The 230,686-nt window shown below is 54.9% G+C and carries 211 protein-coding genes and 1 tRNA gene (2 of these 212 running past the window's edge); 93 read left to right on the forward strand and 119 right to left on the reverse strand.

The features are described from left to right. The 5 genes in view from lhpI to SR894_RS14735 are tightly spaced (at most 10 nt apart) and all read left to right on the forward strand, a layout consistent with a single transcriptional unit that may run on beyond the window. Positions 1-1,114, forward strand: the 3' portion of a protein-coding gene (gene lhpI, locus SR894_RS14715; RefSeq protein WP_133729942.1) for a cis-3-hydroxy-L-proline dehydratase. It extends 665 nt beyond the left edge of the window; 1,114 of the gene's 1,779 nt are visible here — the last part of the coding sequence; the start codon falls outside the window, past its left edge; it ends in the stop codon at positions 1,112-1,114. A gap of 3 nt (positions 1,115-1,117) precedes the next feature. Further along, positions 1,118-1,783 carry an amino acid ABC transporter permease gene (locus SR894_RS14720; protein WP_133729941.1) on the forward strand — a complete coding sequence of 222 codons (666 nt, stop codon included), beginning with the start codon at positions 1,118-1,120 and terminating at the stop codon, positions 1,781-1,783. Between the two features lie 10 nt (positions 1,784-1,793). Then, the gene (locus SR894_RS14725) at positions 1,794-2,462 is read left to right on the forward strand and encodes an amino acid ABC transporter permease (RefSeq protein ID WP_208862626.1); all 669 of its coding nucleotides are present in this window, start codon (positions 1,794-1,796) and stop codon (positions 2,460-2,462) included. Continuing rightward, on the forward strand, positions 2,455-3,177 hold the full coding sequence (locus SR894_RS14730) for an amino acid ABC transporter ATP-binding protein (protein ID WP_133729940.1): 723 nt from the start codon (positions 2,455-2,457) through the stop codon (positions 3,175-3,177). The genes SR894_RS14725 and SR894_RS14730 overlap by 8 nt, the downstream gene beginning before the upstream one ends. Before the next feature lie 8 nt (positions 3,178-3,185). Next, positions 3,186-4,220: a trans-3-hydroxy-L-proline dehydratase gene (locus tag SR894_RS14735; RefSeq protein ID WP_133729939.1), complete on the forward strand. Its 1,035-nt coding sequence runs from the start codon at positions 3,186-3,188 to the stop codon at positions 4,218-4,220. Between the two features lie 103 nt (positions 4,221-4,323). Here the strand turns inward: SR894_RS14735 and SR894_RS14740 are convergent, their stop codons facing one another. Together SR894_RS14740 and SR894_RS14745 are read right to left on the reverse strand one after the other, a co-directional pair. After that, positions 4,324-6,387: a TonB-dependent siderophore receptor gene (locus tag SR894_RS14740; protein ID WP_223287985.1), complete on the reverse strand. Its 2,064-nt coding sequence runs from the start codon at positions 6,385-6,387 to the stop codon at positions 4,324-4,326. A 267-nt stretch (positions 6,388-6,654) separates the two neighbouring features. Beyond that, the gene (locus tag SR894_RS14745; RefSeq protein ID WP_223287986.1) at positions 6,655-8,514 is read right to left on the reverse strand and encodes a putative bifunctional diguanylate cyclase/phosphodiesterase; all 1,860 of its coding nucleotides are present in this window, start codon (positions 8,512-8,514) and stop codon (positions 6,655-6,657) included. Between the two features lie 456 nt (positions 8,515-8,970). Here SR894_RS14745 and SR894_RS14750 point away from each other — a divergent pair, with 456 nt between their 5' ends. Next, a complete protein-coding gene (locus SR894_RS14750; RefSeq protein WP_223287987.1) occupies positions 8,971-9,690 on the forward strand; it encodes a Crp/Fnr family transcriptional regulator in 720 nt (239 codons plus the stop codon). Positions 9,691-9,888: 198 nt separating this feature from the next. Then, complete coding sequence (locus SR894_RS14755; RefSeq protein WP_133729935.1) at positions 9,889-10,602, forward strand: Crp/Fnr family transcriptional regulator; 714 nt, start codon at positions 9,889-9,891, stop codon at positions 10,600-10,602. A 129-nt stretch (positions 10,603-10,731) separates the two neighbouring features. Here SR894_RS14755 and SR894_RS14760 read toward each other — a convergent pair whose 3' ends face one another. Genes SR894_RS14760 through SR894_RS14780 form a run of 5 tightly spaced genes read right to left on the reverse strand, consistent with a single transcriptional unit; the run spans position 10,732 to position 15,643 of the window. After that, positions 10,732-11,958 carry a metal-dependent hydrolase family protein gene (locus SR894_RS14760; protein ID WP_223287988.1) on the reverse strand — a complete coding sequence of 409 codons (1,227 nt, stop codon included), beginning with the start codon at positions 11,956-11,958 and terminating at the stop codon, positions 10,732-10,734. 47 nt (positions 11,959-12,005) lie between these two features. Further along, positions 12,006-13,313: a TRAP transporter large permease gene (locus SR894_RS14765; RefSeq protein WP_223287989.1), complete on the reverse strand. Its 1,308-nt coding sequence runs from the start codon at positions 13,311-13,313 to the stop codon at positions 12,006-12,008. Positions 13,314-13,323: 10 nt separating this feature from the next. After that, positions 13,324-13,824: a TRAP transporter small permease gene (locus SR894_RS14770; RefSeq protein ID WP_223287990.1), complete on the reverse strand. Its 501-nt coding sequence runs from the start codon at positions 13,822-13,824 to the stop codon at positions 13,324-13,326. Further along, positions 13,821-14,450: a TetR/AcrR family transcriptional regulator gene (locus tag SR894_RS14775; protein WP_223287991.1), complete on the reverse strand. Its 630-nt coding sequence runs from the start codon at positions 14,448-14,450 to the stop codon at positions 13,821-13,823. The genes SR894_RS14770 and SR894_RS14775 overlap by 4 nt, the downstream gene beginning before the upstream one ends. Before the next feature lie 56 nt (positions 14,451-14,506). Further along, positions 14,507-15,643, reverse strand: coding sequence for a C4-dicarboxylate TRAP transporter substrate-binding protein (locus SR894_RS14780; protein ID WP_223287992.1), 1,137 nt, complete (start codon positions 15,641-15,643; stop codon positions 14,507-14,509). 174 nt (positions 15,644-15,817) lie between these two features. On the opposite strand from SR894_RS14780, the gene SR894_RS14785 reads away from it, so the two are divergent. The 6 genes from SR894_RS14785 (at position 15,818) to SR894_RS14810 (ending at position 19,855) form a co-directional block, all read left to right on the forward strand. Then, positions 15,818-16,540: an AzlC family ABC transporter permease gene (locus tag SR894_RS14785; RefSeq protein WP_223287993.1), complete on the forward strand. Its 723-nt coding sequence runs from the start codon at positions 15,818-15,820 to the stop codon at positions 16,538-16,540. Then, positions 16,537-16,848: an AzlD family protein gene (locus SR894_RS14790; RefSeq protein ID WP_223287994.1), complete on the forward strand. Its 312-nt coding sequence runs from the start codon at positions 16,537-16,539 to the stop codon at positions 16,846-16,848. The genes SR894_RS14785 and SR894_RS14790 overlap by 4 nt, the downstream gene beginning before the upstream one ends. Before the next feature lie 314 nt (positions 16,849-17,162). Beyond that, on the forward strand, positions 17,163-18,446 hold the full coding sequence (locus SR894_RS14795; protein WP_223287995.1) for a tyrosine-type recombinase/integrase: 1,284 nt from the start codon (positions 17,163-17,165) through the stop codon (positions 18,444-18,446). A 102-nt stretch (positions 18,447-18,548) separates the two neighbouring features. Further along, positions 18,549-19,082: a hypothetical protein gene (locus tag SR894_RS14800; protein WP_223287996.1), complete on the forward strand. Its 534-nt coding sequence runs from the start codon at positions 18,549-18,551 to the stop codon at positions 19,080-19,082. A gap of 101 nt (positions 19,083-19,183) precedes the next feature. Continuing rightward, complete coding sequence (locus tag SR894_RS14805) at positions 19,184-19,396, forward strand: helix-turn-helix transcriptional regulator (protein WP_223287997.1); 213 nt, start codon at positions 19,184-19,186, stop codon at positions 19,394-19,396. 147 nt (positions 19,397-19,543) lie between these two features. Continuing rightward, positions 19,544-19,855 (forward strand): hypothetical protein, encoded by a 312-nt coding sequence (locus tag SR894_RS14810; protein ID WP_223287998.1) that lies wholly within the window; start codon positions 19,544-19,546, stop codon positions 19,853-19,855. Between the two features lie 778 nt (positions 19,856-20,633). Here the strand turns inward: SR894_RS14810 and SR894_RS14815 are convergent. From SR894_RS14815 to SR894_RS14845, 7 genes are all read right to left on the reverse strand, one after another. Next, entirely contained in the window at positions 20,634-21,335 is a 702-nt protein-coding gene (locus SR894_RS14815) for a M48 family metallopeptidase (RefSeq protein WP_223287999.1), read from the reverse strand. Further along, positions 21,332-24,736: a type I restriction endonuclease subunit R gene (locus SR894_RS14820; RefSeq protein WP_223288000.1), complete on the reverse strand. Its 3,405-nt coding sequence runs from the start codon at positions 24,734-24,736 to the stop codon at positions 21,332-21,334. The genes SR894_RS14815 and SR894_RS14820 overlap by 4 nt, the downstream gene beginning before the upstream one ends. 26 nt (positions 24,737-24,762) lie before the next feature. Next, complete coding sequence (locus SR894_RS14825; RefSeq protein ID WP_223288001.1) at positions 24,763-25,920, reverse strand: hypothetical protein; 1,158 nt, start codon at positions 25,918-25,920, stop codon at positions 24,763-24,765. 17 nt (positions 25,921-25,937) lie between these two features. After that, entirely contained in the window at positions 25,938-27,179 is a 1,242-nt protein-coding gene (locus SR894_RS14830) for a PDDEXK-like family protein (RefSeq protein WP_223288002.1), read from the reverse strand. 117 nt (positions 27,180-27,296) lie between these two features. After that, positions 27,297-29,126 (reverse strand): GmrSD restriction endonuclease domain-containing protein, encoded by a 1,830-nt coding sequence (locus SR894_RS14835; protein WP_223288003.1) that lies wholly within the window; start codon positions 29,124-29,126, stop codon positions 27,297-27,299. Between the two features lie 51 nt (positions 29,127-29,177). Beyond that, positions 29,178-30,497, reverse strand: coding sequence for a restriction endonuclease subunit S (locus tag SR894_RS14840; RefSeq protein ID WP_223288004.1), 1,320 nt, complete (start codon positions 30,495-30,497; stop codon positions 29,178-29,180). After that, a complete protein-coding gene (locus tag SR894_RS14845) occupies positions 30,490-32,904 on the reverse strand; it encodes a type I restriction-modification system subunit M (protein ID WP_223288005.1) in 2,415 nt (804 codons plus the stop codon). The genes SR894_RS14840 and SR894_RS14845 overlap by 8 nt, the downstream gene beginning before the upstream one ends. Before the next feature lie 1,006 nt (positions 32,905-33,910). Here SR894_RS14845 and SR894_RS14850 point away from each other — a divergent pair. After that, positions 33,911-34,777 carry an FRG domain-containing protein gene (locus SR894_RS14850; RefSeq protein ID WP_223288006.1) on the forward strand — a complete coding sequence of 289 codons (867 nt, stop codon included), beginning with the start codon at positions 33,911-33,913 and terminating at the stop codon, positions 34,775-34,777. Positions 34,778-34,934: 157 nt separating this feature from the next. Here SR894_RS14850 and SR894_RS14855 read toward each other — a convergent pair. Then, positions 34,935-35,011 (reverse strand) — tRNA-Ile (locus SR894_RS14855). Between the two features lie 112 nt (positions 35,012-35,123). On the opposite strand from SR894_RS14855, the gene SR894_RS14860 reads away from it, so the two are divergent. Continuing rightward, a complete protein-coding gene (locus SR894_RS14860; RefSeq protein WP_223288007.1) occupies positions 35,124-35,714 on the forward strand; it encodes a hypothetical protein in 591 nt (196 codons plus the stop codon). A gap of 17 nt (positions 35,715-35,731) precedes the next feature. Here SR894_RS14860 and SR894_RS14865 read toward each other — a convergent pair whose 3' ends face one another. The 5 genes from SR894_RS14865 to SR894_RS14885 form a co-directional block, all read right to left on the reverse strand. Then, the gene (locus SR894_RS14865) at positions 35,732-37,543 is read right to left on the reverse strand and encodes an ABC transporter ATP-binding protein (protein WP_422822650.1); all 1,812 of its coding nucleotides are present in this window, start codon (positions 37,541-37,543) and stop codon (positions 35,732-35,734) included. 102 nt (positions 37,544-37,645) lie between these two features. Further along, a complete protein-coding gene (locus SR894_RS14870; RefSeq protein ID WP_223288009.1) occupies positions 37,646-38,461 on the reverse strand; it encodes an ABC transporter ATP-binding protein in 816 nt (271 codons plus the stop codon). Continuing rightward, on the reverse strand, positions 38,458-39,555 hold the full coding sequence (locus SR894_RS14875; protein WP_246638075.1) for a FecCD family ABC transporter permease: 1,098 nt from the start codon (positions 39,553-39,555) through the stop codon (positions 38,458-38,460). The genes SR894_RS14870 and SR894_RS14875 overlap by 4 nt, the downstream gene beginning before the upstream one ends. 38 nt (positions 39,556-39,593) lie before the next feature. Further along, entirely contained in the window at positions 39,594-40,562 is a 969-nt protein-coding gene (locus SR894_RS14880) for a FecCD family ABC transporter permease (RefSeq protein WP_223288128.1), read from the reverse strand. Positions 40,563-40,615: 53 nt separating this feature from the next. Continuing rightward, complete coding sequence (locus SR894_RS14885; RefSeq protein WP_246638076.1) at positions 40,616-41,572, reverse strand: ABC transporter substrate-binding protein; 957 nt, start codon at positions 41,570-41,572, stop codon at positions 40,616-40,618. Between the two features lie 245 nt (positions 41,573-41,817). On the opposite strand from SR894_RS14885, the gene SR894_RS14890 reads away from it, so the two are divergent. Beyond that, complete coding sequence (locus SR894_RS14890) at positions 41,818-43,950, forward strand: TonB-dependent receptor domain-containing protein (protein WP_223288011.1); 2,133 nt, start codon at positions 41,818-41,820, stop codon at positions 43,948-43,950. 156 nt (positions 43,951-44,106) lie between these two features. Here the strand turns inward: SR894_RS14890 and SR894_RS14895 are convergent, their stop codons facing one another. Next, entirely contained in the window at positions 44,107-46,071 is a 1,965-nt protein-coding gene (locus tag SR894_RS14895) for a ligand-gated channel protein (protein WP_223288012.1), read from the reverse strand. A 203-nt stretch (positions 46,072-46,274) separates the two neighbouring features. On the opposite strand from SR894_RS14895, the gene SR894_RS14900 reads away from it, so the two are divergent. The 5 genes from SR894_RS14900 to SR894_RS14920 all read left to right on the forward strand — a co-directional run bounded on the left by SR894_RS14900 (position 46,275) and on the right by SR894_RS14920 (position 52,332). After that, positions 46,275-47,189 (forward strand): LysR family transcriptional regulator, encoded by a 915-nt coding sequence (locus SR894_RS14900; protein ID WP_223288013.1) that lies wholly within the window; start codon positions 46,275-46,277, stop codon positions 47,187-47,189. Between the two features lie 78 nt (positions 47,190-47,267). Then, on the forward strand, positions 47,268-48,143 hold the full coding sequence (locus SR894_RS14905; protein ID WP_133729920.1) for an AEC family transporter: 876 nt from the start codon (positions 47,268-47,270) through the stop codon (positions 48,141-48,143). An 83-nt stretch (positions 48,144-48,226) separates the two neighbouring features. Next, positions 48,227-49,420 carry a PQQ-dependent sugar dehydrogenase gene (locus SR894_RS14910; protein WP_422824215.1) on the forward strand — a complete coding sequence of 398 codons (1,194 nt, stop codon included), beginning with the start codon at positions 48,227-48,229 and terminating at the stop codon, positions 49,418-49,420. 54 nt (positions 49,421-49,474) lie between these two features. Beyond that, positions 49,475-50,920, forward strand: a complete 1,446-nt coding sequence (locus SR894_RS14915) for an ATP-binding protein (RefSeq protein WP_223288015.1) — start codon at positions 49,475-49,477, stop codon at positions 50,918-50,920. 11 nt (positions 50,921-50,931) lie between these two features. After that, entirely contained in the window at positions 50,932-52,332 is a 1,401-nt protein-coding gene (locus SR894_RS14920; RefSeq protein WP_223288016.1) for a sigma-54-dependent transcriptional regulator, read from the forward strand. A 190-nt stretch (positions 52,333-52,522) separates the two neighbouring features. Here SR894_RS14920 and SR894_RS14925 read toward each other — a convergent pair whose 3' ends face one another. Next, entirely contained in the window at positions 52,523-52,951 is a 429-nt protein-coding gene (locus SR894_RS14925) for a hypothetical protein (RefSeq protein WP_246638077.1), read from the reverse strand. Between the two features lie 380 nt (positions 52,952-53,331). Between SR894_RS14925 and SR894_RS14930 the strand changes: the two genes are divergently transcribed. The 5 genes from SR894_RS14930 (at position 53,332) to SR894_RS14950 (ending at position 58,662) form a co-directional block, all read left to right on the forward strand. Further along, positions 53,332-54,534 carry a quaternary amine ABC transporter ATP-binding protein gene (locus SR894_RS14930; protein ID WP_223288018.1) on the forward strand — a complete coding sequence of 401 codons (1,203 nt, stop codon included), beginning with the start codon at positions 53,332-53,334 and terminating at the stop codon, positions 54,532-54,534. After that, positions 54,534-55,364, forward strand: a complete 831-nt coding sequence (locus SR894_RS14935; RefSeq protein WP_133729914.1) for an ABC transporter permease — start codon at positions 54,534-54,536, stop codon at positions 55,362-55,364. Before SR894_RS14930 ends, SR894_RS14935 begins: the two co-directional genes overlap by 1 nt. Positions 55,365-55,530: 166 nt before the next feature. Continuing rightward, the gene (locus tag SR894_RS14940) at positions 55,531-56,406 is read left to right on the forward strand and encodes a glycine betaine ABC transporter substrate-binding protein (protein ID WP_133729913.1); all 876 of its coding nucleotides are present in this window, start codon (positions 55,531-55,533) and stop codon (positions 56,404-56,406) included. 155 nt (positions 56,407-56,561) lie between these two features. Beyond that, positions 56,562-56,984: a universal stress protein gene (locus SR894_RS14945; protein ID WP_133729912.1), complete on the forward strand. Its 423-nt coding sequence runs from the start codon at positions 56,562-56,564 to the stop codon at positions 56,982-56,984. A 40-nt stretch (positions 56,985-57,024) separates the two neighbouring features. Beyond that, positions 57,025-58,662 carry a BCCT family transporter gene (locus SR894_RS14950; protein ID WP_223288019.1) on the forward strand — a complete coding sequence of 546 codons (1,638 nt, stop codon included), beginning with the start codon at positions 57,025-57,027 and terminating at the stop codon, positions 58,660-58,662. A 130-nt stretch (positions 58,663-58,792) separates the two neighbouring features. On the opposite strand, the gene SR894_RS14955 is transcribed toward SR894_RS14950, so the two are convergent. The 3 genes from SR894_RS14955 to SR894_RS14965 all read right to left on the reverse strand — a co-directional run bounded on the left by SR894_RS14955 (position 58,793) and on the right by SR894_RS14965 (position 62,090). Then, complete coding sequence (locus SR894_RS14955; protein ID WP_133729910.1) at positions 58,793-59,518, reverse strand: 3'-5' exonuclease; 726 nt, start codon at positions 59,516-59,518, stop codon at positions 58,793-58,795. 1 nt (position 59,519) lies between these two features. Further along, entirely contained in the window at positions 59,520-61,430 is a 1,911-nt protein-coding gene (locus SR894_RS14960; protein ID WP_133729909.1) for a DUF294 nucleotidyltransferase-like domain-containing protein, read from the reverse strand. A 267-nt stretch (positions 61,431-61,697) separates the two neighbouring features. Continuing rightward, positions 61,698-62,090: a DUF4168 domain-containing protein gene (locus tag SR894_RS14965; protein WP_133729908.1), complete on the reverse strand. Its 393-nt coding sequence runs from the start codon at positions 62,088-62,090 to the stop codon at positions 61,698-61,700. 144 nt (positions 62,091-62,234) lie between these two features. Here SR894_RS14965 and SR894_RS14970 point away from each other — a divergent pair, with 144 nt between their 5' ends. Together SR894_RS14970 and SR894_RS14975 are read left to right on the forward strand one after the other, a co-directional pair. Then, positions 62,235-63,173: a DMT family transporter gene (locus tag SR894_RS14970; RefSeq protein WP_133729907.1), complete on the forward strand. Its 939-nt coding sequence runs from the start codon at positions 62,235-62,237 to the stop codon at positions 63,171-63,173. Positions 63,174-63,203: 30 nt separating this feature from the next. Next, a complete protein-coding gene (locus SR894_RS14975) occupies positions 63,204-63,971 on the forward strand; it encodes an EAL domain-containing protein (protein ID WP_464937098.1) in 768 nt (255 codons plus the stop codon). Positions 63,972-63,986: 15 nt separating this feature from the next. On the opposite strand, the gene mtgA is transcribed toward SR894_RS14975, so the two are convergent. From mtgA to SR894_RS14995, 4 genes are all read right to left on the reverse strand, one after another. Then, positions 63,987-64,703: a monofunctional biosynthetic peptidoglycan transglycosylase gene (mtgA, locus tag SR894_RS14980; protein ID WP_133729905.1), complete on the reverse strand. Its 717-nt coding sequence runs from the start codon at positions 64,701-64,703 to the stop codon at positions 63,987-63,989. A gap of 10 nt (positions 64,704-64,713) precedes the next feature. Then, positions 64,714-65,568, reverse strand: coding sequence for an S-formylglutathione hydrolase (fghA, locus tag SR894_RS14985; protein WP_133729904.1), 855 nt, complete (start codon positions 65,566-65,568; stop codon positions 64,714-64,716). Between the two features lie 252 nt (positions 65,569-65,820). Then, positions 65,821-66,930 carry an S-(hydroxymethyl)glutathione dehydrogenase/class III alcohol dehydrogenase gene (locus SR894_RS14990; protein ID WP_133729903.1) on the reverse strand — a complete coding sequence of 370 codons (1,110 nt, stop codon included), beginning with the start codon at positions 66,928-66,930 and terminating at the stop codon, positions 65,821-65,823. Positions 66,931-66,975: 45 nt separating this feature from the next. Further along, complete coding sequence (locus tag SR894_RS14995) at positions 66,976-67,959, reverse strand: MBL fold metallo-hydrolase (protein WP_223288020.1); 984 nt, start codon at positions 67,957-67,959, stop codon at positions 66,976-66,978. A 130-nt stretch (positions 67,960-68,089) separates the two neighbouring features. On the opposite strand from SR894_RS14995, the gene SR894_RS15000 reads away from it, so the two are divergent. After that, a complete protein-coding gene (locus SR894_RS15000) occupies positions 68,090-68,986 on the forward strand; it encodes a LysR family transcriptional regulator (protein WP_133729901.1) in 897 nt (298 codons plus the stop codon). Here SR894_RS15000 and SR894_RS15005 read toward each other — a convergent pair. Beyond that, positions 68,983-70,350, reverse strand: a complete 1,368-nt coding sequence (locus SR894_RS15005; protein ID WP_133729900.1) for an L-serine ammonia-lyase — start codon at positions 70,348-70,350, stop codon at positions 68,983-68,985. The genes SR894_RS15000 and SR894_RS15005 overlap by 4 nt on opposite strands. Positions 70,351-70,538: 188 nt before the next feature. Here SR894_RS15005 and SR894_RS15010 point away from each other — a divergent pair, with 188 nt between their 5' ends. Further along, positions 70,539-71,186 (forward strand): hypothetical protein, encoded by a 648-nt coding sequence (locus SR894_RS15010; RefSeq protein ID WP_133729899.1) that lies wholly within the window; start codon positions 70,539-70,541, stop codon positions 71,184-71,186. Between the two features lie 146 nt (positions 71,187-71,332). On the opposite strand, the gene rpoD is transcribed toward SR894_RS15010, so the two are convergent. The 3 genes from rpoD to rpsU all read right to left on the reverse strand — a co-directional run bounded on the left by rpoD (position 71,333) and on the right by rpsU (position 75,781). Then, entirely contained in the window at positions 71,333-73,183 is a 1,851-nt protein-coding gene (rpoD, locus tag SR894_RS15015) for an RNA polymerase sigma factor RpoD (RefSeq protein ID WP_133729898.1), read from the reverse strand. A 226-nt stretch (positions 73,184-73,409) separates the two neighbouring features. Then, positions 73,410-75,278: a DNA primase gene (gene dnaG / locus SR894_RS15020; protein WP_223288021.1), complete on the reverse strand. Its 1,869-nt coding sequence runs from the start codon at positions 75,276-75,278 to the stop codon at positions 73,410-73,412. A 287-nt stretch (positions 75,279-75,565) separates the two neighbouring features. Beyond that, positions 75,566-75,781 (reverse strand): 30S ribosomal protein S21, encoded by a 216-nt coding sequence (gene rpsU, locus SR894_RS15025; protein ID WP_008956349.1) that lies wholly within the window; start codon positions 75,779-75,781, stop codon positions 75,566-75,568. Between the two features lie 223 nt (positions 75,782-76,004). Between rpsU and tsaD the strand changes: the two genes are divergently transcribed. After that, a complete protein-coding gene (tsaD, locus tag SR894_RS15030; RefSeq protein ID WP_133729896.1) occupies positions 76,005-77,054 on the forward strand; it encodes a tRNA (adenosine(37)-N6)-threonylcarbamoyltransferase complex transferase subunit TsaD in 1,050 nt (349 codons plus the stop codon). Here tsaD and plsY read toward each other — a convergent pair. Beyond that, on the reverse strand, positions 77,051-77,623 hold the full coding sequence (gene plsY, locus SR894_RS15035) for a glycerol-3-phosphate 1-O-acyltransferase PlsY (protein WP_133729895.1): 573 nt from the start codon (positions 77,621-77,623) through the stop codon (positions 77,051-77,053). The genes tsaD and plsY overlap by 4 nt on opposite strands. A 103-nt stretch (positions 77,624-77,726) precedes the next feature. Between plsY and folB the strand changes: the two genes are divergently transcribed. Further along, positions 77,727-78,107 (forward strand): dihydroneopterin aldolase, encoded by a 381-nt coding sequence (gene folB / locus SR894_RS15040; protein WP_022522378.1) that lies wholly within the window; start codon positions 77,727-77,729, stop codon positions 78,105-78,107. Then, on the forward strand, positions 78,104-78,652 hold the full coding sequence (gene folK, locus SR894_RS15045) for a 2-amino-4-hydroxy-6-hydroxymethyldihydropteridine diphosphokinase (protein ID WP_133729894.1): 549 nt from the start codon (positions 78,104-78,106) through the stop codon (positions 78,650-78,652). Before folB ends, folK begins: the two co-directional genes overlap by 4 nt. 4 nt (positions 78,653-78,656) lie before the next feature. Here folK and SR894_RS15050 read toward each other — a convergent pair whose 3' ends face one another. Next, positions 78,657-79,826 (reverse strand): tRNA nucleotidyltransferase/poly(A) polymerase-related protein, encoded by a 1,170-nt coding sequence (locus tag SR894_RS15050; RefSeq protein WP_223288022.1) that lies wholly within the window; start codon positions 79,824-79,826, stop codon positions 78,657-78,659. Continuing rightward, positions 79,823-80,644: a symmetrical bis(5'-nucleosyl)-tetraphosphatase gene (locus tag SR894_RS15055; RefSeq protein WP_223288023.1), complete on the reverse strand. Its 822-nt coding sequence runs from the start codon at positions 80,642-80,644 to the stop codon at positions 79,823-79,825. The genes SR894_RS15050 and SR894_RS15055 overlap by 4 nt, the downstream gene beginning before the upstream one ends. Before the next feature lie 279 nt (positions 80,645-80,923). On the opposite strand from SR894_RS15055, the gene SR894_RS15060 reads away from it, so the two are divergent. Both SR894_RS15060 and SR894_RS15065 read left to right on the forward strand, forming a co-directional pair. After that, entirely contained in the window at positions 80,924-81,103 is a 180-nt protein-coding gene (locus SR894_RS15060; RefSeq protein WP_133729891.1) for a hypothetical protein, read from the forward strand. Continuing rightward, entirely contained in the window at positions 81,103-82,551 is a 1,449-nt protein-coding gene (locus SR894_RS15065; RefSeq protein ID WP_223288024.1) for an FAD-dependent oxidoreductase, read from the forward strand. The genes SR894_RS15060 and SR894_RS15065 overlap by 1 nt, the downstream gene beginning before the upstream one ends. Here the strand turns inward: SR894_RS15065 and apaG are convergent. The 5 genes from apaG to SR894_RS15090 form a co-directional block, all read right to left on the reverse strand. Beyond that, complete coding sequence (gene apaG / locus SR894_RS15070) at positions 82,548-82,925, reverse strand: Co2+/Mg2+ efflux protein ApaG (protein ID WP_133729889.1); 378 nt, start codon at positions 82,923-82,925, stop codon at positions 82,548-82,550. The genes SR894_RS15065 and apaG overlap by 4 nt on opposite strands. Beyond that, entirely contained in the window at positions 82,922-83,749 is an 828-nt protein-coding gene (rsmA, locus tag SR894_RS15075) for a 16S rRNA (adenine(1518)-N(6)/adenine(1519)-N(6))-dimethyltransferase RsmA (RefSeq protein WP_133729888.1), read from the reverse strand. The genes apaG and rsmA overlap by 4 nt, the downstream gene beginning before the upstream one ends. Before the next feature lie 235 nt (positions 83,750-83,984). Continuing rightward, positions 83,985-85,052, reverse strand: coding sequence for a 4-hydroxythreonine-4-phosphate dehydrogenase PdxA (pdxA, locus tag SR894_RS15080; RefSeq protein ID WP_223288025.1), 1,068 nt, complete (start codon positions 85,050-85,052; stop codon positions 83,985-83,987). After that, positions 85,052-86,077 (reverse strand): peptidylprolyl isomerase, encoded by a 1,026-nt coding sequence (locus SR894_RS15085; protein ID WP_133729886.1) that lies wholly within the window; start codon positions 86,075-86,077, stop codon positions 85,052-85,054. The genes pdxA and SR894_RS15085 overlap by 1 nt, the downstream gene beginning before the upstream one ends. Before the next feature lie 39 nt (positions 86,078-86,116). Beyond that, the gene (locus tag SR894_RS15090) at positions 86,117-88,567 is read right to left on the reverse strand and encodes an LPS-assembly protein LptD (RefSeq protein ID WP_133729885.1); all 2,451 of its coding nucleotides are present in this window, start codon (positions 88,565-88,567) and stop codon (positions 86,117-86,119) included. A gap of 70 nt (positions 88,568-88,637) precedes the next feature. Between SR894_RS15090 and SR894_RS15095 the strand changes: the two genes are divergently transcribed. From SR894_RS15095 to speD, 5 genes are all read left to right on the forward strand, one after another. Further along, positions 88,638-89,648, forward strand: a complete 1,011-nt coding sequence (locus SR894_RS15095) for an aminoglycoside phosphotransferase family protein (RefSeq protein WP_133729884.1) — start codon at positions 88,638-88,640, stop codon at positions 89,646-89,648. Further along, positions 89,645-90,313 carry an N-acetylmuramate alpha-1-phosphate uridylyltransferase MurU gene (murU, locus tag SR894_RS15100; protein ID WP_223288026.1) on the forward strand — a complete coding sequence of 223 codons (669 nt, stop codon included), beginning with the start codon at positions 89,645-89,647 and terminating at the stop codon, positions 90,311-90,313. The genes SR894_RS15095 and murU overlap by 4 nt, the downstream gene beginning before the upstream one ends. Positions 90,314-90,316: 3 nt before the next feature. Beyond that, the gene (locus tag SR894_RS15105; protein ID WP_223288027.1) at positions 90,317-90,739 is read left to right on the forward strand and encodes a gamma-glutamylcyclotransferase family protein; all 423 of its coding nucleotides are present in this window, start codon (positions 90,317-90,319) and stop codon (positions 90,737-90,739) included. 71 nt (positions 90,740-90,810) lie between these two features. Then, positions 90,811-91,239, forward strand: a complete 429-nt coding sequence (locus tag SR894_RS15110) for an OsmC family protein (protein ID WP_133729881.1) — start codon at positions 90,811-90,813, stop codon at positions 91,237-91,239. Then, a complete protein-coding gene (gene speD / locus SR894_RS15115; protein ID WP_088698866.1) occupies positions 91,236-92,030 on the forward strand; it encodes an adenosylmethionine decarboxylase in 795 nt (264 codons plus the stop codon). Before SR894_RS15110 ends, speD begins: the two co-directional genes overlap by 4 nt. Before the next feature lie 468 nt (positions 92,031-92,498). Here speD and lpxL read toward each other — a convergent pair whose 3' ends face one another. From lpxL to SR894_RS15175, 12 genes are all read right to left on the reverse strand, one after another. Beyond that, positions 92,499-93,413 (reverse strand): LpxL/LpxP family Kdo(2)-lipid IV(A) lauroyl/palmitoleoyl acyltransferase, encoded by a 915-nt coding sequence (lpxL, locus tag SR894_RS15120; RefSeq protein WP_133729880.1) that lies wholly within the window; start codon positions 93,411-93,413, stop codon positions 92,499-92,501. 12 nt (positions 93,414-93,425) lie between these two features. Next, positions 93,426-94,526 carry an alanine racemase gene (alr, locus tag SR894_RS15125; RefSeq protein WP_133729879.1) on the reverse strand — a complete coding sequence of 367 codons (1,101 nt, stop codon included), beginning with the start codon at positions 94,524-94,526 and terminating at the stop codon, positions 93,426-93,428. A 232-nt stretch (positions 94,527-94,758) separates the two neighbouring features. Further along, on the reverse strand, positions 94,759-95,730 hold the full coding sequence (rpoS, locus tag SR894_RS15130) for an RNA polymerase sigma factor RpoS (RefSeq protein WP_088698869.1): 972 nt from the start codon (positions 95,728-95,730) through the stop codon (positions 94,759-94,761). Positions 95,731-95,896: 166 nt separating this feature from the next. Then, positions 95,897-96,970, reverse strand: coding sequence for a peptidoglycan DD-metalloendopeptidase family protein (locus SR894_RS15135; protein WP_133729878.1), 1,074 nt, complete (start codon positions 96,968-96,970; stop codon positions 95,897-95,899). A gap of 6 nt (positions 96,971-96,976) precedes the next feature. Beyond that, on the reverse strand, positions 96,977-97,936 hold the full coding sequence (locus SR894_RS15140) for a DUF368 domain-containing protein (RefSeq protein WP_133729877.1): 960 nt from the start codon (positions 97,934-97,936) through the stop codon (positions 96,977-96,979). Next, positions 97,933-98,610, reverse strand: coding sequence for a protein-L-isoaspartate(D-aspartate) O-methyltransferase (locus SR894_RS15145; protein ID WP_223288028.1), 678 nt, complete (start codon positions 98,608-98,610; stop codon positions 97,933-97,935). Before SR894_RS15145 ends, SR894_RS15140 begins: the two co-directional genes overlap by 4 nt. Further along, a complete protein-coding gene (surE, locus tag SR894_RS15150; protein WP_133729875.1) occupies positions 98,597-99,343 on the reverse strand; it encodes a 5'/3'-nucleotidase SurE in 747 nt (248 codons plus the stop codon). Before surE ends, SR894_RS15145 begins: the two co-directional genes overlap by 14 nt. A gap of 110 nt (positions 99,344-99,453) precedes the next feature. Continuing rightward, the gene (truD, locus tag SR894_RS15155) at positions 99,454-100,488 is read right to left on the reverse strand and encodes a tRNA pseudouridine(13) synthase TruD (RefSeq protein ID WP_223288029.1); all 1,035 of its coding nucleotides are present in this window, start codon (positions 100,486-100,488) and stop codon (positions 99,454-99,456) included. Continuing rightward, entirely contained in the window at positions 100,481-100,969 is a 489-nt protein-coding gene (gene ispF / locus SR894_RS15160) for a 2-C-methyl-D-erythritol 2,4-cyclodiphosphate synthase (protein WP_246638078.1), read from the reverse strand. The genes truD and ispF overlap by 8 nt, the downstream gene beginning before the upstream one ends. A gap of 16 nt (positions 100,970-100,985) precedes the next feature. Then, the gene (ispD, locus tag SR894_RS15165; protein WP_133729872.1) at positions 100,986-101,693 is read right to left on the reverse strand and encodes a 2-C-methyl-D-erythritol 4-phosphate cytidylyltransferase; all 708 of its coding nucleotides are present in this window, start codon (positions 101,691-101,693) and stop codon (positions 100,986-100,988) included. Next, positions 101,690-102,028, reverse strand: a complete 339-nt coding sequence (gene ftsB / locus SR894_RS15170) for a cell division protein FtsB (protein ID WP_133729871.1) — start codon at positions 102,026-102,028, stop codon at positions 101,690-101,692. The genes ispD and ftsB overlap by 4 nt, the downstream gene beginning before the upstream one ends. Positions 102,029-102,191: 163 nt before the next feature. Continuing rightward, positions 102,192-103,340, reverse strand: a complete 1,149-nt coding sequence (locus SR894_RS15175; protein WP_223288030.1) for a GNAT family N-acetyltransferase — start codon at positions 103,338-103,340, stop codon at positions 102,192-102,194. 223 nt (positions 103,341-103,563) lie between these two features. Here SR894_RS15175 and SR894_RS15180 point away from each other — a divergent pair, with 223 nt between their 5' ends. The 4 genes from SR894_RS15180 (at position 103,564) to SR894_RS15195 (ending at position 109,861) form a co-directional block, all read left to right on the forward strand. Next, the gene (locus SR894_RS15180; protein WP_223288031.1) at positions 103,564-104,919 is read left to right on the forward strand and encodes an aldehyde dehydrogenase family protein; all 1,356 of its coding nucleotides are present in this window, start codon (positions 103,564-103,566) and stop codon (positions 104,917-104,919) included. Positions 104,920-105,007: 88 nt separating this feature from the next. Next, positions 105,008-107,245 (forward strand): ATP-binding protein, encoded by a 2,238-nt coding sequence (locus SR894_RS15185; RefSeq protein WP_223288032.1) that lies wholly within the window; start codon positions 105,008-105,010, stop codon positions 107,243-107,245. Further along, entirely contained in the window at positions 107,242-109,008 is a 1,767-nt protein-coding gene (locus tag SR894_RS15190) for a two-component system response regulator (protein WP_133729867.1), read from the forward strand. The genes SR894_RS15185 and SR894_RS15190 overlap by 4 nt, the downstream gene beginning before the upstream one ends. Next, complete coding sequence (locus tag SR894_RS15195; RefSeq protein WP_133729866.1) at positions 108,998-109,861, forward strand: MurR/RpiR family transcriptional regulator; 864 nt, start codon at positions 108,998-109,000, stop codon at positions 109,859-109,861. The genes SR894_RS15190 and SR894_RS15195 overlap by 11 nt, the downstream gene beginning before the upstream one ends. 171 nt (positions 109,862-110,032) lie before the next feature. Here the strand turns inward: SR894_RS15195 and SR894_RS15200 are convergent, their stop codons facing one another. Continuing rightward, positions 110,033-110,392 (reverse strand): RidA family protein, encoded by a 360-nt coding sequence (locus SR894_RS15200; protein ID WP_223288033.1) that lies wholly within the window; start codon positions 110,390-110,392, stop codon positions 110,033-110,035. 72 nt (positions 110,393-110,464) lie between these two features. Next, on the reverse strand, positions 110,465-110,950 hold the full coding sequence (locus SR894_RS15205) for an Lrp/AsnC family transcriptional regulator (protein ID WP_133729864.1): 486 nt from the start codon (positions 110,948-110,950) through the stop codon (positions 110,465-110,467). A gap of 277 nt (positions 110,951-111,227) precedes the next feature. On the opposite strand from SR894_RS15205, the gene SR894_RS15210 reads away from it, so the two are divergent. Next, positions 111,228-112,919 carry a 2-isopropylmalate synthase gene (locus SR894_RS15210; protein ID WP_223288034.1) on the forward strand — a complete coding sequence of 564 codons (1,692 nt, stop codon included), beginning with the start codon at positions 111,228-111,230 and terminating at the stop codon, positions 112,917-112,919. Positions 112,920-113,016: 97 nt separating this feature from the next. Here SR894_RS15210 and SR894_RS15215 read toward each other — a convergent pair whose 3' ends face one another. Then, the gene (locus tag SR894_RS15215; protein ID WP_246638079.1) at positions 113,017-113,286 is read right to left on the reverse strand and encodes a TraR/DksA family transcriptional regulator; all 270 of its coding nucleotides are present in this window, start codon (positions 113,284-113,286) and stop codon (positions 113,017-113,019) included. Positions 113,287-113,366: 80 nt separating this feature from the next. Between SR894_RS15215 and SR894_RS15220 the strand changes: the two genes are divergently transcribed. After that, entirely contained in the window at positions 113,367-114,563 is a 1,197-nt protein-coding gene (locus SR894_RS15220; RefSeq protein WP_223288035.1) for an MFS transporter, read from the forward strand. An 11-nt stretch (positions 114,564-114,574) separates the two neighbouring features. On the opposite strand, the gene SR894_RS15225 is transcribed toward SR894_RS15220, so the two are convergent. Further along, entirely contained in the window at positions 114,575-115,429 is an 855-nt protein-coding gene (locus SR894_RS15225) for a universal stress protein (protein ID WP_133729861.1), read from the reverse strand. A gap of 161 nt (positions 115,430-115,590) precedes the next feature. Between SR894_RS15225 and crcB (SR894_RS15230) the strand changes: the two genes are divergently transcribed. From crcB (SR894_RS15230) to SR894_RS15240, 3 genes are read left to right on the forward strand one after another with little or no spacing between them, the layout of a single operon-like run. After that, positions 115,591-115,992: a fluoride efflux transporter CrcB gene (crcB, locus tag SR894_RS15230; RefSeq protein ID WP_133729860.1), complete on the forward strand. Its 402-nt coding sequence runs from the start codon at positions 115,591-115,593 to the stop codon at positions 115,990-115,992. Continuing rightward, positions 115,989-116,375: a fluoride efflux transporter CrcB gene (crcB, locus tag SR894_RS15235; RefSeq protein ID WP_133729859.1), complete on the forward strand. Its 387-nt coding sequence runs from the start codon at positions 115,989-115,991 to the stop codon at positions 116,373-116,375. The genes crcB (SR894_RS15230) and crcB (SR894_RS15235) overlap by 4 nt, the downstream gene beginning before the upstream one ends. A 22-nt stretch (positions 116,376-116,397) precedes the next feature. Then, the gene (locus tag SR894_RS15240; protein WP_133729858.1) at positions 116,398-117,354 is read left to right on the forward strand and encodes an arsenic resistance protein; all 957 of its coding nucleotides are present in this window, start codon (positions 116,398-116,400) and stop codon (positions 117,352-117,354) included. 17 nt (positions 117,355-117,371) lie between these two features. Here SR894_RS15240 and cfa read toward each other — a convergent pair whose 3' ends face one another. The 3 genes from cfa to SR894_RS15255 all read right to left on the reverse strand — a co-directional run bounded on the left by cfa (position 117,372) and on the right by SR894_RS15255 (position 121,123). Next, entirely contained in the window at positions 117,372-118,532 is a 1,161-nt protein-coding gene (gene cfa, locus SR894_RS15245) for a cyclopropane fatty acyl phospholipid synthase (protein ID WP_133729857.1), read from the reverse strand. Positions 118,533-118,754: 222 nt separating this feature from the next. After that, positions 118,755-119,612 carry a universal stress protein gene (locus SR894_RS15250; RefSeq protein ID WP_133729856.1) on the reverse strand — a complete coding sequence of 286 codons (858 nt, stop codon included), beginning with the start codon at positions 119,610-119,612 and terminating at the stop codon, positions 118,755-118,757. Between the two features lie 20 nt (positions 119,613-119,632). Next, complete coding sequence (locus SR894_RS15255; protein WP_133729855.1) at positions 119,633-121,123, reverse strand: SulP family inorganic anion transporter; 1,491 nt, start codon at positions 121,121-121,123, stop codon at positions 119,633-119,635. A gap of 481 nt (positions 121,124-121,604) precedes the next feature. Here SR894_RS15255 and SR894_RS15260 point away from each other — a divergent pair, with 481 nt between their 5' ends. Beyond that, positions 121,605-122,618 carry an isocitrate dehydrogenase gene (locus tag SR894_RS15260; RefSeq protein WP_133729854.1) on the forward strand — a complete coding sequence of 338 codons (1,014 nt, stop codon included), beginning with the start codon at positions 121,605-121,607 and terminating at the stop codon, positions 122,616-122,618. 72 nt (positions 122,619-122,690) lie between these two features. On the opposite strand, the gene SR894_RS15265 is transcribed toward SR894_RS15260, so the two are convergent. Continuing rightward, a complete protein-coding gene (locus SR894_RS15265; protein ID WP_133729853.1) occupies positions 122,691-124,901 on the reverse strand; it encodes a heavy metal translocating P-type ATPase in 2,211 nt (736 codons plus the stop codon). 68 nt (positions 124,902-124,969) lie between these two features. On the opposite strand from SR894_RS15265, the gene SR894_RS15270 reads away from it, so the two are divergent. Beyond that, positions 124,970-125,449, forward strand: a complete 480-nt coding sequence (locus SR894_RS15270; RefSeq protein ID WP_133729852.1) for a MerR family transcriptional regulator — start codon at positions 124,970-124,972, stop codon at positions 125,447-125,449. A 7-nt stretch (positions 125,450-125,456) separates the two neighbouring features. Here SR894_RS15270 and SR894_RS15275 read toward each other — a convergent pair whose 3' ends face one another. Then, on the reverse strand, positions 125,457-126,233 hold the full coding sequence (locus SR894_RS15275) for a ZIP family metal transporter (RefSeq protein ID WP_133729851.1): 777 nt from the start codon (positions 126,231-126,233) through the stop codon (positions 125,457-125,459). Positions 126,234-126,406: 173 nt separating this feature from the next. Between SR894_RS15275 and SR894_RS15280 the strand changes: the two genes are divergently transcribed. From SR894_RS15280 to SR894_RS15290, 3 genes are all read left to right on the forward strand, one after another. Then, entirely contained in the window at positions 126,407-126,976 is a 570-nt protein-coding gene (locus SR894_RS15280; RefSeq protein ID WP_133729850.1) for a sigma-70 family RNA polymerase sigma factor, read from the forward strand. 22 nt (positions 126,977-126,998) lie between these two features. Then, positions 126,999-127,196, forward strand: coding sequence for a zf-HC2 domain-containing protein (locus tag SR894_RS15285; protein ID WP_275951297.1), 198 nt, complete (start codon positions 126,999-127,001; stop codon positions 127,194-127,196). Positions 127,197-127,620: 424 nt separating this feature from the next. Further along, complete coding sequence (locus SR894_RS15290) at positions 127,621-128,889, forward strand: methyl-accepting chemotaxis protein (RefSeq protein WP_133729848.1); 1,269 nt, start codon at positions 127,621-127,623, stop codon at positions 128,887-128,889. Positions 128,890-128,991: 102 nt separating this feature from the next. Here SR894_RS15290 and SR894_RS15295 read toward each other — a convergent pair whose 3' ends face one another. The 10 genes from SR894_RS15295 to doeA all read right to left on the reverse strand — a co-directional run bounded on the left by SR894_RS15295 (position 128,992) and on the right by doeA (position 139,010). Next, positions 128,992-129,642 (reverse strand): peroxiredoxin, encoded by a 651-nt coding sequence (locus tag SR894_RS15295; RefSeq protein ID WP_133729847.1) that lies wholly within the window; start codon positions 129,640-129,642, stop codon positions 128,992-128,994. Between the two features lie 226 nt (positions 129,643-129,868). Next, a complete protein-coding gene (locus SR894_RS15300) occupies positions 129,869-130,906 on the reverse strand; it encodes a CNNM domain-containing protein (RefSeq protein ID WP_133729846.1) in 1,038 nt (345 codons plus the stop codon). A 289-nt stretch (positions 130,907-131,195) separates the two neighbouring features. Beyond that, a complete protein-coding gene (locus tag SR894_RS15305) occupies positions 131,196-131,663 on the reverse strand; it encodes an S-ribosylhomocysteine lyase (RefSeq protein ID WP_035559056.1) in 468 nt (155 codons plus the stop codon). A gap of 33 nt (positions 131,664-131,696) precedes the next feature. Further along, positions 131,697-132,044 carry a putative quinol monooxygenase gene (locus tag SR894_RS15310; protein ID WP_088698900.1) on the reverse strand — a complete coding sequence of 116 codons (348 nt, stop codon included), beginning with the start codon at positions 132,042-132,044 and terminating at the stop codon, positions 131,697-131,699. A 61-nt stretch (positions 132,045-132,105) separates the two neighbouring features. Next, a complete protein-coding gene (locus tag SR894_RS15315) occupies positions 132,106-132,783 on the reverse strand; it encodes a haloacid dehalogenase type II (protein ID WP_133729845.1) in 678 nt (225 codons plus the stop codon). Between the two features lie 131 nt (positions 132,784-132,914). After that, on the reverse strand, positions 132,915-134,348 hold the full coding sequence (locus SR894_RS15320; protein ID WP_088698902.1) for an aspartate aminotransferase family protein: 1,434 nt from the start codon (positions 134,346-134,348) through the stop codon (positions 132,915-132,917). Between the two features lie 200 nt (positions 134,349-134,548). Then, entirely contained in the window at positions 134,549-136,045 is a 1,497-nt protein-coding gene (locus tag SR894_RS15325) for an NAD-dependent succinate-semialdehyde dehydrogenase (RefSeq protein WP_133729844.1), read from the reverse strand. A gap of 222 nt (positions 136,046-136,267) precedes the next feature. Next, on the reverse strand, positions 136,268-136,744 hold the full coding sequence (locus SR894_RS15330; protein WP_133729843.1) for an Lrp/AsnC family transcriptional regulator: 477 nt from the start codon (positions 136,742-136,744) through the stop codon (positions 136,268-136,270). 8 nt (positions 136,745-136,752) lie between these two features. Beyond that, positions 136,753-137,772 (reverse strand): N(2)-acetyl-L-2,4-diaminobutanoate deacetylase DoeB, encoded by a 1,020-nt coding sequence (gene doeB, locus SR894_RS15335; protein WP_133729842.1) that lies wholly within the window; start codon positions 137,770-137,772, stop codon positions 136,753-136,755. 38 nt (positions 137,773-137,810) lie between these two features. Further along, entirely contained in the window at positions 137,811-139,010 is a 1,200-nt protein-coding gene (gene doeA, locus SR894_RS15340; RefSeq protein WP_133729841.1) for an ectoine hydrolase DoeA, read from the reverse strand. A 305-nt stretch (positions 139,011-139,315) separates the two neighbouring features. Here doeA and SR894_RS15345 point away from each other — a divergent pair, with 305 nt between their 5' ends. The 3 genes from SR894_RS15345 to SR894_RS15355 all read left to right on the forward strand — a co-directional run bounded on the left by SR894_RS15345 (position 139,316) and on the right by SR894_RS15355 (position 141,998). Then, a complete protein-coding gene (locus SR894_RS15345) occupies positions 139,316-140,251 on the forward strand; it encodes a 2-hydroxyacid dehydrogenase (protein ID WP_133729840.1) in 936 nt (311 codons plus the stop codon). 91 nt (positions 140,252-140,342) lie between these two features. Continuing rightward, positions 140,343-141,065: a hypothetical protein gene (locus tag SR894_RS15350; protein ID WP_244286454.1), complete on the forward strand. Its 723-nt coding sequence runs from the start codon at positions 140,343-140,345 to the stop codon at positions 141,063-141,065. Further along, positions 141,066-141,998, forward strand: a complete 933-nt coding sequence (locus SR894_RS15355) for a LysO family transporter (RefSeq protein ID WP_133729839.1) — start codon at positions 141,066-141,068, stop codon at positions 141,996-141,998. Here SR894_RS15355 and SR894_RS15360 read toward each other — a convergent pair. After that, positions 141,995-142,705: a transcriptional regulator NanR gene (locus SR894_RS15360; protein WP_133729838.1), complete on the reverse strand. Its 711-nt coding sequence runs from the start codon at positions 142,703-142,705 to the stop codon at positions 141,995-141,997. The two genes, SR894_RS15355 and SR894_RS15360, sit on opposite strands and share 4 nt — an antisense overlap. Before the next feature lie 233 nt (positions 142,706-142,938). Between SR894_RS15360 and SR894_RS15365 the strand changes: the two genes are divergently transcribed. From SR894_RS15365 to SR894_RS15400, 8 genes are all read left to right on the forward strand, one after another. Then, positions 142,939-143,766, forward strand: coding sequence for a phosphogluconate dehydrogenase C-terminal domain-containing protein (locus SR894_RS15365; RefSeq protein ID WP_133729837.1), 828 nt, complete (start codon positions 142,939-142,941; stop codon positions 143,764-143,766). 59 nt (positions 143,767-143,825) lie between these two features. Next, the gene (locus SR894_RS15370) at positions 143,826-144,824 is read left to right on the forward strand and encodes a TRAP transporter substrate-binding protein (RefSeq protein WP_088698910.1); all 999 of its coding nucleotides are present in this window, start codon (positions 143,826-143,828) and stop codon (positions 144,822-144,824) included. A gap of 65 nt (positions 144,825-144,889) precedes the next feature. Next, on the forward strand, positions 144,890-145,420 hold the full coding sequence (locus SR894_RS15375; RefSeq protein WP_088698911.1) for a TRAP transporter small permease: 531 nt from the start codon (positions 144,890-144,892) through the stop codon (positions 145,418-145,420). Further along, positions 145,417-146,691, forward strand: coding sequence for a TRAP transporter large permease (locus SR894_RS15380; RefSeq protein ID WP_133729836.1), 1,275 nt, complete (start codon positions 145,417-145,419; stop codon positions 146,689-146,691). The genes SR894_RS15375 and SR894_RS15380 overlap by 4 nt, the downstream gene beginning before the upstream one ends. An 18-nt stretch (positions 146,692-146,709) precedes the next feature. Continuing rightward, positions 146,710-147,978 (forward strand): ribulose-bisphosphate carboxylase large subunit family protein, encoded by a 1,269-nt coding sequence (locus tag SR894_RS15385; RefSeq protein ID WP_211594755.1) that lies wholly within the window; start codon positions 146,710-146,712, stop codon positions 147,976-147,978. Next, positions 147,975-149,312, forward strand: coding sequence for a four-carbon acid sugar kinase family protein (locus tag SR894_RS15390; protein ID WP_133729834.1), 1,338 nt, complete (start codon positions 147,975-147,977; stop codon positions 149,310-149,312). The genes SR894_RS15385 and SR894_RS15390 overlap by 4 nt, the downstream gene beginning before the upstream one ends. 88 nt (positions 149,313-149,400) lie before the next feature. Further along, complete coding sequence (locus SR894_RS15395) at positions 149,401-150,630, forward strand: nucleoside recognition domain-containing protein (protein ID WP_133729833.1); 1,230 nt, start codon at positions 149,401-149,403, stop codon at positions 150,628-150,630. Between the two features lie 163 nt (positions 150,631-150,793). Beyond that, on the forward strand, positions 150,794-151,660 hold the full coding sequence (locus SR894_RS15400) for a DMT family transporter (RefSeq protein ID WP_088698915.1): 867 nt from the start codon (positions 150,794-150,796) through the stop codon (positions 151,658-151,660). A gap of 5 nt (positions 151,661-151,665) precedes the next feature. Here SR894_RS15400 and SR894_RS15405 read toward each other — a convergent pair whose 3' ends face one another. Continuing rightward, positions 151,666-152,679, reverse strand: a complete 1,014-nt coding sequence (locus SR894_RS15405) for an asparaginase (protein WP_133729832.1) — start codon at positions 152,677-152,679, stop codon at positions 151,666-151,668. Positions 152,680-152,717: 38 nt separating this feature from the next. After that, positions 152,718-154,181 (reverse strand): alanine/glycine:cation symporter family protein, encoded by a 1,464-nt coding sequence (locus tag SR894_RS15410; RefSeq protein WP_133729831.1) that lies wholly within the window; start codon positions 154,179-154,181, stop codon positions 152,718-152,720. Positions 154,182-154,524: 343 nt separating this feature from the next. On the opposite strand from SR894_RS15410, the gene SR894_RS15415 reads away from it, so the two are divergent. Both SR894_RS15415 and SR894_RS15420 read left to right on the forward strand, forming a co-directional pair. Then, the gene (locus SR894_RS15415) at positions 154,525-154,734 is read left to right on the forward strand and encodes a type II toxin-antitoxin system VapB family antitoxin (RefSeq protein WP_133729830.1); all 210 of its coding nucleotides are present in this window, start codon (positions 154,525-154,527) and stop codon (positions 154,732-154,734) included. Beyond that, the gene (locus SR894_RS15420; protein ID WP_133729829.1) at positions 154,731-155,111 is read left to right on the forward strand and encodes a type II toxin-antitoxin system VapC family toxin; all 381 of its coding nucleotides are present in this window, start codon (positions 154,731-154,733) and stop codon (positions 155,109-155,111) included. Before SR894_RS15415 ends, SR894_RS15420 begins: the two co-directional genes overlap by 4 nt. A gap of 67 nt (positions 155,112-155,178) precedes the next feature. Here the strand turns inward: SR894_RS15420 and SR894_RS15425 are convergent, their stop codons facing one another. From SR894_RS15425 to SR894_RS15435, 3 genes are all read right to left on the reverse strand, one after another. Then, entirely contained in the window at positions 155,179-155,394 is a 216-nt protein-coding gene (locus tag SR894_RS15425) for a DUF2798 domain-containing protein (protein WP_133729828.1), read from the reverse strand. Between the two features lie 125 nt (positions 155,395-155,519). After that, positions 155,520-157,703 carry an OsmC domain/YcaO domain-containing protein gene (locus SR894_RS15430; protein ID WP_133729827.1) on the reverse strand — a complete coding sequence of 728 codons (2,184 nt, stop codon included), beginning with the start codon at positions 157,701-157,703 and terminating at the stop codon, positions 155,520-155,522. A 192-nt stretch (positions 157,704-157,895) separates the two neighbouring features. Beyond that, positions 157,896-158,537 (reverse strand): TetR/AcrR family transcriptional regulator, encoded by a 642-nt coding sequence (locus SR894_RS15435; RefSeq protein ID WP_133729826.1) that lies wholly within the window; start codon positions 158,535-158,537, stop codon positions 157,896-157,898. An 81-nt stretch (positions 158,538-158,618) separates the two neighbouring features. Here SR894_RS15435 and fabF point away from each other — a divergent pair, with 81 nt between their 5' ends. Beyond that, positions 158,619-159,887 (forward strand): beta-ketoacyl-ACP synthase II, encoded by a 1,269-nt coding sequence (fabF, locus tag SR894_RS15440; protein ID WP_133729825.1) that lies wholly within the window; start codon positions 158,619-158,621, stop codon positions 159,885-159,887. Between the two features lie 59 nt (positions 159,888-159,946). Here the strand turns inward: fabF and SR894_RS15445 are convergent, their stop codons facing one another. Beyond that, a complete protein-coding gene (locus tag SR894_RS15445; RefSeq protein ID WP_133729824.1) occupies positions 159,947-160,831 on the reverse strand; it encodes an alpha/beta fold hydrolase in 885 nt (294 codons plus the stop codon). 170 nt (positions 160,832-161,001) lie between these two features. Here SR894_RS15445 and SR894_RS15450 point away from each other — a divergent pair, with 170 nt between their 5' ends. Next, a complete protein-coding gene (locus tag SR894_RS15450; RefSeq protein ID WP_133729823.1) occupies positions 161,002-161,805 on the forward strand; it encodes a helix-turn-helix domain-containing protein in 804 nt (267 codons plus the stop codon). 22 nt (positions 161,806-161,827) lie between these two features. Here the strand turns inward: SR894_RS15450 and SR894_RS15455 are convergent, their stop codons facing one another. After that, positions 161,828-162,418, reverse strand: a complete 591-nt coding sequence (locus SR894_RS15455; RefSeq protein WP_133729822.1) for a TetR/AcrR family transcriptional regulator — start codon at positions 162,416-162,418, stop codon at positions 161,828-161,830. A 203-nt stretch (positions 162,419-162,621) separates the two neighbouring features. Here SR894_RS15455 and SR894_RS15460 point away from each other — a divergent pair, with 203 nt between their 5' ends. The 4 genes from SR894_RS15460 to SR894_RS15475 all read left to right on the forward strand — a co-directional run bounded on the left by SR894_RS15460 (position 162,622) and on the right by SR894_RS15475 (position 169,129). Next, on the forward strand, positions 162,622-163,836 hold the full coding sequence (locus SR894_RS15460) for an efflux RND transporter periplasmic adaptor subunit (RefSeq protein ID WP_133729821.1): 1,215 nt from the start codon (positions 162,622-162,624) through the stop codon (positions 163,834-163,836). Continuing rightward, positions 163,833-166,955 carry an efflux RND transporter permease subunit gene (locus SR894_RS15465; RefSeq protein ID WP_133729820.1) on the forward strand — a complete coding sequence of 1,041 codons (3,123 nt, stop codon included), beginning with the start codon at positions 163,833-163,835 and terminating at the stop codon, positions 166,953-166,955. Before SR894_RS15460 ends, SR894_RS15465 begins: the two co-directional genes overlap by 4 nt. Beyond that, positions 166,955-168,361: an ATP-binding protein gene (locus SR894_RS15470; RefSeq protein ID WP_133729819.1), complete on the forward strand. Its 1,407-nt coding sequence runs from the start codon at positions 166,955-166,957 to the stop codon at positions 168,359-168,361. Before SR894_RS15465 ends, SR894_RS15470 begins: the two co-directional genes overlap by 1 nt. Positions 168,362-168,433: 72 nt before the next feature. Beyond that, positions 168,434-169,129 (forward strand): response regulator, encoded by a 696-nt coding sequence (locus SR894_RS15475; RefSeq protein ID WP_133729818.1) that lies wholly within the window; start codon positions 168,434-168,436, stop codon positions 169,127-169,129. On the opposite strand, the gene SR894_RS15480 is transcribed toward SR894_RS15475, so the two are convergent. Beyond that, positions 169,114-170,076, reverse strand: coding sequence for an alpha/beta hydrolase (locus SR894_RS15480; RefSeq protein WP_133729817.1), 963 nt, complete (start codon positions 170,074-170,076; stop codon positions 169,114-169,116). The genes SR894_RS15475 and SR894_RS15480 overlap by 16 nt on opposite strands. Positions 170,077-170,225: 149 nt before the next feature. Here SR894_RS15480 and SR894_RS15485 point away from each other — a divergent pair, with 149 nt between their 5' ends. The 3 genes from SR894_RS15485 to dauA all read left to right on the forward strand — a co-directional run bounded on the left by SR894_RS15485 (position 170,226) and on the right by dauA (position 174,782). Continuing rightward, the gene (locus SR894_RS15485) at positions 170,226-170,648 is read left to right on the forward strand and encodes a hypothetical protein (RefSeq protein ID WP_133729816.1); all 423 of its coding nucleotides are present in this window, start codon (positions 170,226-170,228) and stop codon (positions 170,646-170,648) included. A gap of 205 nt (positions 170,649-170,853) precedes the next feature. Then, positions 170,854-172,902 carry a choline BCCT transporter BetT gene (gene betT, locus SR894_RS15490; RefSeq protein WP_133729815.1) on the forward strand — a complete coding sequence of 683 codons (2,049 nt, stop codon included), beginning with the start codon at positions 170,854-170,856 and terminating at the stop codon, positions 172,900-172,902. A 152-nt stretch (positions 172,903-173,054) separates the two neighbouring features. Then, positions 173,055-174,782: a C4-dicarboxylic acid transporter DauA gene (dauA, locus tag SR894_RS15495; RefSeq protein WP_133729814.1), complete on the forward strand. Its 1,728-nt coding sequence runs from the start codon at positions 173,055-173,057 to the stop codon at positions 174,780-174,782. 99 nt (positions 174,783-174,881) lie between these two features. Here dauA and adhP read toward each other — a convergent pair whose 3' ends face one another. Both adhP and exaC read right to left on the reverse strand, forming a co-directional pair. Next, a complete protein-coding gene (gene adhP / locus SR894_RS15500) occupies positions 174,882-175,910 on the reverse strand; it encodes an alcohol dehydrogenase AdhP (protein WP_041158852.1) in 1,029 nt (342 codons plus the stop codon). A gap of 137 nt (positions 175,911-176,047) precedes the next feature. Then, positions 176,048-177,568 carry an acetaldehyde dehydrogenase ExaC gene (gene exaC / locus SR894_RS15505; RefSeq protein WP_133729813.1) on the reverse strand — a complete coding sequence of 507 codons (1,521 nt, stop codon included), beginning with the start codon at positions 177,566-177,568 and terminating at the stop codon, positions 176,048-176,050. 116 nt (positions 177,569-177,684) lie between these two features. Between exaC and SR894_RS15510 the strand changes: the two genes are divergently transcribed. Beyond that, on the forward strand, positions 177,685-178,362 hold the full coding sequence (locus tag SR894_RS15510) for a response regulator (RefSeq protein WP_133729812.1): 678 nt from the start codon (positions 177,685-177,687) through the stop codon (positions 178,360-178,362). A 10-nt stretch (positions 178,363-178,372) separates the two neighbouring features. On the opposite strand, the gene SR894_RS15515 is transcribed toward SR894_RS15510, so the two are convergent. The 12 genes from SR894_RS15515 to SR894_RS15570 form a co-directional block, all read right to left on the reverse strand. Continuing rightward, the gene (locus tag SR894_RS15515; RefSeq protein WP_133729811.1) at positions 178,373-179,749 is read right to left on the reverse strand and encodes a hybrid sensor histidine kinase/response regulator; all 1,377 of its coding nucleotides are present in this window, start codon (positions 179,747-179,749) and stop codon (positions 178,373-178,375) included. Next, positions 179,718-180,884 carry a nitric oxide-sensing protein NosP gene (gene nosP, locus SR894_RS15520; protein WP_133729810.1) on the reverse strand — a complete coding sequence of 389 codons (1,167 nt, stop codon included), beginning with the start codon at positions 180,882-180,884 and terminating at the stop codon, positions 179,718-179,720. Before nosP ends, SR894_RS15515 begins: the two co-directional genes overlap by 32 nt. Next, positions 180,865-183,108, reverse strand: a complete 2,244-nt coding sequence (locus SR894_RS15525; RefSeq protein ID WP_133729809.1) for a hybrid sensor histidine kinase/response regulator — start codon at positions 183,106-183,108, stop codon at positions 180,865-180,867. Before SR894_RS15525 ends, nosP begins: the two co-directional genes overlap by 20 nt. Beyond that, on the reverse strand, positions 183,098-183,595 hold the full coding sequence (locus SR894_RS15530; protein WP_133730214.1) for a putative pterin-binding protein: 498 nt from the start codon (positions 183,593-183,595) through the stop codon (positions 183,098-183,100). The genes SR894_RS15525 and SR894_RS15530 overlap by 11 nt, the downstream gene beginning before the upstream one ends. 165 nt (positions 183,596-183,760) lie before the next feature. Next, positions 183,761-184,579: a DUF2189 domain-containing protein gene (locus SR894_RS15535; protein ID WP_133729808.1), complete on the reverse strand. Its 819-nt coding sequence runs from the start codon at positions 184,577-184,579 to the stop codon at positions 183,761-183,763. 329 nt (positions 184,580-184,908) lie between these two features. Continuing rightward, positions 184,909-185,337: a universal stress protein gene (locus tag SR894_RS15540; protein WP_133729807.1), complete on the reverse strand. Its 429-nt coding sequence runs from the start codon at positions 185,335-185,337 to the stop codon at positions 184,909-184,911. 11 nt (positions 185,338-185,348) lie between these two features. Continuing rightward, positions 185,349-187,943, reverse strand: a complete 2,595-nt coding sequence (locus SR894_RS15545; RefSeq protein WP_133729806.1) for a TRAP transporter permease — start codon at positions 187,941-187,943, stop codon at positions 185,349-185,351. A gap of 156 nt (positions 187,944-188,099) precedes the next feature. Continuing rightward, positions 188,100-189,080: a TAXI family TRAP transporter solute-binding subunit gene (locus tag SR894_RS15550; protein ID WP_088698950.1), complete on the reverse strand. Its 981-nt coding sequence runs from the start codon at positions 189,078-189,080 to the stop codon at positions 188,100-188,102. A gap of 323 nt (positions 189,081-189,403) precedes the next feature. Further along, positions 189,404-190,711, reverse strand: coding sequence for a TRAP transporter large permease (locus SR894_RS15555; RefSeq protein WP_133729805.1), 1,308 nt, complete (start codon positions 190,709-190,711; stop codon positions 189,404-189,406). Further along, positions 190,701-191,180, reverse strand: coding sequence for a TRAP transporter small permease (locus SR894_RS15560; RefSeq protein WP_133729804.1), 480 nt, complete (start codon positions 191,178-191,180; stop codon positions 190,701-190,703). The genes SR894_RS15555 and SR894_RS15560 overlap by 11 nt, the downstream gene beginning before the upstream one ends. Before the next feature lie 61 nt (positions 191,181-191,241). Continuing rightward, the gene (locus tag SR894_RS15565; RefSeq protein ID WP_133729803.1) at positions 191,242-192,252 is read right to left on the reverse strand and encodes a DctP family TRAP transporter solute-binding subunit; all 1,011 of its coding nucleotides are present in this window, start codon (positions 192,250-192,252) and stop codon (positions 191,242-191,244) included. A gap of 107 nt (positions 192,253-192,359) precedes the next feature. Beyond that, a complete protein-coding gene (locus SR894_RS15570; protein WP_133729802.1) occupies positions 192,360-193,358 on the reverse strand; it encodes a LacI family DNA-binding transcriptional regulator in 999 nt (332 codons plus the stop codon). Between the two features lie 264 nt (positions 193,359-193,622). On the opposite strand from SR894_RS15570, the gene SR894_RS15575 reads away from it, so the two are divergent. Genes SR894_RS15575 through SR894_RS15585 form a run of 3 tightly spaced genes read left to right on the forward strand, consistent with a single transcriptional unit; the run spans position 193,623 to position 197,166 of the window. Then, positions 193,623-194,801: a Gfo/Idh/MocA family protein gene (locus SR894_RS15575; protein WP_227405728.1), complete on the forward strand. Its 1,179-nt coding sequence runs from the start codon at positions 193,623-193,625 to the stop codon at positions 194,799-194,801. 2 nt (positions 194,802-194,803) lie between these two features. Beyond that, on the forward strand, positions 194,804-195,880 hold the full coding sequence (locus SR894_RS15580; protein WP_223288036.1) for a sugar phosphate isomerase/epimerase family protein: 1,077 nt from the start codon (positions 194,804-194,806) through the stop codon (positions 195,878-195,880). 59 nt (positions 195,881-195,939) lie between these two features. After that, positions 195,940-197,166 (forward strand): nucleoside permease, encoded by a 1,227-nt coding sequence (locus SR894_RS15585; protein WP_223288037.1) that lies wholly within the window; start codon positions 195,940-195,942, stop codon positions 197,164-197,166. A 108-nt stretch (positions 197,167-197,274) separates the two neighbouring features. On the opposite strand, the gene SR894_RS15590 is transcribed toward SR894_RS15585, so the two are convergent. The 8 genes from SR894_RS15590 to SR894_RS15625 all read right to left on the reverse strand — a co-directional run bounded on the left by SR894_RS15590 (position 197,275) and on the right by SR894_RS15625 (position 203,688). Further along, on the reverse strand, positions 197,275-197,553 hold the full coding sequence (locus tag SR894_RS15590) for a hypothetical protein (RefSeq protein WP_223288038.1): 279 nt from the start codon (positions 197,551-197,553) through the stop codon (positions 197,275-197,277). Positions 197,554-197,969: 416 nt separating this feature from the next. Next, positions 197,970-198,245: a type II toxin-antitoxin system RelE/ParE family toxin gene (locus tag SR894_RS15595; RefSeq protein ID WP_223288039.1), complete on the reverse strand. Its 276-nt coding sequence runs from the start codon at positions 198,243-198,245 to the stop codon at positions 197,970-197,972. After that, entirely contained in the window at positions 198,242-198,514 is a 273-nt protein-coding gene (locus tag SR894_RS15600) for a CopG family ribbon-helix-helix protein (protein WP_088698958.1), read from the reverse strand. Before SR894_RS15600 ends, SR894_RS15595 begins: the two co-directional genes overlap by 4 nt. Positions 198,515-198,651: 137 nt before the next feature. Further along, positions 198,652-199,455, reverse strand: coding sequence for a 3-keto-disaccharide hydrolase (locus SR894_RS15605; RefSeq protein ID WP_223288040.1), 804 nt, complete (start codon positions 199,453-199,455; stop codon positions 198,652-198,654). Between the two features lie 17 nt (positions 199,456-199,472). Further along, on the reverse strand, positions 199,473-200,132 hold the full coding sequence (locus tag SR894_RS15610) for a gluconate 2-dehydrogenase subunit 3 family protein (protein WP_223288041.1): 660 nt from the start codon (positions 200,130-200,132) through the stop codon (positions 199,473-199,475). Then, a complete protein-coding gene (locus SR894_RS15615; protein ID WP_223288042.1) occupies positions 200,129-201,817 on the reverse strand; it encodes a GMC oxidoreductase in 1,689 nt (562 codons plus the stop codon). The genes SR894_RS15610 and SR894_RS15615 overlap by 4 nt, the downstream gene beginning before the upstream one ends. Positions 201,818-201,853: 36 nt before the next feature. Further along, positions 201,854-202,753, reverse strand: coding sequence for a hydroxypyruvate isomerase family protein (locus SR894_RS15620; protein ID WP_133729793.1), 900 nt, complete (start codon positions 202,751-202,753; stop codon positions 201,854-201,856). A 47-nt stretch (positions 202,754-202,800) separates the two neighbouring features. Next, positions 202,801-203,688, reverse strand: coding sequence for a sugar phosphate isomerase/epimerase family protein (locus SR894_RS15625; RefSeq protein ID WP_246638080.1), 888 nt, complete (start codon positions 203,686-203,688; stop codon positions 202,801-202,803). Positions 203,689-204,029: 341 nt separating this feature from the next. Between SR894_RS15625 and SR894_RS15630 the strand changes: the two genes are divergently transcribed. After that, entirely contained in the window at positions 204,030-204,884 is an 855-nt protein-coding gene (locus SR894_RS15630; protein ID WP_133729791.1) for a DMT family transporter, read from the forward strand. Here SR894_RS15630 and SR894_RS15635 read toward each other — a convergent pair. The 7 genes from SR894_RS15635 to SR894_RS15665 all read right to left on the reverse strand — a co-directional run bounded on the left by SR894_RS15635 (position 204,881) and on the right by SR894_RS15665 (position 210,976). Next, positions 204,881-205,414 (reverse strand): DUF192 domain-containing protein, encoded by a 534-nt coding sequence (locus SR894_RS15635; protein ID WP_133729790.1) that lies wholly within the window; start codon positions 205,412-205,414, stop codon positions 204,881-204,883. The two genes, SR894_RS15630 and SR894_RS15635, sit on opposite strands and share 4 nt — an antisense overlap. A gap of 2 nt (positions 205,415-205,416) precedes the next feature. Next, entirely contained in the window at positions 205,417-206,565 is a 1,149-nt protein-coding gene (locus SR894_RS15640) for an ABC transporter ATP-binding protein (RefSeq protein WP_244286453.1), read from the reverse strand. Beyond that, positions 206,558-207,226, reverse strand: coding sequence for a molybdate ABC transporter permease subunit (modB, locus tag SR894_RS15645; RefSeq protein WP_088698967.1), 669 nt, complete (start codon positions 207,224-207,226; stop codon positions 206,558-206,560). The genes SR894_RS15640 and modB overlap by 8 nt, the downstream gene beginning before the upstream one ends. Positions 207,227-207,291: 65 nt before the next feature. Further along, positions 207,292-208,068: a molybdate ABC transporter substrate-binding protein gene (gene modA, locus SR894_RS15650; protein WP_133729788.1), complete on the reverse strand. Its 777-nt coding sequence runs from the start codon at positions 208,066-208,068 to the stop codon at positions 207,292-207,294. Further along, positions 208,055-209,530 carry a pyruvate kinase gene (gene pyk / locus SR894_RS15655; RefSeq protein WP_133729787.1) on the reverse strand — a complete coding sequence of 492 codons (1,476 nt, stop codon included), beginning with the start codon at positions 209,528-209,530 and terminating at the stop codon, positions 208,055-208,057. Before pyk ends, modA begins: the two co-directional genes overlap by 14 nt. Positions 209,531-209,647: 117 nt before the next feature. Next, on the reverse strand, positions 209,648-210,136 hold the full coding sequence (locus SR894_RS15660; protein WP_223288044.1) for an ureidoglycolate lyase: 489 nt from the start codon (positions 210,134-210,136) through the stop codon (positions 209,648-209,650). Positions 210,137-210,145: 9 nt separating this feature from the next. Further along, on the reverse strand, positions 210,146-210,976 hold the full coding sequence (locus SR894_RS15665; RefSeq protein ID WP_223288045.1) for a bifunctional allantoicase/(S)-ureidoglycine aminohydrolase: 831 nt from the start codon (positions 210,974-210,976) through the stop codon (positions 210,146-210,148). Between the two features lie 247 nt (positions 210,977-211,223). Here SR894_RS15665 and SR894_RS15670 point away from each other — a divergent pair, with 247 nt between their 5' ends. Continuing rightward, positions 211,224-212,666, forward strand: a complete 1,443-nt coding sequence (locus SR894_RS15670) for a YfcC family protein (RefSeq protein WP_223288046.1) — start codon at positions 211,224-211,226, stop codon at positions 212,664-212,666. Here SR894_RS15670 and SR894_RS15675 read toward each other — a convergent pair. The 6 genes from SR894_RS15675 to puuE form a co-directional block, all read right to left on the reverse strand. After that, positions 212,663-213,391 (reverse strand): amino acid ABC transporter ATP-binding protein, encoded by a 729-nt coding sequence (locus tag SR894_RS15675; RefSeq protein ID WP_223288047.1) that lies wholly within the window; start codon positions 213,389-213,391, stop codon positions 212,663-212,665. The two genes, SR894_RS15670 and SR894_RS15675, sit on opposite strands and share 4 nt — an antisense overlap. Continuing rightward, positions 213,372-214,028, reverse strand: coding sequence for an amino acid ABC transporter permease (locus SR894_RS15680; protein WP_223288048.1), 657 nt, complete (start codon positions 214,026-214,028; stop codon positions 213,372-213,374). Before SR894_RS15680 ends, SR894_RS15675 begins: the two co-directional genes overlap by 20 nt. Next, complete coding sequence (locus tag SR894_RS15685; protein ID WP_133729782.1) at positions 214,025-214,702, reverse strand: amino acid ABC transporter permease; 678 nt, start codon at positions 214,700-214,702, stop codon at positions 214,025-214,027. The genes SR894_RS15680 and SR894_RS15685 overlap by 4 nt, the downstream gene beginning before the upstream one ends. A gap of 8 nt (positions 214,703-214,710) precedes the next feature. After that, on the reverse strand, positions 214,711-215,565 hold the full coding sequence (locus SR894_RS15690) for a transporter substrate-binding domain-containing protein (RefSeq protein ID WP_223288049.1): 855 nt from the start codon (positions 215,563-215,565) through the stop codon (positions 214,711-214,713). A 322-nt stretch (positions 215,566-215,887) separates the two neighbouring features. Further along, on the reverse strand, positions 215,888-216,763 hold the full coding sequence (locus SR894_RS15695) for a MurR/RpiR family transcriptional regulator (RefSeq protein ID WP_223288050.1): 876 nt from the start codon (positions 216,761-216,763) through the stop codon (positions 215,888-215,890). A 22-nt stretch (positions 216,764-216,785) separates the two neighbouring features. Continuing rightward, positions 216,786-217,721, reverse strand: a complete 936-nt coding sequence (puuE, locus tag SR894_RS15700; RefSeq protein ID WP_223288051.1) for an allantoinase PuuE — start codon at positions 217,719-217,721, stop codon at positions 216,786-216,788. Between the two features lie 311 nt (positions 217,722-218,032). Here puuE and SR894_RS15705 point away from each other — a divergent pair, with 311 nt between their 5' ends. The 10 genes from SR894_RS15705 (at position 218,033) to SR894_RS15750 (ending at position 226,442) form a co-directional block, all read left to right on the forward strand. After that, on the forward strand, positions 218,033-218,785 hold the full coding sequence (locus SR894_RS15705) for an aspartate/glutamate racemase family protein (protein WP_290277709.1): 753 nt from the start codon (positions 218,033-218,035) through the stop codon (positions 218,783-218,785). A 154-nt stretch (positions 218,786-218,939) separates the two neighbouring features. Then, positions 218,940-220,298: an NCS1 family transporter gene (locus SR894_RS15710; RefSeq protein WP_223288052.1), complete on the forward strand. Its 1,359-nt coding sequence runs from the start codon at positions 218,940-218,942 to the stop codon at positions 220,296-220,298. A gap of 29 nt (positions 220,299-220,327) precedes the next feature. Continuing rightward, positions 220,328-221,806: an NCS1 family nucleobase:cation symporter-1 gene (locus tag SR894_RS15715; protein ID WP_223288053.1), complete on the forward strand. Its 1,479-nt coding sequence runs from the start codon at positions 220,328-220,330 to the stop codon at positions 221,804-221,806. A 423-nt stretch (positions 221,807-222,229) separates the two neighbouring features. Then, a complete protein-coding gene (locus tag SR894_RS15720; RefSeq protein WP_039859412.1) occupies positions 222,230-222,574 on the forward strand; it encodes a hypothetical protein in 345 nt (114 codons plus the stop codon). A 116-nt stretch (positions 222,575-222,690) separates the two neighbouring features. Then, the gene (locus SR894_RS15725; protein WP_290277698.1) at positions 222,691-223,143 is read left to right on the forward strand and encodes a DUF6194 family protein; all 453 of its coding nucleotides are present in this window, start codon (positions 222,691-222,693) and stop codon (positions 223,141-223,143) included. Positions 223,144-223,240: 97 nt separating this feature from the next. After that, positions 223,241-223,891, forward strand: coding sequence for a hypothetical protein (locus tag SR894_RS15730; RefSeq protein WP_223288055.1), 651 nt, complete (start codon positions 223,241-223,243; stop codon positions 223,889-223,891). Positions 223,892-223,980: 89 nt separating this feature from the next. Beyond that, entirely contained in the window at positions 223,981-224,400 is a 420-nt protein-coding gene (locus tag SR894_RS15735) for a hypothetical protein (protein ID WP_223288056.1), read from the forward strand. 47 nt (positions 224,401-224,447) lie between these two features. Continuing rightward, positions 224,448-225,461, forward strand: a complete 1,014-nt coding sequence (locus tag SR894_RS15740) for a zinc-binding dehydrogenase (protein WP_009287400.1) — start codon at positions 224,448-224,450, stop codon at positions 225,459-225,461. A 117-nt stretch (positions 225,462-225,578) separates the two neighbouring features. Next, a complete protein-coding gene (locus SR894_RS15745) occupies positions 225,579-225,962 on the forward strand; it encodes a GNAT family N-acetyltransferase (RefSeq protein ID WP_322535430.1) in 384 nt (127 codons plus the stop codon). Positions 225,963-226,031: 69 nt separating this feature from the next. Continuing rightward, positions 226,032-226,442 carry a hypothetical protein gene (locus SR894_RS15750; RefSeq protein ID WP_152419267.1) on the forward strand — a complete coding sequence of 137 codons (411 nt, stop codon included), beginning with the start codon at positions 226,032-226,034 and terminating at the stop codon, positions 226,440-226,442. Positions 226,443-226,534: 92 nt separating this feature from the next. Here SR894_RS15750 and SR894_RS22980 read toward each other — a convergent pair whose 3' ends face one another. The 3 genes from SR894_RS22980 to ilvC form a co-directional block, all read right to left on the reverse strand. Further along, complete coding sequence (locus SR894_RS22980) at positions 226,535-226,651, reverse strand: CopG family antitoxin (protein WP_223288133.1); 117 nt, start codon at positions 226,649-226,651, stop codon at positions 226,535-226,537. Next, complete coding sequence (gene modF / locus SR894_RS15755) at positions 226,626-228,113, reverse strand: molybdate ABC transporter ATP-binding protein ModF (protein ID WP_223288057.1); 1,488 nt, start codon at positions 228,111-228,113, stop codon at positions 226,626-226,628. The genes SR894_RS22980 and modF overlap by 26 nt, the downstream gene beginning before the upstream one ends. A gap of 124 nt (positions 228,114-228,237) precedes the next feature. After that, complete coding sequence (gene ilvC / locus SR894_RS15760; protein ID WP_223288058.1) at positions 228,238-229,710, reverse strand: ketol-acid reductoisomerase; 1,473 nt, start codon at positions 229,708-229,710, stop codon at positions 228,238-228,240. Positions 229,711-229,917: 207 nt separating this feature from the next. On the opposite strand from ilvC, the gene ilvY reads away from it, so the two are divergent. Next, positions 229,918-230,686 carry the 5' portion of an HTH-type transcriptional activator IlvY gene (gene ilvY / locus SR894_RS15765; protein WP_133729771.1) on the forward strand. The gene runs 110 nt beyond the window's last position, so 769 of the gene's 879 nt are visible here — the first part of the coding sequence; its start codon is at positions 229,918-229,920; the stop codon falls past the right edge of the window.

A 230,686-nucleotide genomic window follows, 5' to 3' on the forward strand; every position in this document is an offset into this window, starting at 1 on the left:
TTTCGCTGAGCAGTTAGTGGAATGGGGCGCCCAAGTGCGCGTTCCCACTACACTCAATTCTATATCGGTTGATCAGTGCCGCTGGCGGGCGCAGGGCATCGACCCCGCTTTCGGCGAGCCTGCCAGCGCACTAGGCAATGCCTACATGGCCATGGGCGCGCAACTCAGTTACACCTGTGCGCCCTATCTACTCGACAGCGCTCCCAAAGCTGGCGAGCAAATCGTGTGGGCCGAGTCTAACGCCGTTGTATACGCCAATAGTGTGCTGGCGGCCCGAACGCTGAAATATCCGGACTATCTGGATATTTGCATCGCGTTGACGGGGCGCGCGCCCTTCATTGGAGCACATCGAAATCAAGGGCGTTTTGCCACGTTGCGTATTGACGTTAAGTCTCTCGATTCCCTGGATGATGCTTTCTGGCCATTGCTTGGGTATCACGTGGGGTTGCTTTGCGGCAGCGAGATTCCCTTACTTTGCGGCCTGGAGAACACAGCGCCCAGTCGCGACGATCTCAAAGCATTCTGTGCAGCCTTCGCAACCACCTCCGCCGCGCCGATGTTCCATATTAGCCAGATTACTCCGGAAGCGATGCGGGAGTCCCAGGCCCTCGGCGGCTTCCCGCCTTCACGTCATCTAACCATCGAGCCAGCTGATCTACTCGCTAGTTGGTACGAGCTGGATCATGCTGAAGCATCCCAGGTAGACCTTATCTCTTTGGGCAACCCCCACTTCTCGTTGAGCGAATGTGCGGCGCTGGCAGCGCTCTGTTCAGGACGTCGCAAACATCCGGATGTCGCCATGGCGGTCACGCTGGGGCGAGCGGTGTATGACGACGCCAGCGCGGCCGGATACATCACCACTCTGGAGCGCTTCGGAGCACAGCTTATCAACGATACCTGCTGGTGCATGCTGGGTGAACCCGTGGTGCCACCAACGGCGCGCACACTAATGACCAATTCGGGAAAATATGCCCACTACGCCCCAGGGTTAGTCGGTCGCCAGGTGCACTTCGGCAATCTTGCCGAGTGCGTCGAGACCGCATGCAGTGGAGAGGCCAGTGGTCGCCTGCCCACTTGGCTGACGGCCGTTGCGACTCGTCAAGGAGCACACTAAGCCATGTTTGATTATACCTTCCAATGGCGAACTGCCTTTAGGGCCCTGCCGGATATGCTCGAGGGCGCTGTTGTTACCTTTGAGACCGCAGCGCTATCGATGATCTTCGGCATCTTAATCGCCCTGGCGCTATTGGCGATGCGGGAGGCTCCTAATCCCGCAACACGAGCAGTAGCTGGCACCTGGGTATCAATCGCCCGCAATACGCCTGCGCTGTTCCAGATCTATATCGTCTATTTCGGTCTTGGCGCTATCGGTATGCACGTCAGCTCCTGGGCAGCCCTATTAGCGGGTATTACCTTTAATAACGCGGGCTATTTGGCTGAAAACTTTCGCGGTGGCCTTAAAGCAATACCCGACACCCAAGTTCGCGCAGCCCGCTCCTTGGGGATGAGTAGCTTCCAGGCCTATCGATTGGTGGTGGTACCGCAACTACTGCGCATCGTCTTTTACCCGATCACCAATCAGATGGTGTGGGCGGTATTAATGACATCGCTGGGCGTTATCGTTGGCCTGAATAACGATCTCACCGGCGTGACTCAGGATTACAACGTTAGAACATTCCGCACCTTTGAGTTATTTGCGCTGGCAGCGGTGCTCTATTACCTGATCGCCAAACTGATTGTAGTGATAGCCCGGCTGCTGGCCTGGCGGCTATTCCGCTATTGAGGGCCTGACTATGTTTTCAAATGGCTTTATGTTTTCAACTAGCTTCACCTGGAACGACCTGCTGTTTCTGCTTCAAGGGGCCTGGGTCACTCTATTACTGACGTTTTGGTCGATGCTGCTGGGCACCGTTATGGGCGTCTCTTGCGGGCTACTCCGTGCACTGCTGCCCCGTGCAACTATTCCGCTGGGGTGGTTTCTGGATATCTTTCGCAGCGTGCCGCTGCTGATCCAGTTTGTGCTGTTCAATTCGCTCAAGAGCATTGTCGGTTTGGACTGGAGCGCCTTTACCGTTGGCTGTGTCGTACTTGGCGTCTATGTAGCCGCCTTCTGCACCGAGATTGTGCGCAGCGGCGTGCTATCGGTGCCCCAGAACCTACGTTTAGCCAGCCGTTCGCTGGGCATGACCTACTGGCAAGATCTGCGCTACGTAGTGATGCCATTAGCAACGCGTGTCGCTTTTCCCGGCTGGCTGAATCTCTCCCTCTCAGCCATGAAAGACACCGCGTTAGTGATGTGGATCGGCATCATTGAATTACTCCGTGCCTCCCAGGCCATCGTCACACGCATTCAGGAGCCACTGCTGGTGCTGTGCATCGCAGGGCTTATCTATTACCTCATCAGCTTGGTGGTTTCCCGCCTAGGCGCCCAAGTGGAAAAAAGGTGGCAGCAGAATGATTGAGATCGAAAAAGTACATAAGTCGTTTAAAGACCTGGAAGTGATCAAAGGCGTTGACCTAACCGTTCAAAAGGGCGAAGTGGTCTCGATTGTAGGGGGCTCCGGCTCGGGGAAGTCAACTTTGCTGATGTGTATCAACGGGCTGGAAAATATCCAGGGCGGATCAATCAGGGTTGATGGCACCGAGGTACATGCCAAGGGCACCGACATTAATAAGCTGCGGCAGAAGATTGGCATTGTTTTCCAGCAATGGAACGCCTTTCCGCACTTGAATGTGCTGGAGAATACTATGCTCGCGCCACGCAAAGTGCTGGGTAAGAGTCGAGCGGAAGCTGAAGAATTGGCCGTTAAGCAACTCACCCATGTGGGCCTTGCCGATAAACTCAAGGTATTTCCCGGTAAGCTCTCTGGTGGCCAGCAGCAGCGTATGGCAATTGCCCGTGCACTGGCCATGTCACCGGACTATATGCTTTTCGACGAGGCTACCTCGGCACTTGATCCGCAATTAGTTGGCGAAGTACTTGATACCATGCGCCTGCTGGCCGAAGACGGCATGACCATGATTCTGGTCACCCACGAAATCCCTTTCGCCCGTGACGTATCCGACCGTGTGGCCTTTTTCCGCGAAGGCCTCATTCATGAGATTGGCCCTCCCGATCAAGTGATCGATAACCCGCAGAAGCCAGAAACAGCCGCCTTTCTCAAGTCAGTGGTCTAGAGGTTTACATGCGTTCAAGCAAAGTCATTCATGTTGTCAGCTGTCATGCCGAGGGAGAAGTCGGAGACGTCATCGTCGGTGGCGTCGCCCCACCACCTGGCGATACGTTATGGGAGCAATCACGCTGGATTGCACAGGATGAAACCCTGCGCAATTTCATGCTCAACGAGCCACGCGGGGGCGTATTTCGCCATGTCAATCTACTGGTGCCGTCAAAAGACCCTCGTGCCCAGATGGCGTGGATCATCATGGAACCCGCCGACACACCACCGATGTCCGGTTCTAATTCGCTCTGTGTCGCGACGGTGCTGCTCGATAGCGGCATTCTGCCTATGACGGAGCCTGTCACCCATTTGGTACTGGAAGCGCCAGGGGGGCTGGTTGAGATTACCGCGCAATGCCGAGACGGCAAGGCCGAGAAAGTTGAAGTGCGTAACGTAGCGTCCTTTGCCGACAAAATTGACCGCTGGATCGAGGTTGAAGGGATAGGATCGCTGCAAGTCGATACCGCCTACGGGGGCGATAGCTTCGTCATCGCGGACGCCCAACAGCTGGGGTTTTCACTGCATGCTGATGAAGCAGCCGATTTAGTCACCACCGGCCTTAAGATTACCCATGCTGCCAATGAACAGCTGGGGTTTACGCATCCATTGAATCCAGAATGGTCACATATATCTTTTTGCCAAATAGCGGCACCGGTGAGCCACGAAAGCGGTGTAGCAACCGCCACGAATGCAGTGGTGATTCGTCCTGGTAAGATTGACCGCTCTCCCTGTGGCACCGGCTGCTCTGCACGCATGGCGGTGCTGCACGAGAAAGGCCAATTGAAGGTTGGAGAGCGCTTTATCGGCAGATCAATTATTGGCTCGACGTTTGATTGCCGAATTGAAGGCCAATGCGATATGGAGGGTCGACCAGCAATTATCCCCAGCCTAGCTGGCCGGGCCTGGATTACTGGTACTCATCAACATTTACTCGATCCCAGCGACCCATGGCCAGAGGGTTATCAGCTTTCAGACACCTGGCCGAGAGATTTAACATAGACTGAAACATCCGAAAATTACTAGTCATTAACTCGCCCACTACCTGCGTCATCCGCAGATAGTGGGCACTCATTAAATAGGGATTTTAGTTCGAGATAGCCCTTTACCAGCTATATTTAACGCTGCCAATCACACTGCGGGATTCACCGTAGTAGCACCAGTACTCACAGCTGGCCACGTACTCTTTATCGGTGAGGTTGTTGACGTTGACCTGGGCCTGCCAACCGTCAGCAAACTCATAGCCCACCATGGCATCGACCAGGGTGTAGCTATCCACTGCCGTGTTGTCGGCGACGCTGGTATCAACGGTGCTGCCCACATAACGCACACCACCACCCAGGGTCACGCCATTTAACGCGCCGCCGGTGAAGGCGTAATCCAACCAAGTTGATGCCTGGTGGCGCGGGATTAACGGCGCACGGTCATCATCTTCCAGGCGAGAATCGGTATAGGTGTAAGCCGCGGTGACTTTCAAGTCATCGGTAAGGTAGCCAACGCCTTCCAGCTCGAAGCCCTGCGAGGTGCGTTCACCTTCTTGCACCTGGAAACCTGCGGGAGAGTTCACCAGCGTATTGCTCTCTTCCAAATCGAACAGCGCCGCCGTTACGTAACCATCCCAACCGAAGGGAGCTACCTTCACACCGGCTTCCCACTGGCGACCTTCGCGAGGATCATAAAGCTCGCCATCGCTGTCCACCCGGCCCAGCGGGTCAAAGGACTCGGTGTAGCTTATGTAGGGGTTAACACCATTTTCACCCAGGTACATAGCACCACCCGACCAAGATACTTGATCGTCATCCGAACGCTGGGTCGTTCCCGCCGTTAAGTTACTGTTTTCGGTTTCTGCTTGGTCATAGCGCACACCGCCCAGCAACACCCAGCGGTCATCAATACGTAACTGGTTCTGTGCATATAAGCCGGTTTGCTCTTTGTCGATTTCGCGGGTGAGAAGATCATCCGCTCCTACCGGGGTAAAGTTGCCATAAGTGGGGTTGAAGATATCGATAGGGTCACCGAAGGGGAAAGGATCCGCTTCTTGGCCGCTCACGCCGAGGTTTTGATAATCCGCTCCCAGCAATAAGGTGTTCTCGGTGCGGTCGGTGTACCAAGTCCCTACCATACGGTTATCGACTGTCCAGCTGTCGATTGAGCCATCACGGTAAACATGGCCGCGGGCCGCCTGCCGCTCATCAGCCATAAAGAAGGCGTAGGTGCTGCGCAGCTCCAAATCCAGCTCGCTGTAGCGTAAATCCTGCTCGAAGCGCCAGGTATCGTTAAGGCTATGGCGCAGCTCGTAACCTAATGCCCACTGGGTGCGCTCATCTTTATCATAACCCGGCTCGCTGAGGTTGGTTTGCGGGTCGACACGACCAAAGGGCGTGTTATCCACGGTGCCATAGGGCAGCTTGAAGGAATTCACCGGGACGCCATCGTCTTTTTGCACGCTGGCCAGGAACGTGACGGTCGTATCGTCGCTGAAGTCTACCGCCAGGCTCGGGGCAAAGTAGTAGCGCTCGTTATTTGTGGCGTCTAAATCGCCATCGCGCTCTTTATAAAGACCCACTAAGCGATAGCGTACATCGTCAGACTCCCCCACCGGGCCACTGGTATCAACCCCGACTTGGCGATGGTTGCGGTTACCGAGCTGCAGGTTCACCTCGCCTTGGGGTGTTTCGGTCGGGCGCTTGCTCACCGCATTAATCAAACCGCCAGGAGGAGCCTCGCCGTAAAGAATCGATGAGGGGCCTTTGAAGACATCCACTCGTTCCAAGCCATAAGGCTCGGGCAACCACTGATAAAATCCTTCGCGGTAGATACGCAGACCATCTTGGTAAGTCGATTGATCAAAACCGCGCACCTTGAACCAATCGGTATTGTTGTCGCTACCGTAATGGCCCGACAGCACGCCCGCGCGATAGCGGAACGTTTCATCCAGCTGTTGGACGTTACGGGTTTCCAACTCTTCACGGTCAACGCTTGAGACCGGACGTGGCGTCTCTACTAGCGGGGTATCGACTTTTAGCGCCGTGGCCGTGACCACCACGGTATCGTTGGAAGTGGTTTCTTCCTGAGCATAGGTAGATACGCAAAAGAGCGCCGCAGTGACGGGGATCAGTGCGGAAATAGAGCGCGCCAAAGGACGACGAGCAAACGGCAGACGAGGCATGATAGGATCTCAGTAGGAATTAGGAGCAAAGAGAAAACAGAGCAACAAACATCATGATAATCGTTGTTATTAGTATTCATGATAGTGCTTTTGGATAGCTGCTTTCAATTGCTTAGTGCGGGGATTTTCAACGCTACTCGATAGTGAGACAGATACTCAAAAGGAGCTTGAACGCAGCTTATTACGCTTGTTTATCGCTGGAAGGTGATAGACATCTTGGTTCAACAATACCGGGAGGGAGAGGTGGATCTTTATTTGGGCGGGCGTTTACTTAGAGCTTAAGATGTTACCAGGCGCTGCAGCGCTGTGTTTCAACCGGAAATCGCCAGCTACGAGTAACGCTTGGTAATCGTTGGCCGAAAGCGGTTTACTGAATAAAAAGCCCTGGGCACCATCGCAACCTTGCAGTATAAGATGATCCAGCTGTGCCTGGGCCTCAACGCCTTTGGCGATGACACGCAAAGCCAAACCCTGTCCAAAATTGATAAGGGCTTTGATAAAATTGAGGTTCTCTAAACTTTCTAGCATGTCATGGACAAAGCAGGGCGCAATGTTAATCGTGTTGATTGGAAAGCACTTCAATCGCTTCAGGCTCTCGCTCCCGGCGCCAAAGTCGTCAATGGCAATACGTATTCCTAAATTATTCAATTCAACCAGGGTCGCTATTACGGCCTCGTCCTGGTGATACATGAGGCTGCTTTCGGTGACCTCTACCTCTAAAAAATGTGCGTCTAACCTCGTTTCAGACAGCATCTCAGTAATACGAGCGGGTAACGACCTATCGCGCAGCTCCATGGCCGACATATTCACCGCAATAGGCACAATTTCAAGGCCCTGCTCACGCCAACGCTGTAACTGATGACAAGCCTCACACAGTACCCAGTGCCCAATAGGGCGAATAAGCCCACAAGCTTCTGCGACAGGCAAAAATGTCGAAGGCTGTAAAAGCCCCAGTGCTGGATTGCGCCAGCGAACCAACGCTTCGGTACTACACAAGTAACCGTTGGCAATGTCTATTCTGGGCTGGAATTCAAGAAAGAGCGCTTTTTCCTTCAGCGCCCAATGCAGTTGCAGCTCGATTTGGCTACGTTGCTCTCTCAGCTCATTCATGTCTGCTCTGAACAGCTGGAAATGGTTAGAACCGCTACCCTTCGCATGGTACATAGCCGTATCAGCATTATTGAGCAAAGTTCGCGCATCGCTGCCATGATTGGGATAGAGACTGATGCCGATACTGGTCGTAATATGCAACTCATGGTTATCAATTCGATAGGGCACCGCTAAGGCACTAAGGATTTTCTGCGCAATCCTGGCAGCATCCTCCGGTTCTTCAATCTCACTTAGCAACACTACGAATTCATCGCCGCCCTGGCGGCATATTGTATCTGTATCCCGAACACATTCGCTAAGTCGACCAGCAACCAATTGTAAGAGCGTATCGCCTACCGCATGGCCTAGCGAGTCGTTGATAGGCTTGAAAGCATCAAGGTCCAGGTATATCAGCGCGACCTGATGCTGATGCCGTTTTGCCAGACCTATAGCCCTAGAGAGGCGTTCTGCGAGCAGGACACGGTTGGGCAACCCGGTGAGAGAGTCATGTTGTGCCTGATGGGCCAGCTTCAACGATTGGGCAGGCGATTGGCAGGCATCATGGAATACAATGACCGCCCCCTTAGTGCAACCGGCTCGATCATGGATGGGCGCCGCTGAGTCTTCAATGTTCAACTGGCTCCCGTCTTTGCGAATCAACACACAGTCCATAGCGAGCCCAACTGTTCGATTTTCGTCTATGGCACGCTGCGCAGGATTAGGGGCTGTCAGGAACGTATGACCATCAGCGAGTGTAAGCACCTGCGACAAGGGCTTACCAAGCGCATCGATACTCATCCAGCCAGTCAGGTTTTCAGCAACGCGGTTGAGGTAGGTAACGCGGCACTCTAGATCCGTCGTTATGACGGCATCGCCAATTGAATTTAGCGTCGACTGAGCCCACTCTCTAGCGTCCTGTAAAGCGGATTCAGCTTCACGCAATCGGGCTTCAGCATGTTCCAGATCGATGGGATGATTGTATTGACAAATATCTCCTATATGGCAGCTAGCGATTAGCATGTACTTTTTTAACGCCATCGATCTGCCCCTTATTCTCTAGAACGCCAGTCTCCTACTTTCAAACAAACGGAGGGCATCTTTTTTACCGATGAAAAAGCCATTTAGAGTTTAAAAATTAAACAGATAGCGCTGCGCTCCTAGCAGCGCATCGTGGAACATCCTGTATTGGCATTTCCGTTACCTCACCCAGTTTAACGCTACAGGATAACGCCGTAACTGAATGTGCGCTGGCGTACATAATAGATGGTGTGACTCAAAACTCACCTTTTAGGCCACCCTATTCGGTTTATAGAGGTATGCTTAAACACGACTAGGTTCGGTAGCGTACAGATTTTATATGCCAGCCTTCTAAATCAAGGTCTATTGCGCTTAATTTTTTGAAATATATGCATATTTATTGATACACGAGTAAGTGCCGCAGGTATCAGGCAATCAGAACATGCGCTACAGCCAACCAGAGGGGCAGAGATTTCTATGCAAGACACTGAAGGTTTGCGCAAGAATGCTCTACTTGGCCTGCTATCAGAAGAAGAGCTAACCCATTTGCTGCCACATTTTGAGAGGGTGGAGCTGACATTAGGACAATCACTGTCTGAGTCAGGCATGCAAATGAGTCACGTCTACTTTCCACTTGATGCCATCGTTTCGCTGCTTTGTGTAATGGAAGATGGCGCCTCGACGGAAATTGCAGTAGTGGGCTATGAAGGGATCGTTGGCGTTTCTCTGTTCATGGGCGGAGAGACCACCCCCAGCCGAGCGATTGTGCAGAGTGCCGGCGCTGCTTATCGCCTAAAGGGGCAATTACTCAAAAACGAATTTTATCGCGCTGGCCCCATGCAGAAAATACTGCTGCGCTATACCCAAGCCTTGCTGACGCAAATGGCACAGACAGCGGTATGCAATCGCCATCACAGCGTCGATCAACAGCTATGCCGCTGGCTGTTGCTCAGCCTTGACCGGCTGCAGGGTGATAAACTGATTATGACCCAGGAGCTCATTGCCAATATGCTGGGCGTGCGCCGCGAAGGGGTGACCGAGTCCGCTGGGAAACTCCAGCGAGCAGGACTAATTGCCTACAACCGCGGGCATATCACTGTCCTTGACAGGCCAGGGCTAGAGAAGCGGGTCTGCGAGTGCTATGCGGTGGTTAAGCGCGAGTACGACCGCCTACTCAACCACCATAACGTAATGTAATCCTTCAGCCCGCACCATCAACCTCCCTGTAACCAACATTCCCATGCTATGTACGCTAGCGTGCCGACGCTTGATTTACTGAATGTTAATATACACATAGCCCGTCACTTCACTTATGACAGCTTATCTGCAGCCGACATCAAAATGATTTAATCCTTCATTGTGCCGTTTGCCAGGTTCTTTCAACCGGAGAGGCACATGGCGTCTATTTTAAACGTTTCCGCTGCCAATCAGCTGCTTGCTAAGCTGCCGGAAATCGAACAACGAGCCTTTATGGCGGAGTGTCAAACAGTGCAGCTTGCTTTTGGAGAAGTCCTGCTCCAGCCCGCCGAGATTTTTACCCACGTCTATTTCCCCATCGACAGTTTTATTTCGTTGATTAACGTCATTGACGCTGACAACCGGCTTGAAGTCGCAATGGCAGGCCGGGAGGGTATGTTAGGTATACCCCTGGTACTCAATGTCAAAGAATCTCAATCGATCGCTTTGGTTCAAGGCGCGGGGTCGGCCCTTCGCATGACTGCTGAAAGCTTTCAGCGTCTACTATTCTCCAGCCCCGTATTACATCAGCGCCTGAAGCGCTATATCTATGTTGCGATGAGCCAATTGGCGACATCTGCGGCGTGTAACCACTTCCATCGGATTGAAGAGCGCCTCGCCCGCTGGTTGCTGATGACTCAGGATCGTGCGGGGGCTGATCAGTTGAATCTGACCCACGAGTTTCTGGCCATGATGCTCGGGGTTAGACGGGCCGGCATTACCCTGGCAGCGATAGCCCTGCAGGCACATGGCCTAATCCGCTACCAGCGTGGAACCATCACAGTGCTTGATCGGCTAGGTCTGATCGAAGCGTCCTGCGAGTGCTATAGCAAAGACTGCGCGTTGTACGCCAAAATGTTGCCGGTGTTATAGAGGAAGAATGCGTAACTCTTGATCAAGCGTTTAATAAGTCCCTCCTCTGCAACGCCAACGGGCTACGTGAAGAGGCCATTGGTTGGCCTCTTCACTACGCAGCGTTTTCTTAAGCAGTATTAAGTCTGACTAAAGTACATTTTTGTAAGCCACTCCCCCTTTCATAATCAGCATGAGCTTCTCATCCGGCTGAGTAAGAACATTAATGTCATCCAAGGGATTATCTTTAAGAACGATTACGTCTCCCCTTGCGCCTGGAATAATCTCGCCAAAATCACCGGTGTGACCATAGGCGTCGGCGGCGTGGCTTGTCGCTGCACGAATCAGTTCATCGGTGGGCACCACGTCCTTACGCAAATTAAATTCGTTGAGCTGATGCCGCTGCATCCGACCCAGTAAGTCAGAGCCATATAGCATTTTAACCCCATGACGTTGAGCCATTTCCAGTGCCTTACCGCCAGCATCCAGCACATCATAAACCTTGCGCTGTAGATGCTCGGCCATGCCCGCCTCTACACCTTCCTTCGCTAGGGCATCGTAGGTGCAGAGGGTCGGAGTAAGATAAGCGTCATACTCAAGAAATAGCCGACAGCTCTCCTCATCCATGAGGTTGCCGTGCTCAATGGTCTTGACGCCTCTGGGGATAAGCCGGTTGATAGCACGCGCCGTATAAGCATGGGCCATGGTGTGAATATTGGCGGCGGTGGCTTCTTCCACAATGGCATCAATTTCCTCAAGCGAAAACTGAGTGCTGTCGATACGGTCGGTAGGTGAAGAAACGCCGCCAGACGCCATAATTTTAATCTGGGTGGCGCCCTTTCTGATCTCGTCCCGGGCGGCCCGGCGTACTTCGCTTACACCATCGCAAACACGACCTAAACCAGCGCAGCAGAAGCAGCCTTCAAAGGTTTGTTGGCCTGGGCCGCGCATATCAGCATGGCCGCCGGTCTGGGAGAGCGCATTCCCTGCGTACATGATGCGCGGGCCGACCAGAGCACCCTCGTCTACAGCCTTGGCTAGCCCGTAATCTGCACCGCCAGCATCACGCACGGTCGTGAATCCGCGCATCAACATAGCTTCCAGCAGCTCGCTTGATTTGGCACCGACATAGAAAGGCGAGAGCGTCTCAAGCAATGCAAAATTGGGTGTGATTGCCGTGACGTGGACATGCGAATCAACCAAGCCGGGCATCAGGAAGTGGCCCTGAATATCGATGACTTGATCATCACTGCCCTCTAGTGGCGAATCGCTCACATCGACGATACGGCCATCCTGAATGCGCACCTGCTGGTTAGCGAGTACTTTTCCGTTGCGCGTGTCGATGACGTTGGCATTGATAAAGCGTGTCGTTGTCATGAGTATTCCTTGTGAATGTTCTTGTGAATGTTCTTGCGAAAGTGGCGTTAAAACATTTTTTGAGGGAGGTAGAGCGAAAGCGCTGGAATCAGCACGATCAACAACAGGGCAACAACATCCATGACGATGAACCAGGTGACGCCCTTGAACACTTCAGACAGGGTGACGCTATTGCCCAGGGCTCCTTTGATGACATAAACATTGAGCCCGATAGGCGGAGTGACCAGCCCCACTTCAAGCAGCTTGACGACGATGATGCCGAACCAGATCAAGTTAAGGTCTGCGCCTTCTACTAAAGGCAGGATTAGCGGCAAAGTGAGCAGCAATAAGCCAATGGAGTCGATAAACATACCCAGCACAAGATAGATCACTGCCACAGCGAGAATGATCCACCAGGTCTCGGTGCTGACACCGAGGATTATTTCGGAGAAAGCAGCGGGCACGCCACTCATGGCTAGAAAGCGAGTGAAAAACAGCGACCCGATGAGAATAATGAAGATGCTGGCCGTGCTTACCGCCGTGCTAACCAGCGCTTCACGAATGGCCGCCAAGGTTAGCGTGCGCCGCGCAAAGGCGATCAGAGCAGCTATGGTTGTACCCACAGCCCCCGCCTCGGTAGGCGAGAAAATACCCATAAAAATCCCGCCAAGCACGGAGCCGATCAGCAGCGGCAACGGCCAGATATGCTTAAAGGCATCCCATTTTTCGCCCCAGCTAGAGCGCACATCAGTATTGCCCGCCAGGCTGGGGTTAAGCTTGGTTCGCACCATAATCATGGCGATGTAAAGCAGCGCGGAAAGCACACCGGGGATGAATCCCGCCATAAACAGTTGACCCACCGACACCTGGGCATAAACGCCATAGAGCACCAGCAGAACGCTTGGGGGGATCAGCGAGCCGAGTGTTCCCGATGCGGCGACGGTACCGGTGGCCAGCCCCTTGTCGTAGTTATGCTTGAGCATTTCAGGCACGGCAATACGCGACATGGCCGCCGATGTTGCGACGCTTGAACCCGAGGCGGCGGCAAAGAAGGCAGAGGCCATAACACTGGAAACAGCCAGACCGCCAGGAAGGCGCGCCAGATAAAGGCGCATGGCATGAAACAGGCCTTGGGTCATATTGGTGCTGGTACACAAATAGCCCATGAACAGGAACATAGGTGCAGCAGTCAGCTCCCAGGTACCTGCAAAGTCGAATGGAGTGGCCGAAATCATCCCCCAGGCCACGCGCATACTGGTCATTTCACCAATGCCGATGATCGACACCAAACCTAGTGCAACGCCGATTGGCACGCGCAGGGCGATCAGGGCCAAGGCGATGGCAATGCCTGCCACGCCTATCTCGATATTACTCATTAGGAAACTCCTACAGGGCTTGGCGTTGTTGCAGCGCCTTAATCATGTTGGCGAGGATGGCCAGACACATAGCCGCGAAGCCAACCGGTAACGCCCAACGACTGGGCCATAGATAGAAGGTGAAATTGGCCATGGCCGTTTCCATTCGAACCGTAGCGCGTACGGCATCTAGATAGCTCTGGTAACAGAGCATGCCGAAGTAGAGGAGCCCAAGGGCGCAGGCGAAAAGGTAAAGCACCAGTTGGACGCTAGACGGAAGCCTTCCCACCAGCACATCCACGCTGATGTGTTCCCGCTGAAGCTCCACATAGGCGAGCGGCAGAAAGACGACGGCGACCATGTAGTAAAAAGAGACAAACTCCAGAGTGCCGGTAAAGGACTTTCCGAATAAGTAGCGCAGCCCTACATCAAGTGAGACATGCAGCGCCATAAGCACTAGAAATAGCGTCGCAAGCACCATGGCGCTTTTGGCGACCCATTGGCTCAGCGATTCGACGTATTTGGCGATCATACCGGCTGCCCTCTCTTCGCATCTGAGGCAGAAAAACCCAGTTCCAGAAGCGTCTCTTTCCAGAACAGCAGCATATCGCGGTAAAGTTCGGGGTCATCACGCCAGATGCTTTGTGCCCCCATACCTCGCATCATGCATAAGGTGGCATTCAGGGCGACTCGATTCTGATGTGATGTGTGATTTGAACTAGCGACCAACTGCTCCCAGATCTGCTCCAAAGAGTCATTGAACTTCGACCCCAGGGTCACGAGCACTTTCATGATATCGGGATCGGTACGTGCATTAGTGAGGTATTCAAGGGTCACCATATAAAGGTCGCCCTTAAAGTGCTCATGGAGTGCCTGTAGCAAGTTGTCAAAGTTGAGCTCACCCGCCTTAACTTGCGTGGCCATATCCCTTACGCTTTCGACTTCGCGACTCAGCAAGTCCTCAAGCGCCGCCTGCATCAACAATGTCTTAGAGGGGTAATGGTGAACTAAAGCGCCACGGGAAACGCCTGCCAGACGTGCGACATCCACGGTGGAAGTGGCACGAATGCCCTTCTCGAGAATGCACTCGATAGTCGCTTGCGTGACCCGAGCCTGGGTTTGGCGTGAGCGTTCTTCTTGATTCTGTCGCTTCGTCATAGCGAACCCTTATTTGGCCTAGGCCGCCTCAATGTGGCGGCCTCAGTGTTGCAGCGTTAATAGATTCCGTAGTCAGCAGGAAGCTTATTGTAGATCTCTTCCATGGCCAGTTCGGCCAGTGCCTCTTCGTCTTCGCGATCAACTTCGCTGATTAAGGTATCCCACTTTTCGTAGGTCGCGATAAAATCATCAATCAGCGCTTCCGGGTCTTCAACACCGTACTCATCACGGGCCTTATCGTAGACATTGGCCAAGGCCTCATCGCGGAAAGTCTCCACAGACGCCATCAGATCCTCTTCTGGCTGGAAGATGTTGTTGCCATGGGCAGCAGCTTCTTCCAGTGCGCTTTCAGAAGCGTTGAGGAACTGGACGATCATGCGTGTCATTGCGTTGGCCGTCGCCTCTTTAAAGACATCGCGCTCTTCATCGCTGAGGCTTGCCCAGAAGCCCGAATTGAAGCCCCACTGAGGCCCAGACCAATACATGCCGGTGGGCAGCAGCGTCGTGTACTCGGCGACTTCCCAAAGAGACCGATCGATCAAGTCATTAGGCGCATTCGTTGCACAATCTAATGACCCCCGATCAAGGCCGCTGTACATCTCACTGGAAGGCACATTAACCGGTGTTCCTCCCGCCTGTTCGACCCAGGCAGAAACAGTCGAGCCTGCGGTACGAATACGCTTACCGCGTAGCTCGTCAAGATTGCGGACGGGCTCGCGGCAGAACAGCACATAGGAAGGCGTGCTGTAGGCGCCCAGGTAGACAATATCCAGCTCTTCCCACTCGGCCAACTGAGTGGGATTATTCAGGCTGAAGTCGGTCACCGCCAGAATGGCAACCAATGGGTCATCATAGTTAAACCCCAACTCCTGCACGGCATTCGCTACCGGCATTTCAGAAGGCGTATAAATAGCGGCATGGTGAGCCACCTGAACCACGTTATCCTGGATGCCCTGCAGGTTAGCCCGCGGTGCCAGCAGCACGGTGCCAGTATAAACTTCGGGTTGTAGTTCTCCGTTCGAAAGTTCCTTAACCATTTCGGCCCACTCGATGTAACCATAACGTGAGTGAGGGTGTTGCTGGTCATAGAACGAATTGGCAATAAAGGATGTTGAGGCGTTAGCCGAAGCAGCAACGGCAGGCAAGACCATCGCCGCGACAGCGAGTGTTAGCGTATTACGTGTGAATTTCATATAGTTTCCCGGGCCGATTTAATCGGCTGTTTTTTTCTGTTGTATTGCTTCATGTTATTGACACGTCACCCAATGTGGCGCGTGCACATAATTCAATCTAGACTTCAAACAACAAAAAAACAAGCAGGTCTGTTTGTTTTTGATGCAACCTGCTTCGCGTAGAAAGGTTAAGTAATGAAAATAAAAGAAAATCCTACTCGGCTTGATATTGCGGGCACCTGGCGAGGGATTCGCATGATGCTGCCTTTGGCGGTTTTTACGATCGCTTTTGGATTGGCGTTTGGCGTAGCCGCTGTGCACCAGGGGTTGGCCGGCTGGGAAGCGATGCTAATGAGCCTGTTTGTCTTCGCGGCTCCATCGCAATTTGCTGCCCTAGAGATGTGGCATTCGCCTCTGCCACTGCTTGCTCTGGCGGCGGTCACACTCGCGATTCATACCCGGCATATGCTGATGAGTGCGGCGCTCTACCCCTGGCTCAAGGCGTTACCTCAACGCCAGCAATTCGCTATGGTGATTCTGCTAACCGACTCCAACTGGGCAATGGCGCTGGGAGAGTATCAGCGCGGCGAGCGAAACCTGGGCATTCTTCTAGGTGGCGGGATCGCGCTGTGGGGCGCCTGGGTCATCGGCACGGCGGTAGGGTTAGCCTTTGGCGGAGGCATTACCGAGCCTGAACGCTTCGGCCTTGATGTGATCATGCTGTGCTTTCTGCTGATGATCGTTGTCGGTGGAAACACACGAGCAGCAATGGCCCTGCCCTGGCTGGCAGCAGCGGCGAGTGCATTAATGGCGTACTGGTGGTTGCCGCCTTACCTACATGTGATGGTGGGTGCCATTACCGGTGGCGTGGTGGCCGTATTGTTGCCTGGACGCTGGTTAAGGGAAAGCGCCTCATGAGCCCATCACCCGTATGGCAGTCGTTGATAGCCATCACGCTAATGGTGGTAATTGCTTATGGCTCCAGAGTGCTGGGGCTGCTAATCATGTCACGTGTGCCGCTAGGCCCACGCGTTCGCCGATTCGTCGATGCCATGTCTAGCTCAGTCCTGATTGCCGTTATTACGCCTATCATCGTGCATGGGGATGGTGGCGTTCGGCTCGCGGCCGTTGCGGCGGGTACGGTGGCGGTAGTGATGAGGAATCCGTTGGTATCGATTGCTACGGGTATGCTTTGTGCTGCGGGTTGGCGCTGGTGGGTTGGGTAATATTGGGGGACTTGAAAGTTTTAGACGTGCGCAGGGCGTAACTAGAATCAGATATACCGCAGCTCCAGGGACTAATTACTCCCTGCTTTTGAAATAGGTAAATATAGAAATGGTGGGCCCAGTAGGACTTGAACCTACGACCAAGGGATTATGAGTCCTCGAAATGGACTTTTACGTCATTTACCAGAACTTGAGGAAGCACAGCATTCCTTTGAATATAAAGAACTAACGCTCCCAACAATCCCTTTGTCGTTTGCGCTCATTTGAAGTAACCTGCTTCCTATGTGCTTCCAAATTCGGCGAGGTGATTACTCATGGCGACTGGCCTAAACGCCATCAAGACAGTTATTGAGGCGCTGGAAACCCCAGCACAAACGGCTGCCCTTCACTTCTTCACCGATCCGCCTGGATTCGGCATTCGCATAACACCTACTGGAAAGCGCACCTTCTTTTTCCAATACCGGTGGGCTGGCAAAACTCGCAAGCCGAGCCTTGGCCGCTATGGCGACATCACGCCCAAACAAGCGCAAAAGCTGGCGCGAGAGTACGTGGGCAAGTTGAGTCGTGGTGAAGATCCCCAAGCCGAGCGCGCCGCCGCTGAGGCTAGGTCTCTTCGCGAAGCAGCTGAGAAACAATGGACACTGGCTGCCGCCATCGACTCGTATCTGGCAGAGCGTAAGCTGAAAGACTCGACCCGCTACGATATGGGGAGGGCCTTCAAGGGGATAGAGGATTGGAAGCGTCGCCCCGTGCAAGACATCACTCCTGCCATGGTGAAGGAGCGCCATAAGAAGCTGAGCGCCTCCAGCGAGGCTCGCGCTAACTTGGCCATGCGCTACCTGCGCGCCGTGTTGAACCATGTCATGCACGAAGCTCAGGCAGAAGGCTTCACCCTCCTGGACGCCAACCCGGTGGATACGCTAAGCCACCGCAAGGCATGGAACACTATCAAGCGCCGCCGTACATTCATCCCACCGCACAAGCTGGGCACATGGCTAGATGCCGTGTCCACCCTAGACGAAATGCCAGACTACGCACCCGGCACCGGCAGACATCATCAGAAGCTCAAGAACGGTGCCATGCAGCGCGACTTCCTGTTGCTGGTGTTGCTGACCGGACTACGCCTAAACGAAGCCAAGGGGCTGCGCTGGGACGATGTGGACATGGAGGGTCGCACCTTAACTATTCGCGATTCCAAGAACCACGACGACCACACCCTGCCGGTAGGCGATTACTTAGCCGCCTTGTTGAAGCGTCGCCGTGACGAATCCGGCGCCGAGTATGTGTTCAGCAGCAAAGCCGGTCACCGGTTGCACAATCTGCGCTACGCCTTAGCGCGTATCGAAGAGCACACCGGCATGCACGCTACCTGCCACGACCTGCGCCGCACCTTCGCCACTATCGCCGAATCCATGGGGCTGAGCGCTTACGCCATCAAGCAAGCCTTGAACCATCGCACCAGCGCCAGCGACGTAACCGCAGGCTATGTGCAGGTGACGCCAGAGCGACTGCGCGACCCCATGCAGCGCATCGAAACCTTCATTTTGAGCCATGGGCATCCCCAGCGTGGTGCAAAGGTAGTACAGCTACGCGGCTAAGGCCGCACCGTATTGGCTGGCTAGGGTCGCTCCCGAAAACATGGCAACTCCAACATGCTCTGCCAGCCACCCTTATTATGGAGTTTGCGAGGAGTCGCGCTGATGGATATTTCCTATTCGGATTTTGTGTATTTATGCAGAATACGTGATCCGCAGAACATTGATCCAAGCTACGAGCTAAGAACAGACGGTGTCTATGTCAAAGATATCCCTTCTGACATACATTTGGAGCCTGGTGAGAGAGCCGCGCATACTGAGCACCCAACAGGTGACCTTACTCAGCCCTGTTTGAGGTTTCCATGTAACCTTGAACAGCTCCAGGAGTTTCTCGAGTGGTCGGGTATGTATGGATGTATTGACCCTTTTGATATGGCAGATTGGGTGAAAGAAAAGCTGAGCAAAGCTGTCAGAAAGACCTCAACGCAGCAGGTAAAGCCTTCGCACCTTTTGACGATTGCAGCTCTGCTGGAGTTGCTAAAAGACAGTGTAAAGCCTCGCTACAATCAGTCTGCCATCATCGATAGCATTGTCGATAATAATAAGTATGTGCGAGGACTAAGCCAGGGCAATCTTGAGCCGATGTTTGGAGCTGCAAATAAAGCACTTGAGGAAGCTAGAAAAAATTCTCTTCCATAAGCCTGAAATTGCAATTGCAAAAACCGGCACTGCAATTGCAATGAGATAGCTCTGTGACCTATGCACCATAGCCCTGTGTTCAAACGACATGGGGCTTTTTCATGAATACTACCGCTTCCTTCCCAACCCTGCTGGATCAAAAGCAGGTTGCCACATATCTCGGCAAGTCCGTTGCCTGGTGTGAGCGCTCCCGCTGGGATGGCACCGGCCCTCGCTTCATCAAGGTAGGCCGCGCCGTTCGCTACCGTGCCGATGATGTACTCGCCTGGCTAGAAGCCAACACCCACACTAACACCAGCGAGGATTTGAAATGATCCTTCCCCTGCTCACTCTAGGGTTTAGTGCGATAACTCGCTGGATGTTTGCAACAAGCGCTCAATTCCACATCTTTAGCCTCGAAACCGCCTGCCAGCGCCTAGCGTGCTGGCTGTTCACCTTGCCCATCAAGAAAGGGTCTGCCCATGAGTAAACATACGGTTTGCCCGCGCGCTTTCCGCCTAATGCTGGCATTGCTGAGCGCCCCGCGCACTCGTGAAGAATGCGACAAACTAGCACCATCCAGCAACTCGCCCCATTACATCGGCGTACTAAGAGAGAAAGTGAAGCTGAAACTGCCATGTGAATACATACCGTTCGTAACCAGCGATGGCATCAAAAGTAGATATGGCCGCTACTATGCTACATCGGATGACAGAGCCAAGATTCGCGAGTATCTGCACAACGTGGAAGCCACTAACGATTCGCAAGAAAAAGCCCCGCTTGGGCAGGGCTAAAGCTTTCTATCATTTGGGCAGTGCATGGTCATTGTAGAGCGTGTAAGCGCCACCGGCCAGCCTGCCCCTTAATAGGAATTTAGACGGCATGGCCAAGAGAAAAAATAGCCTGCCCTTCGATAGCAGGGGAGGCGTGGTTACGATCCAGAGACGTCTGTTGAGGTCTGACGCCTATAAGAAGATATCTCCTCAAGCAAAGGTATTGCTGCATCAACTGCACTCCCATTGGAGGCCAGACAGGGCTATAGGATTCGGTGTCCGCGAGGCAGAACAAACCATCCCCTGCTCGCGAAAAATAGCTATGCGCGCCTTCAAGGAACTACAGGAAGCAGGATTCATTGTTATGGTGGAGGAAAGTCTGTTCTGCTCACGTGCACAATCAAAAACGCGGACTTGGCGCCTCACCTGGATGCCATGGAACCACCTTGCACCCACGAATGAATGGGAAAATCAGCGCTATGCGTAAAATTTTCACCGGTGCATAAATGACACCTGTGGAAGTTCAGAGGTATCATTTATGCACCATTGGGACAGTTTTTTAGGTGAACAGGTGTCGTTTATGGCACCTGTGACTACGGTTTTTGAAAGGTAGAGGTGTTGTTTTTACACCACTCCTACATTGCCACCCTATCTACGCCCATCCCCCAACTTCCACAGAGTCATCAACACATCCTGTTGTATTAGAAGCACCGTAATCTTACAGACCTGCCTATTTCATTCAATTGCCCGTTTTCAAACATGGATGAAGCTTATTCAGATTAACTAGCAAGGTTAATTTTTAAAGCCCCTCTACCTCGATGCCATGCCGTGCAAGCCACCTCTTGCGCTGTTCATAGTCCGGCATGGCACGCTCCAAGCGGTGCCAGAAAGCCGGAGTGTGGTGAGGCTCGTGCAGGTGCATCAACTCATGGACGACGACATACTCGGCGATATGGCGCGGCAGCAGGATAGTCTTCCAGTGAAAATAGATCCTATAGCCCTTGCCGCAGGAACCCCAACGATAACCGAGATCTTGCACCTTCACTCCGGCGGGCTCGACCTGCATGCGCTGGGCGTGCTCCTTCACTTTCCTAATCAGCCAGTTGGTAGCGCGGAGTGTGTACCAGCGGACGAATTGCTCGCGGGCATCAACCAACGCATCCTCGCGCAGCTGGAAGCGGCCGGCGGCGAGCTTGAGCGGCACGTCTTGGGCGTCTTTGGGAACTCGCTTGAGCCGATAGCTGCGCCCCAGATAGAAAAACCCTTCGCCGTTGACGTACTCCTTGCGCGGCAGCTGGCGACGGCTCTCGGCCTTCTGCGCCAGCTTCTGGTAGATCCAGTATCGCTTCTCGACCACGAAATCGCGTAGCAACTGCTCATCGGTATCGCTGGGAGCCGCGATAATCAACTCCCCTTCACGGTCTACCGTGATCTCCAGCGTCTTGCGCCGGCGACTCTCGCGCACCTCAAAGGTGAGGTCGTCCACGTCCAACCGTGTCATGCATCCACCAACTTCGCCTGGTTACTTCGCGCCAGGTCAAAGAGCCGCTCGGCGACGGCCTCAACCTCACTCGTCGGCACCAGGCCACCCATCATCAACCGCGTGAACAGGTGCTGCTTGAGGCGCTCCTGGTCCGGAATGTGCGAGGGTTTCCAGAAGTCGGGGATCGAGATTTCCTCCTGGATCAGCATTACCAGTTCCTCTGTAGTGGTCAGCAGCTGACGAGCGGTGCCGTCGTCCATCTGGTTTACCTCGAAGCCAGCGCTCACCATCAGCTCGCGCCAGAAGGGCTCGGCGTGGGCCGGTATGTCGGGAATGTCTTCCCCTTCTACCCGAGCCCCGTCGCGCAATTGCTGAATCAGCCCCCGCAGGGCCTCCACCTGCTCGTCCCACTGGCCATCGAGCTGCTGAAGCAGGTCGGCCAGTCTCTCGCTCAGCCGGCCGTACTTCACGGGATCCTCGTCCAGGTACTTGCGCACATGGGAGCGGATGGCGTGCTCCATCTCAGAGGCCTTGGCGCGGTCACCGACCTGGCGGCCGATATGCGCATCGAACTCGGCGTCGGTGAGCTGCACGGGGGGAATCCGCGGGTCGATGCCCAATGAAATCACATAGTCATCAATGAGCTTGCGCACTTTGTTGCCGATGTCGCGGCCGAGCTCGGGAGTATCCTTGTAGCGGTTACGCGCCAGGGCGTGGAGATAGGCGAGCTGCTTGGCGTCGTTGACGAACTCCAGCCCCTCGGGGCGTGGCAGCACATCATCCAGGGTGCGATTGAATTCCTTGAGCTTGACCACGAACTCGGCGCGCAACCGCTCGTCCGCCAGCGCTTGTACCGCTTCTTCAGTATCGGCCAAGCTGTCCACGCCTTGGCCGCGCAGCACGTCGATGACGCGCAGATGACGGTCACGCAGCAGCGGGATCTCGTCCTTGAGGCTCATCAGTGCACCGTCGATGTCCTCATCGCTGTAGGCGGCCAAGGCCTCCTTGAGGTGGTTGGCTACACCGAAGTAGTCCACCACGATGCCGTGAGTCTTGCCGTGGCCGGTGCGGTTAACCCGGGCGATGGCCTGCAGCAGCTCCGCTTCTCGGATCGAGCGATCCAGGTACATCACACCCTCGATAGGCGCGTCGAAGCCGGTCAGCAGCATACTCTTGACGATTAGGAAGGCCAACGGGTCGTACTTTTGCGGGTCCTGTTCCTGTCGATTCTTGGCCGCCTCGCTGGAAAGCGGCGGCAAGGGTTTCTTGAAACGCTTGATGTGGCGCTCAACCGCGGTGCGGTCGCTCCACTTCGCCCAGGCAGAGTCGTCATTGTTGCCGCTGCTGAACACCACGGCGAACTCCAGCTGACGTAGGATCTCACGATAGCGCCAGGCCTGAATCGCTGCCTTGACCCGTGGCGGGCGGATCAGCAGCTGTGTGTCGTCCAGCGCCTTGTCCTCGGGGGTGAGCGCCATGGCATCTTCCAGCAGCTCGGCCTTAGCCTGCTCAAGAGCTTCGTAGTAGCGCAGGGCAGCGCGCCGGCTATAGGCCACCAGCTGCGCCTTGTAGCCGTTGGGTAAGATATGCGTTACGTAGTGGCGCAGCATATCTTGGGCCTTCTCCTGGATCAGCATTGGCGCCTCGAAGATCTGCCCCTTGGTGGCGTACTTCTTCTTGATCACCTCCAGCTCGCCCTTGGTGTGCTCTCGAAATAGATCCTCGAACAGACCGTCCAGGCTGGCGCCATCCTTGATGGCGCCCTTGGCGGTGCGCCCCTCGTAAAGTATCGGCACCGTGGCGCCGTCCTGCTCCGCCTCCTTGATGGTGTAGCGGTCGATGTACTCACCGAAGATATCGTGGGTGCGCTTCTTGTCACCCATGATGATGGGCGTCCCGGTGAAGCCGATGCGGGCGGCGTTGGGCAGCGCACGCATCATGTTGGCGTGCAGGTCGCCGGCCTGGGTGCGGTGAGCCTCGTCCACCAGGATCAGGATGTCCTCGCTTTCGTTGAGCACCTCGAAGGGCTCGCTCAGGGTGGGCTTGCGGGGGGTGGTACCGGCACGGCCAGGTTCAGCCGCATCGCGCCGACCGTCATCCAGTCCGTGGTGGTCACCCTCGTAGCTGCCGGCCTCGGCTTCTTCTTCGGCGTCGTCGTTGGTGTCGGCATCGGGCAGCGTCTGGTCGCGGTATTTCTGGACTGTCCCGAACACCAGGCCGGGGCCGTCCCGTGCCAGCAGCTTCTTGAGGGTTGCGGTGTTGCTCGCCTTCTCTACGCTCTCACCCGTCAGCTCGGCGGTGGCAGAGAGCTGAGACTGCAGATCCTTGCGGTCGGTGATCACCACCACCTTGAAACGCCGCAAGCTAGGGTCGCTGCGCAGCTTGCGCACCAAGAACACCATGGAAAGACTCTTGCCGCTGCCCTGGGTGTGCCAGACGATGCCGCCACGTCGGTCGGACTCGCCATCCTCGCGCCGGGTCTTGCCGCTCTTCAGCCGCTCTATGGCGCGGGTCACGCCGCGGAACTGGGGGTAGCGGCACACTAGTTTGATTTCCTGGCCACCCAGGTTCATGAACAGGGTGTAGTGGCGCACGATGTCCAGCAGATTGTCACGGTTGAGCATGCCGGCCACCAGGCACTGCTGCGCGGAGAGGTCGGCCACGCCCAAGTCGATGGCCACCTCCACCTCGCGTTGCGGTGCCACGGTTTTCCAGCTCAGGTAGTGGGCGAAGCCGGCGCCGATGGTACCCGCCCGGGCCTCATCGAAATTGCTGGCCACCAGGAACTGGCTGGTAGCGAACAGCGCCGGTGCCCCTTCATGTTCCTCTACCTCGACGTCCAGGTGGCGCTGGTCATGATAGCGGCGCAACTGGTCCACCGCCTGGCTGATGCCCTCCGGCACGGTGCGGTTCTTGCACTCCACCACTACCAGCGGAATGCCGTTGACGAACATCACCAGATCCGGGATCACATGGCCCTTGCCCGAATCGTGACCCGGTGGGCACTTCACCTTGAACTGGTTGACCACGGTGAAGACGTTGTTGACTGGCGTTGCCCAGTCGATGTAGTGCAGGGACTGGCCACGGCCGCCATCCCAGCCCTCCAACCCCTCCACGGGCAAGCCACCCAGCAACAGCTCGGTGGCAAGCTTGTTGGCCTCCATCACCTTGCTCGCTGGCAGGCGGGTAATCGCGGACACTGCCTGGTCGAGGCGGCTGTCATCAAGCCAGGGCTCACCGTCACGCAAGTTGATGCCGCGGAGTCGCTCGCGTAGAAGCGGCTCCATTACCACCTGGGCGAAGCTCTCGCGGTGGGTAACGGCGGGGTCATCCACCGAGCCGGCCAGGAACTGCCACCCTTGGCCGACCAGTTGGTCGATGAAGGGCTTCTCAACACCCGTGTACTCGGGACCTGCCATGCGTCACCTCTATCTGGCCATTGCCTTCAACCGCGGGCGGAAAGCGTTAACGAAATGGTTGAGCTGTTGCGCCAGCCACTCACGGCACTCGTCGTCCGTGGCAAAGTCACCCAGGCGGGCATAGATTGCGAACCCTGGCCGTTCCGGATCGCTCCCCATGCCTTCGTGAGTCCTCCGGGCAGCTCGGCTAAGATCTGCTCACGTTCCTCGTTGAGCCTGTCAAGGATATAGGGCAGCTCAGACTGCTTGCCGGTCAGGAACACCCCGCGCGAGCTATCTTTCATCGAGCGGAAGGCGGTAATCCAGATGCACAAATAAGGAAGCTGAACCCAAGCGTGGTTGCGGGGCCGGTAGGCCGGTGCCTCCTGCTCGGGATCATCGAAGCTGAAGCAGGTGAACGGCTCCCACCAAGCCCGCTCTTCAGTCATCGATACCGACTCGACCACGCTGCCGGCATCGTCCTCAACCTCCAGCAGACGGCTGGTGCTGTCTTCCCGCACGTTCACAAAGGTTCGCTCGATGATCTCGGTCCTGGCGACGACGCGAGGCTGGACCACAATGCCCTGCTCACCGAACTGGTATAGCGCGACCTCCACCAGCCCGAAGCTGAACCCCAAAGCGGCATTGCGGGTAATTAGCTCGGCCATGCCGTTGATGCCCTCGCGGATGCCGTCATCGGCAATCAATAGCAGTAAGCGCCCCTTGCGCAAGGCGCGCGCCGTGGCGTCCACGAAGGCGGCCTCGTCCAGGTCCGGCTGCAGCTCGCGGGCGACCTCGAACGGCACGTTGCCCGTGCGTTGGGTCGCCGAGGCTACCTGACGCTGAAGGTCTGCATAACTCCAACGCGAGACGGCGCGGGCGTAGTCCAGAATCTGGGCGATGACCTTGTGGCGCGCCTCGGGGTTACGCCACAGTTTGCACTCCACCAGCGTCAGCCTACCCGCGGGGCTGATAAAGACGGCGTCCACCGAGCCCGCTTCGGTCTGCAACCCGGTGCACAGCGGCACTAGGGGAGCGAAGGAAGGATCGACCTCCTCGATAGGCAACAGGTCCGAGTACTCGGCCAGCAGGTCGCGCAGCCAGGCCTCGTTGCGACCATCGGTGAAGCCCAGCTGCACCTTGCGAGCCGTTTCAAAGTCTCCATCCGCCTGCCGTCCGAGAAGGATATTTCCGTATGTGGGCATCGGCTCTTCCGGCTCTGTTATTTGCTACCTAGCGTTTTAGCCTTTGCGGCTAGCTCAACCTGATGCGCCACCATGTCCTCAATCAACGAGCGACGTATCTCGTCGTCAAGCAAACCAACGGCTGCGCCATTGAAATCATAGAAGTTGATGATCTTTTCGTTATCACCTGCCGCCGGGTTGTAGTAGTAGCAGACCAGCCAGCTAGCTTCTCTATCAGCAAAAGCATTTCCTTTGCCCATTTCCTTTCGGACCATCTCCCTCAGGTCAGGGGACGAAACGACAGCACCTGACTCGTCTTCAACTCTGAGTCCATAGTGAACGGCATGGTAGAGATTGACGTAGAGAAAGATATTCCTGTTCTCTACCTGGCATACCGGCACTTTGATGCCGATATGCTTGCTGTTCCTGTTCTTCGTATAGTAACCCGCGGAAATGGTCCTGATGCTCTTTCCACCGTAAACGCTCGGCGTGATCCCAAACTTGGCCTCGAGTGCTGCTCTCAGTTCTTGCCAGAATACTTCCTGTACGGAGGCCTTGGCCTTGAGAAGTGACTTCTCGACATGCAAGGCTTCCTTGAACCGCTCGACGTCGCTTTTCAGCTCGCCGGCCACCAAATCGTTCATAGTTCCTCCATTCCCTGACAGATTACGGATAAGTTGTCGATATTGCTGGATGGCATGCGCCACAGCCGGCTTATGTTGGCTTCTGTCGATACATTTTTGTAACCAGTTTGAGATGTCGTACGCGAACGATAGGCAGACGACTTCGTCTGTGCTCAACCCTTGCAGGCTGATGGTGGAGGGTCTTTTCCCATGCAGGGTCAAGTACGCCAAAGTGACGGCCTTTTCCCCCTCTGCCCGACGTTGAAGCTCGTGGTAATAGTCATGGAGCTGAGCTTTCTGGTCGGCCGCATCAATCTTCAGCTCGATACCGACAATATCGGTGGGGGATTCGATGACCATATCGACTCGACGCTTCTCTTCTGTGGCCAGTTCACGACTGACTCGATAGCGGCCTTCACAAGAGTGCTGAATACCCAGCACGCCCTTGAGAAACAGCTGCAGGAAGACGCTACCCTCGCCATGCCGACCCTGGGGATTCAATAGCTCATGTAGGAACCTGGAATGAGTCTCCGCTTCGTTTCGATGCACCCTGAGAATGGAGAAGATATTGAAGCGCTCCCCATGCTTATTGGCCTTCTCTCGAGCCTGGCTGACCACCTCTACTAGGTCATCGGTCATTACCAATTCGTTAAGCAAGTAATACTCCTTCCTCGTTCAAGGCAGCGCCTAGCTGGCCACTGCGCATAGCGGCTTTTGTTTGTTTCGCTGACGTTGATATTTGTCGGCGGTGTACTGGGTTCGCTTTCGAACTGCCTATGTATCAGCCACAGCCACTTCCAGAGCGCCTTCATTCGAACCGACCAGCGACTTCTTGCCCATGGCCTTTTCGATGATCTCGAGTAGAAGACGTTTGCGCTGCTGGTAGAAGGCGTCGAAGTCATCAGCGCGCAGGGCTTCGGTGGGAATGCGGTGCCCTTTCAGAATGGCGTTCATGGCCTCATCGCCAAGCTGGACCTGCTCATGGCTTTGTAGACGATCCAGGTATTTGGAGGGTGCATCGCCACCAATCATACGGTTGGCTTTATAGGAAATAGGCGTCTTGTTAATAATGGCGTCGTAGACGCGCGGTGCGATTTTTTGCGCCTCGCACCAGGCACGAGGAAAGATATGGTGGATATCCAATTCCACGCCCTGATTGTCCAACTCTTGAATATCGCCCCTCCAGAAGAAGTCCTCGGCACCCTCGCGCAGAATTAATACGTTAATACCCTTGTAGGCAGCACTTAGACGGCTACGCAAGGTTTCAAGTCTAGAGGGATCGAAAGAGGCGTCAATCACGGTGCGCGGCATAACTGCATCGTCAGCAAACCAATTCATCAGCTCTTCTAAGTCGAGGGCGATTCGGGTTTCTACCGCGCCGCCGTAGAGCTCACCTAACACACCGCTCCAGTACCAACGAGACAGCTTCTGGTAGATGCGCGGCTCGCGCCAGCGATTACCTAGCAGAGTCATCACCGCTGCTAGGGGCACCAACTGGGTGGCATAGGGCAACTCGCGGCGGTTATAGAAGCATTCCTTGAGCAAGAAATAAGATGCTTCGATAAAGCCCTTCTCGACGTCATCAGCCCAGTCCTGATAAGACGTTAAAGGCAGGTCCAACACTGCAGCACGCTTGGCGCTGACCGGGCGCACCTGCTTGCCTGTTTTGCCATTCTTGAGGTCTTGCAGCTTGCGCTCTCGAGTATGGAGCATAGTGATGGCTTGGAGCAGGTCGGTGCTTTGAACGTCCTTAAGCAGCTCGTGCTCTTCGAAGCGGGCTTTGCGCGAGAGTACCTTGCGGATATCAGAACCGAACCAGTCATCGCGTAGGTTATAGCCTTCCGCTGCGTAGCTGGCGGTAATCAGCTCGAATACCGACAGCTGCACTCCACCGGTATTGACCTTCTCAAACACCAGGCAGACTGCTTCCTTGGATGTTTCCTTTTTAAGTTCGATAACCGGTAGCTGATAGGAAGAAAAGGCACTGAGAACCTTTTCCTGGAACTCAAAATAAACTCCTATCTGTTCCTGATTGAACTTGAAAAGGTCACTAGCCCAATCATTGGGCGATAGTAACTTGTCGCAAGGAAAGTAGAGCTGCTCGCATTCGAGCTGGCGGGTGGAGAGATCCAGATCCACCTTACGACCGAAATCGCTACGCTTCTGGCGGGTCTCGTCTACCGCGACGATGGCATCTTCCAGCCGATCCTCCCCTTCCAAGGCGATACGGATGTCGAAGTAGTAATGGCGCTTGATGTCCTTGCCCTTGGCGGTGCGGGTATCCACCGGGGTAGGGAGTCCCACCGCCTGGGTCAGGCTGGTGAGGCGCTGCTGGCCGTCAAGGATCAGCTGGTCCGGATCCTGGGTGACGCTGTCGGGGTCGATGCCCTCCACCGGTCGTGTCTCGAAGCGCACCTCGCCGCCGGTCTCCATCAGCATCACCGCCCCCACAGGGAAAGATCGGGCGATGCTGACCAGCAGGCTCTGCACGTGGTCGTCGTCCCACACCCAGCCGCGCTGGAAATCGGGGAGCTGGATCTTGCCGGCGGTGATGTCCTTGAGTAGCTCGGGTAGCGAGCGCTTGGTGCTGTCGAAGGTGGTCATAGCGGTTCCCTGTGCTGATTTGATTTTGGTTTTTGTTGTCGGCGCCTCGGTCTATGCCAAGGTGGTCTGCTGTGTCTTATCGAGAAGCTGGGTGACGCGTACACGGCCAGTGAGGATGTCGTCCATCAGTCCCGACTTTTGGATGATCATTTTATCCAGGAAGGCCTTCTCAGACTCAATTTTTGAGGCCATTGCCTGTAACTCTTTGATTATGAGAATTTGCTCGGCACTGGAGGGGAGTGGAACTTGAAAAGCTTTCAATTGAGTTGAGTTTATTGAAGCCAAGTTGGTGCTTTGCTTCGATGACCGGATGAAGTAGCGCTTGCCAGCAACTGATGATGAGTAAGCAGCAAGAAAGTATGGGCTCAGCACGCCCGGGTTTGTGCGAACACGGAACACATGGTTCTGGTGAAGGCAAAACTCTATCTGACCTTGCCACAAAGCCCCTCGGCCAAGCTTGTCGAAGTCCCCCCCTTCATTCATGAGCACATCGCCGGGAAGTAGCCGATACTTCTCAATATCGGCAGGGCTCACTCTAATTCGCTTTATGTCGGTAAGGTCGAGGTAGCCATCCTGAACATTTGCCACCCGCAGGTAAGGCACCAGCGGCCAAGCACTACTTCCTGACTTTCCTCCGAGAGTAACCCCGCTAACAATTTCTGACAGATTACCTAGAGAGCCGACACTCCACTCCCTCGGTATCAACCCCAGCGGCGATGCCTTGTAGAGCTCCGGCGCCTGCTCGGGGCTGGGGCGGAGCTGGCCGTTCTCGTCGATTCCTCGGGTCAGCAGGTCGTGGAGCAGACCCTCCTTGACCTTCTCCAGCTTGGAGATCAACGCCTCGGTCTGCTGGATCTGGGTGTCGAGGGTGTCGAGGACGTTTGCGATCCACCGCTGCTCTTCCAGCCTTTTTGGAGCTAAAATTTCAAGTTTGCTAAAAAGATTTTTATTTACAATTGGGACGACCTGTAAGCCGGCCAGTTTGTTTAGCCTGCCCTGCAAGCGGTTAGATGCGTAGTAAAGAAAGCCGGCATCAACCTTGTCCTTGTTTGGTTGTATGGAATTGATTTGCTGGTTGAAAGATAGTTTTTCCTTGGCTTGTCCAACTTTTCCTAGGATGCCTATACAAGAAACTAGCACAGCATCTTTATCTGCAGTCCTTGATAGAAGCTCGCCTTTACGTGTGAGCTTCTCAGAGTAACTGTCAATCCACCTTCTGCGGCCAAGGTCAGAAGGGCCTATAAAGGGCAGGTCCCCACCGTAATTAGACTGGTCGCTGGTAGGTGGCGTGGTTCCTGTGCAAATTCTGCCCAGTTCAGCAAGATTCGGCTTATACCATTCTTCCGGAAGATACTGATAAGTCTCACGCATATCCTAGCCCCTCCAGATACTGCTGCAGCTCCTTGGCGGCGGCATCTCGCTCGGCCTCGATATCGGCCAGCGTTACGCGGTACTTGTCCCACCAGATATCGAAGGCAGCGACCACCTGCTGGCGCTGCTGGCGGATATAGCGCTCCAGGATGTCCTTTAGGTCGTTATGGAGGATGGTGCCAACGAGCTCGGCGGCGGCGGGCTCGTCGAGGGCGTCCACGGCAGCGTTCAGGTGGTTCTCAAAGCTGGCGACCTTGGCCTTGTGTTGCTTACGCACTTGGGTGCGCTCGCTCTTCCAGGCTTTGGTCTCTTCCGGAGTGGGTGCGTCGTCCTCGGCTTCATTCGATTCGTCACCGCCATCGCTCTCGGGCTTGGACTCGGTGGCCTTGATGCGAGCGTCTAACTCGGCCTTGCGCGCGACGAGCTCCTCCAGCTCAGCCACGTACTCTCCCAGTAGGAAATGCACCAGCCGGTGATCCAGCGTATTGGCCTTGCTCTGCTCGTCTTCCAGCAAGCTCACGATTGAGGTGCGCCAGGCGTCCACCACGCCCATGCAGCCGCGGGCCTGCAGGGTGCGAAACTCGTTCTTATTGTCGAACCAGAAGCCAGCAATCATGCCACGCACCGCGAAGCGGTCGAGCATAGCGGAGGGCTCCAAGGCCTCAGTGAAGCTACTCAGCAATTCGTCTCGCAAATGGGTGAGGCGTCCACCGTTACCAGTTAGTGAAGTGATGCTAATGCCGTGCTCAGCCCACCAGGCCTCGAAGGCGGCCACCACGCTAGCTTCCTTCTCAGTAAGGCTAGCGTCTGCCTCGATAGCACGTTTGAGGTCGCGCTTCTCCACAAGCCGCTCAGCGAAGTCTACATAGTCGGAATCGTTCATCCTCGATTCAAAGAGCCCCATGGGGTCGAGGCCCTGGGCGTCGAACAGCGGTCGCTTGTTATTGATTTCTTTCACAGGAACGCCCCCCTTTAGATGCGCGCGAACGTCCTGTGGCTCCGCCGACGGAGTATTGTCGGCATAGCGACGGATGTTGAGGTTGTAGTCGTTGTCGCGTAGCTCCTCGAGCAGCACGCTACACGAGAAGCCGGGCTCCTCGGCGAAGGTCTCATAGGTGCTGGCAATCTTCTCGATATGCTCAGGTAGCAGGTAGTTTTGGGCGCGGCCCTCATAATATTCACGGTCGGCATTGATGAATAACACCTTGCCCTGACGCTCAGTGGGCTTGGCTCCTTTGGCGCGCAACACCAAAATACTTGCCGGAATGCCAGTGCCGTAGAAGAGGTTTGGCGCCAGACCGATAACTGCCTCTATTAAATCGTCCTCAAGCAAGCCAGCGCGAATGCGCTTCTCATCACCACCGCGGAACAGCACGCCGTGGGGCATAACGGTAGCCAAGCGTCCGTCAGATTTCAGGCAGGCAACCATATGCTGCAGAAACATCAGGTCGGCCTTCTTGGCTCCCTCTGGCACGCTGCCGTAGTGGAAACGCTCTTGGAACTGTTGGCTTGATGTGAAGCCGATGGAGAAAGGCGGATTGGTCAGGATGCGGTCAAAGCGCACAAGCTCGCCGCCTTCAACGTGTTGCGGATCGGTGAGGGTGTCGTCATTGCGCAGGTCGGCGGAACTGACCCCGTGTAGCAGCATGTTCATCTTGGCGATGGCCCATACCGAGCCTGAAGTTTCCTGACCGAAGAGGTTGAGCCTGCGTGGATCACCTCCCTGTTCTTCCAGGTACTCCTTGGAGATGATCAGCATACCGCCCGAGCCCATGCAGGGGTCGTAAACGCTATGACCTTCCTGTGGGTCCATAAGCCGCACCATCATGCGGACCACCGGGCGCGGGGTGTAGAACTCGCCGCCCTTCTTGCCGGCGGAGTCTGCGAAATCACGGATCAGATATTCATAGGCAGCGCCCAAAAGGTCAGGGAACTCGAAATCCTCGTTGCGCAGGCGGTACTCGCTGAAATGAACAATCAGGTCGCGGAGCTTTTTATCCGGCAGGGTGGTGGAGCCAACCTTACGAGTGAAGTCGATATGCTCCAGCACTCCAGCAAGGCTGGGATTATTCTCCTCCAGGCCAGCAAGCGCCTTGTTGAGCGCATTGCCAACGCCCTGATGGGCTTCCTTTAACAAATAGGACCAACGTGCCTGCTCCGGCACGTAAAAAGTAGCCTTGTACCAGCTTGGCATTTCGATGACCTGGGCGATGTCGATGTCGCTCTTCCCGGCCTGTTTAAGCTGGCTACGCACCTCCTCTTGGCGCTGCTCAAAAACATCAGAACAGCGCTTTAGAAAGAGCATACCGAAGATATACTCCTTGAATTCCGAGGCATCCATGCGTCCGCGCAGAATGTCGGCCGCCTTGAACAGGTGCCGTTCCAGCTGGTTGAGGGTGAGGATCATGTACTGCGTTTCCCTGAGATATAAGTGCTGGTCATCTGATAAGACCTTGGTGAATGGTGCCTATCTCACCAAACTTGAGGAGGGAAAGCTATGACGAATTCAAGTGAGCGTGGCCGAAAGCACCCTACCTTTGCTGGCATCGACTATGGGAGGAAATTTGGCTAACTGACCATAAGCCTCGTTCAGACTGAGTAACTAGGCAATCTACAAGGGTCATTGGATCTACAACGGTAAGCAATAGTAAGTATCAGACGAGCAATAATGAGTAGTGACACACTAATTTATTACCAAAAAGGCTAATGTGCGTGAAAGCATTTTCTGGTCGGCTTGACCCCAGTCAGTTAGGCAATGTTGAGGGAAACAGCATTCTTTCTGGAGGGTAAATATCAAAATTTACCTGCTTATCGCTTGGGTTATAACTGGAATAGGCATACATTATGCCTAGTTAAAATTAATTAAATCTTAGGGAAGTATATGCGTCTTTTTTTCACATCCTCATTTGTATTGTTATTAACAGCTTGCGCTTCGAACTATAATGATGAGCCAAACATGCTCCAACGCGCTGAAATTATATCGAAAAACAACATGTCTGTTTCCGTAGCTCATAGCACATGGGGAAACAAAATTGCCTTCAGGCTCGCGGCAGAACACTGTGAGTCTTTGAAGAAAACCGCTATACACACAGGAACTACTCGACAGCTTGGGCCAGACCATCTTTCTACATGGCGCTGCGAGTAGCTTTGATGGGGGCGTGATGTGTGCTTGGGAGGCGCAATTCGCTCCCTTAAAGGCTCATGCTGAGTCTGACGACGCCCTTTAATCTTCTGCTGGATAAAACAAAATATTAGCTTGCTACAACAAGCTGCTAAGCACCTAGACTAGCGTAGTCACTTCCCTTGGCGCCTATAAGGATTCAGCCATCCACGAGGGGGGTCCTCAGTTGGGTCTCGGAAACCTAGCCGGCGAGACTTTTCTGGTGCATCACTATCAGCGATAGGGGTGAAAAATGTACGTGCAAAAGGACTTCAAGACCGCACGAGAATTAATCGACTATCTATCTCCTCTGGATACAGAGCGATGGCCAAGGGGGCACTATGTGTTTCGTGGGCAACCATGTGCAAGCTATGGGCTAGCACCGGCGGCTTACCGCACGAAAGGTGTATTTACTGCGACCTCAATGTTTCGCCTCTTAGGCGTTGTATCGGGCGACGAACAAGTCTTTTTTGAAGTACAGGTTCTGACAACCTTCCTGAAAGCTTGCGATGGCGCTGGCATTCAGGTTACAGGCGACTCTCCGGAGTTGCGAAAAGTCCTTGCAGAGCCTGACTATTATTTCAAGAAACCTTCAGAGTGGCCTCCGGAGGCTATCTTCTCTGTGCTTGCAACAGCGCAGCATCACGGAGCTCCCACTTGCCTTCTCGACTGGACACGCCGCTCCTTTGTTGCAGCTTATTTTGCTGCTGCTGGTGCCCTACGAAATGCAGACCAGCCTAGTCATCTAGCAGTCTGGGCCCTGAGCATTCACCACCGGGGCAGCTGGAGAGACCTGTCCTTCGTGGAAATGCCAGGTGGGACTAGTGCCAACTTAGCCGCTCAAGCAGGAGTATTTACGGTCTCAGGTATCAAGGCCACTAGGGGCGAACACTTCGAGTCGACTGCGCTTGAGCATCAGGACGACGTATACAGGCATCAGACTGGGGCCTATCCAGGGTTAGTAAAGCTGACACTTACCATTGAGGAGGCAGGCAAGCTTTTGCACCTGTGCGCTGACCTAGGAGTGAAAGGATCAGTTTTGTTTCCAGGCTACGAGGGAGCTGCCAGGGAGGTAAATGACTATGCCTACGCCAACCTGATGTGGGGTGCAGGCTGGTAATTACAGGCAGTGTCAACAAAGTTGATGGGCAATGCTTAGCGTGGTGCGCGACTAGACTTTTGAGAAGCGATTTTCACACGATGCTTCCTATATGCTTCCAAATCGAAGAAAGACTAAGAGATGAAGCCGTAAAACTATAGTAAGCCGTTGATTTAATTGGTGGGCCCAGTAGGACTTGAACCTACGACCAAGGGATTATGAGTCCCCTGCTCTAACCAACTGAGCTATAGGCCCGAAAAGCGTGCATATCATAGCGAATGTGGCCGGGTGAGGCTAGCCCCTTTGCGCTATCTTGATGTCATTACGGCACTTTATGTGGATTGGGCAGTCTGGAGAGTAGTTCTTTATGCGGAGACGCGCTGTGAAAGCATTGATTGCTCTATTCCCCTTATTGTTGGCGCTGCCCGTGCACGCTGATTGGCAGCTTGATCCTGGCCAGTCGCGGGTGCAGGCGTCGATTACTCAGTTGAACGGCGAAACACCGCAAACGCATCACCACCAGGTGCGCGATCTGCAGGGCGATATCTCCAGCGATGGCACCCTGCGCTTGCCGTTAAAGCTTAGCCAAACGGATGTGCTTGAACGCTTTAGTGAGCTGCCGCCGTGGATAGGTTTGCTGGCCAACACCACCTTGGTGACGCTAGAGGCGCAAATGCCGCCAGAGCGGTTGGACGGTTTGGATATTGGCGAATCACTGGTTGAGACGCTGACCTTTAGCGTTCAATCAGACATGGTAAACCAACAGGAATCCGTGCCGCTGCGGTTTACCCGCGAAGGTCTGAATGAGATACGCGTGACCCACGCGGAGCCCATGGCGATGGATGGCCGAGCGCTGATGGCCAACACCACGGTGCGCACCGTGATGTCGTTACTGGGCTACCAGGAGATTGACGAGCATGTGCCCGTCACCCTCAATGCGCTCCTGGTTAATAGGTAATAGTTAATCGGTCGTCGTTAAAGGTTACTGAGTGCTTCCACATCCCCCGCCTGAGCTTCGCCGGTTTGCACCCGCCACTGGGCGGCGTAGTGGCCGTTAGCTGCCAATAGGCTTGAATGTGTGCCGCGCTCGGCCACTTGGCCTTTCTCGATCACTACGATCTCATCGGCATGGACGATGGTCGAAAGCCGGTGAGCAATCATAATCACCGTGCGGCCATGGGCGATGCGCTTAAGCGAACGCTGAATGGCCGCTTCGGTTTCGTTGTCCACTGCGCTGGTGGCTTCATCCAGTACCAAAATAGGCGGGTCTTTAAGTAGCGCCCGCGCTAAAGAAAGCCGCTGACGCTGTCCGCCGGAAAGCCGCACGCCCCGCTCCCCTACCGGGGTATCCAATCCTTGGGGCAGCGTTTCGATAAAGCTCCACGCCTCGGCGGTTTTTGCCGCGTCGATAATCGCAGCTTCGTCGGCATCGGGCTTACCGTAGGCGATATTGTCGCGAATGCTGCCTTCAAACAGGTAAACATCCTGGCTGACCAGGCCAATCGACTGGCGTAGCGAGTTCATGCTGACCTCGGTAATCGGCTGACCATCGATGAGTATCCGCCCGTTTTCCGGGTCGTAAAAGCGCAGCAGCAGCTTGATGAGGGTCGATTTTCCCGAGCCGGTCGCGCCTACTAATGCCAGAGTGTTGCCTGCAGGTGCGTGTAAATGAATGTTTTCCACGCCAACGCCACTGGTGGCGTAGCGAAAGCTCACATTGTCGATGGTCACTTCGCCGCGCACCGGCTGAACGAGCGGAGTGGTGCTATCGTCTTTAACGGTAATTGGCACTTCAAGTAGATCGAGAATCCGCCGCGTGCTGGCCATGGCGCGTTCGAACAGGTCGATCACCTGGGCCAGGCCAGTGAGCGGCCAGAGCAGCCGCTGCGTCAGGAATACCAGCACGCCATAAGCACCCACATTCAGCGAGCCGTTGAGCGCCATCATGCCGCCCACAGTAAAGGTGGCCAGAAAGCCCGCCAAAATCGCCATGCGGATCACGGGAATAAACGCGGAGCTAACCTTGATCGCCCTTCTGTTGGCGTCTACGTAGGCTTCGCTGGCCTGGCGCAGGCGTTCAGCTTCGCGGTCTTCACTGGTAAAGCTCTTAATCGTCGCGATGCCGCTTAGGTTGTTGGATAAACGGCTGGCTAAATCGCCCACCTTTTCACGCACGTCGCTGTAGAGCGGCCCGGCTTTGCGCTGGAAGAAGAACGCCCCCCAAATGATCAGCGGAATCGGTGTAAACGCCAGCAGCGCAATCAGCGGCGAAAGCACAAAGAATACCGCGCCAATCACCACCACCGTCACCACTACCTGAACCATCGCGTTGGCGCCACCGTCCAGAAAGCGCTCGAGCTGATTAACGTCGTCGTTCATGGTGGCCACGAGCTGGCCGGAGCTTCTTGATTCAAAGAACGCCATATCCAACCGCTGAGCGTGCTCATAGGTATCCTGGCGCATATCCGCCTGTAAACGTTGGGCTAAGTTGCGCCATAGGATTTGAAACAGGTACTCAAACAGCGACTCCCCCGCCCAGATAACAAACGTCAGCACCGCCAGCATGGTGATCTGCTGTTGAGGCGTCTCGAAGCCGAGGCTGGCCACAAAACTCTGCTCCTGATTGACCACCACATCAATGGCGACACCAATCAGAATCTCTGGAGCAATATCAAACAGCTTATTGATAATCGAACAGGCGGTGGCGGCAATGATGCGCCGACGATAGCCTTTGGCGTAGCGCAGTAGCCGCAGCAACGCTTGAAAACTGTGTGCAGGAGAGGACACAAGCATTCCTTACTCAGTAAGTGATAGGCTGAAAGGAGTTGTTATAGAGGCGCTAGCGTAATGAATTCACAGCGAAGGCTCAACGCGTTACTGCCTGGCAAGCTAAGCAGGTGCCGGGGAGCGGCGCACATTGGCCAGCAACGGGCTGCCGGTATCCGGGTCGGTGAGTAGCGTGCACTCTACTTGATAGAGCGTTCGCACCAGGTCAGGCGTAACCACCGTAGCCGGAGCCCCAGCCGCGATAATCTGACCTTCGCGCATGGCGATGAGATGGTCAGCGTAGCGGCAGGCGCTGGCGAGATCGTGCAGCACCATCACCACGGTACGGCCGTGGTGAGCAAGATGCTTCACCAGCTCGAACACTTCTATCTGGTGGCCCAGATCCAGCGCGGAGGTGGGTTCATCCAGCAACAACAGCGGGGTTTGCTGGGCGATGGTCATGGCGATCCAGGCGCGTTGGCGCTGGCCGCCGGAAAGCGCATCAATTGGCCTGTCAGCGAGTTGTTCAAGCCCTGCCGCCGCTAGCGCGTGCTGCACCACGCGCTGGTCTTCTGCTGACCACTGGCGCAACCAGCCTTGGTGGGGCTGGCGACCAAAACGAATCAGCTCGGTCACGGTGAGCCCCTCTGGTGCGACGGCTTCCTGGGGCAGTAGCGCCAGTTGAGTGGCCAACTGACGCGTGGGCAGGCGCTGAATATCGGCGCCATCTAGTAACACGGCACCGCTATCGGGTTTGTGTAAACGAGCAAGCCCGGCCAACAACGTCGATTTTCCGCAGCCGTTAGGGCCCACAATGGCGGTGACCTGACCGCTGGGCAGGGTGATATCCAAGCCATCGATCACCTGCCGGGTGCCATAACTCATCCCGAGCGACTGAGTGGCAAGAGAAGGCATGGTGGGTGTTGGAGATTGGCTCATGTGAAGCTCCGTTGCGGACGCATTAATATCCAAAGTAACCAGGGCCCGCCGACCACGGCGGTAACGATACCCACCGGAATCTCGATAGGCGCCAGCAGCGTACGCCCGGCTAGGTCGGCGAGTACCATGACCAACGCCCCCGCTAACGTTGCCGCCAAAACAGGCACGCTACGAGAGCTCGACATTGACCGGGCAATCTCGGGGCCAATCAACCCCACCATGCCTACCGGCCCGGCAACGGCGACCGCCAAGCCAGTCAACGCGACAGACAGCAGCAGCACTTCCAACCGGCGCCGCTTGACGTTCACGCCTAGCCCGCTAGCGGTAGCATCCTTGAAACGCAGTAGCGTTAGTGAACGGGCTAACGCCATGGCAGTGGCCAGCCCTAACGTCAACCCGAGCATAAGTAATTGCAGTGCGCCGCTGGGGCGGGCATTGAGCGAGCCCACCGTCCATGGGTAAGCGGCATTGGCGGTATCAATGGCAACGCGCGCCAGCATCAATTGCGTTATCGCGCCAAACACCGCGCCCACGCCAATTCCCGCCACGATAAAGCGATAGCCCTGGGTGCCGTTGCCTGCGGCGAGCCCGAAGGTGAGTACCGCAGCGGTGGTTGCCCCGGCTAACGCCATGGCAGGCGGCGCGATGGAAACGCCAAGGCCTACGATGGAGGCCACTGCAAATGCCGTCGCGCCATTATCAATGCCGATAATACCCGGCGTTGCCAAGCGATTGCGGGCCAGGGTTTGCATCAGTATGCCCGCTAACGCGAAGGCCGCCCCGGTACTAGCGGCGGCGGCCAAACGCGGCAAGCGTAGCTCCTGCACTACAAAGCTCGCCATCATATCTGCATTGCCAAACAGCGCCTGCAGCACTGCCATAGGGGCGACCTTAACGCTACCCAGGCTTAGGTAAATAACGCTGGCAAGCAGTAACGCGCCAAACAGCCCCAGGTTAACGGCTACCGCACGCTGCTCAAACAACAGGCTGTTCGCACCGTGCCCGCTTCGCCAGGCGAATCGCCAGTAACCTTGCGGTGGCGGTACGCTGCCATGGCCGTCCGCGCGGAACTGGGCTTCCGAAGAGAAAGGCATAGACGAGCTTTTTATCGGCGTGGTTTTCATTAGCGAATTCACAGCATTGGTAGGCGGCGCGCACGTACGACCGCTATCAGTACGGGTGCGCCGCACAGCGCGGTGAGTACGCCCAACGGCAGTTCCGATGGAGCGACCACCACCCGAGAGATGATATCGGCCGCGAGGACGATCAGCGGCCCAATGGGCAGACAAAACCATAGCGTGCGACGAATATCAGGCCCGGCCAAGGCCCGTGCGACAAACGGCACCACCAACCCAACAAAGGCAATGGGCCCGGCGATGGCGGTGGCAGCCCCCACCAACAGCGCCACGCAGGCGATGACCAACCAACGAATGAGGTTGGGGTGATGGCCCAAACCAGAGGCCACTCGTTCGCCCAGGGCCAGGGCGGCTAACGGTCGAGCAATCAGCGCAACCACCACTGACGCAACCAGCATACTGGGCAGCACGGCGAACAAGTCGTCTAAGCGGCGGCCGGCCAAGCTGCCAATCACCCAGAAGCGAATTTCATCAGCGGCGCGTTGGTCGTAAAGCAGTATCAATGAGGTTAATGAGGCCAGCAGACCCGAAAATGCGGCTCCGGCAAGCACGAGCCGGATGGGGTCGTTACCCACACCGCGAAAGCGCGCCACGCTCAATACGCACACGCAGCCTACCAGCGCACCTAACTGCGCGACTGAAATGCGTAAAGTGGCGGCGCTAGCACCGAGCACTAAGGCCAGCGCCACGGCAAACGCCGCCCCCGCACTAACCCCTAAAAGCCCCGGCTCAGCCAACGGATTACGAGCCACTGCTTGTAACAAGGCCCCCGCCACACCCAACGCCATGCCCACCACAATACCAATCAAGGTGCGCGGTGCGCGCAGTTCCCAGACGATGAAGTGCGCTTCACTGTCCTGAGCGCCGCTCAGTAGCGAAAGAGCCCTACCGGGGCCAACGCTACCCGCACCGATTAATAAACTAACGAGACTCACCGCCACAAGGGCGGTGAGTAGTAGCAGCATTAGCGTTCGGGGAGTAGCACGCCTAACGTTAGGCGTTGCAAAACGTGGAACCGTCACGGCAACAGCGCTGCCTCTATATCGTCAAGAATCGCCTGGGCGGCCAGCGGGCCATTGGCGCTTGTCCATAGTTGACCATCCACCGGCACTACGTGGTCTTGCTGTACCACGTTTAGGCGCGTAAAGGCGCTGCTCTGCTTGGCCGCGTCCACCGCCGCTTGACCGTCTTCGTTGAGCGTTGCCAGGAATAGCCAGTCACCGTCCACTTGGGAGAGGTTTTCCAGGCTGAGCACATCGCTATGTACGCCGCGCTCGCCGACCAGGCCAGCGTCCTGAACATCCAGCCCCGCTTGGGCTAACAAACCTGCAGAAAAAAGGTTTTCCGACATCACCATGGGGCCACCGGGCATCCAGCGCACCAAGAAGGCGCTACCACCGACACCGGCCTCTTCCACTGCCTTAGCGACCTCGGCGGCGCGTTGTTCAACGGCCTCAATCGCTTCTGCAATGGCGGCCTGGCGATTGAGTGCTTCGCCGTAAAGGCGGGCTTCCGCTTTCCAGTTATCCGGCGCCAGTGGCTGAGTGGGTGGCACCACCGTGGGCGCAATACGTGACAGCAGTTGATACTGCTCATCAGAGAGCTGGGCGGGGGCCAAAATCAGATCCGGCTGCTGCGCCAGCACGGCCTCGATATTGATCTCGCGCACCACGCCCATAATCGCCGGCGGGTGTTCACCAAGATGCGCTTCAATGTAGCTTGCCACGTTGTCGCCACCACGCGTCGTCACGGCTCCTAGAGGGTTTACGCCTGCCGCTACGGCAGCGTCCAAAGCGCCTTCGTAGAGTGTTACGACGCGCTCTGGGGTTCCCTCAACGTCTACGTCGCCAAAGGCGGTTTCCAGCGTGCGCGCTTGCACAGAGCCTGCCACAAAAATACTTAGCAATATGCCGACCATACCTAAACGCCCGCTCTTAGCGAGGGTGGCGGCCATTGATGTCGTTTTAACCAGCATAAGTTTCTCTCAATATGTTGCCCTGGCATTAATAATAACGATTCTCAAAAGCGCTTGCACTACTATTCCAGTGAATGGCGTGTTCCGTTTCCTGCAACTCCTCCACCCTTTCACTGTTTCAGTATGCGCAACGCAACGTTCCTCAATCATTCTCTCGCGTTTGGGAACTTTTCTTTTTAGACTCCCGCCTTTATTTGATAATCAATATCATTAGCTAATAATTATCGTAACCAAGAGGGAATGACATGCCACGCTTTACTCGCTCTGTTCTGGCTAGCGCCGTCACGCTTGCTGTTTCAGCAGGCACAGCCACCGCTCAAGAAGAGCAACAGCTGGACAATATCGTTGTTTCGGCCAGCGGGTTTGAACAGGCGATGGTCGATGCCCCCGCCAGCATTTCGGTGATCTCCCGCGAGGAGCTTTCGCGCCAAAGGGTTACCAGTATTGCCGATGCCCTGCGCAACGTTGAGGGAGTGGATGTCGGCGGCTCAGTGGGCAAAACCGGTGGTAGCAACATTAGTATCCGTGGCATGCCCAGCGACTACACGCTGATCCTGATTGACGGCCGCCGCCAGAATACTGCCGGTAGCGTGACGCCCAACGGCTTTGGCGAAACATCCACCAGCTTCTTTCCGCCCATTTCCAGCATTGAGCGTATTGAAGTTATCCGCGGGCCGATGTCGACACTGTATGGCTCTGACGCCATGGGCGGGGTAATCAATATTATTACCCGCCGGGTTGGCCGCGAGTGGACTGGCTCTATCGGGGTCGAAAACACCTTTAACGAAGATCGCGATTTTGGCGATCGTCGCGAGATCAACCTGTATACCAGCGGCCCTTTGGTGGAAGATACCCTTGGCTTGCAACTGCGCGGGCGGGTTTATGAGCGCGATGCTTCTGAACTCACCTACACCGACGGTGACGGCAACCCTATCGAGGTTAGCCAGCGCGGCCCCAGCCCGGTGGAAGGCGATACCTACAACATCGGCGGCAAGCTAACCTGGACGCCCTCTGATAGCCATGACCTGTGGCTGGATGGTGAAGTCAATCGTCAACGCTATAACAACGACGAGTGCCAGCTAGGCACCCTGGATGGACGCACACGCAGTTGCGCGCCCGACCCTGGCAGCGCCACCGGCTATTCGGATGAACTCCGTTTTGAGCGCGAGCAAATTGCCATTGGCCACACCGGACGTTTTGCCTCGGGCACGTTGGAATCCAGCCTTATGCGCAATACCACCGAAACCAAAGGGCGCACGATTCCTGGTGATGTGGGCGTCGCTTATGAAGGCTTTCCCAACATTGTCGGCGGTGCGCCGCGGGAGCTGGAAACCACCAATACCGTGCTCGACAGCAAATTCATCATGCCGCTAGACAACCATATGGCCACCGTGGGTATGCAGTGGTGGGATGCGGAGCTTGACGACGGCTTGGCTGGTGAGACCTTTGCCCAAACTACCTGGTCGCTGTTTGCTGAAGATGAGTGGATGCTGCGGGACGATTTAGCCCTGACCCTAGGCGGCCGTTATGATCACCACGACGCCTTTGGCAGCCAGTTCAGCCCGCGCGGCTATTTGGTGTGGAACACGACGCCCAACTGGACATTAAAAGGTGGCGTGAGCCGCGGCTATAAAACGCCCACGCTTAATGACTTGCACGATGGCATCAACGGCGTCACCGGCCAAGGCACCGTGCTGACCATTGGTAACCCGGATCTTGAACCGGAAACCAGCACTAGTAGCGAGATCGGCGCCCATTACGATAACCAGCAAGGCTTTACCGCCAGCGCCACGCTGTTCCACAACCAGTTTGACGACAAGATTGCCAGCGGCAGCGATATCCTGGTAGAAAACGATCCGCTGATTCCTGACGGCCTGTATAGCCAGGATATCAATATCGATGAAGCGATCACCCAAGGGGTTGAGTTCTCTACCAGCTACCATTTCGCCCCCGATTGGCGCGTTAACGCTAACTACACCTATACCGATAGCGAACAGAAGAGTGGCGATAACGAGGGTGAGCCGCTGACGGATACCCCCGAACACGCCATCAACGCCACCCTCCGCTGGCAGGCAACGGCAAAGCTGGACACCTGGCTCTCCGCTGAGTACCGCAGCGAACGCTACCGTAACCGCGAAAGCGTTCGCGGCGCACCTTCGTTTGATGACCTGGGCGACTTTAAAGCCTATTCACTATTTCACTTAGGCGGAAATTACGCGGTCACCGATCAGCTTAATCTGAGCGCGACGATCTATAACCTGTTTGACAAAGACTTTGTCGACTACCGCGCCTACGGCGATGGCACCAGCTTTGGCAATGTATACGCCAACAGCGAAGAAGGCCGCCGCCTGTGGCTGTCCGCCCGCTACGAGTTCTAATCGGTTTCAGCTCGCTACTGTTTCAATGCTGACTTCTGCCCCGGCCATGCGCTGGGGCTTTTTTTGTTTACCTCCCTCACCTTTCCTAACAGCCAAAAAAAGCGGCCATCGCTGGATAGCCGCTGCTGTACTGCGTTTATAACGGGAACCTAGCGTTTAGAAAGCTACGTTGAGTCCTAACCAAACCCGGCGGCCATCTTCCACATAGCCGTACTCATCGTAGTCAATCGTTTCGTCGAATAGGTTGTAGATACCCGCGCTCAGTTGAGTACTTTCGTTCAACTGGTAGCCAACGCCTGCATCTACAAAGGTGTAGGAAGGAGCCACAATGGAACTGCTCGAAGGGCCGGTAGTCGGTTGGCTCTCTTCGCCGCGGTAAGTGACTTTTGTCCATTGACTCAACTTGGCAGAGACTTGCCAATCTAACGAGGCGGATACCTGGTGCTTAGGCAGCTGTGTTAACGGCTCGCCGGCATACTCACCGCTTTTTTGCTCGCTATCGGTATAGGTGTAGCTGGCCGTTAGCTCAACGGTATCGGTTAACGGCGCAGCCACACTCGCCTCTACGCCTTGAGTCACCGCTTCATCAACGTTAACGCGATAAGTCGGGTCGCTGCCAAACTGGTTAGCGCCATCCGTACAGATATCGATGGGGCAAGCTATTCGGGTAATTTTATCGTCAAAGTCGTTATGGAACAGCGTGACGCTGCCGCTTAATCCACTTTCGTTGGCGTAAAGCAGGGCTAGCTCTTTATTGAGCGAGGTCTCTGGCTCAAGGTCAGGATTACCGTAAATATTGCCACCGCGACTGACCTGCCCCCAGTCAGGGGTGATCTCGCGCAGGTTAGGCGCCCGATAACCGGTTGAAACGCCGCCTTTCAACGTCCAGTCAGGCGTCATATTCCACACGCTATAAAGACGTGGACTTAAATGACTACCGTAGTTGTCGTCATCATCAACACGTAAACCGCCGGTCAATGCCCAGGAATCGGTAAGCATCCATTCATCTTCAACAAAAATTGCCCATTGGCTATTCTCAATCTCACTACGATCAGAGTCAGGCAGTCTGTTCGTTGTACTATCTTCAAGCGACTCTTCCTCGTAGTTAGCGCCTAGCGTCAACATATGCATGCCTAGCGGAATAACAGCGCTGGTTTTGGCGGTAGTGTTGGTGATTTCAATATCCCGCGATTTATTTTCGCTGCGCTCACGTTGCAGGTAGGTTTCGCTGGTACCCCAATCGAAGCGACCACTGTGGGTCACAGCGACATGCTGGTGGGTGAACTCATTAAAACTATCGGAGCAGCCGCCGCGACAGCCCTCGGATGGCGCCGAGTTGCCCATCAGTGATTCGCGCTCCTGCTCGGTAATACCCGCCTCAAAAGTGAAGTCATGGTTATCAGTCGCCGCAAAACTCAGCCGTGCAGTAAGACTTTGCAGGCTTTTATCTTCATAGCCGTTGAGGATATTGTCTTCATCGCGCTGCGAGGCACGGCCATAGAGCTGAAGTCCTAAACGATCCCCTACCAGCGGGCCGCTCAGGTAAAAGTTGGCTTGGCGGCTATCGCCGGAGTCGCTGTTTTCCTGAAGTACGGTGTCGAGTTGCACATTACCGTGCCACTCCTGCGCAACCTTGCGGGTAATCACGTTAATGACCCCGCCGATGGCATCGGAGCCGTAAAGCGTCGACATTGGCCCACGCACTACTTCAATGCGCTCGATAGCCTGTAGCGGCGGCAGCCAGTCTTGCTCAAACCCGGCGCTACCATTGGGGCGGGACTCACGGGAATTCTGCGGGCGACCATCGACCAATATCAGGGTGTACTGGGAAGGCATACCACGAATGGAGATATCCTGGCCGTTATCCCCTCTCCCGCCGCCGGTGACAATCACACCGGGCACATCGCGCAGCGCATCGGTAACACTCTGATAGTGGCCTTGTTCCAACTCTTCCCGGGAAACCACGCTGATAGACGCGGGGGCATTGGTAATCTGCTGTTCAAAACCTGAAGCGGTTACCACCATATCGTCTAAGCGGGGCGCATCTTGTGCCCATAGAGCGCTACTAGCAAGCGAAGAAATGGCGCTGGCCAGCAGCGTACGGCGCAAACAGGGAGACATAACTTCGTCCTTCATAGTGTGTTAACAATATGTGTGAGAATTCGTCACATTAAATGCGAATTATTAGCATTAATATTTTTACACACTCTTTGCACACTGGGGTGAGACAGCACGTTCAACTCTACGGAACACAAATGCCTATTATTTTCATTCGCACCGAAAAATGGCACAATTAGCGTTCACCCTTTTCCGTGGGCCTGACCATGTATGACTTTGACGAACTTACCGCCTTTGCCGATGTGATGAGCACAGGCAGTTTGACTCGCAGCGCTCAAAAGCTCGGATTAGCCAAATCGACCCTTAGTCGCCGTATCAGCCAGCTAGAAACCCGGCTTAACCAGCCGCTGCTGCGCCGCCAGGCCAACCGCTTAATTCCTACCGAAGCAGGGCTGCTGTTTCACAACTACTGCACCGAGCTGTTGGCAATGGCGGCTCATAGCCAGGAGGCACTGGCAGAGCTGCGTGAGGAGATTAGCGGCGAAATAACCCTTGAGGTGCACGGCGCCCTGGCGCGCAGCTGGTTACCCGGTACGATTGATGCCTTCTTAAACCGCCACCCCAAGGTAGAGCTAACGCTACACACTAGAGAAACGCCCCCCACTAAAATGCACAGCAATAGCGTACATGTCTGGCTGGGGCCCACGCATGAGTGCGGGCTAAACCAGGAGCGCTTGGGGCATTTAACCCGCGGGCTTTATGCCAGCCCACACTATTTAGCGGCGGCTGGCACGCCTCAACACCCCGACGAACTGAACCAGCATGCCTGGATAGATCTGTTGGGCTCTGCCTCTGATGGGCTGCTGCTCACTCATCCAGAGCATGGCCAATACACCTTTAACCCGCCCCGTTCACGGCTGCGGGTAGACCTCACTGCCCTGCATATTGATGCCATCGCACGCAGCCAAGGGATTGGCTTACTCTCACACTGGTTAACCGCCAAGCGCGAACAACATCATCCAGGCGAACTGATTAACTGCCTCCCCGGCTGGGAGCCGGTGCCCCTGCCCATTACACTGCTCTACGCCTACGGGCACCAATCACGCCGCACCCACGCGCTGTTAGAGTTTTTACGTAGCCAGGTACCCGCACCGTGGAGCACGTCAACCGTCGCTGTTTAGGGTAATTCGAGTGTTTGCCTTGCCAGTTAGCCCGCTTATTAACGACAATAGGTGGCTAACGATTGCCAAGGACAGCCAATGCTTGCCGAACTTTTTGCCGTCATGGCGCCTGTGCTGGCGGGTGCAGGGCTCGGCTACCTGTGGGTACGCCTAGGCCATCCCTACCCGGTCGACTTTATCACCCGGCTAGTGTTTAACATCGGCACACCCTCACTGGTATTAGCATCTCTTGCGGGGGCCGATATCGATGCCACCACCTTTGGTCAGACGATGCTGGCCGCTGCACTGGTAATTATCACCATGGGGGCCGCTACTTTTGTGGTGGCAAAACTGTTGCGCCGCAGTTGGCGAGTGCTGCTTGCCCCCATGATGTACCCCAACACTGGTAATATGGGTTTACCGGTGGTGCTCTACGCCTTTGGTAGCGCCGGGTTTGCCTACGGCATCACGGTGATGGTGACCGTATCGCTGTTTCAGTTCACCTTAGGCGCAGTGCTTAATAGCCAAGGCAATCCCCTCAAAACCCTTGCTAAAACGCCCACGGTGTACGCCATTGCAATTTCCATGGTGCTGCTTCTGACGGACACTTCCCTGCCGCCCTGGTTGGCGAATACGGTAGACTTAATGTCGGGGTTCACGGTACCGCTCATGCTTATTACCCTGGGCGTATCGCTGGCCAGCATTCAGGTGAAAAACCTGCGTTCAGGGCTCGGATTTAGCCTGGTGCGTGTGCCTCTCGCTGCCGTGGTCGCCTGGCTGATCGCTGGCTGGGTGGGCCTTCCGCCACTGGCACAGAACATTTTAGTGCTTCAAATGTGTATGCCGGTGGCGGTATTCAATTATCTCTTTGCTCAGCGGGCCCAGCGCGAACCCGTTTATGTCGCCAGCTTGGTCTTCTGCTCAACGTTGTTAGCGCTGTTTTACCTACCCGCGCTGCTAGCCCTGCTGATGTAATAGTGGAACCCACACGTGGCTAAAGGGTCACTGCTAGACTACTGGCAAGGATGCCAACGATTATCGTCACCAGAGGGCACGCTATGCTTTACATGAACAAGAGCAACCATACCCAACGCCCGCTGACCCCAGCGGTTTGTGCAGGGATCAGTGGGCTAGTGCTGGCGGGCGCTATTAACATGGCAAATGCGGAAGTCGTCCAGGAATCGCTGAAAACCGACCATTTAAACCTTTCCATTGAGCGTATCGCCGATGGTTTTGAGCACCCTTGGGCGGTGGCTTTTTTACCCGATGGCCGCTACTTGGTGAGCGAACGCAGCGGGCAATTGAAACTTGTCGACCCCGAAAGCGGTGAAGCCAGTACGCTGGAAGGCATGCCAGAAGTGAGCAATCAGGGCCAGGGCGGTTTGCTAGACGTAGCGTTACACCCTGATTTTGAAGGCGTAAATGGCGAGGGTGATAACGACTGGATCTATTTCACCTGGAGCAAACCCGAAGGCAATAACAGCCGTTCAGCGTTATCACGAGTAAAATGGCAGGATGGCAAGCTAGGTGAGGTCGAGCACTTATTTGAGCAGGATCGCGCCTCAGGGCCGGGTCGCCACTACGGCTCGCGATTGGCATGGCTGCCCGACGGCACTCTGCTAATGAGTATTGGTGACCGCGGCAGTGAACCAACCCGCGCCCAGGCAAGCGATGACCACGCGGGCTCTACCCTGCGCCTTACCGCTACTGGTGGCGTTCCCGATGACAACCCCTTTGTCGGTGATGATACTACCCTGGATGAAATTTACTCCATGGGTAATCGCAATATTCAAGGCATGACCGTGCTCAGTAACGGCGAAGCCTGGGCGTCAGAGCATGGCCCCCGCACCGGCGACGAGCTGAATCATATCGAAGCGGGCAATAATTATGGCTGGCCAAAGGTCAGCCAGGGCAATGACTATGCAACCAACGAGCCGATTGGCGAAGATTCGCTCCCCGGCATGGTTGACCCAGTGTATGTATTTGAAGGCCGCTTCGCCCCCGCCGGGCTTGCTGAAGTGACTAGCGACGCCTTTGGTGAGTGGCAAGGCAACTTATTGGCCGGTGGACTAGGTAGCGAGAAGCTGTTGCGCCTGCGCTTGGAAGAGGGCCGTGTCGCCGAAGAAGAGCTGATTTTACAAGGCGAAGTGGGTCGCATTCGCGATGTTCGCCAAGGCCCTGATGACGCCATTTACTTACTCACTGACGACCCTCAGGGCGGTTTGTACCGTTTAGCGCCAACGAATCAGTAGCGCTTAAATTTACGGGCTGATACTAAAACGTATTCACACCACCATGGATACCCCATGCGACTACGCAATTTGATTATTTTGACGGTGATTGTGCCGCTGTTTGTCATCCTGGTGGTTTTTAGCTTAGTGGCGATCAAGTCGCTCGAAGATAACGTACGCTCAAAGCTACAAACGGAAGTGGAGATTATTACCCGTACGCTGAGCTCGTCGCTCAGCTATGCGGTTACGCCAGATAGCAACACGCCGCTTGAAGAAGCGCTACAGTCGGCGTTCTCCTTCCATCGAATTTACGGCGCCTATGTATTTGATACAGAAGGGCGCGATATTTACGGACTCGGTCTCGGCAAAGATATTTTCAGCCGTGAAGAGATTCAACAAATCATCGAGCGCGATGATTTATATAGCAACTATCGCCAGCACGATGGGTGGAATTACTACTCTGCGTTGACACCCTTGCGCTCACAAGATGGCACTGTATATGGGGTACTACAGGTTAATCGGCTAAATACCGGCATTGAGAACTATACGGGTTTTATCAGCGTGGTCGCCGTACTGGTGTTTGTAATTGGCGCCGCCGGGATCGTGTTTAGTATTTGGTGGGGGTTCCGCCGCCATATTGAGCGCCCGCTTAACCGGCTGCTGCACGTAATGCAGCTGGTTGAAAAAGGTGACCGCAGCCAACGCGCCACCGAAGACGGCCCTATCGAATATCGCCATCTCGCCTCCGGTTTGAATGGCATGCTGGATGCAATGGCCGAGAAAGACCAAGAGATCGAAAATCGCCAGCGGCGCGAAATTGAGCTTGAAAAGCGCCTGCGCAAGTCGAAAAAGCTGGCTGAACTGGGCGTATTGGCAGCCGGCGTTGCCCATGAGATAGGTGCGCCGCTAACGGTGATCAATGGTCAGGCCCAGCGTTTGGCTCGCCGCGATGTTATTGGCGATGACGAACGCGCACGGCTAGGGCGTATTCGTGGCGAAGTCGAGCGCATCGTTGAAATTGTGCGCCAATTAATGGAATTAGGCCGTCAACATAACGTAGAGAAAGGCGAACTGGCGCTTGATCAGCTTATTATGAATGCCCGCGATTTGGTTGAAGACGAGCTGGAGCCACGCAATATTCGTTTAGACATTGAATTACCGTCGCCGACACCCAACTTACTCGCCAACGGCCAACAAATTGTACAGGTGCTGACGAACTTGCTGCGTAATGCTGCGCAAGCCCCCGAAGTGAGCAGAGTTCGAGTTCGCGCCCAACAGCAAGATCACGAAATAATACTATGGGTGGAAGATGATGGCCCTGGGATACCCAGCTCCCATCACCATAAAGTGTTCGACCCATTTTTCACCACCAAACCGGTCGGCCAAGGCAGCGGTTTGGGACTCTCTATGGTACATCGCATTATTAACGACCACGGCGGTACGATCGGCGTGTTTGACAGTGCCCTAGGCGGCGCTGGATTTGAAATTACGCTACCTACTAGTGAAACCGCATCCGCGTGAGGACAACGTTTGTGACCCAACAGGACCCCCTTTTACCTTTGTTGGTGGTGGAAGATGACGCCGCTATACGTGAGTTATTAGAAGAAGAGCTGCAGGATGCAGGCTACACAACGCTCGGCGTACCCAGCGCTGAAGAGGCGATCGCCTTACTTAGCCACACCACCGTCTCACTGGTAATTACCGATGTGCGCTTGCCGGGCATGACCGGTATTCAGCTGCTTCAGCAGCTCCGCCAAGCAGGCAGTGAGCTGGGTATTATTGTGATTACCGCTTTCGGCACCATCGACCAGGCGGTTGAGGCACTTAAGCTAGGGGCTGACGACTTTTTAACCAAGCCGTTAGACCTTGATGCCATCCGTGATGCCGTATTTCGTGTCCTTGAACGCCAACGATTGGCGGTTTTCCACGACACGGATATCAGTCACTTCCACGGCATTGTGGGTAAAAGCCAGGTCATGCAGACATTGTTTCATGACGCTTCCCGCCTTGCCAAAAGCGATGCCCCTATTCTGATCTTAGGGGAAAGCGGCACCGGCAAAGAGCTACTTGCTCGCGCCATTCACCAGGAAAGCCCGCGCCATGACCAGCCCTTTGTACCGGTTAACTGTGCGAGCATTCCGGCGGATTTGATGGAAAGTGAGTTCTTTGGCCATGTAAAAGGGGCCTTTACCGGTGCTAATGAAGCGCGCAAAGGGCTCTTCCACAGTGCTCAGGGCGGCAGCCTGTTTTTAGATGAGATTGGTGAAATGCCCATCAATCTGCAGGCTAAATTACTGCGTGCTTTACAGGAAAAGACCGTACGCCCCGTAGGCGGGGAGCGTGAAGAGCCGGTGGATGTACGCATCATCGCTGCCACTCACCGCAACCTGGAGAAAGAGATCGAGCAGGAGAACTTCCGCAGCGATTTATTCTACCGTTTGGAAACCTTCTCCCTACGCATCCCACCGCTGCGCGAACGCGGCACCGATATCGAACACCTTGTGTTTGCACTTATCGACAAGCATGCCGAGGCACAGGGCAAACAGATAGAGCAAATTGAACCCGAAGCGCTCAACAACCTGCTCAACTACGCTTACCCCGGTAACGTTCGCGAACTGGAAAACGCTATTATGCGAGCCGTCACCCTAAGCGAAGATGGCTCGCTCAGCTATAAAGATCTGCCCGAACGGCTGCGCGAGCAATCAGCGGTGGAAACCGGTACGCCTTTAGTGCCTGCCGTCAGCGGCGAAGTGCTGGCGGGAGGTCAAATGCCAACCCCGCCACCGATCCGCTGGCCCAGTTTAGAAGAAGTCGAAAAGCGCTATATTAACAAAGTGTTAGAAGCTACGGGTGGCAACAAGCGGCGCACTGCTGAGGTGCTGGGGATTGCTCGTCGGACGCTCTATCGTCGCCTGGAAGATAATGAAGAGTAACCGCTACGGCACGGCAGATCGCGAAACTAAACACGTTAGCTAAAAGTAGGTAAAAAAAACCCCCGCGGGCGCGGGGGCGTAAAGGATGGTAAATCGTGTGGAGCAGCCGCAGGGAACAAACAGCTGGGTCAATTTACCATCGTAGGGAGCGGTACACTTACTCAAACGGGCACATAAATCAGTTAACTAATTAATTACTGGTTGCATTTTCGTCGTCTTCATCCGCGCCTGGCATGGGCTCGGTACCTTCACCAAACCCTGGCTCATCTTCATCAGGATTCATAGTGCCTTCCGCGGGCTCATCCATCGTGTCTTCTGGCAGAGTACTCTCTTCAGACATCGTGCCTTCAGATTGGGTCGTACTATTCTCTGCAGCAGGCTCTTGATCTAAACCTGGATCCTGTTCCATCGACGGCTCTTCACTCATACCCGTTTCTGGCTGAGAAGTAGCATCTTGCTCTAATGGCGCAGACTCTTCAGCAGGCGGCGCTGCTTCTTCATTGTCACCGCAACCGGCTAATACTAGGACACTTGCTGCTGTCGCCATCATGCACAGCGTTAACCAACGTGGGCGATTAGAAATTTGCTTACTCTCAATGCGGTCATGTTGCTTGTCCATAATTCCCACCTCCATTGCTAACACCGTATGTTTCTAAACACCTTACTGGATAGACGCAAACCAACTTTGTACATATATCATGTTGCCTACAACCATCTTATTCACTTTACGTGCCAAATATATAAAAAACACAGATAATTAATTAAAATCAAATACTTGAAAAAATAAAATTCATCGGCATGCGTGTACAGCAAACCCTCTTAGATGGGTAAAAAATGACACATGTAACGTTAATTGCCCCATTGAGCGAGCCGTTGTGACACACTGGCCCTAGCTATGTATAATAATTTTTAATAAATTATACGACCCAAGTTCTTATTTCTTTATGAATGGTGTAATAACGACACACGCTCATTCAGCTCAACAAAAAGGCATCGCCGATGGACGAGACACGACCCGTCAAAATTAAAGTTCGCGGATTAAGTAAAGTCTTTGGTAAGCACCCCCAAAAAGCCATTGAGCTACGTAATCAGGGAATGAAGCGCCCCGAAATTCTGGAGAAATCCGGCCAGACGCTAGGGCTATCCAATATTTCATTTGATGTCTATGAAGGCGAGCTGCTCGTCATCATGGGACTTTCGGGGTCAGGCAAATCGACCTTGATCCGCTGTCTTAACCGTCTGATTGAGACCACCGAAGGTGAAATCATTATCGACGGCGAAAACATCCCGACGCTGAAAGAGAAAGCGTTGCTGGAGTGCCGCCGCCGCCACTTCTCTATGGTATTTCAAAATTTCGCGCTATTTCCCCACCGCACTGTGCAGCAAAATGCCGAGTTCGGTTTGGAAATTCGCGGCGTAGAGAAATCAGAGCGGCACCAAATTGCTCATACTGCATTGAAGCAAGTGGGCCTGGAGGGCTGGGAAGACGCCTACCCGAATCAGCTTTCAGGCGGTATGCAGCAGCGCGTTGGCCTAGCCCGCGCACTGGCAAACGATGCCACCGTGCTGTTAATGGATGAAGCCTTCTCAGCGCTTGACCCGCTAATTCGTAAAGACATGCAGCAAGAGCTTTTGCAGCTGCAATCCAAAATGCAAAAGACCACGGTCTTCATCACCCACGATTTGGATGAGGCGCTCAACATTGGCGACCGTATCGTGCTGCTAAAAGATGGCGAAGTGGTGCAGATCGGCACGCCGGAAGAGATTCTGACCAAGCCCGCGGATGACTACGTGCGACGCTTTATCGAAGGCGTTGACCGAGCGCGTATCCTGACCGCAGAGAGCGCCATGCGGCCACTGCGCTCCACCGCGCGAGAAAGCGATGGCCCACGCACAGCACTACACCGCATGCGCGACCATGCTATCGACTCCATTTATGTGGTTGATCGCGATCGCCGCTTACTCGGGCTACTAGAGGCCGACGCCGCCGGCCGGGCCATTCAAGAGGGTTCCGATTCGATCATCCCCTACTTAACTCAGGATTTCCGCAAAGTCCCGATGGATGAGCCGCTGCACAATCTGTTCGCCATGTTTAGTGAAAAGAGCTTCCCTATCGCCGTCATTGATAAGCAGGAACAGTTACTCGGCGTAGTGGTAAAAGGCGCTGTACTCGACGAACTGGCACGAGCAGGAGAGCAATAATGGATATCCCACGCATTCCACTAGGCGATTGGATTGAAGGCGGCCTGACTTGGTTGACCAGCGAATACTCTATGGTTACCCGGGGCATCTCTCGTTTTACTCAAACCGGCATCGATGTTTTAAACGACGGTTTGATGTGGCTGCCCGAGTGGGCGCTACTCGCATTGATCGCGCTGCTCTGCTGGAAGCTGGCGGGCCCTCGTCTAGCAATCGGCGCCGTCGCCGGTTTGGCTCTGATCTGGAACCTGGGCCTCTGGAACCCGATGATTGAGACGCTCACGCTGGTAGTGTTCGCTACCATGGTGGCCGTGGTCATCGCACTACCTGTAGGCATTGCGGCGGCGCTCTCCAATCGGCTTTACAGGGTCATTATGCCGATTCTGGACTTTATGCAGACCATGCCAGCGTTCGTTTATTTGATTCCAGCTATTCCATTCTTCGGGATTGGTTCGGTGTCGGCGATTTTTGCCACGGTGATTTTCTCAATGCCCCCGGCTATTCGCTTTACTACGCTGGGCATTCGCCAAGTACCGGTGGAGTTGATTGAGGCCGCCGACGCCTACGGTGCCACCCGTGGCCAAAAGCTATTCAAAGTACAGCTACCGCTGTCACTGCCCACGGTCATGGCAGGTATCAACCAGACCATTATGCTAGCTCTCTCCATGGTGGTTATTGCCGCCATGATTGGTGCGGATGGTCTAGGCAGCGAAGTATGGCGCGCTATTCAGCGCTTGCGCCCTGGCGATGGCTTTGAAGCGGGTATCGCGGTGGTCATCCTGGCCATGCTGCTTGACCGCCTGACCCAATCGCTTAGAAAAACACGTCAGTAGGGAAAACGCGCAAATAGAGTTAAACCCTAAAGCAAAACAGCAGGAGCGGCAGCGTTGAGTCATTTGCTTGCTAAGTCGCTCTTTGCTCACCATGCTGTATTCTGCAGCAGCTGTGTTTGTTGATGATTGTGTACGTTTATAAATTTATACCCAAGGGAGAAAGTGAATGAAACATCGCACATTGAACCTTCGTATCCGTCTTGCTTCACTGGCACTGCTAGCAGGTGCAGGCGTTGCCGTCAGCAGCGCAGCCCAGGCCGAAGAAGAGAAAGGCACGGTTAACTTGGCCTACGTGGAGTGGTCTTCCGAAGTCGCTTCTACTAACGTCATTGCCGCGGTACTTGAGCAAGCAGGCTATGAGGTTGATTTAACGTCACTCTCAGCGGCGGCCATGTTCCAAGCCCTCTCCACTGGCGATGCGGACGCCATCGTTGCCGCTTGGCTGCCGACCACTCACGCCGATTACATGGAGCGCCTGGGTGATAGCATTGAAGACCTCGGCCCCAATCTGGACGGCACCAAGCTGGGCCTTGTGGTTCCAGAGTATACTGACGTCGACTCGATTGCTGACCTTAACGATAACGCCGACAGCTTTAATGGCGAGATCATCGGTATTGACCCCGGTGCAGGCCTAATGGCGCTCTCCGAAGAGGTTGTGGATACCTATGACCTTGAGCTGGATCTGCGTAGCGGCAGCGGTGCTACCATGACGGCAGCCCTAGCCAGCGCAATTAATAACGAAGAAGACGTTGTTGTTACCGGCTGGACGCCCCACTGGATGTTTGCCCGTTTCGATCTCAAATACCTAGAAGACCCTGAGAACGTCTATGGCGGTGCAGAGCAGATCCACACTGCGGTTCGCCAAGGCCTGGAAGACGACATGCCAGAAGCCTATGCCATTCTCGACGCTTTCGAGTGGACGCCTGAGCAGATGGGCGAGGTCATGCTGATGAACCAGGAAGATGGCAGTGACCCCTATGAGAATGCGAAGCAGTGGGTTGAAGATAACCAGGACGTGGTCGCAGAGTGGCTTGATAGCTAATGCCATTTTGATTAGGTAAATTGTATTTGTTAGTGATGGTTGGGCTGGGGCTTTCGTAAGCCCCAGCCCAGCCGTTTAAGTTTGTACAACCTATTGTTATGAGCACACTACTATAAGCAGTTCGATAGTGTGACAGGTCATTTCGGGAGCTTGGCATGTTTAATAACATTATGGTGCCGGTAGACCTTGCCCACCTTGAAACACTGGAACCCGCGTTAAGCGTTGTAGCCGACCTTGCCAAACAATATGACGCCCATATCACCTATGTCAGCGTCACGGCCAATACACCCACAAGCGTCGCCCGCACTCCCCAGGAGTATGAGCAAAAGCTCGAGGCTTTTGCGCAAGAGCGACATAAGGTTCATGGTCAACCGGTAAGTAGCAAGGTATACAGCTCAACAGACCCTATGGCGAATATCGACACACTACTTGAGAAAGCTATTGACGAAGTAGGGGCTGACTTAGTAATGATGGCAACTCATCTGCCGCGGCATTTGGATATTGTCATGCCTTCGCATGGTGGCAAAGTAGCAACTCACACTAACGCCTCTGTCTTCTTAATTCGTCTGGCTCAATAAAACCGCCTTTCGTTTTTAAAATAATTAAGGGAGTAAACTTATGGACAAAACACCGAAAAATGAGCCTGATGAGCCGGTCTCTGAGGGTATACCCGCCCCAGATGGCCCGGCTAACCTGATCGATACCGATTATGTTATCGGCCAAGATAATATCACCACGAATGCTATGGGCCTCAATCTTGACCTACACGGCAAGGTATTTAGCATTTCTGCAATCATTGTGCTGCTGTTTGTGGTGCTAACTCTAGCGCTGCAAGACACGATTGCGCCTATTTATGATGCTATTTTTGGTTTTTTGACCGGCAATCTAGCGTGGTTCTTTATTTTAGCGGCGAATATATTCGTCATCTTGTGTATTGGTCTGATCTTCTCTCCGCTAGGTAAAATCCGCATTGGTGGCGCTGATGCCAAGCCTGATTTTACCTATATGGGTTGGTTTTCAATGCTGTTTGCCGCGGGCATGGGGATTGGCCTGATGTTCTTCGGCGTTAACGAACCGCTGACGCACTTTGGCTCTTCATTTGACGGTGGCAGTTGGGCGCCGCTAGCGGGTGCGGAAGGTAATGCTGCCGCTGCTGAAGCGTTAGCTATGGCCGCAACCATCTTCCACTGGGGCCTGCACCCCTGGGCGATTTACGCTGTGGTCGCGCTTTCGCTGGCGCTGTTCTCTTTCAATAAGGGCCTACCGCTATCCATGCGTTCTGTGTTCTACCCCCTTTTGGGTGAGCGCGTATGGGGCTGGCCAGGCCACGTAATTGATATTTTGGCAGTGTTTGCCACTTTATTTGGTTTGGCTACGTCCCTTGGTTTAGGGGCAACCCAAGCAGCAGCAGGCCTCACTTACCTGTTTGGTGCGCCAGAAAGTGATATCACCATGATCCTATTGATCATCGGTATTACGATGATCGCCATCGGCTCAATCGTGGCAGGCGTTGATAAGGGCGTACAGCTGCTCTCCAAAATCAATATTATTCTTGCGGCAATGCTACTTTTCTTTGTAATTGCGGTTGGCCCTACCCTGATGATTGCCACGGGCTTCTTTGAAAACCTTTGGAACTATGCGGTTCATCTGCCTGCCTTATCGAATCCTTTTGGTCGTGAAGACGCTAACTTCAGCCAGGGCTGGACAGCCTTCTACTGGGCTTGGTGGATCTCCTGGTCTCCGTATGTTGGTATGTTTATCGCGCGGGTATCCCGCGGCCGTACAGTGCGTGAATTCCTGGTCTCGGTGATGCTGGTGCCGTCCACGGTATCAGTACTATGGATGACCACGTTTGGTGGCACGGCCATTGATCAGTACGTCAGCCAAGGCATTGAGGCCGTTCGCGATGCAGGTGTTGATCTGCAGCTATTCATAATGCTCGAGCAGCTACCGTTATCGCAAATCACCTCATTCGTAGCCATTGTGCTAGTCATCGTGTTCTTCGTGACGTCGTCTGACTCTGGTTCACTGGTGATTGATTCCATCACCGCTGGCGGTAAGGTCGATGCGCCGACGCCACAGCGCGTTTTCTGGGCGATCATCGAAGGCGCGATTGCCATTGCGCTACTGCTAGGCGGTGGTCTGACAGCGCTGCAAACCATGGCAGTTTCTACCGGCTTCCCGTTCACCATCATTCTGCTAGTGGCCTGCTATGCCATTATCAAGGGGTTGATGAGCGAACCTAAAGCTGTCTAGCGCTGCTTTGAACCGACCACGGTTTTAAACCAACCCTAAGTTTAAAGCTTGCTGGTACTGTTCAAATGTAGCTAGTAAACGGGCAACCCAATGGGTTGCCCGTTTTTGTTGGTATGATGACAGCTAAGCATCAACACCAAATATCTTTCAATGGCGTTTCAGGTCGATAATGGGTCGCTATTTGCGCCTGCAATAGCTCTGCGGTGGCCAACGCATCCACCAGGGCATGATGTCCTTGATAAGGGGGCAAGCCATAGCGCTCACGACTCGCATGCATGCGGATGGAAACCGGTGGGCGGCCAAGCCAGCGGCGGAACCGCGCCCATAGGGTTTGGCGGTGCATCCGCGCTTCCAGCGACATGGTATCAATCATCGGAAACAGCACCCCTTCCCCACGTCGGGCTTTGACAGCTGCATTCAAAAAGGGGCGTTCAATATTGCGAAAATGAACCACCACTAGGCGACCTGCTAGCTGGGCCAGGAGTTCGTCCAGTATCACATCTAAGTCCGGCGCCTGGGCAATCTCCGAGTGGGTAATGTGATGGTAGGTAATTGAGGCTTCTGCGAGCGGCCGCGAAGGGTTCACGACCCAATAGCGCCGCTCTGCCAATTTGATACGATTTAACGTGAAGGGCACGAGGCCAATACTGACAATCGCATGTCGCCTCTCATCCAGTCCTGTGGTTTCCATATCCAGCGCCACCATAGGCACTTCAGAAATGGGCGTTTCAGGATCAGGCAACGACGCACCAAAAAATTGCTGAAGGGCAGGATTTTTCGCTTGTTGCGCCCGTTGGGCCATATAGCCCTTCCAATCGGCCTGTACGATTTTTTGGCGTGGGCGTATATTGAGCATCTTAGCGTCCCTGCCGCTGGGCAGGCATGGGATAGCGGAATTTCAGAAATTTTTGTGCGTTGCTGAGCACCTGGAAGGCATCTTTCAGCGTGTGCCGCTCGCTATCCGCCACGTTTTCAGGCTCGATATTGTTATCCGGCAGGCGATCCTCTTGTAGATCAATCATTTGATGGCGAATCCGCGACATACATAAAAACTCAAACGCATAGCTTAGCTTGTCACTCATCCCAGTCGCCAACAGCTGGGTCTTGCTGATGTCATTCAGGCGCTGAAAGGAGTTCTGCGCTTTGGAGCCGCAGGCTAAGGCGTGAATACGCACCAAATCCACCATCGGCGCCGTCCCTCGACGCTTCAAGTTGATAGAGTTGTTGTGCTTGCCATCTTGCTCCATCACAAAAGTACGGAAAAACCCCAGCGGCGGGGTACGGTTTAAGGCATTGCGAGCCATGGCGGCTAAAAAAAGCGGTGATTTTGGCGCTGTCTCGGCAATCAAATCTTGCAACGTTTCCACATAGAGGTCTTCGCCGTAGCAACTATCCAGATCAAAGAAAATCGAGCTATGCAGCAACCGTTCCGGCGTAGGGTTGGCCATCCAATCCTGAAAATACTCCTTCCAAACGCTGAGGGGCTGACGCCATTGCGTGTTGGTCGCCATCACATCACCCTTGCAGTAGGTGTAGCCGCAGGCATCTAAACCATCGCTAACGATTTTTGCCAGGGCGTAAAAATAGTCATCATGCTGCTCTGGAATAAACTCATCGGAGAGGATCAGCGCATTATCCTGGTCAGTGACAATGCTCTGCTCATTGCGGGCCATAGAACCATTCACCATAAAGCAGTAAGGCACCGGCGGAGGGCCAAGTTCTGCTTCAGCCATTTCCAGCAACCGCCGAGTAAAGCTGCGTCCGATCGTGGAAAGGGCGCTACCTACCATTTGCGAGTTAGCCCCCTCTTGCACCATACGCACAAACGCCGCGCTCACATCCGGCGCCAAGCGTGCCAGCCCCTGGGCGCTGGACTGATTGAAAATATTGCTGACCAGATAGAGGCCACTATGGGTTTCATAGCGAATAATATCGGAGAGATGCACCACGCCCACCGGGCGCTGACGATACAAGACAGGCAGGTGGTGCACATTACTGCGCAGCATCGTCAGCATGGCCTCATAAACAGAGGCATCCGATTGAATGGTAATTAGCCGCGAGGAAACCACCTCACCGACCGAGGTTTGCGGTGATAGCCCCTCGGCCACAACGCGGGTACGAAAATCACTGTCGGTTAAAATCCCGCACATCTGCCAAGTTTGACCTTCGCTATCTTTAAAGCTGTAGCGCGGGTTATCGCTCCCCTCTTTTAATACCAGCAGCGCAGAAGCCTGGGCGTCGCTCATCTGCTGCGCGGCGTGCTGAACGCTGGTAGACGTTTCCACCATCACCGGGTAACGGGTTATCAGTTTGCGTATCCTTGTGACCATCATGTCGTTGGATTTCTTTTGCTGCTCAGCGGCACTCTCTAGCCGCGGCCGCTCCAACTCGACAAAATCGGCAAAATGGTCATCCTCCTCGCACAGCCTGAGGAAAACCGCCTTGGGGATAAAATAGATCAGCGTATCTTCAATAGCCTGGGCAGGAAAACGCACTTTGTGGTTACGCAGCAGGCTGAAATGACCAAAAATATCGCCTTCACCCAGGCGGTTATACAGTTCTCCTTGGCTACGATAAACCTCCACAGCGCCACTACGGATATAACAGAGATCATTGAGCATCTCGTTGAGCGCTAATATGTTGCTGCCGGTTTTGAAGTAACTCACTTCGACCTGTTCAGCGATGGCATCAAGAAGATCATCCGATAGCCCATCAAAAGGCGGGAACCGTCCCATATGTTGGCGTATTTCTAACAGTTCGACATCCATACGGACTCCTCGGGCATACCGGTCAATGGGCTGGAGAATCTACTCACAATACTAAAGTGTGGCGGGAAGGCTAAGTCAGGTAAACCCCACTCAGTATAATAAAACTGCCCATTGGCGAAACAAGCTGCATAAAAAAGCCCGGTGCAGTTAAGCACCGGGCTTTGCTGGCCTAAGCCATACTGATAATTACTCTGCTAAATAAAAACTGCTATATTAGCGATATAAAAAAATCAGTAAATCGACATCAGTTACTTTCAGCAGTACAGCTTACGACTGGTTAGCCATTTCCTGAACACGCTGCATCATTTCAGGGTCTTGCTGAATGGATTGACCGATAGCGTTGAAAGTATCAACATCTAGCCCGCTGTCTTCGACCACTTCAATCATGCGGTCGTTAGCTTCGGTGCGCACTTCCTGCTGCGCTGATTCGTCTTCCGCTTCCTGCAGACGCTGGGTATATTCCTGGGAAATAACCGCAATTTCTTGAGAAGCATCAGCAAACTGCTGGAGCTGGTCGTCAGAAAAATCCTGGGCAGGTGCTTGCTGGGTTGCCATTGGATCTTGTGCAGCGCCTTGTTGCTCTTCCTGCGCGTGGGCGGTAGCAGCCATCAGACCGGTCGCGAGCAGGGCAGCGGAGAACAGAGCAGTCATACGTTGCATAGAAGAAACCTCAATATTGCGTTGTGTGTGTGCCTTCTGTGACGCGCCATGTTCAAGCAGGTTCAACTCTTTATGTAAAAGATGGTAACAAAAAGAACCAAATGTATCCTAAAGATGAGTTTATCACGCCACCACGGAAATAATATGTCCATAATATTCAGTAAGTTACACAAAAACGACTTACCTTCGGCAGGACTTGCCGCCATGCCTGCACTTTTCGTTCTACTTTGGAGCACCGGCTTTATTGGCGCCAAGTTCGGCCTGCCATATGCAGAACCTTTTACATTTCTGTTTATTCGCTTTGTGTTCACGCTACTGCTACTGATTCCGCTGGTCGTCGTGATGCAAATACCTTGGCCTTCATCACCCAGGTTATGGACTCATATCGCCATATCAGGCTTTCTAGTTCATGGCGCTTACTTAGGTGGAGTCTTCTATGGCATTTACTTAGGTATGCCTGCTGGTTTAGCGGCACTACTGGTGGGGTTGCAGCCACTTCTGACCGCCGCCTTCGCCGGGCCACTATTAGGTGAACAGCTCTCTTGGCGCCAATGGGTAGGGCTAGGCCTGGGCCTAATAGGTATCAGTTTAGTGCTCGGCAGTAAGCTTGAACTGGGTGAGTCGCTATTTGATGGCTTCGGAGTTAGCGCTCTACTGTGTGTTACCGCTGCGTTAATGGGGATTTCACTGGGCACGCTCTATCAGAAGAGGTATTGCACCAGTATGCCGCTGCTTTCTGGGGCGGTGATTCAGTACGTGGCAGCAGGCGCTCTGTTGGGCGTTGGCGCCTTGCTTTTTGAGACGCGCCAGGTGGAGTGGAGCAGCACCTTTGTGCTGACGCTGGGTTGGTTGGTGTTGATTCTCTCAATTGCCGCTATTCTGTTACTCATGGCCTTGATTAAAAAGGGGGAAGCCTCGCGGGTTGCGAGTCTTTTTTATCTTGTGCCACCGGTCACGGCGCTTCAGGCGTGGTGGCTATTTGACGAACGTCTTCCCCTGCTAGGGCTTGTGGGGATGTTGGTCGCCATCACTGGGGTGGTGATGGTTATTCGGAAACCCGTCTATAAGGCGACTAAAAGATAACGATATTTGTAAACCAGGGCTTGGATAAACATGTCAGCACACCACCACTGTGCCAGGGTGAACGGACACTGTAACCGTTGCGATTCTCCGGTACCTTTTGCATTTACCATGGCGTTTCAACCAATCGTCAATGTTAATCAGCGACAAGTTATTTACTACGAGGCGTTAGTACGTGGCACCAACGGCGAGTCCGCTTTTTCAATACTGGGTCAGGTGACCGATGAGCTGATGTACCGTTTTGACCAGGCGTGCCGCATCAAAGCCATTGAGCTAGCCAGCGACCTGGGCATGCAGGAGCGCCTCTCCATTAACTTTCTGCCCAATGCGGTTTATGAACCACAGGCATGCATTCAAGCTACCCTGGAAACAGCGCATCGTGTTGGTTGGCCCACTGAACGGCTCAACTTCGAAATTACCGAAACCGAGCGGGTCAATGATCGTATGCATATGCGTACGATTATTGAGAGCTACCGCGAAATGGGCTTTACCACCTCGCTGGATGACTTTGGCAACGGTTATGCCAATCTCGATCTGTTGACCGACCTGCGGCCCGATACGCTGAAAATCGATCGTGACCTGGTAATGGGATGCGATAGCGACAAGCGTCGCCAGGCCATATTGCGTAGCCTGGTGGCGCTAGCAGAGACATTGGGTACACAGCTGATTGCAGAGGGCATTGAGACTCGCGAAGAGTCGCGCTGCCTGCTGGCATTGGGCATTCCCATGCAGCAGGGCTATTACTTTTCCTATCCCAACCTAGAAGCCCTGGCAGAAATTGACGATGCCAAATACGACTAGTGTGGATGAAGCCCGCTATAAATGTTGCAAATAATCAGCCCCACCTAAGTTACGCATCTGCTGGCGAATCCACTGGCTTCGCCGCTCAACCTGGGCATCGGGACGTGCGGCGCTGCGCGTCAGCGGGCTGGGTAAGATAGCCGCGAGAAGACTTGCCTGGCGTTCAGTTAACGAACTCGAAGAGGCCCCAAAATAGTGCTGAGCAGCGGCCTCTAGGCCAAATACACCGCGATCCCACTCGGCGACGTTGAGATAAACCTCCAAAATACGCTGCTTGCTCCAGAGTATCTCGATCAGTAGCGTAAACCACGCTTCTAGCCCCTTCCGTGTCCAACTACGACCTGTCCACAGAAAAACGTTTTTAGCCGTTTGCTGGCTCAAGGTGCTGGCACCGCGCAGTCGTCCACCGTCTTGACTGGCCTGCAATGCCCGGCGCAATTCAACCAGATCAAATCCGCTATGATGCGGAAAGCGCTGATCCTCTGCAGCGATCACTGCCAGTTTGGCGTTTACCGAGAGCGAATCCCAGCCTCGCCACTCGCGCTGTATGCGAATCGGATCGCTATGGATCCAGCTCTGAATTTTGCGCTCGACCATCACCATCGACCCCGGTGGAGGAACGACCCGAAACAGCAAGACCAGCGCGACCGACAGCAGCACAAACGCTAACACGCCGCGCCAAACAATCCGCCATAGCAGACGCAGAAAACGGCGCAACGAGCGATTGAGCATCCAGTTATCCTTAACGCTTCATGAGGTGATCTGCATGATAGCGCAGATGATCCTCGATAAACGAGGCAATGAAGAAGTAACTGTGATCGTAGCCCGGCTGGCGGCGCAGCGTTAACGGGTGATCGTGCTCTTCGCAAACGGCTTCTAAACGCTCTGGCTGAAGCTGCTCCTCCAGGAATTGATCCGCTTCGCCCTGGTCGATAAACAGCCGTTGGCGTGATGCACCGTTGGCAACCAGTTCGCAGGCATCGTACTGGCGCCAGCGTGACTGATCTTCTCCCAAATAGGTATTAAACGCCTGCTGACCCCAAGGGCAGTTCATCGGATTGACCACCGGCGAGAAGGCCGACACTGAACGGAAGCGCCCTGGATGACGCAGCGCCAGGATCAACGCTCCGTGCCCTCCCATTGAGTGCCCGCTAATCGATTCGCGCCCATTGACCGGGAAGTGCTGACGCACCACCGAAGGCAACTCCTCGATCACATAATCGTACATGCGATAGTGGGACTTCCAGGGTGACTCGGTGGCATTCACGTAAAAACCGGCACCCGAGCCTAAATCATAGCTTTCATGCTCCCCGGGCAAGTCGGTGCCCCGTGGGCTAGTATCAGGGCAAACAATCGCCACGCCCAGCTCAGCGGCAATACGGTGAGCGCCCGCTTTCTGCATGAAATTTTCGTCATTACAGGTTAAGCCCGACAACCACCACAGCAGCGGTACGCGCTCGTTTTCCGCCTGGGGCGGCAAGTAAACAGCGAAGATCATGTCGCAATCCAGCGCACGGGAGTAGTGGCGGTAGCGCTTATGCCAGCCACCGAAACTACGGTTGGCGGACACCAGTTCTAGAGTTTCACTCATGCTCATGGGCAGGTTCCTTTAAATGCAGCAAACGCGGCAGGTCTACCCTACCGCGTTTTAGCGTTTCAAACGTGCTTTCTATACTACTTAATAATGCTGTGCACAGGCCGAATGACTGTCTGTAAAACACACGATAACGGAGTGCCAGGGTAGGTTGAAGCGAGGGTCTTTTGACAGGGATGTCAAAAGTAGCGCCCACGGATGGGTTCACAGCGCCCTCGCGGAAACCTGCACTGGCACGGCATCGAGCCACAGAGCCTAGTAATGCAGCACGGTACGAATGCTCTTACCCGCATGCAGTAACTCAAACGCTTCGTTGATTTTCTCAAACGGCATATCGTGAGTAATGAAATCGTCGATATTGATTTCGCCGTTCATATAACGATCAACGTAGCCCGGCAGCTCGCTGCGCCCTTTTACGCCGCCAAAAGCGGAGCCTTTCCAGACCCGTCCGGTGACCAGTTGGAACGGCCGTGTGGAGATCTCCTCACCGGCACCGGCTACACCAATGATGATCGATTCACCCCAGCCTTTGTGGCAGCACTCCAGCGCTGAACGCATCACGTTGACGTTGCCGATACACTCAAAGGAGTAGTCAACGCCGCCATCGGTCAAATCGACAATGACCTGCTGAATGGGGTCTGAGTACTCTTTCGGGTTCACAAAGTCGGTGGCGCCAAACTGCTTGGCCAGCTCGAACTTATCAGCATTGACGTCGATAGCAATAATACGCCCCGCCTTGGCCATTACCGCGCCTTGAATGACGGCCAAACCGATAGCCCCGAGACCAAACACCGCCACCGTGGCGCCAGGCTCTACTTTAGCGGTATTCAGCACCGCACCGATACCGGTAGTCACACCACAGCCCAACAGACAAATTTTATCCATGGGCGCTTCTTTTGAAACCACCGCCAGGGAGACTTCAGGCAACACGGTGTACTCACTAAACGTGGAGGTACCCATGTAGTGATGAAGCATTTTGCCATCGAGTGAGAAACGCGAGGTGCCGTCGGGCATGACCCCTTTGCCTTGGGTAGCGCGCACGCTACCACATAGGTTGGTTTTACCCGACAGACAGAATTTACACTTGCCGCACTCGGCGGTGTAGAGCGGAATCACATGGTCGCCTGGCTTAAGGCTAGTGACGCCCTCGCCGACTTCCTGAACAACGCCGGCACCTTCATGGCCCAGCACCGCAGGGAAGTTACCTTCGGGATCAGCACCGGAAAGCGTATAAGCATCGGTATGGCAAACGCTTGTCGCAGCCATCTTAACCAACACTTCTCCCGCCTTAGGGCCTTCAACATCAATCTCAACCAGTTCAAGCGGTTTACCCGCTTCCAGTGCAACAGCTGCGCGTGACTTCATATTGACTCCTAAACGTTCATTACTTCAAAAACAAAAACTAAGGCGTTACTCGTCACTTGCCACTGGGCCAAACTCAATCGGCAGCCAGCGGTAGCCTTCTTCATCTTTTACGATATGACCAATGCCGGGAAATGGCATGTGGGCACCGGCGACCCAGTGCTTATCTTCAACTGCGCTTTCGAGCACTTCTTCTCGAGTGCGAATGGCTTGCTCGGGGTCTGAGTCAAACTCAATGGCCACAGTGGGGTCGGCAAATTGCACGCCGTAACTGTGCACCACATCACCCCATACCAGCATGGCGTCATCATCGCTGTTCAGCATGAAGCTTGAGTGTCCGGCGGTGTGGCCATGGGTATCTTGGGCAACGACACCCATCAGCACTTCATCACCGGCCGTAAAAGGGTTGAAACGGTCAGTTTCCTGATAAGGCGCTACCGCCTCTTGAGCCATGGTAAAGAAGGGTTGATTGGCTTCAGGAGCCGCAGCCGCACGCTCCTCATCCAGCCAAAAATCGGCATCCGCTTGGCTGGCACGCAGTTCAGCATTGGGATAAACAGCTTCGCCCTCCTCATTGGCCAAACCACACACATGGTCAGGATGCAGATGAGTCATCAGCACCGTGTCAACATCCTCCGGCGAGTAACCAGAAGCACGCAGGTTACTCTCCACCTGACCTAATGAGGGGCCAAAGCAGGCAGCTGAGCCGGCATCAACCAGCACAAGGTTCTCACCAGTGTGAATAAGAAAAGCATTGACCGCAGTTTGCATGCCACTTTCTGCATCGATAAATAGCGCATCCAGGTGGCGGAGAATATCTTCTTGCTCCATGCCTTTTAGCAAGGAGGTATCAATAGCCGTATGGCCATCGTATAGCGCGGTTACCTCATACTCCCCAACCATCATGCGAAACCAACCTGGCGCCTGCTCCTGCTGCTGGGTGGGCAGCTCCGCCTGAGCACTGACTGCCCAGCCAGCGCTCACGGCCACTGCTAGGGCACCGCGAGACCACCGAGATAAAGATATAGGCATAAATAAAAGGCTCCATTGATAGGCCAGCGATACTAACAGTGTAAGCCACCTAGGCGCTCTTGATAAACCGGGATACACTCACAAGATTATTGCTACACAGCAATAATCGCTATCAACCCGAGGAGTTGGCATGCAGCACTGGAGCCGTATCGAAGCCTTTGTTGAGGTAGTGCGTTTAGGCACGTTCTCTGCTGCGGCCCGCCACTTAAAGGTATCTACCTCGCATATTAGCCGCTTGGTCAGTCAACTCGAAAACCAGCTGGGCGTGCAATTGCTCTATCGCACCACCCGCCAGATCCGCTTAACCGACGCAGGCACTATCTACGTTGAACACTGTCGCCATCTATTTGATGGGCTACGCGATGCCGAGCAGGCGCTTAGTGAACTCCAGGACAAGCCCAATGGGCTGCTTAAACTCACCTCCGCCACCACCTTCGGTGAGCGCTTTATCGCCCCGTTGGTTAATGACTTTCAGTGTTTACATCCGCAGCTGGACGTCCATATGCATTTTACTAACCGTCCGGTAGAACTGATTGAGGAAGGCTACGATATTGCCATCAGGATGGGAGTATTAAAGGATTCGAGCCTAATCGCCAGGCGACTGTGCGACCGCCGCGAGTATATCGTCGGCTCACAAAGCTACTTCCGCCAAGCGCCACGCCCGCATACGCTGAGCGAGCTTAACCAGCATCGCTGCCTGATTGGCTCACGACCTAATTGGTTGTTTGAAGTGAACGGTCAACGACGTGAGGTGCGCGTAGAAGGGCGCTGGAGCGGTAATTCCGGCCCTGCATTATTAGATGCCGCACTTAAAGGGCTAGGGCTTGCTCAACTGCCCGACTATTATGTTGGCCCCTACCTGGCCAGTGGTGAGCTGGTGGCCGTGCTTGAGCCTTTTCGCCACCATGATACTGCCGTCTGGGCGGTCTACCCCCGACACCGCCACCTGTCGCCCAAAATCCGCCAGTTGGTTGACTATTTGGCCGCCAACATTGACAGCTTATTGCCCAGGAACCCGCTGACCTAGCACTCGATGGCATTGACAGCGAGCCCGCCCTTGGAGGTCTCTTTGTATTTATCCTGCATATCACGGCCAGTATCGCGCATAGTACGGATCACTTTATCCAGCGATATAAAGTGATCGCCATCGCCATGCAGCGCCATTCGTGCAGCATTGATAGCTTTGACGGAGGCGATCGCATTGCGCTCGATGCAGGGCACTTGAACAAGCCCTCCTACCGGGTCGCAGGTCAAACCGAGGTTATGCTCCAAGCCAATTTCAGCGGCATTCTCAACCTGGCCCGGCGAGCCACCCAGCACTTCGGCAAGCCCTGCGGCCGCCATGGCACAGGCGGAGCCCACTTCACCCTGGCACCCCACCTCCGCACCGGAAATGGAAGCGTTCTTTTTGCATAAAATGCCTACTGCCCCGGCGGTCAGCAGAAAGTCCACCACATCGGCTTCGCTAGCGTCGGGCTCAAACTTCAAATAGTACGCCAACACCGCAGGCACTATGCCCGCCGCACCGTTGGTCGGGGCGGTGACCATGCGCCGCCCGGCGGCGTTCTCTTCATTGACCGCCAGCGCAAACACATTGACCCAATCCATCACGGTAAAACTCGACACAATCAGCCGCTGATTTTTCGGCGGATGCAGCAACTGTTGATGGAGTAGCTGTGCTCGACGGCGCACATTTAATCCACCGGGCAAATGGCCCGTCGCGCGCAGGCCATTCTCGATGCTGTCGCTCATGGCGTGCCAAATGATCAGCAGTTCTTCACGTATGGCTGATTCGCTACGCCAGGCTTTTTCATTTTCAAGCATTAGTTGGCTAATCCGCAGCTGATGCTGCTGACATAGCATGAGCAGTTCGGCTGCCGTATTAAAGGGATACTTCAGTTCAGTAGCATCTTCGCCAACCTCGCCTTGTTCAGCCTTAGCTTGATCGACATAGAAACCGCCGCCAAGGGAGTAAAACGTATTGGTTGCCAACAGCGTGTCATCACAATAGGCGCTCAGCACCATGGCATTGGGATGAAACGGCAGACACGCCTCATCCCACTCGACATCGTTCCGGGCCTCAAAAGCGATTGCCTGACCATTGGCAAGTACCAGCGACTCACCCTCTTCAAGTTTTTTTAATCGCGCGGCAATCGTGTCCGGGTCTATACTTTCCGGCGCCTCTCCCATCAGCCCCATGATCACTGCCTGGTCGGTGCCGTGCCCCACCCCGGTGGCAGCAAGCGAGCCATGCAGCCTCACCACTAACCGGGTAACGCTGGTATCTTCAAGCGCCATGGCAAAGTCGCGGGCCGCACGCATTGGCCCCACCGTATGGGAGCTTGAAGGCCCAATACCAATTCGGAAAAGATCAAACACACTAATAGCCATGCCTGTTACACCTCACAACGCTGTTATTACTTGCCGATTAGACACTTTGCAGTGCTGACAACCAAACGTCGAGCGGTTAACCGCAATATCGACGTGCGAACACATAAGTGTGACGATATAATGAACATTCACCCATGCATGTTTTAATATGCGAATAGCGACGCTGCTTACCCACAAAGGATGTTGGTATGTCTTCCCCCCCTGCTTGGCCCATCGGGTTTCAAACCATTTTAGTGCGTGCGGTGTTGTACGTACTGTTTATCGGTGCGATTGCCCAAGGTGCCTACTTAGAAGCACTTTATCTCCCCTCAGTACGCTTTTCTGAGCTGGGCTTTACTGAATTTACCCAAACGTTGGTGCTGGCCACCTGCTGTGCAATGCTGATCTATATTCGCCAAGTACTTAAAGTATGGCCCACCGTCACGCTTCTGCTGCTGGCATTTGTGGCCGCCTCGTTGGTGCGCGAACAAGATCACTTTTTAGATAACTATGTGGCTCATAACACCTGGAAGGTGCTTGTTGCGCTGATTATTCTCCCATCGCTCTTTTGGGTGATTAAGCAGCGCCAACACTTTCTCGCGGAGTTCGCTCATTACAGCAACACCTTCGCCTTTGGTTTGTTTACGGCAGGCGTGCTGACCACTTATATATTCTCGCGCCTGTATGGGCGGCAGGAGTTTTGGCAAGCTATTCTTGAAGACAGCTATTCAGGAACCTTCAAGAGCGTAGCTGAAGAAGTCGTCGAGCTACTCGGTTATAGCCTAATTCTGATCGCCACCCTGGAGTTGCTGCTACTAGCCCATCGCATTTACAAAGCCCGGCAGACAACTATTTAAACTCTATGGTTACAGCATCCAATTGCTGCGCTTAAGCGCAGCAATGATCACCTCCCACCATCATCCACACAAAAAAAGCCCGCCGTTCTGAGAACGACGGGCTTTTTGCTTTCTATCTACCACTCACCATTCGAAACTTACGGCATTCACTCGTCAAGGAACGAACGCAGCGGCTCGGAGCGGCTGGGATGACGCAGCTTACGCAGCGCTTTGGCTTCAATCTGACGAATTCGCTCGCGAGTTACATCAAACTGCTTGCCCACCTCCTCCAGCGTATGGTCGGTGTTCATATCGATACCGAAACGCATGCGCAGCACCTTCGCTTCGCGGGCGGTCAAGCCGCCTAACACGTTGCGCGTTGCTTCGATAAGCCCTTCACCGGTGGCCATATCAATGGGCAGTAGCATGGTACCGTCTTCGATAAAGTCACCCAGGTGTGAATCATCGTCATCACCAATCGGCGTCTCCATGGAGATCGGCTCTTTGGCGATTTTGAGCACCTTACGAACTTTATCTTCCGGCATTTCCAAACGCTCGCCGAGCTCTTCCGGCGTCGGCTCACGACCCATTTCCTGCAACATCTGGCGCGATACGCGATTGAGCTTGTTGATCGTCTCAATCATATGCACCGGTATACGGATGGTGCGCGCCTGATCGGCAATCGAGCGGGTAATTGCCTGACGAATCCACCAGGTGGCATAGGTTGAGAACTTATAGCCACGGCGATATTCGAACTTGTCGACCGCTTTCATCAAGCCGATATTGCCTTCCTGGATAAGATCCAAGAACTGCAAACCACGGTTGGTGTACTTCTTGGCGATCGAGATCACCAAGCGAAGGTTAGCCTCAACCATCTCTTTCTTGGCGCGACGGGCTTTCGCCTCACCAATAGAGAGCTTGCGGTTCACCTCTTTAAGGTCGGCAACCGAGAGCTGCACCATATCCTCTTCGAAGGCGATCTTGCGCTGGGCACGGGCGATGTCGGCGCGCAGCGGCTCAAGGCGGTCGGCGTACTTGCTCTGCGCTGCCTGAAACTCATCCAGCCATGTTTTGCTCGACTCATTACCAGGAAACGACTTGATAAACGTCTTACGCGGCACCTTGGCTTTTTTCACGCACAGCTGCATGACCGCTTTCTCTTGGGCACGCACTTGCTCAACGCTGATGCGCACCTGACCGACCAAGCGCTCGAAGTGCTTAGGCACCAGCTTGATGGGCGAGAAAAGCACCGCCAAGCGGGCTTGCTCAGCTTTAAGCTCGGGACTGCCACGACCATGCTTGGCAAACGCCGCTTCGACCAAGGCGTTCTGCTCGCGAATCTGCTCGAAACGCGCACGGGCCTCTTCGGGATCCGGGCCGCCTTCGCTGGCCGTAGAGTCCTCGTCTTCATCGTCGCCGTCGCTCTCAACGTCGTCGTCAATTTCAGGCTCAGGCTCTGGCTCGGGCACCTCTGCTTCGGCAACGCCGGGAATGCCTTCATCGGGATCGATGAAACCAGAAAATAGATCCGAAAGACGCCCCGGCGCTTCTTCATCCTGGGTGGCGTCATAGGCGTCCAAAATAGACGCGACGGCTCCCGGCAAATAGGCCAGAGACGACATCACTTCACGGGTACCCTCTTCGATCCGTTTGGCGATTTCGATTTCGCCTTCACGGGTCAGAAGCTCAACCGTGCCCATTTCACGCATATACATGCGTACGGGGTCAGTGGTGCGGCCTACATCGCTTTCCACGGCGGCAAGAGCCGCTACGGCCTCTTCCGCAGCGGACTCGTCCGTGGATTGATCCGACATCATCAAAGTGTCTTCATCTGGCGCTTCTTCAGCGACACTTATACCCATGTCGTTGATCATGCCAATGATGTCTTCCACTTGATCCGGGTCGGCGATATCCTCGGGTAGATGGTCGTTGACCTCGGCATAGGTCAGGTAGCCCTGTTCCTTGCCTCGAGCGATCAACTCCTTCAGACGCGACTGCTGCTGCGCATTTCCAGCCATAGAAACCCTATCTCGACGAAGAAGAATGAAACACCTGGAGCGCTGAATCGATTAAACTCAACAAGCCGTACAGTATAGCGTAAAAAGCAGGAAATTTTCCAGCCCAACGTATTTGCGCGGTAATTCAGGTGTGTTAGTTTGTTCGGTTAGGCCAACGTTTGGCGACTGACCCTATATCTGGTGCTGAAACGTTAGGAATTCAACCCCCATCGCCCAAGACACCGCCTTATTGGCGCTGGGCAAGCTCCATTACCAAACTTGCCAAACGCTGGCGCTGCTCCTTATCCAACTTTTGCCCGGCGCGCTCCTGCGCCAGCAACGCCGTGTACTCCTCTTGGGGAGAACGCTGACGCTGAACGTACTGCAAGTGTTCCACCAAACCCTTCAGCTCTGCTTCCCGATCTGCTTTGGGAATCAATAGCTCGCGCTTAGCGAAAGCAGCCAAGGCCTGCCCCTGCTGGCTGCCTTGAAAATGCGCCAACACCACCTGCGGGCTGCGGTAGCGCCCCGCCTTGAGCAGTTCAATCAGCTCGCGGCATAGCGGCGCATCGTCATCTTCCGGCAACCACTCCAAATGATCAGGGAGCGTGGCTACCAGATTGGGCTCATGCAATAACAGCTGCACGATACGCCCAACCGGGGAGAGCGCCTGAGACCGTGAGCGCGATGAGCGGGCTGGCGCTGCCAAAACGGCTCCGGGCATGGAGGATGAGGCCGAATCGGGCTCCACCTGCTCTGCCTGCTCCTGCGAAACATCACCTTGGGTGACGGATCGCCGCGACGCTTGGACACGCTTTTCGAGCAGTGCTTTCAACTGCTCTTGCGCCAACCCGCTTCGCTTTGCCAATGACTCCAGCAGTAGCGATTTGAGCATGCCTTCAGGCACTTTGTTCAATGCTTCGAGCACCTGACTGGCAAACCGCTCACGCCCTTCCACGGTATTCAAGTCGCGCCCTTGGGCCGCCTGTTCGAATAGAAACTCCGACAGCGGCATGGCACAGGTCACGCGATTCTGAAAAGCCTGGGTGCCTTCACGGCGCACCAGGGTGTCCGGGTCATCACCTTCGGGCAGAAACAGAAAGCGCGCTTCACGACCGTCAATCATTTGCGGCAGCGAGGTTTCCAACGCCCGGCTAGCCGCCTGTCTTCCCGCACGGTCACCGTCGAAACAGAACACTACGCGACTCACCAGTCGAAACAGGCGGGTCAAATGGTCTTCCGTGGTGGCGGTACCCAGCGTCGCCACAGCGTTATGAATACCGTATTGCGCCAACGCCACCACATCCATATAGCCTTCGACCATGACCAGCTGCTCAAGCTTGTTCGAGGCTTGGCGCGCCTCATACAAGCCGTAAAGCTCACGACCTTTATGGAACACGGGCGTTTCCGGTGAGTTGAGATATTTGGGCTGATCATCACCCATCACTCGACCACCGAAGGCAATCGTGCGGCCGCGCAAATCGCGAATGGGGAACATTACCCGGTCACGAAAGCGGTCGTAGGTACGCCCAGTATCCTCACGGTGAATCAGCAGGCCGTACTCCACCTGCACTGGCTCACCAATACCACGCTCGCTGAGGTGCTGTTTTAGCGCTTCCCAACCCGCTGGGGCATAGCCAATGCCATAGGTCTTGATCACCTCGTCTGAGAGTCCCCGACCCGACAAATAGCGTTGGGCAGACTGGCCCTCCTGCATCTTTAATCGCTCGCGATAAAAACTGGCGGCGAGTTCGAGCAGGTTAACGCCCTCTTTGCGCTTCTTTTCCCGCTGCTGGGCACGCGGGTCATCAGCACCTTCACGCGGCACTTCAATACCCAGACGACCGGCCAAATGCTCTACCGCCTCAGGAAACGGCAGCTTGTCGTACTCCATCAAGAAGCGTAGTGCATTACCATTAGCTCCGCAGCCAAAGCAGTGATAAAACTGCTTATCAGCACTGACGGTAAACGATGGGGTTTTCTCTTGATGGAAGGGACATAGCCCGGAATAGTTACGGCCAGCCTTTTTAAGCTGCACACGCTCACCAACCACCTCGACCACGTCAACGCGGCCTAACAGGTCATCAATGAAACGCTGTGGAATTTGGCCTGCCATGAACTACGGGCATCCTCGCGCAAAGCGCTAACTTTCGAGACTGTTTTTTAAAAGCCCTGTTTAAAAACAGTTTTTAAAACCGGTCAAAACCAGTTTTAAGACACTGCCCAAGGTCATCAGACCCATTGCCAGATCAGATCATCGTAAACAGCGACGGTCTTGAACGACAGCTTTGGAAAACGATGGCTTTAAAAACAACAGTCAAAAACAAACGGCCACCTAGTGGCGGCCGCTTGGCATCCCTCTTGAGACGGCCAGCTAACTGCTCCGGCCCCCTCGGGTACGGATCAATAGAGCCGTTCGAAACGCTTTTGCTCACGCTGAACTTTCTTAGCGTGGCGTTTTACGGCAGCTGCCGCTTTGCGTTTACGCTCAGCAGTCGGCTTCTCATAGTGCTCGCGGCGGCGTACTTCAGAAAGAACACCGGCTTTTTCGCAAGAACGCTTGAAGCGACGCAGGGCGACGTCAAACGGCTCGTTATCACGTACTTTTACAGAAGGCATTAAGCACTCACCTACCTTAAGGAGTCTTGAGTTCGGATAGTACGTACACTGCGAAATTACATTTTAGAACACGGTGTACGACCCAGTTTTACAGCGCACAGTAGTTTAGTCGCCGTTGACCATCTTTGCAAATGCTTACGCTGACCTACGGCGATAATGCTAGACTAGCGCCCTTCAGTTTTCATCTTTATATCTTTTGAATAGCCTTTGAGAGTCCCACTTTATGCGAGTTCTGGGCATTGAAACATCCTGCGACGAAACAGGTGTCGCGCTTTACGACACCTCGTTAACCGGCGGCCAGGGGCTGCTTGCCGATGCGCTGTATAGCCAAATCGCCATGCATGCCGAATTTGGCGGCGTAGTGCCCGAACTCGCCTCTCGCGATCACACCCGCAAACTGCTGCCGTTGATTGAGCAAGTGCTCAGCGACGCCAAGCTGACGCGCCGCGATCTGGATGGCATCACTTACACCGCCGGCCCCGGCTTGGTCGGCGCATTAATGGTGGGCGCTAGCACCGCCCATGGCATGGCGCGCGCCTTGAACATCCCTGTGCTCGGCGTACACCATATGGAAGGCCATTTATTGGCACCAATGCTGGAAGACGAACCACCCGAGTTCCCTTTCGTTGCACTGTTGGTCTCCGGGGGGCATACCCAACTCGTCGAAGTTCAAGGGCTGGGTCGCTATCAACTGCTCGGCGAATCGGTGGATGACGCGGCAGGTGAAGCCTTTGATAAAGCCGCCAAGATGCTCGGACTGGCCTACCCTGGCGGCCCTCAGGTCGCCAAGTTAGCGGAACAGGGTGACCCCAAGCGTTTTCGTTTTCCACGCCCCATGACCGACCGGCCGGGACTGGATTTTAGTTTTTCGGGCCTTAAAACCCACACCATGACGGCCATTCGCCAACTGGAAACAGCCGGAGAACTCGACGCCCAGGCCCGCGCCGATGTTGCCCGAGCCTTTGAAGAGGCCGTTGTCGATACGTTGGTGATCAAGTGCCGTCGAGCGCTGGATCAAACCGGCTTGAAGCGTCTAGTAGTGGCGGGCGGAGTCAGCGCCAATCATCGCCTCCGCGCGCGACTGCAGGCTGAGTGCGAAAAACGTCAGGCCCGCGCCTACTACCCGCGCGGGCGATTCTGTACCGACAACGGCGCCATGATTGCCTATGTCGGTGCTCAACGTCTGGCGGCAGGCGAGTACGACACTCCTGGAATGATGCAGGCGACGCCCCGCTGGCCTCTCGATCAGTTGACACCGCCTGACTCACGCTAAGAACCACGAAACGGCGGCTCTTCACCACGTCGTAGACGACGAATATTAAGACCGTGTCGTGCCAGCACCAGCAGGCTGAAGCCCCCCACCACCATGACGTACTCCGGCGCCAGCCAGCCACAGGCAAGCGGCGCCACGAGAGCACTCACTAGCGACGCCAGCGCCGCTGTTTTTAATCGCCACACCAGCAGCGCCCATATCGCTGCACTCAGTAACGCCACCTGGGGCACCAATACCAGCAGTACACCAAAGGCACTGGCGACCGCTTTACCGCCACGAAAGCCGTGCCACAGCGGAAAACTATGACCTAGTAATACTGCCAACCCCACCAGCCCCTGCAGCCAGACCGGGTAGTCCAATAGCTTGGCACCGAGCACAGCGGGCATGGCTTTTAAAGCATCTAACAGCAGAGTGGCTGCCGCTAAGCGGGGGCCATATAGGCGCAGCACGTTGGAAAAGCCGGGATTAAATGAGCCGTGTTGGCGGGGGTCGCCCACACCCGCCAGGCGGCAAACGCTGATCGCTGCCAGCCAGCTGCCGCTTAAATAACCCACCACTATCCATACCATGGCGATTTGCTCGCTTTATAGACCGTTTCGATAGCCCGATATACTGTCGTTTAGCCCCATCCTAACGTACAATCGCCCGCTTGTTACCGTAGGGGGAAGCTGGATGGATCGCATTTTGATTGAAGCGTTAAGCGTCGATACCGTGATTGGTGTCTACGACTGGGAGCGCTCGATTCAACAGTCGCTAAGCTTAGACTTGGTGTTGGCGACCGACATTCGCTCGGCCGCAGCCACCGACGATTTACGCCTTACCCTGGACTACGCTGCTATCTGCCAGCGCATTCAGCAGTTTGCCGATGCCCATCAGTTCGCCCTGGTAGAGACCTTTGCCGAACGGCTCGCTGAATGCCTGCGTACAGACTTCCCCATCACTTGGCTGCGCTTAACGGTACGTAAACCGGGCGCGGTTGCCAATGCCGTTAGCGTCGGCCTGGAAATTACCCGCGGCAATCTGCCGGAGGCAACCCAGGAGATCAGCGCATGAACCTGGTGACCGTCAGCTTAGGCAGCAATATTCACCCTACTCGGCATATTCGCTGCTGCCTGGATGCGCTTGCCGATACCTTCGGCCCCCTGCAGATCTCACGAGTGTTTGAAAGCGAACCGGTTGGTTTCGCCGACAGCCGCAATTTCTATAACCTGGTGGTGGCGTTTCACAGCGCTTGGACACCGGGCGAACTGCAGGTATGGGGTAAGCAGCTGGAAATAGAGCATGGCCGCCGGCCCGATATTGCCAAATTTAGCCCCCGAGCGCTGGATATTGACTTGCTCACCGTGGGCAGCCTCTGCGGCACGATTGATGAAGTCGCCTTACCGCGTAGCGAAATTACCCATAATGCGTTTGTTTTGCAGCCACTCGCCGAGTTGCTGCCCGAGCAGCGCCACCCCCGCTGCGGCACGCCCTATGCGGAGCTATGGAGCGCCTTTGAGCTTGGTAGCCAGCGCCTTTGGGCGGTGGATTTTAGCTGGCGCGGTCGCTGGATCTCCCAAGCAGATGAACAGCCCCTGCTGGCGGCGGCACGCCGGTAAACGGCTAGGTTAGCGCCGCCTCCACGGCCTGCCCCCGGCGCTCTCGCAAGGCCTCGCCCAGCGCAGCTCCTTGATATCCCTCAGCTATCAGCGCCTGGGGGCTTACCTCCCGAGCAGCCTGCCAGGCGTTTTCGAGCGGGCCAACCTGCTCAGGCGCCAACACTTTGACTAACGCCAGCTGCCCCTCGACCTGCTCAGGCTTACGCCAACCATCCAAACGCTCCAGCCAACGTAGCACGCTAGAGCCCTCTAATGCGTCGGAAGGCAGCGCCTGGTTGGATAATGAATGGTTTGTTAGCGAATGGTTTATTAACGAATAGGTAAGCGCGGTATGGCGAGCCAATTGGGCAACGGCATTGGGCAGTTTGAGCCGTTCCGACAAGGCATCGCGCTGCTCAGCGCTTAGCGGCGATACCAACTGCGCATGGCGCCAATGAGCTAATGGGAACATGTCGCTATCAGGTACCTTAGCCATCGCTGCCAAGCCCTTCACTAACGCTTCGCCCGCTAATTCTGGCCACCAGACGTTGAGCGCATCGCAACGTTCAAGGGTAGTGAAATAGACCTCTGGGCTTGGCTCACCCAGCGCTTTTTCCGTTTCGACCCACACCCGCTCGGCGGCCAGGTGCTCAAGTTCACCGCTGTGACTCACCTGACGCATTAGCGTCAGTGTTTCAGGGGCAATGCTGAAGCCCAGTGACGCATAGCGGGCCAGAAAACGTGCGGTACGAAGCACCCGCAACGGGTCTTCGCTAAACGACGCGGAGATATGCCGCAACACGCGCCGTTCGATATCGCCTTGACCATTAAACGGGTCGGTTAATTCACCTTCAGTACTCTGGGCGATGGCGTTAATGGTTAAATCACGCCGCAACAGATCCTCTTCCAGACTGACATCGGGGCTGGCATGCACTTCAAAACCGCCATAGCCGTGGCCCGACTTGCGTTCGGTGCGGGCCAGGGCGTACTCCTCAGCGGTTTCTGGATGCAAAAAAACTGGAAAATCGCGCCCCACAGGCTTAAAACCGCGCCTGCGCATGGCGTCTGGCGTAGCGCCCACCACAACCCAGTCATTGTCATATACCGGCCAGCCAAGTAACTCATCGCGCACGGCGCCGCCTACCCGATACACGTTCAAGCCCGCTAAGTGGGGATCACTGTTTGTCTCTTTCACTGTCGTTTTTCCTGCTGAAGGCTAGCTACACTGGTTCGCTCACCGCTGTCCAGATTGAACGCGGTTAGACGTCCGCCCCAAATACAGCCCGTATCCAGCGCCTCAACGGGCACTCGCGCCTGGGGGGTATTTCCCTCCAGCGCCGCCCAGTGGCCGAAGAGCAGCCGTGTATCATCGTCGCGCGGGTATTGAAACCAGGGCAGAAAGCCCTCTGGGGCACTGTCCAATCCCTCTTTGGCAGCAAAGTCCAAACGGCCCTGGGCATCAATAAAGCGCATCCGAGTCAGCACATTGACAATCAGACGCAGCCGATCAATGCCGTCTAACTCGTCGTGCCAGCTGTCTGGTTGGTTGCCGAACAGCTGGGTTAAAAACTCACCAGAGGCTTCACTGGCAAGCGCAGCCTGCACTTCACACCCCAGAGACACGGTCTGGGCTACGCTCCATTGGGGAAGCAGCCCCGCGTGGGTCATTAGCGTACCGTTTTGAAACACGCTAAGCGGCTGGCTCTGTAGCCAATCCAGCAACACTTCGCAGTCAGGCGCTCCCAGAATATCGCTCAAGGTGTCATTTTTTTTCAGCTTGCCTCCGCCACGCGCCACGACCAACAAATGAAAATCGTGGTTGCCCAATACGCTGCGTGCCGAACTACCCAGTGCGCGCACTTCTCGCAGACACTCCAATGAACCAGGCCCACGATTAATCAAATCGCCCACCAGCCATAGCGTATCCCGCGCGGGGTTGAAGCTGAGCTTTTCAAGAAGGGCTACAAATTCGGCGTGACAGCCGTGCAGATCGCCGATCGCATAGGTGCTCATGCACGAGGCCTTTTTAATAAAATGAGTAGGCTAAATACTACCACTTCAACGACACCCTCTGCCTGTCGTCGGTGGTTTATGTTGATGGCTTATGTTGATGATTAACACTGGTGAAAAGTACAAACCTGGATCACTATAAAAATACGCTTTGGCACTCTTGAGCTTCTCGCTAGCTTAGCCACTCAATCGCGTCGTTGGTCAAATGAGTAGTTGGTCAAATGAATAGTTGGTCTCTCGAGTAGCCACTTCGCAACAACTGTTAAGGAAAACGGTACGCTTATGACAATGGATCATTCTCGGCGCGGGCTACTGCGAGCAGCAACGCTGGCAGGCCTTGGCGCACTCATACTCCCCGGCACAACGCTTCTTCCTGCCGCACGAGCCGCTGCTCCCAAGCTTGGCCCACCGCCCGCTGCGGTGACCGTTAATGGTTGGCTACTGCGCAGCAGTGACCGCTGATGTATATCGCCTTTGAGGATATCAGCGAGCGCAGCAAGGCAGTGGATGTCTGCATTATCGGTGCTGGTGCGGCGGGCATTTCCATGGCCGTTACCCTGACGGAGCGCGGCCACCGCGTACTGCTCTGCGAAGGTGGCGATGCGGATTACAGCGAACGCTCCCAAGAGTGCTACCGGGGCGAAGTTATCGGCGAACCGTATATTCCCCTCTATGGCGCTCGCCTGCGCCACTTGGGCGGGTCGACCAACCACTGGGGCGGCATCTGCCGACCACTTGATCGCTATGACTTTACCGCCAAAAGCGCTGCCAGTGAGACGGATTGGCCTATTGGCCGCGACGCGTTATCGCCCTACTATCGTCCCGCTGCCAGCGTACTGGACTTGGCGCCTACGCCTGCTGATCAGCCGATCACTGGCTCTGGACTCAAGCGCATCTACTTCTCACTGGGCCACCCGACGCGTCTGAAGGAGAAGTATGCCGCCACGCTAAGCGAATCGACCACGTTGGAGTGCTGCCTAACAGCCAACTTGGTGGCACTGGAAAGCCAGGACGGCAAAGTCACCGGCGCCACTTTCAAAAACTACCGAGGCAATTACCGAAAGGTTCAGGCGCGCTACTTTGTGCTGGCCTGTGGCGGCATCGAAAACTCGCGCTTGCTGCTGTGGTGCAACCAACAGTTAAATGGCCAGCTTATACCGCAAGCTGGCACCTTAGGGCGCTACTGGATGGAGCACCCTCACGCCACGGTGGGCCAGGCGCTAATTTTTGAGCCAGCGGCCCTGGGTCTGGACGAAGATTACAACGTGTTCCTCTCCCCCACCGCCCACTCCATCAGCTCGCGCCAAATACTGAATTGTGGGCTGCGCCTGCACCGCATGAACGCTGAAGCCACCCAGGAACTGATTGATGAGCTCGCGGATCAGGCGCCCACGCTGGCAGGACGGTTGCGTATCTGGCAGGCCCAGGGGCGGGTGATACACGGCGCGGTGCTAAGAGCCGCCTGGGAGCAGGAACCTCGCTTTGACAATCGCATAGAGTTAAGCGAGGAGCTGGATGAGCTGGGCGTGCCCCGCAGCCGATTGGTGTGGCAGCAGTCTGATTTGGATCGCCACACCATCCGCGAGAGCATGCTGCTATTGGGGGAGTATCTGTGTGATAGCGAGGTAGGTAGGCTGCAACTGGCTGACTGGCTAGCCGATACGCCGGTACAGCTGCCCACCGAGGGTGAATTGGCTGGCCGTCACCATATGGGCGGCACGCGCATGAGCCTTAATGCCGAGCAAGGCATTGTTAACCCCGACTGCCGTCTATTTGCTCAGGACAATTTCTATGTGGCAGGTTCCAGCGTTTTTGCCAGCGCCGGGCACGCCAACCCTACGTTAACACTAGTGCAGTTGGCCCTGCGGCTTTGCGACCACCTAGAGAGTAGGCTAACGCAAACCGCCTAATGGAGCTGGAGCGGTACGGCCAACCTAAAGGGAGTAATGGCTACCTCAAAAACGCGCTGAGTAGAGGTGTCCAACAGCGTATAGGTACCTTCCATTACACCGACTGGGGTTTGCAGAATGGCGCGGCTGGTGTAACGGAAACTCTGGCCAGGGCCAATCAGCGGCTGTTGACCGACGACGCCCTTGCCACGCACTTCCTGGCAATCGCCGCTGCCCTGGGTGATTTTCCAGTAGCGTGCCATCAATTGAGCGCTATGTGGACTCTGATTGTGGACGGTCACTGTATAGCTAAACACGTAGCGCGACTCGCCATCGTTAGACTCATCAGCGCGGTAGCTAGGGACGACGCTGACGTTGATCGCTAGGCCACTCACGTTTGGCTGCCCCGCTCACCGCTTGCCTGCTCATCGGCGGCAACACGATTGGCAATCGTCACGTACTCCTCCACAGTCAATGTTTGCGGACGACGGATAGGGTCAATGCCCAAGTCTTCCAGGGTTTCGGCACTCACCCGCCCTTTGAAGTTATTGCGCAGCGTCTTGCGCCGCTGGCCAAAGGCGAGCTTCACCAGCTCAAACAACAGCGCTGGATCATCCGCTGTATGAGGTAGCGTTTCATGGGGAGTTAAACGCACAATGGCGGAGTCGACTTTGGGGCGCGGCACAAAGGCTTCCGGCGGCACGATAAACAGCTGTTCGACCTGGCAGTAGTACTGAGCCATAACCGACAGACGCCCCCAATCAGCACCGCCGGGTTCTGCGGCTAAGCGCTCAACCACCTCTTTTTGCAACATAAAGTGCATATCTTCTATGGCACTTCCTGCAGCCAGCAGATGTATTATCAGTGGTGTGGAGATGTTGTAGGGCAGGTTGCCTACCACGCGTAGCGCGGGCCCATCGCCTTTCAGCGCAGCAAAATCGAACTTCAGTGCGTCGCCTTCATGAATCACAAAATCGGGATAGTTGAAAAACTGCACCCGCAGACCGGGAATCAGGTCGCGATCAAGCTCGATCACTTCCAAGTGCCCCGCAGCCTCCAGCAGCGGCTCGGTTAGCGCCCCCTGGCCTGGGCCAATTTCGACCAAGCGATCCGTCGAGCGCGGGCCAACGGCGCGAACGATCCGCGAGATAATGCCGAGGTCACGTAAAAAGTTCTGACCAAAGCGTTTACGAGCGCGGTGTTGGGGCACAGTAGACATCAAACGGTGTTCCTTGGAGTGCGGATTCAATCGGGAGTATGTAGTGGCCAGCACTGTTGCAACTGGTCGTCTGCATGAATCAGTACCAGAGTAGGTTTCCGCGTGGGCGCTGTGAACCCGTCCTTGGGCGCTACTTTTTCCATCTGACCGCCATGGATGGCGGAAATGCCGGAATTGTCGGAACATTTTCCGGCCCTGGAAAAAGACCCTCGCTGCAACCTACTCTGGCACCGGATTAAATTTCAGTAGCAGACAACCGCTGCGCGGCTAAACGGCGCGCAAGGTCGATAGCGACTTTTAGGCTGCCGGGGTCTGCCACGCCTTTGCCAGCCAGATCCAGCGCGGTGCCATGGTCGACCGAAGTACGCACCAATGGCAAGCCCAGGGTAATGTTAGCAGCCTGGCCAAAGCCGGCGTATTTTAACACCGCCAACCCCTGGTCATGGTACATCGCCAGCACCGCATCAACACCTGCCAAGTGTCTGGGGGTAAACAGCGTGTCGGCGGGCAACGGGCCAAGGATATCCATTCCTTCAGCGCGCAGGGCATCGAGCGCGGGAATAATAACATCTAGCTCTTCGCGACCCAGGTGGCCATCTTCACCGGCGTGCGGGTTTAAACCACACACTGCCACACGCGGTTTAGCAATCCCGAACTGGCGCTGCAAATCAGCGACTAGCAAGCGGCTGATTCGGGTAACACGCTCATAGGTGATGGCGTCGGCAACCTTGCGCAGGGGTAAGTGGGTGGTCACCAGCGCCACACGAAGATCGCCACTGCCCTGCCAACTTGGGCCGCTGGCATGCAGTGCCGCATCGGTAGCGAGCATCATTACCACCTCATCGACACCGCAAGCATCGCGCAGCCATTCGGTGTGGCCGGTAAAGGATGGATGACCACCTTCGATGATGACGCCTTTATGAAGTGGCGCCGTCACCATGGCAGCCGCCTGCCCTTTTTGGCAGGCATCCACCGCCAGCGCCAAGGTCGCCAGCACATAGTCAGCGTTAACCGGATTGAGAACGCCCGGCGTGGCCGGTTCGCTCAACGCAACCGGCCAGACCGGCAAGCCATGGGTGCCACTTGGGTGCTCACCGGGCGAACACTCTACCACCGTGACCTTGAGCCCCAGCGCGGCTGCACGCTGGCGCAGCATATCCGGGTCGCCAATCGCCACTGTATACGCGGGAAGGCTACCCTGGGCCGCCAGCATCAGCATTAGCTCAGGGCCAATACCCGCTGGCTCGCCGGTAGTTACCACCACCGGCAGCTCGCTATCGGATGATAAAGTATCCACTAACATTAGAGTCGAATATCAACAAAGGCCTGGGAGCGAACCTCTTGCTGCCAGGACTCTAGCTCTTCGTTAGCGCGACGTTGGAAGATCGCCTGGCGCACTTGCTCGCGCTGGCTCTCTTGGGTGACATTTTGACGACGACGCTCTTCTACTTCAATGACGTGGTAGCCAAACTGGGAGCGCACCGGCTGAGATACTTGGTTAACATCCAGTTCACGCATCGCTTCTTCAAAGGCAGGAACGGTTTGCCCTGGACGAACCCAGCCCAGCTCACCGCCGTTGAGGGCTGTGCCACTGTCATCGCTATACTCACGTGCCACCGAGGCAAAGTCCTCGCCTTGAGAAAGGCGCTGGCGCACCTCTTCCGCCCGCGCACGGGCTTGGTTTTCATCGCGGTTGGGAGTCAGTGCAATCAGCACATGGCGGGCACGGGTCTCTTCAATAAAGTTCTGCTCGCCGGATTGGCCGGACTGCTGGTTTAGAAAGCGCTCAACGTCACGGTCGCTGACCGATACGCGGTCGCTAATTTGGCGCTGCTGTACCTGCCGCATCAGCATTTCGCGGCGAATATCTTCGCGCACGCTGGCCAGTGTCATGCCATCAGCTTCCACTGCGTCGGCAAACTCATCAAGTGTCATGCCGTTGGATTCGGCAATCGAGCGCACCTGCCCATTGAGCTCGGTATCATCAATGCTCAAATTGGCATCTTCCGCCATTTGCAGCTGAATCTCTTCCATCACCATGCGCTCAAGCACCTGACGCTCCAACTGGGAGCGCGGTGGAAGATTTCCCCCCTGGGCCTGCGCCTGCTGCTCAATTTGCGACATGCGATCATCTAATTCACTGCGCATAATCACATCGTCATTGATGACAGCCACAACGCTATCTAACGCCTGGCGCTGGGTGGATTGGAAGTTCTGCGCCTGTAAAGCAAGCGGGGCCAGCACCAGGCCTGCACCTACACACAAAGCTAGCAGGCTACCAGCAGAGAGCTGTTTCATACGGCCTAGCAGGGGCTTTCTCATTTTCATAACAAACGTCTCTTTCATTAGCCATTCTATGGAAGTCATTTACAGGGCAGTCGGACGATAGCCAGGAATGGTCTGTTCAAAATAGCTATCCGCATCCTGACCAACGCCGCCCAGACCACGGAATACGAAGCGTAAAAATAGTCCGCGATCATTAAAGTCATCATTAATACGAGCGGTGTCATTGTCATCGACCCATTCGCGCCACACCAACTGCAGTCCGTAACAGCAATTATTCCACTGCACGCCTGCCAATTGCTCAAGCGAACGCTCATTGGTTTGATCGTGCAGGTAGCGGCCGATCAAATCAATGTTGGTACTGGCTTTCCAGGCAAACGAAAGATCCCACTCTTCGCGGCTGTAGTCACGAAAGCCATCATCGCCCGGCAATACGCTGGGGTCGAACCCTTCGATCTCCCAACGGTAGCCAAGGTTCACTACGTGCCCTTCGGGATGCCGGTAACCAACATCAACGCTTGAGCGTTCGGTGCGTTCACGGTGATCATCGTAGAGCCATTCTGCTCCGCTGCTCCAGCGATCATTGATCTGCCAGTCAAGGCGGGTGACCAAAGGCGAGCGATCCCGGGTAGCCTGATAGCGGCTTTCTGGATTGACGTTCGGGTTGTCTTCCGGACGATCTGGCAGCGTATCGGCGTCACCCTCGCTATCAATACGACGGTCATCAAAGTAAACGCTTTGACCAACCCCGAACGAGAGGCGGTCACGACCGGAGGCATCTTCCAACAAGCGCGACTGCACGCCGTAAGAGAGCCGGTTGAGATCGCCAACGCGGTCGGTGCCGGAAAAGCGCTGGGCTGACCAGAGCTGATCCCAAGAGAAAGCACGTTCGCGGCTGTCAAAGTCGGGCAGCTCGCTCTGATCAGTGCGCGGCACATAGGCGTAGTTAAGGCGTGGCTCCAGGGTTTGGCGGTAATCTCGCCCACCCAGGGCGAGTTCACGCTCGAAGACCAGCCCGCTGTCGATGGAGGTCAGAGCAACACTACGACTGGGTGAGTCACTACGCTGTGTGTCGCGCTCGCCGTAATCCAGCTCGTAAGCAGTGTTCCACAGCTCGGTTCGCGGTTCCAGGTAGCCCCAAGGACGCTCGAAACGCCAGCCAACTGCTGGCATTAGGTGCAACCGGCTGCCGGTGGCCGCTTCGCGCTCCGGTACACGGCGCTCATCCACATCGCGCCAAAAATAGGTCGCGTTCGATCGCCACTGGGTATATAGCCCGTTGTCGAACTGCCAATTGGCATTTGCGCTCAGGCTCGGCAGTTGATAAAAGGGTTTATCGCTATCGCTAAGCGGGTCTTCCAAACGCTGGAAGCCCTGGGCGCGGGCATCCAACTGCCAGCGCTGGCCGCGGTAATCGACCTGGGCCAAACGCTCCATACTGGCGCGGTCACTCTCGCCAAATTCACCGCCGAAGTCATCGAAATAGCGCCCGTCACTGGCGGCTCCGTAGCGCAGCCGATAATTACTGCGCTCGTTAACCCGGCCTGCATGGCGGGCATCTACATACCAGCGGTCATCGCCCTCAAAGCGGTTTTCTCCGCCGCCAGAGCCGCCGTCATCGCTATTTAAATAGCCACCTTCAACGATGCCCGCACTCTCTTCAAACAGGTAACGGTACTCACCGCTCATTAGCAAGCCGCGGTCACTCATCCAGCGTGGCGTAATGGTTGCATCGTGGTTGGCGGCAATATTCCAATAAAACGGCTGAGCGTAGTCAAAACCGTCCGACGAGAAGCCTATCGTTGGGGAAAGCAGCCCAGTATGGCGGCGGTCGTCGATGGGGAAACGCAGCCATGGCCAGTAAAATATTGGCACATCTTTCACCTCCAGGCGCGCATGACGTGCAGTACCAAAGCCTTCGGCCTGGTTCAAGCGAATATCGCTGCTGACCAGTTGCCAGCTATTAGCACCCGGGTCGCAGGTAGTAAAGCTTGCATCTTGTAGGCGGTACTCACCTTCCCCGGTCTGCTCTAGCTGACTAGCCTGACCGCGCAGATGCTGCTCGTAGAGCACATAGTGGCTGTCACCCAGGGTGGCCCGATCTTCGTTAAGCCGGAGCATCGCCTGTTCGCCGCGTACCAAAGCGCGCCCATCGCGGATGGCGATATTGCCTTCAGCATCGACCTGCTGACGGTCGGCGGGTAAAAAGACCCGCTCCGCTTCCACTTCTTCATTGCCGCGGCGCAGTACCACATCGCCGCGCAGCAACGCTTCGCCATCGGCAGCATAATCGACGTCGCTAGCCTCAAGCGAGAGCGTTTCCGGGTTATCTTCCGCTGGCAAGCGGTAGCTGGGCATGACATAGCGCCCACGGCACAATTGATTAGCCGCTTCTTCTTCCCCCCAGGGTTGCCAATCCAACGCTTCAGCGGACATGGTTTGCCCTTGAGCCACCGCCGTAAACGAGGCGCCAGCAAGCAAACTGCCCATCAGCGTATGCGCAACCGGCAAGGTGCGCGAAAATCGCTTGCCCATGTTCGTTATCCTTGGCATCCAGAATCGGTATTATACAGCCCGCATGATGCCCGACCAGCAAGGAGCTTGCATGTCCTCATATCGGATTAACGCCCTCACCACGTGGGCTGCCCAACAAAATGGTCTCTCTGAGGCCGACATTTCGCTTTCCTCCGCCGTGGGAGATGCGAGTTTTCGGCGCTATTTTCGCCTCACGCTCCCCGACGGTGCCACCCAGGTGGTCATGGACGCCCCTCCTGAGCAAGAGGACTCTCAGCCGTTTGTGGCCATCGCCAAGCGCTGGCGAAGCGCCGGGCTACCGGTACCCAAGGTGCACGCGGCCAACCTAGCGGACGGCTTTCTGCTGCTTGAAGACTTGGGCAACACGCCGCTACAGCACTTATTTAACGACGACGCTACCACACAAGCCTACCATGCTCAGGCTCTCACGCTGATCGCCAAACTGCAAAATCGCGCAGGCCCTGACTCACTGCCTGCTTATGATACGGCACTGCTGGGCCGTGAGCTCGATCTGTTTCCCGAGTGGTGCCTTGGTGCCTGGTTAACGCTGCCACCGCCTGAGAGCTGGCACGTCGTTCGTGAGCAGCTTATCCAGCATGCCCTAGCGCAGCCGGTAGTGACTGTGCACCGCGATTTTGATGCCATGAACCTGATGATGCACGATCAGCATCTGTTTATGATCGACTTTCAGGACGCCGTGGCTGGCCCGCTTAGCTATGATTTAATCTCGCTGCTGCGGGGGCGCTACTGCCGCTTTAGCAATGAGCAGTTTGCCGACTTTGTCGAGGCATTTTATCAACAGGCGCGCATCGATGGCCGACTACCCGGCAGCGTCGATTTTGCCACTTTTCTAACCCAGTGCCACGCCATGGCCGCACAGCGATCACTAAAAGTGTTGGGAATTTTCTGCCGTTTAACCCTGCGTGATCAAAAAAGTGGCTATCTCGAGCGCTTACCGCACTTTCTGGATCATCTGGAAGATAGTCTATGGTTCCTGACCGAACAGGCTGAGTTCGCGGAGTGGGTCAAACTCACCCTACGGCCTGCCATTATGAAACGACTAGCGGAAATACCGTCATGAAAGCGATGATTTTAGCCGCGGGTCTGGGCAAGCGGATGCGCCCGCTCACCGACCACTGCCCCAAGCCGCTGCTGCCCGTGGCGGGGAAGCCGCTGATCGTGCACCATCTGGAGCGACTTCGCCTGGCGGGTATTCATGAGGTAGTCATCAACGTCAGCTACCGTGCCGAGCAGATTGTCGCAGCGTTGGGCGATGGTGGCGCCTATGGCCTGCGCATTCGCTGGAGCCGGGAAACAACCCCACTAGAGACCGGTGGCGGCATTCAGCAAGCGCTGCCGCTACTTGGCGAGGCGCCGTTTCTGCTGGTCAACGGTGACGTTTGGTGCGCAGCGCTCCCAGACCCGCAAGCACTCCAAGGCGACGATCTGGCACACTTGATGCTGGTGGAAAATCCTCCACAGCACGCCAGTGGAGATTTTGGACTAGCAGGAGGGCGCGTGAATCAAACCAACACTGAACGTTTGACCTACTCAGGCATCAGTGTGATTCACCCTGGGCTGCTCGCCGGGCAGCCCCAGGGCTCCTTTGCCTTGGCGCCACTGCTGAGAACTGCTATCGATAACAACCAGGTAAGCGGCGAGCACTATAAGGGGCATTGGGTTGACGTTGGAACCCCTGAACGACTGGCGGCGCTGGAGCGCCAGCTACAGAGCGAAAGGGGTTAGCCTATGCATCCGCGCTATTTACGTGAAGCAATCGCTGACACGCCACGGGTAGCGGTCTACGGAACGCTCAAACAAGGCTTTAACAATGCCCACTGGTTAAACGATGCCACACTGCTCGGGCGCGACGCTACTCCAGCGCTCACGCTCTACGATATCGGCCCCTACCCCGGCGCCAAACGGCAGCGGTCAAAAGGGATCACAATAGAAGTCTATCGGATCAACGCTCACCACTTGGCCCAACTAGACCGCTTAGAGGATTACCGCATTGATGCGCCCACCGAGGGTGAGTATGACCGCCAGCAGATCGACACCTGTTTTGGTCTCGCCTGGGTGTATCTTTACAACCCCAGCGTGGCAGGCAAAACAGCGATATATGAGGGTGGCTGGCACACGCCGAACATTAGCAATGTTCAACAACAACGTTGAGAAGAGGCGCGCAGGCCAAGAAATGTTATGCTGCGCGACTTACCTTTCGTCGCCTAGATGAGGAGAGCAGCGTGAAAGCACGGGTAAAATGGACAGAAGGCCGCCAATTCGTGGCGGAATCCGGTAGCGGGCACAGCGTTGTGATCGATGGCCCGCCCGACCACGGCGGCCGTAATACGGGGCCTCGCCCAATGGAAATGCTGCTGATGGGCATGGGCAGTTGCACCGCTTTTGATATCTTGAATATTCTTGATAAAGCGCGTGCCGATGTGACCGACTGCGTTGCTGAGCTAGACGCCGAACGCGCCGATGAAGTGCCCGCCGTATTTACCAAGATCCACGTCCATTTCGTGGTAACCGGACGCGCGCTTAAAGAGAAGCAGGTTGCCCGCGCGGTTGAACTCTCCGCAGAAAAGTACTGCAGTGCATCGATCATGCTCGTTAACGGCGGCGTTAAGATCACCCATTCCTTTGAGATTATTGAGGAGGCTCGGACGTGACAGACAATCTCCGGCTCCACGGGTTTAACAACCTGACCAGCTCGCTGAGCTTCAACATTTACGATATCTGTTATGCCAAGACCGAAGAGCAGACAGCGGCTTACATCGACTATATCGATGAGCTCTATAACGCCGAGCGTTTGACCCAGATTCTTAAAGACGTCACCAACATCATCGGCGCCCATGTGCTCAATATCGCCCGCCAGGACTACGAGCCCCATGGCGCGAGCGTGACGATTTTGATTGCCGAGCATGAGCTTGACGAGGCGGCGCCTGAGCAAATTCAACCAGGCCCCGGCCCGTTACCAGAGACGGTAGTCGGCCACCTGGATAAAAGCCACGTTACGGTGCACAGCTACCCTGAGTCACACCCCGACAACGGTATCAGCACCTTCCGCCTGGATATCGATGTTTCCACCTGTGGACATATCAGCCCGTTAAAAGCGCTGAACTACCTAATCCATAGTTTCGACTCCGACATCGTTACCATGGATTACCGGGTGCGCGGCTTTACCCGCGATGTGGATGGCAAGAAACTGTTTATCGATCACGGTATTACTTCCATTCAAGATTATCTCGCTGAAGACACCAAGAATGCGTACCAGATGATGGACGTAAACGTGTATCAGGAGAACATGTTCCACACCAAGATGCTGCTCAAAGACTTCGAACTGGATAACTACCTGTTCGGCACGTCGCGTCGCGATATTACCTTTGAAGAAGCCCGGGATATCGAGGGTCGTTTGCGTAAAGAGATGCTGGAAATTTTCTACTCCCGCAATCTGGATTAAAAGCCCCCAATCTGGGCTCAACGCAGCACCAGAACACCCAAAAGCCAGCTAATGCTGGCTTTTTATATGGCTGCGAGTGATGTAACTATTCAGCTCAGGCTGCCTGACGCGCCTCACTTCGCCGCCTAAACGCTGGCACTTCACCGGCAAACCGTGGCGCAAGCGCCGTGTGTGCCGAAAAGCTTGGTTTAAGCCTCCCACGGGGGCAACTATCAAACTGGCAGTCTAAACGGTCGCGAGCTAAAGCTACCTCCCACAACACCCCATAGCCAGCACTAAGTCAGAAGCGACTTGTGGGAGGGCGCTTCAGCGCGCGAAGGGTGCCGAAGGCACCCCTTAGTGTCTTCCGGCTGGATGCCTGGATGGTCGCGAGCTAAAGCTGCCTTCCACGAGGGGCAGCTATCTAAGCCTGATGAAACAGCAGGCTGGCGAGTACAACTTGAAACCTACTGAATAGTTACCGAGTGGTTAATAAACCCTTGGCTCGCCTTCAGGGCGAGTCTTAAAACGTCGGTGTAGCCAGAGGTACTGCTCGGGATGCTTGCGAATGGCCAGTTCAATAAACTGGTTGACCCGCGTGGCATCGGCGACTTCATCACCACTGGGAAACCCTTCCAAAGCTGGCAAGCTTTCAATCGTATAAGTAACGTTATCCGGGTTGCGGTGAAACATCATAGGCACCACAGGTGCACCGGTCATACGCGCAAGCTTGGCCGTTAAGCGAATAGTGGCGGCCTGCTGGCCGAATAGCGGCGCGAATACGCTCACATCGCGACCAAAATCCTGATCCGGTGAGTACCACACCATGCGGCCCGCCTTGAGCTGACGCACAGCCCCACGCAGGTCGTAACGGTCAATCGCTACGCCAAAATTACGCTTTCTGGCGCGGGTCATAAAGCGCTCAAACAGCGGGTTGTTATGTGGGCGATAAACCGCATCGGCGGAGAAAAACAGTGCATGCAGAGCCCCCCCTAAATCGAGGGAAGAGAAGTGAACCCCCACAATGATCACACCTTTACCCTTGGCCTCAGCGCGAGCCATGTGCTCTTCACCGATGTAAGCGACACGATGGCGCAGGCTTTCGCCATCGCGACACCAGCCGGTTGCGGTTTCAATCAGGCCAATTCCATTGGCAATAAAAGTATCTCTGACAATCTGGTTCTGCTGTTCGGGGCTCTTTTCGGGAAAACAGAGCGCTATATTGGTTTCAGTGATATGGCGACGCCGTTTGGCAAAGCGCCAGGCGAGCAGCCCAAGCCCTTTGCCAATGGCCATTTTTAATCGCCAAGGCAACCAGGCAGCGATATACATGGCACCAATACCTAGCCATGTGGGCCAGTAACGCGGGTGGGCAAACGAGCGCGGGTAACGTGATTTCGACATGCAAACAACCGTTTAAGCAGAACGCCCATGATAACGCCGCGGCGCCCGGGGCAGTACCCCTGTTAGCAGCGTATAGCTGATGGTATCGCAGTAGCGGGCTACTTCATCCACCGACAACACCTCGCCGTTGCTGGCCCTACCCCACAGTACAACCTCGCTGCCAATCACGGCGTCGGGTACGTCCGTTACATCAACGGTCAACATATCCATGGAGACTTTACCGGCAATCGCGCAGCGTTGGCCGTTGACCAGTACCGGCGTGCCGTCGCGCGCATGACGGTCGTAACCATCGCCGTAGCCGCAGGCAACCACGGCAATGCGTGAACGCCGCGGTGCGCGCCAGCGCCCGCTATAGCCCACGGGCTCACCCTCTTCCAGCTCACGCAGGGCAATGATTTCCGAGCGTAGGGTCATCACCGGCTGCAGTTGCTGAGTAATTTCATTGGCAACTTCCAAGGGGTCGCTACCGTAGAGCATCACACCCGGCCGGTTCCAGTCGCCATGGGCCACGGGCCATGCCAGGGTGGCCGGTGAGTTGGCCAAACACAGCGGTGCTTTTAGCTCGCTAGCAAGGCCTTGTAGCCGGGACATTTGCTGGTTGAAGTAGCGGTTATCGCGGGAATCGGCGCTGGCAAAGTGACTCATAAGATGGAGCGAGGCCACGCTCGGCGCGGCGCTAAGCTGACGCCAGATGGCAGCGGCCTCGTCGATAGCGAAGCCCAGGCGGTGCATGCCGGAGTCAACTTTCAACCAGACGGGAATTGGCTTTTTAGGTGAAGCGGCTAGCAGAGCATCGACCTGCCACTGGCTGTGTACCGTGATCCAGAAGCCGTGGGTATCCACCAGCGGTAGTTCATCAGCGCTGAAAATGCCTTCCAACAGGATAATGGGCTGGGTAATGCCGCCCTCACGCAGGGTAAGCGCCTCTTCAATGCAGGCGACGGCAAACGCCGGGGCTAAGCTCTCCAGCGCCTGAGCGCAGGCCAGTGCGCCATGCCCATACCCATCGGCCTTGATCACTGCCACTGAGCGGCTTTGGGGCGCGCAGCGGCACGCCAATTGATAGTTGTGACGCAGAGCGTCCAGATCAATATCGGCCACAAGGGGGCGCATGAGGTGACTCACTTACAAAGTTTATAGAGGAAAAACATCAAATAGGTGCCTAGCTAAGCCAGGATTATAGTAGGTAGCATCGGTGCTCAGGGGAGGTTTCCGCGAGGGCGCTGTGAACCCTTCCCTGGGCGCTACTTTTGTCATCCATGACAAAAGACCCTCGCTTCAACCTCCCCTTCGCCCGGATACTAGGCGGTTTAACCAGCCGTCATTTTCCAGACCTGTTCGTCACTCAGGTTTCAAACAGCGCCTCTAAAGAAAGGCCCTGTTTTTCCAATGCACGGCGTAGTTTCTTGAGCGCTTCGACCTGGATCTGGCGCACCCGCTCACGGGTTAAGCCAATTTCAGCGCCCACTTCTTCCAGGGTGGCCGACTCGTGGCCTCGCAAGCCAAAACGGCGCACCACTACCTCGCGCTGTTTCTCGCTCAGCTCGTCTAACCACAAATCCACATGCTCCTTGACGTCACCATCCACCAAGCGTGCTTCAGGCCCCTGAACTTCATCGTCCGCCAGCGTATCGATCAGCGGCTTATCGCTCTCGCCCCCCATGGGGTAATCGACCGACGACACTCGCTCATTAAGGCCAAGCATCTTTTTGACCACATCAACCGGTTTATCAAGGTGATCGGCGATCTCTTCGGCAGTGGCTTCGTGGTCGAACTTCTGGGTTAATTCCCGCGCCGCCCGCAGGTAAATATTGAGCTCTTTGACCACATGAATGGGCAGGCGTATCGTCCGCGTCTGATTCATTAGCGCCCGCTCGATGGTCTGACGAATCCACCAAGTGGCGTAGGTCGAGAAACGGAAGCCACGCTCCGGGTCAAACTTCTCCACAGCACGAATCAGGCCCAAATTGCCCTCTTCGATCAAATCCAGCAGCGTCAAGCCACGGTTAAGGTAGCGGCGGGCAATCTTCACCACAAGCCGCAGGTTGGACTCAATCATCCGCGAGCGCCCTAGAGGGTCACCCTTACGCGCCAGGCGGCCGTAGTAAACTTCTTCTTCTGGTGTTAGCAGTGGCGAAAAGCCGATTTCGTTGAGGTAGATTTGCGTCGCATCCAAGCTTTGGGTCGATTGACGATCCTCGCGCCCTAGTGCTTTCTCGAAAGCGTCTTCTTCTACCGTGACATCATCAGTATCATCAAGCGCCTCCTCAGCAGCATCCAGGTCAACCTCCTGTAGATCTTTCTCCAACATACTCATGGCTTTACCCCTCGTTTGTCGCCTACCCGCCATTTAGAAAGTCAAAGGGGTGCGCTCTAGGACGCACACCATATTGTTATGTGACGATTGTTATATGACGCTCGAATGCAGCGATTCGGGCAACGTCCATGTTAAATGCTGACGGCTCACTCTCCCGGTGGGTGCCTTAGCGGGAGGGCAGAAAGTCCATGGGATCTTGCGGCTGCCCGTCACGGCGAACCTCAAAGTGTAATCTGACGTTTTCTGCATCGCTATCCCCCATTGTGGCAATGACCTCACCGGCCTCGACCACGTCATTTTCCTTGACCCGCAAGCTGTCGTTATGGGCATACGCACTTAGGAATTGATCGTTGTGCTTGAGAAGGATGAGGTTGCCGTAACCCCTGACGCCGCTGCCCGCATAGACCACGATGCCGGGGCCTGCCGCTTTAACAGGTTGCCCCTTTTCACCGGCGATATCAATCCCGGCAGTGATGCTATCACCCTGTCCAAATGCACCAACCACATTGCCATCTGCAGGCCACTGCCAAGCAATGGTTTCGGCGGGCGTATAGGTACGCGATGAGCGGTCTACGCTGGCACTTTGTGTGGCAGGAGCGGCTTCAGGCTGTGGTTCGGGTTCAGCTTCGGGCTCCGGTGCCGGCGCTTGTTCGGGCTCAGTTTGTTCGGGTTCTGATGATGGCTGAGGTTCAGGCTGCTCGGCGGGCTCAGGATCAGCCGCCGCGACCACTTCAGGCTGAGGTGTTGAGGACAGTTCATCAGCTTCTTGCTCTGCGGCATTGCGTTCAGCCGTGAGGCGCTGATTACGCTGAATCGCGGATTCATCGGGCAGCAACCAATCCAACTCCTGGTCATCACTCGCTACGGAAGCCGTCTGCGGGCTCAACCCGGTCGCCACGGCGCCGCCGCCACGTGAGGTATTCGACGCGGGCTGGTTACTGGCGGTTGATGCCGACCCAGCACCTTCACGCAGGGCAATCGTTTGCCCTGGCCGAATTTGGTAGGGCGGATCAATGTTATTCATTGCCGCGAGCTGGCGATAATCCAAATTATGCTGCCACGCAATGCCATACAAGGTATCGCCTGCTTTCACTGTGTACTGGGGCGAGTTTTCCACCGCTTGGCGAGCTTGGCTTAAATCCCGCACCTGGGGGCTCCCGCCCTGCTGGCTGGCACAGCCAGCAATTGCGAGTCCCAGCGCCGACAACATCAGTACTTTAGGTAGATAACCTTTACGCATACAAACCTACTCCTTTTCAGCGCCAAGCTGGGTATCGATTGGCCGACGATCCGCATGTCGGTTGAGTAACACGACAATGAGGGCTCCCACGGCCATTAGCGCGACAACACCGGCCACTTGTGCCGAAGCACCGGTCAATACGGCATAGTCAGCGGGCAATAAATAGCGGTACTCCAGAGGAATCATTTGCCCTTCTGGCCCTATTTGGTAGCGTAACAGCTCGCGCCATGGCCAGAGAACCGGCAGCGAACCGGCAATAAACCCCAATAGCAGTTGCATCGTCGGGGTGTGGTGGCGCCGTAACAGCCACGACAGCAGCCGTGAAAACAGCGCTAAGCCCACCATACAGCCCATGCCAAACAGCACAATAATGCCCAGGTCCAAACTGCGAATTGCGCCCATGATGGTGCCGTAGAGACCCATGGTCAGCAACAGAAAGCTGCCTGAAACACCCGGCAGTAGCATGGCGCTAATGGCGATACAGCCTGCCACCATCACTACCAGTGCTTCATTACCTATTAATAACACCAGCGGCATCATGCCGGGCAATGCTTGTGCTAGCACTAGCCCCACCAGTAGCGGCACTAGATACCACAGCTTCCAGCCGTTGCTCGCCTGTCCTACCACCAATGCAGAGGCAGCTACCAGGCCAAAAAAGAAACCATCCAACAGCAGCGGGTGTGCTTCCATCAACCAGAGCGCTAAATGCGCCACGCTAAACAGGCTAACCGCTACCCCCGCCAATAGCGGTACCAGAAAGGCGAGATTCAAATGGTTACTAAGAGCCCGCCAGCCACCGCGGCGCCAAGCGCCAATAGCGCTGGGGCCAAACTGTTTGATCGTGTTGATCAGCTCTTCATAAATACCGCTAATAAACGCAATCGTTCCTCCCGACACGCCGGGCACAGCGTCGGCGGCGCCCATCCCTGCGCCTCGTAAAAATATTCCCAAAGGTTGCCGCTTCAATCCACTACTCCTTGCAGTAAGGGTACAAAGCGCACGGGCTCAAGCCGACGCTTTTCAAAGGCACTGCCGATACGCTTTACCTGAGTAAGCCACTGGCTACCATCAGGCTCTTCCAACGGGGCAATTAGCACCCCGTCATGGCTCAATTGTTCTAGCAGCGCTGTAGGCAACGTCTGGGCACAGGCGGTTAGCAAAATAACGTCGAACGGCGCGGCCTCAGGCCAACCGTAGCCGCCGTCCGCCACCGCCAGTGTGGCAGGTGCTGCTAGCCGCCTTAACCGTTCCGCCGCACGCTCGTATAACGCACCAATGCGCTCAATGGAGTAGAGCTCTTCTACCAACCGCGACAGTATCAAGGTCTGATAGCCAGACCCTGTGCCCAGCTCCAGTACCCTGCGCGGCCCGGCACGCAGCACGAGCTCGGTCATGCGCGCTACGATAAAAGGCTGCGACAGCGTTTGGCTAAAGCCAATCGGTAGCGCGGTATCTTCGTAGGCGCGATGGGCCAACGCTTCATCAACAAACAAATGACGCGGCTCGCTGGCCATGACTTCCAGCACCCGGGCATCGCTGATGCCCTGCTGCATGAGGCGCTCCACCATGCGGTCACGGGTACGCTGGGAGGTCATACCGCGACCGCGCAGCTCTCCTGGAGAGATATCAGGCAAAAACATCCAACCATTCCTGCACATCGTTAAGCGCGGGGTGCCGCGTTAGGTCTGTTTGTAGGGGAGTAATCGACACATAGCCTGCCTCGACGGCAGCAAAATCGGTATCATCCCCGTCATCGGCATTGGCCGCTACGGGTGCAATCCAGTAGCGCGTACGCCCCCGCGGGTCTTTAACCGCTAACGGTTTCTCGGCTGGCCCACGATAGCCTAAGCGAGTCACTTTAACGCCTTTAATTTCCTCCCAGGGTACATCGGGCACATTGACATTCAGCAGTGTTCGCGGCGGTAGCGAGAGCTGATCCGCCGCGCCAATCAAGGTGGCAGCTACCCTGGCGGCCGTCGCAAAATGGCGCTCGCCACACAGCGACATGGCAATCGCCGTCATACCCAAATTGCGCCCCTCCATCGCCGCCGCGACGGTGCCTGAATAGAGCACGTCGTCACCCAGGTTACTGCCGTGATTGATGCCTGAGATGACTAAATCGGGTTTTTCGTCCCATACACCATGAACGCCCAAATAGACGCAGTCAGCGGGCGTGCCATCGACGCTGTAAAAGCCGTTATCCAGCGGCGTCAACGAGAGTGGCCGTGACAAAGTGAGCGAGTTGCTGGCACCACTACGGTCTCGGTCAGGAGCCACTACGCGAATATTGGCATGGGCCAACAGCGCATCGTGCAGCGCACGCAGTCCCGGCGCGTGCACACCATCATCATTTGAAAGCAGTAGTCGCCGCATGGCGGGTCTCCTTGATCATAAGCTCGTAACGTGGCGGCTTATATCCATCACTTTTACTAACCTCTAAGCCTGATGAGTTATACAGCACTAACGGCTGAATCCACCCACGGCTATCCGTTCGTTAACATCAGCTCACCCAGCACGGCAGTGGCAAAGCTACCCCGAGGCAGTGAAAACGAAAGTCGGGCGGCGCCAGGCTCCCAAGCAAGCTGGGGTTCCAACAGTCGCATACGAAGTGCCCGGCGCGCCTGCTTTACTCCGCTGTGCTCTAAGCCATTGCACAGGCCAGGGTAGTACTCCAGTAGACGAGCTTCATAGTCAGCGGCGTCGCCCTGGTCTGCTTCACCAACGCCCCAAAGAACCCCAGTAGGATGCACATCCAGTTCAGCGGCGCGGGCCTGAAGCGTCGGATCGGAGGCATCGATACGAAACACGCTTTGCGTGCCGTCCAGCATCAACGTATCGCCCGCCAGCGGCTGCGACCAGGTGCCATCCACAATGCGTGCGCTGAGCAGTTCGTTAAACAAAAAACTGCGCGCCGTGGAGAGCATCATACCCTGGCGATCATCGCGTTTGCGCCAACCTCGGTTAAGTAATGCTTCGGCACGCTGAAGATTGCGCCCTTCAGGCCCAAAGCGCTGAGGGCCAAAATAGTTAGGCACGCCATGCTGACAAAGCGTTTCCCAGCGGCTAATAAAGTCTTCACTTTCAATGGCCTCACCGCTCAGGCGCAACACAAAACGGTTTGTGCGGTGCACGCCTCGCTTCAACTTACGTGGGTGGCGCGCCTGTTCTACGACAGTGATCCCCAGCGCATTAAGCGAATGCTCAAGTTCAGGGGGCGCGTCACGGCCGGGCAGATGCACGCTCAGCCACTGGCGTGTGACGGCAATGCGGTCTTTCATGCCGGAGTAACCAATATCACGGGGCGTTACGCTACAAAGCCGACTTAATGTCTTGACGACATCTAACGTGGTTTGATTACGCTTTTCAACTCGCAGCCACAGATGTTCCCCGTGTGCTTCAGGGGTAAAATCAAGCTGCTCATCGACCCAAAAATCTTCCGGCTGGGCACGGTACTGGCCCGGTTTAGGCGGGTCAAACTGTGCGTCTAGACAGCGCTGCCACTCCGGCATATTAATCATTAAGCGCCTCAGCACGGTTAAGCAGCACCACCGCCTCCGCGGCGATGCCTTCACCGCGCCCGGTGAAACCTAATCGTTCAGTGGTGGTGGCTTTAACATTGACTTGACCAAGCGCGACCCCTAGATCAGCGGCGATGACTTCCCGCATTGCATCGATATGAGAGGCCATTTTAGGTGCTTGGGCCATCAGCGTGGCGTCTATATTGACCACTCCATAGCCCTGTCCTTGAATAAGCGTGACCACATGACGCAGCAGCTCGCGGCTATCAGCCCCCGCCCACGTCGGGTCAGTATCGGGAAAATGGCGGCCAATATCGCCCAGCGCACAGGCGCCCAACAGTGCATCGCTAATCGCGTGAAGCAGCACATCGCCGTCGGAGTGGGCCACAAAGCCCTGTTCAAACGGTAGCTTAACGCCACCGATCATTAAATGATCGCCGGGGCCGAAGCGGTGTACATCGAATCCGTGGCCGATACGCATTATAAGCTCCTAGTGATTAAAGCCCGTCAGGCGTGTGAGCGGCTTGCGCCGCCAAAATCGCGGCTGCCAGCGCTAAGTCGTCCGGATGGGTAATTTTCAGGTTGTCGCGCCGCCCGCTTACTAACTGCGGACGCTCGCCCAAGGCTTCAACCGCCGAGGCTTCATCGGTTACCAGCGTTTGCTGCTGGCGGGCGGTTTCTAGGGCTCGCCGCAGCAGCGCATAGCGAAAGCCTTGGGGCGTTAGCGCATGCCACAAGCCATCCCGGGGTTCGGTTCGCGCACTCAGGCACTGGTTATCGGCGCGCTTCATGGTATCCGCCACCGGCATCGCCAAGAGTGCGCCTGCGGGGTGGGTTGCGGCGGCTTGATACAGCGCCTGAAGATCATCCACGGTGATACAGGGGCGGGCCACATCATGCACCATCACCACATCATTATCGTCGGCTGCCATGGCGTGCAGCGCATTTAACACGCTGTCCATTCGTTCGTTGCCACCCGACACGCGTTGCCAAGTAATGAAAGGCACCCAGTGTGGCGAAAACCAACGATCGTCGTTATCTAAACAGAGCACCAAGCGAGCATTCGGAAAGGCGCGGTGAAGACGTGCCAAGGTATGCGCCAGCACCGGCTGCTCGTCGGCCAAAGCCAAGTACTGTTTGGGCTTGTCGGCCCCCATACGGCGGCCTTGACCCGCCGCGGGAACAATTAACCAGGTTTGGCTCACTGCGGCGGCTCCTGGGGAGCGACCAGACCCGCATTAATACCGATCAGCTCATTCTCAATCGCCACACCAGGCACCCAGAAAAACTGCTCGTCGGTGCGTACCATACCCATATCGCTGCGGGCACGCTCCTCGATGGCGTCCAACCCGGTTTTTAAGTCCGTCACTTCGGCCGCCAGCCGCGCATTGCGCTCGCGCATGGGCACATTGGCCGCCTCTTGCACCGCGACCCGCTGCTCCACGTGCTGTAAATCGCGCCAGCCGCCGTTGCCTAACCACAGCTCGTACTGAAGCAGCGCCAAGACAGCGAGCAATGTCATCACTAACCATTTGCGCATCACGGCACTCCCTGGAAATATTGGCTGGTGAAAAAGCCCTGGTTTGATCAAAAGCTGCGTTGATTCGCAAAAGAGCGCTTATTGGCGCGCATTATGCCATCAAGGCGCAGCACCAGCGAGCCGCGCATGATTTAAATAACAGCTTAAATGACAGCTTAAATAACTACTTAAATGGCAGCGCTTGGTGGGCTGCATCGCGGTAGGCGCTAACATGCTCGCCCTCTTCATGACAAAACTGGGCAACACCGGCAGCTAGCCCAGGATGGCGAATATAGTGCAGCGAGCGCACGCGCTGGGGTGCAAACCCACGCACCAGCTTGTGCTCGCCCTGGGTGCCTGGATCAAACAGCGTTAAGCCACGCTGCAAGCAGTACTCAATGCCTTGGTAGTAACACGCTTCAAAATGCAGACAATCGGCGACGACTTCGCTCCCCCAGTAGCGCCCATAGAGCGTGCTGCTGCCACGAAAATAGAGCGCGGCCGCTACCGGGCGCTCTTCAACGTAGGCTTGTACCAGCACCAGCGCTTCAGGCATGGTTTGGCGCAGGCGCTCAAAAAAGTCGTGGTTTAAATAAGGCGGTCTGCCGCGCTCATGATAGGTAATCGCATAGCAGCGATAGAAATGCGCCATATCCGCTGATGTAATCGCATCGCCTTCTAAACGCGAGACCTTTAATCCTTGCTCGGCGACCAAGCGACGCTCGCGCTTGATCATTTTGCGCCGTTTAGAGGTCAGGCTGGCTAGAAAGCCCTCAAAATCACCAAAGCCTCGATCACGCCACTGAAACTGTACCCCTTCACGGGTGATCAGTTCCGGGCACTGGGCCTGCCAGGCGTTGACGTCCGCTTCATCGGCAAACAGCAAGTGCCAGCTAGACAGACTGAGACTTTCACACTGCTCGCGCCAGGCATCGGCCAACATAGTACGCACGGCACTGGCATCGGCGTGCTGGGCGATTAAAGTACGCGCGCCTGGCACCGGCGTGAACGGTATCGCGCTGAGGGCTTTGGGGTAGTAGCGGCCACCGGCGCGCTCTAGTGCATCTGCCCAGCCCCAATCAAACACATACTCACCGTAGGAGTGGTGCTTGCGGTACATGGGTAGCGCTGCGACCAACTGCTCGCCTTGCCATACACTTAGGTGGCAGGGCTCCCACCCCGTGGCTTCACTGACAGAGCCGCTTGCCTCTAGGGCGTGTAAAAACGCGTGTCGTAAAAAGGGCTGATCATCATCGACCAGTGAGTCCCACTGGCTTGCCGTAACGGCCTCAATGGTGGGTAGAATAGTGATCGACAGTGGGGATAACGGCATAGCACCTTTCCGAGTGTGTGGGGCTAAAAGGCCACTTTACACTAACTGTTTATATAAACCGTTTACACTAACCATCTACACCGATGTCTAAATCAATTGGCTAAATCAACTGGCTAAATCAACGAGCTATGCCAACTAGCTATGCCAACGAAAACAGATACGGCGATTGAACTGCAGTATTTAACGTTAACGCCACGCCGGTAACGGCATATGAGGAGAGGCCATGACGCGCGATCTGACGGGTGACTTTCAAACGCAGCGCCAAGCTGCCGACCAAATGCCCTACCTAACGCTAACGGAGCGTCGTGACCGGCTGGCCCGATTAGCGCGTATGACCAAGCATCACCAGCTAGAGATTATCCGCGCGATTCAAACGGATTTTGGTCAACGCAGCGATGTAGAAATACGCATAGCTGAAATCAGCGCGGTGCTCCATGCCATTCGTCATACCAGGCTGCATCTATGGCGCTGGATGCGCCCTTGGTCGGTTAGCATCCCGTGGCGGTTAATGCCTGCCCGGGCACGCATCGCGCCGCAGCCGCTGGGCGTGGTCGGCGTGATGTCACCCTGGAATTACCCCTGGAGCTTGGCGCTAATGCCGATAGTGGATGCATTTGCTGCGGGCAATGTGGTGATGCTTAAACCCAGCGAGCACTCCCCCGCTACCAGCGCCCTACTGCAACGGCTGGTGCCGCAATACTTCACCCCTGAAGAACTCAAGGTCATCGAAGGCGATGTAGAGGTGGCGCGTCTTTTTAGCGCTTTGCCATTCGATCACCTAGTGTTCACCGGCTCCAGCGCGGTAGGTCGGCAAGTGGCCCAAGCAGCCGCGGCGAATTTGACTCCAACGACGCTTGAGCTAGGCGGTAAGTCGCCCGCCATCGTGGCAGGCGATGCGGATTTCGATAAAGCGGCTGCGGATATTATTTTTGGTAAAGGCATGAACGGCGGGCAAACCTGTATCGCCCCCGACTACGTGCTGGTTGAGAGCCGCCATATTAGTGCCTTGATTAAAGCATTGAGCGAGGCTATTCAACGGCAGCGCCCCGACGACCATGCAGCCACCCACGCGATTAACGCGGCCCACCAACAACGGCTAGATGCCATGCTGCAAGAAGCCCAAGACCACAGCTGCAGAGTCATTGATCACGGTGCTTATGCCCCAGCACTGATTATCGACCCCCACCAGGGGCTCCAGATGATGCGCGAAGAGATTTTTGGCCGCTGTCTACCGGTCATTGGCGTTAGCGATATGTCAGCAGCAATACGTTATGTGAACGCCCGCCCTCATCCGTTAGCACTGTATGCCTTCACAAATGATAAGGGCTTACAGCAGCAGTTACTGCAAACGACGCGCTCTGGCGCGCTGGTGTTTAATGCCACGCTGCTTCATCACGCCGTTCCTTCACTGCCTTTTGGCGGCATCGGCGAGAGCGGTATGGGTGCCTACCACGGCCGTCATGGTTTTGAGCGTTTTAGCCATTTGCGTGGTGTCTTCTATCAGGCTAAGCGCTCTGCTAGCCGCATGCTTTATCCGCCTTACCGGCGCTGGCTAATAAAACTTATAGGGCTTGGCTAAAGCTTGTGGGCTAATGTCCGATATTTAATTACCTATCAGCCTAACGACCTTATAGGATGTTTTATTAATCCCCAGCTTTGGAAAGGCTATGCACGCCCCAGACACTCCTCATAATGAAACACAGCGCCTGGCGGCCTTGCATACTCTACAGGTACTCGATACGCCTCAAGACACGGCTTTTGAGCGCTTGACGCAACTGGCCCGTGACTTGTTCGATGTGCCCATTGCCTTAGTATCGTTAGTGGATAAAGAGCGCCAGTGGTTTAAATCGCACCTGGGTCTCGATGTATGCGAAACCAACCGGGACTTCTCGTTCTGCGCTCATGCCATCGCCCACGACGCTCCGTTAATGATTGCAGACACCCATAAAGACGAGCGCTTTGCAGACAACCCTCTGGTCATTGACTCACCAAATATCCGCTTTTACGCAGGCTACCCACTACGGCCACTGGATGACATGGCCATTGGCACTCTGTGTATCATTGACCAGCAGCCTCGTCAGTTCAGCGAACGTGATTTAAAGCTACTTGGCAGTTTAGCGGGTCAGGCTGAAGAGCTACTTCGCCTACACAAGCTTCAGCTGGAACTAGCCCACACCGCCCACCGGATGCATAAAGAGCAGAAACTGCTCAAAATTCTCCATCAAGGCATTACGGATTATCCAGCGCTGATGTCGGGAAAACAGTTGTGGGTATTTCTAATGGAGGCACTGCGAGAGCTGACCGATAGCGACTACGCGCTGATAGGTGAAGTGCTACCTACCAACACCACCAATGCCCTTAAAATTCATGCCATCACAGACCTGTCATGGAGTGAGAAGTCGCGCAACCTGATGGAGCGGCTGCGCAGCGGCGATATGACCCTCACCAACCCTAAATCGCTGCTTGGCAACGTATTTGCGAATGGTGAAGTGATCATGACCAATGATGTTTATAATCATGTCAAACGTGGCGGCTTCCCTCCGGGGCATCCGCCACTGCATAACTACCTCGGCGTGCCTATTTTTAGCGGCGAACGGTTGATCGGCATGTACGCTATTGCCAACAGCAAACAGCCGCTGAATCAAGCGCTGCTGGATTGGCTTCAGCCGTTTACCGATACCTGCGCACTGCTGATCAATCTTTATAGCCAAATGGCCGAGCGTGAACAGGTCATGGGCGATCTGGCTGCCGCTCGAGACCAGGCGGAAACCGCCAGCCGGGCGAAAAGTGAATTTCTCTCGTCCATGAGCCACGAGCTACGCACACCACTCAATGCCATCATCGGTTTTGCTCAAATACTGGCCAATAGCCGCCGGGAACCGCTGGGCGATAAGCAGCATCGCCAGGTCTCCCAAATCGAGAGAAGCGGCCAGCATCTGCTTAGCCTAATTAATGAAGTGCTGGATTTGGCCAAGATCGAAGCAGGCCATATGACGCTCTCCATCGAACCGATTATTCTCGCCAACGTGTTTAACGACGCCTGCTCCACCCTGGAAGCCAGCGCCGAGGCGGCAGGCATTCGTTTTTGCTACACCTCGCCCAATGATCAGTGGCAGGTTAACGCCGACTACACACGCACCAAACAGATACTGTTAAACCTGCTCTCCAATGCGATTAAGTACAACGGTGCCAACGGCTCAATCGATATTACCGTGGCCCACTTAGTCGACCATGTACGCATCAGCGTAACGGACACCGGCCCTGGCATTGCCCCTGAACGTCAGCACGAGCTTTTTGAACCCTTTAATCGTCTTGATGCAGAAGGCGGCAGCATAGAAGGCTCCGGTATTGGCCTGGCGATTACCCGCGAGCTAGTCGAGCGTATGAACGGAGAAATGGGCGTCGATAGCCAGCTCGGCCAAGGCGCTACCTTCTGGTTTACCTTGCCTACGGCTAACGCAGATGCCACCGCTGACGAAGCCCCTCCGCCCCATTGGCTTCATACCCAGCCCAGCAACGCCTTTATGCTGCTCTATATTGAAGATAACCCCGCCAATCAACGGCTAATGGAAGATATTATCGAAGAGATAGGCGACATCAAGCTGCAAATTGCGCCCAGCGCTGAAATTGGCCTGGAAATAATGCGCCACTGCTCGCCTGCTCTGGTATTAATGGATATCCATCTGCCGGGCATGAACGGCTATCAGGCATTGGAAGCGATGCGCCGCGACCCACAGTTGCAAACGTTGCCGGTGGTTGCCCTCTCTGCCAACGCCATGCCTGGCGACATCAAGCGCGGTTTGGAAGCGGGCTTTAACGCCTACCTCACCAAACCGCTTGAACTTGATAAACTAAAAGCCACCGTCGCTCAGTTTATTCAGACTGCGTCAGGGAAGGAGCCATGAGCCTTACTGAAAAACACCTATTAATAGTGGATGACAGCACGATTAACATCGAGCTCATGTTTGATCTTCTTGACGAGTATGGGTTCGAGAATATCCACGGGATCAACGACCCCCGTGAGGTGCTACCCCACTGCCAGCGCCATTTGCCGGATCTACTGCTGCTGGATATTCGCATGCCGCATTTAGACGGCTACGCGGTCATTGAACAGCTCAGTACATATTTTGCCGAGCAGATGCCACCGATCATTGTGCTTACCGCACAAATTGATGACGTTACTCGCCAGCGCGCCCTCACTATGGGGGTACGTGATTTCATTACCAAGCCGTTTAAGCAGGATGAAGTCTTACAGCGCATCCGTAATACCTTAAACATTGAGCACCGCTACCAGGTGCGCGAGAAGCAGGTCGACACTCTCGAGCTTATGGTTGCCAAGCGCACCCAGGAGTTAGACCGCCAGTCTCGCACCGACCCCATTACCCAGCTACCCAACCGCCGTGGGTTAAGCCAAGCGCTGCACGCTGCGGCCCTCCAGGGTTCGGGCACGGGGCTACTGTTTATCGCTATTGATAAGCTCGATGATGTGGTGCGCTTGCACGGCTACCGAGTCGCCGATCAGCTACTGAGTTTCATTAGCCAACGGCTTAGGCAACAGCTCGACGCCGAATGTCTGCTTGGACTATGGGGAGGAAGCGAGCTGCTGGTCATTACCCCCACGGCGAACCCCACTCAACTGCTGCACTTGGCCGGGCAACTGCTCGAGTGCTTCGAGCAAGATCAAGCGCTGGAGGAGCTGTTGCTGCCCCTCAGCGCACGTATCGGCATTAGCGCCGAAACAGGCTATTTTGAGACTGAACGGTTGGTGCATATGGCCGCGTTGGCATTGCCACCATTGGAATCGCTCAAGGTTCAGTACTACACCCCCGCGCTCGAGACCAAGCAGCGGCACCGACTACATATTCAGCAGGCGATCCGTGGCGCCACCGAACGTGGCGAGATGTCGCTCGCCTTCCAGCCCAAACTATCGCTGGCTGACCACAAGATTCTCGGCGCGGAAGCGCTACTACGCTGGCAGCATCCGGAGTTTGGATTTATCTCCCCTGGTGAATTTATTCCGCTGGCCGAGGCCAGCGGTGATATTCTCTGCATAGGCGATTGGGTGCTGGATGAAGCCATGCGCTATATCAGCACCTGGCGGGCACAAGGGTTGCTCAACGACGATTTTCATATTGCGGTGAATGTGGCCGCTCGTCAGCTGAGCCGTAAGGACTTTGCCCAACAGCTGCTTGCTCGCCTTGAGCAGCAACAGATTCCCGAGCGTTTCCTGGCCCTGGAAGTGACCGAGTCGGGGCTGGTGAGCGATATGAATCACGCTCGTCAGCAGCTTGCCCAATTGGCCGACATGAATATCGCCGTCGCCATCGATGATTTTGGCACCGGCCAATCGTCGCTGGCGTATATTAAGACGCTGCCTTTCTCGACGCTCAAAATAGATCGCGCCTTTGTGATGGACTTGGAAACCAGCGCGATCGACCGCCAACTGGCCCATACCATTACCCAGCTTGCCCATAGCGTGGGCTGCGATGTGGTGGCAGAAGGCATCGAGACTTCGGCCCAGGCGGCCTATTTAAGCTCTATCGGCTGTGAAGCTGCGCAAGGTTACTTCTACGCCCGTCCGCTGCCTGCTGAGGCATTTGTGTCCTGGTGCAGCGAATGGAAACCGCTTTTTTCTACCACTCACACGGAGACCGTTAATGGCTCATGACTTACTTGACCGCTTACGCGAACGTTTAGAAGAACTCAACCGCTCGGAGCGTAAAGTCGCCAATGTAATTCTTGAAGACCCAACGGTCGCCACCAGTCTAAGCATTGCCAGTCTGGCCCAGGCGGCTAGCGTAAGCGAACCCACGGTTAACCGTTTTTGCCGTAACTTTGGCGCCAAGGGCTATCCCGATTTTAAAATCAAACTGGCCCAGAGCTTAGCCGGTGGCACGCCCTATGTGACCCGCGCGGTGGAGCCCGGAGACACTGCCACCCAGTACACCCACAAAATTTTTGGCGCCACCATCGCCGCCCTCGACGAAGCCCAGCGCGAAATCGACATGGGCGCCGTCGAGCGTATGGTCGACTACCTCACCCAGGCCAAGCAGATCCACATTTTTGGCTTGGGCGCCTCCGGCGCGGTGGCCCAGGATGCCCAGCACAAGTTCTTCCGCTTCAACCTGCCGGTGATGGCCTACATCGATGTGCTGATGCAGCGTATGGTCGCCGCCGCTTGCCACACGGGGGATGTGGTGGTGATTATCTCCTACACCGGGCGTACGCGGGAGCTGGTGGATATCGCCCGTTTAGCGAGGGATGCCGGAGCCGTGGTTCTCGGTATCACCGCACCCAACTCACCTCTGTCTAGCGAGTGTACCGCCACCCTGGAGGTCGCTACCCCCGAAGACACCGACCACTACATGCCGATGACCTCGCGGGTAATTCAATTAACGCTGATTGATGCGCTGGCCACTGGGGTAACCTTGAGGCGTGGTGAAGACTTCTTACCCCACCTCAAGAAAATCAAAGACAGCCTGCGCGACACCCGCTTTCCGGTGGAAAAGCCTGGGAAGTGAACATGTTTGGATAGCTAATTGGTAAGGTGACGAGGGCAGGTTTCCGCGAGGGCGCTGTGAACCCATCCCTGGGCGCTACTTTTGCCATCCCTGGCAAAAGACCCTCGCTTCAACCTGCCCTCGTCCCCTAGAGATATGGCCATAAACTTTTAAGCGCTAAAGGATCAGCCGTTAGTGGCTCACCGCGGCAGTCACCGTAATTTCCACTTTAAGCTCATCGGCGGGCATGGGCGCGCAGACGCATGTGCGCGCCGGTGCGTAGCCTGCGGGCACCCAGGCATCCCACACCTCGTTCATAGCGGCAAAGTCACCGCCTTCTTTCAGGTAGATCGTCGCGCTAAGTAGCTGCTCACGGCTTGAACCAATCTCTTTTAGTAGCGCATCCACCCGCGCCAGCATACTTTCCGTTTGAGCAGTAACGTCGCCCTCGCGGGCCTCGGGGCCAGCCACTTGGCCGCATAGATAGGCTACACCCTGGTGAATCACCGCGCGGCTCATGCGGGCTTTTGTATCGTGGCGCTGAATAGCCATAGGGAAAACTCCTAGTGGGTTTAAGAAAAGCAGTCTAAACCGCTTAGCTTCTCCTTGACTACGCCTTCTTTATCAAAGCCGATCTGTCGGCACAGGCCGATGCTCAAAGACCCGCCGGAGCACAAAGCTGGTATGCGCGCCGGTAACACCCTCGATGCGGTTAATCACATGCAGCAGCAGGTGTTGGTAGTCGTCCATGTCGCGTACCAGGATTTTGAGCTGAAAATCCGCCGCCTGTCCGGTAATGATCAGGCACTCGATGACGTTGGGTATCTCACGAATATGGCGCTCAAAATTATCGAAACGCTCCGGCGTATGCTGATCCATGGAGATATGCAGCAGCGCCATTAACTGATAGCCCAGTTGGCGGGAATCGACCTCCGCGCGGTAGCCCAGTATTAGGCCGTGCTCTTCCAGGGCCCGCACCCGACGCAAACAGGGCGAAGGCGAAAGTCCGATGCGATCAGCCAACTCCTGATTACTGATACGCCCCTCCTGCTGCACAATATCCAGGATATGACGATCAAATCGATCAAGCGACAGCGGCATTACGGCCATGGAAAGCAGCTCCTACCAATAAAAACAAATTATACGACATTTAATGTCAATTATTGGCGATAACACTACATTTTCGCAATAACCTTTCGTCACGATCCGCATACACTATATCAAGTACGAGATAGTTCGTAAGAGATAGTCCGTAAAAGACAGCCCAGTACGACAAGCGTCATTGCCACAAGCAGCCCCTTAAGGTGCCTCACCCTGGCACTTCTGCAACGCGGCATACGCCACAAGCGGCCGCTTTTAACAACTCATCGCCATTAGGAAGCTCACCATGTCTGCTTTTGATCATCGCAAATATCGCCCTGCGCCCCGTGTGCCTACCTTCAATCGCCAATGGCCGGACCGTGATCTGGATCACGCCCCGATCTGGGTGAGCGAAGACCTACGCGACGGCAATCAGGCGCTGCTTGAGCCGATGACCGTTGAGCAAAAGCAGCGCTTCTGGCAGCAGATCGTTAAAGTGGGCATTAAAGAAGTCATGGTAGGCTTTCCTTCGGCCAGCCAGCCCGACTACGACTTCGTGCGCTGGTTGATCGAAGAGAATCAAATTCCCGATGACGTCACCATTGCGGTGCTGGTGCAGTGCCGTGAACACTTGATTGAGAAGACCTTTGCCTCGTTGGTGGGCGCCAAGCGCGCCATTGTTCACCTGTATAACTCTACCTCCACCATTCAGCGCGAGCGGGTGTTCGAGATGGATCGTGCCGGGATTGTCGATATCGCGGTACAAGGGGCTACCTGGGTCAAAACCTACGCCGATCAATACCCCGACATTGAGTGGTGTTTCGAGTATACCCCGGAAAGTTTTTCCAGCACCGAGATCGATTTCTCGCTGGAGATCTGCGAAGCGGTGATGGATGTGTGGCAGCCGACGCCAGAGAATAAATGCATTCTCAACCTGCCCACCACGGTGGAAGTGGCCGGGCCGCACCATCACGCCGACCAGATTGAGTACTTTTGCCAGCACATCAGCCGCCGTGACAGCGTGATTATCTCGGTGCACACCCACAATGACCGCGGTGGCGCCGTAGCCTCTGCCGAACTCGCCCTGTTGGCCGGCGCCGAACGAGTCGAGGGCACCCTGCTGGGCAATGGCGAGCGCACGGGCAATATGGATATCGTCACCCTGGCGATGAATCTCTACAGCCAGGGCATCGACCCTGAACTGGATCTATCCAATCCGGATGAAATCATTCAGGTAGTCAACGAGTGCACTGGTATCGCTATACACCCGCGCCACCCCTGGGTGGGCGAGATGGTCTACACCGCTTTCTCGGGTAGCCACCAGGATGCGATTCGTAAATCCCTCAAGCATCAAAAGCCTGACGAGCCTTGGCAAGTGGCTTATCTGCCCATCGACCCCCACGATATCGGCCGCGACTATCAGGCGGTGATTCGCGTCAATAGTCAGTCCGGCAAGGGCGGCATGGCTTTCCTGCTTGAGCGGGATTACGGCATCAATCTGCCGCGCTGGATGATGCTGGCCTTGGCGCCTTACGTGCAGCAAGAGAGCGAAAAACGCGCCAGCGAACTATCCAGTGAAATGATTCGTCAGGTGATGTTCGACAATTTCACCCAGGAAGCGCCCTTATCTCTTGTGGATTACCAGCTCTCCAAAGGCCAGCAGGAAGGCATTGAGCTGACGCTGAAACAGGGTGACGAAACGCTGCGCCTTTCTGGCAAGGGCAACGGCGCGATGTCGGCGTTTACCGATGCGTGGCAACGCCACTCCGGCAGCAGTGTAGGGATTATCGATTACAGCGAGCATTCGCTGGGTGCCAGCAGTGAAGCCAATGCCATCGCCTTCGTTCAGCTCAATATCGATGGCCAGCGGCTCTGCGCAGTGGCCGAAGATAGCGACACCGTGAGTGCATCGCTCAAGGCGCTGCTGTCAGGTATTAACGCAACGATTAATCCTGGTCAGACAACTGAGCAGCAGCAAGAAGCTGCCGCCGAAGCGTAAAAAGCTTGGCTATAAGGAGCAGGGGCTAATCAGCACACTCAATACACTTCAGCACTAACGGATCCCAGGTGAGGCGTTTGGCCCCAATCCATTCGCCTCACTCGATGCACTCACCGAAGCTTTTACTCTCAATGCGCTGCAGGGCGGCATCTACTTGCTTCAGCTTTAGCTGGCGGCGCTGTTCGCCTGCTTTAGCCATCGCCTGCCCCTGCATGGCATCCATGCGTGACAGCCGACCTACCGACGTTTGATCCAGCATCACCGTATCCCGGGACGCTTCACTGCTGGCGCTCTCCTCACGGAGCGTGGCGTCGAGGGCCAGTAATTTCTCACGGATAACGGCTATATCCACCTCAGGGTGATTCATCTACGCCTCCCGTTGGCCTACAGTCGTTAACTTACTATCATTAATCCACTAATTTGTTTGATCGCGTAAGGGATTATTCGATGGGCTATCGCACTCTGCTGCGCGATCACCGCAGCTTACTCAGTATCGCTTTTCTAGCGATGTTTAGCTCAAGCCTTGGGCAGAGTTACTTTATTGGCCTTTTTCAAGCGCCCCTTTCAGACCATCTGGGTCTTAGCGTCGGCCAGTTTGGCACCGCCTATGCCATGGTGACTCTGATGGCGGGTTTCTGCATGCTGCGCTTTGGGCCCTCCATTGACTGGATCAACCCACGGCGCTTTGCCGCTATCGTCTTGTCACTGCTGTTAACCGGCGTTGTCCTGCTCACCTTATCGCCCTGGTGGTGGCTGGGGATAGTCGGCCTTGGCATAGTGCGGCTATGCGGCCAGGGCATGTTGACCCACTTGGGTAACACCCTCGCCGCCAGAGAGTTTTCCACCATGCGTGGCCGTGCCATTGGCCTGGCTAACCTAGGGATACCGCTGGGTGAAGCGCTGCTCCCCCCGTTAGTGGCTGCCGCGCTTATCTGGAGCAGTTGGCAAACCTTCTGGTGGCTGCTGTGTGGCGTCATCGCCCTGCCTTGGCTGTGGCTGCTGCTAAAAGCACCTTGGCCTGACGCACCGGGCGTTAAACCAACCAAGCAGACGCCCCATGGCCCTCGCCCCTTTCGCGAAAAACGCTTTTGGCTGCTAATGCCGCTATTAATGGCCCTCCCCATCACCATGACGGGACTGTTTATCTATCAAGCGCAATTAACGGAGTCTCTGGATAGCTCACTGGCGGTTTATGCCCTGGCGCTGACCGGCATGGGAATCGCCAAATTGCCGGGGGCATTATTAGGAGGCCGCTGGGTGGATAAACTGGGCCCCGTAAAGCTAGCCCGCCTTTACCTACTCCCCTACGCCTTTGCCATGGTGATGGCACTCACCATTGGCGGGCATATCAGCATTTGGGCATTGATGGTAGGGGGCGGCTTGGCCATGGGCGCGCAAGAGCTAATTGCATCGGGTCTGCTGATCAAGCTATGGGGAGCTGAGCACCTAGGGAGGGTTCGCTCCGCTCTTAGCGCTGCCATGGTGTTCTCCACCGGCGTCGCGCCCGCCGTACTGGGGTTAGCCCTTAGCGCAGGCGCACCTTTTCATGCCCTTCTATTAGGCATGCTTTTGTTTATCATCGTCGGCTGGCTACTGGCTCAGCGCGTACTGTGGGAAGCCTCCACTATCACGGCTGAGCCTTAAACGTGCCGCAATCAGCGCAAAATAAGCACCGGCAGCTGGGCTTTACGCAACATCGTGGTGGTAGTACTACCGACCAGCAGATGACGAATCCGCGAGTGGCCGTAGGCACCCATCACCAGCATGTCGATATCATGCTCTTGCTTATAGGTACGCAGGGTCTCTTCCACCTCGCCCGCGCGTATCGCCCCTTCGGCGGTGTGCCCGGCCTCGCGTAAGGTTTCCAGCGCCCAGCTCAGCTGCGAGCGATTTTCAGCGGTTTCCGCGCCGACAATCACCACGTGACAGGTGGCACCTTCAAATAGCGGGCTTTTGGCCAGCATCTCCACGCCTTTGCGGGCCGTTTTACTGCCGTCGAATGCCATCATCACATTGTGCGGTTGAACAAACTCCTTTGGCACCATGAGAATCGGCCGGTGCATTTCCCGTACCACGCGCTCAAGGTTGGAGCCTAGATGGCCGCTGGCCTGGTGCGCGGTCTCGCCCCGCTTGCCCACCACCAAAAGCCTAACGTCTTTTTCGTTCTCGACCAGGGTTTCCACTAGAGTGCCATTGCGCTGCAAGCATAGAGGGTCAGCAATACCAGCGTTGATTGCACGCTCCTTGGCGGCGTCGAGTAGCAGGCGACCCCGCTCGCGGGAAACTTTGGCATGCTGCTCTTCAATAGCTGACAGCTTTTCCAGCAGGTGCTCTCTAGTACCTAGTCCCAGGTTACCGGTTAAATCCGGCTCGGCTACCTGGGCATGGTTATCCACGGTATGAATAAAACTGAGCGGGGCATCCAGCGCTTTGGCAGCCCAGGCCGCATAATCACACACACCTTCTGAAAACTGAGAACTATCGATAGCTGCCAACACGCGATCTGACATAAGAAACTTCTCCTTGAGCATCAATATTATTTTTATATTCTCACCCTTTTCTACACGAACTCATTGACCCGCGACACCCTAAAACGTTCTTACCTGCTTCGGACGCTATAGTACCCGCATGTTAAACTTAGCAGCCTATTGAGGTGCTTCAGGGGGAAGGCATGGGACACGGCTTAACAAGCGTACTGTTAGTCGCGCTAGGCGGCGCGTTGGGTGGTATGGGGCGATTTGCGATTTCCAATCTACTCGCCCGCTGCCTAGGTAAAGCCTTTCCCTGGGGAACCCTGGCAGTTAACGCCAGCGGAGCCTTTCTAGCGGGCTGGCTGCTCGGCAGCCTAGGTATCGCCAGCGCCCCGTCCCCTCTATGGCTGTTTACCGTGGCCGGTCTACTGGGTGGCTACACCACGGTCTCCTCTTTTAGCTTGCAAACCATTGAGCTATGGCAGGGCGGCCAACAACTCCGCGCCAGCGTAAATATTGGCGCCACGCTCCTACTCGGCTTAACCATGGTATCCCTTGGCTGGTTGTTATCAGGCGCTTCATTGTCAGGAGCAACCTTATGAACGCCTGGAAGGCTTACCTTGCAGTGGGTGTCGGCAGCGGGGTTGGTAGCGCGCTGCGCTACGGCGTTTCGCTAATATCGCAGGCAGCACTAGGGGGTTATTTCCCCTGGGGAACACTTCTCGTTAACGTACTGGGTTCATGCTTAATCGGTTGGTTGGCCGCCACCCTCTCGCGCTCTCCCCGCAGCCAGCTAGCGCGTTTTCAGCCATTGCTGGTGGCCGGTTTTTGCGGTGGCTTTACCACCTTTTCGCTGTTCAGCTTAGAGACACTGCATCTGGTGCAGTTAGGCCGACCGGGGATTGCACTGATTTATATTGTGGTCAGTCTCCCCCTCTGGCTGGGTGCCGCCGTGGTGGGTGAGCGCTTGGCGCTCGCTAAATAGTGCTGCAAAAGGGTAAACCACTATGCGCGAGCAGATGGAAAAGCATCAGTCTTGGCTCTACCTGGCTTTCATTGGCTTAGGCCTAGCCTTAGGTATCGGGGCACCGCAATTCGCTGAGCCGCTAGCGCATTTTTTATGGCCGCTGTTAGCGGTGCTGCTTTACGCCACCTTTACGCAAATACCTTTGCTACACATTGCCCGAAGCTTCGCTGACACACGTTTTATGGCCGCGCTGATGGTCGGTAACTTTATTGCCATTCCGGCCTTTTTAGCCCTGACTGTTATTTGGCTGCCGCTGTCTCCCGCCGTGCTGGCAGGCGTTTTACTGGTACTGCTGGTGCCTTGCACCGATTGGTTTATTACCTTTACGCATTTAGGCAAGGGTGATAGTGCTCGGGCGGTTGCCGCCGCCCCACTACTGCTGCTGGTGCAGTTAGTCGCGCTACCCGTTTATTTGTGGCTGTTTCTGGGCAGTGAGTGGTTTCAGCTAACGCTCTCTACAGAGTTATTGAGCGCTTTTGCAGGACTTATCCTCACGCCTTTAACGCTCGCCTGGATTACCGAGTTCGCCGCCCAGCGCCACAAAGCGGTTAAAAGAAGCGTACATTACTTGGGACTACTGCCCGTGCCGCTACTTGCCTTAGTCGTGTTTATAATCGCCGCTTCCCAGATCAACACTGTGTTCGAGCTTAGCCGCGTGTTGATTCAGGTGGTATTTATCTTTATCGGCTTTTTACTCTTTGCAGCACTGTTGGGCAAGGGACTTGGCAAGTTGTTTAAGCTGCCCACCGCCAGCGCTAGAACGCTAGCGTTTAGCTTTGGTACGCGTAACTCTTTTGTGATGCTGCCCATAGCCCTGACGCTACCCAGCGCTTGGCAGGCAGCGGTCGTGGTGGTGGTGTTTCAATCACTGGTAGAGCTATTTGGTATGGTGGCACTGTTACGCTGGGTGCCCAGTAAGTTACTCCCGGATCCCTAGTTTTTATTAGATAGCGATTAGCTAACACGGGAGTAACCTCCCAGCACACCTTGCTTACTCATCACCAACTGCCAAAGATGGATTTCCCTGGCCCGGAAAGCGCCGGCACAACTCAGCAAGTAGTAGCGCCACATGCGATAGAAACGCTTGCCATACTGGCTTTCAAATGTCGGCCAATGCCTCTCAAAATTATGGTGCCATGCCATCAGGGTACGGTCGTAATCAGCCCCAAAATTATGCACATCCTCCACCACAAAAAGCGCCTCAGTGGCATCCATGATTTGCCCCAGGGTGGGTAGTTCGCCATTGGGGAAAATATACTTATCAATCCAAGGGTCAGTCACCGTGTGGCTTAAATTTTTGCCGATGGTATGCAGCAAAAACAGGCCGTCATCCTTTAAGCAGCGGCTAGCCACGACCATGTACTCGCGATAGTTTTTATGTCCCACGTGTTCGAACATACCAATACTGACAATGCGATCAAACTGCTCGCTTTCATTGCGGTAATCCTGCAAGCGGAACTCTACCGGTAAGCCCTTTTTGATCAATCGCTGGCCAAACTCCGCTTGCTCTTTGGAGATAGTCAGGCCCACGCACTCCACACCATAATGCTCGGCCGCGTAGGCCATAAAGCTCCCCCAACCGCAGCCGATATCCAGCACGCGCATGCCTGGTTTTAACTGCAATTTACGGCAGACTAAGTCAAGCTTGGCTTCCTGGGCTTCGTCCAGGGTTCTGGCATTTTTCCAGTAACCGCAGGTGTAGGTCATGCGCTGATCGAGCATGGCCGCGTAGAAGTCATTACCCAGATCGTAATGCTTTTCGCCCACTTCCCAGGCACGCTTCGCCGTTTGACGATTTAGCAGGCGCGAACGCAGAGAGTGATAAATCAATTGCGTAGGCTTGATACGCTGCCCGAGCTGGGTACGCATTAAGCGGTAAAACAACTCGTCAAGCCGATCGGCGTCCCAGTCACCCTGCATATAGCTTTCGCCAAACCCAAGATTGCCTCGCGAAAGGGCGCTATCAATAACGCCGGGGGCATTTAACTGAATATCCCAGGGGCGGTGGCCGTCGAACCGAATATCGGCTTGGGCCAGTAGCTCGGCAACAAAGCGGTGGGAAGTAGAGGCTTCATCGAAACCAACAGGCTTTTTCTCCAACATAGGCATGTTCACGGCAGGCTCCTCTCGCTAATCCAACTGGTGGATAGGTCACAACCTGACTACTAGCATAGAAGCGCATCGCAACATTAGCATCATTTGATGGAGATCAATTTTATGCACTGCAAAGACTAAAAAGCCGGCTCACTCAAGAAAGAGGGCCGGCTGCGGGAAAAGTCGCAATGCAAGCTAAACGGTTATGCGCTGCTGCTTTTTTTGAGCTTTAGCTTTTGAGTTTTAGCGCAAAATCAGCACCGGTATGCGGCTACCACGTAGCATGGCCGTTGTGGTGCTGCCGACCAGCAGGTGACGAATACGCGAGTGCCCGTAGGCACCCATCACCAGCAGGTCGATGCCGTGCTCTTTTTCGTAGGCTTGTAGGGCTTCATCTACCTCGCCAGCACGAATAGCGCCTTCAGCCTGGTGGCCCGCTTCGCGCAGTGTGCTTAACGCCCACTCAAGCTCGGAACGGCGTTCAGCCGTTTCCGCACCCACGATCAGCACATGGCACTCGGTGCCCGCAAAAAGGGGCGAGCGTGCCAGCATCTCAACCCCTTTACGAGCGGTTTTGCTACCGTCAAAGGCCATCAATATCTTTTCAGGCTGCTTGAAGGTTTTCGGCACCATCAGAATCGGCCGGTGCAGTTCACGCACCACCCGTTCAAGGTTAGAGCCAAGATGCCCGCTGGCCTGGTGGGCGGTTTCACCGCGTTTACCCACCACCAGCAAACGCACCTCTTTTTCAAGCTCTAACAAGCTCTCTACCAGGGTGCCATTGCGCTGACGAGTAACGGGGTCGCTGACCCCATCCTCAATTGCTCGCTCTTTAGCCGCTTCCAGCATCAGCTTGCCATGCTCGCGGTTCACCTTAGCGCGCTGCTCATCAAGCTCAGAAAGCTCTTTCATCAGCCTTTCGCGGGCACCAAAACGCAGGTTGCCGGAAAGGTTCTGCTCTTCGGGTACTTCTGAGTGGTTGTCGACCACATGCACAAAGGTTAACGGTGCATCCATGGCCAAGCTTGCCCAGGCAGCGTAATCGCAGACGCCTTCAGAAAACTGGGAACCGTCAATAGCGGCTAATACTTGATCTGTCATATCGCTCTCCATGCGTTGGTTTAGTGGCCGCCCATCAGTTTTTCAACCGCTTCGGGGTCATTGTGCACCGCATAGCGATCCACTACCGTCGCGCTGGCCTCGCTCAAGCCCACCAACTCTACTTCGGTACCTTCACGGCGGAATTTAATTACGATCCGATCAAGTGCCTGTACAGCAGTCACATCCCAAAAATGCGCACGAGAAAGGTCAATCGTCACTTTCTCAATGCTTTCCTTTAGATCGAAGGCGGCCGTAAAGCGCTCAGAGGATGCGAAGAATACTTGCCCCACCACCTGATACTCACGCTGCTTACCGACTTCTACTTCTTTTGAACCAACGTAGAGAATGTTGCCCACTTTATTAGCAAAGAATAGCGCTGCTAGCAGCACGCCTACAAAAACACCAATCGCTAAGTTGTGTGTACTGACGGTAACTGCAACCGTTGCCAGCATGACAATATTGGTGCTTATCGGATGCTTTTTAAGATCACGGATCGACTCCCAGCTGAAGGTACCGATCGACACCATAATCATTACCGCCACCAGCGCCGCCATTGGAATTTGCGAAACCCAATCGGCTAAAAAGACCACCATCATCAGTAGTACGACACCCGCTATCAGCGTTGAAAGGCGCGTACGGCCACCAGATTTTATGTTGATCACCGATTGGCCGATCATGGCGCAGCCCGCCATGCCGCCCATTAAACCTGCACCAATGTTGGCGATACCTTGGCCCTTACATTCGCGGTTTTTATTACTCGGCGTATCGGTCAAATCATCGACAATGGTGGCAGTCATCATAGACTCGAGCAGACCGACCACGGTTAGCATCATCGCGTAAGGTAGAATGATCCATAGCGTTTCCAGGTTCAGCGGCACACTTGGCCACAGGAATACAGGCAATGTATCAGGCAGTTCGCCCATATCACCGACGCTGCGAATATCCATACCGCTGATCATATAGACCGCGGTAAGTACCACAATACAGACCAGCGGTGAGGGGATGGACTTTCCGATGACAGGTAAATAGGGGAACAGGTAGATAATGCCCAATCCGGCCAGCGTCATGGCATACACATGCCAAGTCACATCGGTCAACTCCGGTAGCTGTGCCATGAAAATCAAAATCGCCAGCGCATTAACGAATCCCGTCACCACTGAGCGTGACACGAAGCGCATCAAATCCGCGAGTTTCAGATAACCAGCAATAATCTGGAGCACACCTGTCAACAGCGTGGCGGCCAGCAAATATTCAAGCCCATGCTCTCTCACCAGCGTCACCATCAGTAACGCCATAGCACCAGTCGCCGCCGAAATCATGCCGGGGCGCCCCCCCGTGAACGCAATGATCACCGCGATACAGAATGAAGCGTAAAGACCAACTTTGGGATCAACGCCGGCAATGATTGAAAAGGCAATCGCCTCGGGAATTAGTGCAAGGGCGACAACGATTCCAGAGAGCGTGTCGCCTTTAATGTTGGAAAACCACTCTTGCTTGGTATAGAGAGACATTCAGGGAGTCCATGGCTGGAGGTTAAGATTTTACAAACTCTCGACGCGGCATATCAGCACACACAAGACGTGCGGCGTCAGGCCAATGAGTCAATGCTGGAGTAATCTAGGGTGCGGCCGTCAATAGCATGCCGCAACGCCATGACAACGCAATTAACGAGGTCAGACGTTTTATTGAGGGGGGGAAAACCTAGGGCGGAGTCATCAGCCCTGAAATAGGTAGTGCCTGAGATAAAGGTGAAAGGATCATTACCGTTATGCCTTGCTGTAAGAAGAACCGCAAAGTTAAAGCGGGATGCTATAAGCAGCGGCATTCTAGCAGCAATTAGCGCTCTTTGCACCCGTGCTACATCCTTTGCAGGGTGCCCACTAGATGCAATTTGGCGTACCATTGCGCTCGAAAATGAGGTCTTATCAAGTCCCAACTATTTACGTTGAAGCGGCATACGCAACACACTTGTCGATCAAAGAGGAGCAGCACATGAGCCAATCTATTGCAGTCATCAAGGGCGACGGTATCGGCCCCGAAATTATGGAGGCCACACTGCGTGTACTCGACGCCTTAGATTGCGGCTTAACCTACCAGCATATTGACGCTGGCTTAGGCGCCCTTGAAAAGCATGGCACGCTGATCCCTCAGGAGTCGTTGGATGCCATCGAGAAATACGGCATTGCGCTGAAAGGCCCGCTGACCACGCCGATTGGCAAAGGCTTCTCCTCGATTAACGTACAGCTACGTCGTCACTTTGACCTTTATGCCAACGTGCGCCCGGCGATTAGCTTTCCCGGTACCCGTTCGCGCTACGACGACATCGATATGATCACCGTGCGCGAAAATACCGAAGGCGCGTATCTTTCCGACGGCCAGGAGATGATCGACGACGGCGATACCGGCATTTCAGTGATCAAAGTAACTCGCAAAGGCTCCGAGCGCATTGTGCGCTACGCCTTTGAGCTGGCCAAAAACAATGGCCGCAAAAAAGTCACCGCGGTACACAAAGCCAACATTATCAAAACCAGCTCGGGGTTGTTCCTGGACGTGGCGCGGGAGATTGCCAAAGAGTATCCCGAGATCGAATTCCAGGAGATGATCGTCGATAACGCCTGCATGCAGCTGGTAATGAACCCACATCAGTTTGATGTGGTGGTCACCACCAACCTGTTTGGCGACATTCTCTCTGACCTTTGCGCTGGTTTAGTGGGCGGTTTGGGCTTGGCCCCAGGGGCAAACATCGGCGAAAAAGCGGCGATTTTTGAAGCGGTGCACGGCTCAGCGCCGGATATCGAAGGCAAAAACATCGCCAACCCCTGTGCTCTTCTACTGGCCGCCGCACAAATGCTTGACCACCTGGGCATGACAGAGAAAGGCACCGCCATCCGCCAGGGTATTCGTACCGTGCTGGAAACCCGTCGCGACATGGTTACTCCTGATATGGGTGGCACTGGCACTACCGACTCCTTCGCCCAGGCACTGGTTGAATACGTACAGAGCTAGTACCAACAGCGCTAGCAGATAAAAAGCTAACCAGCCGGGCTCGCTTGAGCCCAGCCCTAACACGGTCGTTATTTAGTCCAGGTCATTAAAGCGGTAGCGCAATAAGTGCAGTGCATTGAGGGTGACCAGCACGGTCGCCCCAGTGTCGGCCATTACCGCGACCCACATCCCCGTGATCCCCAGCGCCGTAGAGACCAAAAACAGCGCTTTAAAGCCAAGCGCCAGCGCCACGTTGGTTTTTACATTGCGCATGGTTGCTCGGGAAAGCGCGATCATTTCGGCTATCCCGCCTACCCGGTTTTTAAGCAGCGCAGCGTCGGCGGTTTCAAGCGCCACATCGGTACCGCTGCCCATGGCGATACCCACTTCTGCCGCTGCGAGTGCCGGTGCATCGTTAATACCATCACCCACCTTACCTACCGGCCCAAGCCCCTGAGACTGCCACTCACGCACGCGCTGGGCTTTATCTTCCGGCATCAGCTCACCTTCTGCTTCAATGCCCAGCTGCTCACCAATGGCGGCCACGGTGCGGGCATTGTCTCCGCTGAGCATCACGGCTTGCACGCCTAAACGTTCTAGTGCTTGAAGGCCCTCGCGAGCATCTTCACGGGGTTCATCACGTAGTGCGATTAGCCCTAAAAGGCGCTCATTTTCTATCCCGTCCTCTCCTTCTATTCCTCTTTCTAGCAAAACAGCCAGGCTTTTGCCCTGCGCTTCCAACGCCGCAATACGGGCTTCTATCTCGCCGGTGTGCTGGGTGAAAGGTTGTAAATAGCGCGGGCTCACCAGCAGTAACTCACGCCCTTCGACTTGCCCGGCAACGCCCTGCCCGGCTAGCGCACGGGCACCTTGCACAGTAGGCACCGGCGCTCCCTCCTGTAGGTCATAATAGTCACTGATCGCTACAGCAAGAGGGTGGCTCGAGCCCTGCTCCAGAGCGGCAGCAAGACGCACTATCTCAGCACGACGGTTTTTATCAAGACGGTTACCAGCTTCAAGGCTCTCCACATCCGTCACGGTGGGTTTGCCCGCAGTTAGCGTGCCGGTTTTATCCAGCGCGACCCGCTTGAGTTTGCCTAACTGCTCTAATACTGCGCCGCCTTTCATCAACAGGCCGTTGCGAGCACCCACCGATAACCCGGCCGCAATGGCCGCAGGCGTCGAGATCACCAGCGCACAGGGGCAGGCAATGAGCAGTAGCGCTAGGGCACGATAAATGGATTCCGACCACAGCATCGTCGACACCAGCGGCGGTATGATAGCGACCAGCAGCGCCACCCCGACGACCGCCGGCATATAGTAAAACGCAAAGCGATCAATAAAACGCGCCACCGGTGCTTTGGCCGCCTGAGCCTCCTCCACGAGCTTAATCACTCGGGCGATGGTGTTGTTTTCAGCGCTGCGGGTTACCTCAACCTCAAGCACGCCATCCAGATTGACGGTGCCAGCAAATACTGACTCGCCTTCGCTACGCTCCCGTGGCACCGACTCACCATTCACAGGCGATTCATCAATCGAGGAGTGACCAGCAATAATTTGCCCGTCACAGGGCAGACGGTCGCCGGGGCGTACCTGCACCCGTTGCCCCGGCTGAAGCGAGGCGGCAGCTACTTCGCGCACTTCGCCCTGCTCCAGCAACCGCGCGGTGGAGGGCGTTAGTTTGGAAAGTGCCGAAATACTGCGGCGTGCCTGAGCGGCGGCAACGCCTTCCAGCATCTCCCCCACTGCAAATAGAAACACCACTACCGCTGCTTCGGCGGCGGCGTTTATCGCCAACGCCCCAAGGGCTGCGATGCTCATCAGCATTTCAATGGTGAAGGGGTTGCCCACCTTAAGTGCCTGCCACGCACGCTGAACAACCGGCACAAGCCCAACGACCGTCGCAGCTATGAATGGCCAACCGCCCAAGGCGGGCCAGGCAAATCTAAGCCCCCAGGCAAGCGCCAGCAGCGCACCACTGACAAGCACCAAACGCCCTTTGGGCGACTGCCACCAGGGGGTATGTTTTGTCGATCCAGCCATGCTGGCCGACTCATCGATCAGTTGGTAGCCCAGAGCCGTAATCGTCGACTCAATCTCGGCATGCGGCAGCGTTTTACCGATTGTGGGAGTCAACTGAACCGACCCCGCAACGGCACTCGCCGAGACATGTTCAACATGGTTTAAACGATTTAGCGCCGCTTCAACTTTACGTTCGCAGCCACCGCAGTCCATACCCTGCACGCGCAGGGTAGTCGGCGACGGAGAAACTGCAGAGGTTTTAGCCGGTGTGGTCGTACTCATCGCTCTTTGCTCCAAGTTAGTCTATCTTAGGAGCAGCGTAATACCTGTAGTCACTAGAGGTTCAAGTAATGAAAGATCAAACCCCTGAGCCAACTTCCACTGAGCGCTATATCGGCATTGGCGAGCTGGCACGCGAGTCCGGCTGCAAGCCAGAAACGGTGCGCTACTACGAACAGATTGGGCTACTGCCTTCAGCACCGCGCAACGAAGGCAATCAGCGGCGCTACACCACAGCCGCTATCCGCCGTTTGACGTTTATTCGCCATGCGCGGGATTTTGGCTTTTCAGTGGAGGCGGTACGAGAGCTGTTACAAATGGCGGATCACCCCACTATGCCCTGCGAAGAGGTAGACACGCTAGCGAAGCGTCACCTAGCCGAGGTCGAGGCACGACTTGCACGACTCACCTCGGTACGCGATGAGCTCAAACGCATGATCAATCAGTGTGCGGGAGGCAATGTTGGCCAGTGCCATATTATTGACGTGCTCAGCGATCACCGCCTGTGTCATCAGGCAGGGCCTCACGGTGGCGCCGATGTCATCGGCTAATGCGCGATTAACCCAGCCACACGTCTAAAAACAGCATAATCACCAGACCCATGGCCAAACCAAAGGTGGCTTTTTTCTGGTGCCCGCAGCGGTGAGTTTCGGGAATGATTTCGTGGCTGATCACATACAGCATCGCCCCGGCGGCAAAGGCCAGGCCCCAGGGCAGCAGTATTTGGGAAACGCTGACAATACTGGCACCAAATAGCCCTCCAACGGGCTCGATGAGACCGGTTAGCGCAGCAATCGACCAGGAGCGCCACTTTGAGTAGCCCTCGCCCATTAAGGCGACCGCAACGGCGAGCCCTTCTGGCATGTTCTGTAGGCCAATACCGATCGCCAGGGGCATGCCGCCCTCTAACCCATTGGCCCCAAAGCCGACGCCCACCGCCATGCCTTCCGGTAGGTTGTGGATAGTAATCGCAAACACAAACAGCCACACCCGGCGAAGCGATGCAGCCTCCGGCCCTTCACGGCCCTGGGCAAAATGCTCATGGGGCAGATGCTCGTTAAGCAGCGCAATCGCGCCCATCCCTAACAAAATAGCCGCACAAACAATCGCGGCAGGCACGGGGCCGCCGGAATAATAGATTTCCGCAGCGTCGAGCGCTGGAATAATCAGCGAAAAGAATGACGCCGCCAGCATTACCCCCGCCGCAAAACCTAACGCCAAATCACGAAAGCCCCGGCTAGGCGTTTTACCCAGCAGCACCGGTAGAGCACCCACCGCCGTCAACAATCCAGCAATTAAGCTGCCCAAAAACCCTAATAACAACGTATTTTCCATGGACAGCATAAACTCGTTTGGCAATCAGAAAGGCATCAGAGAGAACGACACGTTGTTGTATAACGTGGTATCAGCACGTACTTTAACGCACTAAAGCCCAATGAAAAAATAATGATGGTCTTCACCAGCACGATGTCATTGTGTGCCCTGAAGACATTAATAAAGGGATCATCGTGCCTCTTTCCGCTACATCAGCCGCTGCCCACTTTACCCAGCTACGACCTCGCTTAGTGGCCTTTGCGCGCCTGCAATTACGCGATGCCACCGCCGCTGAAGATGCCGTACAGGAAACCTTGCTCACCGCCTTTGAGAAAAGCGCCACCTTTGAAGGGCGCTCCGAGTTCGAGACCTGGGTATTTGGCATTTTAAAGTACAAAATTCTGGATCAGCTTCGCCAGCAGCGCCGTCAAGGGACTTGGCAACCGTTAGACCAGGACTTAGACGACGATACCCTTGACCGTCTGTTTCAACAGGATGGTCACTGGCAGAGCACTGCCCGTCCCAGCCACTGGGGAGAACCAGAGCATGTGTTAGAAAACCAACGATTTTGGCAAGTATTTGATGCATGTTTGATCGCCTTACCGGAGAGCATCGCACGTGTATTTACCCTGCGTGAACTCATGGGGCTTTCCACCACAGATATCTGTAAGGAAATCGGCATTACTGAAACCAACTGCTGGGTCATCTTACACCGTGCACGTTTACGGCTAAGAGAGTGCTTGGATCATGGTTGGTTAAATTAGCTGAAAGGAGCCTGATATGCTTATGTGTCGCGAAGCCACGGCGTTGATGTCTTTAAAACAGGACAAAACACTATCATTGCGTGACAAGCTGTCCCTTCGTATTCATCTGTCGATGTGCCGAGCCTGTCGAACCTGCGCCCGTCAATTCGACCTGTTACACCAAGTTGGCAATCATCACCCAGCCTCCCAGCATAATTTTCGCAAAACGTTAGACGACTAGCCTCTTCAACCAGGCACTACAAACCACCTCACTCCCCCGCTTCCGCTTTTCATCAGCAGAATGTTTCGCGCTCCCAACAAAAATATTGTACAAAATATTTACATCAGAGTGATTTTGTTCAAAAAATCCTCTACAATTTTAGTTATACACGTATTGTACATAGAAATAGAACATAGCCGCTTAGCTTCCACCACTTCTTCAAGTTTCTCGAACAAGCAGCTATTCAGATGACATTCTCTAAAGCTACTTATCATCAACAGTCCGGCTAGACCCTATGATTATTAGCCTAAACTAATGATAAAAAACACCGAAAAACTCATAAATGCAACATTTTGTGTCATTTGGACACAAATTGATGCTTATAGACCGGATCTGCTCTAACCTTGTACACAAGAGTTACATGGCCCCGCTGACAGGATTAGCAATGCTCACACTTCTCACTTCCAATGGTTTACACAGTGCACTATATCAACACACCGCTTGCATCTCTTTTACACCTGAAGGGGTGATTAAAAAGGCAAGCGAGCAATTCCTGACCGCCGTAGGCTACACGCTTGACCAAGTGAAGGGGCAACACCACCAAATTTTCTGCTTCCCAGAAGAGAGCCGTAGCCTTGAGTACCGCACCTTTTGGGAAACCCTGGCAGCTGGGCATAGCCAACAAGGCCGCTTTCGGCGTTCTAATTCCCAGGGAGAGGAAATTTGGTTAGAGGCTACCTACATACCGATCAGTAATCGGCGGGGTAAGGTTGTAGAGGTACTTAAAATTGCCAATGACATTACAGCTGCCCATCAAGAGGCGGAGCGGAAAAATGCCATCCTGGACGCGCTAAACAGCTCCATGGCGGTCATTGAATTTACCCCTGGCGGTGAAATTCTCAATGCCAACTCAAATTTTGAGCAGGCCATGGGCTATCGAAATGATGAATTAGTTGGCGCGCACCACAGAATGTTTTGCCCCGCCAATTTTTCTCAAACTAACCCCCGCTTCTGGGAGCGGCTGGCTCAGGGCGAGTACATGCAAGGCAAGTTTGAGCGTTTGGATTCTCGTGGTGCCAGCGTATGGCTAGAGGCGACTTACAACCCGATTAAAGATAGTCATGGAAACGTAGTAAAAGTGGTCAAGTTTGCCACCGATATTACCCGCTCCGTTCAGGCGGCAGAGTCCGCTACACGTGCCGTCACTGCTGCCCAGAGCACATCCTCTCAAACAGAGCAGATCGCCCAAAACGGTCTTAGCCATCTGCAGCGCGTTGTGCGTGATTCTGAACAAGCGGCACTAACATTGGCAGAAGCACAGCAGCTAATCGCCGCACTTAACAATCAGGCACAGAGTATTAACAGCATTACCGAGTCGATTGCCCGTATCGCTAACCAAACCAACCTGCTATCGCTCAATGCCGCGGTGGAAGCCGCACGCGCCGGTGAACAGGGGCGCGGGTTCGCGGTGGTGGCTAACGAAGTACGCCGCCTGGCCAAAGGCTCTAGTGAAGCGGTAGAGGATATTACCCGAGTGCTAAAAGAGAACAACGCCTTAGTCGAGCGCACCACTCACGCCATGCAGCAGGTAGTGGAGCAGGGGAAATCAAGCCAAACCAGCGTTAGCGAAATTGAGATTATCGTCAATGAGATACTCACCGGGGCACGCAACGTTTCAACGTCCATTGAACAGCTTGCGCTAGAGTCCGCTTGATGCGCCATGAAAAACACCCCAATCGTTGGATGAGTGTCCAACTTTTGGGGTGCAGTTCACAGGCGCTGGCTTTTCGCTTCTTACATCACTCTATTAACGCCATTAGCGCAGTGGCGTTTTGCGCAAGTAGGGCAGAACCGTTTCGTATTCGCCATACTTCTGCTTGGCATCCGCGTCAGAAACGCTAGGCGGAATAATCACGTCCTGACCTATCGTCCAATCGGCCGGTGTGGCAACGCCGTGTTTGGACGTGGTTTGCAATGCATCCAGGGCGCGTAGGATTTCGGCAAAGTTGCGCCCTACGGTCATTGGATAGGTCATGGATAGTTTCAACTGCTTATCCGGCCCAATAATAAACACCGAACGCACCGTGGCGCTGTCTGCAGGCGTACGGCCATCGGGCAGATAGGCATCTTCGGGCAGCATGTCGTACAGCTTTGACACCGTTAGCCCATCATCGGCAATGATCGGAAAATCGACTTCGCTGCCGCTGACGGTTTGGATGTCATTGCCCCAGCGCTTGTGGTCTTCAACGCCATCCACGGAAACACCGATCACTTTGGTGCCGCGTTTCGTCCACTCTGCGCTCAACTGTGCAACGGCACCGAATTCCGTCGTGCAAACCGGGGTAAAGTCTTTAGGGTGCGAAAACAGGATTGCCCAGCTGTCGCCAATCCAGTCATGAAAGCGAATCGGCCCTTGGCTAGTCTCCGCTTCGAAATCGGGCACGACGGCATTAATACGTAATGACATGCTTTCCTCCTTAAATGGGCGTTAGACGCCCTAATAGCTTATTTGACTTTCAACACCTTCACTATAGATCATTTAGCGCTAAGACAGCGAGTCGTAACACAACGTTCACTCGCTCAGCCAAGCGTAGTCCAACGGCACAAAAGCCTGAACATAACTGCCAGTAAAACCAGAACGGCGCCCGAAGGCGCCGTTCTAGCTATACAAACAGAGCATCCCTTCCCAGGGATTACTCCTCTGCTTTGGCGTCTTTATCTTCCCGCTTCACCCGCTTTATCCACTTTTGTTTCGCATAGTGGCGTAGATTGGCCACATTGTCGGTCTCATCGACAATATCTTGCCCCAGAATGGTTTCGATAATGTCTTCTAACGTTATTAAACCTACAAAGGTACCGTGCTCATCGTAGACCACCCGCATGTGCAGGTGGTCTTTCAGCATGGAGGTGAATACCTGCTCAACGTTATGTGAGACGTCCACGCTGCCGATCGGATGCATCAACTCACGCATTGTTTTGGCATCGTCGGCATGATACATATCCGCTTTATGCACATAGCCAAAGGCCTGCTCACCATTGTCCATCACTGGAAAGCGTGTGAACGGTGCTTTGCCATACTGCTCATCAAACGTTTTCACGGTCATGTCAGGCAAAACGGTTTCACACACCGTGCGCGGAGTCATCGCTTTGCTAACCAAGATATCGTGCAAGTTGAGCATATTGATAATGGTGCGCGACTCGTCGGCATCCAGCACCTTCTCTTCCAGACCGACACGGGCCAGCACTTTAATTTCATCGCGCAAATCGACATCGTGCTCTGACTTACCTAGTCGACGGGTGATCTGTTCCGACATCCAGATAAAAGGCAGCAGGCCTATAATCATCGGATTTAAAAAGCGCGGCAAAAACGGCGATAAACCACGCCAGTAAGTCGCGCCAATGGTCTTCGGAATAATTTCCGACAGTATTAAAATCGCCATGGTCATTACCGCTGAGACGATGGCAATAGAGGCTTCGCCAAACACGACCGCGGCCTGAGCACCCACTGCAGTTGCACCCACGGTATGGGCAATCGTGTTGAGGGTCAAAATAGCGGCTAGGGGCCGATCGATATTAGCCTTCAGGCGCGTAAGCGAGGCGTGCAACTTGGGGTTATCTTCTTTCTGCTTAGCAATATAGCTGGGCGTAATTGAAAGAAGCGCCGCTTCAAGGATGGAACATAAAAACGAGAACGCGATTGAAAGGGTAGCAATCGTGATTAGGAGGAACATGAGGGCCTAGAGTGATGGGTTGTACCGGGTTTATAGGGGCACCATAAGTGGAAGTCAATACTTCTCTATCACGCATTCATCAAGCCCGCAGAGCTAAATTCATGGGCGCAGCGGCAGCGCGGCACCGATGGCAACGAAGATGCCTTTAAAACCGCGACCAACGCGTCAGGATGTCACTGTTGATCAGCGTTTTCCATTCGTTAAAGCGCTCTCAATAAAACGCCTCCCCTTGCTATAAGTAGCATCGGGGAGGCGTCAGGCTAACTATCTGCTTACTGCGATATAACGCTTAGGCGAACACCTCAGTCCACTCGCTGCGCTTGGCCAACAGGTTGCGAGCCAGTTCCTGGGCACCTTCCAAACTGTGGCTGGCGGCCCAACCGCACTGCATTTCATTGCAGGCAGGCACTTCAGTGGCTTCTAGCACGTCGTTTAGGGTTTGCTCGATGATGGTGATCACGCCGTCGTAGTCGTCGTGATTGATCATCGCTATGTAAAAGCCGGTTTGGCAGCCCATGGGGCTGATATCGACCACTTTATCGGTGTGATTGCGCGAAAGCTCAGCCATTAAGTGCTCAAGGGAGTGCAGCGCTGGCATCTCCATATGATCTTTGTTGGGCTGGCAGATACGCAGGTCGTATTTATGGATACGATCGCCGTTCTGGCCTTCTTTAATATCGGCTAACCGTACGTACGGGGCTTTTACCTTGGTGTGATCCAGGTTAAAGCTCTCTACGTTCATCTTTTTATCGGTCATATTGGCTCCTTTTTCGCTTAAAGCTTGATTCGCTTAAACCTTGGGCGCGTCAAAATTCCAGGGCTCATCGGTGTAGACACACACGTTGGCATCTTCGATATCGCCATCCGGCGCTTCAACGTGCTTGGCAAAGAAGTCTTGAATCTCTTTGCGCTGGCAATGGGCTTCAAACTCTTCGCGGCTGGCCCAGATTTCATGAAACACAATCGGGTAACTGGTGCCCTGGGCGAAGGGGTTATCGATCTGCCGGGTTACGGTGTAGTGAATGCACGCATCTTCCCGGTGGGTGTTCGGCTCTAACGACTGAAGCGCTTTGAATACCGCCTCTTCTTTGCCGGGTTTGGGCTTAAAACCGGCAATACAGTAAATCTTTTCTGACATAATCATCTCCTAAGTCGTCAAGCGTACGTCATTATGCGGCTTGTCGATGTAGGTTAACAACCTAGCGGATGATGCGCTCTGCCAATACTTCTAGATCGGTCACGGTCATATCCGGCTCAATCCCCCAAGGGTCGAAAGGGGCGTCAGAGCTGCGCCGTATCCAGGCACTGCGTAGGCCTGCATGGGTGGCGCCAATCACATCAAAGGGGTTACTGGAAACCAGCCATGTCTGCTCAGGGCGTGTCTCCAAGCGGCTACGCAAATGAGTGTACACCGCGGGGTCTGGCTTAAAGCGTTTTACCTCATCGGCGCTGATTACATCGTCCATATGGCTCTCAACGCCTGCGCGGGTAAGTAGTTTGGACACGGCATCCGCTGTACCGTTCGAAAATGCCACACAGCGTATGCCCGCATCGCGAAGCTGATCTAGCGCAGGCACTACATCGTCAAACGCGGGCAGCTCACCGTAGACCGCCATTAGATGATCTTGGTCGTTATCCGAAAGCCCGGTTTGCAGTGCGCGGTCGATAAACACCAGCGCTTCGCGGGTGCACTCCGAAAACGGCACGTAAGCTCCCATCAGGCCATGGCGAAAGCTGTACTCTAGCTGCTTATCGCGCCAGCGGCGGGCAAATTCACCGGCTTTGGAGGCATCCGTTAGGCGACGTTCGAGCTCAACGGTAACCCCTTGGGTATCGATCAACGTACCGTATACATCGAAGGCTAAGACCGGTTGCATCGTTGGCTACTCCTTAACTTTCAATTAATTGTGACCTGAGTTCAGCTTATATATCTTTAGCATAGTAGACACCTTCAATAACAAAAGCGCCGCTGCACAGGCAGCGGCGCTTAGAAGGCTAAATCAGGTCATCAAACCGTAAACGCGGCCTCTTTTTCACCACTTTTCAGGTCGCCAGAGCGCACCAGTTCATCGGTAACCCGGTCAATGGCTCGCTTGGCGCGGCCAATCATCTCATCCACTTCCCCACGATTAATGGTCAGCGGCGGCGCAAAGCCAAGAATATCGCCTTGGGGCATGGCCCGGGCAATCAGGTTCTCTTCCATGGCAGCCGCCGCCACGCGAGGGCCCACTTTGAGGGCGGGGTCGAAGTGCAGGCGCTGCTTGGCGTCCGGGGAGAACTCCAGTGCCGCCATTAAGCCAACGCCGCGTACGTCGCCCAGCAGCGGATGGCCTTCAAAGTTAGCCTTTAGCTGCTGCTGGAAGTAGCCGCCGGTTTCAGCAGCGTTGCCCACCAGATTTTCACGCTCAATGATATCCAGGTTAGCTAGCCCTGCCGCACAGCCCAGGGCGTGGCCAGAGTAGGTCCAGCCGTGGCCGATGGGGCCGTACTCACCGGTGCCCTGCTCCAGCACCTGCCAGACTTTCTCACCCACAATCACACCGGAGAGCGGCTGGTAGGCGCTAGTTAAGCCCTTGGCGATCGTGACCAGGTCAGGCTTCATATTGTAGTGATGGCTGCCGAAATCAGAGCCGGTACGGCCAAAGCCACACACCACTTCATCAGCAATCAGCAACACATCGTACTTCGCCAGCACGGTTTGAATCGCATCCCAGTAGCCTTCCGGCGGCGGTACGATACCCCCCGTACCCAGAACCGGCTCGCCAATAAAGGCAGCCACAGTATCCGGGCCCTCTTCCAGAATCATCGCTTCCAGCTTGTCGGCGCAGTAAGCGGAGAACTCAAGCTCGGTCATACCGTGCTGTTCGGCGGCGCGTAGGTAGTAGTGCGGCGCTTCGGTATGGCGAATAGTGTCAATGGGCAGATCGAAGTGGTCGTGGAACGCTTTCAGGCCGGTCAGCGAGCCGGAAGCAATGCCCGAGCCGTGGTAGCCGCGCATGCGTGAGATAACCTTTTTCTTCTGCGGGCGGCCCAGCACGTTATTGTAGTAGCGCACGATCTTGAGCTGGGTTTCGTTGGCGTCCGAGCCGGACATGCCGTAGTACACTTTGGACATGTTCATACCGGCGATTTTCAAAATACGCTCGGAAAGCTCGATCTGCGGCTCGTTGGAGTGGCCCACATAGGTGTGATAGTAAGAGAGCTCTAACGCTTGCTTATAGATCGCTTCAGCGACTTCGGTGCGACCGTAGCCGATGTTGACGCAGTAAAGCCCGGCAAAGCCGTCGATAAATTCACGGCCGTCTTTATCCACGATATTGATGCCTTTGCCGCCGGTAATCACACGGCCCGGCGCATCGCCATGGGCGAAGTCACGTAGGTGGGTAGAGGCGTGGAAAGTAACTTTACGATCGCGTTCGATCAAATCCTGATGCAAGCTCATAGCGTTCTCTCTATACAGTAAACCTCCCCAAAAGTGGGGAGGTATTTTATCTTTGGTGACTGACTAAATGCTGGGCACCTAGCGGTGCCTTCGCCCGGCGGAGCCGGCCTCCCACAGAACCAACTCAAGCTCCTGAACGGGTGTTGTGGGAGGGCGCTTCAGCGCGCGAAGCTTTTCTACCCGAGATTAAACTTCCAAATTCAGCTCCCAGACACTGAACCCAGCGCGCCCAGGCAGTAATACTTCGTTTCCAGGTACTCATCGATACCCGTGGCGCCACCTTCGCGGCCAAGGCCGGACTGCTTCACGCCACCAAAGGGAACCGGCGGGCCGGTCATCTTAACCGAGTTAACGCTAACCATGCCGTACTCTAGCGCGCGCATCAGCTTCCAGATGCGGCGGATATCGTGGGTGTAGATGTACGCAGCCAGGCCGTACTCGGTGTCGTTGGCCATTTCAATCACTTCGTCGTCGGTGCTGTAGGCGGTGATGCCGGCCACCGGCGCGAAGTTCTCTTCCCGCCACACTTTCATCTGCGCCGTTACGCCGGTCAGCATCACCGGCATAAAGAAGTTCTCGCCGGGCGCTTGGCTTTGATCACCACCGATCACGGTGGCTCCTTTGGAGATGGCGTCATCGACAATCGCCGCCGCTTTCTCTACCGCCTGACGGTGAATAAGCGGACCAAGGTCTATCTCGCTTTGGAGACCATTGCCCACGGTAAGCGCCGCCATACGCTCGCTGAAATGCTCAACGAACTCATCGTGAATGGATTCATGCACCAGAATGCGGTTGGCGGCTAGGCAGTCCTGCCCCGCGGTTTGGAACTTGGCATCAATGGCCGCAAAGGCCGCCTCTTTGGGATCCATGTCGGGCCCAACAATAAACGGCGCATTGCCACCCAGCTCCAGGGAGAGCCGCTTGACGGTATTAGCACTCTGCTCAATCAGTAGGCGGCCCACGCGGGTGGAGCCGGTGAACGACAGCGCCCGAATTCGCGATTCGCTGCAGAGGATCTTTGAGACTTCCGCTGGATCGCCTAGCACTACGTTGAAAATCCCGGCGGGAATCCCAGCACGCTCGGCCAGCTCCGCCAGCGCCAACGCTGAGTAGGGTGTTTCGTTAGCTGGTTTGACGATCACCGGGCAGCCCGCTGCCAGCGCTGCCGCGGCTTTGCGGGTAATCATCGCCAGCGGGAAGTTCCACGGCGTAATCATCGCCGCGATGCCCACTGGCTCTTTAATGGTGCCCAGTGATGCATTGGGGATATGGCTAGGGATGGTCTCACCGTAGGTACGCTTGCCCTCTTCGGCAAACCAGCGCACAAAGCTGGCACCGTATTGCACCTCACCACGGGCATCGGGCAGCGGCTTACCCTGCTCCAGGGTCATAATAGTGGCGAGGTCTTCGCGGTTGGCTTGAATCAGATCGTACCAAGCCAGCAAGCGCTCACAGCGCTCATCAGCGCGTAGCGCACGCCACTGTACAAACGCAGCTTCAGCGGCGTCTACGGCAGCGGTGATCTGCTCGGCTTCCAGCAAAGGGATATGGCCAATGGCTTCATTGGTGGCCGGGTCGTAGACAGCCTCTTCGCGACCGCCTTCCCCGTGGGTCCACTTACCGTTCACGTAGGCGTACTGCCGGAACAGACGCGGATCTTCCAGGCGCTTGGCGAGCGTGGTCGATAGTGTGGTCATGGGAACCTCTCCTCAAATGCAGTCTGGCTAACCGAGCGCTGCAATTACTGTGTGGCATTGTCAGCAAGCGCTCATAAGCCTTGCTGTCGAATGCCCCCAGGTTAACGGAGAGGAGCCACGAAGTGTTTTTGAAAACCGAGACTTATCACGAGACTTTTTTTGTCAGAGGGCGTTTGGCAGTACTTTTTTTTGGTGGGCTTACGATAGGGAACCAAAACTGCATTAAAGAATATCGTCGGTATCAATACCTATAGGAACGCGCTTAACGGTTTTGGTAACGATATAGGTAAAATAGCGCTCGATACCGGCTTCAGAAACCAGCCACTTATCCATCAAACGCTGATAGCTATCGATGGTGCGCGCTTCAAACTTGACCAGGTAATCCACCCCGCCCCCCACAGCCACGCACTCGGTAACTTCCGGGGTTTGCATTACCAACGCCTCAAAACGCGCAAAGCTGTCCACGTTGTGTTGTTTGAGCTCGATCTGTACCCAGACCGCATTGCGCGGCACCAATACCTCGCTATTGATGCGCGCGCTGTAGCCCTGGATCACGCCGGCTTTTTCCAGCCTCTTTACCCGCTCCCAACAGGGGCTGACCGAGAGATTGATCGCTTCGGCCAGCTTCGACTTAGTGATTCGCCCATCGCGGGAGAGGATGTCGAGGATTTTCAGATCGTACCGGTCAAGTTTCATCATGCCGAGGGCTACGCCTCCAGGCGTTCAACAACATCGGCAATCACCGCCAGGGTATCCCCCATATTGATGAGCGAGGGCGCGCGGCGAGCCATCAGGATGCCATCGCGCTCGGCTTTGTAAGCAACCGGGTCGGTGCCACTGCGGGTCATGTCGTACACATAGGCGATGGTTTGGCCTTTTTTCACTTCGTCGCCTAGCGCTACCAACAGCTCTAACACGCCAGAATGCTGGCTCTGTACGTAACAGCTGGCGTCAGGCATATCGAGATACATCTGCCCACCTGTGGGCATTTCCACTTCGCCTTTTACCAGGCCATAGTGAATCAGGAAATTACGCACGCCACGCTCTGCAATCGCGATACTCTGGGGCGTTGAGGTTCCGCCGCCGCCCAGCTCGGTGGCGACAAAGACTTTGCCCTGGCGCTCGCAGGCGGTGTCGAAGAGTTTTTCTGCATCCAATTCAAACATCACCATGGCGTAAGGGGCGCCGAAGGCTTTAGCACCTTCCAGAGCAGCCTGCTGCTGCGCTTTATCATCCAACACATGGGACGCGCCGAAGGGCAGAATATCCAGCGTACGGCCGCCCGAATGAAGGTCTAGCACCACGTCGCTCATCGGCACCAATACGCGGGTGAAGTAGTCAGCAATTTGCGGCGTGACGCTGCCATTGGGGTCGCCGGGAAAGCTGCGATTGAGGTTGCCCTTGTCCATGGGCGAGGTGCGTTTCCCGGCCATGACCGCCGGGGTATTCATGCACGGCACGATAATCACCCGCCCCGTCACGTCCTCTGCCTTCAGCGTTGAAGAGAGCTTCAACAGCGAGGTGATGCCTTCATATTCATCGCCGTGATTGCCGCCGGTCAGCAGTGCCGTGGGGCCTTCGCCGTTCTTAACCACAGTCACGGGGATCATCACCGCGCCCCAGGCAGACTCATCGGTAGAAATCGGTAGCTTTAAAAAGCCGTGCTGCACGCCATCGGCATCAAAATCAACGGTGGCGGAAATGGGACTTGGTCGCATCGTCGTCATGAAAAATTTCCTTTCTGTTACGGGCGGCTATATCAGCTCTACTTCACAAACAGCTGGCGCGGAAAATTGGCCAGGGTTTCGCAGCCATCATCGGTAATTAAAATACTTTCAGTAATTTCCAAGCCCCAGTTTTCTTCCCAGAGCCCCGGCATAAAGTGGAACGTCATGCCCGGTTCCAGAATAGTGTCATCGGAGGGGCGTAGGCTCATGGTGCGCTCACCCCAGTCGGGCGGGTACGAAATACCGATGGGATAACCACAGCGTGCGCCGCCGCGATCAAAGCCGTATTTATCCATCGCGGCACCCAGCGCCATGGCGATATCCGCGGTGCGGTTACCGGGTTTGGCCACGGCCAAGCCGTTTTCGATGCCTTCCAGCAGGGCTGATTCCGCGCGAATAAAATCCGTTGGTGGTGTGCCCAGAAACACGGTGCGTGACATCGGTGCATGATAGCGCTTAAACACCCCGGCAATCTCAAAGAAGGTACCCTCACCTTTGCGAAACGGCGTGTCGTCCCAGGTCAGGTGCGGCGCGGCGGCGTCTTTACCGGTGGGCAGCATGGGCACAATGGCGGGATAGTCGCCGCCAAAGACTTTACCATTCTCATCCACAAAACCTTCGATGCCAACGCGGTAAATCTCTGACACCAGCTTGCTCTTGGGCAAGCCTGGCTCGATCACTTCCAGAATACGCGTATGCATGCCTTCCACTATTTTGGCGGCAATGCGCATATAGGCCACTTCTTGCGGCGATTTGATCGCCCGGCACCAGTTCACCAGCGAATTGGCATCCATAAAGCGTGCATGGGGAAGCTCGCGCAGCAGGCTTAAATAGGCCTTGGCGGAGAAGTAATAGTTATCCATTTCCATGCCCACCACGCCTAGATGCCAGCCGCGATCCGGCATGATCGACTGGGCCAGGTACTCCATGGGATGCATGTCCGGATTCTGTACGTAGTAATCCGGATAGTAAGTAATGTTGTCGGGATCGATCCAGCAGGTGCGCAGGGCACCGTTGGCGTCCATACGCCGTCCGAACCATACCGGCTCGCCTTCAAGGCCCACCAGCACACACTGATGCACATAAAACGACCAACCGTCGTAGCCGGTTAGCCAAGCCATATTGGAAGGGTCACTGACGATCAGTACGTCAATGCCACGACTGGCCATTTCAGCACGCACTTTCCACAGGCGGGTAGCGTACTCTTCGCGCGTGAAAGGCAGGGAAACCTGAGTCATCGGGCAACTCGCCATTAAAGATCACCAAGAACCAACGCACTGCCTACTATAGGCACGCAACGCTGGGCCACAGGATCGACCTGGCCACCACCGATCAGGTGTCGGGGTTGAATCTGCCGCGCTTGCAGCAGGCCCGCCAATGTCGTCTTAACCCGATACTAGCACCGACCCTTGGTTGGCGGTCAAAGGCTTTATGACAAAAAGTGCATACGGCATCGTTATTTGCACTAAGCGAGCTTGCAACGACCTTGAGTGCTCACCATGATAGTTTGCAGTGATGACACTTTTATCAGGAGGTGAACGCGATGAAAATTGTTGTGCATATCGATGAGGCTAAACAGTGGCAAGCAGCGCTTGCTGAAGCCCTGCCCCAAGCCACTGTACTCACCAGCGAGGCGCCAGCGGATGAGCGTAAAGATGCCGACTATCTCGCCATCTGGAAAGCCCCCGCCCATTTGCTGCAAGAGCAGACCCAGCTCAAAGGCATCATCAATTTAGGCGCAGGGGTGGATTATCTGCTGAAAACCCCAGGCCTGCCCAAGGACGTGCCGATTGTAAAATTACGTGATGCGGGCATGGGCGAGCTGATGGCCGATTATGCCCTGTACGGCGTGCTGCACTTCTACCGCAGCATGGATCGTTACGCCACTCAGCAGCATAACGCCACTTGGCAACCACAGGAGGTGGTGGAAAAATCCCAGTGGCGGGTGGGCGTATTGGGCCTGGGTGCCATTGGCAGCTTTGTGGCCAGCGCCCTGCAGCAAGCAGGTTTCCCAGTGCTGGGCTGGAGCCGTTCTCCCAAGCAGATCAGCGGCGTGGACTGCTTTCACGGCGACGACGGGTTAAGCGAACTGCTCGGCCAAGTGCAGAGCCTAATCACCATTTTGCCCGATACGGCCGCCACTCACCATATTCTCAACGCCGAGCGGCTGGCCCAACTGCCCCAAGGCGCTAGTGTGATTAACCCTGGTCGGGGTAGTTTGATTGATGAACAGGCGCTATTGGAAGCACTGGGTAGCGGCAAACAGCCGGGTCACCTGCGTGGAGCGCTATTGGATGTATTCCAGGAAGAGCCGCTGCCCACTGACAACCCGCTCTGGCAGCACCCTAAGGTAATCATCACACCCCATATGGCTGCGCCTACTCCGCTTAACGATGCCATCGACCAAGTGATCGCTTACTTGCATGCCTTTGAATCGGGTGAAAAACTCTCCACTATCAACCCAGAGGCAGGTTACTGACGCCACCCCCTGCCCAGGCTATACTGGCGCGCTGGGAACCAAGCAGTGGCTAAAGGCTCTTAGGAAGATACCCTTTATGGAGGAAAGGCCCTTGGTCAATGTTTTCGCACGACTGCCTAGCCGCGTGCTCGCAGGGATGGGGTTGAGTTTTGCCGTCTGGTGCTCTAGCAACATGGCGTTAGCAGCAGACACGTCCAAAGAGCCGCAGTCTTTTGAAGCCCCTAGGCCCTTTGAAGCACAGTATCGGCTTGAGGTTCGCGGTTGGCCTGGGGCTACTATTACCCATCGCCTCTCTAACGAAGGGAATCACTGGTTAAGCGATATGCGCTTTTCAATCACCGTGGCACGCGGTCAGGAGTTCAGCCGTTTTTCGCTCAATGGCGATGACACCAACGCTCTGCTCTTTAGCAGCAGCTATTCGGTACTGGGCGTAGGTGATAGCTACCAGTTAAATGAAGGTGATATTCCCAGCCTAGATCGCCAGACGGCGCTGTTTGATCTCTCCCGCCGGGCGGGGCACGAAAACTGTACACAGAGTACGCCCTGCGCGATTGAGTTTGTTGATCAAAAAGGCCGCGATGAGCACTTTCAATATTACGTTACCGACCCAGGCAGCATTGAGGTTCCCGCAGGAGAGTTTGAAGCACTGAACGTATCGCTCATTGATATCGAGAAGCCCGACCGCCTGCTAACCATTAGCTTTCACCCTGACTGGCCCGGGCTGATTCTTTCTGCGGTATATCGAAAAGAGGGTCGCCGCGAAACGCAGCTGACATTAACTAACTTCAACCCAAACGGTGGCGCGACGCCCTAAATGCTTTCCGGTTTATTGATTGTTCTACTACCGCTTTTTCTTGGCTATCTGGTTCGCGTCCGTTCCACACAGTTACAGAACTTGATTAACCGAGCAGTTAATAGCTCGGTTTACCTGATTCTGCTGTTCATGGGCATAAGCCTTGCCGGACTTGAAAACCTGACTAGCCAACTTTCGCGCCTAGGCGGCAACGCGCTACTACTGTTTAGTATTACCACACTGTTTAATTTAGCAGCGTTATGGTGGCTATCACGTCGTTTATCCCTTAAGGCAGGCAACTCACCGGTGGTGAAAAATGCTCCGACCAGTAAGCTAGCGGCCATGCAGGGGTCGCTGTTATTGGTCGCCGTGGTGGCAGGGGGCGTTATTGCTGGCCTGCTGCTAGGGCCACACCTGGGCGAAAGGCTTTTCAACAGCGCAGATTTACTGGCCGAATGGGTGCTCTATCTGCTGCTAGCCCTGATCGGCTGCCAGTTACGCAACTCCGGTATGCCACTCAGGCAGATCTTACTCAACCGCATGGGACTGTCGATTGCAGTAACGCTGGCAATAAGTTCGCTGCTGGCAGGCTTGGCTGCCGCCCCACTGCTCTCATTAAGCTGGAACGAAGGCCTGGCAATGGCGTCCGGCTTCGGTTGGTACTCGCTTTCAGCGATTCTAATTGGTGACCAGCTAGGCCCGCTGATGGGCGGCGTGGCGTTCTTCAACGACCTGACTCGGGAACTGCTGGCATTTATCCTGATTCCGCTGGTGATCCACCGCCATACTGCACTGGCGATTGGCTACGGTGGCGCCACCTCCATGGATTTCACCCTGCCCGTTATTCAGCAGCACGGCGGTGTGGCCTGCGTGCCCATTGCTGTGGTCAGTGGGTTTATCCTTTCACTGCTCTCCCCGCCGCTAATTCTGTTTTTTCTTTCGCTATCGGGTTAACCGTTCAGGCAATAAAGCAGTCGTGCGCGCTCTAAATGTTTGCGCATCTCCTCTACAGCAGCCTCCTTATTTCCCTGCTCGATGCAGTCAATAATTTTGGCATGCTCCAGCAGGGTAAGATCTTCATTCCCCTCCCAGTGCAGCAAACTAGCGTGAAAACGTGCTAACCAACCCAGCATGGCCTGGCTAGTTGCCATAAAAATCGGATTGCGGGTTATCCCGGCAATGGCGGTATGAAAGGCCATATCGACCTCGATAAAGGCTTGAGCATCGCCATTTAAATGCCCGCGCTGCTTCTCTAACAGCTCTCTTAAGTGAGCAATATCCTCCGCAGAAGCCTGACCTGTCGCCTTTTCCACCATGCCCAGTTCAAAGAAGGTGCGCGCCTCTTTAAGTTGTTCAAGCGACTGTGGCGAGCTGGCGAGCATATGGCGAGCGGTTAAATCGATCTGCGACATCAACCCTACCGCCGTCGGCTGCAGTACTTTAGGGCGCTGACCATGATTTATTTCGACAAGCCCAATACGTTCGAGTGTTTGCATCGCCTCACGAATTGCCGGTCTCCCCACACCATAGCTATCCATCAGCTCGCGTTCGGAAGGCAGCGTATCACCAGGCTTGTATTGGCCCGCTTCAATCATTTCATACAGTCGATCAAACACCTCATCTGACAGCTTGCGCCGAGTAATTTTAGGGGCTGGTTGCACGGCGATTTCTCCTCACAAGCCAAACAGCGGCTTGGTTATCCAATGAGCGTCAGCAGTCTAACGCTGCACTACTGCAAATGGGACAAAATTTACTTAAATACGACCAAAGCAGCATTTGACAGACTGCTATAGATATTATGTCATCATACCAGTTGCCGAGCAATCAGCTCTCCTCTTTTAAAGCTCGGCCAATACATGGTTAACGCCATGCAACCTCTTTACTGGAGTCTACTATGACCACCATTGCCCTTATCGGCGCAGGCGGAAAGATGGGTTATCGCCTGTCGAGCAACCTGCAACGATCGGATTACACCGTCAGCCACGTTGAATTGAGTGACGCAGGCCGCCAGCGGCTATCAGAAGGCCTAGGGATTAGCTGCGTAGATGCCCACCAGGCGATTCCCGATGCTCAGGTGGTGATACTAGCGGTTCCCGACACGCTAGTAGGCCGCGTCGCGGAAGAGTTATCCCCACTGATGGCCAGCGGTACCATGGTGATCACCCTGGATGCCGCCGCTCCTTTTGCCGGCCACCTGCCCAGCCGTGACGACTTGGTCTACTTCGTGACGCACCCTTGCCACCCGCCGATCTTCAATGATGAAACGGATCTAGATGCCAAGCGTGACTACTTTGGCGGCGCCAAGGCTAAGCAGCACATCGTCAATGCCCTGATGCAGGGGCCCGAAGAGCTTTATGCATTAGGCGAAGCGATCGCGAAAACCATCTATGCCCCGGTGGTTCGCTCGCATCGAGTGTCGGTTGAGCAGATGGCACTGCTTGAGCCCGGCCTTTCTGAAACCGTATGCGCCACGCTGCTGGTAGTAATGCGCGAAGCAATGGATGAAGTCGTCGCCCGCGGCGTTGACCAAGAGTGCGCGCGCGACTTTTTGCTCGGCCATATGAATATTCTGGCGGCAGTCATTTTCGAGGAGCAGCCCGGCGTGTTCTCCGATGCCTGCAATAAAGCAATTGAGAATGGCAAGCCCCAGTTGATGCGCGATGACTGGAAACGCGTATTTGAGCCTGAGGAAATTGCCGAAAGCATTCGGCGTATTACCTAGGGTTAATGCGACATAAACACCTCAGCTCTACCGCTAATTACAACAAACTGGAGTAGAACATGACCTCTTACAAGCTCAACAAAATATCAGTCAGCATTGCGGCCACCCTCGCCTCAGCCCTTGTACTGACCGCCAGCACCTCAGCGTTTGCAGTTCAAGAGATGAACCTAGCGTTCACGCCGCCACTCAACTCCCACTATGGTGAGGCGGGCCAAGCGTTTGCCGAAGAGATTGACCGGCTTAGCGACGGGGAATTTAAAATCAATCTGCGCCCTGCCAGTGCATTAGGCGGCGAGCGCGACGTGCTTGAAGGCCTTCAGATCGGTTCAGTAGAGCTGACGCTAACCTCCACCGGCCCTATCGGCAATTTCGTACCCTCGGTTTACGCTCTGGATTTTCCTTTCCTCTTCCGCGACTACGATCACGCCCATAAAGTGCTGGATGGCGAGATTGGTCAATCGTTACTGGAGGAATTCGAAGACGAAGGCTTAATTGGTTTGGCCTGGGCAGAAAACGGTTTTCGGCACCTCACCAATAGCGTGCGTCCTGTTGAAACGCCCGAAGACATGGAAGGCATGAAGATTCGCACCATGGAGAATCAGGTGCACCTGGAAACCTTCAAAGCCTTGGGCGCCGCACCAACACCCATTTCTTGGACAGAAGTCATTACGGCACTTCAGCAAGGCACCATCGACGGCCAAGAAAACCCGATCCCCATTTTGACCGTGAATAGTATGTGGGAGATCCAGGATTACCTGACACTGACTGGCCATGTTTACTCCCCCACGGCCCTGGTAATGTCCAAAATCTACTGGGATGACCTGAGTGAAGAGCAGCAGGGCTGGTTCCGAGAGGCCGCCCAGGTAGCCGCCCAAACCTCACGCGATGCCGTTCAGCGTATTGAAGAGGAAGGCGTTGATTTGCTTCGCAGTCATGGCATGGAAGTGGTGACCGAGATCGACTACGAGCAGTTCCGTGCCGCCGCCGAACCTGCCTACGAACGCTACGCCGACCAGTATGGCAGTGAACTACTAGAGCGTATCCGCGCAACCGAGTGAGCCATCCTCTGCTGTATGCCTCCCTTTCGGGAGGCATTTTCTCCCCGACGATGAGGTTTACGCTTATGTTGTCGCTACTGAATAGCTTGGCCCAGGGGCTCATCAAGCTCACTCATAATCTTGCCGCAATACTCCTCGCCATTGCGGTCACCTTAGTCTCGTACCAAGTCTTTACCCGTTTTATTCTCGGCGACCCAGCCGCTTGGTCGGAAATCCTGGCGCGAGGATTAATTATCTGGAGCGTGTTTTTAGTTAGCGCAGCGGCTTTTTGGTATGGCGCCATGATCTCCATTGACCTTTTCCTTGATCGCTTGCCGCCGCGTTTGCGCATTTATGGCCAGCGTTTAGTGTGCACTGCCGTATTAACACTGTTGGCTATTCTTGTCTGGCAGGGGTACCTGATCACCTTGCGCGTCTCTGGGCAGCAAATCGCCATGCTCGAAATTCCTATGTCCTGGTTCTATGCCGCTATACCCACTGGCTGCGCCGTCGCCATCGTCGCAGTGGTTGCGCGCCAGCTCTGTGCCGAGTATCAGCATCATCACGGCCAGCATCGCACGAGTCCTATCCGTACTGATGTAGGAGAAACGCTATGAATCTGGCGATCGGCTCAGCGTTAATCGCGCTGTTTGCCCTTTCGATACCGATTGCGATTGCCATCGCCTTAACCGCAGTGATTGGCCTTTATTTCTTCAGCAGCGTTCCGCTTCTGGTCGTCCCCCAGCGTATGTTCGTGGGGTTGGATAGCTTTCCGCTCATGGCGGTGCCGTTCTTTATTTTAGCCGGCCATATCATGAGCAACGGCGGCATTGCCACTCGTATGGTCGAGTTTGCCCGCTCGCTGGTGGGTGGTATTCAGGGCGGCTTAGCCTGCACCTGTGTGGTTACCTGCATGATGTTTGCAGCCATTTCAGGCTCCAGTGTGGCCACCACCTTTGCCATCGGCGCCATCTTGATTCCAGCCATGGTAGCCCGTGGCTACCCGCCACCGATGGCCGCCTCTATCCAGGCCTCTTCCGCGGAACTGGGTATCATCATTCCGCCTTCCGTACCATTGATCCTCTACGGTGTCAGCACAGAAACCTCCATTACACAGCTATTTCTCGCTGGCTTTGGCCCCGGCCTAATGATCGGGCTAGCCTTGATTGTAATGGTCGTTATTTGGTGCCGCTTAAAAGGCTACGGCACCCAGGATGGTGATTTACGCTCGCCCGTCTGGCCCGCATTTCGCAGTGCCTTTCTCGCTCTGCTAATGCCGGTCATTATCATTGGCGGGATTTATGGTGGCATCTTTACCCCCACCGAAGCCTCCGCGGTGGCAGTAATGTATGGGCTGTTTTTAGGCATGGTGGTTTATCGCACCATCAAACTAAGTGATCTGCCGCGCATTTTTCGCGAGAGCGCGCTATCGGCAGGTTCGATCATGCTGATTATCGCCGCGGCCTCGATTCTTAGTTTTGTAATTGGACGCTCTGGACTAGCTAGCGACATCGGCGCCTGGGCACAAAACACTTTTGATAATCGCTACACCTTCCTACTAGCCATCAATATGTTGCTACTGGTGGTCGGAATGTTTATCGAAACCTCCGCCGCCATTTTAATTCTTGCCCCCATCTTGGCCCCCATTGCGATTGGGTTCGGCATTGACCCAGTGCATTTCGGCATCGTAATCGTCGTGAATTTAGCGTTGGGTATGTTTACCCCGCCTCTAGGGGTGAATCTTTTTGCCGCCGCGCAAGTAGCCAAGCTGCCCGTTGAACAACTATTTCGCTTTTTGTTGCCACCGGTACTCACCATCATCACCTGCCTGATGCTGATTACCTATGTGCCGATGATCTCGCTTTTTCTGCGCGATCTCCTTTTTTGAACTGCCGGAGTCTAATTGATGAGCACACGCATTCACGCCCGCTACCTGATTGAGACGCCCTACCCGGTTGAGCACGCGGCTCAAGTCATGGCCGGTGAGCAGTCGTCCGGCACTTTTACTCGCTTAGCCAATGAAACCGATGCCTTGAGGGCAGCCCATGGGGCCGTCGTCGAAAATATTGAGACACTGGAGGCGGTAGGGGCACCTTCGCTGCCCATGCGCGCTGATTTGGCGCCGCAAGGCCACGCTCTGTTTCAGCGCGCACTAGTGGAGCTCTCCTGGCCGCTGGAAAACATGGGCCCCTCCCTGCCGAATCTAGTGTCTACCGTTGCGGGCAACCTGTTTGAGCTCAAAGAGTTTTCTGCACTGAAGCTACTGGATATCGACTTACCCAGCGCCTTCGCAGGCGCCTACCCTGGCCCACAATTTGGGATGTCGGGCACACGCCAGCTAACCGGTATTACCAGCGGCCCACTAATAGGCACCATTATTAAGCCCAGCGTGGGGTTATCTCCGACTGAAACCGCTGACATGGTGGCGCAACTTGTGGCGGGAGGTATTGATTTTATTAAAGACGACGAGCTGCAGGCCAACGGCCCCCATAACCCGCTGCGAGCGCGCGTCGATGCCATCATGCCGATTATCAACGCCCATGCTGAGCGCACCGGTAAAAAGGTGATGTACGCCTTTAATATCAGTGGTGATATCGACGAGATGCGCGCTCAGCATGACTACGTGGTGGCTGCTGGCGGCAGTTGCGTCATGGTCGCTGTTAACAGCGTTGGCTTAGCAGGTGTTGCGCACTTACGCCGCCACTGCCAGGTAGCGCTACATGGCCACCGCGCCGGCTGGGGCATGTTAAGCCGTTCACCTCACTTGGGGATGGCATTCGACGCTTACCATAAACTGTGGCGGCTAGCGGGAGTGGATCATATCCACGTTAATGGTCTACGCAATAAATTCAGCGAAGAGGACGCTAGTGTGATTAATAGCGCTCGCGCCTGCCAAGCAGCGATGTTTGAAGCACCTGCAGCGGGTTATCAGATTATGCCGGTCTTCTCTTCGGGGCAAAGCGCCTCCCAAGTGGCTGATACCTATCAGGCACTTGGCAATAGTGATCTGATTTACTGCTGTGGCGGCGGCATTATGGCCCACCCCGGCGGCATTTCTGGCGGGGTCGCCAGCCTGCGTCAGGCGTGGCAAGCCGCCATGGCGGGCATCCCGCTGGCAACCTATGCCCGTGAGCACCAAGAACTTGCCCAGGCCATGGAGACCTTTAGCGTATGAACACGCCTCTTCTTCTCTCCTATTACGGCGATGACCTCACTGGTTCGACCGATGTGATGGAAGCGTTAAGCCTGAACGGGGTGGAAACAGTGCTTTTTCTGGCACCGCCCAGCGAAGAGCAATTAGCTCCCTTTGCCGATTACCTAGCGATTGGCCTAGCGGGTACCAGCCGCAGCGAATCACCTGAGTGGATGGAAACACACCTCACCAATGCCCTGGCATGGTTGAAATCCCTTAACGCCTCGCTGTGTCACTACAAGGTGTGCTCCACCTTCGATAGCGCGCCGAATATTGGCAATATCGGCAAAGCGCTGGAAATAGGCAAAGCCCTGTTCGCGCAAAGCTGCGTGCCCCTGGTGGTCGGTGCCCCTCAACTAAAGCGCTATACCGTTTTTGGCCAACATTTTGCCGCCTTCGATGGCGAGGTTCACCGTATTGATCGTCACCCTGTAATGAGCCGCCATCCAGTAACGCCCATGGCAGAAGCCGATTTAAGGCTTCATTTGGCTAAACAAACCCGACTCTCCATCGGTTTAGCCGACGTACTGTGCATCGAATCAGCCAATACCGGTTCCCAGGTTGACCAACTAAGCCGCTCGAATGACGTATTGCTCTACGACACGCTGAACCGCAACCATCAGGTAAAAGTGGGCGCACAGCTATGGCGAACGCGCTCGCCCGCTGGCAGCTATGTGGTGGGTTCGTCCGCCATAGAGTATGCGTTAGTAGATACTTGGCGAGAACAGGCCCTCATTCCCGTAAGCCCACCGCTGTTCTCCTCTCCTGGAGCGGTTGAACAAATTGCCGTGGTGTCGGGCAGTTGCTCTGAAGTAACTGCCCGGCAAATTCGACACGCGGAAACCAGAGGGTTTCGCGCTATTGCCATTGATGTCGTCAAACTTATCGACCCTCTGACGCATGCCGACACCATGAACAAGGCATTGAAAGAGGCTATCGAGGCACTCAGTCAGAACAAAAGCGTCATTGTGTATACGGCCATGGGGCCAAACAGCGATGCGGATGCTGTGCATCAGGGCGGGGAAAAGGCGCGCCACCTTATTGGTCGCTCTTTAGGTCAGTTATTACGCCAAATGGTAGAAGCCTATAGGCTTCAGCGCATAGTGATCGCTGGGGGCGACACTTCCAGCCATGCACTTAGCCAACTTGGCGTACACGCCCTTACCACGCGCCTACCGCTGCCGGAAACGCCGGGCTCACCGCTCTGCACCGCTCATAGCGACCAGCCAGCCTTTGATGGTTTGGAAGTCGCCTTAAAAGGCGGGCAGATCGGCAGTGAAAGCTACTTTGTGACTATTCGTGATGGCATAACCTAGGCGTCTTAACCCCACTAGTGTTGTAACGACCTGAATTCGGTAGGATTGGCGTCATCGCTCGTTTCGCTGCCCAGGATGCCCACTCCCCATGCTCAACGGAATTTGGTTAAGCTTCTTTATCGCTGCCTTTGCGGCTTCACTTTGGCAGTGGCTGGTGGGGGGCGATAGCGAGGTCTTTGCCCGTCTGGTGCAGTCACTGTTCGATATGGCGAAGGTAAGCGTCGATATCATTCTGGTGCTGCTGGGCACCATGACGCTATGGCTGGGGTTTCTTTCGATTGCCGAAAAGGCGGGCTTGATTCGTTTGCTAGGGCGGGTGCTCGACCCGCTGTTCTGCCGCTTAATGCCAGAGGTTCCCCGCGGCCACCCAGCTATGGGGCTGATCAGTATGAACTTCGCGGCAAATATCCTGGGTCTGGATAACGCCGCCACGCCGATTGGCATCAAAGCGATGCACTCGCTACAGAGCCTTAACCCCAGCAGTGAGACCGCCAGCAACGCGCAAATTCTGTTTTTGGTGCTTAACACCTCGTCACTCACGCTACTGCCGGTAACGATTTTTATGTACCGCGCACAGCAAGGCGCCGCCGACCCCACCCTAGTGTTTTTACCTATTTTGCTGGCCACAACCGCCTCCAGTCTGGCGGGGCTTTTGGCAGTGGCATTGATGCAGCGCTTAAAACTCTGGCAACCCGTGGTGCTAGCCTATTTATTAGCTGCTGCTCTAGCGTTGGGGCTACTGATCACCACGCTGGCAGGCATGTCCGCCCAGGCGCTGGCCGCAGCCTCTACGCTAGTCGGGAACCTGACGCTATTTAGCATCGTAATGATGTTTTTAGTGGTCGGGGCGTTACGGGGTGTGAGGGTGTATGACGCCTTTATCGAAGGTGCGAAAGAGGGGCTGAGCTTTACCATCACATTGCTGCCCTACTTGATTGCCATGCTGGTAGCGGTCGGCGTGCTGCGCGCCAGCGGCGTTTTAGACGCTGGCTTAGGCGGTATCCGCTGGATAGTGGAAGGCTTTGGCTGGGACACCCGCTTTGTCGATGCCCTGCCCACCGCCTTTGTAAAGCCACTTTCTGGCAGCGGCGCCCGCGCCATGATGATCGAAACCATGGACACCTTTGGCGTCGATAGCTTTCCAGGGTTGCTCGCCGCCACTATGCAAGGCAGCACTGAAACCACCTTCTATGTATTGGCTGTCTACTTTGGCGCCGTTGGCATTACTCGCATTCGCCACGGACTAGGCTGTGCGCTGGTCGCCGACTTGGCAGGCGTGACTACGGCGATTGCGGTGTGCTACTGGTTTTTTGGATAGCTAGCGTTCGCGGGCTTTCGTTCACTGGGCCCAGCGTCTACCTTTCAGGGGAGCCGCATTAAGGTCTACAGGCAGTAGCTCAGGAGCCATCGCTAAGCAGTAGAAATGCGTTTAAACATTCATTGCTCCCGAGTGTTTACCGTTCAAGGACGACAGGTGAGATATGGCAGGCGCAAGCAGTTTATTGATAGCGCTGGCGGCCTTCTGCTGGGGGATATCCGGGGGAATCGCAGGCATTTTGTTAGACGACGGCTGGGATCCAGCCGTCGTGTCATTTTATCGGGGGTTTATAGGACTTCTCTTCGCACTTGGGTGGCTGCTGCTTCAACACCGGCATAGCGGCCTGAACAGCAAGCGGCTTTGGTTCTGGTCAGTGGTTGCAGGCCTGGGCGTCGCTGGCAATTTTACGTTCTATTTTCTTAGTATTGAGTATGGCAACGTTGCGGTCGCTGCCACCTTGATGTACTGCGCCCCTGTTTTTGTCTATCTCGTCTCATTTGCCCTCAAACTAGAGCGCCCCACCGCTGCCAAGTGGCTGGCCATTGCGCTGGTCATGGTGGGTATTGTGCTGTTAACCAAGTTGTATGCCATCAGCGCCAGTGGTCTCTCATTAATTGGCGTGGGCACTGGACTGCTTGCCGGGCTCTCCTACGCAGCGTTCATTTTTGGTTTCAAATATGCCGCACCCCATGGCAGCCCCCAGGCAATTCTTTCGGTTGCCTTCACCGTGCTGGCCATCGCACTGCTGTTGCCAACGGACATTAACCAAGCTGTCAGCGTTATCAGCGCTCTGGAACTGCCGCTGTTTGTAGCGCTGGGCATTCTCGGCGCTGGGCTATCTTTTCTGCTGTATGTGGTAGGTATCAAGCATGCGGCACCTGCGCTGGCCTCCATGGTTGCCATGGTCGAGCCGATTACCGCTACCCTGTTTGGTGTAGCGGTGTTAAACGAAAGCCTGGGCGTTATTCAAATGGTCGGTATGGGGATCATCTTGCTAACCGTCACCGCGCTGAGCATTTCTTCCCGCTGATTGGCTTAACGGCTACACTCACCGCCCATGGGCGCTCTCAATGCCTGGCCCAGCGTTGACCCCACCAGACCTTGCCCAATGAGCACGGTTAGCTTCGCGATGGCGGCTTCCAGGGTGATATCGCTGCCGGCAATCACGCCCGCTTGATTAAGTGCTGCGCCGGTGGCGTAGGCGCCCTGCACTACCTCGCCTTGGGCACACTGGGTGACGTTAAGCAGCGCGACGCCTCGCTCGTTAGCCGTCTTCAAGGCATTAAGCAGTTCGCCTTCAAAGCTAAGCGGGTTGCCAACCCCGTAGCTATACAGCACCAGCCCTTTTAGTGTTTTATCCTCCAGCAGCGCCTTGGCACGGCGCAGCGACATCCCTGGATGCAGCGGCAATACCGCTACCGCTTCATGGTTCACTTCAATAGGGGCAAAGTTGGGTAGTCCGCTCAGCAGCGCCGAGGGTTGGGGAAAACTAATGCCAATGCCCAGCTTGGCAAGCCAGGGGAAGTTGGGTGAGTCGAAGGCATCTAAGCCTTGTGCGCGCACCTTACGAGCCCGGTTTCCACGCAACAGCCGATCGTGAAACGCCAGGGTGACTTCGCAAGGTGTCGCTGGGTGAGCTGCAAGCTGCAGCGCGCTGACTACATTGTTCAGCGCATCGCTTCTTGGCTCACCCAATGGAATTTGGGAACCAGTAAAGATCACCGGCTTGTTCAACGCACCGAGCATAAACGAAAGCGCCGCGGCGCTGTAAGCCATAGTATCGGTGCCATGAAGCACAACAAAGGCATCATAAGCCTGCCAGTGCGTCTCCAATGCTGCCACCAAACGATTCCACGCCTCGGGCATTAACTCGGCGCTATCAATCAGCGGCTGCATCTCAATCACATCAAATGCTGGCAGCCGGTAAGGGTCACCCAGCGCCAGATGCGCCGCCAGGCGTTCGGCCAGCCCCGCGCAGGGTATATAACCTTGTGGCGATGGCTGCATACCAATCGTCCCACCGGTATAGAGCATCAGTACGCGGGGCATGGCACTCCTCTCCTTATCAGTACAATCTAGGTAACTGCTTACTTCGCAGGCGCGCCTTTCAGGCGCTGTTTTAACGCTTCAGCCTCTTCAGGCTCTAGCTCCCAGGCTTTTGGATCCAGGTCGAGATCGGGATGCTGGTTGGCATCAAAAATCGGCTGTTTGATACCCTGACGTCGCTGCACATCGAAGTCTTTCAAAATACGCAGACCGCACTTGAACAGCATGATCAACGCGATCAGGTTGACCACCGCCAGCAGGCCCATGGTGACATCAGCAAAGCCAAACACGGTGCCCAAATCGGTCGTCGCCCCCCAACAAACCAGCAGCACGATAGCCACACGGAAAGCGTTAAACAGGTTCTGGTTGTCGCGGCTGAAGAAGTTAAGGCTGTTCTCGCCAAGGTAGTAGTTGTAGAGAATGGTACTGAAAGCGAATAGCAGCAGTGCCAAGCTGACAAAGGTGCGGCCCCATTCACCCACATGATCAGCCAGTGCTGCCTGTGTCAAAGCGATGCCCTCAACGCCAGCGCCCGCAGCAGGGTCGTATACACCGCTGAGTAGAATCAAAAAGGCCGTGGCGGAACAGATAATCACGGTATCGATAAAGACTGAAAACGCCTGCACGATGCCCTGGTTAGCCGGGTGCGGTACGTAGGCCACTGCCGCCACGTTGGGCGCACTGCCCAGGCCCGCTTCGTTAGAGAACAGACCGCGCTTCAGACCCATCATGATCGCCGCGCCAATACCGCCACCAATCAGTGGCTCAAGGCCGAAGGCACTCTTTACAATCAGCACAATCACGCCAGGGATTTCGGTAATATTCATGGCGATAACCAGCAGCGCAATGGCGATATAGCTCACCGCCATAAAGGGCACGAGAAACTCAGATATACGCGCAATACGCTTGATGCCGCCGAAAATAATCAGCCCGACCAGCATGGCCAGAGCTATGCCGCTATACAGCACCGGCACGCCGAAAGCATCGCCGAAAGAGGTTGCCACCGCATAGGATTGCAGCGCGGTAAAGGCAAAACCGAAGGTCAACAGTAACAGTACCGAATAAAAAGCCGCTAGCCAGCGCCACTGTTTTCCCAGTCCTTTAACGATGTAGTACGCCGGGCCGCCGCGGTAAGTGCCGTCGCCTTCGGCCTCTTTATAGGTCTGCGCCAGGGTGCACTCCAAAAAGCTGGTAGCCATACCCATCAAACCCACCAACCACATCCAAAAAATCGCCCCTGGACCACCCAGTGTAATCGCCACCGCTACACCGGCGATGTTGCCGCCACCGACACGCCCGGCCACTGAGAGCACCAGCGCCTGGAACGAGCTTAAATGGCCGTGTTTATTACGCTTAAAGGCTTGACCGGAACCGAGGATGCGAAACATCTCACCGAAATAACGAAACTGCACAAAGCGGGACGCAACGGTAAAACCGATGCCAACGCCCACCAGCAGCACTAGTAAAACCTTCCCCCACAGGAGGTCATTGAGCATATCGAGCATGTAATTCTCTCCGCGTTTTTGTATTAGCGTTATGTTTGAATTCGCGTCGTTTGCTATCGCGCTTTTGGAATTCGCGCCGCGGAGAATGTTTTACCAAGCGTTGGGCAGGATTAAATTTGGCGCAACGGTGCAGTTGTGTGCACTCGCTGCATCAGTGGGTGCACCATAGTGCATCAGGCGTATGGATGCCGTACAGCCCCGCGAGATGATGACCGCTAGTGAGAATGCACCGAGCAGTCATCTGATGGTGTTATTGCTATGCCCGCTTGAGAAGATGCACAAATTGACGTTAAATAACATCAATATTGATGCAGGCTAGTGAACGACTAGGCAGGAGTGAACGATGCGAACCACTGTTACCATCGACGATGAGCTGTACGAGCAAGCATTGGCGTTTGCCGAGCCGGGAATGGATAAACCATCAGACCTCTTTCGCGAGGCCATGAAGACCTATGTCCGCGTACAAGCCGGTCGGCGCCTTGCAGCATTGGGCGGGACTGCGCCAGAGATGCCCGACATACCCCGCCGTCGCGAGGAGCCTTCAGCGCAATGAGTGTGCTAGTCGACACATCGGTCTGGGTGGATCATTTCAGAAAACGCAACGATGCCCTGGTCGAATTGATCGAAAAGGATCTTGTACTGAACCACCCCATGGTGTTGGTTGAATTAGCCTGCGGGACACCTCCTTCCCCACGCACTCAAACGCTAGAGAGTGTCGCCCTCTTGCGATCCTGTCATCAGGCTAGTTTGTCGGAAGTGATGGCTTTCATCGAACGTGAAAAGCTCTATGGCCTGGGCTGCGGCTTAGTCGACATGTGCTTGCTTGCCTCAACACTTATCACGCCCGATACGCAGTTATGGACGCTAGACAAGCGTCTCGCGGATATGGCGGGCAAGTTCAATGCAGCCTACCAAGTCGCGATGCATTGAAAGCTGATCACAGTGCAGTTGTTGAACTCACTGCATCAGCAAGTGCAACAGAATCCATCACACGCAATTAGACCTTCTCGGCAATGCGGTGGGCTAACTTATGGATAAAGGGGCCGCTGATAAACGCAATGATCCCCGCGGCTGGCCATGCTAATAACCAAGCATGCAACCAGAGACTAAAGAAATTGGGATGTGCCCCAATATTAACGAACGTAATCCAAGCAGACATGATCAGCGTTAGCGTAAACGACATAAGAATAGCGAAGATAATTCTATGTTTCATGAAAAGCCCTTAGCTATCGTTTCACATGTATCAATCAAGGTGAGAAAGTCTATATTTAAGGCATTAAACCTACTCTGCGGGTAGCCTAGTACCAGCAAAGTAGGTTTATCGTTTTTGATTGACGCTTAAATGCCCGCTTTCGCCGCCCGAGCTGCATGGAGCTTTTTATAGCTTTCAATCAAGCGCTGATGGCGCTCAAGGCCTTCTAGTTGCATGTTGGTTGGTGTCAAACCATGGAAACGCACTGAGCCTTCAACTGAGCCGACTACTGCGGCCATGGTATTTTCACCGAACATACGCTGGAAGTTGTGCAGGTAATCGTTCAGTTCCAGTTCATCATCCAGCACAATTTCCAGCACCGCGTTCACCGCCTGGTAGAACAGGCCGCGCTCGACGGTGTTGTCGTTGTATTGCAGGAACATCTGCACACAGTCCAGCGCCTCTTCATGGCGCTGTAGCGCTAGATAAACCAGCAATTTCAGTTCCAGAATGGTCAGTTGGCCCCACTCGGTGTTTTCATCAAACTCAATACCAATCAGCGTAATGATATCGGCGTGGTCATCCATCTGGCTCTCTTCCAGCCGCTCGACAAGGTCGGTGAGCTGATCGTCGTCGAGGCGGTGCAGGTTGAGAATATCTTCACGGTAATCCAGCGCCTTATTGGTGTTATCCCAGATCAAGTCCTCGATGGGATATACCTCCGAGTAGCCTGGCACCAGAATTCGGCACACCGGTGCGCCCAGGTCTTCGTGTACCGCCATATACACTTCAGCGCCCAGCTCTTCAAAGATACCAAATAGCGTTTCAGCCTCTTCTTCGTTGCTACCGGAGAAGTCCCATTCGCTGAACTCAAAATCGGGTTTGGCGCTAAAGAAGCGCCAGGAGACCACGCCTACCGAGTCGATAAAGTGCTCAACAAAGTTGTTAGGCTCGGAAACCGTCTGTGAGTTAAAGGTCGGCAGCGGCAGGTCGTTAAGCCCTTCGAAACTGCGGCCCTGTAGCAGCTCGGTGAGGCTGCGCTCCAGCGCCACTTCAAAGCTCGGGTGGGCGCCAAAGGAGGCAAACACGCCGCCGGTACGCGGATTCATCAAGGTGACGCACATTACCGGGAACTGCCCGCCCATGGAGGCATCTTTGACCAACACCGGGAACCCCTGGGCTTCCAGAGCGTTAATACCCTCTACGATGCTTGGGTACTTGGCTAACACTTCCTGCGGTACATCCGGCAGGGTTAACTCCTGTTCGAGGATTTCACGCTTTACCGCCCGTTCGAAAATTTCCGACAGGCACTGCACCTGGGCTTCCACCAGAGTGTTGCCCGCGCTCATGCCGTTACTCAGGAACAGGTTTTCGATCAGATTCGAGGGGAAATAAACCGTTTCGCCATCGGATTGGCGCACAAAGGGCAACGACACGATACCGCGGTCTTCGCGGCCGGAGTTGGTATCAATCAGATTCGAGCCACACAGCTCGCCTTCGGGGTTGTAGATATCAAGGCAGTGTTCATCGAGAATCCCTTCGGGGAGCTCGTCATTCGGCCCTGGCTTGAACCACTTCTCATTTGGGTAGTGAACAAATGCGCTATTGGCGATCTCTTCACCGAAGAACTGGTCGTTATAGAAGAAGTTACAGCTTAAGCGCTCGATAAACTCGCCAAGCGCCGAACACAGGGCGCTCTCTTTGGTCGCGCCTTTGCCGTTGGTAAAGCACATGGGGGAGGCCGCATCGCGAATATGCAGCGACCAGACGTGGGGCACAATATTACGCCAGGAGGCAATCTCGATCTTCATGCCCAGGTCAGCCAGAATCGCGCTCATGTTGGCGATTGTCTGTTCTAAGGGAAGATCTTTGCCTTCGATATAGGTGCTGCTACCTTCCGGCGCGCCCATCAATAGTGCCTGGGCGTCCTCGTCGATGTTCTCTACCGTCTCGATCTGGAAATCAGGGCCGGTTTGCACCACCTTCTTAACCGTGCAGCGGTCGATGGAGCGCAGAATGCCCTGGCGATCCTTTTCAGAAATATCTTCAGGCAGCTCGACCTGGATTTTGAAAATCTGCTTATAGCGGTCTTCCGGATCGACGATATTATTCTGGGAAAGACGAATATTCTCGGTAGGAATATCCCGGGCGTTGCAGTACACCTTTACAAAGTAGGCAGCGCACATGGCAGACGACGCCAGGAAGTAGTCAAACGGCCCCGGTGCCGAGCCGTCGCCTTTATAGCGAATCGGCTGGTCGGAGATAACCGTAAAATCGTCGAACTTGGCCTCCAGGCGGAGGTTGTCGAGATAGTTAACTTTGATTTCCATGAGCGGGCGTCCCGAGTAATGAGTGTGCCGAGGCTATTAAACACATAGCGCGCCAGGCGAATTGCGGCCCATTATCCAGTTTTTTACCCGCTTCGTCTTGGTCAGTCTCCCAAATCATCTACCACACGTCGTGCAAAAATGGTTGTGCTTGCTGAAGCAGCAACTCGGGGTTCGCTTACATAGATGGCCAATCTATTGCGCTTGCATCATACGCTCCGCCTCAGCTTCGCTAACCCCGAGCATCAGTAAAATCTGGCGTTGTGTGGCTACTAACACCTGCTTTCGCTCCACCTCCCCCGGCAAACTTTTGGCAATGGCTACCGCCCCTACCAGAGAGGCCAATATGACCCGGGATTTATCAGCAATCTCTTTGCGGTCATTGGCAAAGGGAAGTTGTTTCAGCTTACTCAGCGCTATCAATCGCGTTTCAAGCATCTTTTTCATACTCATATATGACGCTTCAAACAGGGTGCGGATTTCGGCTTTTTCACTGCCAATTTCGTTGAACAGTACCGCTTCGGGCCCCGGCTTATGCTTAGCTTCCAGCTCTTGGAGATTGCAGTAGTTGGCGACTAACTCGGTTAAGTGCTGTAACGAAAGCGGGCCTTTTACCAGCCTGGCCGCCCGGCTGTTATCAATGGTTAGGCGAACAGACTCATTGTAAAGGGCCTCTTTTGAAGCGAAATGCGCATAAAAGGCGCCATGGGTCATCTTGGCTAGCTTCATGATCTGGCCAATCGATACCTTTTGAAACCCATTGCGGCTGAATAGCTCTGTCGCCGAAGCCAAAATGCGCTCTTTGGTTTTCGATTTATGGCTCTTGGGATAAGGCATATCTACCTCGTCAGCTAAATATTATCTTGATCATATATTGCCCATTGCTAGGGTGACCATATCAATAACTCAGGAGTCACTATGCACTCACCTATCGTGATTACTGGCATGGGTATGGTCAGCCCGCTAGGCAACAGCGTCAACACAAGTTGGCAGCGACTGGTTAACGGTCAGTCTGGCATCAGCACCATTGACCGCTTTGACACTAGCAGTATCCCAATCAAAATTGCCGGAGTGGTGCCGAGCATTAGCCATGACCCCATCGGCGGTATTGACCTGGATGAGATAGCCGACCCCAAAGAGCAGCGCAAAATGGACTTGTTCAGCCTCTACGCATTGGCGGCAGCCAAAGAGGCACTGTCACAGGCCAACTGGTTCCCCGATGAGCAGGCCCAAAAACGCAGAACGGCCACCATTATCGGTTCTGGCATTGGCGGTTTCCCGACCATTACGCAAGCTCAAAAAACCCTTGCTGAGCGCGGCTATCGCAAACTTTCCCCCTTCACGGTGCCCGCCTTTCTAGCCAATTTGGCTGCTGGCAACCTGTCCATTCGTTACGGTTTTCAAGGCCCACTGGGGTGTCCGGTCACGGCTTGTGCGGCAGGCCTACAGGCGATTGGCGACGGCATGCGCATCATACGCAACGGAGAGGCCGATGTTGCCGTCGTAGGCGGCGCTGAGGCGTGTATTGACCCCCTTTCACTGGCCAGCTTTAACGCTCTAAAGGCCGTTTCCACAGAAGCAGACAACCCCGAACGCGCGTCCAGGCCCTTTGATAAAGCCCGTAACGGTTTTGTGATGGGAGAAGGCGCTGGCGTTATGGTGATCGAAACGCTTGAGCATGCGGTCGCCCGGGGGGCAACGCCGTTAGCGGTGATTAGCGGCTACGGCACCAGCGCAGATGCCTATCATCTAACGGCAGGCCCAAAAGATGGGGCTGGCGCAGCGGCTGCGATTCAAGCGGCGCTAGGCATGGCGAACCTCACCACTGATGCTATTGACCACATCAATGCCCACGCCACCTCGACGCCCGTTGGCGACCGGGCTGAAATTGCCTCATTGCGTAACGTATTTGGTGAGCGCTTGACCGCCATCCCTATTTCGGCAACGAAGGCCGCCACAGGTCATCTATTAGGCGCAGCGGGGGGCATTGAGAGTATTTTTTCTGTACTAGCAGCCAATACGCAGCAGCTTCCGCCCACCATCAACCTTGAGCACTGCGATGACGATATGCAGGATTTAACCTTCGTCACGACTGATCAGAAACACGTCACTAAGCATGTACTGTGCAATGGATTCGGCTTTGGTGGCGTTAATGCGGCGCTTATTGTTAGCAGTATTGAGCGTTAAAAGCGGATGGAGAAAACCGATCTGCCACTGGCTATGATCGGTTTTTCTAAAACCTGTTGTCACCCTGCCTTGCCTAGAAACGGCAGCGCTTCCTCAAGCAATAGTTCGGGAATCTCCTCGGCGATATAGTGGCCGCATGGAAGCGCTTTGCCATCGACTTGGGTGGCTACCTTGCGCCATTCAGCCAAGGCATCAAAACATGCTTCAATGGCGCCTTCCGCGCCCCACATCACTTTTATCGGGCAAGTGAGTTTTACGCCCGCATCAATATCGGTCTGATCATGCTCCAAATCGATGGTGGCGCTGGCGCGGTAGTCGCCGCAAATGCCGGTGGCGGTACCGGGGAGCGACAAGCAGCGCTCATATTCGGCCAGGGCTTCCGGGGAGAAAGGCGCCATACCGGCACTGCGGGCGCCCATTACGCTTTTCAGATACTGGGCGGGATCGCTCTGGATCAGCCTTTCCGGCAGCGGCTGGGGGCGAATCAAGAAGAACCAGTGCCAGTAACTGCGTGCAAAGGCTTCGGTGGTGCCACGATACATAGCAAGCGTCGGGGCGATGTCCAACAGCACCATGCGCTCTACTCGCTCCGGGTGATCGACACCTAAGCGGTGGGCGACCCGCGCACCTCGGTCATGGGCCAGCACTTTGAAATACTCGAAACCCAGCACGCTCATTAGCTCAGCCATATCGTTCGCCATGGCACGCTTGGAGTAATGAAGGTGCTCGGGGTCGTCGTCGGGTTTACTGCTGTCGCCATAGCCACGCAGATCCGCCGCAATGACCGTGAAGTGCTGGGCAAGCGTCTCTGCCACTTTGTGCCAAATCACGTGGGTCTGAGGGTGGCCATGAAGCAGTAGCAGTACAGGGCCACTGCCGCCCATTCGAAAAGCGATCTCGACGCCATTAACGTGGCGCGACAATTTTTCAAACCCATGAAACATGGCTTACTCCTGGTTTGTTACAGAAGCCTTTTACTGTGCGTGTTAGTAATGTAGCTGACTATAATATAGCCGTGACGGCATGGGTTGCCCGGCAAATGAGAAAGCGTTGCACTCTGAGGCGTGAACCATCACATTAGGCAGCCACGACACCAAGAGAATCGAGTCACCCCATGCATGACGATTTTGTGGCCAACCTGCGCCTGCTCTGCAGCTACTACCCGTCTATTGCAGAGGTTTGTCGGCGTTTAACGATCAACCGTGCTCAGTTTAACCGCTACCTGAGTGGCCGCTACCGCCCCAGCCACGCTGCCCTGCAGCGAATTTGCCACTTTTTTGGTGTCACCACTGAGGATATCGCGCTTCCCCACCACGATTTTCGTGCCCTGGTGCAAACCGGCCAGCTGAAGTCAGAAGCAACCCCAGCAGCATTGCCGTGGCCGAACGCACTGGTTCAGCGCGGCAGCGAAGGCATGGAGCGCTATATCGGCCGCTACTTTGAGCTTTATCACTCAATGTCGCGGCCGGGGCAGTTAATGCGAACCTTGGTGTGCCTGGAAGCGCGGGAAGGTGGCGTAGTCTATCAGCGCACCGAGCGGATGCAGACCACGCCCGGCTCTCGACCGTGTCACAATCGCTATGTGGGCACCGCGGTGAAGCTTGCGGATCGACTCTTTTTGGTCGACCACGAAACCCTTAACGGCCATGAAATCACTCAGACGATTCTGTTTCCGAGCTTTCAGAGCCAAGTGACGCGTTTGACCGGCTTAAAAATGGGCGTAGCGGATAACAGCGAGCGCATGCCCTGCTGTGTGCGGGTGGTGTATCAGCGTCTGGATGAACAGGTCAGCCTGCGTGAGGCGCTGGCACAGTGCGGTTTAATAACACTGGATGACCCTTCACTTGATGACGCCTTAATAGCCGCCACTCGAAACGATGTGGCCGCTGACGAGCACCACTTTCGTGCTCGTCACTAGAGCAAGTATGTTTAGGAAGACGTTAAGTGGCAGGCACCAACACCTGCTGAAACAGAATCTTTTCAAAGTGCTCCATGGGCTCGACGGATTTCAACGTCTTGGCACGTAGAATAGCGCCTTCCCAGCCGGTAAGAATAAAGCTGGCGAGCGCTTCTGGGGGCGTATGGGTGGCAATATCTCCCCGCGCCTGGGCATCTTGCAGGCAGCGCACAAAACGCTGCTCCCAGCGCTGAAATACTAGATTTAGCGCATCACGGAAGGTATCGCTCTGACCCGAAAGTTCTTGGCCAAGGTTGCCGATCAAACAGCCCGTGGTGTGGTCGCACTCGTGCATATGCGCACGGCCAGCCGCGAAGTAGCGTTTTAGACGCTCAAGCGGCGGCGTGTCATTATCTTCTAGTAGCGTCACCAGCGTTTCATCATAGCTGGCGGCAAAGCGCTCGATTACCGCCAGCCCGAAATCTTCTTTGCTGGAAAAGTAGTGATAGAAAGAGCCCTTGGGCACACCGCACGTTTTTAAAACGGCATTAATGCCCGTCGCGTTGTAGCCTTGCTGACTAATCAGCTGGGCGCCGCTATCGATTAATTTGTCGCGCGTTGCGGTATTTTTCATATGCTTAAAGTAGACCAGTCAGTCTATTGCTTTCAAGTGAGAGAAAGCCAAGTGAATAAAAGCCAATTTGTAAGAAAGCAAAGTGTGTGGCAGTTGCATATTATTTGCACATTGTTTGACTAATGGCTGCTTAACAATGCGCGATGCTAGCATCATACGCTTATTTTTCTGGAATTTTCGCTCCCAACGGATGACGCGCGGTAATGACTCTTTCTCGCTATTACGCTACGAATCAACATGGCCGCATTCGCTTGGGTGCCGTGGTTGCATTATTGATTCTTATTACCACATTGGCCCTTGCTTGGTGGATCGTTACTCAACCACCCCGGATAGAGCGTACCCCACCGCCTGAGCCTCTGCCTAGTGTGGTAGACGTCGTTACTGTGAGTGCTAGTGACCAGGCACCCAACCTATACGCTTTTGGGCGCGTAGAAGCAGAGCAGGAGACGATGCTGGCCAGCCGTGTCGCGGGCCAGTTGGAGCGTTTTGCTGATAACGTTGTGCCCGGTCAGGTGGTCGAGCAGCAGGCCCCTGTAGCCTATATAGACCAAGCCGACTTGGCCCTGAGTCTTGAAGATGCTGAGGCGCAACTAGCCAATGCTCAAGCGCAGCTGGCGCTAGAGCAGGCGGAGCAACAGCGAGCCCGCAGCGAGTACGAATCTTTTGGTCGTCAGCTCTCAGCAGAGCGGCGGTCACTGGTATTACGCGAACCGCAGCTGCGCCAAGCACAGGCCCAAGTCACCCAAGCACGGGTGGCCCGCGACCAAGCGGCGCTGAATGTAGATCGTGCCACCCTCACCGCACCCTGGCGGGCCATGGTGCAAGAGCGCTTGGTCGGCGCCGGCAGCCTGCTAAGCCAGGGTACAGAAGTAGTGCACTTGGTGGGCGTTGAGCAGTTCTGGGTGCGCGCCTCGCTGCCCGGCGAGTGGACGGAGTGGCTGGAAGCGGGCAGCAGCGTTACGTTAACCAGTCGCGGCTGGCCCGAAGGCGCCACACGCGAAGGAACCCTGGTCTCTATGCTACCCAGCCTTGAAGAGAATGGCCTGCAGGCTCAGCTGTTGATTGCGGTTAACGACCCGCTCGCCCTAGAGACCGACGGCCCTGCCCTGCGACTGGGCGATGTCCTACGCGCCTCTTTTCAACCGGCTATTCAGGAGCAGCTTATTTCACTGCCTTCTGCGGCTCTCCGCCCGGGTGACGTAGCGTGGCGGGTAGATGAAGAGAATCGTTTACGCCGGACGCCGGTCACCCTGGCTTATCGCGGGGAGGATGATGCTTTGATTCGTAGCGGCTTGGAACCCGGTCAGCAGGTCGTCACCGCGGGCTTGGCCCAACCTAGGGAAGGCCAACTCGTGCGCATTCGTCGCCCTAACGACACCCCGGCTCAAGCAGGAGATGAACCGGGAGATGAGTCATGAAGGTACCACGCGGCCCATTAGCATGGATGGTGGATCACGGGGTAGCCCCAAACTTATTGATGGTGCTGTTTATCGTCGGCGGCCTAATGGCGTCGCTTGCGATTAAAAAGGAAGTATTCCCTGAATTCGACATCGAAGTGGTGCAAGTCACTATCAGCTACCCTGGCGCCACGCCGGAGGATGTGGAACAAAGCCTGCTGCTACCGGTGGAAGCCGCGATTGCCGATGTAGAGGGCATCAACGAGCTGACCGCCACGGCCAGCGAAGGCAGCGCCAGCGTCAACGCAACGTTGATAGATGGTGTGGATGTGATGCGCGCCTATCAGGATATCCAGCAGGCGGTAAACGCCATCACTACCCTACCCAGCGCTGCCGACCCACCGCGCTTCACCCTCGCGGGTCGCTCCCGCAGCGTGTTGAGCCTACAGGTATACGGCCAAGTCGGTTTGGAGGCGCTGCACAACGCGGCCGAAGATGTACGAGGTGAGCTGCAAGCCACTTCCGGTATCTCTCGTGCGGAGCTATCCGGCAACCGCGAGCGGGAGATTCAAGTCCACTTGGACGAAGAGGCCATCGAGCGTTATGGCCTCGATCACCAGGAACTGGCCACCCGCATTGCCGAAGAAGCCCTTGACCTCGCTAGTGGCCAGCTCACAACGGAAGAAGGTGAGTGGCTGATTCGCTATCAGGGGCGGCGTAACAGCGCCGAGGCCTTTGCCGAGCTGCCGATTCTGATCAGCACCCAGGGGGCGCCGATTACCCTGGGCGAGATCGCCAGGGTCAGCGATGGCTTTGCCGAAACCGACCGGGAAGAGTTTTATAACGGCCAGCCCGGTCTCTCAGTGGACGTTTACCAAATTGGTGACCAAACCCCGACCAGTATTTCAGAAGCGGTCAATGGTGAGCTTGAGCGCCTGCGCGCCGGGATGCCAGAAGGCGTTAGCCTGGATATTTCCCGCGACAGCTCAGAAGTTTACGAAGACCGTCTTAGCCTGCTGTTAAAAAACGCCTGGATGGGCCTAGCGCTGGTATTGGTGCTCATGGCGCTATTTTTGGAAGCGCGGCTGGCATTCTGGGTCACCCTGGGCATCCCAACGGCGTTTCTGGGTGCCATGCTGTTTCTGCCCTGGATTGGCGTCTCGCTCAACATGATGTCGATGTTCGCTTTTATTATCGCCCTGGGAATCGTGGTAGATGACGCCATTATCGTGGGTGAGAATATCTACAGCTACCGGGAAGAGGGTTATTCACTGCGCGATGCGGCGGTAAAAGGCGCCAGCGAAATTGCTACCCCGCTCACGTTTGCCATTCTGTCCAATATCGTCGCTTTCCTGCCGCTGCTATTTTTACCCGGCTTTTTGGGGCTAATTTTTGCCACCGTGCCAGTTGTAGTGGTAACCGTCTTTTTAATCTCCTGGCTGGAAGCCTTGGTGATTCTGCCTGCCCACTTGGCACATAGTCGCAAGCCCCGCCAAACCCCGGCTTGGCAGCGCCCCCTTGAAGCGCTACGCCAACGTCTTCAGGGTGGCCTACACCACTTCACTTATCGCCAGTTCGAACCGTTCCTGCAGCGCGCCCTCAATCAGCGCCTGCTGAGTATTTCAGTGGGCATCGCGATTCTGCTGATCGCGCTCTCCTGGGCGATGAGTGGACGTTTGGGCTTTTCCCTAATGCCACGAGTTGAGTCGGATCAGGTGCAGGCCACGGTTACCCTACCCATTGGCAGCAATATCAGCGTTAGCCGCGAGCTAAGCCAACAGCTGCTCGACGCCGCCGATGCCCTCAGCGATCGCGAAGAAACGCTAAGCTTTAGCAGCTCACGCAGCCGCCTGGACGGCGAAAATTTGGAAGTACGTTTGGATATTGCCAGCGAGAGCCTGGAAGCGTGGCCACCCTCGCGTATCGCCCGGGAGTGGCGTGATCTCACCGGCGACCTGCTCGGCGCCCAGTCGGTGCGTTTTGAAGCCGATGTCGGCGGGCCCGGTAGCGGCGCGGCACTCAGCCTACGTCTATCGCACCCTGATACTCATGTGCTCGAAGCCGCCGCCGAACGCTTAGCGGAAACGCTGGGCGGCTATGGCCTCACGGATATCGACAGCGGCCTTGGCGATGGTAAACCGCAGTTAGAGATGCGTCTTTCTGCCGAAGGCCGCGCCTTGGGGCTCACGGGTAATAATCTGGCCCAAGCCCTGCGCGGGCCACTCCAGGGCGCCACTGCGCTTGAACAGTACGTGGGGCGCAGCGAAATCAGCGTTGAGGTACGTTTACCCAACGACAACCGCGACAGTTTGAACGAGCTCTACCGCATGCCGGTGCGCACGCCTGATGGGCTGAGTGTGCCGCTTTCCAGGGTGGCCGACATTACCATCAGCCAAGCCTCTAGCAGCCTTGAACGCATTAACGGGCGGCGGATTATTACCGTCACCGCTGACTCGGAAAGCGATGTGGCCATCAATCAAGTGCTTGCCACGCTACAGGAAGAGGTGTTCCCCAATCTGGAAGCGACCTGGCCGGGGCTGAAAGTCAGCATGGGGGGCCGTCAGCAGGATACCGCCGACAACTTAGCCACGCTCAAAACCTCCATGTGGTTAATGATTGCCGCGCTCTATGCACTGCTGGCGATCCCGTTTAGAAGCTACCTACAGCCGCTGCTGGTGCTGGCCGCGATCCCCTTTGGCATTGTTGGCGCCGTCGCTGGACATATGATCATGGGTTTCGGGCTATCCATCATTAGCCTACTGGGTATGCTGGCGCTCTCAGGCGTGGTCATCAACGACGCCCTGGTGCTGATTGATTACGCCAACCGTAAACGCCGCGAGGGCATGGCCGCCCGGGAAGCCATTGTGGCAGCAGCCACCCGACGCTTACGCCCAATAATGATGACCACGCTGACGACCTTTCTAGGTCTGGCACCGATGATCCTGGAAACCTCCAGACAAGCGCGCTTTATGATCCCCATGGCGATCTCGCTCGGCTTCGGTATGCTTTTCGCCACATTGATACTGCTGATCCTGGTGCCCTGCCTCTATCTAGGCATGGAAAATGTTCGCGAACGTCTCAGCGCACCACGCCAACCTGCACTGGATAAAAAGCCTAGCCAAGAAAAAGGAGCCCACTGATGGCCTTGCCCACAGCGATACGTCAATGGCGCCCCTCTCGGCTGGGGCTAAAACTGTTCGTCATTATTCTCAGTGTCAATGTAGCAATCTCAGCCAGTATGTTTCTTGCCGTCTCGTACAGTATTGACCGCGGCTTTCTCGACTACCTCAACCAGGCTCAAGAGCGCCGCGCCACCCTGCTGGCCGATGGCCTCGTCACTCGCTGGGAAACCCAGCAGAGCTGGGAGTGGCTGGAGCAATCACCGGAACGCTGGCCGTATATTGTCCGCTTTGAACTGGGGCAGGAGCACCGTGACCGCCCCTCGCCACTCGGCGAGGCACGTGATTTTACCCTGCGCGCAGCGGATGACCGCTTTGTGGTGCCGCCCAGGAGCGGGCGTGAAGGCTCGGGGAGTTGGCATTGGCTCACCCTGCGTAGCGGCGATACCCATATCGGCTCGTTGGGTTTTCGGCCGCCCCGAGAGATGATGGAGCGCATGGAGAGTCGCTTTCTTGAGCGACAGCAGCGCAACCTAGTGCTTATCGTGGTATCACTCGGCATTGCCTCGCTGCTGCTGGCAGGCGGGCTCTCATGGTGGCTGGGGCGACGCACTCGAGCACTTGCGGGCGCCACGCTGCGACTTACCGAGGGCGACTATCGCACCCGTCTTCCTGAACGCGGTCGCGATGAGCTATCGCGCTTGGCGCGCGACTTCAACGTATTGGCGGCAACGCTGGAAGCCAGCCGCGATGCCCGCGCCCGCTGGGTTTCTGATACCGCCCACGAGCTTCGCACACCGCTGGCGGTGCTGCGCGGTGAGATCGAAGCCATGCAGGATGGTATTCGCCCGTTGAATCAAGAGAACCTTAGCTCCCTCGCCCAAGAGGTGGGGCAGCTAGAGCGCTTAGTGGCAGATTTACGCTTGCTATCGCAAAGCGACGCAGGCGCGCTGGATATTCAACTGGCGCCGATGGATCTTAGCGACTGCCTTGCCAGCCGCCTGACCGACGCCGACCGCTGGTTAGTCGAAAGCGGTTTAACGCTGACCGAACAGATCAAGCCTGGCATTATGATTCGTGGCGATGCCCAACGCCTGCGCCAGCTCTGGAACAACCTGTTGGATAACAGCTGCGCCTACACCCAACCGCCGGGCGAGCTGCGTGTTACGCTCACCGCACAGCAGGGAATGGCAGTAGTCATCTGGGAAGACAGCACGCCGGGCGTGCCGGAAAATGAGTTGGCGCGCTTGACCGAGCGGCTTTATCGCGTGGAAGGCTCACGCAGCCGTGCCAGCGGCGGCAGCGGCCTAGGGCTCTCCATCGCCAGCGCTTTGGTCAATGCCCACGGTGCAACGTTGACGCCCTCTATCTCAACGCTAGGAGGGCTACGCTGGACGCTGCGTTTTCCTCTGTTGGCTGCTGATTAATATTTCAAGAACTGATACTACAAGAACCGTTAAGTCCTGCTTTCACGTTCACTGTTAAGCGAGTCTACCGTTATGTCTCATGCCGCCTCTTTACTGATTGTCGAGGATGAACCAAAAATTGCCCGCCTGATGGAGGACTACCTAACCACCCACGGTTTTGAGGTAACCACCCTGGGCCATGGCGATGAGGTGATACCCTGGCTGGAACAGCACTCCCCTGCGTTGGTACTACTCGATATCATGCTCCCGGGTAAAGATGGCCTCACCCTCAGCCGGGAAATACGTCAAAAGTGGCCTACCATTGCGATCATTATGGTCACCGCCAAAGTGGAAGAGGTGGATCGATTGCTGGGGTTGGAGCTGGGCGCCGATGATTATATCTGCAAGCCGTTCAGCCCCCGTGAAGTTGTCGCCCGAGTGAAAGCGGTGCTACGCCGTAGCCAAGCGGCGGCCGATGCCCCATCCGAGGTGCAAAACGCAGCGGTGGTATTAAACGAAGATGGCTGGCAGGCGCTCGCCCACGGGCAGGATTTAGGCCTAACGGCAGTAGAGTTTCAGCTATTGCGGGTGATGATGCAGGCGCCGGGGCGAATTTTCAGCCGCGAACAGTTAATGGATCATATGTATCGCGACAACCGCATCGTCTCGGAGCGCACCGTGGACAGCCACATCAAAAAGCTGCGCAAGAAGATCCACGAAGCGCTGCCTGAACTGGAAATCATTCGTTCGGTATATGGCGTCGGCTATAAGTATCAGCCGGAGGGGTAAGGATTGACCTGCCGATTAAGAAACGCGATGCCCGCATCTATGGCGCCGCCACGCAGCAGGAAGCTAGTAATGTGGCCACGCCAGCGCTGCAGGTAAAGCTCGCTCTCTATATTGTTGTCCTGCAGGGCTTGATAAAAGTCCGTAGCGTGATCCACCGGCACCAGTTGATCCCACTTGCCGTGGAACAGAAAAAACGGTGGCGCCTGTGGGGTAAGTTGCCGCGCGGGTGAGGCTAGGCGATATGCTTCGTTTTCTTCCGCGCGGGTACCGCCGATAAAGTCGACGACTAAGCGCCCATCATCAAATTTGAGTAAATCACTGGGTAGTCCCCCAGCCAATACTGCAGCCAAACGGCTCTGCTCGCCGCCGTAGGGTTCGGCCAGCGGCCCTTCTGCTCCCGCCACCGCCAGCAAGCTCACCAAATGCGCACCGGATGAAAACCCAACGCCTACAATTCGGTTTGTATCCACTTGCCACTCGTCGGCATTAGCGTGAATCCAGGTCATCGCCTGCTGCAAATCATGCAGCTGACTAGGGAAGCGATATTCAGGCGCAAAACGGTACTCAATATTCACCGCTACGTAGCCCTGACCAGCTAGCTGTTCAGCGATGCCCTGCATATCTTCCGGTGTGCGATTACGCCAGCCGCCGCCATGCACCACCAAGGCAGCAGGTCGCAACCCACCGTTCGAGTCGTCGGGTAGATAAACATCGGCTGCTAACGCCTGGGGCCACTCTTTCGGCGTATAAGTGACAGGTGCCAAGCGCGTAAAAGGCTGGGGGTCGCGCAGCACACTGCTTTCAATCGCGGGCTCACCTTGGCTAAGGTGTTGGGCAGCGCTACAGCCACTAAGCATTAAGGCAATTGCCCCCAGGCCAGTCACGCGGCGGAGGGAGGTAAACGCGCAATGCTGCTGCCATACGCGAAGTTGCTCGGTTCGCGACATCATACTTCTCCTTGAAAATTAGGTGACCCCTCACCTAGCGACTACGACCTGCAACAAGCCAATAAGATCATGATTGTTGCACACTCTGTGCAAACGTTTTGCACGCCGCCTATGGATACTGTGATCGTCAACTCATCAGGAGAAAACTTATGAACGTTTCAAGTGCTAGGAAACTGTCATTTCGCCAACTGTTTGCCCCTGCCCTGCTGGCTGTCGCCATTATGCCATTAGCGTTTACCGCCCAAGCGCATAGCCACGGTGACCATGAAGGCCAAGGCCCAGATCGCGAACGCATGGAAGAGCGCATGGAGGAGCGTCGCCAGGAAGTGTACGAGCGTGCAGATATCTCAGCAGAGAAACAGGCTGAGCTTAACGAAGCACACGTTGAACATCGCGAAGCCATGCAGGCACTGCGTGAAGAACATCACGAGCGGGTAGCTGAGATTCTTACAGAAGAAGAGCAACAAGCACTGCGCAACGCCATGCAAGAAGCCCATGAAGAGTACCGCGGCAAGCACGGTAAACGTGGTCATCACGAGGGTAATAGTGACGAGAGCGCTGATAGCGAATAAACGCAGGCCTAGCCTCGAACTTTGATCCAACGCCCGGTTTTTCCGGGCGTTTTTGTGTCTGCGCCTTGATCAGCAGACTGCTAACTCCACGCTAATTCAACTCATATAGGGGAGGTTAACTTGAAGGGGAACAGTTAATCGCGTATTTTATTTGAACGTTCATTCAAAATAAAAATTCATCTTTCAACAACAGGAGTCCGCCTGCATGGCGAAAGACAATCCCATCCTCCCCTCCCGAGACCGCCTCAATCCCGTGGTTTTCCACGGCAGCGTGGCCGGTATTCTTATCTTTTTAGTGCTTACGATGCTGTTCACCGAGCAAGCCGGCGCTTTTTTTGATGCCGGGCTTGCCTGGGTCAGCAAAACCTTTGGCTGGTACTACATGCTGGCGATCGTTGCCTACCTGACATTTGTGGTCGCTATTGGCATGTCACGCTTTGGCAGTATTCGCCTAGGGCCCGATCACTCACGACCCGAGTTTTCGCTACTCTCCTGGTCAGCCATGCTGTTTGCCGCGGGTATTGGGATCGACCTGCTGTTTTTCAGCGTTGCCGAGCCAGTGGCCCACTATTTGGCACCGCCGGATTTAACCCCGGAGAGCCAAGCTGCGATGCGTAACGCCGTCGTTCAAACCTATCTGCACTGGGGGCTCTCCGGCTGGGGGCTGTACGTGTTGATGGGTATGGCGCTGGCCTACTTTAGCTACCGCCACCGCCTGCCGTTGGCAATCCGCAGCGCGCTCTACCCGATACTGGGTAAGCGCATTCACGGCCCCATTGGCAACGCGGTGGACATTACCGCGGTTATTTCTACCGTGTTCGGCATTGCTACCAGTCTGGGTATCGGGGTAATGCAGCTCAACTACGGCCTCACCTATATGTTCGGCGTGCCGGAAACGCTCACCGTGCAGGTGATTTTGATCGTACTGGTGGTGGTATTAGCAACGATTTCTGTGGTGACCGGGGTTGAGAAAGGCATTCGCCGCCTCTCCGAGTTCAACATGCTGCTGGCATTGGCGCTGATGCTGTTTGTGCTCTTTTCCGGCGACACCCTGGTACTGCTGGATAAAGTGGTCAATAACGCCGGTGATTATCTGTCCGGCTTTGTCGGTGCAAGCTTTGATACCTACGCCTTTGCCGATGAGGGCGCCCAAGAGTGGAAGATGTGGTGGACGGTCTTCTTCTGGGGCTGGTGGATTGCCTGGACACCCTTCGTCGGCCTTTTCCTGGCCCGCATCTCCCGTGGCCGTACCATTCGTGAGTTTGTCGCAGGCGCCTTGTTTATTCCGCTGGCCTTTATGATGGTATGGATGTCGGTATTTGGTAATAGCGGCATCGAGCTGGTCGCCAACCAAGGTGTGGCCGAGCTGGGTGAGCAGGCCCTTAACACCCCGCAAACCACGCTCTACACACTGCTTGAGTACTACCCTTACGTTGGCCTAACCGCGGCAGTTGTCACCGTGCTGGGCATCGTCTTCTTTATTACCTCAGCGGACTCAGGGGCGCTGGTTCTGGCTAACTTCACCTCTATTTTGAGCGACGTGAACCACGATGCGCCGGTAAAGCTGCGTATTTTCTGGTCAGCAGTCATCGGCTTGATCACTATCGCCCTTCTAATGGCCGGTGGCTTGAACGCGCTTCAGAGTGCCGTCGTTATCACCGCACTGCCCTTCTCATTAGTTATTTTCGCAGTGATGGTGGGTATGTATAAAGCGCTGAAACTGGAAGGCAAAAAAGCCGATGCCCGCCGCATGATTGCTGGTGGCGCGCCCGGTGGAGACTGGCGGGAGCGCCTGGATCGCGCCCTGGATACCTCTAATCGTGCGGGCGCCGCTGCGACGATTGAGCACTCCATTCGCCCAGCGATGACGCAGTTTGCTCAGGAGCTTGAAAGCCGTGGCCAAACCGCCAATGTGACCGAAGAGCACGTTGAGGGCGAGGCGCTGCCGAACTTGACCCTTCAGGTCGACTTCGGCGAAGCCACCAGCTTTGTCTATCAGGTCTGCCCACACCGCATGCGCACACCAAGCTTCATCCCGGCCGATGACGACTTCTATGTACGTCTGGATGTCTACTTGGCGGAAGGGGGTCAAGAGAAAGACCTAAACGGCTACACCCGTGGTCAGGTGATTGGTGATTTAGTAGCTGAGTATGAGCGCCACTTACACTTCCTCACCTTGGCCGGTGAGCAGATGGGCCATGTGCAGGCGATGCCTGGCACCATCGGCGAACCGCCTGAAGACTCGCAGATATAAATAAGCATCTGCGCTTAGCCTAAAAAAATCCCAGCCAAGCGGCTGGGATTTTTTTATGCGCGAACGACTCCGCGACTAACGACTTGTTGTGCAAATTTCACCGCAGGCGTAGCGTAATGGCTTGTTTTCCCTATTTTTAGGAGGCAGACCCTATGTCCCGTGTCCATCAATCTTCAGGATACGTTTTCCCGATGCCTGGCCGCGCGTTGGTTAACGCCTGGCGTGAAGGGTATACGCTGGCCAAATTCAAGCGGGATGTAATGGCGGGGCTGACGATTGGTGTGGTGGCGGTACCGCTTTCCATGGCGCTGGCCATCGCTACTGGCGTGCCACCTCAGCACGGGCTATACACTGCCATCGTGGCAGGCGCGGTGATCGCCTTAACCGGCGGTTCGCGGTTTAATATCTCCGGCCCCACCGCCGCATTTGTGGTGATTCTGTTTCCCATCGTGGCCAACCACGGCCTGGGTGGGCTGCTGATTGCCACGCTCATGGCGGGCGCTATTTTAGTCGCGCTGGGGCTTTCGCGGCTGGGAAGCCTGATTCAGTACGTGCCCTACCCGGTCATTCTCGGCTTTACGGCGGGCATTGGCGTGGTGATTGCGCTGTTGCAACTACCTGACTTTCTCGGTTTATCCGGGGTCGAGCTTGGCGACAGCACCCTGCAGAACCTAATGCTGATTGGCCAGGCGCTACCCACACTTTCACCAGCAGAGATCAGTGTTGGGCTTATCACCCTGGCGACGCTGTTAATCTGGCCCCGCCTGAATACGCCTGTACCTGCCCCGCTGGTAGGTTTGGCGGTGGGCACGGTAGCGGCTGCGCTATTGCTGATGGGTGGTGTTGAAGTCGATACCATCGCTTCACGGTTTAGCTGGGAGTTCGAAGGTGAGAGCGGCAGTGGAATCCCCCCTTTTGCGCCTAGCTTCACCGCGCCGTGGCATTTTCCCGGCGCAGATGGCACCCCACTTGAGATCAACTTTGCACTGATTCAGGCGCTGCTTGGCCCGGCATTGGCGATTGCACTGCTGGCGGCCATTGAGTCACTGCTGTGTGCCGTGGTGGCAGATGGCTTAACTCGTACCCGCCATGATCCCAATGCAGAGCTAATTGGCCAGGGGCTGGGCAATATGGTGGTGCCCTTCTTCGGCGGCATTACCGCCACAGCGGCCCTTGCCCGCACCGCGACCAATATCAAAAGCGGTGCCTTTTCACCTGTCGCTGCGGTGGTGCATTCCGTAGTGGTACTACTTGCCGTGGTTGTGCTCGCGGGAGTACTGGGATATGTACCCATGGCCGCTCTGGCCGCCCTACTGTTTATCATTGCCTGGAACATGAGCGAGGCGCGCCACTTTGTGCATACGCTAAAAAGCGCCCCCGCCAGCGATGTATCAGTGCTGGTGATCTGCTTTGCGCTAACAGTGATTTTTGACATGGTGATTGCGGTGGCCGTGGGTATTGGCCTAGCCGCCGCGCTGTTTATACGTCGTATGGCACAGTTGACTCATACCCAACGCTTGGCCGCACCCGATACCGGCGAAAGCTTCCCGCCGGAAGTGGCGCTGTATAAAATCAGTGGCCCGCTGTTTTTTGGCGCCGCAGAAAAGGCCATTGCCACACTCAGAATGATTGATCACAGCGTACGGATAGTTGTGCTGGATATGCGCGATGTGCCCAGCCTGGATACCACCGCCATGGTGGCGTTGGATACGCTGCGCCGCGAGCTGGGCGAGCATAACGTAGGGGTGATGTTTGTAGGATTACCGCCTCGCATGGCACTGAAAATCAAACGCGCGGGCATTAAGCGCGAAGCAGGTAAATTAGCTGTCACCAGCAACCTTGCCCACGCCGAGCGTATGGCACGCCGTTGGCTGAGCTGATGGAAAGCGGAAAGGATTAAATAGCGACTGTTCAGTGACAAGTTCGAGATTAAAAAGGGGGAGTCTTCTCCCCCTGGTGCAACATCCACTGGCTGGCTGTTAGCTCGCCATGTCCAACACGATGCGGCCTTCGATCTTGCCGTCGATCATGCGCTGGAAGACATCGTTGATATTATCCAGCGTATCGGTTGCGACCGTGGCCTTAACCTTGCCTTCGGCAGCGAAATCCAACGCTTCCTGCAGGTCACTGCGCGTGCCAACGATAGAGCCACGTATGGTAATGCCATTGAGCACTGTGCTAAAGATTGGCAGCGGGAAGTCTCCCGGTGGTAGGCCATTAAGCACCAGTGTGCCGCCGCGGCGTAGCATATTCTGCGCTTGATCAAACGCCTTCGGCGACACCGCTGTCACCAAGGCCCCGTGAGCACCACCAATGGTTTTCTTCAGGTACGCCGCTGGGTCGGTTTTCATAGCGTTGACGGTTACCGTGGCACCCAAGCGCTCGGCCAAGGCTAGCTTGCCGTCATCAATGTCCACTGCAGCAACGTTCAGGCCCATGGCTTTAGCGTACTGCACCGCCATATGGCCCAGGCCACCAATACCCGAAATCACCACCCACTGACCGGGGCGGGTATCGGTCATCTTTAGGCCCTTATAAACCGTTACGCCGGCACACAGCACCGGGGCGATTTCGATAAAATCAACGGCATCTGGCAAGCGTCCTACATAGCCTGCATCCGCTAAGGTGTAGTCCGCGAACCCGCCGTTAACACTGTAGCCGGTATTCTGCTGGGACTCGCACAGCGTCTCCCAACCGCCTAAACAGTGCTCGCAATAGCCGCAGGCCGAGTAGAGCCAGGGCACACCAATACGATCACCCTCTTTGACATGGGTCACGCCTTCACCCACCGCCACGATATGCCCAACGCCTTCGTGCCCTGGAATAAACGGTGGCGAGGGTTTTACCGGCCAATCGCCATGGGCAGCGTGTAAATCAGTATGGCAAACCCCAGAGGCGGCCACTTTCATCAACACTTCGCCCTGCTTAGGGCGAGGTACGTCGACTTCTTCTATAACCAACGGCTGGCCAAACTCACGAACGACCGCCGCGCGCATTGTGCTATCCATGATGCAACTCCTAATAGTTTTCGATACGGCCATTTAAAAACGGCTCTTATCGGTAGAGTCAGCGTCAGGGGGACTGACAATCCCGCCCGGCTGATGCCGGGCGGTGTGGCTAGCTATACATAGAAAAACGGGGCAGCTTAGAAGAAGCCCAGCGGGTTGATGTCGTAGCTGACCAGCAGGTTTTTGGTTTGCTGATAGTGTTCGAGGGCGACTTTGTGAGTTTCCCGGCCAACGCCAGATTTCTTGTAACCACCAAAGGCTGCATGGGCGGGATACTGGTGGTAACAGTTGGTCCAAACGCGCCCGGCTTGGATGCCACGGCCCATGCGGAAGGCGACGTTGATATCACGGCTCCACACGCCTGCGCCCAGGCCGAACTCGGTGTCGTTGGCAATCGCCAGGGCTTCCTCTTCATCCTTGAAGGTAGTGACTGCCACGACCGGGCCAAAGATTTCTTCCTGGAAGACACGCATCTGGTTGTTACCCTTCAGCAGCGTGGGCTGAATGTAGTAACCATCGTTGATGCTGTCGTCCATGGTCTCTTTATTGCCGCCGGTGAGGAACTCCGCACCTTCATCCCGGGCGATATCCATGTACGACATGATCTTATCGAACTGCTCTTGGGAAGCCTGGGCACCCACCTGAACATCGGTATCCAGGGGGTTACCGCGCTTGATGGTTTGGGTGCGCTCGATCACCTTGGCCATGAATTGGTCGTACATGCTCTCCTGGATCAGCGCGCGAGAGGGGCAAGTACACACTTCGCCCTGGTTAAAGAACGCCAGCACTAAGCCTTCGACCGCTTTATCAATAAAGGTCGGTTCGGCGTTCATGATGTCGGCGAAGTAGATATTGGGGGACTTGCCGCCTAGCTCTACGGTGGATGGGATAATATTTTCCGCCGCGCACTTCAGAATATGCGAGCCCACGGGGGTAGAGCCGGTAAAGGCGATTTTGGCGATGCGCTTGCTGCTCGCCAACGCTTGTCCTGCCTCGGCACCAAAGCCGTTGACGATATTGAGCACGCCAGGTGGCAGCAGATCACCAATCACTTCCATCACTTTCAAAATCGACGCAGGGGTTTGTTCCGCTGGCTTCAAGACCACGCAGTTACCCGCCGCCAGTGCAGGCGCCAGCTTCCAGGCGGCCATAAGGATCGGGAAGTTCCAGGGAATAATTTGCCCCACCACGCCCAATGGCTCATGGAAGTGGTAGGAGACGGTGTTAGCATCGATATCCGCCGCGGTGCCCTCTTGCGAACGCAAGCAGCCCGCAAAGTAGCGGAAATGGTCAACGGCTAGTGGAATATCGGCGTTCAGGGTTTCACGTACGGCTTTGCCGTTATCCCAGGTTTCAGCCACCGCGAGGGCTTCAAGGTTTTGCTCAATGCGGTCAGCAATTTTCAGCAGAATATTGCTACGCTCTTGAACGGAGGTTTTCCCCCAGGCAGGTGCCGCTTTGTGGGCCGCGTCCAGCGCTTTATCGATATCTTCTGCCGTTGAGCGAGGGATTTCACAGAAGACGTGACCATTCACGGGACTAATATTATCGAAGTATTGGCCTTTCACCGGGGCAACAAACTCGCCGCCGATATAGTTGCCGTAACGTTTTTCAAATGACACCACAGAACCGGTATCACCAGGGTTGGCGTAGATCATTGTATTGCTCCTGCGTATTATGATTATTAAAGGTGCATGGACAGTGTTGTTCACTAAAGCAAATGGCGATATAGCCCGATGGCAGGATTAGCCCTCATCCCTTGGTAGGAGACGCCATGTATTCCCTGTTGGTGGCGGATGACCATCCGCTTTTCCGCGATGCGCTACAAACCGTGATTAGCGGGGGCTTGGCAGGTAGCCAGCTATTGGAAGCGGAGAGCCTCGCTGATGCGATAGCGCTGATTGAAGCGAACGTTGAGTTAGATCTACTGCTGCTGGATTTAAGCCTACCGGATGCGGAGGGGCTAGAGGGACTAACACGGCTGCGCGAGGAATTTCCCTCGCTGCCGGTGGCCATTGTATCTGCGCATCAAGAGCGCCAACTAGTGCTTGATGCCATTACCCTGGGCGCGGTGGGCTATATTCCTAAGTCCACGCCCCGGGAAACGCTGCTGGCCGCGTTAACGCAGATTCTTGAAGGCCAGCTCTACCTACCGCCCGACGTCATGCGTCGCCCCGCACCACGCGCCTCTTCGCCCCCCTCCGCCATTAATGCTTCTTCGAACAGCGAGCGTTTAGCACGCTTAACCGATAAGCAGTTAGAGGTGTTGGCTTGCATGACGACAGGCATGTCGAACAAGCATATCGCCCGGGAGTTGTTGATTGCCGAAACCACCGTTAAGACCCATGTCTCGGCAATTCTGCGCAAGTTAAATGCCACGAGCCGGGTTCACGCCATTGTTATCGCAGGTGAGGAGGATCTAAGCTTTCACCGGGCCAATCGCACTCGCTAAGCGACATCCGTTAGGCCTTATTGAGTAGTGTGCCCAGCAGCATGCGCAACCGCAGGGGCTTTAGGGGTTTGAGCAAGCAGTGCATGTCTGCTTCGCGGGTTGCGCGCTTAATCTCCGCCTCGTGATTGGCAGTAATCACTACCGCTGCCAGGCCTGGATAACGGCGCTGCAGTCGCGCGGCCAACTCAATACCGGTTTCGCGGTGATCGCCCAAATGGTAATCCACCAGTAGCACTGCTGGGCGTTCACCGTCGCTAGCGGCCTCCAACGCGCTCGCAGTGGCGGCGGCGCGTACCCGACACCCCCAACTGCCCAGCAGTGCCTGCATGCCTTCTATAATTGCCAGGTCATCATCAATCACCCAAATGACACAGCCGCTTAACGGATTCTCTGTATCATCAAGCAATGGCGTGTTGTGAGTGCTTTGCCCTGCGGGGGTCGCCGCGGTTGCGTAGGGCACGGTGATCGAAAATAGCGCGCCCGCGCCAGGGCGAGAGGCGAGCGAAATCGGCTGCTCCAGCATGGCGCTGATACGGTCGACGATGGCCAGTCCCAGCCCCAAGCCGCGGCTATGAGCACCGTTGGGCTGGTTAGCGCGGCGAAATTCGAGAAAGATTGCTTCCCGCTGCTGCTCGGGAACCCCAGGGCCAGTATCGCCCACCGTGATTTCCAACCCATGCCGCCGCCGCCGACACCCCAGCAGCACGCTACCCTGCTCGGTGTAGCGCACCGCATTGCTTAAGAAGTTGCGGATCACTCGTGCAAGCAACGCCAGATCCGATTCGACCACCGCACTGGAAGGCACGTAGTGCAGTGCCAACCCACGCACCCCGGCCACTTGGCGATACTCCTCGGCTAGCGCATCTAATAGGGTGCTCACCGCGAAGGGCGCTTTATCGGCATGAAGTACGCCAGCATCCAAGCGCGAGATATCCACCAGCGTGCCTATCAAGCCTTCTACATCCTTCAGCGAGCGACCAATATGGCCGACCAGAGCCTGTGAGGCGTCAGGAAGCGAGTGGGTTTCTAACGCGCTGGCAAACAGCCGAGCGGCGTTGAGTGGCTGCAGAAGGTCGTGGCTGACCGCCGCCAGGAATTTCGTTTTGGATAGGTTCGCGGCTTCCGCTTCGGCTTTCGCGGCCAGTAGGCGTGTATTGACTTGGCTTAGCTCATCTAAGGTGCGGTGCAGCGCGTCGGTCCGCTCACGTACCTGTTCGGCAAGTAACACCGAGCGCTCGAACGCGGCATAGGGCGCGGGGTCGGCACCGCTTTCCGTTTCCACCCGTTCCATCAGCGCTTGGCACACTTTACGGAGGCGGCGGTTATCTTCCCGCAGCGCTGCGGCATCTGCCGTGTCAGTGTTTATGGTTAGCTGGAAGAGATCCAAACGCCACCCCCGTAAACGTTTGATTCACATGCATGCCGTGATGCTGTTCGCCATAGGTATTGAACCCCACCACGCCTGCTAGGCGCAGCAGTTGTGACGCCTGATCCAGTTGCTTCAGTGCTTCGAGCTCCATCCTGCGCAGAAAGCAGTCGCAGCCAATAATCATACTCGGCGTCCCAAGCCTTGCACTAACTCCCGCAAGCATCACTTTCAAGTCATCCAGTAGCGGTGTTGGCTGCATGGCAGTTAATACAATGCCGTTTTCCACTGCGCAGTAAAAGCTCAAACTACCGTCGTTATTGACACCCTGGATTGAGCGCACATAGTGCTGCCCGCCGATGCGTACCGCCAATGGGTGGTGGGCGAAAACGGCGGCACTCAGCCGCTCTGGAGTCACACCGACTAACTCAGCATACACCTGGGCGGCAGGCAAACCATTGAGCTCTATCACTCGCCGCTGCTCACGGTCAGCCTCGGTGACTACAAGCTTATGAGCCAATGGAATCAAATGGTGGGTCGAAAACACTTCAAAGGGTAGTCGCGTGTTAATCATCACGACTACCGCCGCTCGGGTATGAAAACGTCCTGCGGTATACACATGGGTATGGCTAAGGTGATTATCGTCGCCTGCTGAACCACCAAAACTGGGGATACGCCCTAGCGCGGCATCCAAAGTGGCGAGCACTTGCTCTTCACGGCTGGATAAGCCATCCAATAAGGTCAACGCAAAGCTGTGCTCGTTGATCGGTGCGATGGCTTGTTGGCGACAACGCTCCAATAGCGTATCGACCAGCGGCTGAGCGTCGGCCAACTCAAAATGGTTAAGGTCGTCGATCAGGGCCGTTTCAATGGCAAACAAACGGCGATCAAACCCTATCGCCACGATAGAACCGCGATCATAGCCTTCAGGGGTTATTTCCCCAGCGGTGGTACAGCCACTTAGCGGCGTGGTGGGGAAGCTACTTTCCAATGCATCCGCCAGGGCGTCTAAATCATACTCCGCGCTGCAGAAGAACAGTACAAACCCCAAGTGTTCGTGGCGCAAGGCGCCTGCTAGCTCCTCAGCAGCCCGGCAAGGATTGGTCTGCTCACTGGCCGCTGTGGTAACACCTTGTTTAACTTGATAAGTGGTCACGGCTCCACCTCTCCAGCGCGGAATGCGTATGCGCCGCTGCAAGCCTTAACGTGCTGAACGCTTCATCAAGCTGCTCTGATGTGGCCCGCTGGGTTTTGGCTAATAGCTCAAGCTGCTTTGCCAGCTCGGCAAGCTGGTCGGCCCCCATACTCAATGACTCGCCACGCAACTGGTGGGCGAGCCGAGCGATCTGCTGCTCCTGTTCTGACGTTAATGGAGTTGCAGCCAAGCAAGAAGCCAGTTGAGCGGAGTAATCACTGACTTGCTGGTGGTAAAGCATGATTAGCTGAATCATGCTCGCTTCGCCTAGCGTTGTCTTCAACATGCGAAGAGTGTCGCCATTTAGCAACGACTGCTCTCCGGTTAGCGTCGGAGATACCGTTAACGCCTTTAAAGATGCCTCCGGGGTCGCAAAAAGCTGCAACGCCAGTACATTACTTAATGCCGAGAGCGACAGTGGCTTGGTGATGTAATCATCCATACCCGCAGCCAAGCAGCGTTTACGGTCATCTTCGGCGCCACCGGCCGTCATAGCGACGATCGGCACACTGGCTAACCACCCACCTTGTTCACGCAAACGCCTAGTCACAGTTAACCCATCCATATCAGGCAATTGGATGTCCATAAAGATCAGATGCACCTGCTGCGTCTGGGCCATGGCCAAGGCATCATGACCACTCTCGGCCCAGATTATATCGCAACCCAAGCGGGCCAATAGGCCCATCGCGACTTTGCGGTTTACGGCGTTATCCTCTACTAGCAATAGCGTGGTGCCGGTAAAGTCTCGTTTGGGTGCTGGGGGCAGCGATGTGGTGATAGGGTCAGCGGTGATCAAAGGCAACTCGCACCAGAAGGTACTACCTTGACCTAACCGACTTTTTACCCCTAAATGCCCTTGCATGGCTTCGCTTAACCGCTTGCAAATTGCGAGCCCCAGCCCTGTGCCACCAAACCGACGTGCCACTGATTCATCAGCCTGCTGAAAAGGCTCAAAAAGGCGTTGCTGTTGCTCTTCGCTTAGACCACACCCCGTGTCGCTAATCTCAAACAGTAAGTGCTCCACGGTGGAGGAGACTTGTATGCTGACTTCGCCTTGATCGGTGAACTTGATCGCATTAGCAATAAGATTAAGCAAAATTTGCCGCAATCGACCTGCATCGACCAGCACCCACGCGGGTACCAGCGCATCTACATTAACCTTCAGCGCTAATCCTTTCATTTTGGCTCGGGGCGCAAATAGAACCACCACACTATCGACCAGCGGCTTGAGTTCCGTGGGCGATGTTTCAAGGGTTAAGTGCCCTGCTTCGATTTTTGAGAAATCGAGGATCTCATTGATCATGGCCAACAATTGATTGGCGCTATCGTGAATCGTATTGGCGTAATCTTCTACTTGCGCCGGGCTCGCTGATTCACGCAGTAGCTCACTCATGCCGATAACGCCGTTCAGCGGCGTGCGAATTTCATGGCTGACCATCGCTAAAAAGTCTGACTTGGCTTGATTCGCCGCCTGAGCCTGTTTGGCGGTGACTTCCAACTGTCGGCCAAGCTTCTCCTGATTCCGCCTTATCGCCGTGCTCTCGCGCATTTCACGCACCAAAAAGACAATCACCAGAAAGGCGGCTAAGCTCATGCCAATAATCAGACCCATGAGTAGCTTATAAAGCAGACTGAGTTGAGCACGCTCTTCAGTAGCAGACTCTGCTAAATATCCGTTAATCGCGATAACCAAACGTTCTGTTAGCCGTGTTAGTTCCTGTAGTTCATCTTCTAGCGCAGCTACAGGTAATTGATCAAGCACGCCAAAGGGTTCAAACATGATGTCTAGCACATCAAGCTGCTGCTGAATTTGGCCTAATAGCTCACGGGCAGCATCAATCTGTTGCATGAGGTTGCTGACTTCGCCGTCGTTAAGCAGCGTTATACGGCTATAGAGCAACTCAAAGCGAAGATTTAGCTCATCGTGGGCCTGCGGTGATAACGGCTTCCGAGTCACTGCCAACAAATGGTTGAGTAGCTGTACCGCATCTCGATCCAGTTTATAGACAACCCAAGCGGTGTCTTCCCGCAAGCTTTGAGTGAGATTTTCCTGCCGCCAAGCAGCTAGGGTGGCAACGACCAGTGCCGCAGCGAACAGTAACACCGCAACAATCGCAACGAGCTTAAAACGACGAGGATAACGTAGTAGGCTTGAGGCCTGTGCATTAGAAGCGCTAGAGAACATTAATATGCATAACCTGCCATACCGCTCTAAAGCGTATTTGTTCGCTTAATAGCGTTTCATCTTGATCGAAGGGATAAAGCACCCATAAAGGGCCATATTCGCGAATGGGTATCGCCTCACCATCCTTTGCTATAGCTAAGATAACATCATAATCATTAAAATCACTGACCGGAATTTCGGCTTCATAGCCGTTCAGCGCGGAAACGTGAACCACCTCACACTCTGGGCTTAATAACGCCAGCAAATCACGCATTAAAGGGCCACTGTAGTAGCTACTGCCCTCTGTCCAAGGCGTGCTGGTCTCAAACTCGTGCTGTGGCAAAGCCGCTAACATGGCCCGGTCAAACTGAGCCTCACTTCCAACGTTCGTATGGTCAATATTACCGCTGACCGTCAAAATAACGGGCCCGTCAGGCACGTCTAGCTTACCAGTTGATTCCGCAAGCCCCGCCAGGGGAGTGCTGAACATCAGCACGACCCACCCCATTAACAACGCTTTCACAGTAAACACCTCACACAGGATCGCTCGCAGGCTACCTCACCCAGGAACAACGAAAGAAGATAGCGTAAAGATTACGCCATCTCCTTGATTAGGTCAGGGCAAATACTGTTTTTTTCGTCACTGAAGCGTTATTAAGTGTTTACCGTTGAGTTACGATTTAATTTTCTCAAAGGGTTCAAAGCGCACTAAATCTTCATAAGCGTGCCAGCTGGCGTGGCCTAATACTGGCAAGATCAGCGCCAAACCAATATAGAACGTCATCACCCCCACCAACACACACAGGGTAAGAATCACCGCCCATAACAGCATCACGCGAAAATTACGCGCGACACAGCGTACACTCGCTTCTATACCTTCCATAAAGGTTAGATCTTGATCCATCAGGGTGGGAATCGCTACAACGCTGATGGCGAAGGCGCCAAAAGCTAAAATCCCGCCGACGACTGTACCCACTGCCAACATACCCAAGCCTTCTGAGGTGGTTAGCAGCGCCGTATAGAGCGAAGCGGGGCTAGGCACTTCAAAACCGAAAAAGAGCGCGAACAGCAGCGTAGCCAAACGAATCCAGGCAAGGAAGAAAATCATCATCATGACGCCCATCATCGCCAACTGACCGGCATGGGGCTTCCAACTGCCAAACGCATCGCCTAGATTAGGCACCTGCCCTCGCTCTAATGCCCGGCTGATCCCATAAGAACCAACGGCTACCAATGGGCCAATAAACATAAACCCGGCAATCATCGGCAGTAGCCAGTACCAATACCCCAGCGTGAACGCACCTAGGGTAATAGCAATACTCAACCCCACCCAAAACATGCCATAAGAGAGGCTCACTACCGTCGCCCGGCGAAAATCCTCTACGCCAGCCGCCAACCACGCCCTTGGCCGATCCAATCCGACCTTATTGATACTAATTTTAACGCTGGGCTGATCCGCATGGTGATTTGTTTTTGTTGTAGCCGCATTCATGGCATCACTCCTGTTGTTCCTGATATAGACCCTGGATTCAGGATTTACCTCTAACGCATCAACGCTTGTGCTCGCCGATGGTATTAATACCAAGTTAATGGCTTAACATTATTTATTAATACACTCTTAATGTAGCTGACCAAAGCTCCTGTAGGGTGGCACTTTGATATACACGTACAAAAAATCCACGAAACAGCTGAAAAGCGCCAATTAAATTGCTGCGTTAGCAAAAACAGATGTAGTCAAAAAGCGCTATAAATAGCCATAAAAAAACTCCGAGCAGCTGCTGCCCGGAGTTTTTAGTTTTTCTTACGTGACGCTTTGACTAGTTAGCGCACAATCATTACCGACATCTTGGCATGGTGCACCACGTGCTCGGCGTTGGGGCCGAGAACATAATCGACAAACTTCCGCTTATTGTGTGAGGCCATGACGATTAGGTCGACGTCCAATTTCTTACCAGCCTTGATGATGGCCTCCCATGGGGAACCATCCACAATGACACTTTGCACCTGAATATCGTCAGGCACATTCGTCTTAATGAACTCATGAAGCGCATCGCTGATCGCCACATGTGCTTTTTTAGCGAAGTCCTTGGGAAAGTAGGAGCCCACCATGGGCATACGATAGTCCGGCAGCACCGTGAGTACATGAAGCGAGGCGCCGAAAGTGCGACATAGCGTCAGGGCTGTGGGCAGCGCCTTTGACCAGGAAGACTCCTCGTTAAGATCCACAGGTAACATAATCTTGCTGTACATGGCACTCTCCTTCATGCAGTGGCAGCAGCTTGCGTGTTATCACGACGCCGACGCTGCATCAATACAATCAGCCCAAAGACCAAGAAGGCAGGGATCCACATTAGCTCCTTAGTCCAACGGTCGACGGGGGCCAGAACCTCGATAATTTCTTGATCGAAATCGAAACCGAGCTCTGCCGCTTGGCTACCGTAGGTCACCATATCAACGGTGGCCTTGCCATCCTCAATAAAGAGCTCCATGCCCAGGTTATCGAGACGCTCCTGCCCTGTTTCGCCTTCAGGTACCGGTAGCGTCATGTAAGTGGTCATGGGATCGCCATAATCATCAAGACCCGCAATTTGCAAACGCAAAGTAGAGTCTTCGTCCACATCACCTAGCGCTTCGACGAATTGTGCGGGCGGGATGGATTCATAGGGGTCATGAATCATATCCATCCAGAAACCGGGCCGGAACAGTGTGAACGCAATCAGTAGCAGCACGATAGACTCATACCAGCGGTTGCGCGTAATCATAAAGCCCTGGGTCGCGGCGGCGAAAATCAGCATGGCGATGGTCGACACCACAAAGATCAGCACCCCCTGAAGGAAGGTCACATCGATAAGTAGCAGATCGGTATTAAAGATAAACAGAAACGGCAGCGCCGCGGTACGAAGGCTGTAATAGAACGCCTGGAAACCGGTTCGAATGGGATCGCCACCGGAGACTGCCGCCGCCGCAAAGGAGGCCAGCCCCACCGGCGGGGTAACATCGGCCATGATACCGAAGTAGAACACGAATAGGTGCACCGCAATCAATGGTACCAGCAAGCCATTTTCAGCGCCTAGGTTGACGATGACCGGTGCCAATAGTGCCGATACGACGATATAGTTTGCTGTCGTAGGCAGCCCCATGCCGAGGATCAAGCTAAGCACTGCGGTAAGCAGCAAGATGAGCATCAGGTTGCCCATGGCCAGTGTTTCCACCACCTCGGCCAGCACTAGCCCTACCCCGGTCTGGGAGACGGCACCGACGATAATACCGGCGGTAGCTGTAGCAATGCCGATGCCAATCATGTTGCGGGCGCCGGTGACCAGGCCATTCCAAAGATCCATCACGCCTTCCTGAAGATCAGCCCTCATATCGCTGCGTCCGCGAAAGATTGACGTGATGGGTCGCTGGGTCAGAATAATGAAAATCATAAATATGGTGGCCCAAAAAGCTGACAGCCCCGGCGACAAACGCTCCACCATTAGACACCAGACCAGCACAATGACCGGCAGGATATATTGCAAACCTACCAGCACCGTCGGCTTAGTTTGCGGCAGGGAATAGATCGGCTCATTAGGGTCATCAAGTTCGAGCTCGGGGTAACCGGCTGCCAACTTGAGCAGGGCAATATAAATGACCGTAAGTCCAACAGCTACCACCCAAGGGGTTGCATCCCCCAGTACCGGCTTGAGCCAGCCAAGTCCGTAATAAACAGCCAGGGCGGTGACCATCATCAGTAGCAAACCACCGAGAAAGCCGATCACTTTATTGACCAGTGGCTTAGGTGGGTTACTGCTTTTCAGCCCCTGCATATTGGCCTTGAGGGCCTCAAGGTGAACGATGTAGACCAGCGCAATATAGGAGATCAGCGCGGGCAGGAAGGCATGCTTAATCACCTCGACATAAGAGATACCCACATACTCGACCATCAAGAAAGCGGCCGCACCCATAACCGGAGGCATAATCTGACCATTGACCGATGATGCCACTTCGACAGCACCCGCCTTTTCCGCGGAAAACCCAACGCGTTTCATCATCGGCACCGTAAAAGTACCGGTGGTTACCACATTGGCAATCGAGGAGCCGGAAATCAGACCGGTCATGGCCGAGGCCACCACAGCAGCTTTTGCCGGCCCGCCGCGATAGTGACCCAGTAACGAGAAAGCCACCTTGATAAAGTAATTGCCAGCGCCAGCCTTATCGAGCAGGGCACCGAACAACACAAACAGGAACACGAAGCTGGTTGATACCCCCAGGGCGATACCGAAGACCCCCTGAGTCGTCAACCACTGGTGGTTAATCAAGCCAAAAAGGCTCACTCCACCATGGGAAAGAATACCCGGCATCCAAGGGCCAGCCAGGCTATAGAGAAGAAAAACCGAGGCCACAATCATTAACGGCGGGCCAAGCGCTCGACGCGTCGCCTCCAGCAGCAGCAGTATCCCGGCTATACCAATAATAACGTCCTGGAGTATCGGCGCGCCGGGGCGCTGGGATAACTGCTCGTAAAACATAAACATGTAAGCGCCACAAAACGCCGCCGCTGCTGCAAGCACCCAATCCTGAATCGGAACACGGTCGCGCGGAGAGCGCTTAAGTGCTGGGTAGGCCATATACGCCAGAAAAAGCGCAAAGGCCAAGTGAATAGAACGGGCTTCAGTGGCACTAAATACGCCAAACCCAAGAACGAAGGGTATTGGCGATGCTATCCACAATTGAAAAAGAGACCACACTGCCGCAATGCTTACCAAAAGCTTTCCAGGCATGCCGGCTGGCTTGCGGGCTCCAGTGTCGCTGGAGGCGACCATATCCTCCAAGTCTACCCCATCTCCCGAAGGCCTGTTCTTATCGTCTGTCATCTGCCTGCCCCGCTCCGAGTCGATTGACGCATCATTGCCATATCGAAATGCCCTATCAACATTCTAAACGCCCTATCAACATTCTAAACCAAAATGCGCGGCACCCTTGGGTAACCGCGCATTTCTTACTAAGGCATTAATACCTTAGACCTTGGATTACTCAATCCAGCCTTGTTCACGATAGTAACGCGCTGCCCCATCGTGCAACGGTGCGGAAAGACCTTGAGTCACCATCTCTTCCGGCACAAGATTCTCGAAGGCAGGATGCAAACGCTTGAAACGATCGAAGTTGTCAAAAACCGCCTTAACGGTCTGATAGATCACTTCTTCGTCAGCCTCAGCGGTGGTGACAAAGGTCGCTGCCACGCCAAAGGTTTCGACATCTTCGTCATTGCCGCGATACAGCCCCCCCGGAATGACCGATGCGGAGTAGTAGGGGTATTCATCGACGATACCTTGAATGTCTTCGTCGTTCAGCGGTATCAAGCGAGCATCAACGGTGGTGGTCGCTTCCTGGATGGAGCCATTAGGGTGACCCACCACATAAACCATGGCATCGACGTTATTATCGGCCAGTGCCGCCGCCTGCTCGGCAGCATCAAGCTGAGATGCCAGGGAGAATGTATCTTCAGTCCAGCCCTTGGCGTCCATCACCACTTCCATGGTGTTGCGCTGGCCAGAACCCGGGTTACCAATGTTGACGCGCTTGCCTTCCAAATCATCAAGCGTCTCGATGCCAGAGTCAGCCCGCGCAAGCAGCGTCAACGGCTCACCGTGGACACGGAATACCGCACGCAGCTCTTCGTAGGGCTCGCCTTCAAAATTGCCAGTACCATTGTAAGCTTGATACTGAACATCGGATTGAGCAACACCCATGTCCAGCTCACCGGACTTAATGCCATTGATATTGGCAACAGAGCCGCCGGTAGAAGGAGCATTACACTTAATATCGCTGTCTTCGAGACGATTTACCAAACGGCAGATCGACTGACCCACGACGTAGTAAACGCCGGTTTGGCCACCGGTGCCGATGGTGATGAATTGCTCGTCATCCTGTGCCATTGCCGGTGAGGCGAAGGCAGCGGCGGCAAGTAGCGCACCGGAGAAGGCAGTAGTGGAAAATACATGGCGTTTCATGAACACACCTCTTTGTATTGATGTTATGAGCGTATTTGATGTTACGAGCATCGCGCGCTTTGGTCTCACCTGATGAACCGTTCCCTCAGGTACCCTTGACCCAAAACGTTTTTAAGACATTCTATTTTCAAGACAAACGGTTACAGGCGAGCCATGGCTGCCTGCTAACACTACTTTAGCGAAAAAAACCTAATTAGCGAAATGTAATACGCTAAATAATGAATTTCGCAGTCGTCTAATACTCAGTGTAGCGGTCTTCATCGTTTAGGGAGCGTTAACTGCTATACCGCTTTTGCATAGGGTAAGCAAAAGGGTAAGCAAAATTAATCAACGTTATAGCCCAAAACGCGCGGCAGCCACAGCGCGATAGCGGGGAAGATTGCCACCAGCGCTAGCGCACAGCCCATTGCAACGACAAATAACAGCGCCCATCCGATGGTCTGCTCTAAACGAATTTTGGCCACTTCGGTGGTCACCATCAAATTCACCGCCACCGGCGGGGTAAATTGGCCAATGGCAATATTCATCGCCAATAGAATCCCAAACCACACCGGGTTCCACTCAAAATGCTGCATTACGGGGATCAAAATCGGCATCATGATCAGATAAATAGAGATCGCATCCAACAGCATCCCCGCGACCAGCACCGCCAGCATTACCAGGATTAGCAGCAGCACGCCGTTACCTGTCAGGCTAATGATCCACTCAGCCAAGTGGCGGAAGGTGCCCAGCATGGTGCCGGCCCAGGCAAAAATCCCCGCCAGAGCGATAATCAGCATGACTACGCCGGAAATAATCGCCGCCTCACCCAATAGCTCCCATAAATCGCGCAGCGACAGCTCGCGGGTTAGAAAAAGACCGACAATCGCACCATAGGCAACGGCTACCACGGCCGCCTCGGTGGGTGTAAACAGCCCTGACCGCAAACCACCCAAAATCAGCACCGGTGCAAACAGCGCCGGTATCGCCTGTTTAAAAGTGGAGCGCACACTTAGCCTTTCAGCCCCCTCTTTAGGTGTGCCGCCCTCCCAACCGTAGCGTTTGGAAACGAGCATAGCGGGCACCAGTAGCGCCAGCCCGGCCAGAATACCGGGAAACAACCCCGCTGCGAAAAGTGCGCGTAAATCGACGCCCGGCACCACAATCGAGTAGAGAATCAGTGCCACCGAAGGGGGAATGAGAATGGCGGTAGATGCCGATGCGGCAATCAGCGTGGCGGAAAACGGCTTGGGGTAGCCCGCTTTAGTCATACTCGGCAGCATCACCATCGCAACCGCCGCCGCATCAGCAGGGCCTGAGCCGCTCATACCGCCCATGATCATACACACCAGCACCGCCACCAACGCCAGACCACCGTGGCGCGGGCCAATCAGCGCCTGGGCAAAACGCACTAACCGCAGCGCCACTCCAGAGCGCTCAAAAATAAGCCCGGTTAAGATAAACAGCGGAATCGCAATCAAGGGGTACTTGGCAATACTGTTGTAGGTATTGGTACCCATCGTTGCGAGCATGTCCGGTGACAAACCCAGCACGATGCCAACGGCCCCGGAGAGCGCCAGTGAAAACGCTACCGGCACCCCCGCTATCAGCAGTCCCGCAAACGCCAGAATCATCCACACATCAGGGCTCATCGGTGAGCCTCCCCGTTAAACGATCCGCGGTTTGCTGGCATAAGCGCCACACCATGGCTGCAGAAAGCACGGGCAGCCAGACTAAATACCACCACTGAGGCAAGCCAAGCCCAGGTGACAGCGACTCCCACTGATACTCTTGCCAAGCCATCTTGCCGCCGTACCAGGTGATCAAACCCAGCACGGTGAAACCACAAAGCGCTTGAAATAAAATCAGCGCGCGGCGGTACTTGGGCGGCAATGCCCGTTCCAAAAAGCCAATACGAATATGGCGGTTACGCCGCAGCGCCACCGAGGCACCCGCAAAGGTCAGCACCACCAACAAAAACACAGAAAACTCTTCGGTAAATGAAAAAGAGCCGCCGGTTAAGTAGCGAGTAATCACATTACCAAGACTAATCAAAGAGATAATGATTAATGCCAGCGCGCCCAGCCAGCGCTCAGGGCGCGCATCAGGAAAGCCTTTCATGGCAGCCTCACAGCAAAAAACTCCCAGCTTTAAAGGCCGGGAGTTTGAACATCAAAGGTAGTTAGCGCGCGTCGATAGCGGCTTGTGCGGCGTCTACCACTTCTTCGCCAATCCGCGGCGCCCATTTTTCATAAACAGACTGGGTGGCATCGACAAACGCCTGATACTGCTCATCGGAAAGCTCGGTTACTGTGACACCGCGCTCTTTAATCGCCGCAAGACGCTCGCCCTCCTCTTCACGAGTCATGGCGATTTCCCACTCACCGGCTTCTACCGCGGTTTCGCGCAGCAGGGTTTGATGCTCTTCGCTCAATGTTTGCCATACCTGCTGATTGACCGCAAAAATCAGCGGGTCATTCATGTAGTTCCAAAGCGTTAAATGCTCCTGGCCAACTTGATCAATGCGCGCCACATCAAACACCGAAAGCGGATTTTCCTGGCCATCTACTGCGCCGGTGGTCAGCGCGGGCTGAGCGTCCGTCCAGCTCATTTGGGTGGGGTCGGCGCCGAGAGCCGAGAAGGTATCCTGGAACAGCGGAGAGCCAACAACGCGGATTTTCAGGCCGTCCAAGTCATCTGGCTGGCTAATCGGCCCGCGAGAATTGGAAACCTGGCGGAAACCGTTTTCACCCCAGGCTAACGGGATAACGCCACGAGATTCAATTGCTTCAAAAACCAACTCTCCCGCTTCACCACCGGTAACCGCATCAACGGCGGCTTCATCAGGAATGAAGAACGGTAAAGAGAACAAATTAAGTTCTGGCACCTGGGGCGACCAGTTGATGGTCGAACCCACCGCGGCGTCGATCAGACCGGAGCGCATAGCAGAAAATTCACGGGTTTGGTCACCGGAAACCAATTGAGAGTTGGGGTAAACGCGCAGCGTTAACTCACCGTCGCTACGCTCCTCAACGAGTTCGGCCCACTTCTCCGCCGCCTGACCCCAGGGGAAAGCGTCAGACAAAACCGTAGAAACCGAGAGTTCGCGTGCTTGTGCAGAAAGTGAGGCGGTTAGCAGGGCCGCACCGGCCAAGCCAGCGGTTAAACGAGCCATTGAGCGTGTCAGCGTCATGGTAGATCCTTTTTTAGCTATTTTTATGATGTGCGTGGACAGCAGTTGAGAGGCTTTTCGAGAAAGCCCCACTTATTGTATGCACTTAGGGCGCGAAAGAAAGTCGCCTAAGGTCGGCATGTTGCAGTACTGGCTCTTGAGACCAGGGTATAAGGCAGCACCAAATTGTCTACTTGCCTCCCTTCCAGAACCTCGATCAACATCGCAACGGCTTCGCGTCCGAACGCTTCCGCCGGTTGGGCAATCGTCGTCAGCGGCGGGTCGCTGTAAGAAGCAAACGCAATATCATCAAAACCCGCCACCGAAATATCCTCTGGGATCTGCAGGCCTGCTTCTTTGATACGGCTTATAGCGCCTATGGCCATTTCATCGCTTTCACAAAAAATGGCGGAGGGGCGCTCCGCTAAAGCAATAAGCGTTTCAGCCGCCTGATAGCCAGAAAGTGGCGTGAAATCGCCAGGACAAAGCAGGCTCTCATCTAACGGAATGCCCGCCGCGCTCAACGCATCCTGGTAGCCTTGTTCACGGTCGCGGGTCAAAGGGCTGCGACGAGGCCCTTTAATCATGCCGATTCGACGATGCCCCAGGGCGATCAAATGCTCGGTGGCCTCCCGGGCTGCCGCTCGATTGTCGAGCTTGACGGTGGGGCATGGGGCGTCGTCCAGCACCTCGCAGGCATTGATCATCGGCAATACCGCCCCAGCGGGAAACGCCTTTTCAGAAAAAGGGTTAAACGCACGCAGTTGAATCACGCCATCGGCCTGGCGGGTACTGACTAAACTGGCGTACTGGGTTTCCATCGCTTCATTACCGAGCGTGTTACACAGCAGAACGCCATAGCCGCGCTCTTGGGCCGCTTCCTGAATACCGCTAATCACCCGCGCAAAGAAGGTGTTGGCGATAGTAGGTACCAAAACCACTAAGTTATAAGTGCGCTGTGAGCGAAACTGAACCGCCATCAAATTAGGTTTGTAGCCCGCTTGATCAACGGCCTTCAGCACTTTTTCCCGGGTGGTGGGCGAGACGATATCCGGCGACTTTAACGCGCGTGATACGGTCGCTACCGACACCCCCGCCAACTCGGCGACCTTACGTATATTGGTCATGGCCTCCCTTATCAATAGGTAATCGCCGTAAGCAGGTGGTTGCGCGGCATTATTGATATCAGCTTAACGTATCCCAGCGTTAAACTCAGCGCGCTATTTTCCAACCTTTATCAAGCACCGATAGACCTTTGTCGCATTGACGCTTATAGCGTGAAGCCCTAATTTCATGCCAAATGTAACCGGTTACATTGTCGACTATACTCGTGCAGCCTGAACAAGCGCCACCTGAAAAATCATAAGCTTTATTAAAGCAGGAGCCTCTCTATGCCGCGAACCAATCAACCCCGCATCCGCTTAGGCATGATCGGCGGCGGACAAGGGGCGTTTATCGGCCAAGTTCACCGCTTAGCTGCCCGTCTTGACGACACCTGCGAGCTGGTATGTGGCGCCTTTAGCCGCTCGGCGGATAACAACCAACTGACCGGCGAAGCTTGCCACCTACCCGACGAGCGTATTTACGCTGATTGGCAGCAATTACTGGAAAGCGAGCAGCAACTTCCCGTCGAACAGCGCATGCAGTTATTGGTGATCGTAACGCCTAACCATCTTCACGTACCGATCGCGGAAGCGGCCATGCAGGCAGGCTTTCATGTGTTTTGCGAAAAACCGGCGGCAGTCTCACTCCAAGAAGCTCAGCGCTTAGCAGAAAGCTGGCAGGCCAGTGGCTGCCTGTATGGCTTGGCGCATACCTACTTAGGCTACCCCATGGTATGGCAAGCCCGGGAGATGGTGAGCGAGGGCCAAATAGGTAGTATTCGCAAAATTCATGTGGAGTACCCCCAAGGCTGGCTAGGCGAGCGTTTAGAACAGCAGGGTAATAAACAGGCCGCTTGGCGCACCGACCCTTCGCTCGCAGGTATCAGCGGCTGCATGGCCGATATTGGCACCCACGCTTTTGGCCTCGCCGAGTTTATTTCCGGGCATCGTGTTAGCGAGCTATGCGCCTCGCTTGCCAGCCACGCCGACGGACGCCAATTGGACGATGACGGCGATGTGTTGCTGCGCACCGATCAAGGCGCCAGCGGCACCCTGGTGGCCAGCCAGGTCTGCAGCGGGGAAGAAAACGCACTCAAAATTCGTCTTTACGGTGATAAAGGGGCATTGGAGTGGCATCAAATGGAGCCCAACAGCCTGCTCTACCGCCCGCTTCAAGCAGCGATGCGCACCCTCCGTGCGGGCATCGACCAACCTGACCTTTTCCCCAGCGCAATGCAGCGCTTGCGCCTACCCGGCGGCCACCCCGAAGGGTACCTGGAAGCACTCGGCAACCTTTACCGCGACTTTGCCCACGCCATTCATCATGGCAAGCAAGGCGACGTTGAGGGCGTTCCCGGCATGGCCTCCGGGCTACGTGGCATGGCATTTATCGAGGCAGTCACCACCAGCGCCAAAAGCGAACAGAAATGGACGCCGCTGCCCGCCACTCAACTGTCTGGAGCCTAATCATGCCCAACACCCATCAAGGCATCCGCGGGCCCGCCATTTTCCTGGCCCAGTTTATCGGCGACGAAGCGCCTTTCGATAGCCTCGACGGAATCGCTCGCTGGGCGGCCGAACAGGGCTATCAAGCCATTCAGCTACCCACCGTCGATAGTCGTTTTATCGACTTGCGCAAGGCCGCTGAAAGCCAAAGTTACTGCGATGAGCTAAACGCCCGCTGTGAAAAAGCCGGCGTTGTGATCAGTGAACTCTCTACCCACTTACAGGGCCAATTGGTCGCCGTGCATCCCGCTTGCGACGACTTATTCGATGATTTTGCGCCTGTTGAGCTACACGGCAAGCCGCAGGAGCGTACCGAGTGGGCCATTGAGCAGCTAAAACTGGCTGCCAAAGCCAGCCAACGGCTTGGCTTAACGGCTCACGCGACGTTCTCCGGGGCGCTGCTATGGCCCTTTGTTTACCCCTGGCCCCAACGTCCTGAGGGGCTAGTCGAAGAAGGGTTCAACGAGCTGGCCCGGCGGTGGCGGCCGATCCTGGAGGCCTTTGATGAGGCAGGCGTTGATCTGTGCTTTGAGATTCACCCTGGCGAGGATCTTCACGACGGTGCGTCTTTCGAGCAGTTCCTGGCGGCAGTGGACAACCATCCACGGGCGAAAATTCTTTATGACCCCAGCCACTTACTGCTGCAGCAGTTGGATTATCTCGAGTTTATCGACCGCTACCACGAGCGTATCGGCATGTTCCACGTTAAAGACGCTGAATTTAACCCCAATGGCCGCAGCGGCGTTTATGGCGGTTACCAGGGTTGGTTAGAGCGCCCTGGGCGCTTCCGTTCATTAGGCGATGGGCAGATCGATTTCAGCGGGATTTTTAGCCGCCTGACGCAGTACGGCTTTGATGGCTGGGCGGTACTTGAGTGGGAGTGCTGCATTAAAGACGCCGCCCAAGGCGCTGCAGAGGGCGCGCCTTTTATCGAAGCCCATCTGATTCAACCCGCCGGACGCGCTTTTGATGATTTTGCCGGTGTCACCACCAGTGTTTCGCGCAACCGCCGAATTCTTGGTCTTCCTTCACACCGTTAATTGACTGTTGACGGTTTTAAATCAAGACAGCAATCACAACCACAACAAAGGATCACGTCATGGCTATGATACGCACCCGACTCAGTATCATGATGTTTTTGCAGTTCTTTATCTGGGGCGGCTGGTTTGTCACCCTGGGCACCTTCCTGGCCAATAACCTCAACGCCAGCGGTGGCCAGATTGGCATGGCTTTCTCTACCCAATCCTGGGGAGCGATTATTGCCCCTTTCATTATTGGCTTGATCGCTGACCGTTATTTCAACGCCGAGCGTATTCTCGGTGTTCTGCACTTGGCGGGCGCTGCGTTAATGTACGGCCTGTACGTCGCAAGCGATTTCAGCACTTTCTACCCGCTGGTGTTGATGTATATGATTATCTACATGCCGACACTGGCGCTGGTTAACTCGGTCTCCTTCCGCCAAATGAGCGACCCAGGCCAGGAGTTCGCTAAAATCCGCGTGTGGGGAACCATTGGCTGGATTATCGCGGGTCTGGGGATCAGCTACTTATTCGCCTGGGACTCTTCCCAAGGCATCGCCGACGGCATGCTGCGTAACACCTTCTTGATGTGCGCTATCGCGTCATTAGCGCTTGGCCTATATAGCTTTAGCCTGCCCGCGACGCCGCCTAAAGCAAACGGCCCGGTTGGCTTAAAAGAAGTACTAGGGCTAGATGCACTGGCCCTGCTAAAAGACCGCAACTACGCCATCTTCTTTATTGCCTCTATTCTGATTTGTATTCCGTTAGCGTTTTATTACCAAAACGCCAACCCCTTTCTCGCCGAGATCGGCGTGACCAATCCAACCGGTAAAATGACCCTGGGCCAGGTATCGGAAGTGCTGTTTATGCTGCTGCTACCGGTCTTTATTCACCGCTTTGGTATCAAGAAAACCTTGCTGATCGGCATGCTGGCCTGGGCGCTACGCTATGCACTGTTTGCGTTCGGTAACGCCGATGAAATGGTGTTTATGCTCTTGATTGGTATTGCACTGCATGGCGTGTGCTACGACTTCTTCTTCGTGACCGGCCAAATCTACACCGATGCCCGCGCAGGGGAGAAGTTTAAAAGCTCTGCCCAAGGCATGATCACGCTGGCCACTTACGGGGTAGGTATGCTGATAGGCTTCTGGGTAGCCGGTCAGATTACCGAGCACTTCTCCACCAACGGCGCCCACGACTGGCAAGGTATCTGGATGTTCCCAGCGGCATTTGCTATTGCGGTGCTGGTATTGTTCTTCCTCACCTTTAAAAACGATAAAAGCGTCACCGCTAAGCCTAACGTGTAAGGATACAAAGCATGAAAAAAAGCCGGGGCTGTGGCGGCCCCGGCTTGATATTCTATATTTTTTTAATGACTTAATAGGGACAACGTCTCAATAATGCCGCTTTATTGGTCACACGCTAAACAGTCCCGATATTGCGCCTACGACAACTTCAACAATAGTCATGATACCTTCAGCTACCGACATGACGATCTCTAGCAGCACCTCTAAAACTCCCTCACTGCTGACAATCACGGGTATTGAGATACCAGCGAGAGCAACCCCCATCGCGCCAAGCGCCACCACTTCAAACCCCATGATCACTATATAAAGTAGCGCCCCGATTAACGCACTTGCACAAACTGAGTTTAGCGTCTTGATCTTCAATGACCTCTGTTTTCTAGCCGCCACTCCTTTCCCTCCTGACAGTAGAATTAAACTCACCTAAATGAATGGCATAGCCGAAATCTAAAACTGTCCGAGCAAATACAGCGCCAACACCATCAACGCAAGCAAACCCACTACTGCACACCAAGCGCCGTCGGCTCGGCTCCTATGCTCATCGAGATATATCACTTTAGAAGCCGAAGGATATTTTCCCAAAGTAACCAGTTTGCAGATTGGCCAGCCAACCCAGTAACAAATGGTTCTGAAGAATACCTCTGCCAGTATGTAACCTATTCCCCTAAAAAACCCCCTGCCTATCTCTTCAAAAAAGCCGTCCATAAAACTCCTTTTCGGTTAAACGTAACAAGTAAATACATAACCAAATCCACTTTCTTTTACTTCTATTTTGCCATAGCCGGGGATCGCAGTTGGCTTAATGGCTAACGCTCACCTTCCAGTTCGTGCCATACCCGCAGAATAATGATGACGCTCGTATGCACTGAATAGCGAATAACGTATTTACCAAAGACCATGTCACGAATGGAATCCGGTGCCATTTCAACCGGCGTTCCCATTTTGGGGAAGTCTGGCAGTAAGTCGATTTTACCGACCAGCTCTGCAGCTATCCTGCCTGCTGCAGAAGGATTATGAATAGCGATGAACTCTCTAAGGCGCTGCAAATCTTCAATGGCTTCATCCGTGTAAACCAGTTTCACCTACCCGACCTCGGCGCATCCTGCTCATTTTCCGTTCCCCAGCTATTGAGCCAACGATGCACCTCGCTGCTATCAACCACCTTCCCCTGTGCGGCAGACTCCATTGCCTCCAGCGTTTGCTTCCAACGCTCTTGCTCAAGCTGTTGTTTCTCGATGTATTCCGATAACGCCTGGTTGATCACCCAGCCTTTGCTCCGGTGGAGCCTGCCAGCGATAGCTTCCAGATGCTGTTCAACATCCGCCTGAAGACGAACTGTAGTGACACCCATATCTATACCCTCAACCCTGATGACTACAATGTATTACAGCATAGTCAATAAGAGCGGTACAAAAAAGCCCAGCCCCCCGATACCGTCTAGCATCAGAAGACTGGGCTTGCTCGCTTAGGGTGCTAATCAGCGCTCTGCTATAACTCTCTCACCCAAACGTTTCGAAAGCTAACATCCGCATCATGATCCTGCAGGTAAATGGGTGCGCAGCCGTGGGCTTCGTCGTAATTGGGTTTGCCAATCCACTCAGTGGTGCCTTGCACTTCAGCATGGTGCTGAACCACTACACCGTTATGCAGCACGGTGATGTAGGCAGGCGATTCAAGTGTGTCCCCATCATCAAAACGTGGCGCAGTGTAGAGGATGTTGTAGCTCTGCCACTCACCGGGCGGGCGTGATGCGTTGACTAACGGAATATGCTGTTTGTAGATGGATGCCGCCTGGCCGTTGGGATAGGTCGGGTTGTCATAGGAGTCCAGCACTTGGATTTCATAGCGCTCCTGTAAAAAAACGCCGCTATTGCCACGATCTTGGCCCTCCATGCCATCGATATCGGCCGGTGCTCGCCACTCCAAGTAGAGCTGCACATCGCAGAAATCCTGGCGTGTGCGAATTCCTCCCGCGCCGCGATTCACCGTCATCACGCCGTCTTCCACGTGCCACTCGGCAGGCCCGCCCTCTTCAGCTTCCCACGCGTCTAAGTCGGCGCCATCGAATAGCACGATCGAATCGGAGGGAACGCCCGTCTCAGGCACCGAAACTGAAGGGGGCACCGGCTCCCACACTTCGGTTTTGGTGGATTGCTGTTCGGGTGTCAGCGACTTATCCGAGCCGCCCTCCTGAGCCGCACTGTCGAATGCCAACAAACTGCCGCAGACCAAAAAGCAAAGTGCCGGGGCATAGGCGCGACTTTGTAAATCGTGGTTTTGCTGATTTTTCATCAATGCTCTCCTTTCCATTATGTGGCCCAAGCAGGCTCGCCGTTATAAGGCGCGCAGCCATCGTAGCGGCCTGGCACCGCTTCGTAGCGCAAGACCTCCGTCGCGCCAACTTCTGAGGTGAAGAAGCCAAACAGCGTTAACTGCTTCATCATGGTGAAGTAGTGTGGAAGCGCTTCCTCGCTATCCGCGTGCTCCTGTGATGACTGGGTTTCCGCCGTTTGATTTTGAGCGGTCTGGGTCTCTGCGATCAGTGCCTCAGCAGGGGTTGGCTGATCTCTACGAGCCTGTTGCTGGGCGTGCGCCATCGCTTCGCGATCTAGCTCGGTTATGAGCTCTAATCGCTGCTCACCACTCAGCGCTATAAAATCACGTCCGTAAGCAGCCCGGCTGCGCGCCTCAAGCTGCGCCAAACCAAAATAAAACACCTCTCTTTCTGAGGGCGTATAGCAGTCGCTGACGAACAGGGCCATAAACTCCCCGACGCCAGCGTCTTTTGCGCCTGGGGTATCGGTTCTGGGCAGAATCGTTTCGGCAAGTTCGTCCAGCCGTTCTACATCCTTGCTGCTAAAGGGGTGACCTGACTGACCAGCATCGCTAAAGGCAAACAGCGATTTACCGCCGATCATCGCTGTACCGGTCGTCAGGGCGATCATTTTGAGTAATTCGCGACGATTCATGACAAATTCCCCCGCTTCAGCTCTTCCACGGCATAGTCCACCGCCCGAGCGGTAAGCGCCATATAGGTTAGAGAAGGATTTACACAAGAGGATGACGTCATGCAGGCGCCATCCGTAACAAACACATTGGGCGCATCCCACACTTGGTTGTGGCTATTCAGCACTGAAGTTTTCGGGTCACGGCCCATACGCGCGGAGCCCATCTCATGAATCCCCATACCCGGCGCGTAATCTCCTACGTCGCCTTTGACGTTCTTCACGCCAGCGGCCTCAAGTAAATCCACCGCATCTCGAACCATGTCCCGGCGCATATCGAACTCGTTTTGCTTGAGCTCAACGTTGATCGACAGCACCGGCAGCCCCCATTTGTCGCGAACGCTATGGTCAAGAGAGATGCGGTTGTCATGGTCGGGCAGCATTTCGCCGAAGCCGGTCATACCGATCGTCCAACCGCTTGGCTGGCTAAGCGCTTGCTTTAAATCAGCGCCAATATTGAGCTCAGCAATTTCACGATCCCAGCCCTGGCGGCTCGCCGCCCCCTGATAACCAAACCCGCGCACGTAGCTTCGCTGCTCATCGCCTACGTTGCGAAAGCGCGGAATGTAAAAACCTGCAGGACGGCGTCCGAAGTAGTATTTGTCGAGATAGCCTTCCACTTCGCCACTGGCACCGCAGCGGAAGTGGTGATCCATCACGTTGTGACCCAGTTCCCCGCTGCTACTGCCCAAGCCCCCTTCCCAGACATCGGTGGCGGAATTCATCAAAATCCAGGTAGTGTTGAAGGTCGAGGCGTTAAGGAACACCACATCGGCAGTGTACTCGTGGGTTTCATGGGTTTCGGCATCAATCACCTCAACGCCCCGCGCCCGCTGACGGTCTTTGTCATACAGCACTTGGCTAACAATCGAGAACGGCCGCAACGTTAGATTCCCCGTGGCCACCGCCGCTGGAAGCGTAGCGGACTGGGTGCTGAAATAGGCACCATAAGGACAACCCAGCCAGCATTTATTGCGGTATTGGCAGTCGACTCGGTTTTGCTCTGGCTTTGGTTGGGTAATATTAGCTACCCGGCTGTGGATAAGATGGCGCTGCCCACCAAAGGCTTCTTTAATACGCTTGGCGGCATCTTTTTCCACACAGTTAAGCGGTATCGGCGGCAGAAACTCACCATCGGGTAGAACATCTAATCCTTCCTGGGTGCCTGCAATACCGGCAAAGCGCTCCACATAGTCATACCACGGGGCGATATCTTCATAGCGAATCGGCCAGTCGATGGCGATGCCTTCACGCTGGTTGGCCTCGAAGTCCATAGGGCTGAGCCGATAGCTTTGCCGTCCCCAAAGCAGTGAGCGCCCGCCTACGTGATAGCCGCGAAACCAGTCGAAGCGCTTCTCTTCCACGTAGGGATTGGCCTGTTCATCCGCCCACATGCCCATGGTGGCTTCGTTAAGGGGGTAGTCGCGCCTGAGTACGGGGTGTTTAGCGATCATCTCCTGGGTCGGCTCATTGCGGTGGGGATAATCCCACGCCTCTTTATTGGCATTGTGGTAATCCTTCACGTGCTCAATATTGCGCCCACGCTCAAGCAGTAAAACCTTTAAGCCTTTTTCTGTGAGCTCTTTAGCGGCCCAGCCGCCGCTAATGCCTGAGCCAACCACGATGGCATCGTAGTGATTATCTGGCATGGTCATCTTCCTTATTGTGTTGTTTTTAGAGTCGAATCACACGTCGCAGCGATGAATAGCCGCCTGCAGTGATTCTATTTTTGCCTGTTGGCTAGTCCGGTCAGGGATAAATTCTTGGGCGATATAGCCCTTGAAGCCGGTATCTCGAATAGCGCGACAAATCGCGGGATAGTTGAGCTCTTGGGTGTCATCTATTTCATGCCGCCCAGGCACACCGGCCGTATGGTAATGGCCGAAAAAATGGGAGTTTTCACGGATGGTGCGAATGACGTCGCCTTCACTAATCTGCATGTGATAGATGTCATAGAGCAGTTTGAAATTGGGCGAATTGAGGCGATGGCAAAGCTCGATCCCCCATGCAGAGTTGTCACAAAGGTAATCGGGGTGGTCGATTTTGCTGTTGAACAGCTCCATCTGAAGCACCACGCCTTTCGCCTCTGCCTGGGCAAGAATCTGCTTCAGTCCCGTTTCGGCATTTTGCAAACCCTGATCAGGGCTCATACCCCGAGCGTTGCCGCTAAAGCAGATGAGATTGGTATAACCCGCTTGGCTGACCAGATCGATATGATGGCGGTATCGCTCAATCAGCTCTGTATGAAAGCGGGTATCGCCCCAGCCATCTTCAAGGCTCAGCTCAGCGCCATTACACATGGAGGAGTCGAGCCCATACCGCTGAAGCACAGGCCACTCTTCTGGCCCCACCAAATCAATCGCCGTAATGCCCAGCTCGGTTGAAAGCTGGCAAAGCTCTTCCAGAGACAGAAAATCGAATGTCCAACGGGCGACCGCATGATGGATATTGCCTTTTAGTGCCCGCTGAGAAGGCCTATCGTCAGCCAGGGCTCGAGATCCAAACTGAGGCAGGGCGGCCAAGCCAATAGCACCGGTAACGCTGTGGCGCAGCAGGCTACGCCGATCAATAAGGTAGCGCTTCATAAAGTATCCTCGCGTTCGTCATCTAAATGAGATGGCCTAGGCGTGCATTACTCTTCTCGAAGCGCTGTCAGTTTTTCCTGTAAGAAGCTGTTGCCCTCGGTAATCACCGCTTCTGCGTCGAGTGGCATATCGTGTTCGATGATGTACCACTCAACATCAGTGGCCTCGATGGCGGGCAAGATTGCATCCCAATCCAGTACACCTTTCCCTAGTGTGGCGAAACCGCCCTCTTCTTCGGCGGTGCCTTCTGGTGCATTATCTTTGGCGTGAACAGCAAACAGCTGGCCATCGAAACGCGAGACATACTCAGCCGGGTCAAACCCACCGCGTGCCACCCAGGCGATATCCAACTCTGCCAGCAGATCAGCTCCAGCCGCATCAAACAGGTGCTCTAACGCGGTTTTACCGTCATACTCTTCCATCTCGAAATCATGGTTGTGGTACGCCAACCGGAAACCTTCGGCATCGAGCGTTGCGGCAATATCACCTAGCTCTTCACCCAGCGCCTGCCAGCCTTCAGCATCGCTAGGGCGTGCGTCCTCGGCTAGATAAGGCACTGTTAAGGTGTCGTTACCCACCGCCTGATTGAAAGCCACCGTTTCATCTAAGCGATTGCGCAAATCGTCTAGCTGCACATGACTTGAGATCACCTCAACCGCGTGCTCTTCTAACAAAGCGTTGAGTTCTTCGGCTGACACTTCCTGTGTGCCCACCGTCTCAATGGCAGAGATTCCCGCCCGATTTACGGCGGCTAACTGCTCCTCCAAATTACCAAAATCACGCAGCGTATACATTTGAACAGCAATGGGTAATTCTGCTGTACTGCTTTGCTGAGCTTGGGCAACGCCAGGCACACTCAGCACTGACAGCGTCACTGCGCTAGCAGCCAGCAGCGCCTGTGAGCTAAAACGTTTTGGGCGTAGCGGGGTATCCATATCCACCTCATTGTTGTTGGATTGTTATAGGTTGTGAAAGCGCCGACGCAAAAATGTAATCGGTTACATTTTTTTAGAACATCTCAGTTGAATGTGCAAGTCAGCAGCTTTTTTCATCGCTATAAAGGTGACAAAAAATACTTAATACTCACCTAAATCAATTCACAACCAATTGGTTATCAACAACATATAGACGATTAAAGCAAAGCCCTAATACTTTGGTATAGAATAGTAGTAGCGCTTAACAGCAACTCATTTCACTATTATTTTTGCCATCTACCAAGCTGGTATAATGGCGCTTCTTTCCATCTAGCTACTAACATCAACGAACGGACATCAATGTGCCACTACGCGACCTGCTGCTCGGCCTATTTGTTATCGCCATTTGGGCGCTGAATATCATTGTTATAAAGGTCGGTGTGACGGAGCTACCGCCGCTATTGATGACCACCCTACGCTTTATGCTGGTCGCAATTCTGCTGGTGCCCTTCTACCCGGTGGCACGGGTGCAACTGCCGTTTTTGCTCCTGCTATCCGTTACCTTTGGGAGCCTGCACTTCGCTCTGCTGTTTATTGGTTTGGAGAATGCGGAAGCAGGTACCGGCGCGCTTTTAGTACAGATGGGCACGCCCTTTGCCACCTTGTTAGCGGTCATCTTTCTAAAAGAGAAGCTGGGCCCCAAACGTATTGTTGGACTGCTGCTCTCGTTTGCGGGGGTAGTCGTGCTAGCCGGTGGGCCAACGCTGCCTTCGCCTCTACCGTTAAGCATTTTACTGATGAGTGCGATGGGCTGGGCGGTGTCACAGCTGTTGATCAAGCGCGGTCCGCCCATTGCGCCGATGGCGTTGGCAGGCTGGGTGGCGCTGTTTGCGGTGCCGCAGGTAGCGCTGGGTTCATGGCTATTTGAGAGCGGTCAGTGGCAGGCGATTAAACAAGCGAGCTGGTTGGGCTGGGGAGCGATGATTTACACCGCCGTAATGTCGTCGATTGTCGCTTACGGGATATGGTACGCGCTGTTGCGCCGTCACCCGGTTAATCGCGTGGTACCCATGACGCTACTCGTACCAGTATTGGCGGTCGGCCTAGGCGCGCTGTTAATGGGCGACAGCCTAGGCGTGCATAAACTCGTCGGTGGCGGCTTAGTGGTCGCAGGTATTGCCCTGATTGTGATCAGATTTCGCCGTCGCACGGCTTAATCTGCGGGCTGGCAGAAACCCGCTTCGTCAGGAATGGAAACACAATCACCTACTTTGATACCGCGCTCGGCAAAATAGCCGCCGTTAACCTCTAGCGCTGAGTGATAAGCCGCACCCGCTGGATAAGAGGGGCAGTCACTCGGCGAGGAGGATTCGCAGGGCTGCATGGTATTAATCGCCACAATCCGCCCATCGCTATCGATAAAGGCAATATCCAAGGGAATCAGCGTGCGATACATCCAAAAGGCATTGTTGGCCGACTGCTCGCTCTCAAAGCGAAACAGCATGCCACTGTTTTCGGGCAGGCTCTCACGCCCCATTAACCCGCGCTGACGCTGAGAAGCCGTTTCCGCCACTTCAACCTCTAGACGATGCGGGCCGCTCTCGCTGTGAATAGCCAGCGCCAGCGTCTGCATCTCTTGCGCCGACGCTTGCCCCCAAGCAAAGGAGCTGAGTAGCGACATCGGCAGCAGCGCCGCCATCGGGAACAGTAAAGACGCCTTAAGCAGCGTGCGACGCGTGGGATCCATGTTTACTTCCTTCTATCATGCGCATCTGCGCGAACTTGATGGCCTGGCATCAGATGGATGCCTGCCGCCAGTAGCGAAACGTTCACCACAGCACCGCGGGTTAACTGGTTACGCCGTGCGGCATGAGTGGCGATATCGAAACGTAACATATCGCCATGATGGACGCGCAGTGAAACTGACGTAATCCCCCCAAGCACCACTAACTCTTCCACCTTGGCCGCCAGCGGATTCTCCCGCTCGCCGTATGAAGGGCGGTCGCGGCGATGGAGCACAATATCCGACGGCGGCAGATACCAGGCCACGGTTTCACCAAGTGGCAGGTCGACGATCCCCTCAGCAACTTCCAAGTACGTCTCCCCCCATTGCAGCCGCGGTTGGCCCTCTACGTCAACGACGACACCTTCAAACAGGTTGTGCCGATCTAACAAGCGAGCAATCAGAGGTGATGCGGGGCGTCTAAACAGCGCCTCGGGAGCGGCTTGCTGCAGGCTGGCACCGTTATGTAACACGCAGATTTGATCGGCAAGTGCGGCAGCTTCTTCCAGGTCGTGGGTGACCAGTACAATGGGAATGTCGATCTGCTGACGCAGCAGCGCCAGTTCCCGCTGCAACCGCCGCCGAGTCACCTGATCAACCGCTGAAAACGGCTCATCGAGTAACAGCACTTTGGGGTCGCGGGCCAAGGCACGTGCCAGCGCCACACGCTGGCGCTGGCCACCGGAAAGCGCATTGGGGTAGCGCTTACCCAGCCCGTCCAAACGCACCTTGGCGAGCCACTGTTCGGCTTGTTCACGGCGTTGCGGTTGAGGCAAGTGGCGCAGGGGGAGTTGAATATTTTGCGAAGCGGTTAGGTGCGGAAATAGCGCATAGTCCTGAAACACTATGCCGACCTGTCTGCGCTGGGGCGAGAGTGAATGCTTACGTTCGACGTCAAACCAAACCTCGCCAGCGCACTCCACCCGCCCGCCCTGGGGGCGATAAAGCCCGGCAATGGTGCGCAGCAGGGTGGTTTTTCCGCTACCCGATGGCCCTACCAGCGCCAGCAGTTCACCGGGTTGGCAAACAAACTCGGCGGCCAGTGGAATCGGCCCCGTTTGATTGACCGCTACGCGTAGCCCTGCGCCTAGCCCTGCGATGCGCGAATCAGCCACGGATCCACCGCCTGCGCCCGGCCAGCCCATAGACGAGCCCCAAGGTAATAAACGATACCAACAGCAACAGCGCCGACATCTGTGCAGCGCCCTGCTCATCAAAGGCCTGGACGCGATCATAGATGGCAATGGCGAGAGTGCGGGTTTCTCCATCAATAGCGCCACCCACCATCAAGATGACACCAAATTCGCCCAGCGTATGGGCAAAGGTGAGCGCTGCCGCTGACATAATGCCGGGCCACACCAAGGGCAGTTCAATGCGCAGCAGCGTCTGCCAGGGGCTCAAACCACTGCACCAGGCCGCTTCACGCAGGTTGTGGGGCACATGTTCAAAGGCGCGCTGAATGGGCTGCACGGCAAACGGCAAATTGGCGATCAGGGAAGCCAGTAATATGCCCGTGAAGGTGAAATTCAGCCCGCTGCCGGTTATGTTTGCCCAAAACGAGCCCACTGGCGCATCACGGCCAAAGCTCAACAGCAGATAAAAGCCCAGCACGGTAGGCGGCAATACCAGCGGTAATGCGATCAGCGCTTCGCATAGCCCTTTGCCACGGAAACGCGCATAGGCCAGAGAGCGGCCTAGCCAAATGGCAATGGGCAGTAAGATGAGGCAGGTAAATGCCGCAAGGCGTAACGAGACCGAAAGCGCCGACCAATCCATTAAATGTCATCCATTAAGAAGCGATCTTCATTCGACGCTAAAGCCATTATTCGGCGTTAAAACCCTTATTCAGCGTTAAAACCATAGTTACGCAAAATGGATTGTCCCTCATCCTCTTGCAACCACTGATAGAAAGCCGTGGCAATGTCTCCAGCCTGATTGGTCAGTACCATGCGCTGGCGAAGCGGGCTATGCCACTCTTCGGGGATAAGTACGTACTCACTTCGCTCACCTAGTGTGGGAGCCAGCGCCAAGGAGTAAGCCACCAGGCCACCGCGCGCATCGTCGGAGAGCGCAAACTGCGCCGCCTGGGAGACGTTTTCGCCCAGTATCCGCAGCGGCTCTGTTTGCTCCCAAAGCCCGGCGTGCTCAAGCGCCTGCTGTGCCGCCACGCCATAGGGCGCGTGTTCGGGGTTGGCCAGGGCGATGCGTTCAGTAGCACCCGCCTCTAACGCGGTTTGAACCGCTTCAAGAGGCGTCTCCTCGTTAGGCAAATCACCACGCCCTGCGCGCTGCAGCCACACTAAACGACCAATGGCGTAAATCACGCCCTCATCTTGTGTGTAGCCCTCTTCATAGAGCGCTTGAACGTAGCGCTCGTCAGCAGAGAGATAGAGCTCAAAAGGCGCACCCTGGGCTATTTGACGCCGGAAGTTGCCCGACGAGCCAAAGTTTAGCCGCAGGGCGTGACCGGTTTCCTGCTGAAACTGCTCGGCGGCTTCGGTCAGCGCAAACTGCAGATCAGAGGCCGCCGCCACGATAGGCGCCCCCGCCTGTGCGGGGGCGCCTACCAGAAGCAAACAGGTTAGCAGCCACCCATAGATTACTTTAGCTTTTCGCATGCTCGTCAGTAATCTCCATTACCTTCATGGTATTGGTGCCACCATGGGCGTTCATATGGTCGCCGCGAGTCAGGATCACATGGTCGCCTGGTTTGGAGATGCCGGTCTTCACTAGCAGCTCCAAGGCACGATCGTTTAGCTCGGTGGCGCTCATTTCGGAGGTATCAAACGGCAACGAAACGACGCCGCGGTAGAGCGCCATACGACGCTGGGCGATAGGGTTATGCGCCAAGCCGACAATCGGCAGACCCGAACGAATGCGCGAAGCGATCAATGGCGTATAGCCCGATGAGGTCATACAGGCAATCGCGGTAATGCCGGTCATATGGTTGGCCGCGTACATGGCGGAAAGCGCGATGGTCTCGTCTGGGCGGGTAAAGCCTTCATGAATGCGGTGGCCGGACTCCTGGGCGGTTTTTTCCCGCTCAGCGCCCAGGCAAACGCGTGACATGGCTTCTACGGTTTCCAGCGGGTAGTCGCCTGCCGCGGTTTCCGCCGAGAGCATGACCGCATCGCTACCATCCAGCACCGCGTTGGCCACGTCAAACACCTCAGCGCGGGTGGGAAGTGGCGATGAAATCATGCTTTCCATCATTTGCGTGGCGGTAATGACCGCTCGGTTGAGCGAACGCGCTCGTTTGATCATGCGCTTTTGCACGCCGACCAACTTGGCATCGCCAATTTCTACGCCTAGATCACCTCGCGCCACCATAACCGCTTCAGAAGCTTCGATAATGCCATCCAGGGTGGCGTCATCCGCTACGGCTTCGGCACGTTCGACTTTGGCCACCAGGCCAATCTCTTTTCCTTCCTCGCCCAATAAGCGGCGTGCTTCGAGCATATCTTCAGCATGGCGGGGGAAAGAAATGGCCAGGTAATCGACGCCAATCTCAACGGCGGTCTTAAGGTCTTCTTTATCTTTTTCGGTCAATGCCGGAGCTGAGAGCCCGCCGCCCTGCTTGTTGATGCCTTTATGGTTAGAGAGCTTGCCACCCACGACCACGGTGGTATGCACCTGTTGGCCGTCAACACGGGCCACATCCAGCACTAATCGGCCGTCATCTAGCAGCAGGCGATCACCGGCGGTCACGTCTTGGGACAAGGTCTTATAGTCACAGCCGACTTGATGCATATCGCCCGCATCGCCATCCAGCGCCATATCGAGGATAAACGGCTGGCCCTCTTTGAGCACCACAGCCCCATCTCTAAACCGTGCAATACGAATTTTGGGCCCCTGCAGATCGCCCAACACCGCGACGCTGCGGCCTAGCTGGGCGGCGATTTCACGCACCTCGGTTAGCCGGCGGCGGTGATCATCAGCTGTACCATGGGAGAAGTTAAGACGCACCACATCGACACCCGCCTTGAGCATGGCTTCCAATACGCCTTCCCGGTCGCTGGCAGGCCCAAGGGTGGCGACAATTTTGGTACGACGGATCGAGGAGTAGTGCAGTGCGTTCATAATGTTCCAACCATGCAATTTAGCGTGTAGTGACTTTTATTAAGTAACTCTATTAGTAACCCTAGCTTACCAGTTTAACGCGCTCTATATGACAGCAGTGCAACGCAGGGGGTGGGGTTAAGTCAACGTCACGGTAATCGCGAGAGGAAACTCATCGCAATTATTGCCATCACCGCCCCGATCCACTACCAAAAACTCGCCTTCGCGCTCCAGCACCGATTGAATGGCGTGCCAAGTGCCTGCGCGGTAGTTCACGCCTTGGCGACCATCAGTGACAAAAGCTCGCACGTCTGCAGGGTTAATATGTTCCCCTGGCGGGGCTACCACCACAATAAAGCGCTCCTGATGCAGCGGCATAAACGCCTGACTGCCCTGGGGGTGGCGCTCTAAAAACGTTAGCTCCAACGGCAGTGTAATCGGCTGGCTCACGAAGATATTAATCAGCGTGTGAGCGTTTTCGCCCAGGGTTTCCACCTTGGCAAGATCATGGTGGCGCTGAGTGCGCCCGGCGTTGATGGGAAACGACGCGGAGGTGCGTGCATCAATCACATCGCCAAAAGGGGCGAAGGCTTCAGCCGTTAGCGGCTCGGCTTTTAGTTCTAGCATTGCAGCTCCTTAGCGAGATGACAGTTTAAGAGCAGGATGGCGATTAACATCTTTGTACAGCAGGTACCTAAATGGCCCGGGGCCAGCGGCGTAGCAGGCCTGGGGGCAGAAGGCGCGTAGCCACATAAAGTCACCAGCTTCTACCTCTACCCAATTTTGATTCAGGTGATAAACGGCTTTGCCTTCAAGCACGTAAAGGCCGTGTTCCATGACATGGGTTTCATCAAAAGGAATCACGCCGCCGGGCTGAAAGGTAACGATATTAACGTGCATATCGTGGCGAACATCCGCAGGGTCGACAAAGCGCGTGGTGGCCCAGCGCCCTTCAGTGCCCGGCATTTCGATGGGGGCAATGTCCTGCTCGTTGGTGACAAACGCCTGTGGCACCTCAAGCCCTTCCACAAACTCATAGGCCTTGCGTACCCAGTGGAAACGTACCGGCGCGTTGGATTCGTTGCGCACCTGCCACGAGCTGCCTGGGGGAATAAACGCATAGCCGCCGGGCTGTAGGGTGTGGCGCTCGCCCGACAAAGTAAGCGTTAACTCACCTTCCACAATAAACAGCACGCCTTCCGCCTGGGGGTCAGGCTCAGGTTTATCGCTGCCCCCTTGGGGCTGGACTTCCATAATGTACTGAGAGAACGTCTCGGCGAACCCCGACAGCGGCCGCGCCAGCACCCATAGCCGGGTGCCTTCCCAAAAGGGAAGATTGCTGGTGACGATATCGCGCATCACGCCTTTGGGGATCAGCGCATACGCTTCTGTGAACACGGCACGGTCAGCGGTGATTTGCGTTTGCGGCGGGTGCCCCCCGGTGGGAGCGTAGTAAGTAGCTGGCATTTTTAAACCTATTTGACTTAGTAAACACACACGTTACTCATCTTGTATACAAGATTAGCGAACCACAATAAAGCGATCTTTAGCAAAGGCCTTGTGAAACACTCCTCCCAATAGTAACTTCTTTAGAAACTTTCGTTTCACAATTCTAAGATCATACGAGCATGTCCAAAAACAGCAACCTCGGCGCGGCGTGACGCCCGCTAACCGCTGCTCAGGTCAGCTAATTATAACAAACGCGAGGCATAGCATGTCCCAACACACTCCCTCTTCCCCCGATAGCCCAACGCCAAAGAAAAGCTGGTGCCGGATCCCTGATATTTACGCGGTTCTGTTCATATTTATCAGCTTGGCCGCGATAGCGACGCATTTTGTGCCTGCCGGGCAGTTCGAGCGTGTTCCTGGCCCAAATGGCCGTATCACTATTGACCCGACCTCTTATGAACAGATCGCCTCCTCACCGATTGGTATCGTCGACTTTATGCTGGCGATCCCCAATGGCTTGATGAGTGCAGGTGAAGTTGTCTTTTTCACCTTCATGATCGGCGGTATGTTCATGGTGCTAAGGCGCACCGGGATTATTGAAATAGGGGTAGACAAGTTAACGCGACGCTTTGCGCGACAGAGCCTGCTCACTATCCCCGTGTTGATGACGGTTTTTGCCCTCATAGCGACGGTTATCGGTACCCAAGAATTGGCGCTGGTCTACGTGCCGGTCATCCTTCCGTTGATGATTGCCTTGCGCTTTGATTCAGTCACGGCCGCGGCGGTGGCACTTTGTGCTACCACGGTTGGTTTCACCACGGGGGTGCTCAACCCCATCAATACCGGCCTAGGGCAGCAACTCTCAGATCTTCCTCTCTACTCCGGCTATGGCTTGCGCGTCATGGCGTTTGTGGTGATGTTGGCCGCGGCCATTTTCTTCGTTATGCGTTACGCCCGCAGGGTGCGCCAGACACCTTCGCTTAGCCTGCTGAGCAGTGACACTAGCGAATCCGAAAAACGCTCGCTTTATCAACATGCTGACAATAGCCCTGCCTTAATCGCCAGCGTTCGCCAGAAGTTGGCTGCCGTCGCCACCTTCGCCTTCTTCGCGGTACTCGTCTATGGCGTGCTGCAGCAAGGCTGGTTCATGATGGAAATGGCCGGCCTGTTTATCATCATGGGTATTGTAGTGGGCCTAATCGCAGGCCTCGATACCGACGAAATATGCGCAGGCTTTAACCAGGGCTTTCGCGATGTATTAGTCGGGGCCATGATCGCCGGCGTCGCACGCGGTGTTGCCGTGATGCTGGAAGATGGCCAAATCATGGACACCCTGGTGTTTGGGCTTGGCAACCTTGTCGGTGGCCTGCCTACCCTGCTTTCGGCGATTGGCATGTTCTTCGCCCAGCTAGGCTTCAATTTCATTGTCCCCTCCGGTAGCGGCCAGGCACTGGTCACCATGCCACTGATGGCACCGCTCTCCGACATCATCGGCGTTACCCGCCAAACGGCGGTGCTGGCGTTCCAGCTGGGTGACGGTATTGGCAATATTTTATACCCGACCTCAGGCTACTTTATGGCAACCCTGGCGCTTGCTGGCGTGCCGTGGCAAAAGTGGGTCAAATTCTTCTTCCCACTTTTTTGCGTCTGGATAGTGATTGCCCTGGGCTTTCTTATTTTCGCCCAGGCAACCCAGTGGACCGGCTAGAGCACGGCAGAAATAAACTGCTTTAGCTCCGGCGTTTGTGGGTTGCTGAATAGCTCGCTGGGGGCGCCCTCTTCATGGATGCGCCCCTGGTGCATAAACACCACACGGTCGGCAACGTCACGGGCAAAGCTCATTTCGTGGGTGACTAGAATCAGCGTCATACCCTCTTTTGCCAACGCTTCGAGCACGCGCAGCACTTCCCCGACCAGCTCAGGGTCAAGGGCGGAAGTCACCTCATCGCAGAGCATCACTTTGGGGCGCATGGCCAGCGCCCGAGCGATGGCGACCCGCTGCTGCTGCCCACCGGAAAGCTGCGCCGGGTAGGCATCGTATTTGTCGGAGAGCCCCACTTTCTCGAGCACTTCGCGGGCGACTTTCTCGACCTCGGTTTTCTCCTCGCCACGCACCACCAGCGGCGCCAGGCAGACGTTTTCACCTACGGTTTTATGGGGAAACAGGTTAAAGCTTTGGAATACCATGCCGACGTTTTCACTCAGCTCTTTGGGCGACATTGACGCCGCATCCAGCTGCTTATCGGCAATGGTGATCTGGCCGCTGTCATGTTTTTCCAGCTGATTCAGGCAGCGCAGCAGAGTGCTTTTACCCGAGCCGCTGCGGCCAATAATCGCCACCACTTCGCCTTGGGCAACCGAAAGGTTAATACCTTTAAGCACTTCCAGGTCGCCAAAGGCTTTATGAACGTTATCAACGTAGACCAGCGTCATAGAGCTTTTTCTCCAGATAGCGCGCGTAGCAGGAAAGGGGGTAGCACAGCGCGAAGTAAAGCAGGGCCACAAGGGCAAAAATGGTGAAGGGTTCAAAAGTGGCGTTATTGAGCATGGTGCCCGCCTTGGTCAGCTCGACAAACCCAATGATGGAGGCCAGCGCCGTGCCTTTGATGACCTGTACCGAGAACCCCACCGTAGGCGGAATCGAAAGCCGCAGCGCCTGAGGCAGAATCACATGGCGCATGGTCTGGAAGTAGTTCATGCCCAGCACCCGCGCTGCGTGCCACTGCCCTTTAGCGACCGCTTCTAAACAGCCGCGCCAGATGTCACACAAGAAGGCGCTGGTAAACAGCGTCAACGCAATAGAAGCCGCCAGCCAGGGAGAGATCGGATGCCCCATGGCCGCAGCGCCAAAGAAGATTAAAAACAGCTGCATCAGCAGCGGCGTGCCTTGGAACAGGTCTACATAGAGTGAGGTTAAACGCTGTAGCCAGCGGTTGCTGGAGAGGCGCATAAAGGTCAACAGCAGCCCCACCGTCGCACCGCCCACAAAGGCAATCAGCGACAGCACAATGGTCCAGCGAGTTGCCAATAGCAGGTTGCGCAAGATGTCCCAGAAGGTGAACTCAATCATCGTTGTTCTCCTTGCTGATAGGCGAATACCCGCTTGCCCACCAGCATAAAGCTGCGCCGCATGCCGAAGGCGAGGAGCAAATAGACCAGCGTGATCAGCAGGTAGACTTCAAAGCTGCGGAAGTTGCGGGACTGGATAAAGTTAGCGGCGTAGGTCAGGTCGAATACGGAAATCTGCGACACCACCGCTGAGCCCAGCATCACGATAATCGACTGGCTGATAAGCGCCGGGTAGACCCGAGCAAAGGCAGGCACCAGCACGATATGGCGATAGCTTTGCAGCGTGGTCATGCCCAGTGCCCGTCCGGCTTCCAACTGCCCCTTGGCCGTGGCGCTAATACCGGCGCGTAAAATCTCGGCACTATAAGCGGCCAGGTTGAGCGTCATAGCAATGAATGCCGCAGTAATGGCATCAATTTTAATGCCGAGCCCCGGTAGCCCGAAGAAGATAAAGAACAGTTGCACAATGAAGGGCGTATTGCGGGTTACTTCGACGTAGCCGCCTAGCCCCCAGCGCACCCATGGCTGCGCGTTGACGCGTAAATACGCCACTGCCACCGCCAGCGCTAGTCCCGTCAAGGTGGTCACCACGGTCAAAATGACCGTGGTGGTAAGACCTTTGAGGAGCTCACTGACGTAGGGCAACAGGGTAAGAAAATCGAGTGTTGGCCCCATAATGAACCTCAGCTACCGAAGTTTTCAGGCAGGTCGGCACTGAACCAGCGCTGGGACATCTCATTCAAGGTGCCATCTTCCAGGCCCTGGGCGATCAGGCGATTCACTTCTTCCATTAGCGCAGGTTCGTTTTTATTCATGCCCACGTAGCAAGGTGAATCTTTGAGCTGATAAATCAGCGAGGGCGCGCGATCGCTGTTTCGCTCGGCGATTTCAGCGGCGACTACGTTACCGGTGGCGACGTAGTCGACTTGGCCGGAAAGAAACGCAGAAATGGTCGTGGCGTTATCTTCAAAGCGCTGCACTGTGGTGGAGTCCGGGGCAATCTCAGAAAGCTCCATATCTTCCACGGCGCCGCGGGTTACCCCGATGGTTTTATCGGCCAAGCCTTCCGGGCCATCTACGCTTTCATCTTCATCGGCGCTGAACACGCCTAGAAAGAACGGCGCGTAGGCATCGGAAAAATCAATTGCCGCTTCACGCTCAGGGTTTTTACCCAGGCTAGAGATCACCAGATCCGCCTGCCCGGTTTGCAAATAGGGAATACGGTTAGCGCTGGTAACGGGGATCAGCTCTAACTCAACGCCCATTTCATCAGCCAGGTATTGGGCCATATCAATATCGTAGCCGCGCGGCTGCAGGTCGGTACCTACTGAGCCAAACGGTGGGAAATCTTGCGGGACAGCTACCCGGATGGTGCCGCGTGACTCGATATCCTCTAGCGCATCCGCCTGAACGTTTGGGCTAATGGTAATAGCACCGAGGGCAACGACGGCACTCAGCCCTGTGGCTAAGACACCGGACTGTAGGCGTTTGAATTGGTTAGAGAAAGAGTGATTGAAGCGGCGCGATAGCGATTTCATGGTGTTCTCCTAATAAGAGCAACCTGACAAGGGCATGTCGGTCAGTCAGTAGCCGTAGCGGTATTAGTTAGGGATGCAGAGCGAGTGAAAGCTTTGTTGCATAAAATCTAACAAAGAAACTTTCGTTTCACCCGATCACCTAATAGCAACAGCGATACCAGAAGTGGCTAACATTTTTTAGAACAGCAGCTTAGCGGACACGCGAAACCACAACGCAGCGATTGCCGCGCTGAGAAGAGGATTTCAAAGGAGAGAGATGCAATGTGTTGGTGCAGTTTTCATCCACCAACAGGACGAGATGCACCATGAAAGGAGGTCTAGCCTATTGAGCGCTCCAATCCACGCTCATGGTCGGCGCTTCCAGCTCGCTAAGCTCAGCGTAAACTTCACTGATCGCGCTGATTCGCTCTCGACCTTCGGCAAGACGACGGTGCAGTAAACCGTTGGCAATCAGGCAGATCAGGCTATTGGCGGCGGCGTAGCTATCGAAGGCGGAGAGACTTTCCAGCGGCGTTTCAAAAAACCACGTTACCTGTGAGGCAAAGTTGACCGCGGTGGGGTCAGCCAGCAAGGCTACCTTGGCAGGTGAGCGCTCAAGTGCATCAATTAGCGAAGCAAAGGCCGCTGGACGGCGGCGAAAACCAAACAGCACCACCACATCCTGCTCGGTGAGATCGACAATCTCTTCCGCTAACGACTGATTAGGGTGAGGCACTACCCGCACCTGGGTGCGCGCCTGAATCAACTGCTGGCGAAAGTGCAGCGCTAGCGGATAGCTGTTACGAAAACCGATCACGACCACATGACGCGCGCTATCCAACCGCTCTACCAGTGCCGCAAATTGATCCGCCGCAATGCCGTTCAAGCAGCGCTGCAGGTTATCCTGCTCCCGCTGCAAATGACGCTGGAACGGCGCCCCGACCTCTTCTTGCATGGCGTTGGGGTCGATCACCAAAGGCACGCCCAGGTTACGTAGCTGGCGGGCGTGGTCTTTAACGGTGCGGTAGCTTTCAAACCCCAGCCGCTTGAATAGGCGGCTGACCGTCGATTTGGATACCCCGGTCAAACGCGCCAAATCAGCGGCGCTATACACCGCCAGATCATCAAAGTGATCGAGGATAAAGCTCGCCACCCGCTGCTCCTGGGCAGTTAGCGCGTCAAACTGGGCGGTAATCCGCTGTCCGATATGCGGCGTCATAGCATCCTATTAAGCTACTTTATTAACGAGTGGCAGGGTGGTGCTCTGCCCAGTGACGGGCAATATCAACCCGCCGGGCCACCCAAACGCGGTCGTGGGTTTCGATATAATCCAAGAAACGCTGCAGCGCGCGAAAACGCCCAGGGCGACCCAACAAGCGGCAGTGCATGCCTATTGATAACATTTTGGGCGCCTCCTCCCCTTCTGCGTAAAGTACATCAAAGGCATCGCGCAGGTAGATAAAGAAGTGATCCGCAGTGTTGAAACCTTGCGGCGCGGCAAAGCGCATATCGTTGCTGTCCAGCGTGTAGGGCACAATCAGGTGGTTGTGGTCACTGCCCTGACTATCGGTCACCTGCGTCCAGAAAGGCAAGTCGTCGCCGTAGTAGTCGCTATCGTAAAGGAATCCACCCTCATCGAGTACTAAGCGTCTGGTGTTGGGACTGTCGCGCCCGGTGTACCAGCCTTGGGGTTTTTCACCGTAAAGGCGCTGAAAAATCTCCATGGCCTGCTGTAGATGCTCCCGCTCAACGTGTTCGGGCACTTCCTGATAGTGAATCCAGCGGTAACCGTGGCAGGCAATCTCGTGGCCTAACTCTTTAAATGCCAGGGCGACATCCGGGTTGCGCTCCAGCGCCATCGCCACACCAAACACCGTAAGCGGCAAACCGCGCTTTTCAAACTCGCGCAGAATGCGCCATACCCCGGCGCGGGAGCCATACTCGTAGATCGACTCCATGCTCAAGTGGCGATCCGGATAAGCCGGTGCACCGATGATTTCCGACAGGAACTGCTCAGAGCCTGAGTCACCGTGCAACACGCAGTTTTCGCCGCCCTCTTCGTAGTTAAGCACAAACTGAACGGCAATTTTGGCCTTGTTTGGCCAGTTGGCGTGGGGCGGGTTGCGCCCATAACCGATCAAATCGCGGGGATAGTGCCCCTTAGGTGACGACGACATAGCTAGCTCCTTGATTCATCCAAAACCCGGGCAGCTCACTGGCAAATAGCCACCCAGCAATACAGAAAATTATTTGTATACAAAATAGCGACATTCACAACCAACCGCAACGCGGTCGACCGCTAATCCCCTGACGCGAATAGCGTTTCTCAGTTTAAAAGGCGTTAAGCCATTGAATCCTGAACAAATGGTCAAGTTTTCTCAGCCGCTTTTTTATCGCCGATTGCTGGTTAGCCCCTTGCGTCACGAAAAAAACCGCCCTATTTTTGTATACAAGAAATGCCATATTGTTTACACACGGAATACCTATCGTGCATATACGCATTATTAACCCTAACACCACGGCCTCTATGACCGCTGCTATGGGTCAGGCAGCACAGCAGCAGGCGGGGCCTGGCACCACGGTTAGCGCTTCGCAGCCGGACGCTGGCCCGGTCTCTATCGAGAGCCATTTCGATGAAGCAATCAGCGCGGTAGGGGTGGCCGAAGAAGTTCTCAAAGGTGAGCGTGAAGGCGGTATCGACGCCTATGTGGTGGCCTGCTTTGGCGACCCCGGTCTGCTCGCAGCACGAGAACTAACCCGTGCGCCGGTCATTGGCATCGCCGAAGCGGCCTTTCACCTAGCTACGCTGGTGAGTACACGCTTTTCCATTGTCACCACCCTGGGCCGCACCGGCATTATCGCCGAACATCTGCTTCAGCAGTACGGCTTTAGCCACCACTGCCGCCGTATACGTGCCGCTGAAATTCCGGTGCTTGATCTTGAGCATCATCCTGAAGTGGCGTTTACCCGCATTGTGGAAGAGTGCTGCCGCGCACGGGATGAAGATGACATTGGCGCCATCGTTTTAGGCTGTGGTGGCATGGCTAATTTGACCCAGCAGATCAGCCGCGAAGTGGGCCTGCCAGTCGTAGAAGGTGTTACCGCCGCGCTGAAACTGGCGGAATCACTGGTGAGTTTGGGGCTGCATACCAGTAAATATGGAGACCTTGCCTACCCACGGCCAAAGACCTTCACCGGTAAGTTTTCTGAGCTCTCGAATCTTGCGCTACCGCTTAAATAGCAGTTCCAAATAATAATAGTGACTCAGCAACATCTAATAACAATAGTTTAAATAGAATTTTAAATAGTACGTCCATTAGCACGCCACGCCGCAAGCGTTTCCCGATACCTAATCGGGGATTAATAAAAACCGACAATCTTGCGAGGACGACAACATGAGCGCTTCAACCTCAGCTCTTGCGTCAGAAGAACGATCCGATGCTGGATCAAAAGCACTCGGGGCAGAAAGCCTGGCCCCACAACACACCCGGATTATGGGGCGCGGCTCCTACTTTCTGGCCTGGTTCGGCGGCTGCGTTTCCATTGGCACCTTCGCCATGGGCTCAAGCGTAGTCGGCACCCTGAACCTCTTACAAGCCACCCTGGCCATTGCCATTGGCTGCTTTGTCATCGGTATTGCATTGGCCATTAACGGGGCCGCGGGCTACAAGTACGGTATTCCGTTTATGGTGCAAGCGCGCAGCGCGTTCGGCTTTACGGGCACGCGCTTACCGGGCTTGGTACGCGCAGTGCCAGCGGTAGTGTGGTACGGCTTTCAAAGCTGGATTGGCGCCGGGGCACTCAATATGGTGTCGGCTACCCTGTTCGGCTTCGACAACCTTATCTTCTACTTCATTACCTTCCAGTTTCTGCAAATCGGCCTGTCAGTAATGGGGTTCCAGGGCATCAAGTGGTTAGAGAATATCGGCAGCGCCTTTATCCTCGCCTCGCTGGTGCATATGTTCTACGCCACGGTGCAGCGCTATGGCGATGAGCTTTCCGCCAGCTTGCTGACCATGGAAGGCTCCTGGGGCATGCCGTTCTGGGGCGCGACCATGCTGTTCCTGGGCATCTACAGCACCATGATGCTCAACGTGAGTGACTACTCACGCGAGCATAAAAAGGGCACCGCCCAAAGCCTGCTGACCACTATCTACGCCATGTCGATTCTGCCCTGTACGCTGTTTATGGGCTTGATCGGCTATATGGTTTCGCAAGCCACCGGCACCGCTGATCCTATCCAGGTATTTGCCAACGCCGTCGACAACACCCCGCTGCTGATGACTACCCTTCTATTCATCGCCTTTGCCCAGGTCACCACCAACGTGCTCAACAACGTGGTACCGCCCACCTACGTGCTGATGGACGTATTCAAGATCAAGTTCTCGGTCGCCACGGTGATCGTTGGATTGCTGGCCTTCGCCACCTTTCCCTGGAAACTTGTTCAGCCGGGCTCCGCAGCAGGTCTACAGCTGTTTGTACAAACGTACTCCGCCTTTCTAGGCCCCATCTTCGCCATTCTGGTGGTCGATTATTATGTGATTCGCCGCCGCACGCTGGATACCAACAAGCTGTATGACGCCAACGGCCCCTATCAAGGCGTGAACTTAGCCGCTTTCATCGCCACGGCGGTGGGCATTGTGGCGGCGCTCTCTTTCTCGGCTATCTCGTGGTACGCCAGCCTGATACCCGCAGGTGTTACCTACTACCTACTTATGAAGTACTGGGCTCCCTGCCAGCGCTTTAGCCAGTAACTCCCTTTGCCAACCAAAGAGCGAATAAGATGAAAGAGAGTAACGACGTAAGTGACCTGGATATTAAGCACATAGATCCCACGCTGTATAACGAGGATCTCGCGCCACTTAAACCCCAGGATCGTAACTGGGGCGCGTTTGAGATATTTAACGTTTGGTCTAACGATATCCAGAGCCTGTTTGGTTACACCCTGGCGGCCTCGCTGTTTTTAACCTACGGCCTGAACGGCTGGGCGGTGATGGCGGCGATTATTCTGGCGGGCGTGATCGTGATGTTTCTCGTCAATCTCACCGGTAAGCCCAGCGTTAAATACGGCATCCCCTTCCCAGTGATGGTGCGCGCCAGCATGGGCGTACGGGGCGCAAACCTACCCGCGATGCTGCGCGCCATCGTGGGGATTTTTTGGTACGGGGTGCAGACCTACTTCGCCTCTACCGCCGTCACCCTCCTCATTACCGCCTTTGTGGGAGCAGGCAGCGGCAGCACCTTCCTGGGGCTTTCCGGCGTGGCCTGGGTGTCATTTGTGATTGTGTGGCTGTTTCAAATCGCCATTTTCTGGCAAGGCATCGAGCGCATTAAGCACTTTCTCAACTGGGCGGGCCCGTTGGTCTACGTGGTGATGTTAGTGCTGATGATTATTGTCTGGTACAAGGCGGGAAGTGAACTGATTCCTGCCATTGGCACCATTTTTAGCGGTGGCAGTGAGACCAGCGGTAGTTCGATCGCCGCCTTTATGGCGATTGTCGGCACCATGGTGGCGTACTTTGCAGCGGTGGTGATCAACTTCGGCGATTTCACCCGCTTTGTGAAAACCGAGCGTCAGATGAAGCTGGGTAACCTGCTGGGCTTGCCATTGAACGTCGCCTTCTTCTCGTTTATCGCGCTGATTATTACCGCAGGCACGCTGGTGCTGTTTGGTGAGGCGCTAACCAATCCCGCCGATATCGTTGAGCGGGTAGATTCATTGCCGCTCACGATTGTCGCCGCACTAACCTTCTTCGCCGCCACGGTGGGTATCAACCTAGTCGCCAACTTCATTCCCCCCGCCTACGACCTGGCCAACCTATTCCCCAGCAAAATCAGCTTCAAGATGGGCGGCCTGATTACCGCGCTGATTGCGTTCTTTGTTGGCGCGCTATGGCTTTCAGTCATCAGCCAGATTGGCGTTCCCGGCTTTGTAAATGCGCTAGGCGCCATCGTAGCGCCCTTCTACGGCATTATCGTGGTCGACTACTACCTGATTAAGCGCCAGCACCTGAACATGCAGGAGCTATTTTCATCAGCGCCAGGCAGCGCCTACTACTACGTTAACGGCTGGAACACCCGCGCCCTTATCGCCTTTGGTGTGGCGGCGCTGTTCTCGCTCTCAACCGTGTTAGTACCCGCGCTTTCAGCTCTTGGTGGCTACGGCTGGTTGATCGGTGCAGGCTTGGGTGGGCTGTTCTACTACGGGTTGATGCGTCAGTTTAAGACAGCCCCCACGTATGCTGAGCAGAAGGCAAGTTAAGATGGTTTAGCCGTAGTTGACGGCTTAGCGACTCGAACAAGCGCTATCGGCACAGAGCCGATGGCGCTTTTGTTTTTTCACGAAGCTCACTCCCTTGAACACGAAAAGCGTTTTTCGACCTGCAATTGCGCGTTTTTCTACCACGCTCAGCGGGGTGCATGCTCATTTTTCAGAGAACAACTTCATAAAAACTTTAAAAAACAATGATTTAAAAAATATCTTTGTATGTTTATGCGCAATTTGTAAAGATGATGAGAAAGGATTATGCGCATGCTCATTTTTCTAGCGAGCCTCACGAGGAAAAAATGGAATTTTCCCTTTTATATCAGCAAATTAGGGTATTTTAGCAAGGCGGAGCTTCCCAGAAAAACGCGCATGCGCATGAATAAACTGTTATGAATCACCAGTCACAAGGAGCTTATGATGAAAGTTTCAGCACTCACTCTGTTAATTCTCCATGTTAATAGCCTTATTGATTCTGGGAAGTACGCCGACATATCAATCGATGACATCCATCAGGCTATAGAAGGAAGGCGGGTGTTGCGCTTTCTTAAAGAGCGCGCTGGAGCTGATATAGACCTGAGCATCCACTTGGAAAGTAACGCGTATGGTGACTTTGAATCGTACTACGAGAGTCAGCTAGAAAGTATATACGGTGGCTACGCGGGTCAAGAGCGTAGGAAATGGGGTATAGAAAATTCTGGCCTTTGCTTGGTGTTGGCTTGGACGAATGAAATTATTCAACAAGGCCAAGGGCTGGAGTGGTAGAGCGGGAATTCATAACAAACGGCTGTTGTCGCCCCTTCGGGGCTGGGACGGCCTTTCCGCCGCTGTGCGGCTACAAGCCCGCCCCAAAGCCGGGCGTTATGACTAAGGAGAGCAGCGTGCAAAAAAAGGAAATTTCGGAGTATATTCTTGACCAATATCGGGGAGTAGTGGCGGTCGATGCTTGGGGTGAGCAGTCCTTCTTCTATAACCCTGACCGGCGGCTTCCTCGAGGCGTCTATTTTGCAACACTCAAGGACAAGGATGGGGACAATGACAAGGGTTCGAATCTCAGTCGTGAGGGCGTGTTGCGCTTCAATTTCGGCATAAGTAAATCGTCCTACGAGGAAGCATTGGGGAAAAGGCCCGCCAGGCCCGCTGCAGGTGGGGTGGTGAATACGGGGCATAATTTCACCGAGTTAAATACGCTGTTACCGCACCCGGTATACGCATGGATGTCTTGGGTATGTGTTCTCAATCCCGACAAAGCCATGATCCAAGAGTTGGAACCTTTGCTCAATGAGTCCTATGATCTTGTGGTCAAAAAGTATGCTAAACGCATCAAGTCATAACCATGCCAGTCACGGCGACGGCTACTGCATTGCGGCTTCGCCTCCATTCCGTAGCCGCGCGTGCTGAGCGGCGTTAGATTTTCAGGAAGGCTATTTTGTGACCCATGAGGAACGGATAAAGCAAATCGTCGAGGTGGCATATGATCGACTTTGTGCCAAGGTCACGGGCCAGCGAATCCAGGTCGACAACGAGGCCTCTCTGCAACTTCAACTCGCATCGATTCTCAAAACTCTCGGAGAGTTGTACGAAGAATCGCCGAGCGAGCGCTTCAATGTCGAGTTGGAAAAGAGCGTGAAGCTCACGGGCGGGAAGTTCGCCAAAAGCGGTACGGAAAAGGCGAAGATCGACATCTGGTTTTCACTTGAGGATATAGAAAACGGGGAAAGCCACGCCTGCGCAATCGAGCTCAAATATTTCAAGCGAGCCAACCATCGTGAACCAAACAATCGATATGATGTGTATAAGGACTTGCAGAATTTAGAACGCTATGGTGACTTCGTGGATGCTGGTTACCTATTGGTTGCAACAGACCATCCGCATTACATCAATAAAGAAAAGTATTCGCCGGATACGGAAGGGTTTGATTTCCGGCACGGTAGGAGTTACCGCGCGGGCACAGAACTCCTGTATCGCACCGAAAAGCCCTATGGGTCGCCAATAACACTGCGCAACGACTATACGTTTACGTGGCAAACCGTTGAGGCCGGTCTGAGTTTTCTTTTTGTTGCGGTAGCACCACGCAAATGAAATCTAACAATTGAATCAAGCCGACCAATTCTCCGCTGCCGCTCCGAATTGGCGGCTTATTCAGGGCGTTATACATTTTCGGAGGCTACATGATTAGCACTTCTCAAAAAGTTAGAAAGTTATTTGAGTTAGCCCAAGGTAATATCGATCTTCCGTATTTTTCAGGGTTTCCAAAAAATGCATGTGAAGGAGCTTCATTATTTCTTGGAGCTACTTTAAAAGAAAAACACCCTGAATCTCATATAGAGTACATAAAAGGCTATGACGAAAATGGTGCTATTCATTTTTGGTTAGAAATTGACGCTATGGTCTTTGATATTACAGCTGATCAATTTCCCGAAATAGAGTCTCCTCTTTTTGGTGTAGAGCATCAACCTTTGGCCAGTATTTACAGTGATATTGAAAAACAGGAAATATCTGATGCGTTTAAAGCATCGGATATAACCAACTCTGTATACAAACATTCACTAATACTTGAAATTAGGCATTATTTACACACAAATGTATAAGCAAAGCGCTGGGCACCTTTGAAACTTTCTAAGTTGGGTTACTTTCTATGAACAAATACAAACGTATCGTCATTGCCAACCATGGCGGCGTGGACGTATTAAATACGGTCGAGGAAGCGATTCCTGAGCCAAAGTCAGGGCAAGTCAGAGTCAAGGTTCTTGCCGCAGGTATCGGCTACGCTGATATTATGGCTCAGCACGGCGGTTATCCTTTAGCACCGAAAATTCCTTTCACTCCCGGTTATGATTTCGTCGGAATCGTAGATTACGTTAGTTCAGACGCTGTCGGTGTTGAAAAAGGTCAGTATGTGGCTGCGCTCAATCCAGAATTCGGTTGTTACTCGGAGTATGTATGTGTGCCTCCAGAGCTTTTATTGCCTGTTCCTGAAGAATTGGATCCAGCAGAAGTTGTAAGTCTAATTCTTAACTATCTTACCGCGCACTGTATTTTGCATAAAAAAGGCCAACTCAAAAACGGTGAAACAGTTTTAATTCATGCTGCTGCCGGTGGTGTTGGTACCGCACTTCTGCAATTGGGCGGGTTGCTAGAATTGAAAATGTACGGCACTGCCTCTGTCACCAAGCATCCCACCGTCCGCGAATACGGCGGTATCCCAATAGACTATAAGAATCAGGATTTTCTCGAGTACATTCGCAACGAAGTTCCAGATGGAGTCGATGCGGCATTCGATCCAATTGGCGGGCTGAACCTACGGCGTTCGTATAAAGCGGTAAAAAAAGGCGGCCGGGTAATTAGCTATGGTTTTGCCGGAGACAGCTTCGGCGGCATGAAACAAATGGCAATCGGTGTGCTTCAAATGGCTGCGCTTAATTTCTGGCCGGACGGTAAACGAGTAACGCTCTGCGCCACCCCTGGCGAAGTAAAAAAAGATAATGCATGGTACCGGGAAACTCTTACTGAACTCATTAGCATGCTTGCTGCGCGGCAAATAAATCCAGTCATTGGTGCAAGGGTGCCGTTAATGGAAGTAAAGCGCGCACATCAAATGCTGGAGCAAGGCAACGTTGCCGGTAAGGTTGTTTTGGTTTGCGAGCCGTAAAGTTGCCCAACAAATCGTTGGAGAGGGACGTTTTTTCCGTTACGCGCTTCGCGCTTTACTCCAAAAACGCCCCTCAACTCAGGCGTTAAATTTTCAATCGAGCTTTAGTGATGAATATTGAGATTCGTAGAAAGATCAGATCACCTTAAGCTACTAGAAATCTGGGAAGCCTCGGTCAGAACAACCCATGATTTTCTGGCCGAAGATGATCTACAGGAGTTAAAGCCGTTAATTCTGGAGCAGTATTTTGATGCCGTTGATTTAAGGTGTGCTAAAAATGGCCATGGTGAAATACAAGGGTTCTGCGGCGTTCATGACGGTAATATTGAGATGTTGTTCATTGCACCAGATGCGCGCGGAAAAGGCGTTGGTGCCATGTTAACTGCCAATGCTATCGATGAGCAGGGAGCGTCAAAGGTCGACGTCAATGAACAGAATGTTCAGGCGCTTGGTTTTTTACCAACATATTGGCTTTTCGGTAACAGGGCGCTCACCAGTTGATGGGCAGGGCAAGCTTTATCCGTTGCTGTATATGACGTTATAAAAATTTAATAAACTTTTGGGTGGATAATGGAAACACTGGGAATCGCAATATCACTGGTAATGGCGGGTTTAATTATCGCAACTCCAATCTATTGCGTAGCCAAAAGCCGAAGCTTTATCCGCTTAAACCTTATTTCAATCCCGATCATATTCACGCTTGTCATCGCTGGTGCATATTGGCCTCACTTCTACAAAGATGTGCGACTGGAAATGATGGGACTTGATTTTGACGGAATGTCCGATGAAGAGAGAACGCGGAATGTAACTCCAGAGCAAAAAGAAGAAGCTATAGAGCTCTACTGGTCACTTATGGGAATAGGCTGGCCCCTCCAAGCGATTATTGGCATGGTATTAGTGCTACCTTATCCATCCACCGTATGGCTCGTTGGATTTGGCGCTAAGCGTGTTTTCAGGAGAAAAACTCGTGAAATCAACTAACAAGGCCAACCACAGCGTTAGCACCTCAGTTTCGACAGCGGTCGTTCACATCATCCGCAAGCCAAACCTTGATCAATGACTGGTAGGGCATATTACTTGTGCGCTTCAATTTTGAGCCGATCAAGCAGAGTTTCCGGCATGCGGAGTGAGATAGTCTTGGTTGAGGGCTTCAGTTTCGAGAAGCTAGTGATTCTTCTCCAGCGCCAAATGGTTGTCTATTTCTTTTATTTTATCTTCCGTGTGGTGATTCACGTAAAGCACCGTGGTCTCTTTCCCTGCACAAATTTTCTCAATAAGCGCTAGCACCAGTTGGCGGTTCATATCGTCCAGGCCCAGGCAAGGCTCGTCTAGAATCAACAGCGGCGGGTGTTTCACCATGGCGCGGGCGATAAGCAGCAAACGCTGGTCGCCGTAAGAGAGTTTGTTGAAGGGCTGATCGGCGCGCTCTTGCATGCCGAGTAGTACCAGCCACTGGTCGGCGATTTTTTTCTGATGATCGGTGGCTTTTGTGTACACGCCGATGCTGTCGTAAAAACCTGAAATAATCACGTTTTTGCAGCTGGTGCTGACGCGATACTCCCACTGCAGGGCAGTGGAGACATAGCCGATAAACTGCTTGATCTGCCAGATGCTTTCGCCGTTACCGCGCTGGAAGCCAAACACAAAAATGTCGTTGGTATAGCACTGCGGATGATCCCCCGTGATCAGGGACAAAACACAGGTTTTGCCGCTACCGTTAGGGCCACTTAGTTGCCAGTGCTGGCCCTGCTCTATCGTCCAATCCAGCTTATCGACAATCACGGTGTCGCCGTATTGGATAGTTGCTTGTTTGAGCTTCACTAACGGCTGACTGGGGTCAAGAGCAGGTAATTTGCTGGCTGGATCCGCTTCTGGCAGGCTTAGGTCAGTGGTTTTCAGATGCAGCAACTGATAAAGCTCATTGAAGGCAGCTTCATCCTGACGCTCTACCGTGAACGCTAAACGTCCACTATCTCCTCGTTTCTTATCCCCTCTCTTTTTCTCTAAACGCTCTTTATCCAGATAAGCCACGTGAGTGATAAAGTCTGGCATCTCATCAAAGCGATTCAGCACCATCACCATGGGAACGGTGTCTATGATGGAGGCGAGATGGGCTTGCAGCATGGCTAGGGTGTCGACGTCCAAACCATCAAACGGCTCGTCTAAAATCAGCAAGTCCGGCTTGCTCGACAGTGCACGAATCAGCATGACTTTTCGGGTTTCGCCCGTGGAGAGCTTACGAAAGGCGCGGTCGAGTAGCTTCGTAAGACCGAACTTATCGACCAGCTCGCTGGCAAGTTCAGGGTCTTGGCACTGCTCGAAAATCATTTCACTAACGGGTGTGCCGAGTGAGATGACATCCATGATATCGGCATCGTCTTTTTTTAGCTCTTTGGCGATGAGCTCGGCCTGCGCTTCGAAAGAGACCAAGCCAATGTTTTTGGGAAGCCCTTGAATAGTGCCCGCTTCAATCTTACCAACGCCAGCCAACGCTGCCGCCAGGGCCGATTTGCCTGAGCCATTGGTGCCAGTGATAACCCAATGCTGGTGGGGTTCAATGATCCAATCAATCTCGCTTAGGGTGAAGCGATCATCAAAACTGATCGTCGCTTTGTTTAGCTGAATACGCTCTAAGCGGCTTGAAGGCTCCATCAATGTGTTCCTTATTGTTTGGAAAAAGTCAGTGTTCGCATGTAATGAGACAAAAAAGCCGAGAATATCGTGGCGATATCTCGGCTTTTTAGATGACTTAGCGGTCTATCATTTAATCAGCCGATTAAACGATCTTCTTCATGTCCGCCATATGGCCACGCAGCACTGCGCCCACGGCTTCAACCGGGTGAGCGCGAAGCGCATCGTTGACTTCGATTAAACGGGCGTTATCTACGCCATTGTCATCTACATTCAGGCCTTTACCAATAACATCGGATTTGATGCCTTTCATAAAGTCAGCCAAGAGCGGTACACAGGCGTGGTTGTAGAGGTAGCAACCGTATTCCGCCGTGTCAGAGATGGTCGCGTTCATCTCGTACAGTTTCTTACGCGCGATAGTGTTGGCGATCAGTGGCGTTTCGTGGAGAGATTCATAGTAAGCAGACTCGGCGATGATGCCGGCCGCCGTCATGGTTTCGAAAGCAAGCTCAACGCCCGCTTTAACCATCGCTACCATCAAGATACCGTTGTCGAAGTATTCCTGTTCTGTAATCTCTACGTCACCCGCAGGCGTTTTCTCGAAGTTGGTTTCTGCTGTTTCTGCACGCCATTTGTGCAGGTTAGCGTCATCGTTCGCCCAGTCTTCCATCATCGTGTGCGAGAAGTGGCCGCTCATGATGTCGTCCTGGTGCTTATTGTAGAGCGGACGCATGATCTCTTTCAGCTCTTCAGCAAGATCAAAAGCTTTGATCTTGGCTGGGTTAGAGAGACGATCCAGCATGTTGGTCACGCCGCCGTACTTCAATGCTTCTGTGATGTTTTCCCAGCCGTACTGGATCAGCTTAGAGGCGTAGCCAGGTTCGATGCCCTCTTCGATCATTTTGTCGAAGCAAAGGATAGAGCCGGTTTGCAGCATGCCGCAAAGGATCGTCTGCTCACCCATCAGGTCGGATTTAACTTCCGCGATGAAAGAGGACATCAGTACGCCGGCTTTGTGGCCGCCAGTGCCCACTGCGTAGGCTTTTGCCAGGGCAAGGCCTTCGCCTTTGGGATCATTGGCTTCGTGAACGGCGATCAAGGTGGGAACGCCGAAACCACGCACGTATTCAGCGCGAACTTCAGAACCTGGGCACTTGGGCGCTACCATGATGACGGTTAAGTCATCACGGATTTTCATGCCCTCTTCTACGATGTTGAAACCGTGGGAGTAAGATAGGCAGGCGCCCTCTTTCATCAGCGGCATTACCGCCGTCACAACAGAGGTGTGCTGCTTATCGGGCGTCAGGTTCAAAACCACGTCGGCCGTGGGGATCAACTCTTCGTAGGTACCGACAGTAAAGCCGTTTTCGGTGGCGTTTTTCCAGGACTGACGTTTTTGTTCAATGGCTTCAGGGCGCAGTGCGTAAGAGACGTCTAAGCCGCTGTCGCGTAGGTTCAAGCCTTGGTTGAGGCCTTGGGCGCCACAGCCGATCACGACCATTTTTTTGCCTTTCAGCGCTTCTACGCCATCGGCAAATTCAGAGCTGTACATGAAACGACATTTGGCGAGTTGAGCCAGTTGCTCGCGGAGCGGCAGCGTATTGAAGTAGTTAGCCATCGTTAGCATCCTAATGTTTATGATCGTGACATCGATGTGAGGCACACCGATGCTAAAACCGGTACTTAAAAGAGTGACATAGCCGCTAGATGGGTGATCCAGCGTTATGTGAGTAAGGCTAATCTAACCAAAAATGACCATTTCTTAAATTGATATATTTGCAACAGCATGTCCCTTTTTTTGCAAAACTCAATTATCATGGCGTTTATGAATTTTAAAATTTTAAAACAGTTCCTCGCCTTGGCAGAAACCCTGCATTTCGGGCGCGCCAGCGATGAGTGCTATGTCAGCATTTCTGCCTTGTCGCGCAATATTCGGCATTTAGAAGAGGAACTGGGGGTGTCGCTGTTTAATCGCGACAACCGTACGGTGGTGTTGACTCAGGAGGGGCAAAAGTTTCTCAAGTACGCCCGCGATGCCAGCAGCCAATGGAATTTGATTCGTCATGAATTGACGGACAATCCTGATCAATTAAGCGGGGAAATCAGCCTGTATGGCTCCGTCACCGCCAGCTACAGCTTTTTGCACGAACTCCTGCGCCGCTTTCGTATTGCCTACCCGATCATAGAAATCAAGCTGCGCACAGGGGATCCAGAACACGCGATTGCGCATGTTCTGGACGGTAAAGAGGATCTTAGCATCGCGGCCCAGCCTGCCAACTTACCGCGCGGCCTGGCGTTTAAATCCATTGCCACGTCGCCTTTGCTGTTTATTGCGCCCATTGAGCAGCAGGTGCCGAATGTGCCAACGAACACGCCAACCACACCGGAAGAGTGGGCGAGCATCCCGATGATTCTATCAGAGAGTGGTGTCTCAAGAGCCCGTGTGGATGAGTGGTTTCGCCAGCTGGATGTCTCCCCGCGCATTTATGCACAGGTCACCGGTAATGAAGCCATTGTGAGTATGGTGAGCTTGGGCTTTGGCATTGGCGTGGTGCCAAAAATCGTTCTCGACAACAGCCCCTTGGTGGATCGCA

The sequence above is a fragment of the Vreelandella neptunia genome, assembly GCF_034479615.1.
Taxonomy (GTDB): Bacteria; Pseudomonadota; Gammaproteobacteria; order Pseudomonadales; family Halomonadaceae; genus Vreelandella; species Vreelandella neptunia.

Coding starts and splice junctions, on each gene's coding strand:
- SR894_RS14720 (WP_133729941.1), top strand. CDS start 1,118: ATGTTTGATTATACCTTCCAATGGCGAACTGCCTTTAGGGCCCTGCCG.
- SR894_RS14725 (WP_208862626.1), top strand. CDS start 1,794: ATGTTTTCAAATGGCTTTATGTTTTCAACTAGCTTCACCTGGAACGAC.
- SR894_RS14730 (WP_133729940.1), top strand. CDS start 2,455: ATGATTGAGATCGAAAAAGTACATAAGTCGTTTAAAGACCTGGAAGTG.
- SR894_RS14735 (WP_133729939.1), top strand. CDS start 3,186: ATGCGTTCAAGCAAAGTCATTCATGTTGTCAGCTGTCATGCCGAGGGA.
- SR894_RS14740 (WP_223287985.1), bottom strand. CDS start 6,387: ATGCCTCGTCTGCCGTTTGCTCGTCGTCCTTTGGCGCGCTCTATTTCC.
- SR894_RS14745 (WP_223287986.1), bottom strand. CDS start 8,514: ATGGCGTTAAAAAAGTACATGCTAATCGCTAGCTGCCATATAGGAGAT.
- SR894_RS14750 (WP_223287987.1), top strand. CDS start 8,971: ATGCAAGACACTGAAGGTTTGCGCAAGAATGCTCTACTTGGCCTGCTA.
- SR894_RS14755 (WP_133729935.1), top strand. CDS start 9,889: ATGGCGTCTATTTTAAACGTTTCCGCTGCCAATCAGCTGCTTGCTAAG.
- SR894_RS14760 (WP_223287988.1), bottom strand. CDS start 11,958: ATGACAACGACACGCTTTATCAATGCCAACGTCATCGACACGCGCAAC.
- SR894_RS14765 (WP_223287989.1), bottom strand. CDS start 13,313: ATGAGTAATATCGAGATAGGCGTGGCAGGCATTGCCATCGCCTTGGCC.
- SR894_RS14770 (WP_223287990.1), bottom strand. CDS start 13,824: ATGATCGCCAAATACGTCGAATCGCTGAGCCAATGGGTCGCCAAAAGC.
- SR894_RS14775 (WP_223287991.1), bottom strand. CDS start 14,450: ATGACGAAGCGACAGAATCAAGAAGAACGCTCACGCCAAACCCAGGCT.
- SR894_RS14780 (WP_223287992.1), bottom strand. CDS start 15,643: ATGAAATTCACACGTAATACGCTAACACTCGCTGTCGCGGCGATGGTC.
- SR894_RS14785 (WP_223287993.1), top strand. CDS start 15,818: ATGAAAATAAAAGAAAATCCTACTCGGCTTGATATTGCGGGCACCTGG.
- SR894_RS14790 (WP_223287994.1), top strand. CDS start 16,537: ATGAGCCCATCACCCGTATGGCAGTCGTTGATAGCCATCACGCTAATG.
- SR894_RS14795 (WP_223287995.1), top strand. CDS start 17,163: ATGGCGACTGGCCTAAACGCCATCAAGACAGTTATTGAGGCGCTGGAA.
- SR894_RS14800 (WP_223287996.1), top strand. CDS start 18,549: ATGGATATTTCCTATTCGGATTTTGTGTATTTATGCAGAATACGTGAT.
- SR894_RS14805 (WP_223287997.1), top strand. CDS start 19,184: ATGAATACTACCGCTTCCTTCCCAACCCTGCTGGATCAAAAGCAGGTT.
- SR894_RS14810 (WP_223287998.1), top strand. CDS start 19,544: ATGAGTAAACATACGGTTTGCCCGCGCGCTTTCCGCCTAATGCTGGCA.
- SR894_RS14815 (WP_223287999.1), bottom strand. CDS start 21,335: ATGACACGGTTGGACGTGGACGACCTCACCTTTGAGGTGCGCGAGAGT.
- SR894_RS14820 (WP_223288000.1), bottom strand. CDS start 24,736: ATGGCAGGTCCCGAGTACACGGGTGTTGAGAAGCCCTTCATCGACCAA.
- SR894_RS14825 (WP_223288001.1), bottom strand. CDS start 25,920: ATGCCCACATACGGAAATATCCTTCTCGGACGGCAGGCGGATGGAGAC.
- SR894_RS14835 (WP_223288003.1), bottom strand. CDS start 29,126: ATGACCACCTTCGACAGCACCAAGCGCTCGCTACCCGAGCTACTCAAG.
- SR894_RS14840 (WP_223288004.1), bottom strand. CDS start 30,497: ATGCGTGAGACTTATCAGTATCTTCCGGAAGAATGGTATAAGCCGAAT.
- SR894_RS14845 (WP_223288005.1), bottom strand. CDS start 32,904: ATGATCCTCACCCTCAACCAGCTGGAACGGCACCTGTTCAAGGCGGCC.
- SR894_RS14850 (WP_223288006.1), top strand. CDS start 33,911: ATGTACGTGCAAAAGGACTTCAAGACCGCACGAGAATTAATCGACTAT.
- SR894_RS14860 (WP_223288007.1), top strand. CDS start 35,124: ATGCGGAGACGCGCTGTGAAAGCATTGATTGCTCTATTCCCCTTATTG.
- SR894_RS14870 (WP_223288009.1), bottom strand. CDS start 38,461: ATGAGCCAATCTCCAACACCCACCATGCCTTCTCTTGCCACTCAGTCG.
- SR894_RS14875 (WP_246638075.1), bottom strand. CDS start 39,555: ATGCCTTTCTCTTCGGAAGCCCAGTTCCGCGCGGACGGCCATGGCAGC.
- SR894_RS14880 (WP_223288128.1), bottom strand. CDS start 40,562: ATGCTGCTACTACTCACCGCCCTTGTGGCGGTGAGTCTCGTTAGTTTA.
- SR894_RS14885 (WP_246638076.1), bottom strand. CDS start 41,572: ATGCTGGTTAAAACGACATCAATGGCCGCCACCCTCGCTAAGAGCGGG.
- SR894_RS14890 (WP_223288011.1), top strand. CDS start 41,818: ATGCCACGCTTTACTCGCTCTGTTCTGGCTAGCGCCGTCACGCTTGCT.
- SR894_RS14895 (WP_223288012.1), bottom strand. CDS start 46,071: ATGTCTCCCTGTTTGCGCCGTACGCTGCTGGCCAGCGCCATTTCTTCG.
- SR894_RS14900 (WP_223288013.1), top strand. CDS start 46,275: ATGTATGACTTTGACGAACTTACCGCCTTTGCCGATGTGATGAGCACA.
- SR894_RS14905 (WP_133729920.1), top strand. CDS start 47,268: ATGCTTGCCGAACTTTTTGCCGTCATGGCGCCTGTGCTGGCGGGTGCA.
- SR894_RS14910 (WP_422824215.1), top strand. CDS start 48,227: ATGCTTTACATGAACAAGAGCAACCATACCCAACGCCCGCTGACCCCA.
- SR894_RS14915 (WP_223288015.1), top strand. CDS start 49,475: ATGCGACTACGCAATTTGATTATTTTGACGGTGATTGTGCCGCTGTTT.
- SR894_RS14925 (WP_246638077.1), bottom strand. CDS start 52,951: ATGGACAAGCAACATGACCGCATTGAGAGTAAGCAAATTTCTAATCGC.
- SR894_RS14930 (WP_223288018.1), top strand. CDS start 53,332: ATGGACGAGACACGACCCGTCAAAATTAAAGTTCGCGGATTAAGTAAA.
- SR894_RS14935 (WP_133729914.1), top strand. CDS start 54,534: ATGGATATCCCACGCATTCCACTAGGCGATTGGATTGAAGGCGGCCTG.
- SR894_RS14940 (WP_133729913.1), top strand. CDS start 55,531: ATGAAACATCGCACATTGAACCTTCGTATCCGTCTTGCTTCACTGGCA.
- SR894_RS14945 (WP_133729912.1), top strand. CDS start 56,562: ATGTTTAATAACATTATGGTGCCGGTAGACCTTGCCCACCTTGAAACA.
- SR894_RS14950 (WP_223288019.1), top strand. CDS start 57,025: ATGGACAAAACACCGAAAAATGAGCCTGATGAGCCGGTCTCTGAGGGT.
- SR894_RS14955 (WP_133729910.1), bottom strand. CDS start 59,518: ATGCTCAATATACGCCCACGCCAAAAAATCGTACAGGCCGATTGGAAG.
- SR894_RS14960 (WP_133729909.1), bottom strand. CDS start 61,430: ATGGATGTCGAACTGTTAGAAATACGCCAACATATGGGACGGTTCCCG.
- SR894_RS14965 (WP_133729908.1), bottom strand. CDS start 62,090: ATGCAACGTATGACTGCTCTGTTCTCCGCTGCCCTGCTCGCGACCGGT.
- SR894_RS14970 (WP_133729907.1), top strand. CDS start 62,235: ATGTCCATAATATTCAGTAAGTTACACAAAAACGACTTACCTTCGGCA.
- SR894_RS14975 (WP_464937098.1), top strand. CDS start 63,204: ATGTCAGCACACCACCACTGTGCCAGGGTGAACGGACACTGTAACCGT.
- mtgA (WP_133729905.1), bottom strand. CDS start 64,703: ATGCTCAATCGCTCGTTGCGCCGTTTTCTGCGTCTGCTATGGCGGATT.
- fghA (WP_133729904.1), bottom strand. CDS start 65,568: ATGAGCATGAGTGAAACTCTAGAACTGGTGTCCGCCAACCGTAGTTTC.
- SR894_RS14990 (WP_133729903.1), bottom strand. CDS start 66,930: ATGAAGTCACGCGCAGCTGTTGCACTGGAAGCGGGTAAACCGCTTGAA.
- SR894_RS14995 (WP_223288020.1), bottom strand. CDS start 67,959: ATGCCTATATCTTTATCTCGGTGGTCTCGCGGTGCCCTAGCAGTGGCC.
- SR894_RS15000 (WP_133729901.1), top strand. CDS start 68,090: ATGCAGCACTGGAGCCGTATCGAAGCCTTTGTTGAGGTAGTGCGTTTA.
- SR894_RS15005 (WP_133729900.1), bottom strand. CDS start 70,350: ATGGCTATTAGTGTGTTTGATCTTTTCCGAATTGGTATTGGGCCTTCA.
- SR894_RS15010 (WP_133729899.1), top strand. CDS start 70,539: ATGTCTTCCCCCCCTGCTTGGCCCATCGGGTTTCAAACCATTTTAGTG.
- rpoD (WP_133729898.1), bottom strand. CDS start 73,183: ATGGCTGGAAATGCGCAGCAGCAGTCGCGTCTGAAGGAGTTGATCGCT.
- dnaG (WP_223288021.1), bottom strand. CDS start 75,278: ATGGCAGGCCAAATTCCACAGCGTTTCATTGATGACCTGTTAGGCCGC.
- rpsU (WP_008956349.1), bottom strand. CDS start 75,781: ATGCCTTCTGTAAAAGTACGTGATAACGAGCCGTTTGACGTCGCCCTG.
- tsaD (WP_133729896.1), top strand. CDS start 76,005: ATGCGAGTTCTGGGCATTGAAACATCCTGCGACGAAACAGGTGTCGCG.
- plsY (WP_133729895.1), bottom strand. CDS start 77,623: ATGGTATGGATAGTGGTGGGTTATTTAAGCGGCAGCTGGCTGGCAGCG.
- folB (WP_022522378.1), top strand. CDS start 77,727: ATGGATCGCATTTTGATTGAAGCGTTAAGCGTCGATACCGTGATTGGT.
- folK (WP_133729894.1), top strand. CDS start 78,104: ATGAACCTGGTGACCGTCAGCTTAGGCAGCAATATTCACCCTACTCGG.
- SR894_RS15055 (WP_223288023.1), bottom strand. CDS start 80,644: ATGAGCACCTATGCGATCGGCGATCTGCACGGCTGTCACGCCGAATTT.
- SR894_RS15060 (WP_133729891.1), top strand. CDS start 80,924: ATGACAATGGATCATTCTCGGCGCGGGCTACTGCGAGCAGCAACGCTG.
- SR894_RS15065 (WP_223288024.1), top strand. CDS start 81,103: ATGTATATCGCCTTTGAGGATATCAGCGAGCGCAGCAAGGCAGTGGAT.
- rsmA (WP_133729888.1), bottom strand. CDS start 83,749: ATGTCTACTGTGCCCCAACACCGCGCTCGTAAACGCTTTGGTCAGAAC.
- pdxA (WP_223288025.1), bottom strand. CDS start 85,052: ATGTTAGTGGATACTTTATCATCCGATAGCGAGCTGCCGGTGGTGGTA.
- SR894_RS15085 (WP_133729886.1), bottom strand. CDS start 86,077: ATGAAAATGAGAAAGCCCCTGCTAGGCCGTATGAAACAGCTCTCTGCT.
- SR894_RS15090 (WP_133729885.1), bottom strand. CDS start 88,567: ATGGGCAAGCGATTTTCGCGCACCTTGCCGGTTGCGCATACGCTGATG.
- SR894_RS15095 (WP_133729884.1), top strand. CDS start 88,638: ATGTCCTCATATCGGATTAACGCCCTCACCACGTGGGCTGCCCAACAA.
- murU (WP_223288026.1), top strand. CDS start 89,645: ATGAAAGCGATGATTTTAGCCGCGGGTCTGGGCAAGCGGATGCGCCCG.
- SR894_RS15105 (WP_223288027.1), top strand. CDS start 90,317: ATGCATCCGCGCTATTTACGTGAAGCAATCGCTGACACGCCACGGGTA.
- lpxL (WP_133729880.1), bottom strand. CDS start 93,413: ATGTCGAAATCACGTTACCCGCGCTCGTTTGCCCACCCGCGTTACTGG.
- alr (WP_133729879.1), bottom strand. CDS start 94,526: ATGCGCCCCCTTGTGGCCGATATTGATCTGGACGCTCTGCGTCACAAC.
- rpoS (WP_088698869.1), bottom strand. CDS start 95,730: ATGAGTATGTTGGAGAAAGATCTACAGGAGGTTGACCTGGATGCTGCT.
- SR894_RS15135 (WP_133729878.1), bottom strand. CDS start 96,970: ATGCGTAAAGGTTATCTACCTAAAGTACTGATGTTGTCGGCGCTGGGA.
- SR894_RS15145 (WP_223288028.1), bottom strand. CDS start 98,610: ATGTTTTTGCCTGATATCTCTCCAGGAGAGCTGCGCGGTCGCGGTATG.
- surE (WP_133729875.1), bottom strand. CDS start 99,343: ATGCGGCGACTACTGCTTTCAAATGATGATGGTGTGCACGCGCCGGGA.
- truD (WP_223288029.1), bottom strand. CDS start 100,488: ATGATTAATATGCCGGAGTGGCAGCGCTGTCTAGACGCACAGTTTGAC.
- ispF (WP_246638078.1), bottom strand. CDS start 100,969: ATGCGTATCGGCCACGGATTCGATGTACACCGCTTCGGCCCCGGCGAT.
- ftsB (WP_133729871.1), bottom strand. CDS start 102,028: ATGCGCAAATGGTTAGTGATGACATTGCTCGCTGTCTTGGCGCTGCTT.
- SR894_RS15175 (WP_223288030.1), bottom strand. CDS start 103,340: ATGCCGTTATCCCCACTGTCGATCACTATTCTACCCACCATTGAGGCC.
- SR894_RS15180 (WP_223288031.1), top strand. CDS start 103,564: ATGACGCGCGATCTGACGGGTGACTTTCAAACGCAGCGCCAAGCTGCC.
- SR894_RS15185 (WP_223288032.1), top strand. CDS start 105,008: ATGCACGCCCCAGACACTCCTCATAATGAAACACAGCGCCTGGCGGCC.
- SR894_RS15190 (WP_133729867.1), top strand. CDS start 107,242: ATGAGCCTTACTGAAAAACACCTATTAATAGTGGATGACAGCACGATT.
- SR894_RS15195 (WP_133729866.1), top strand. CDS start 108,998: ATGGCTCATGACTTACTTGACCGCTTACGCGAACGTTTAGAAGAACTC.
- SR894_RS15200 (WP_223288033.1), bottom strand. CDS start 110,392: ATGGCTATTCAGCGCCACGATACAAAAGCCCGCATGAGCCGCGCGGTG.
- SR894_RS15205 (WP_133729864.1), bottom strand. CDS start 110,950: ATGGCCGTAATGCCGCTGTCGCTTGATCGATTTGATCGTCATATCCTG.
- SR894_RS15210 (WP_223288034.1), top strand. CDS start 111,228: ATGTCTGCTTTTGATCATCGCAAATATCGCCCTGCGCCCCGTGTGCCT.
- SR894_RS15215 (WP_246638079.1), bottom strand. CDS start 113,286: ATGAATCACCCTGAGGTGGATATAGCCGTTATCCGTGAGAAATTACTG.
- SR894_RS15220 (WP_223288035.1), top strand. CDS start 113,367: ATGGGCTATCGCACTCTGCTGCGCGATCACCGCAGCTTACTCAGTATC.
- SR894_RS15225 (WP_133729861.1), bottom strand. CDS start 115,429: ATGTCAGATCGCGTGTTGGCAGCTATCGATAGTTCTCAGTTTTCAGAA.
- crcB (WP_133729860.1), top strand. CDS start 115,591: ATGGGACACGGCTTAACAAGCGTACTGTTAGTCGCGCTAGGCGGCGCG.
- crcB (WP_133729859.1), top strand. CDS start 115,989: ATGAACGCCTGGAAGGCTTACCTTGCAGTGGGTGTCGGCAGCGGGGTT.
- SR894_RS15240 (WP_133729858.1), top strand. CDS start 116,398: ATGCGCGAGCAGATGGAAAAGCATCAGTCTTGGCTCTACCTGGCTTTC.
- SR894_RS15250 (WP_133729856.1), bottom strand. CDS start 119,612: ATGACAGATCAAGTATTAGCCGCTATTGACGGTTCCCAGTTTTCTGAA.
- SR894_RS15255 (WP_133729855.1), bottom strand. CDS start 121,123: ATGTCTCTCTATACCAAGCAAGAGTGGTTTTCCAACATTAAAGGCGAC.
- SR894_RS15260 (WP_133729854.1), top strand. CDS start 121,605: ATGAGCCAATCTATTGCAGTCATCAAGGGCGACGGTATCGGCCCCGAA.
- SR894_RS15265 (WP_133729853.1), bottom strand. CDS start 124,901: ATGAGTACGACCACACCGGCTAAAACCTCTGCAGTTTCTCCGTCGCCG.
- SR894_RS15270 (WP_133729852.1), top strand. CDS start 124,970: ATGAAAGATCAAACCCCTGAGCCAACTTCCACTGAGCGCTATATCGGC.
- SR894_RS15275 (WP_133729851.1), bottom strand. CDS start 126,233: ATGGAAAATACGTTGTTATTAGGGTTTTTGGGCAGCTTAATTGCTGGA.
- SR894_RS15285 (WP_275951297.1), top strand. CDS start 126,999: ATGTGTCGCGAAGCCACGGCGTTGATGTCTTTAAAACAGGACAAAACA.
- SR894_RS15290 (WP_133729848.1), top strand. CDS start 127,621: ATGCTCACACTTCTCACTTCCAATGGTTTACACAGTGCACTATATCAA.
- SR894_RS15295 (WP_133729847.1), bottom strand. CDS start 129,642: ATGTCATTACGTATTAATGCCGTCGTGCCCGATTTCGAAGCGGAGACT.
- SR894_RS15300 (WP_133729846.1), bottom strand. CDS start 130,906: ATGTTCCTCCTAATCACGATTGCTACCCTTTCAATCGCGTTCTCGTTT.
- SR894_RS15305 (WP_035559056.1), bottom strand. CDS start 131,663: ATGACCGATAAAAAGATGAACGTAGAGAGCTTTAACCTGGATCACACC.
- SR894_RS15310 (WP_088698900.1), bottom strand. CDS start 132,044: ATGTCAGAAAAGATTTACTGTATTGCCGGTTTTAAGCCCAAACCCGGC.
- SR894_RS15315 (WP_133729845.1), bottom strand. CDS start 132,783: ATGCAACCGGTCTTAGCCTTCGATGTATACGGTACGTTGATCGATACC.
- SR894_RS15320 (WP_088698902.1), bottom strand. CDS start 134,348: ATGAGCTTGCATCAGGATTTGATCGAACGCGATCGTAAAGTTACTTTC.
- SR894_RS15325 (WP_133729844.1), bottom strand. CDS start 136,045: ATGACCACACTATCGACCACGCTCGCCAAGCGCCTGGAAGATCCGCGT.
- SR894_RS15330 (WP_133729843.1), bottom strand. CDS start 136,744: ATGATGAAACTTGACCGGTACGATCTGAAAATCCTCGACATCCTCTCC.
- doeB (WP_133729842.1), bottom strand. CDS start 137,772: ATGACGACGATGCGACCAAGTCCCATTTCCGCCACCGTTGATTTTGAT.
- doeA (WP_133729841.1), bottom strand. CDS start 139,010: ATGACTCAGGTTTCCCTGCCTTTCACGCGCGAAGAGTACGCTACCCGC.
- SR894_RS15345 (WP_133729840.1), top strand. CDS start 139,316: ATGAAAATTGTTGTGCATATCGATGAGGCTAAACAGTGGCAAGCAGCG.
- SR894_RS15355 (WP_133729839.1), top strand. CDS start 141,066: ATGCTTTCCGGTTTATTGATTGTTCTACTACCGCTTTTTCTTGGCTAT.
- SR894_RS15365 (WP_133729837.1), top strand. CDS start 142,939: ATGACCACCATTGCCCTTATCGGCGCAGGCGGAAAGATGGGTTATCGC.
- SR894_RS15370 (WP_088698910.1), top strand. CDS start 143,826: ATGACCTCTTACAAGCTCAACAAAATATCAGTCAGCATTGCGGCCACC.
- SR894_RS15375 (WP_088698911.1), top strand. CDS start 144,890: ATGTTGTCGCTACTGAATAGCTTGGCCCAGGGGCTCATCAAGCTCACT.
- SR894_RS15380 (WP_133729836.1), top strand. CDS start 145,417: ATGAATCTGGCGATCGGCTCAGCGTTAATCGCGCTGTTTGCCCTTTCG.
- SR894_RS15385 (WP_211594755.1), top strand. CDS start 146,710: ATGAGCACACGCATTCACGCCCGCTACCTGATTGAGACGCCCTACCCG.
- SR894_RS15390 (WP_133729834.1), top strand. CDS start 147,975: ATGAACACGCCTCTTCTTCTCTCCTATTACGGCGATGACCTCACTGGT.
- SR894_RS15395 (WP_133729833.1), top strand. CDS start 149,401: ATGCTCAACGGAATTTGGTTAAGCTTCTTTATCGCTGCCTTTGCGGCT.
- SR894_RS15400 (WP_088698915.1), top strand. CDS start 150,794: ATGGCAGGCGCAAGCAGTTTATTGATAGCGCTGGCGGCCTTCTGCTGG.
- SR894_RS15405 (WP_133729832.1), bottom strand. CDS start 152,679: ATGCCCCGCGTACTGATGCTCTATACCGGTGGGACGATTGGTATGCAG.
- SR894_RS15410 (WP_133729831.1), bottom strand. CDS start 154,181: ATGCTCGATATGCTCAATGACCTCCTGTGGGGGAAGGTTTTACTAGTG.
- SR894_RS15415 (WP_133729830.1), top strand. CDS start 154,525: ATGCGAACCACTGTTACCATCGACGATGAGCTGTACGAGCAAGCATTG.
- SR894_RS15420 (WP_133729829.1), top strand. CDS start 154,731: ATGAGTGTGCTAGTCGACACATCGGTCTGGGTGGATCATTTCAGAAAA.
- SR894_RS15425 (WP_133729828.1), bottom strand. CDS start 155,394: ATGAAACATAGAATTATCTTCGCTATTCTTATGTCGTTTACGCTAACG.
- SR894_RS15430 (WP_133729827.1), bottom strand. CDS start 157,703: ATGGAAATCAAAGTTAACTATCTCGACAACCTCCGCCTGGAGGCCAAG.
- SR894_RS15435 (WP_133729826.1), bottom strand. CDS start 158,537: ATGCCTTATCCCAAGAGCCATAAATCGAAAACCAAAGAGCGCATTTTG.
- fabF (WP_133729825.1), top strand. CDS start 158,619: ATGCACTCACCTATCGTGATTACTGGCATGGGTATGGTCAGCCCGCTA.
- SR894_RS15445 (WP_133729824.1), bottom strand. CDS start 160,831: ATGTTTCATGGGTTTGAAAAATTGTCGCGCCACGTTAATGGCGTCGAG.
- SR894_RS15450 (WP_133729823.1), top strand. CDS start 161,002: ATGCATGACGATTTTGTGGCCAACCTGCGCCTGCTCTGCAGCTACTAC.
- SR894_RS15455 (WP_133729822.1), bottom strand. CDS start 162,418: ATGAAAAATACCGCAACGCGCGACAAATTAATCGATAGCGGCGCCCAG.
- SR894_RS15460 (WP_133729821.1), top strand. CDS start 162,622: ATGACTCTTTCTCGCTATTACGCTACGAATCAACATGGCCGCATTCGC.
- SR894_RS15465 (WP_133729820.1), top strand. CDS start 163,833: ATGAAGGTACCACGCGGCCCATTAGCATGGATGGTGGATCACGGGGTA.
- SR894_RS15470 (WP_133729819.1), top strand. CDS start 166,955: ATGGCCTTGCCCACAGCGATACGTCAATGGCGCCCCTCTCGGCTGGGG.
- SR894_RS15475 (WP_133729818.1), top strand. CDS start 168,434: ATGTCTCATGCCGCCTCTTTACTGATTGTCGAGGATGAACCAAAAATT.
- SR894_RS15480 (WP_133729817.1), bottom strand. CDS start 170,076: ATGTCGCGAACCGAGCAACTTCGCGTATGGCAGCAGCATTGCGCGTTT.
- SR894_RS15485 (WP_133729816.1), top strand. CDS start 170,226: ATGAACGTTTCAAGTGCTAGGAAACTGTCATTTCGCCAACTGTTTGCC.
- betT (WP_133729815.1), top strand. CDS start 170,854: ATGGCGAAAGACAATCCCATCCTCCCCTCCCGAGACCGCCTCAATCCC.
- dauA (WP_133729814.1), top strand. CDS start 173,055: ATGTCCCGTGTCCATCAATCTTCAGGATACGTTTTCCCGATGCCTGGC.
- adhP (WP_041158852.1), bottom strand. CDS start 175,910: ATGGATAGCACAATGCGCGCGGCGGTCGTTCGTGAGTTTGGCCAGCCG.
- exaC (WP_133729813.1), bottom strand. CDS start 177,568: ATGATCTACGCCAACCCTGGTGATACCGGTTCTGTGGTGTCATTTGAA.
- SR894_RS15510 (WP_133729812.1), top strand. CDS start 177,685: ATGTATTCCCTGTTGGTGGCGGATGACCATCCGCTTTTCCGCGATGCG.
- SR894_RS15525 (WP_133729809.1), bottom strand. CDS start 183,108: ATGTTCTCTAGCGCTTCTAATGCACAGGCCTCAAGCCTACTACGTTAT.
- SR894_RS15530 (WP_133730214.1), bottom strand. CDS start 183,595: ATGGGGTGGGTCGTGCTGATGTTCAGCACTCCCCTGGCGGGGCTTGCG.
- SR894_RS15535 (WP_133729808.1), bottom strand. CDS start 184,579: ATGAATGCGGCTACAACAAAAACAAATCACCATGCGGATCAGCCCAGC.
- SR894_RS15540 (WP_133729807.1), bottom strand. CDS start 185,337: ATGTACAGCAAGATTATGTTACCTGTGGATCTTAACGAGGAGTCTTCC.
- SR894_RS15545 (WP_133729806.1), bottom strand. CDS start 187,943: ATGACAGACGATAAGAACAGGCCTTCGGGAGATGGGGTAGACTTGGAG.
- SR894_RS15550 (WP_088698950.1), bottom strand. CDS start 189,080: ATGAAACGCCATGTATTTTCCACTACTGCCTTCTCCGGTGCGCTACTT.
- SR894_RS15555 (WP_133729805.1), bottom strand. CDS start 190,711: ATGAGCCCTGATGTGTGGATGATTCTGGCGTTTGCGGGACTGCTGATA.
- SR894_RS15560 (WP_133729804.1), bottom strand. CDS start 191,180: ATGAAAGGCTTTCCTGATGCGCGCCCTGAGCGCTGGCTGGGCGCGCTG.
- SR894_RS15565 (WP_133729803.1), bottom strand. CDS start 192,252: ATGACGCTGACACGCTCAATGGCTCGTTTAACCGCTGGCTTGGCCGGT.
- SR894_RS15570 (WP_133729802.1), bottom strand. CDS start 193,358: ATGACCAATATACGTAAGGTCGCCGAGTTGGCGGGGGTGTCGGTAGCG.
- SR894_RS15575 (WP_227405728.1), top strand. CDS start 193,623: ATGCCGCGAACCAATCAACCCCGCATCCGCTTAGGCATGATCGGCGGC.
- SR894_RS15580 (WP_223288036.1), top strand. CDS start 194,804: ATGCCCAACACCCATCAAGGCATCCGCGGGCCCGCCATTTTCCTGGCC.
- SR894_RS15585 (WP_223288037.1), top strand. CDS start 195,940: ATGGCTATGATACGCACCCGACTCAGTATCATGATGTTTTTGCAGTTC.
- SR894_RS15600 (WP_088698958.1), bottom strand. CDS start 198,514: ATGGGTGTCACTACAGTTCGTCTTCAGGCGGATGTTGAACAGCATCTG.
- SR894_RS15605 (WP_223288040.1), bottom strand. CDS start 199,455: ATGAAAAATCAGCAAAACCACGATTTACAAAGTCGCGCCTATGCCCCG.
- SR894_RS15610 (WP_223288041.1), bottom strand. CDS start 200,132: ATGAATCGTCGCGAATTACTCAAAATGATCGCCCTGACGACCGGTACA.
- SR894_RS15615 (WP_223288042.1), bottom strand. CDS start 201,817: ATGCCAGATAATCACTACGATGCCATCGTGGTTGGCTCAGGCATTAGC.
- SR894_RS15620 (WP_133729793.1), bottom strand. CDS start 202,753: ATGAAGCGCTACCTTATTGATCGGCGTAGCCTGCTGCGCCACAGCGTT.
- SR894_RS15625 (WP_246638080.1), bottom strand. CDS start 203,688: ATGGATACCCCGCTACGCCCAAAACGTTTTAGCTCACAGGCGCTGCTG.
- SR894_RS15635 (WP_133729790.1), bottom strand. CDS start 205,414: ATGGATCCCACGCGTCGCACGCTGCTTAAGGCGTCTTTACTGTTCCCG.
- modB (WP_088698967.1), bottom strand. CDS start 207,226: ATGGATTGGTCGGCGCTTTCGGTCTCGTTACGCCTTGCGGCATTTACC.
- modA (WP_133729788.1), bottom strand. CDS start 208,068: ATGCGAAAAGCTAAAGTAATCTATGGGTGGCTGCTAACCTGTTTGCTT.
- pyk (WP_133729787.1), bottom strand. CDS start 209,530: ATGAACGCACTGCACTACTCCTCGATCCGTCGTACCAAAATTGTCGCC.
- SR894_RS15660 (WP_223288044.1), bottom strand. CDS start 210,136: ATGCTAGAACTAAAAGCCGAGCCGCTAACGGCTGAAGCCTTCGCCCCT.
- SR894_RS15665 (WP_223288045.1), bottom strand. CDS start 210,976: ATGCCAGCTACTTACTACGCTCCCACCGGGGGGCACCCGCCGCAAACG.
- SR894_RS15670 (WP_223288046.1), top strand. CDS start 211,224: ATGTCCCAACACACTCCCTCTTCCCCCGATAGCCCAACGCCAAAGAAA.
- SR894_RS15675 (WP_223288047.1), bottom strand. CDS start 213,391: ATGACGCTGGTCTACGTTGATAACGTTCATAAAGCCTTTGGCGACCTG.
- SR894_RS15680 (WP_223288048.1), bottom strand. CDS start 214,028: ATGATTGAGTTCACCTTCTGGGACATCTTGCGCAACCTGCTATTGGCA.
- SR894_RS15685 (WP_133729782.1), bottom strand. CDS start 214,702: ATGGGGCCAACACTCGATTTTCTTACCCTGTTGCCCTACGTCAGTGAG.
- SR894_RS15690 (WP_223288049.1), bottom strand. CDS start 215,565: ATGAAATCGCTATCGCGCCGCTTCAATCACTCTTTCTCTAACCAATTC.
- SR894_RS15695 (WP_223288050.1), bottom strand. CDS start 216,763: ATGACGCCGCATATCGGACAGCGGATTACCGCCCAGTTTGACGCGCTA.
- puuE (WP_223288051.1), bottom strand. CDS start 217,721: ATGTCGTCGTCACCTAAGGGGCACTATCCCCGCGATTTGATCGGTTAT.
- SR894_RS15710 (WP_223288052.1), top strand. CDS start 218,940: ATGAGCGCTTCAACCTCAGCTCTTGCGTCAGAAGAACGATCCGATGCT.
- SR894_RS15715 (WP_223288053.1), top strand. CDS start 220,328: ATGAAAGAGAGTAACGACGTAAGTGACCTGGATATTAAGCACATAGAT.
- SR894_RS15720 (WP_039859412.1), top strand. CDS start 222,230: ATGAAAGTTTCAGCACTCACTCTGTTAATTCTCCATGTTAATAGCCTT.
- SR894_RS15735 (WP_223288056.1), top strand. CDS start 223,981: ATGATTAGCACTTCTCAAAAAGTTAGAAAGTTATTTGAGTTAGCCCAA.
- SR894_RS15740 (WP_009287400.1), top strand. CDS start 224,448: ATGAACAAATACAAACGTATCGTCATTGCCAACCATGGCGGCGTGGAC.
- SR894_RS15750 (WP_152419267.1), top strand. CDS start 226,032: ATGGAAACACTGGGAATCGCAATATCACTGGTAATGGCGGGTTTAATT.
- modF (WP_223288057.1), bottom strand. CDS start 228,113: ATGGAGCCTTCAAGCCGCTTAGAGCGTATTCAGCTAAACAAAGCGACG.
- ilvC (WP_223288058.1), bottom strand. CDS start 229,710: ATGGCTAACTACTTCAATACGCTGCCGCTCCGCGAGCAACTGGCTCAA.